General features: G+C 43.1%; 191 protein-coding genes, 10 tRNA genes, 3 rRNA genes, 4 pseudogenes and 1 riboswitch (2 of these 209 running past the window's edge). Of the genes and pseudogenes, 83 read left to right on the plus strand and 125 right to left on the minus strand.

The genetic code is table 11. The features are described 5' to 3' along the window. Together murI and NQU59_RS01410 are read right to left on the minus strand one after the other, a co-directional pair. Positions 1-853 carry the 5' portion of a glutamate racemase gene (gene murI, locus NQU59_RS01405; RefSeq protein ID WP_005239996.1) on the minus strand. The gene continues 35 nt to the left of window position 1, outside the view, so only the first 853 of its 888 coding nucleotides appear in the window; the start codon lies at positions 851-853; its stop codon lies beyond the left edge, outside the window. A 43-nt stretch (positions 854-896) separates the two neighbouring features. Further along, complete coding sequence (locus tag NQU59_RS01410) at positions 897-1,520, minus strand: DUF1285 domain-containing protein (RefSeq protein ID WP_257064662.1); 624 nt, start codon at positions 1,518-1,520, stop codon at positions 897-899. Positions 1,521-1,707: 187 nt separating this feature from the next. Between NQU59_RS01410 and NQU59_RS01415 the strand changes: the two genes are divergently transcribed. Continuing rightward, the gene (locus tag NQU59_RS01415) at positions 1,708-3,420 is read left to right on the plus strand and encodes an electron transfer flavoprotein-ubiquinone oxidoreductase (protein WP_043969987.1); all 1,713 of its coding nucleotides are present in this window, start codon (positions 1,708-1,710) and stop codon (positions 3,418-3,420) included. A 518-nt stretch (positions 3,421-3,938) separates the two neighbouring features. On the opposite strand, the gene NQU59_RS18815 is transcribed toward NQU59_RS01415, so the two are convergent. From NQU59_RS18815 to tusA, 5 genes and pseudogenes are all read right to left on the minus strand, one after another. Further along, complete coding sequence (locus NQU59_RS18815) at positions 3,939-4,547, minus strand: IS256 family transposase (RefSeq protein ID WP_265937507.1); 609 nt, start codon at positions 4,545-4,547, stop codon at positions 3,939-3,941. Further along, a pseudogene (locus NQU59_RS18820) lies at positions 4,454-5,145 on the minus strand (IS256 family transposase). Before NQU59_RS18820 ends, NQU59_RS18815 begins: the two are co-directional and overlap by 94 nt. A gap of 935 nt (positions 5,146-6,080) precedes the next feature. Then, a pseudogene (locus NQU59_RS01425) lies at positions 6,081-6,371 on the minus strand (PAAR domain-containing protein); the annotation flags it as partial. Beyond that, positions 6,364-6,810 (minus strand): annotated as a pseudogene (locus tag NQU59_RS01430) (PAAR domain-containing protein). The pseudogenes NQU59_RS01425 and NQU59_RS01430, both read right to left, overlap by 8 nt. 129 nt (positions 6,811-6,939) lie before the next feature. Beyond that, on the minus strand, positions 6,940-7,197 hold the full coding sequence (tusA, locus tag NQU59_RS01435) for a sulfurtransferase TusA (RefSeq protein ID WP_005239999.1): 258 nt from the start codon (positions 7,195-7,197) through the stop codon (positions 6,940-6,942). Between the two features lie 175 nt (positions 7,198-7,372). Between tusA and NQU59_RS01440 the strand changes: the two genes are divergently transcribed. Both NQU59_RS01440 and lnt read left to right on the plus strand, forming a co-directional pair. Continuing rightward, a complete protein-coding gene (locus tag NQU59_RS01440; RefSeq protein WP_005240002.1) occupies positions 7,373-8,212 on the plus strand; it encodes an HlyC/CorC family transporter in 840 nt (279 codons plus the stop codon). Beyond that, a complete protein-coding gene (lnt, locus tag NQU59_RS01445; protein WP_257064669.1) occupies positions 8,209-9,768 on the plus strand; it encodes an apolipoprotein N-acyltransferase in 1,560 nt (519 codons plus the stop codon). Before NQU59_RS01440 ends, lnt begins: the two co-directional genes overlap by 4 nt. Position 9,769: 1 nt before the next feature. Here lnt and NQU59_RS01450 read toward each other — a convergent pair whose 3' ends face one another. From NQU59_RS01450 to gspF, 4 genes are all read right to left on the minus strand, one after another. Beyond that, positions 9,770-10,108, minus strand: coding sequence for a tRNA-binding protein (locus tag NQU59_RS01450; RefSeq protein WP_005240007.1), 339 nt, complete (start codon positions 10,106-10,108; stop codon positions 9,770-9,772). Between the two features lie 205 nt (positions 10,109-10,313). Further along, a complete protein-coding gene (locus NQU59_RS01455; RefSeq protein WP_096910976.1) occupies positions 10,314-10,658 on the minus strand; it encodes a hypothetical protein in 345 nt (114 codons plus the stop codon). A 261-nt stretch (positions 10,659-10,919) separates the two neighbouring features. Beyond that, the gene (gene gspG, locus NQU59_RS01460) at positions 10,920-11,462 is read right to left on the minus strand and encodes a type II secretion system major pseudopilin GspG (protein WP_096910975.1); all 543 of its coding nucleotides are present in this window, start codon (positions 11,460-11,462) and stop codon (positions 10,920-10,922) included. After that, complete coding sequence (gspF, locus tag NQU59_RS01465; RefSeq protein ID WP_144583135.1) at positions 11,462-12,667, minus strand: type II secretion system inner membrane protein GspF; 1,206 nt, start codon at positions 12,665-12,667, stop codon at positions 11,462-11,464. The genes gspG and gspF overlap by 1 nt, the downstream gene beginning before the upstream one ends. Before the next feature lie 212 nt (positions 12,668-12,879). Between gspF and NQU59_RS01470 the strand changes: the two genes are divergently transcribed. The 6 genes from NQU59_RS01470 (at position 12,880) to NQU59_RS01495 (ending at position 20,196) form a co-directional block, all read left to right on the plus strand. Then, positions 12,880-15,105 carry a primosomal protein N' gene (locus NQU59_RS01470; RefSeq protein WP_373462994.1) on the plus strand — a complete coding sequence of 742 codons (2,226 nt, stop codon included), beginning with the start codon at positions 12,880-12,882 and terminating at the stop codon, positions 15,103-15,105. A gap of 120 nt (positions 15,106-15,225) precedes the next feature. Further along, positions 15,226-17,052: a cation:proton antiporter domain-containing protein gene (locus tag NQU59_RS01475; RefSeq protein ID WP_257064677.1), complete on the plus strand. Its 1,827-nt coding sequence runs from the start codon at positions 15,226-15,228 to the stop codon at positions 17,050-17,052. A gap of 117 nt (positions 17,053-17,169) precedes the next feature. Next, on the plus strand, positions 17,170-18,045 hold the full coding sequence (gene hslO, locus NQU59_RS01480; protein WP_257064678.1) for an Hsp33 family molecular chaperone HslO: 876 nt from the start codon (positions 17,170-17,172) through the stop codon (positions 18,043-18,045). 115 nt (positions 18,046-18,160) lie between these two features. After that, a complete protein-coding gene (locus tag NQU59_RS01485; protein ID WP_257064681.1) occupies positions 18,161-18,772 on the plus strand; it encodes a LysE family translocator in 612 nt (203 codons plus the stop codon). A 141-nt stretch (positions 18,773-18,913) separates the two neighbouring features. Next, positions 18,914-19,858: a DnaJ C-terminal domain-containing protein gene (locus NQU59_RS01490; RefSeq protein ID WP_257064682.1), complete on the plus strand. Its 945-nt coding sequence runs from the start codon at positions 18,914-18,916 to the stop codon at positions 19,856-19,858. Positions 19,859-19,869: 11 nt separating this feature from the next. After that, a complete protein-coding gene (locus NQU59_RS01495) occupies positions 19,870-20,196 on the plus strand; it encodes a chaperone modulator CbpM (protein ID WP_005240023.1) in 327 nt (108 codons plus the stop codon). A gap of 27 nt (positions 20,197-20,223) precedes the next feature. Here the strand turns inward: NQU59_RS01495 and NQU59_RS01500 are convergent, their stop codons facing one another. From NQU59_RS01500 to rpsO, 4 genes are all read right to left on the minus strand, one after another. Next, a complete protein-coding gene (locus NQU59_RS01500) occupies positions 20,224-21,447 on the minus strand; it encodes a magnesium transporter CorA family protein (RefSeq protein WP_005240025.1) in 1,224 nt (407 codons plus the stop codon). A 140-nt stretch (positions 21,448-21,587) separates the two neighbouring features. After that, entirely contained in the window at positions 21,588-22,910 is a 1,323-nt protein-coding gene (locus tag NQU59_RS01505) for a dicarboxylate/amino acid:cation symporter (RefSeq protein WP_005240027.1), read from the minus strand. A 282-nt stretch (positions 22,911-23,192) separates the two neighbouring features. Continuing rightward, positions 23,193-25,280 (minus strand): polyribonucleotide nucleotidyltransferase, encoded by a 2,088-nt coding sequence (gene pnp / locus NQU59_RS01510; RefSeq protein ID WP_171248917.1) that lies wholly within the window; start codon positions 25,278-25,280, stop codon positions 23,193-23,195. A gap of 256 nt (positions 25,281-25,536) precedes the next feature. Further along, a complete protein-coding gene (gene rpsO, locus NQU59_RS01515) occupies positions 25,537-25,806 on the minus strand; it encodes a 30S ribosomal protein S15 (RefSeq protein WP_004656162.1) in 270 nt (89 codons plus the stop codon). A gap of 240 nt (positions 25,807-26,046) precedes the next feature. Here rpsO and NQU59_RS01520 point away from each other — a divergent pair, with 240 nt between their 5' ends. After that, positions 26,047-27,345 carry an EstA family serine hydrolase gene (locus tag NQU59_RS01520; protein ID WP_005240030.1) on the plus strand — a complete coding sequence of 433 codons (1,299 nt, stop codon included), beginning with the start codon at positions 26,047-26,049 and terminating at the stop codon, positions 27,343-27,345. A 698-nt stretch (positions 27,346-28,043) separates the two neighbouring features. Here NQU59_RS01520 and recD read toward each other — a convergent pair. The 3 genes from recD to NQU59_RS01535 form a co-directional block, all read right to left on the minus strand. Beyond that, positions 28,044-29,747, minus strand: a complete 1,704-nt coding sequence (recD, locus tag NQU59_RS01525) for an exodeoxyribonuclease V subunit alpha (RefSeq protein ID WP_373462995.1) — start codon at positions 29,745-29,747, stop codon at positions 28,044-28,046. A 147-nt stretch (positions 29,748-29,894) separates the two neighbouring features. Next, positions 29,895-33,608: a UvrD-helicase domain-containing protein gene (locus NQU59_RS01530; protein ID WP_257064690.1), complete on the minus strand. Its 3,714-nt coding sequence runs from the start codon at positions 33,606-33,608 to the stop codon at positions 29,895-29,897. Positions 33,609-33,611: 3 nt separating this feature from the next. Continuing rightward, positions 33,612-37,235, minus strand: a complete 3,624-nt coding sequence (locus tag NQU59_RS01535; protein ID WP_257064691.1) for an exodeoxyribonuclease V subunit gamma — start codon at positions 37,233-37,235, stop codon at positions 33,612-33,614. 189 nt (positions 37,236-37,424) lie between these two features. Here NQU59_RS01535 and NQU59_RS01540 point away from each other — a divergent pair, with 189 nt between their 5' ends. Then, positions 37,425-37,931, plus strand: coding sequence for a hypothetical protein (locus NQU59_RS01540; protein WP_257064692.1), 507 nt, complete (start codon positions 37,425-37,427; stop codon positions 37,929-37,931). Positions 37,932-38,191: 260 nt separating this feature from the next. Beyond that, a complete protein-coding gene (locus tag NQU59_RS01545) occupies positions 38,192-39,484 on the plus strand; it encodes an MFS transporter (RefSeq protein ID WP_096910964.1) in 1,293 nt (430 codons plus the stop codon). A 27-nt stretch (positions 39,485-39,511) separates the two neighbouring features. On the opposite strand, the gene pap is transcribed toward NQU59_RS01545, so the two are convergent. Then, a complete protein-coding gene (pap, locus tag NQU59_RS01550) occupies positions 39,512-40,930 on the minus strand; it encodes a polyphosphate:AMP phosphotransferase (RefSeq protein ID WP_151742615.1) in 1,419 nt (472 codons plus the stop codon). Between the two features lie 211 nt (positions 40,931-41,141). Between pap and NQU59_RS01555 the strand changes: the two genes are divergently transcribed. The 7 genes from NQU59_RS01555 to NQU59_RS01585 all read left to right on the plus strand — a co-directional run bounded on the left by NQU59_RS01555 (position 41,142) and on the right by NQU59_RS01585 (position 48,021). Beyond that, positions 41,142-41,849, plus strand: coding sequence for an FFLEELY motif protein (locus NQU59_RS01555; protein ID WP_010590084.1), 708 nt, complete (start codon positions 41,142-41,144; stop codon positions 41,847-41,849). A gap of 211 nt (positions 41,850-42,060) precedes the next feature. Continuing rightward, positions 42,061-43,002, plus strand: a complete 942-nt coding sequence (gene ubiE / locus NQU59_RS01560; RefSeq protein WP_096910962.1) for a bifunctional demethylmenaquinone methyltransferase/2-methoxy-6-polyprenyl-1,4-benzoquinol methylase UbiE — start codon at positions 42,061-42,063, stop codon at positions 43,000-43,002. An 11-nt stretch (positions 43,003-43,013) separates the two neighbouring features. Beyond that, a complete protein-coding gene (locus tag NQU59_RS01565) occupies positions 43,014-43,691 on the plus strand; it encodes a ubiquinone biosynthesis accessory factor UbiJ (RefSeq protein WP_005240045.1) in 678 nt (225 codons plus the stop codon). Positions 43,692-43,703: 12 nt separating this feature from the next. Beyond that, entirely contained in the window at positions 43,704-45,323 is a 1,620-nt protein-coding gene (locus NQU59_RS01570) for an ABC1 kinase family protein (protein WP_005240046.1), read from the plus strand. Between the two features lie 247 nt (positions 45,324-45,570). Further along, the gene (locus NQU59_RS01575; RefSeq protein ID WP_096910961.1) at positions 45,571-46,170 is read left to right on the plus strand and encodes a cytochrome b; all 600 of its coding nucleotides are present in this window, start codon (positions 45,571-45,573) and stop codon (positions 46,168-46,170) included. 135 nt (positions 46,171-46,305) lie between these two features. After that, positions 46,306-47,622, plus strand: a complete 1,317-nt coding sequence (locus tag NQU59_RS01580; protein ID WP_257064695.1) for an FAD-dependent oxidoreductase — start codon at positions 46,306-46,308, stop codon at positions 47,620-47,622. Between the two features lie 12 nt (positions 47,623-47,634). Next, positions 47,635-48,021: a VOC family protein gene (locus NQU59_RS01585; RefSeq protein ID WP_005240055.1), complete on the plus strand. Its 387-nt coding sequence runs from the start codon at positions 47,635-47,637 to the stop codon at positions 48,019-48,021. A 1-nt stretch (position 48,022) separates the two neighbouring features. Here the strand turns inward: NQU59_RS01585 and NQU59_RS01590 are convergent, their stop codons facing one another. Further along, positions 48,023-48,289, minus strand: coding sequence for a hypothetical protein (locus NQU59_RS01590; RefSeq protein ID WP_005240056.1), 267 nt, complete (start codon positions 48,287-48,289; stop codon positions 48,023-48,025). A 215-nt stretch (positions 48,290-48,504) separates the two neighbouring features. Between NQU59_RS01590 and hisIE the strand changes: the two genes are divergently transcribed. The 9 genes from hisIE (at position 48,505) to NQU59_RS01635 (ending at position 58,655) form a co-directional block, all read left to right on the plus strand. Continuing rightward, positions 48,505-49,272: a bifunctional phosphoribosyl-AMP cyclohydrolase/phosphoribosyl-ATP diphosphatase HisIE gene (gene hisIE / locus NQU59_RS01595; RefSeq protein WP_005240057.1), complete on the plus strand. Its 768-nt coding sequence runs from the start codon at positions 48,505-48,507 to the stop codon at positions 49,270-49,272. Between the two features lie 9 nt (positions 49,273-49,281). After that, entirely contained in the window at positions 49,282-50,784 is a 1,503-nt protein-coding gene (locus tag NQU59_RS01600) for a UvrD-helicase domain-containing protein (protein ID WP_005240058.1), read from the plus strand. A 24-nt stretch (positions 50,785-50,808) separates the two neighbouring features. Then, positions 50,809-52,191: an AAA family ATPase gene (locus NQU59_RS01605; protein WP_257064700.1), complete on the plus strand. Its 1,383-nt coding sequence runs from the start codon at positions 50,809-50,811 to the stop codon at positions 52,189-52,191. 254 nt (positions 52,192-52,445) lie between these two features. Beyond that, positions 52,446-55,289: a monovalent cation/H+ antiporter subunit A gene (locus NQU59_RS01610; RefSeq protein ID WP_257064702.1), complete on the plus strand. Its 2,844-nt coding sequence runs from the start codon at positions 52,446-52,448 to the stop codon at positions 55,287-55,289. A gap of 1 nt (position 55,290) precedes the next feature. After that, the gene (locus tag NQU59_RS01615; protein WP_005240065.1) at positions 55,291-55,659 is read left to right on the plus strand and encodes a Na+/H+ antiporter subunit C; all 369 of its coding nucleotides are present in this window, start codon (positions 55,291-55,293) and stop codon (positions 55,657-55,659) included. Continuing rightward, a complete protein-coding gene (locus tag NQU59_RS01620; RefSeq protein ID WP_257064704.1) occupies positions 55,659-57,470 on the plus strand; it encodes a monovalent cation/H+ antiporter subunit D in 1,812 nt (603 codons plus the stop codon). The genes NQU59_RS01615 and NQU59_RS01620 overlap by 1 nt, the downstream gene beginning before the upstream one ends. Continuing rightward, positions 57,470-57,997: a Na+/H+ antiporter subunit E gene (locus tag NQU59_RS01625; protein ID WP_257064705.1), complete on the plus strand. Its 528-nt coding sequence runs from the start codon at positions 57,470-57,472 to the stop codon at positions 57,995-57,997. The genes NQU59_RS01620 and NQU59_RS01625 overlap by 1 nt, the downstream gene beginning before the upstream one ends. Continuing rightward, positions 57,994-58,269: a monovalent cation/H+ antiporter subunit F gene (locus NQU59_RS01630; RefSeq protein ID WP_004656203.1), complete on the plus strand. Its 276-nt coding sequence runs from the start codon at positions 57,994-57,996 to the stop codon at positions 58,267-58,269. Before NQU59_RS01625 ends, NQU59_RS01630 begins: the two co-directional genes overlap by 4 nt. Positions 58,270-58,280: 11 nt before the next feature. Continuing rightward, a complete protein-coding gene (locus tag NQU59_RS01635) occupies positions 58,281-58,655 on the plus strand; it encodes a Na+/H+ antiporter subunit G (protein ID WP_004802326.1) in 375 nt (124 codons plus the stop codon). A 51-nt stretch (positions 58,656-58,706) separates the two neighbouring features. On the opposite strand, the gene NQU59_RS01640 is transcribed toward NQU59_RS01635, so the two are convergent. The 9 genes from NQU59_RS01640 to tpiA form a co-directional block, all read right to left on the minus strand. Beyond that, the gene (locus NQU59_RS01640) at positions 58,707-59,108 is read right to left on the minus strand and encodes a ribosome-binding factor A (RefSeq protein WP_005240073.1); all 402 of its coding nucleotides are present in this window, start codon (positions 59,106-59,108) and stop codon (positions 58,707-58,709) included. Beyond that, a complete protein-coding gene (gene infB / locus NQU59_RS01645; RefSeq protein WP_005240075.1) occupies positions 59,108-61,822 on the minus strand; it encodes a translation initiation factor IF-2 in 2,715 nt (904 codons plus the stop codon). The genes NQU59_RS01640 and infB overlap by 1 nt, the downstream gene beginning before the upstream one ends. A gap of 10 nt (positions 61,823-61,832) precedes the next feature. Beyond that, positions 61,833-63,317, minus strand: a complete 1,485-nt coding sequence (nusA, locus tag NQU59_RS01650) for a transcription termination factor NusA (protein ID WP_004656210.1) — start codon at positions 63,315-63,317, stop codon at positions 61,833-61,835. Positions 63,318-63,354: 37 nt separating this feature from the next. Further along, on the minus strand, positions 63,355-63,879 hold the full coding sequence (gene rimP / locus NQU59_RS01655) for a ribosome maturation factor RimP (protein WP_005240078.1): 525 nt from the start codon (positions 63,877-63,879) through the stop codon (positions 63,355-63,357). Positions 63,880-64,077: 198 nt separating this feature from the next. Continuing rightward, positions 64,078-64,154: transfer RNA gene (locus tag NQU59_RS01660), tRNA-Met, on the minus strand. Between the two features lie 88 nt (positions 64,155-64,242). Further along, positions 64,243-64,319, minus strand: a tRNA-Met gene (locus NQU59_RS01665). 45 nt (positions 64,320-64,364) lie between these two features. Then, a tRNA-Leu gene (locus tag NQU59_RS01670) sits at positions 64,365-64,449 on the minus strand. A gap of 56 nt (positions 64,450-64,505) precedes the next feature. Continuing rightward, entirely contained in the window at positions 64,506-64,835 is a 330-nt protein-coding gene (gene secG, locus NQU59_RS01675; protein ID WP_004656213.1) for a preprotein translocase subunit SecG, read from the minus strand. Positions 64,836-64,847: 12 nt separating this feature from the next. Then, positions 64,848-65,639, minus strand: a complete 792-nt coding sequence (gene tpiA, locus NQU59_RS01680) for a triose-phosphate isomerase (RefSeq protein ID WP_096911157.1) — start codon at positions 65,637-65,639, stop codon at positions 64,848-64,850. A 370-nt stretch (positions 65,640-66,009) separates the two neighbouring features. Here tpiA and pilB point away from each other — a divergent pair, with 370 nt between their 5' ends. Genes pilB through coaE form a run of 4 tightly spaced genes read left to right on the plus strand, consistent with a single transcriptional unit; the run spans position 66,010 to position 70,446 of the window. Then, complete coding sequence (pilB, locus tag NQU59_RS01685) at positions 66,010-67,722, plus strand: type IV-A pilus assembly ATPase PilB (protein WP_005240082.1); 1,713 nt, start codon at positions 66,010-66,012, stop codon at positions 67,720-67,722. Between the two features lie 24 nt (positions 67,723-67,746). Further along, positions 67,747-68,973: a type II secretion system F family protein gene (locus NQU59_RS01690; RefSeq protein WP_096911156.1), complete on the plus strand. Its 1,227-nt coding sequence runs from the start codon at positions 67,747-67,749 to the stop codon at positions 68,971-68,973. A gap of 5 nt (positions 68,974-68,978) precedes the next feature. Then, positions 68,979-69,839, plus strand: coding sequence for a prepilin peptidase (locus NQU59_RS01695; protein WP_005240087.1), 861 nt, complete (start codon positions 68,979-68,981; stop codon positions 69,837-69,839). Position 69,840: 1 nt separating this feature from the next. Continuing rightward, positions 69,841-70,446 carry a dephospho-CoA kinase gene (coaE, locus tag NQU59_RS01700; protein WP_257064720.1) on the plus strand — a complete coding sequence of 202 codons (606 nt, stop codon included), beginning with the start codon at positions 69,841-69,843 and terminating at the stop codon, positions 70,444-70,446. On the opposite strand, the gene NQU59_RS01705 is transcribed toward coaE, so the two are convergent. The 3 genes from NQU59_RS01705 to ppnP form a co-directional block, all read right to left on the minus strand. After that, positions 70,443-71,354, minus strand: a complete 912-nt coding sequence (locus NQU59_RS01705) for a DMT family transporter (protein WP_257064722.1) — start codon at positions 71,352-71,354, stop codon at positions 70,443-70,445. The genes coaE and NQU59_RS01705 overlap by 4 nt on opposite strands. 30 nt (positions 71,355-71,384) lie before the next feature. Further along, on the minus strand, positions 71,385-72,134 hold the full coding sequence (gene rlmB / locus NQU59_RS01710) for a 23S rRNA (guanosine(2251)-2'-O)-methyltransferase RlmB (protein ID WP_005278530.1): 750 nt from the start codon (positions 72,132-72,134) through the stop codon (positions 71,385-71,387). 198 nt (positions 72,135-72,332) lie between these two features. Continuing rightward, positions 72,333-72,659: a pyrimidine/purine nucleoside phosphorylase gene (ppnP, locus tag NQU59_RS01715; RefSeq protein WP_004637677.1), complete on the minus strand. Its 327-nt coding sequence runs from the start codon at positions 72,657-72,659 to the stop codon at positions 72,333-72,335. 411 nt (positions 72,660-73,070) lie between these two features. Between ppnP and recN the strand changes: the two genes are divergently transcribed. From recN to ruvX, 3 genes are all read left to right on the plus strand, one after another. Beyond that, positions 73,071-74,729, plus strand: coding sequence for a DNA repair protein RecN (gene recN, locus NQU59_RS01720; protein WP_096911153.1), 1,659 nt, complete (start codon positions 73,071-73,073; stop codon positions 74,727-74,729). 114 nt (positions 74,730-74,843) lie between these two features. Then, complete coding sequence (locus NQU59_RS01725; RefSeq protein ID WP_005240094.1) at positions 74,844-75,398, plus strand: YqgE/AlgH family protein; 555 nt, start codon at positions 74,844-74,846, stop codon at positions 75,396-75,398. Then, positions 75,391-75,834 carry a Holliday junction resolvase RuvX gene (gene ruvX / locus NQU59_RS01730; RefSeq protein ID WP_096911152.1) on the plus strand — a complete coding sequence of 148 codons (444 nt, stop codon included), beginning with the start codon at positions 75,391-75,393 and terminating at the stop codon, positions 75,832-75,834. The genes NQU59_RS01725 and ruvX overlap by 8 nt, the downstream gene beginning before the upstream one ends. A 114-nt stretch (positions 75,835-75,948) precedes the next feature. Here ruvX and NQU59_RS01735 read toward each other — a convergent pair whose 3' ends face one another. Genes NQU59_RS01735 through NQU59_RS01745 form a run of 3 tightly spaced genes read right to left on the minus strand, consistent with a single transcriptional unit; the run spans position 75,949 to position 79,301 of the window. After that, positions 75,949-76,950, minus strand: coding sequence for an HlyD family secretion protein (locus tag NQU59_RS01735; RefSeq protein ID WP_096911151.1), 1,002 nt, complete (start codon positions 76,948-76,950; stop codon positions 75,949-75,951). A 58-nt stretch (positions 76,951-77,008) separates the two neighbouring features. Beyond that, positions 77,009-77,215, minus strand: coding sequence for a DUF1656 domain-containing protein (locus tag NQU59_RS01740; protein WP_004656235.1), 207 nt, complete (start codon positions 77,213-77,215; stop codon positions 77,009-77,011). After that, the gene (locus tag NQU59_RS01745) at positions 77,208-79,301 is read right to left on the minus strand and encodes an FUSC family protein (protein ID WP_257064728.1); all 2,094 of its coding nucleotides are present in this window, start codon (positions 79,299-79,301) and stop codon (positions 77,208-77,210) included. Before NQU59_RS01745 ends, NQU59_RS01740 begins: the two co-directional genes overlap by 8 nt. Before the next feature lie 430 nt (positions 79,302-79,731). On the opposite strand from NQU59_RS01745, the gene NQU59_RS01750 reads away from it, so the two are divergent. Then, positions 79,732-80,511, plus strand: coding sequence for an IclR family transcriptional regulator (locus NQU59_RS01750; protein ID WP_005240104.1), 780 nt, complete (start codon positions 79,732-79,734; stop codon positions 80,509-80,511). Positions 80,512-80,719: 208 nt separating this feature from the next. Here the strand turns inward: NQU59_RS01750 and NQU59_RS01755 are convergent, their stop codons facing one another. From NQU59_RS01755 to lpxO, 7 genes are all read right to left on the minus strand, one after another. After that, a complete protein-coding gene (locus tag NQU59_RS01755) occupies positions 80,720-81,880 on the minus strand; it encodes a hypothetical protein (RefSeq protein ID WP_257064729.1) in 1,161 nt (386 codons plus the stop codon). Between the two features lie 114 nt (positions 81,881-81,994). Then, entirely contained in the window at positions 81,995-82,582 is a 588-nt protein-coding gene (gene pgsA, locus NQU59_RS01760; protein WP_010590272.1) for a CDP-diacylglycerol--glycerol-3-phosphate 3-phosphatidyltransferase, read from the minus strand. Between the two features lie 103 nt (positions 82,583-82,685). Further along, positions 82,686-83,483: a thioesterase family protein gene (locus NQU59_RS01765; RefSeq protein ID WP_257064730.1), complete on the minus strand. Its 798-nt coding sequence runs from the start codon at positions 83,481-83,483 to the stop codon at positions 82,686-82,688. A 103-nt stretch (positions 83,484-83,586) separates the two neighbouring features. Then, positions 83,587-85,386 carry an excinuclease ABC subunit UvrC gene (gene uvrC, locus NQU59_RS01770; RefSeq protein WP_257064731.1) on the minus strand — a complete coding sequence of 600 codons (1,800 nt, stop codon included), beginning with the start codon at positions 85,384-85,386 and terminating at the stop codon, positions 83,587-83,589. A 78-nt stretch (positions 85,387-85,464) separates the two neighbouring features. After that, positions 85,465-86,331: a hypothetical protein gene (locus tag NQU59_RS01775; RefSeq protein ID WP_257064732.1), complete on the minus strand. Its 867-nt coding sequence runs from the start codon at positions 86,329-86,331 to the stop codon at positions 85,465-85,467. 185 nt (positions 86,332-86,516) lie between these two features. Further along, positions 86,517-86,924: a PH domain-containing protein gene (locus NQU59_RS01780; protein WP_257064733.1), complete on the minus strand. Its 408-nt coding sequence runs from the start codon at positions 86,922-86,924 to the stop codon at positions 86,517-86,519. Between the two features lie 91 nt (positions 86,925-87,015). Further along, the gene (gene lpxO, locus NQU59_RS01785; RefSeq protein WP_005240120.1) at positions 87,016-87,930 is read right to left on the minus strand and encodes a lipid A hydroxylase LpxO; all 915 of its coding nucleotides are present in this window, start codon (positions 87,928-87,930) and stop codon (positions 87,016-87,018) included. Positions 87,931-88,324: 394 nt separating this feature from the next. Between lpxO and fadB the strand changes: the two genes are divergently transcribed. Beyond that, positions 88,325-90,478: a fatty acid oxidation complex subunit alpha FadB gene (fadB, locus tag NQU59_RS01790; RefSeq protein ID WP_005240121.1), complete on the plus strand. Its 2,154-nt coding sequence runs from the start codon at positions 88,325-88,327 to the stop codon at positions 90,476-90,478. A 12-nt stretch (positions 90,479-90,490) separates the two neighbouring features. Continuing rightward, positions 90,491-91,663 (plus strand): acetyl-CoA C-acyltransferase FadA, encoded by a 1,173-nt coding sequence (fadA, locus tag NQU59_RS01795; protein WP_005240124.1) that lies wholly within the window; start codon positions 90,491-90,493, stop codon positions 91,661-91,663. 63 nt (positions 91,664-91,726) lie between these two features. Here fadA and NQU59_RS01800 read toward each other — a convergent pair whose 3' ends face one another. The 3 genes from NQU59_RS01800 to NQU59_RS01810 form a co-directional block, all read right to left on the minus strand. Then, a complete protein-coding gene (locus NQU59_RS01800) occupies positions 91,727-92,233 on the minus strand; it encodes a hypothetical protein (RefSeq protein ID WP_257064736.1) in 507 nt (168 codons plus the stop codon). 315 nt (positions 92,234-92,548) lie between these two features. Next, positions 92,549-94,354 carry an ABC transporter ATP-binding protein gene (locus NQU59_RS01805; protein ID WP_257064737.1) on the minus strand — a complete coding sequence of 602 codons (1,806 nt, stop codon included), beginning with the start codon at positions 94,352-94,354 and terminating at the stop codon, positions 92,549-92,551. A 55-nt stretch (positions 94,355-94,409) separates the two neighbouring features. Continuing rightward, positions 94,410-95,159 (minus strand): hypothetical protein, encoded by a 750-nt coding sequence (locus NQU59_RS01810; RefSeq protein ID WP_096911332.1) that lies wholly within the window; start codon positions 95,157-95,159, stop codon positions 94,410-94,412. Between the two features lie 177 nt (positions 95,160-95,336). On the opposite strand from NQU59_RS01810, the gene NQU59_RS01815 reads away from it, so the two are divergent. From NQU59_RS01815 to NQU59_RS01830, 4 genes are all read left to right on the plus strand, one after another. Then, positions 95,337-96,032, plus strand: coding sequence for a DsbA family oxidoreductase (locus NQU59_RS01815; protein WP_257064738.1), 696 nt, complete (start codon positions 95,337-95,339; stop codon positions 96,030-96,032). 586 nt (positions 96,033-96,618) lie between these two features. Further along, entirely contained in the window at positions 96,619-98,037 is a 1,419-nt protein-coding gene (locus tag NQU59_RS01820) for a hypothetical protein (protein WP_257064739.1), read from the plus strand. Between the two features lie 226 nt (positions 98,038-98,263). Next, positions 98,264-99,385 (plus strand): hypothetical protein, encoded by a 1,122-nt coding sequence (locus tag NQU59_RS01825; protein ID WP_005240134.1) that lies wholly within the window; start codon positions 98,264-98,266, stop codon positions 99,383-99,385. 132 nt (positions 99,386-99,517) lie between these two features. Then, positions 99,518-100,414 carry a selenocysteine synthase gene (locus NQU59_RS01830; protein WP_096911331.1) on the plus strand — a complete coding sequence of 299 codons (897 nt, stop codon included), beginning with the start codon at positions 99,518-99,520 and terminating at the stop codon, positions 100,412-100,414. A 90-nt stretch (positions 100,415-100,504) separates the two neighbouring features. Here NQU59_RS01830 and htpG read toward each other — a convergent pair whose 3' ends face one another. From htpG to NQU59_RS01855, 5 genes are all read right to left on the minus strand, one after another. Then, complete coding sequence (htpG, locus tag NQU59_RS01835; protein ID WP_257064740.1) at positions 100,505-102,424, minus strand: molecular chaperone HtpG; 1,920 nt, start codon at positions 102,422-102,424, stop codon at positions 100,505-100,507. A gap of 114 nt (positions 102,425-102,538) precedes the next feature. Further along, the gene (locus NQU59_RS01840) at positions 102,539-102,889 is read right to left on the minus strand and encodes a lysozyme inhibitor LprI family protein (protein ID WP_257064741.1); all 351 of its coding nucleotides are present in this window, start codon (positions 102,887-102,889) and stop codon (positions 102,539-102,541) included. Positions 102,890-103,026: 137 nt separating this feature from the next. Beyond that, entirely contained in the window at positions 103,027-103,611 is a 585-nt protein-coding gene (locus NQU59_RS01845) for an OmpW/AlkL family protein (protein WP_005240149.1), read from the minus strand. A 400-nt stretch (positions 103,612-104,011) separates the two neighbouring features. Continuing rightward, positions 104,012-105,433, minus strand: coding sequence for a Na+/H+ antiporter family protein (locus NQU59_RS01850; RefSeq protein ID WP_005240151.1), 1,422 nt, complete (start codon positions 105,431-105,433; stop codon positions 104,012-104,014). A 121-nt stretch (positions 105,434-105,554) separates the two neighbouring features. Then, positions 105,555-106,430 (minus strand): alpha/beta fold hydrolase, encoded by an 876-nt coding sequence (locus NQU59_RS01855; RefSeq protein ID WP_257064742.1) that lies wholly within the window; start codon positions 106,428-106,430, stop codon positions 105,555-105,557. Positions 106,431-106,543: 113 nt separating this feature from the next. Here NQU59_RS01855 and NQU59_RS01860 point away from each other — a divergent pair, with 113 nt between their 5' ends. Then, complete coding sequence (locus NQU59_RS01860) at positions 106,544-107,029, plus strand: DUF4442 domain-containing protein (protein WP_257066105.1); 486 nt, start codon at positions 106,544-106,546, stop codon at positions 107,027-107,029. A gap of 63 nt (positions 107,030-107,092) precedes the next feature. Here NQU59_RS01860 and NQU59_RS01865 read toward each other — a convergent pair whose 3' ends face one another. The 29 genes from NQU59_RS01865 to NQU59_RS02005 form a co-directional block, all read right to left on the minus strand. Next, a complete protein-coding gene (locus NQU59_RS01865; RefSeq protein WP_010590123.1) occupies positions 107,093-107,452 on the minus strand; it encodes a YMGG-like glycine zipper-containing protein in 360 nt (119 codons plus the stop codon). A gap of 208 nt (positions 107,453-107,660) precedes the next feature. After that, positions 107,661-111,854 carry a DNA-directed RNA polymerase subunit beta' gene (rpoC, locus tag NQU59_RS01870; RefSeq protein ID WP_004656284.1) on the minus strand — a complete coding sequence of 1,398 codons (4,194 nt, stop codon included), beginning with the start codon at positions 111,852-111,854 and terminating at the stop codon, positions 107,661-107,663. Between the two features lie 153 nt (positions 111,855-112,007). Then, entirely contained in the window at positions 112,008-116,096 is a 4,089-nt protein-coding gene (rpoB, locus tag NQU59_RS01875; protein ID WP_005240159.1) for a DNA-directed RNA polymerase subunit beta, read from the minus strand. 309 nt (positions 116,097-116,405) lie between these two features. Continuing rightward, the gene (rplL, locus tag NQU59_RS01880; RefSeq protein WP_005240161.1) at positions 116,406-116,774 is read right to left on the minus strand and encodes a 50S ribosomal protein L7/L12; all 369 of its coding nucleotides are present in this window, start codon (positions 116,772-116,774) and stop codon (positions 116,406-116,408) included. Between the two features lie 48 nt (positions 116,775-116,822). Then, entirely contained in the window at positions 116,823-117,329 is a 507-nt protein-coding gene (rplJ, locus tag NQU59_RS01885; protein WP_005240163.1) for a 50S ribosomal protein L10, read from the minus strand. Between the two features lie 293 nt (positions 117,330-117,622). After that, positions 117,623-118,318: a 50S ribosomal protein L1 gene (rplA, locus tag NQU59_RS01890; RefSeq protein ID WP_004656290.1), complete on the minus strand. Its 696-nt coding sequence runs from the start codon at positions 118,316-118,318 to the stop codon at positions 117,623-117,625. Positions 118,319-118,321: 3 nt separating this feature from the next. After that, complete coding sequence (gene rplK, locus NQU59_RS01895; RefSeq protein WP_004637639.1) at positions 118,322-118,750, minus strand: 50S ribosomal protein L11; 429 nt, start codon at positions 118,748-118,750, stop codon at positions 118,322-118,324. Between the two features lie 111 nt (positions 118,751-118,861). Beyond that, positions 118,862-119,395 carry a transcription termination/antitermination protein NusG gene (nusG, locus tag NQU59_RS01900; RefSeq protein WP_004656291.1) on the minus strand — a complete coding sequence of 178 codons (534 nt, stop codon included), beginning with the start codon at positions 119,393-119,395 and terminating at the stop codon, positions 118,862-118,864. 7 nt (positions 119,396-119,402) lie between these two features. Beyond that, entirely contained in the window at positions 119,403-119,843 is a 441-nt protein-coding gene (gene secE, locus NQU59_RS01905) for a preprotein translocase subunit SecE (RefSeq protein WP_005240165.1), read from the minus strand. A 76-nt stretch (positions 119,844-119,919) separates the two neighbouring features. Next, a tRNA-Trp gene (locus NQU59_RS01910) sits at positions 119,920-119,995 on the minus strand. Between the two features lie 54 nt (positions 119,996-120,049). Beyond that, positions 120,050-121,240, minus strand: a complete 1,191-nt coding sequence (tuf, locus tag NQU59_RS01915) for an elongation factor Tu (protein ID WP_004655200.1) — start codon at positions 121,238-121,240, stop codon at positions 120,050-120,052. 164 nt (positions 121,241-121,404) lie between these two features. Further along, positions 121,405-121,479: transfer RNA gene (locus NQU59_RS01920), tRNA-Thr, on the minus strand. A gap of 11 nt (positions 121,480-121,490) precedes the next feature. Further along, a tRNA-Gly gene (locus NQU59_RS01925) sits at positions 121,491-121,566 on the minus strand. 33 nt (positions 121,567-121,599) lie between these two features. Beyond that, positions 121,600-121,683, minus strand: a tRNA-Tyr gene (locus NQU59_RS01930). A 54-nt stretch (positions 121,684-121,737) separates the two neighbouring features. After that, a tRNA-Thr gene (locus NQU59_RS01935) sits at positions 121,738-121,813 on the minus strand. Between the two features lie 99 nt (positions 121,814-121,912). Continuing rightward, the gene (trpE, locus tag NQU59_RS01940; RefSeq protein ID WP_257064755.1) at positions 121,913-123,406 is read right to left on the minus strand and encodes an anthranilate synthase component I; all 1,494 of its coding nucleotides are present in this window, start codon (positions 123,404-123,406) and stop codon (positions 121,913-121,915) included. Between the two features lie 83 nt (positions 123,407-123,489). Next, a complete protein-coding gene (locus NQU59_RS01945; protein WP_257064758.1) occupies positions 123,490-124,182 on the minus strand; it encodes a phosphoglycolate phosphatase in 693 nt (230 codons plus the stop codon). Positions 124,183-124,251: 69 nt separating this feature from the next. Next, positions 124,252-124,869 (minus strand): FHA domain-containing protein, encoded by a 618-nt coding sequence (locus tag NQU59_RS01950; protein WP_005240174.1) that lies wholly within the window; start codon positions 124,867-124,869, stop codon positions 124,252-124,254. A gap of 63 nt (positions 124,870-124,932) precedes the next feature. After that, positions 124,933-127,194 (minus strand): type II secretion system secretin GspD, encoded by a 2,262-nt coding sequence (gene gspD, locus NQU59_RS01955; protein WP_257064760.1) that lies wholly within the window; start codon positions 127,192-127,194, stop codon positions 124,933-124,935. A 40-nt stretch (positions 127,195-127,234) separates the two neighbouring features. Further along, positions 127,235-128,080: a type II secretion system protein N gene (locus NQU59_RS01960; protein WP_096911199.1), complete on the minus strand. Its 846-nt coding sequence runs from the start codon at positions 128,078-128,080 to the stop codon at positions 127,235-127,237. Beyond that, positions 128,080-128,823 (minus strand): type II secretion system protein N, encoded by a 744-nt coding sequence (gene gspN / locus NQU59_RS01965; protein ID WP_096911200.1) that lies wholly within the window; start codon positions 128,821-128,823, stop codon positions 128,080-128,082. Before gspN ends, NQU59_RS01960 begins: the two co-directional genes overlap by 1 nt. Positions 128,824-129,000: 177 nt before the next feature. Then, a complete protein-coding gene (locus NQU59_RS01970; RefSeq protein ID WP_005240181.1) occupies positions 129,001-129,327 on the minus strand; it encodes an H-NS histone family protein in 327 nt (108 codons plus the stop codon). Between the two features lie 385 nt (positions 129,328-129,712). Beyond that, complete coding sequence (locus NQU59_RS01975) at positions 129,713-130,150, minus strand: acyl-CoA thioesterase (protein ID WP_005240183.1); 438 nt, start codon at positions 130,148-130,150, stop codon at positions 129,713-129,715. A gap of 8 nt (positions 130,151-130,158) precedes the next feature. Next, a complete protein-coding gene (locus tag NQU59_RS01980) occupies positions 130,159-131,352 on the minus strand; it encodes a heme biosynthesis protein HemY (protein WP_257064761.1) in 1,194 nt (397 codons plus the stop codon). Positions 131,353-131,358: 6 nt separating this feature from the next. Then, complete coding sequence (locus NQU59_RS01985) at positions 131,359-132,186, minus strand: hypothetical protein (RefSeq protein WP_257064762.1); 828 nt, start codon at positions 132,184-132,186, stop codon at positions 131,359-131,361. Continuing rightward, positions 132,183-132,959: a uroporphyrinogen-III synthase gene (locus tag NQU59_RS01990; protein ID WP_257064763.1), complete on the minus strand. Its 777-nt coding sequence runs from the start codon at positions 132,957-132,959 to the stop codon at positions 132,183-132,185. The genes NQU59_RS01985 and NQU59_RS01990 overlap by 4 nt, the downstream gene beginning before the upstream one ends. Further along, a complete protein-coding gene (gene hemC, locus NQU59_RS01995; protein WP_257066108.1) occupies positions 132,959-133,876 on the minus strand; it encodes a hydroxymethylbilane synthase in 918 nt (305 codons plus the stop codon). Before hemC ends, NQU59_RS01990 begins: the two co-directional genes overlap by 1 nt. A 110-nt stretch (positions 133,877-133,986) precedes the next feature. Beyond that, positions 133,987-134,727, minus strand: a complete 741-nt coding sequence (locus NQU59_RS02000; RefSeq protein WP_005240193.1) for a LytR/AlgR family response regulator transcription factor — start codon at positions 134,725-134,727, stop codon at positions 133,987-133,989. A gap of 57 nt (positions 134,728-134,784) precedes the next feature. Next, positions 134,785-135,930 (minus strand): sensor histidine kinase, encoded by a 1,146-nt coding sequence (locus NQU59_RS02005; RefSeq protein ID WP_005240194.1) that lies wholly within the window; start codon positions 135,928-135,930, stop codon positions 134,785-134,787. On the opposite strand from NQU59_RS02005, the gene argH reads away from it, so the two are divergent. After that, positions 135,921-137,354: an argininosuccinate lyase gene (argH, locus tag NQU59_RS02010; protein WP_096911201.1), complete on the plus strand. Its 1,434-nt coding sequence runs from the start codon at positions 135,921-135,923 to the stop codon at positions 137,352-137,354. The two genes, NQU59_RS02005 and argH, sit on opposite strands and share 10 nt — an antisense overlap. A gap of 9 nt (positions 137,355-137,363) precedes the next feature. Continuing rightward, positions 137,364-137,636, plus strand: coding sequence for an oxidative damage protection protein (locus tag NQU59_RS02015; RefSeq protein WP_005240196.1), 273 nt, complete (start codon positions 137,364-137,366; stop codon positions 137,634-137,636). Positions 137,637-137,928: 292 nt separating this feature from the next. Here the strand turns inward: NQU59_RS02015 and phoU are convergent, their stop codons facing one another. Next, a complete protein-coding gene (gene phoU / locus NQU59_RS02020; protein WP_005240197.1) occupies positions 137,929-138,651 on the minus strand; it encodes a phosphate signaling complex protein PhoU in 723 nt (240 codons plus the stop codon). A 147-nt stretch (positions 138,652-138,798) separates the two neighbouring features. Beyond that, a riboswitch (TPP riboswitch) is annotated at positions 138,799-138,919 on the plus strand. A gap of 84 nt (positions 138,920-139,003) precedes the next feature. Here phoU and thiC point away from each other — a divergent pair. From thiC to gluQRS, 5 genes are all read left to right on the plus strand, one after another. Beyond that, positions 139,004-140,899: a phosphomethylpyrimidine synthase ThiC gene (thiC, locus tag NQU59_RS02025; RefSeq protein ID WP_005240201.1), complete on the plus strand. Its 1,896-nt coding sequence runs from the start codon at positions 139,004-139,006 to the stop codon at positions 140,897-140,899. A 75-nt stretch (positions 140,900-140,974) separates the two neighbouring features. Further along, complete coding sequence (locus tag NQU59_RS02030) at positions 140,975-141,586, plus strand: NUDIX domain-containing protein (protein ID WP_005240202.1); 612 nt, start codon at positions 140,975-140,977, stop codon at positions 141,584-141,586. Between the two features lie 22 nt (positions 141,587-141,608). Beyond that, complete coding sequence (gene cpdA / locus NQU59_RS02035) at positions 141,609-142,424, plus strand: 3',5'-cyclic-AMP phosphodiesterase (RefSeq protein ID WP_257064765.1); 816 nt, start codon at positions 141,609-141,611, stop codon at positions 142,422-142,424. 189 nt (positions 142,425-142,613) lie between these two features. Further along, the gene (dksA, locus tag NQU59_RS02040; RefSeq protein ID WP_004656335.1) at positions 142,614-143,144 is read left to right on the plus strand and encodes an RNA polymerase-binding protein DksA; all 531 of its coding nucleotides are present in this window, start codon (positions 142,614-142,616) and stop codon (positions 143,142-143,144) included. A gap of 131 nt (positions 143,145-143,275) precedes the next feature. After that, positions 143,276-144,139, plus strand: a complete 864-nt coding sequence (gluQRS, locus tag NQU59_RS02045) for a tRNA glutamyl-Q(34) synthetase GluQRS (RefSeq protein WP_257064766.1) — start codon at positions 143,276-143,278, stop codon at positions 144,137-144,139. 49 nt (positions 144,140-144,188) lie between these two features. On the opposite strand, the gene ftsW is transcribed toward gluQRS, so the two are convergent. From ftsW to NQU59_RS02070, 5 genes are all read right to left on the minus strand, one after another. Continuing rightward, positions 144,189-145,382: a putative lipid II flippase FtsW gene (gene ftsW / locus NQU59_RS02050; RefSeq protein WP_005240208.1), complete on the minus strand. Its 1,194-nt coding sequence runs from the start codon at positions 145,380-145,382 to the stop codon at positions 144,189-144,191. 10 nt (positions 145,383-145,392) lie between these two features. Next, a complete protein-coding gene (murD, locus tag NQU59_RS02055; protein WP_005240210.1) occupies positions 145,393-146,751 on the minus strand; it encodes a UDP-N-acetylmuramoyl-L-alanine--D-glutamate ligase in 1,359 nt (452 codons plus the stop codon). Positions 146,752-147,169: 418 nt separating this feature from the next. After that, complete coding sequence (locus NQU59_RS02060; protein ID WP_005240211.1) at positions 147,170-147,421, minus strand: DUF6587 family protein; 252 nt, start codon at positions 147,419-147,421, stop codon at positions 147,170-147,172. 49 nt (positions 147,422-147,470) lie between these two features. After that, a complete protein-coding gene (feoB, locus tag NQU59_RS02065) occupies positions 147,471-149,327 on the minus strand; it encodes a ferrous iron transporter B (RefSeq protein ID WP_005240213.1) in 1,857 nt (618 codons plus the stop codon). Beyond that, positions 149,324-149,584 carry a FeoA family protein gene (locus NQU59_RS02070; protein ID WP_005240215.1) on the minus strand — a complete coding sequence of 87 codons (261 nt, stop codon included), beginning with the start codon at positions 149,582-149,584 and terminating at the stop codon, positions 149,324-149,326. Before NQU59_RS02070 ends, feoB begins: the two co-directional genes overlap by 4 nt. Positions 149,585-149,790: 206 nt before the next feature. On the opposite strand from NQU59_RS02070, the gene xerD reads away from it, so the two are divergent. The 4 genes from xerD to thrC all read left to right on the plus strand — a co-directional run bounded on the left by xerD (position 149,791) and on the right by thrC (position 154,618). Beyond that, positions 149,791-150,711: a site-specific tyrosine recombinase XerD gene (xerD, locus tag NQU59_RS02075; RefSeq protein WP_005240217.1), complete on the plus strand. Its 921-nt coding sequence runs from the start codon at positions 149,791-149,793 to the stop codon at positions 150,709-150,711. Between the two features lie 134 nt (positions 150,712-150,845). After that, entirely contained in the window at positions 150,846-151,661 is an 816-nt protein-coding gene (locus NQU59_RS02080) for a DsbC family protein (protein WP_005278366.1), read from the plus strand. A 410-nt stretch (positions 151,662-152,071) separates the two neighbouring features. Next, a complete protein-coding gene (locus tag NQU59_RS02085) occupies positions 152,072-153,373 on the plus strand; it encodes a homoserine dehydrogenase (protein WP_257064778.1) in 1,302 nt (433 codons plus the stop codon). 105 nt (positions 153,374-153,478) lie between these two features. Then, a complete protein-coding gene (gene thrC / locus NQU59_RS02090) occupies positions 153,479-154,618 on the plus strand; it encodes a threonine synthase (RefSeq protein WP_004802157.1) in 1,140 nt (379 codons plus the stop codon). 131 nt (positions 154,619-154,749) lie between these two features. On the opposite strand, the gene pbpG is transcribed toward thrC, so the two are convergent. Next, positions 154,750-155,814, minus strand: a complete 1,065-nt coding sequence (gene pbpG, locus NQU59_RS02095) for a D-alanyl-D-alanine endopeptidase PBP7/8 (RefSeq protein ID WP_128568544.1) — start codon at positions 155,812-155,814, stop codon at positions 154,750-154,752. Between the two features lie 211 nt (positions 155,815-156,025). On the opposite strand from pbpG, the gene gacA reads away from it, so the two are divergent. From gacA to NQU59_RS02110, 3 genes are read left to right on the plus strand one after another with little or no spacing between them, the layout of a single operon-like run. Beyond that, positions 156,026-156,661, plus strand: a complete 636-nt coding sequence (gene gacA / locus NQU59_RS02100) for a response regulator transcription factor GacA (RefSeq protein ID WP_257064781.1) — start codon at positions 156,026-156,028, stop codon at positions 156,659-156,661. 26 nt (positions 156,662-156,687) lie between these two features. Then, on the plus strand, positions 156,688-158,253 hold the full coding sequence (locus NQU59_RS02105) for a sensor histidine kinase (RefSeq protein ID WP_257064782.1): 1,566 nt from the start codon (positions 156,688-156,690) through the stop codon (positions 158,251-158,253). Between the two features lie 22 nt (positions 158,254-158,275). After that, positions 158,276-159,712 carry a sigma-54-dependent transcriptional regulator gene (locus NQU59_RS02110; protein ID WP_005240229.1) on the plus strand — a complete coding sequence of 479 codons (1,437 nt, stop codon included), beginning with the start codon at positions 158,276-158,278 and terminating at the stop codon, positions 159,710-159,712. Between the two features lie 50 nt (positions 159,713-159,762). On the opposite strand, the gene NQU59_RS02115 is transcribed toward NQU59_RS02110, so the two are convergent. From NQU59_RS02115 to lptF, 4 genes are all read right to left on the minus strand, one after another. Then, entirely contained in the window at positions 159,763-160,938 is a 1,176-nt protein-coding gene (locus tag NQU59_RS02115; RefSeq protein WP_096911339.1) for a S41 family peptidase, read from the minus strand. Positions 160,939-160,947: 9 nt separating this feature from the next. Beyond that, the gene (gene gpmI, locus NQU59_RS02120; RefSeq protein ID WP_257064783.1) at positions 160,948-162,492 is read right to left on the minus strand and encodes a 2,3-bisphosphoglycerate-independent phosphoglycerate mutase; all 1,545 of its coding nucleotides are present in this window, start codon (positions 162,490-162,492) and stop codon (positions 160,948-160,950) included. Positions 162,493-162,605: 113 nt separating this feature from the next. Further along, complete coding sequence (gene lptG / locus NQU59_RS02125) at positions 162,606-163,676, minus strand: LPS export ABC transporter permease LptG (protein ID WP_005240235.1); 1,071 nt, start codon at positions 163,674-163,676, stop codon at positions 162,606-162,608. Beyond that, positions 163,676-164,776 (minus strand): LPS export ABC transporter permease LptF, encoded by a 1,101-nt coding sequence (lptF, locus tag NQU59_RS02130; protein WP_005240236.1) that lies wholly within the window; start codon positions 164,774-164,776, stop codon positions 163,676-163,678. Before lptF ends, lptG begins: the two co-directional genes overlap by 1 nt. Positions 164,777-164,930: 154 nt before the next feature. Between lptF and NQU59_RS02135 the strand changes: the two genes are divergently transcribed. From NQU59_RS02135 to blhA, 3 genes are read left to right on the plus strand one after another with little or no spacing between them, the layout of a single operon-like run. Beyond that, complete coding sequence (locus NQU59_RS02135; RefSeq protein WP_257064784.1) at positions 164,931-166,379, plus strand: leucyl aminopeptidase; 1,449 nt, start codon at positions 164,931-164,933, stop codon at positions 166,377-166,379. 3 nt (positions 166,380-166,382) lie between these two features. Then, complete coding sequence (locus tag NQU59_RS02140; RefSeq protein ID WP_005240238.1) at positions 166,383-166,790, plus strand: DNA polymerase III subunit chi; 408 nt, start codon at positions 166,383-166,385, stop codon at positions 166,788-166,790. 35 nt (positions 166,791-166,825) lie between these two features. Then, positions 166,826-167,452 carry a cell division protein BlhA gene (gene blhA, locus NQU59_RS02145; RefSeq protein ID WP_005240239.1) on the plus strand — a complete coding sequence of 209 codons (627 nt, stop codon included), beginning with the start codon at positions 166,826-166,828 and terminating at the stop codon, positions 167,450-167,452. Between the two features lie 42 nt (positions 167,453-167,494). Here the strand turns inward: blhA and NQU59_RS02150 are convergent, their stop codons facing one another. The 7 genes from NQU59_RS02150 to glnK form a co-directional block, all read right to left on the minus strand. Beyond that, entirely contained in the window at positions 167,495-168,154 is a 660-nt protein-coding gene (locus tag NQU59_RS02150; RefSeq protein ID WP_005240240.1) for a riboflavin synthase, read from the minus strand. A gap of 152 nt (positions 168,155-168,306) precedes the next feature. Further along, entirely contained in the window at positions 168,307-169,146 is an 840-nt protein-coding gene (locus NQU59_RS02155) for an MIP/aquaporin family protein (protein WP_005240241.1), read from the minus strand. 397 nt (positions 169,147-169,543) lie between these two features. After that, positions 169,544-170,836, minus strand: coding sequence for a DNA adenine methylase (locus NQU59_RS02160; RefSeq protein ID WP_004656375.1), 1,293 nt, complete (start codon positions 170,834-170,836; stop codon positions 169,544-169,546). After that, positions 170,833-171,933, minus strand: coding sequence for a bifunctional diaminohydroxyphosphoribosylaminopyrimidine deaminase/5-amino-6-(5-phosphoribosylamino)uracil reductase RibD (ribD, locus tag NQU59_RS02165; RefSeq protein ID WP_257064788.1), 1,101 nt, complete (start codon positions 171,931-171,933; stop codon positions 170,833-170,835). The genes NQU59_RS02160 and ribD overlap by 4 nt, the downstream gene beginning before the upstream one ends. Before the next feature lie 12 nt (positions 171,934-171,945). Further along, positions 171,946-172,410, minus strand: coding sequence for a transcriptional regulator NrdR (nrdR, locus tag NQU59_RS02170; protein ID WP_004656377.1), 465 nt, complete (start codon positions 172,408-172,410; stop codon positions 171,946-171,948). Positions 172,411-172,535: 125 nt separating this feature from the next. Continuing rightward, positions 172,536-173,945 (minus strand): ammonium transporter, encoded by a 1,410-nt coding sequence (locus NQU59_RS02175; RefSeq protein ID WP_005240248.1) that lies wholly within the window; start codon positions 173,943-173,945, stop codon positions 172,536-172,538. A gap of 67 nt (positions 173,946-174,012) precedes the next feature. Beyond that, on the minus strand, positions 174,013-174,351 hold the full coding sequence (glnK, locus tag NQU59_RS02180) for a P-II family nitrogen regulator (RefSeq protein WP_004656379.1): 339 nt from the start codon (positions 174,349-174,351) through the stop codon (positions 174,013-174,015). 274 nt (positions 174,352-174,625) lie between these two features. Between glnK and NQU59_RS02185 the strand changes: the two genes are divergently transcribed. Beyond that, positions 174,626-174,853 carry an accessory factor UbiK family protein gene (locus NQU59_RS02185; RefSeq protein WP_005240251.1) on the plus strand — a complete coding sequence of 76 codons (228 nt, stop codon included), beginning with the start codon at positions 174,626-174,628 and terminating at the stop codon, positions 174,851-174,853. A gap of 68 nt (positions 174,854-174,921) precedes the next feature. After that, entirely contained in the window at positions 174,922-176,409 is a 1,488-nt protein-coding gene (locus NQU59_RS02190) for a YifB family Mg chelatase-like AAA ATPase (protein ID WP_257064794.1), read from the plus strand. Between the two features lie 42 nt (positions 176,410-176,451). Here the strand turns inward: NQU59_RS02190 and NQU59_RS02195 are convergent, their stop codons facing one another. After that, entirely contained in the window at positions 176,452-177,240 is a 789-nt protein-coding gene (locus NQU59_RS02195; protein ID WP_257064797.1) for a TorF family putative porin, read from the minus strand. Positions 177,241-177,621: 381 nt separating this feature from the next. Here NQU59_RS02195 and NQU59_RS02200 point away from each other — a divergent pair, with 381 nt between their 5' ends. Then, positions 177,622-178,386 (plus strand): sulfite exporter TauE/SafE family protein, encoded by a 765-nt coding sequence (locus tag NQU59_RS02200; protein WP_257064799.1) that lies wholly within the window; start codon positions 177,622-177,624, stop codon positions 178,384-178,386. Positions 178,387-178,494: 108 nt separating this feature from the next. On the opposite strand, the gene NQU59_RS02205 is transcribed toward NQU59_RS02200, so the two are convergent. Continuing rightward, the gene (locus tag NQU59_RS02205) at positions 178,495-179,307 is read right to left on the minus strand and encodes a TorF family putative porin (protein WP_005240296.1); all 813 of its coding nucleotides are present in this window, start codon (positions 179,305-179,307) and stop codon (positions 178,495-178,497) included. A gap of 736 nt (positions 179,308-180,043) precedes the next feature. On the opposite strand from NQU59_RS02205, the gene NQU59_RS02210 reads away from it, so the two are divergent. Further along, positions 180,044-181,318 carry an OprD family outer membrane porin gene (locus NQU59_RS02210; protein WP_005240298.1) on the plus strand — a complete coding sequence of 425 codons (1,275 nt, stop codon included), beginning with the start codon at positions 180,044-180,046 and terminating at the stop codon, positions 181,316-181,318. Positions 181,319-181,416: 98 nt separating this feature from the next. Here the strand turns inward: NQU59_RS02210 and ppa are convergent, their stop codons facing one another. Together ppa and NQU59_RS02220 are read right to left on the minus strand one after the other, a co-directional pair. Further along, positions 181,417-181,944 (minus strand): inorganic diphosphatase, encoded by a 528-nt coding sequence (ppa, locus tag NQU59_RS02215; RefSeq protein ID WP_004656389.1) that lies wholly within the window; start codon positions 181,942-181,944, stop codon positions 181,417-181,419. A gap of 115 nt (positions 181,945-182,059) precedes the next feature. Further along, on the minus strand, positions 182,060-182,458 hold the full coding sequence (locus tag NQU59_RS02220) for an MAPEG family protein (RefSeq protein ID WP_005240301.1): 399 nt from the start codon (positions 182,456-182,458) through the stop codon (positions 182,060-182,062). A gap of 150 nt (positions 182,459-182,608) precedes the next feature. On the opposite strand from NQU59_RS02220, the gene NQU59_RS02225 reads away from it, so the two are divergent. Further along, complete coding sequence (locus NQU59_RS02225) at positions 182,609-183,001, plus strand: hypothetical protein (protein WP_005240303.1); 393 nt, start codon at positions 182,609-182,611, stop codon at positions 182,999-183,001. 48 nt (positions 183,002-183,049) lie between these two features. Here NQU59_RS02225 and NQU59_RS02230 read toward each other — a convergent pair whose 3' ends face one another. After that, positions 183,050-184,729 (minus strand): long-chain-fatty-acid--CoA ligase, encoded by a 1,680-nt coding sequence (locus tag NQU59_RS02230; protein WP_005240304.1) that lies wholly within the window; start codon positions 184,727-184,729, stop codon positions 183,050-183,052. A gap of 156 nt (positions 184,730-184,885) precedes the next feature. Next, positions 184,886-187,105 (minus strand): DNA topoisomerase IV subunit A, encoded by a 2,220-nt coding sequence (gene parC / locus NQU59_RS02235; RefSeq protein WP_005240306.1) that lies wholly within the window; start codon positions 187,103-187,105, stop codon positions 184,886-184,888. Between the two features lie 276 nt (positions 187,106-187,381). Between parC and NQU59_RS02240 the strand changes: the two genes are divergently transcribed. Genes NQU59_RS02240 through NQU59_RS02250 form a run of 3 tightly spaced genes read left to right on the plus strand, consistent with a single transcriptional unit; the run spans position 187,382 to position 188,960 of the window. Beyond that, positions 187,382-187,888 carry a PAAR domain-containing protein gene (locus NQU59_RS02240; RefSeq protein WP_257064812.1) on the plus strand — a complete coding sequence of 169 codons (507 nt, stop codon included), beginning with the start codon at positions 187,382-187,384 and terminating at the stop codon, positions 187,886-187,888. Next, positions 187,878-188,627 (plus strand): hypothetical protein, encoded by a 750-nt coding sequence (locus NQU59_RS02245; RefSeq protein WP_032860604.1) that lies wholly within the window; start codon positions 187,878-187,880, stop codon positions 188,625-188,627. The genes NQU59_RS02240 and NQU59_RS02245 overlap by 11 nt, the downstream gene beginning before the upstream one ends. A gap of 3 nt (positions 188,628-188,630) precedes the next feature. Beyond that, positions 188,631-188,960, plus strand: a complete 330-nt coding sequence (locus NQU59_RS02250; protein WP_257064814.1) for a hypothetical protein — start codon at positions 188,631-188,633, stop codon at positions 188,958-188,960. Positions 188,961-189,520: 560 nt separating this feature from the next. Here the strand turns inward: NQU59_RS02250 and NQU59_RS02255 are convergent. The 4 genes from NQU59_RS02255 to NQU59_RS02270 all read right to left on the minus strand — a co-directional run bounded on the left by NQU59_RS02255 (position 189,521) and on the right by NQU59_RS02270 (position 192,970). Beyond that, on the minus strand, positions 189,521-190,129 hold the full coding sequence (locus NQU59_RS02255) for a hypothetical protein (RefSeq protein ID WP_257064815.1): 609 nt from the start codon (positions 190,127-190,129) through the stop codon (positions 189,521-189,523). 7 nt (positions 190,130-190,136) lie between these two features. Next, positions 190,137-190,781, minus strand: coding sequence for a trimeric intracellular cation channel family protein (locus NQU59_RS02260; RefSeq protein ID WP_004656399.1), 645 nt, complete (start codon positions 190,779-190,781; stop codon positions 190,137-190,139). 52 nt (positions 190,782-190,833) lie between these two features. Continuing rightward, positions 190,834-191,304 (minus strand): YchJ family protein, encoded by a 471-nt coding sequence (locus NQU59_RS02265; RefSeq protein WP_257064816.1) that lies wholly within the window; start codon positions 191,302-191,304, stop codon positions 190,834-190,836. Between the two features lie 82 nt (positions 191,305-191,386). Continuing rightward, positions 191,387-192,970 (minus strand): TerC family protein, encoded by a 1,584-nt coding sequence (locus NQU59_RS02270; protein WP_005240311.1) that lies wholly within the window; start codon positions 192,968-192,970, stop codon positions 191,387-191,389. Between the two features lie 325 nt (positions 192,971-193,295). On the opposite strand from NQU59_RS02270, the gene NQU59_RS02275 reads away from it, so the two are divergent. Further along, entirely contained in the window at positions 193,296-193,919 is a 624-nt protein-coding gene (locus NQU59_RS02275; protein ID WP_257064817.1) for an LOG family protein, read from the plus strand. A 58-nt stretch (positions 193,920-193,977) separates the two neighbouring features. Here the strand turns inward: NQU59_RS02275 and NQU59_RS02280 are convergent, their stop codons facing one another. After that, complete coding sequence (locus tag NQU59_RS02280; protein ID WP_257064818.1) at positions 193,978-195,759, minus strand: choice-of-anchor I family protein; 1,782 nt, start codon at positions 195,757-195,759, stop codon at positions 193,978-193,980. Between the two features lie 164 nt (positions 195,760-195,923). Between NQU59_RS02280 and mdtD the strand changes: the two genes are divergently transcribed. From mdtD to NQU59_RS02325, 9 genes and pseudogenes are all read left to right on the plus strand, one after another. After that, positions 195,924-197,309 (plus strand): multidrug transporter subunit MdtD, encoded by a 1,386-nt coding sequence (mdtD, locus tag NQU59_RS02285; protein WP_257064819.1) that lies wholly within the window; start codon positions 195,924-195,926, stop codon positions 197,307-197,309. A gap of 47 nt (positions 197,310-197,356) precedes the next feature. Beyond that, positions 197,357-198,325: a hypothetical protein gene (locus NQU59_RS02290; protein ID WP_257064821.1), complete on the plus strand. Its 969-nt coding sequence runs from the start codon at positions 197,357-197,359 to the stop codon at positions 198,323-198,325. 11 nt (positions 198,326-198,336) lie between these two features. Further along, entirely contained in the window at positions 198,337-199,098 is a 762-nt protein-coding gene (locus NQU59_RS02295) for a glycoside hydrolase family 25 protein (RefSeq protein WP_005240322.1), read from the plus strand. After that, positions 199,088-200,155, plus strand: coding sequence for a DNA polymerase IV (gene dinB / locus NQU59_RS02300; RefSeq protein WP_257064822.1), 1,068 nt, complete (start codon positions 199,088-199,090; stop codon positions 200,153-200,155). The genes NQU59_RS02295 and dinB overlap by 11 nt, the downstream gene beginning before the upstream one ends. 305 nt (positions 200,156-200,460) lie before the next feature. Further along, positions 200,461-201,180, plus strand: coding sequence for a two-component system response regulator CreB (gene creB, locus NQU59_RS02305; RefSeq protein WP_257064823.1), 720 nt, complete (start codon positions 200,461-200,463; stop codon positions 201,178-201,180). Between the two features lie 3 nt (positions 201,181-201,183). Beyond that, positions 201,184-202,650, plus strand: coding sequence for a two-component system sensor histidine kinase CreC (gene creC / locus NQU59_RS02310; protein ID WP_005240327.1), 1,467 nt, complete (start codon positions 201,184-201,186; stop codon positions 202,648-202,650). Between the two features lie 69 nt (positions 202,651-202,719). Next, a pseudogene (locus NQU59_RS02315) lies at positions 202,720-203,024 on the plus strand (hypothetical protein); the annotation flags it as partial. 213 nt (positions 203,025-203,237) lie between these two features. Continuing rightward, a complete protein-coding gene (locus tag NQU59_RS02320; protein ID WP_005240328.1) occupies positions 203,238-203,441 on the plus strand; it encodes a hypothetical protein in 204 nt (67 codons plus the stop codon). A 76-nt stretch (positions 203,442-203,517) separates the two neighbouring features. Further along, complete coding sequence (locus tag NQU59_RS02325) at positions 203,518-203,874, plus strand: RidA family protein (protein WP_005240329.1); 357 nt, start codon at positions 203,518-203,520, stop codon at positions 203,872-203,874. Here the strand turns inward: NQU59_RS02325 and NQU59_RS02330 are convergent. The 5 genes from NQU59_RS02330 to NQU59_RS02350 form a co-directional block, all read right to left on the minus strand. Continuing rightward, positions 203,871-204,413 (minus strand): DUF2726 domain-containing protein, encoded by a 543-nt coding sequence (locus NQU59_RS02330; protein ID WP_005240330.1) that lies wholly within the window; start codon positions 204,411-204,413, stop codon positions 203,871-203,873. The two genes, NQU59_RS02325 and NQU59_RS02330, sit on opposite strands and share 4 nt — an antisense overlap. A 304-nt stretch (positions 204,414-204,717) precedes the next feature. Continuing rightward, positions 204,718-207,099: a YgiQ family radical SAM protein gene (locus NQU59_RS02335; protein WP_005240331.1), complete on the minus strand. Its 2,382-nt coding sequence runs from the start codon at positions 207,097-207,099 to the stop codon at positions 204,718-204,720. 157 nt (positions 207,100-207,256) lie between these two features. Further along, on the minus strand, positions 207,257-208,465 hold the full coding sequence (locus NQU59_RS02340; protein WP_257064825.1) for an MFS transporter: 1,209 nt from the start codon (positions 208,463-208,465) through the stop codon (positions 207,257-207,259). Between the two features lie 79 nt (positions 208,466-208,544). Further along, the gene (locus NQU59_RS02345; protein WP_257064827.1) at positions 208,545-209,801 is read right to left on the minus strand and encodes an esterase-like activity of phytase family protein; all 1,257 of its coding nucleotides are present in this window, start codon (positions 209,799-209,801) and stop codon (positions 208,545-208,547) included. Positions 209,802-209,949: 148 nt separating this feature from the next. Next, positions 209,950-210,354, minus strand: a complete 405-nt coding sequence (locus NQU59_RS02350; RefSeq protein ID WP_005240343.1) for a helix-turn-helix domain-containing protein — start codon at positions 210,352-210,354, stop codon at positions 209,950-209,952. Positions 210,355-210,435: 81 nt separating this feature from the next. Between NQU59_RS02350 and NQU59_RS02355 the strand changes: the two genes are divergently transcribed. From NQU59_RS02355 to NQU59_RS02365, 3 genes are all read left to right on the plus strand, one after another. Continuing rightward, positions 210,436-210,927 (plus strand): DUF2938 domain-containing protein, encoded by a 492-nt coding sequence (locus tag NQU59_RS02355; RefSeq protein ID WP_005240345.1) that lies wholly within the window; start codon positions 210,436-210,438, stop codon positions 210,925-210,927. Between the two features lie 199 nt (positions 210,928-211,126). Beyond that, the gene (locus NQU59_RS02360; RefSeq protein WP_005240347.1) at positions 211,127-211,690 is read left to right on the plus strand and encodes a lytic transglycosylase domain-containing protein; all 564 of its coding nucleotides are present in this window, start codon (positions 211,127-211,129) and stop codon (positions 211,688-211,690) included. 362 nt (positions 211,691-212,052) lie between these two features. Next, entirely contained in the window at positions 212,053-212,571 is a 519-nt protein-coding gene (locus tag NQU59_RS02365) for a lytic transglycosylase domain-containing protein (RefSeq protein ID WP_026040139.1), read from the plus strand. 63 nt (positions 212,572-212,634) lie between these two features. Here the strand turns inward: NQU59_RS02365 and cysK are convergent, their stop codons facing one another. The 10 genes from cysK to NQU59_RS02415 form a co-directional block, all read right to left on the minus strand. After that, the gene (gene cysK / locus NQU59_RS02370) at positions 212,635-213,636 is read right to left on the minus strand and encodes a cysteine synthase A (protein ID WP_005240351.1); all 1,002 of its coding nucleotides are present in this window, start codon (positions 213,634-213,636) and stop codon (positions 212,635-212,637) included. 245 nt (positions 213,637-213,881) lie between these two features. Continuing rightward, positions 213,882-214,424, minus strand: a complete 543-nt coding sequence (locus NQU59_RS02375; RefSeq protein ID WP_257064828.1) for a GNAT family N-acetyltransferase — start codon at positions 214,422-214,424, stop codon at positions 213,882-213,884. 256 nt (positions 214,425-214,680) lie between these two features. Continuing rightward, a 5S ribosomal RNA gene (gene rrf / locus NQU59_RS02380) occupies positions 214,681-214,795 on the minus strand. A 174-nt stretch (positions 214,796-214,969) separates the two neighbouring features. Continuing rightward, positions 214,970-217,862: ribosomal RNA gene (locus NQU59_RS02385) — 23S ribosomal RNA — on the minus strand. Between the two features lie 408 nt (positions 217,863-218,270). Further along, positions 218,271-218,346, minus strand: a tRNA-Ala gene (locus tag NQU59_RS02390). 55 nt (positions 218,347-218,401) lie between these two features. Next, positions 218,402-218,478, minus strand: a tRNA-Ile gene (locus tag NQU59_RS02395). A 59-nt stretch (positions 218,479-218,537) separates the two neighbouring features. Next, positions 218,538-220,075 (minus strand): 16S ribosomal RNA (locus NQU59_RS02400). Together the 16S, 23S and 5S rRNA genes with 2 tRNA genes alongside form the textbook arrangement of a ribosomal RNA operon. Before the next feature lie 704 nt (positions 220,076-220,779). After that, the gene (locus NQU59_RS02405; protein ID WP_257064830.1) at positions 220,780-222,756 is read right to left on the minus strand and encodes a BCCT family transporter; all 1,977 of its coding nucleotides are present in this window, start codon (positions 222,754-222,756) and stop codon (positions 220,780-220,782) included. A gap of 152 nt (positions 222,757-222,908) precedes the next feature. Next, positions 222,909-223,604 carry an ion channel gene (locus NQU59_RS02410; protein ID WP_005240358.1) on the minus strand — a complete coding sequence of 232 codons (696 nt, stop codon included), beginning with the start codon at positions 223,602-223,604 and terminating at the stop codon, positions 222,909-222,911. A 45-nt stretch (positions 223,605-223,649) separates the two neighbouring features. Next, entirely contained in the window at positions 223,650-224,246 is a 597-nt protein-coding gene (locus tag NQU59_RS02415) for a TetR/AcrR family transcriptional regulator (protein WP_096911368.1), read from the minus strand. An 85-nt stretch (positions 224,247-224,331) separates the two neighbouring features. Between NQU59_RS02415 and NQU59_RS02420 the strand changes: the two genes are divergently transcribed. Further along, the gene (locus NQU59_RS02420) at positions 224,332-225,540 is read left to right on the plus strand and encodes an oxygenase MpaB family protein (RefSeq protein ID WP_257064832.1); all 1,209 of its coding nucleotides are present in this window, start codon (positions 224,332-224,334) and stop codon (positions 225,538-225,540) included. Between the two features lie 53 nt (positions 225,541-225,593). Here NQU59_RS02420 and NQU59_RS02425 read toward each other — a convergent pair whose 3' ends face one another. Further along, positions 225,594-227,309 (minus strand): cation acetate symporter, encoded by a 1,716-nt coding sequence (locus NQU59_RS02425; RefSeq protein ID WP_257064834.1) that lies wholly within the window; start codon positions 227,307-227,309, stop codon positions 225,594-225,596. 1 nt (position 227,310) lies between these two features. Next, positions 227,311-227,643, minus strand: coding sequence for a DUF485 domain-containing protein (locus NQU59_RS02430; RefSeq protein WP_005240366.1), 333 nt, complete (start codon positions 227,641-227,643; stop codon positions 227,311-227,313). 184 nt (positions 227,644-227,827) lie between these two features. Between NQU59_RS02430 and NQU59_RS02435 the strand changes: the two genes are divergently transcribed. After that, a protein-coding gene (locus NQU59_RS02435; protein ID WP_257066112.1) for a hybrid sensor histidine kinase/response regulator crosses the window boundary here: on the plus strand, positions 227,828-230,686 show its 5' portion. Its footprint extends 636 nt past the window's final position; 2,859 of the gene's 3,495 nt are visible here — the first part of the coding sequence; its start codon is at positions 227,828-227,830; its stop codon lies off the right edge, out of view.

The following is a 230,686-nucleotide window of genomic DNA, read 5'->3' on the forward strand; positions in this document are numbered from 1 at the left end:
GAATCTTCCATGTTAATTGTTCTGAGATAAGGTGCTGTAATACTGATTCCAACTCTACAGCATTGTTACCACTGACATAACATTCAATACGTGTAATATTATGACGTATTTTGTCACATAATAACCCATTTTTAATTAAAATATACGCGGTTTGTCGCGCAACTGCTTGTCCAGAATCAATTAATTTTAATTTTTCATCAAAAATCTGACGAATCGCATCTTTTAAGAAGGGATAATGAGTACAACCCAATACTAAAAAGTCGGCACCTTGCGCCACCACAGGCTGTAAAATCTGTTGCAACACGTCCAAACAAGCAGCACTCATCTGTTGTCCAGCTTCAACAAAAGGCACCAATTCCAGATTGGTCACCGTCAATACTTGAACCCCCGCAGGCTGTGCAAAGTTTGCCATCACATCTTTAATCAGTTGCCCACGGAAGGTTGCAGGCGTCGCCAATACCGCGACAACTTTCGATTGGGTTTGAATCACCGCAGGTTTTAAGGCTGGGACTAAACCCACAATCGGAAAACGCTCGCCATAGTGTTCACGTAAATAGTCCAGACTGAATGCAGACGCAGTATTACAAGCAACCACCGCAATTTTACAGCCTTGACGATACAGCCATTCAATTGCTTGGGCCGTCAGTTGGCGAATTTCCTGATCTGAACGTGCCCCATAAGGCACATGCGCTGTATCGGCATAATAAAGAATGCGCTCATTGGGTAAATGGCGGGCAATTTCTTGTGCAACCGACAATCCACCAATTCCTGAATCAAAAACACCAATGGGCGCATCAGCCGATGCATGTGGCATTGGATTAAGTAAAAGAGGCAACGATTGGACAGCGGTCATACACACACAGGTACTAGTTTATTTACTCTTTTAAGCTTAAACCTCAGGTGCTTAAATGCAAGACTAAATCACCACTTTTTAATGTTAAAACCGCTTCACCTTGCGCATTTTCTGACAAACTGCCGTAGTTGACGAGATGATAAAAACTCTGACGTTGAATCAAGGCATTGATGCCAAATCGAACGTGCACATAAGGTCGTAATTCACCCTGATATTCGCGCATAAAAACCGGATGCGCTTCATCGACAATCACCACATCCTGATTGCTGGTAGTCAGTTGCAAATAGGTCTTGCCTTCAATCTCGACCTGATCGGCCTGATTGATCAATAAAGGCTCATCTTCAACCTCAATTTCAATCTGTTCAACCGGGGTTTTGAGGTAGAATTTGCCATCTTCTTTCCAGAGCACCTTGGTGAACAGGTCGAGAAGCGCTTGGCGTTTGACCAATTGACCTTCGTGCCACCATTCGCCATTGGCTTTTACGCGTAAATCCATTTTGCCGCAATGCTTTGTGTGCCATTGCTCTAAAGGGGGAATTGACCTTTTGTGACTTTGCTGTACATCTTTTATGTATTGTGCAATGTCCATTAAGTTTTTATCATCAGAAAACACGATTTTTCCCTTATTTTGAAAAGAGCTTGGTGGAGAATCATTTTCATTTATCATAGTTTATGCCTTGCTGACGAGAAAATATGACCACTCAGCCAATTGGCGAGATCAAGGATTAAAACTATACTATCCCAAACGTTTGCAAGCACAATACTATCATTTGTGTTTGGCAATTCAGAACACTCATGGCAGCACCGAATCGCAATATTACGGTTGCCACCCCTAAAAATATGAGGAGTCCTACATGGAACACATCGAACGTGAAGCGATGGAGTTTGACGTAGTGATCGTAGGCGCAGGCCCTGCGGGTTTATCTGCTGCGATTAAAATTCGTCAATTAGCGATTGAAAACAACCTGCCTGATCTTTCTGTTTGTGTTGTTGAAAAAGGCTCTGAAGTAGGTGCACATATTCTTTCTGGTGCTGTACTTGAACCACGTGCCATGAATGAATTATTTCCGAACTGGAAAGAAGAAGGCGCACCACTAAACGTACCTGTGACAGGTGACGAAACATATTTCTTATTGTCTGATACCAAAGCACAAAAAATGCCGTATTGGATGGTGCCAAAATCTATGCACAACGAAGGAAACTATGTAATTTCCTTAGGTAACGTTGTACGCTGGTTGGGCCAAAAAGCGGAAGAACTTGAAGTTTCAATCTTCCCAGGCTTTGCTGCTGCTGAAGTGCTTTATCATGAAGATGGCACAGTAAAAGGCATTCAAACAGGTGATATGGGCATTGGCAAAAATGGTGAGCCAACGCATAACTTCACGCCTGGTTATGAACTACATGCCAAGTACACTTTATTTGCTGAAGGCTGCCGTGGTCATCTCGGTAAACGTCTGATTGCAAAATATAATCTTGATAAAGATGCTGATCCACAGCACTACGGTATCGGGATTAAAGAACTTTGGGAAATCGATCCTGCAAAACATAAGCCAGGCTTGGTAATGCACGGCGCAGGTTGGCCTTTGTCTGAAACTGGTTCTTCTGGTGGCTGGTGGTTATATCATGCTGAAAACAACCAAGTGACTTTGGGTATGATCGTGGATTTATCCTATGAAAATCCACACATGTATCCATTCATGGAAATGCAACGTTGGAAAACACATCCAACCATCAAGCAATTCCTTGAAGGCGGCAAACGTATTTCTTACGGCGCACGTGCTGTGGTGAAAGGCGGCTTCAATGCATTGCCTAAACTCACCTTCCCGGGCGGTTGCTTGATTGGTGATGATGCTGGTTTCTTGAACTTCTCAAAAATCAAAGGCTCACACACGGCAATGAAATCAGGCATGTTATGTGGTGAGGCAGTATTCGAAGCAATTGCGGCGGGCGTGGCCAAAGGTGGTGATCTTGCGATTGCACGTGTGCTTGAAGGCGAAGACCACTTTGACAAAGAACTGACCGCTTATACTGATAAATATAACAACTCTTGGTTAAAAGAAGAGTTATATAGCTCGCGTAACTTTGGCCCAGCGATGCATAAATTTGGTCAATGGATTGGTGGTGCGTTTAACTTTATCGATCAAAACATCTTTAAAGTGCCATTCACTTTGCACGATCTTAAACAAGACTTTGCCGTGCTTAAAACCGTGGATGCTTCTACGTTTAAGCCAAACTACCCAAAACCAGATGGCAAGTTGACTTTTGATCGTTTATCTTCTGTATTCGTATCTAATACCGTACATGAAGAAAACCAACCTGCTCATTTGAAGTTAACTGATCCTTCAATTCCAGTGAACGTGAACTTACCGAAATGGGATGAGCCAGCTCAACGCTACTGCCCGGCAGGGGTTTACGAAATCATGGAAAATGATGACGGTTCTAAACGCTTCCAGATCAACGCAGCCAACTGTGTTCACTGTAAGACCTGTGATATTAAAGATCCATCACAGAACATTACTTGGGTAACACCTGAAGGTGGTGGTGGTCCGAACTATCCGAATATGTAATTCAAAATGAAAAAATCCGAGTTTAGACTCGGATTTTTTAATCTTACCAATCATTGACTTCCTTATGGGTTTTTCCACTTCCATCTGTAGAATAAGTAATAAACTTAGCTTTTTCTTATACAATATATTCCGTTTTAAGTTAATTTCATATTTTTTTCCAGCCAATTTCCATTGATCGTCGAGCCAACCATCTCCAAAATTATTAGATTATTTTTTTAACAGAAAAATGTAAATTAGATGAAGTTTCAGGATAATATTTAAATAAATAACACTTTAATTTATCTTTTGTTACCAATTCAATAGAAATTGAATCATTATGTTCTACTTGGAAATTATCTAATTCATCTTTATTAGGTTCCAAAACTTGCAATCGGGATATATTTTGACAAGCTTTAAAGTTAAAGTTTGAGCCTTTTTCTAACTTAATCACATCATCAGTTGAAGCATAAACAATACTTGATATTAGAGTAATAAATATAATAGCTGAGCCTGTAAATTATTTTGTGTAAGTTCCATTTTTATAAATGATCTTTTAATCGATCATCGAACTGAATCGTAAACCAATTCATTGCTAAACGCCAATTTTGAATTGGCATCGTCCATTTCTTCGCAGCATTTGATGTTGCTAAGTAAATGACCTTCTTTACTGAGTCATCAGATGAAAAGATTTTCCTCTTCTTCGTTGAATGGCGTATTACGCTATTCAACGACTCAATCGCATTTGTTGTATAAATTGCATGACGTATTTCGGCTGGATAGCTAAAGATCGTTCGGATATTTTCCCAATTGGCCCGCCAGGATTCTCCAATTTTGGGATACTGGTGATTCCATTGATCACAGAAGATGTCTAGGGACTTTAAAGCATTTTCCTCTGTACTTGCCTGATAAATCGCTTTCAGACCCGAGGTAACAGCCTTGTAGTCTTTCCAGCTTACAAATCTCAGGCTATTGCGTACAACATGCACGATACACAGTTGAATATCAGTATGAGGGTAAACGGAGGCTATCGCGTCAGGAAAGCCTTTTAATCCATCTACACAGGCAACAAGAATATCCTGTACTCCTCGATTTTTAGCTCTGTCATGACTGACAGCCAGAATTTGGCACCTTCTGTCTGAGCAATCCACATACCCAGTAATTCTTTTTGTCCATCCATATTGATGCCTAAAGCAAGGTATACGGACTTGTTAATCACATTGGAGTGCTGACGGACTTTGACAACAATACAGTCAAGATAGACAACAGGATAAAGGCTATCTAAGGCTCTATTTTGCCACTCAGTCACTTGCTCAATCACAGCATCGGTAACTTTGCTGATGAGAGATGCTGAGACATCGGCATCGTACATTTCTTTGAAGAAGGCTACAATTTCCCTATTAGTCATTCCTTTTGCATACAGTGAGAGGATTTGGTCATCCATACTGGTGATGCGTGTTTGGTGCTTTTGATAATTTGTGGCTCAAATGAACCTTCTCGATCACGGGGAATATCTAAAGCCAGTTGTCCATCTTGAGTTGTAATGGTTTTAGAACTAAACCCATTACGGCTATTTGAGCCTTTCCTGGACTGATGCTTTTCATAACCGAGATGGTCTGAAAGTTCAGTATTGAGTGCAGTTTCAATCATGAATTTTTTAAAGACTGCTGTCATTTGGTTTAAGTCTTCTGGTGTTTTTAGACCTTTAGCCAATTCGGCAGCCATACTTTTGATTGTTGCTTCATCCATGTGAAGTACCTTTTGTAATTATCCTCTGAAGGATAAATGAAAATTAAGTACTTACACAAAATTTAGAACAGTCCCTAATAGCTAATTTTTTCATGCTCATCTCTTATAACGACTCACAGCTCACATTAGGAGCTTTTATCTTATTTGTATGATAACTTTTCCAAATATTAGTTCCAACCTTACTTGAACTTAACTTACTCGAATTAAAACTATATTCACCAATGACTTGCTTGCTCTCTTTGATCTGAACACAAGTTTCTCTTATTTGCATTAAATTTATTAATTTCAAGAGATTATTCTTTCTACCACAATAATCATTAAACCCTCCATTAACTAGCATAGTGATATAATGAATATCATCTTTATCTGCATATGTATTCGCATTTCCCCAGGCTGAACCTTTTTCCCAATACCATGTTGCAGAATCAATAACATATTCTGGTTCTGAAGCAACAAGGTCCAGTTGATTTGGAACAAATTGTTGACCGGCAATCGATCCATATTTTTTGTAGTTTTTTTAAGTGTGTTAATTGAATTAATCCTCTACCATGATATTGAGGTCCACCCTCATAATTACTCCATATAGCAGGCATTGATCCATCGCGGTTTTTATATTCTTCTGTGGTTCTAAAATGATCTCCTTCACATGAAATTTGAGCAATGAAATGGGCTTTTCTAAGACATGTATTTATTTCATGCTTTGCCATTGAAGAATTTAATAGATCAAGAAATTCATTAATATCTAGACCTTTAATTTTTGGATATTGTGATCGATGAAATAAACCTTTTGTTAAGGCCTCCTTGGGAAGAATTTGTTGCAATAAATCGACCGTTATATCTTTATTACAAAAACAGGTTTCATCTTTATTATTCTTATCCTCAACTAAATTATTATTTGTACTTTGCCATGATGAAACTGATTTTAAGTTTGCCAGCGAAGATTTACCGTAGTTAGAACCTTGGCTCTCTCCAACAACATGGTCTTGCTTAGGTAAAATTTTAGCTCCACAACTGAGTAAATCACCAACATAAGCGACTGGTTTACCATCCATAATGATATGGTTATGACTTGCCTGTATTGTTGACCAGCATTTACATTTAGGACAAAAGTGACCATCACCAGCACGTAAAAATAAATTTCCCATTTGAGAGGTTCTTTGTTGCGTTGCTTGAATGATTCCACCGTGATCAGTCATGGAATTATTAATTGCAAAACCTTTAGCCATGTTGCCAGCCCTCTTCTCGGTTTAAAAAACCTTCTGGAGCTTTTTCACCTTTAAAAATATTAATAGCCACAGATTTATTCGGACTATCAATAATTTCATCACCGTTTTCTACATGGCTTCCAACCAATGCAACAGATTTGCCTTCTACTACACAAGCCCTGCCTGCACCTTAAACAATTTTAGAACTCGTTCCATCTTCATAAATTACATCATCACCAACCAAGGCAATAGCCAATCCACCAATTCGACCCTTTAATGCACTAGCTTTAACTAAACCACCATTTCGAGTCTTCGCACCATTTACTGCAAGGTGATATAAAGTCTTAGGTCTGTGCTGAAAATACAGCTGTTCTGCTTTTATTGTCTGATCGATTTCCTCTTGAGACAATTGTTGTAATTGCTCTACAGGCAACTCATGTAAAAAATTTGGTCTTGCCATTTCCTTATTCCCTCTAATCTTATTCTGAGGTTTAAGCATAACAAATTTTCCAAACATGACAACAATATATGTCTACCAAAACTTTAAATATATTTAAGCTGTGCTAATTAAAAAATTTAATTCTAAATCCTAACCTTTCTGCACAAGATAACGATATTCCGTATTGCTGTTTTCATCCAGACTTTCTTCTTTTAATACCAACTCATGCCCAAGATGCATACAAAACTTTGGAATATCCCATGATGTAGACGGGTCTGTAGCCAATACCTCAACAATATCACCCGACTTGGCTTTGCGAATGGCTTGATGCAACATCATCACAGGTTCGGGGCAACGTAAACCTCGCGTATTGATTTGAACAGCAGGAAGTTTTGGTTGGTCAGACATCATAAAACTCAAATATTCGAATTTTCACATTTTAGCATAATCCGCTCATATAAAAATCATCTACTCTATTTTGGGAAACTGTACGTTTTTTACATAGTATTATTGGTGCATCTGCGCTTTATCTTCGGTATGATGAAAATCATCTAATTGATATAGAGAGTCTTTAGGAAAGATCATGGTCGAGGAATCCAGTCCGTCGTGGGGTATGCGTGGCTTAAGAAAATGGTTAGGTACCGCACCAGAAACCCGTGATGAATTACTCAAGTTAGTTCAAGACTCACGTCGCTTTTTAGAGCCAGATACTGTTGCTATGCTTGAGGGTGTTCTCGATCTGCCAGCAACCAAGATTCGAGAAGTCATGACACCGCGTACAGCAATCATCAGCTTGCAGGAAGACGATCAATTACTCGATATTCTGGATGTACTGATTGATTCTGCACATTCACGCTTCCCTGTATTTTCAGCAGATCAAAGCGATAATGTCGTGGGTATCTTATTAGCGAAAGATCTTTTGCCATTTTTAACCGAGCGTAATGTCAAAGTCGATATTCGTTCATTGATGCGTCAGCCTGTTTTCGTGCCGGAAAGTGCACGTTCAGACCAAGTGCTACGCATGTTAAAAAATACCCAAACCCATATTGCGATTGTGATTGATGAATATGGTTCAACCGCGGGTTTGGTCACGTTGGAAGATATTCTCGAAGAGATTGTGGGTGAAATTGAAGATGAGCACGATATTGCCGATGAAGAAGCACTCTATATCGTACCAGACAATGACCCAACCACAGCCAATACCTGGATTGTGCAGGCACTTACACCAATCGAACACTTCAACACTATTTTAGATGCAGATTTTTCTGACGATGAAGTTGAAACTATGGGCGGCTTACTGCTGCAAGAGATTGGTTTAGTGAGCGATTTACAAGGTCAAACCATTGAGCTTGGAGATTGGCAATTTACCATTATTGAAGCAGATGCACGCACCATTCATCTGATTCGAGCTGTCCGTCAATGAGAACCTATTTTGAGAAGCTGTTAAATTCATCTCAGACACAAACGCAGCTTCCTTTTATTTTTCCACTATTGATTGCACTCATTTCGGGTGCAATCTTTAGTTTAGCTCTGGCCCCTTATTATTTTTGGTGGCTTGCGATTTTATCGCCTGCATTACTGTATGCAGTATTGCGTCAACGTAGTCCACGCCAAGCTTTTGCACTAGGTTGGGCTTACGGTTTTGGTCTATGGTTTGTCGGCGCATTTTGGCTCTATACCTCGATCCATACCTATGGTGACACCAATGCCTTTTTAAGTGTGTTGATGATTGTCATTATGGCCGCCGCTATGGGCTTATTTACTGCCTTTCAAACGTGGTTGTATCGTCGCTTTTTCCCTGAAACACCACTGACCTTTGCCCCACTCTGGGTATTATTCGAATGGGCGAAAACCTGGGTCTTCACTGGTTTCCCGTGGTTGTTTGCAGGTTATGCTTTCACCGAACGTTTACTCGATGGTTATGCACCCCTCTTTGGTGTCTATGCCGTTTCATTCGTCGTGATCGTATTGGCCTGTGCTTTGGTCGAAATCCTCAATCGCCGCTGGTTTTGGGCCATTCCTTCGGCACTGCTGATTATAGGTGCTTGGGGAGCTGGATTTATTCAATTTGTGCAACCTAAAGCAGCCAAGCCGCTGAGTGTGTCTTTGATTCAAGGCAATATTCCGCAAGACCTGAAATGGTTGACCGAATACCAGATTAAAACCTTAGAAATCTACGCGACCCTCACCCGTGCTGAATGGGGCCGTGATCTGATTGTCTGGCCAGAATCATCGATTCCGATGTTCCAGAGTGATATTCCTGAGTTCCTGGATGGCATGGCGGCACAAGCCAAAAAAACCGATACTGCTTGGGTAACAGGTATTCCTTATTGGGATATGGCCAAATCACAGCAAGTCGGTGAACCGCTGTATTACAACAGTATTATGGCCTCAGGGAGTGACTCTTATGGCTTATATAAGAAACAACGTTTAGTTCCTTTTGGTGAGTATATTCCATTGTCTGGTGCGCTGAAATGGGTACTGCCAGCTCTGCAAAATGATGTTAGCATGAGCGGGTTCTCACGTGGTGAATCCGATCAAAAACCTTTAATAGTAAAAGGCCATGCTCTTGCAGCGGCGATTTGTTATGAAGTGGCTTATCCCAACCTGACCCGTCGTAATGCATCTCACAGTGACTTTTTAATTACTGTTTCCAATGATGCTTGGTTTACGGGAACTGCAGGCCCTTGGCAACATCTGCAAATGGTACAAATGCGTGCCAAAGAAAATGGGCGTTGGTTTATTCGCGCCACCAATACAGGTGTAACTGCGTTTATTGACCAGAATGGTCATATCGTAAAACACGCTCCTATCGATCAAGAAGCAGTTCTCCGTGGCGAGTTACCGGCCATGCAAGGGCAAACATTGTATAATCGTTTAAGCGATTACCCAATCTTGCTTTTCTCTCTGCTGTTATTGATTGTTGGCTGGATCTATCGTCCACGTAAAGTCAATATTACTTTTAAATCACGTCGATAAATTACAGCAACTTTGTACCCAGAGGAACATCAAACTCTGGGACACAAAGTGCAACATCCCCTTCCGCATTATGAAAACCTGTGACCAGACATTCTGACTGAATTGGCCCAATTTGTTTTTTTGGAAAATTTACTACGGCGACCACCAGCTTTCCGATTAAATCATCAGGCTGATACAACTTGGTAATTTGCGCACTGGATTTTCGAATCCCCAAGTCCTCACCAAAATCCACTTGTAGAATATAAGCAGGTTTTCGGGCTTGTTTAAAGACCTCCGCTTGAATGATCCGTCCAACCCGTAGTTCAACTTTGCTAAAATCATTCCATTCGATCTGTTGCATCTCTTTTATTCTCTTTTGGTTAAGTTCCGTTTGCAGCATAGGCGATCTAGCATCTTTAATAAACAGGCTAAATTTTTATTTGAAGTTAGGACAATTTCTATACACAAGAGTGTGCCGAGCTCATTCCAATCGATTAAAGCGTGTCAAAAACAAGTCATAAAAAAACGTAGAACTTGGGTCTACGTTTTTATTCAATATCTCTGGCTTAGAAATTCATCGATAATTGCACCGATATATAGGTCACGAGACTCGATAAGAATAGCATCGGAATATATCTGTAGGCTTTAAATAAAAGCTGTTCATCGTTAGCAATCAGCTTATGATTGATCCAGACACTAGTTTTTAAAGCACTTAAAAAACACAACACAAACCATGCACTCAACAAGCTCATGGCAAAAAAGCCGATCATGATTTGACTGCTGCCTTCCGACGCTTGCCACACGCTTAAAGCACCTTCACTAAAAGGCAATAGGCTTAAGATGAGCAATACAGATTTAAGCATTGCCCAATGAAACTGATTCAGTTCATCTAACACAAAAAATGCTTTCATCTGATCTCCACAACTTATTTCAAGGGTCTGAATTTATTATGCAAAGCTTTGACCAGAAGAAAAAGCCTATTTTTCTGCATCACTTCTTTTTCTTGTAACTATTAAATATGGAAATAATTCTTATTATAACTCTCAAATCTTTAATATTTTATTTATTCTTTATTTTACAATAAGTTGATTAAATATTTATAATTAAGAAATATTATCACTTCACTCTCGATTTATTTAACTCAACAGTGAAGTAATATTTTTATTCAAACATTATGGTTGATAGTAAATATCGGCATCGTTACCTTCGCCACCTTCTTTACCATCTGCACCAAACGAATATAAATCATATGGACGACCTTCACGACCAGGAATGACGTACTGTAAATCATTGTCCCAACTGTCCTTTGGATAACCCCCTTTAACATACCCCCCTGGCAACCAATTTTTTGCAGAAGCAGGTTGATGGACCAACGCATCCAACCCGCCATCTTGCATTGATGGATAACGACCATTGTCTAGCTTATACTGATCCAAAGCACCCGCAACACCTTTTAAGGTAATTTGCGTGGTATCGACTTTGGCTTTTTCACCACGGCCCATCACATTCGGAACAATCAGTGCAGCCAAAACACCTAAAATGACAATAACAACCATCACTTCAATAAGGGTAAATCCTGAGGCACGATTCATTCGAGCAACGCTCGAACGTGCCGCAAGAGAAGAAGCTATGCTTTGAGTGCAAGTATTCAAGCTATGTCCAACATTTTGTTTATCCATTGAATTATTCATATTCATCTCTCTCATGTCACGCATCAAATCATATTGTTCATATTAATAATTGGCAACATTACCGCAATCACAATCACCAATACAATTGCTGCCATAAAAATCAGCATCAAGGGTTCAAGTAAAGCCAGCAAAGTTGAAATAAAGGTGGTCACTTCACGGTCCTGCATGGTGGATGCGCGATCGAGCATGCGATCCAGCTCACCTGATGCTTCACCACTTCGAATCATTTGTACCATCATTGGAGGGAAATAACCGCAACGCTCCAATTGTGTTGCCAAATTACCACCTTCTGTTACACGCTCCATTGCCACTTCGATGGCATCACGAATCACCCAGTTATTACTGACTTCCGCCCCAATCCGCAGAGCTTCAACCAAAGGCACGCCAGAACGAGTCAGAATCGATAAGGTACTGGCAAAACGTGCCGCATTTATACCACGCGAAAGTTTACCAAATAGTGGCAATCTGAGCGTTAATCGGTCAAATGCATAATGCCCTGCAGTGGTTCGGAGGAAACGGGTAAATAAAATGACGGCAACAAAGGCAAGAATAAGCATGCCAATCCAGGTATGCCGGATAAAGGCACTGGCTTTCATCAACGCAACCGTAATCCAGGGCAATGCTTCTTTGCTTTGCTCAAAGGTTTTGACGATTTCTGGTACCACATAGGTCATCAAACCCATCACAATTCCGAAAGACATCAGCATCAGGACAATCGGATAGATCATCGCGCCTTGAACTTTCTTCTGCATGGCAAAGCGGTTTTCAGTATAGTCAGATAACTGATCCAGAATCAGATCCAGATGGCCTGAGCGCTCCCCTGCAGCGACTGTTGCAATATACAACTCAGGAAAACGGCCTGATTGCTGCATACTTTTTGCCAATGAATGTCCTTCTAAAACCTTGGAACGCACGGCAATCAACAAGTTTTGAACATGTGATTTTTCACTTTGTTTACTGACCGCACGCAATGCTTCTTCGAGTGGAATCCCTGCCGCCACCAATACGGAAAGTTGACGGGTCATCAAGGCCAGATCATAGGCACTGAAGCTTTTTTTAAACCATGAACGCTGTTGTTGTTTGTCTTTTTGCTCAACAGCATCGACCGCAATCGGTGTCCATGCTTTGTCGCGTAACTGTTGGCGAATTTGGCGTGCGGAATCCCCTTCCAGCACACCTTTATGTTGCTTTCCAGAAGCATCAATAGCTGTAAATTGATAAGCAGGCATGGTTCTGTTCTAATTGTCCCAAAATAGTAGTCGTTAAGTTGCATCCGTGTATGGGATGAGGAACCTTGTTCCACAAGAAATTCATCGACATATTGCACAGCACTTTAGCATAATTCTATGAGATGCAGTCATGCCTTATTTAAGTTGTTTGAAGCGACCATACAACTCAAAGGCTGCAAATATCAACCAATACTTTAATGAATGAAGCCGCTATGCCGATCCAGAATTCTAACGCAATCCTTTACCGTATCCGAGTTGCCATACCTGTCTACCTGTATGACACCTTTGACTATACGGTCAGTGCAGAGCAATATGCTCAAGCACAGGTGGGAGCACGCGTTGCCATTTCTTTTGGACGGCAAAACCTCGTGGGAATTATTACCGAAAAGGTTGATCCAAACCAAGCGTTTACAGGGCAGTTCAAACTTAAAGCCATTACCGAACTTCTCGATGAAGAAGCTATTTTAGACCAGCAAGTTTTAACTTTGTTGACATGGTCAGCCCAATATTATCAATTTCCGATTGGGGAGGTGATGCAAAGTGCCTTACCGACCTTATTGAGACAGGGCCGTGCCTTAGATATCCTGTTTCATTTATGGAAGATCACTCCTCATGATGATCCCAATACCTTATTAAAGCGTTCTCAAAAACAATATGATGCTTATCAGGTTTTAAAACTACATCCGCATGGCACCACTGAAAATGTACTCAATCTCAGTGGCGTCGAAAGCTCAACCCTAAAAGCCTTAGAAAAAAAGGGACTGGTTGAATGTTGTCTGGAACCGCATGATTTCACGCCGACCCCTGTGCAACTGGCACAAGTCCCCTTAACTGCGAACGAAGATCAGAAGAAAGCGATTCAACAGATCCTCAAAGCACAGCATCATTATCAGGCCTTCTTACTGGATGGCTTGACGGGTAGTGGTAAAACCGAAGTTTATTTGCAAGTTATGTATGAGGTACTTAAACAAGGCAAACAGGTTCTGGTTCTGGTGCCTGAAATTGGCCTCACCCCGCAAACGGTCGCGCGTTTTAAATCACGTTTTCATTGTGATGTAGCCTTACTACATTCGGGCTTAAATGATTCAAAACGTTTACAGGCATGGCAACATGCACAAACGGGCAAAGCCTCAATTATCATTGGCACTCGTTCTGCGATTTATACCCCACTGCCACATCTAGGCTTAATCATTCTGGATGAAGAGCATGATCTATCCTATAAGCAGCAAGAAGGTTTCCGTTACCATACCCGTGATGTGGCCTTATATCGTGGGCATTTGCAAAACTGTCCCGTGATCCTTGGTTCTGCCACCCCCAGTATCGATAGTTATCATTTAGTGGAGTCAGGCAAGTTACAGGTACTCGAACTGAATCAGCGTGCTGGTGTCGCGGTACTGCCCAAGATATATGTGGTCGACTTAAAAATTGCCAAAAAGCAGCATGGTCTGAGCCAGACTTTAATTGAACAGATCAAGCACACTCTAGAACGTAAAGAACAGGTACTGATCTTTTTAAATCGACGTGGTTATGCCCCCATCCTGATGTGTGAAAGCTGTGGCTGGCAAGCCAATTGCCCGCATTGTGATGCGCATTTTACCTTACATTCGCAGCCCTACCATTATTTGCATTGTCATCATTGCGGCACCATCAATCGTCTTCCCGACCATTGCCCTGCATGCCAGAAACAAAGTCTAAAAACCATCGGTGCAGGAACAGCAAAACTTGAAGAACACTTACAAGAATTATTTCCTCACAATGACGTGATTCGTGTTGATCGTGACAGTACCAGCCGAGTCGGCAGCTGGCAGAAGATTTATGATCGCATTCAGCAAAATAAGCCGAGCATTTTGTTGGGCACGCAAATGCTGGCCAAAGGTCACCATTTCCCACATGTGACGCTTGTTGCGATTCTGGATATAGATGCAGGCCTGCTCAGTGTCGACCCGCGTGCACCTGAACGGACTGCACAGCTGATTGTGCAGGTGGCAGGGCGCGCTGGACGTGGCGAGCATAAAGGCAGTGTCTATTTACAGAGTCTACGTCCTGATCATCCGATGTTGACCACCTTAATCGAGCATGACTACCGTACTGTGGCCAAACAAATGCTGACGGATCGTAAAATCGCCATGCTCCCCCCTTATCGCTATGCAGTTCTGGTTCGGGTCGAATCTAAAGATCGTGACTATAGCCAGCAGTTCCTTGCTGATATAGCCCAACAGTTAAGGGAAATGACAGGCGATTTGGTTGATATCTGGGGGCCAATCCCTGCCCCGATGGAACGCAAAGCAGGACGTTATCGCGCGCATATGGTGATTTTGTCTGCTGATCGAGCAAAGCTGCACTTTTATTTACGGCAATGGTGGCAACAAGTGGTACATTTACCTCGTCAGCACCAACTGAGACTTTCGATTGATGTTGATCCCCAAGAGTTTAGCTAAAAACCAGCTTTGAGCTAACTCAAATAAGCGCAGGTTTCTGGATATCATCTATTCAGATCATATTTTTAACCGCGACTCATTTGAGTTAGTCTAGACAGAATAGAAAAATTGAGGCATTCAATGTCTTTACTGCTCCCGATTATTTTTTTACTGGCCGCGACTTTAATTTTTGCGCCCTTGGCCAAACGCTATGCCTCGACCACTGTTTTGGGTTATCTCATTGCAGGGCTTTTGCTTGGTTCCAGTGTTTCTGGCCTGATTGATGATGCTCAACTGATCAGCCAACTACTGCATTTCGGCATGATGACTGTCATGTTCTTTATCGGTTTTGCTTTTCGCCCCTTACAACTCTGGGCAGAACGTCGGACTGTACTCAAAAACAGTGGCGTACAATTTGTCATCATTAGCCTACTAATCACCAGTATCTGTTTCCTCCTGTTCAATGAGGTGCTGCTCAGTCTGATTCTGGGAGGAGCTTTAGCCCTCTCTGCGCTGTTCCTCCCGCAACAACTTTTACAGCAAAAACAACAACTCAATAGCAACCTAGGTCAAGCAACTTTAGCCAGCTTACAGTTTCAAGCTTTGCTTACTGTGCTGCTGATTGCCCTGTTTCCGCTCTTGGAGGATACCTCCTCGACACAACATGGTATTGCCTACTTTGCGGCAATCATTGCCACCATTTCAGGATTATTCCTCGCCAGTCGTTATGTCGTTCGTCCCTCATTTCGTTTCTTGGCCCGTAAAAACAGTATCCATCTCATTCCTGTACTCAGCTTATTGATCCTGCTTACAGTGATCTTGATCATGGATATTCTCAACATTCATCTATTGATTGCTGCATTTTTAGCAGGATTATTACTCGCCGAAACTGAATTTAAAACTGAAGTTGAACGCATTCTCGAACCCTTTAAAGATGCTGCCATTGGATTGTTTTTTCTGGCGATTGGCTTAGGCCTATCCTTGAATCCCTTAAGCCAAACCCCACTGCTGATCTTGGCCTCAATTTTTGGTCTGGTTTTGATTAAGGCAGTGATCATTGGCGCAATCCGCTATTACCAACAACGTCTTGCCAAGCCGAGCATCCTGTTAGCCATCACGTTGGCACAAAGTGGTGAATTTAGTTTTATTCTGCTCAAGTTGGCAGAAAGTGAAAAATTACTCAGCACAGCGTTATTAGAATCGACCTTTCTAATTATCTTGGGTTCGATGCTGCTCACCCCGTTGCTATATACCTTGTTTGATCGAAAAATTTTGCCAATGCTGCAACAGAATAAAGTCGCTGTAACTGATACCGCAGCCGATGTTCCACAACATCCAATTCTCATCATTGGATTTGGTCGTTTTGGACAAGTCATCGCGCGCGCCTTACATGCGCAGGGCAAACACTTTAGTGTGATCGATAGCAACCAACCTGATGCTGATTTTATTCAACAATACGGGCATCGTTTTATTGATGCCGATGTGACTCAAGTTGAGAACTTGCGTGCTGCGGGCATCGAATATTGCAAGTTACTGATTGTTGCGATTGATGATGTGGAAGACAGTATGAATCTGGCGCGACACCTGCGCTTGAATTATCCAGATTTGACCATTCTGGTTCGGGCTCGCGATCGGCATCATGCCCATTTACTGCATGGCTTAGGCATCTCACAAATCTGGCGTGAAACCTATTCCTCATCGTTAAATATGGCACAGCAAGCCTTAATTGAAACAGGTCTGGATCATGACGAAGCACAAACCCAGATTGCCCAATTCAAACAGCAAGATGAACAACTGCTCACACAGCAACATTGGACTTACGACCAACAGACGCTGACTGAAAGTTATCCAAGTGCCATTGCTGAACTGGAGTATTTATTTGCCAATACTCAAACTTTGCTGACAGATCGCGTGAGCAATGAACAAAACACACAAAGTGATGCAAATTCCCCCAATGAACAAGCTTGAGTTTTCACGAACTGGCACCATTATTGACTGCATATATGCACCTTTTTTATAAAGCTCAAAGTGCTTTTCAAAGCAATAAATTGCTTTGTTTTCCCCTTGAGGGGGCTGGAGAAAAATATGTCTGATTTACGCCAACGCTTTTTTATCGAAGACTGTCCTGTTCGTGGTGAAGTGGTACATCTGGAAGAAGCACTACAAACCATTTTGGCGCAACGAGAATATATGCCTGCGGTTCAAAGCCTGTTGGGTGAAATGCTCAGTGCAACTGCACTATTGGCAAGTACGCTCAAGATTCATGGCCGTATTAGCTTACAGATTCAAGCCAGTGGCACATTTAAATGGGCAATGGCAGAGTGTAACCATTTAGGTGAAGTGCGCGCCTTGGCAGATTATGAAGAAGATCCTCGTTTTGTTGAGGGTACAGATAGCCGTACCGTATTGGCGGCTTTAACGAATCCCGTATTGTTCATTAATATTGAACCTGAGCACGGTGAACGCTATCAAGGCATCGTACCGCTTGATCAACCAACTTTAGCCGGTTGTTTGACACAATATTATGATTTGTCTGCACAGATCCCAACTCATATTGTTTTGGCAACCAATAACAAACGTTCAGGCGGTTTATTGATTCAGTTACTTCCGCGTAATGATGAAGAAGAGCAAAAGCTGGTTGATGAGGACTTATGGCCGCGTTTGACCATGCTCACTGAAACGCTTAAACCTGAAGAACTGACTGATCTTTCAGCCAATGAAATTCTGTATCGTTTATATAACGAAGAAGAAGTCCGTTTACCGGAAATTGAGCAGTTAAAGTTTGGTTGTACTTGCTCTAAAGAACGCTGTGCCAATGCCTTGATCCAGATTGGTGTTGACGCGGTACATGAAACTTTAGAAGTACAAAATCCAATCCAGATGGATTGCCAGTTCTGTAATACACGCTATGAGTTCACCGCAGAAGAAGCACTGGCGCTGTTCGGTGAGCATTTAAGTTAATGAAATAGCGAAAAATAAAAAAAGACGGGCTTCCGTCTTTTTTTATTTTGTATTAAGGTCTACGGGATAAAATAAGATCCAGATCTCCCAATAACATAGACCGTTATCCTGCCTTATGAACTATTTCGAATACCTGCTGTTTATTATTAGTGTTGTGGTACTGATTGCTACTCCTGGCCCTGTGATGATTCTCGTCGCCAGCGCAGGTCTCAAAGGTGGCTATAAAAAAGCCTTGCAAACCATTTTTGGCACTAATTTCGCCTCCTTAATCCTGATTTTTATTTCAGTGTTAATTCTCAAAGGCTTTCTGACGATTGATGAAAACTATCTCAAAGGTATCCGGGTATTGGGGTGCCTTTATATTGCCTACCTCGGTTATAGCATCATCAAAGAAGTGCTTCAGGCACCACATCCCGCAGCGATTCAAACGGTGTCCGCACAAAATGGCGGCTTTAAAAAAGGCTTTTTGGTGGGGATTTCCAATCCGAAAGACATCATTTTCTTCTCGGCTTTTTTCCCGCAGTTTATTCACATCTCACCGAATATCAATTTCAGTTTAAGCCTACTGACAATGACCTGGATTATTTTGGATTTTCTCACGTTGTCTTTGGTGTATCTGTTCTTCCGCAGTCTGTCTCAAAGCAGTATCTATCCTAAGATTCTTGGTCTATGTGGTGTTTTATTGGTCTTGATTGCGCTCTATGGACTCGTGGATACCTTTATCTAAAATCGACCTCAAGTCCACATTAAAAGCCATAGCGGTGTACATTTTTAGCCAAACAGAACAAGTCTTATACAATCGAATCCATTGAAATCTCTTGGATTCGTTTCATAATGAAACAAACATCTCATTATTATATTTAAGATCATGGCAAAAAATTATTATGAAGAGCTCGGTGTTTCCAGAGATGCCTCAGCAGATGAAATCAAAAAAGCCTACCGAAAATTGGCACGTAAATATCATCCTGACATTAGTAAAGAAGTAGATGCTGAAGCCAAAATGCAGGCGATCAATGTTGCTTATGACACTTTAAGTGATAGCAGCAAAAAAACCGAATACGATCAAATGCTGGATCATCCACAAGGGTTTTCTCATTTTGGACAAGGCAATCAAAGTGGCTTTGATGGTTCTCAGTTCTATCGACAAAGTTCAGGTGAAGGAGCTGATTTTAGTGGCTTTGAGGACCTATTTGGTCGCTTTGGATCAGGCTTTGGTGGCGGACAACAGCGCTCTCAACGCCAGCAACGCAGCTATCGTGGTGAAGATCAGCATGCCAGTATTCAGGTCGACATAGATATTGCCTATCACGGTTCAACTCAACAGATTACACTGCAAATTCCAACCTATAATGTGTATGGTGAGCCTGAAGTCCAACGTAAAACTTTAGAGGTTAAAATTCCAAAAGGCATGAAAGAAGGCCAGCAAATCCGCCTCAATGGCCAAGGTCAAAGTGGTATCAACGGTGGTGAAAATGGCGACTTATACATCGAGATTCAATATAAAGACAGCGACCGCATTCGCGTTGAAGGCGCTGATGTTTATCAAACCATTGACGTTAGCCCTTGGGAAGCAGGCTTGGGTCAAAGCATTGAGCTAAATACCCCTGCTGGACAGCTCAAGGTCAACTTACCCAAAAATGCCAAAAATGGACAACAACTGCGTTTAAAAGATAAAGGGATTCCAAATAAAACGGCAGGACACTTATATCTGATTATTAATATTGTTTTACCGCCAGCGCACAGTGAACAAGAGCAGCAGGCTTATCAACAATTTGCCGATGCCTTTGCTGCATTCAAACCTCGTGCCTCATAAGGAGTAAGATCATGACAACTATTCAATACAAAGAAATTCAATATGACGGTCACAGCCAAGTTGAAATCATTGATGAACAATTGGCACTCGATCTTGAGCACTTCGCCGAAGCATGTGGTCAAAGTACCGATTGGGTGTTAAAACTGATTGATTATGATATTTTGCAGATCTCTGTTGAACCCCAGAACTATCAGTTCATTGGCGAAGATGTCAGTCGCGCCAGACGGGCCTACCGCCTGCAACGCGACTTTGATGCCAGTCTGTCTGCCGTAGCAGTGATGCTGGATTTAATTGATGAAGTGCAACAACTGCGCAAACAGCTTAAACATTTTCATTAAGCTATGATACAAATGACCAAGTTCGAACTATTTCAGCTTGGTCATTTTCTCGACTTCTTTCAGCGTTTGCTTAATCGGTTCATAATCAAGGAACCACAACAAATTAAAATTACGCTGCCGATGTTGCTGAGCCAGCAAATCAATCACACTGCGCTCACCACGTCCAACCAAATGCTGCTGATAAAAATAGTACAGTAATAACACGGTACTCATCAGCATCACGCCCAGCATAATCCAGAAGCCCACAGGGGATTTTAATCCGGGAATAAACTCAAAGTTCATTCCATAGACCCCAGTCAGCAACGTTAAAGGCGCAAATACGGCCGTGATAATAGCCAAGATACGCATGTTTTCATTGGTTTGGTTGGCAATCGCAGAAAAGTGTAAATCGATGGCCGACTGAATCGCGCTCCTTAACCGCAAGGTATGCTTCTGTACCCGCTCAACATGGCTCATCAGGTCATTCAAACGCACCAACAGAATATCTTGTGCCTTGTGCTTATGCTCACCCACCACATGATGATAATTATCGACCAGTTCATCTCTAAACTCCTGCAAGGTCTCAATCTGTTCTTCGCATAAGTTTTCGATTTGTTGAAAGGCCATATCTTCATGGAACAATTGATGCCATTGTTTAAAACGGCGATTACCCTGTAATAACTGCTGCTGCCAATATTCAACACGACGTGTCAAAGGCGTACGCAAATTCAGATAACCATCAATCATGCTATTCAGTAGGCGCAGACATAAATCAGCAGATGTGCCCGCTAATTTACGCGGTTTATTTTGTTCAATGATCGGACGACCCATAATGGTCTGGATACGTTGAATATAACTTTCTACCGCTTTATTGCCCTGCTCACGGACACTCACCAGTATGTTGGGTGTCAAAATAAAACTCATCGGTGTCGTGGCCAATCCAAACACACTTTCATGGCTTTCTGAAGCATTCTCATTTGCCAAAATCTGGTCATCTGGGCTAATCAGTTTGCGGAACACCAACAGGTCATATTCCTCCACTGTATCAAATGCACAAGGGTGTTCAATATTGAGTAAGTCCCGCAAATGAAATTCATTCAGTACCAGTCCTGTATGCTCATAAATATTTTTCTGCCAAGCCTCGGTATGATTCACAAGATCTTGTCTAAGACTATCCACCCATAAAAATTCAAGCGTATGTTCTGTTTGTTGTTCCGCACTGATAAAAATCGTATTTTCACTGTTATGACGATAAAAATAATAAAGTTGCATAGGACAATAGAAATTAGAATGGCAAGAGAAATGCTGCCACGAAGCCAGATAAAAAGCTACGGCTATTACAGGACTGAAACGACATCCAATAAAAAAGCCTCACATGCAAGGCATAGAGGCTTTTTCTCATCTCAGCAAGATTACATTTCTGTTTTCTCAACCACACCATATTTAAGGGCTTGATCAAGTTGCTCTTTATCCAAGGCATTATCCCATTTTGCCACCACGATTGTGGCACAAGCATTCCCCACCAAATTGGTTAATGCACGGCATTCTGACATGAAACGGTCAATACCAAGGATCAATGCCATACCTGCGACTGGAATCGCAGGAACAACCGAAAGAGTTGCTGCCAAGGTAATAAAGCCTGCGCCAGTAATCCCCGCCGCGCCCTTAGAACTCAGCATCGCAACCAATAAAATCGTGATCTGCTGTGTCAGTGTCAATTCAATATTACAGGCCTGAGCAATAAACAAAGCTGCCAAGGTCATATAAATATTCGTCCCATCGAGGTTAAATGAATAACCTGTTGGAATCACCAGACCCACCACTGACTTTTCACAGCCAGCCTTTTCCATTTTCGCCATCAATGACGGTAATGCTGCTTCTGATGAACTTGTCCCAAGCACCAACCAGAGTTCGTCCTTAATATAACGAATCAGGTCAATAATCGAGAAGCCGTTATAACGCGCAACAGCACCCAAAATCACAATAACAAACAGTAAAGCGGTAATATAGAAGGTCGCAATCAATAACATCAAATTACCAATTGAACTGATCCCATAAGCACCAATGGTAAAAGCCATCGCACCGAATGCACCGATCGGCGCAAACTTCATCAGCATTCCAACCAAGGTAAATACTGGCGTGGTGAGCTGCTGTAGAAAATCAGTGACTGGACGACCTAAATCACCTGATTTTGCCAAAGCCAAACCAAATAACACAGCCACAAAAAGCACTTGAAGAATCTGACCTGATACAAATGGACTGACCAACGTATCTGGAATGATATTCATCAAGAAGCCGGTAATGGTTGACTCATGAGCTTTGGCGGCATATTCGTCTACTTTGGTGCTGTGCAAGGTACTTGGATCAATATTTAATCCATGCCCAGGCTCAATCACATTCCCGACAATCAGACCGACAATCAAAGCCAAGGTCGAGAAAGTCAGGAAGTAAATCATTGCCTTCCCGGTGACTCGTCCAACGCTGCCAATATTTTTCATCCCCGCAATCCCGGTCACAACCGTCAGGAAAATCACAGGGGCAATGATCATTTTCACCATTTTAATGAAGGCTTCGCCAAGCGGCTTTAAGCTTTCACCGAATTCAGGAAAAAAATGACCCAACAAGATCCCCGCGACAATGGCGAAGATCACTTGGACATAGAGAATTTGATAAAACTTTGGTTTCTTTGGAGGTTGTTGGTCATCTTGACCTGTGGCGACATGATCGACAAGCATGTGCAATATTCCTTCATATTGGGAGAAAAAATAGACTTCCGACTGTCTATCTAAAACCACATAAACGCAGGCAGGCACGGAAATTTGGGGAATTCTACGTTAATTGCAGCACAGACAATTGGCAGCTTAGACTAATGTCTAATATAAAAGACATTTATGTTCATAATTTCTACAATTTATAACCCAAATACTTAAAAATTATATTTCGAGTAATCATTGGGTTAATAAAAAAAGCGCATTGTTTACACAATGCGCTTTTTTAAAGCTAAAAGCTTACTCGCCTTAAGCTTGCTCGATATCTTTCATTGTCAACTTGATACGACCACGGTTATCAACATCGGCAACTTGTACTTTAACATCCTGACCTTCTTTCAATACGTCAGTCACATTGGCAATACGCTCATTTGAGATTTGCGAAATGTGAAGTAAACCGTCAGTACCCGGCAAGATATTCACGAACGCACCAAATTCAACGATACGAATCACTTTACCGACATAGATGGTACCTGGTTCAACTTCTGCAGTGAGTGCCTGGATTTTTGCAATCGCAGCTTTCGCAGCAGCTTTAGTTTCACCAAACACACGTACTGTACCATTGTCTTCGATATCAATCGCAGCTTTGGTTTCTTCAGTAATCGCACGGATAGTTGCACCACCCTTACCAATCACGTCACGGATCTTATCAGGGTTGATGTTGATCACTTCAAAGGTTGGTGCATGTGCATTGATTTCTGAACGCGCACGTGAAATGACTTTGTTCATTTCATTCAGGATGTGCATACGACCAGCAAATGCTTGGTTTAATGCAACTTCCATAATCTCTTCAGTAATTCCTTCGATCTTGATGTCCATTTGAAGTGCGGTAATACCGTTGGCAGAACCCGCGACTTTAAAGTCCATATCACCAAGATGATCTTCATCACCTAAGATGTCAGAAAGCACTGCGAAACGCTCGCCTTCTTTTACCAAGCCCATTGCGATACCCGCAACTGGTGCTTTCAATGGCACACCAGCATCCATCAGTGATAGTGAAGCACCACATACAGACGCCATAGACGATGAACCGTTAGATTCAGTAATATCAGATACGATACGAATCACGTACGGGAAGCGGTCAGCAGCTGGAAGAACCGCCTGAACACCACGACGTGCCAAACGACCATGACCAATTTCACGACGTTTAGGGCCAGATTCACGGCCTGTTTCACCCACAGAGTATGCAGGGAAGTTATAGTGCAACATGAAGTTGTCAGTTTTGGTACCCGCAAGCGTATCCACCATCAACGCATCACGGGTATTACCCAAAGTCGTTGTTACTAAGGCCTGAGTTTCACCACGGGTGAATAGCGCAGAACCGTGTGCACGGTCTAATACACCCACTTGTACGTCGATACCACGAACAGTTTTGGTATCACGGCCATCAATACGCGGCTTACCTGACAAGATGTTGTCACGTACAGTACGGTATTTCAGGTCTTCAAATAATTCGTTCACCTCATCCGCAATACCGGTTTCGTCATTTTCAGGAACGAACTGCGCTACTGCTTCTGCATACAAAGCATCAAGTGCTGCATAACGGTCTTGTTTCACCGCAATGGTATATGCTTCAGAGATTTTCGCTTCGAAAGCCGTTTTTAATTGCTCAAGCAATGCTTCGTTTTTGCTTGGTGCAACCCAAGTCGATTCAACCGCGCCCGCAGCCGCAGCAAATTCTTTGATCGCTTGAATTGCAATTTGCATTTCGTCATGACCGAAAAGCACAGCACCGAGCATTTGGTCTTCTGAAAGCTCTTTCGCTTCAGATTCAACCATCAATACAGCTGATTCAGTCCCTGCAACCACAAGGTCAAGGTCAGATTGTGCAAGTTGTTCAAAGTTCGGGTTAAGAACGTATTCGCCGTTGATCAAACCAACACGCGCGCCGCCAATTGGACCACGGAATGGCGTACCTGCAATTGACAATGCAGCAGATGTACCCAACATTGCAGCAATATCGGCATCCATGGTTTTGTCAGAAGAAACAACCGTTGCGGTTACCTGGATTTCATTGAAATAACCTTCTGGGAACAATGGACGAATTGGACGGTCAATCAAGCGAGAAATCAACGTTTCAGCTTCAGAAGCACGACCTTCGCGCTTACCATAACCACCTGGGATACGACCAGCAGCATATTGTTTTTCTTGATAGTTTACAGTTAACGGGAAGAAATCTTGACCCGCTTTTGCTTTAGGCTGAGCCACAACAGCAACGAGAACAGTCACGCCACCCATGGTAACTAAAACTGTATTTGCTTGGCGTGCAACACGACCCGTTTCTAAAACAACTTGGTGTTGACCAAATTGGAATTCTTTACGAACGATATTAAACATTGACATGTATTATATTTTCCTAGTTTTATTCTAGTGAGACCCCTAAGGTTTGGCATTCAGACTACCACTACTGTGTAGATAAATGACAAAGCTTAGAAGCCATCACACTAGATCAAAATTTTTAAATAAATTTAAACACAAAGAAGGAGCGAACAAGCGCCCCTTCTAAAGTCATCTAAGATAAATTAGATGAAACTCTCTTTTCAGCAATAAAGCATAACAACATGCGAAATAGCGAAAACAAAGTAAAATCGAATTAACGACGTAAACCTAATGCGCCGATCAAAGCAACATAACGACCGTGATCTTTACCGTTTAAGTAGTCAAGTAATTTACGACGTTGGTTAACCATACGAATCAAACCACGACGGCTGTGATGGTCATGTTTGTGTTCTTTAAAGTGACCTTGCAAATCATTGATTTGTGCAGTCAATAAAGCAACTTGTACTTCAGGTGAACCAGTGTCGTTTTCAGCACGAGCAAATTTAGCGATGATCTCTGCGCGATCAGTGTTAGTTAAAGCCATTCGATTTCTCCGAGATGCTTACAAAAATAAATGATATTGATCAGTTGGGAACCAACCGACTGCCGTGCATCACTACAGCAAGGCGGTTATTTTAAGTGATCTATCGCTATATTGCAAAATTGTTTTCGATGCGCGGGCAATTCGGCAGCTGACAGCGTTACACAAAATAGGCACACTAGCCTGATTCTGTTTTCAATTTATGACAGAGAAGAAAGAAAACGAAAATATTGCGAGGGAATCGTGAAAATTTTATCAACCAATACCTGTTATGTACCGCATGATCTGAGTCAAGTGATTCGCAGCAAAGATGAAGTCTCGGCTGAATTCGGGGGAATGACTGAAAAGCAGATTGAAAAAATATGGAACAGTGTTGAAAGCCTATATAAAACAGGAAACTACCCACTCATTACCTTATGTTTACGTCGTCAGGGACAAATTCTTCTCAATCGTAGCATTGGGTATGCACAAGGCAATTCAGCTGAGGGTCTAGCAACGGATGCCAAGATTGGCACCCCCGATACGCCCGTCTGTCTGTTTTCAGCTTCCAAGATGGTGACAGCGATGTTGATCCATATGCTGGATGAACGAGGTGCTTTGAACCTGCTTGATCCGATTAGCTATTACATTCCTGAATATGGGGTCAATGGTAAACGTCGGGCCACCATTTTTCATTTGCTCTCCCATCGTGGCGGTATTCCGCGTATCGACACTGAAGTCACGCCTGAGCTTTTATTTAATCAAGCAGAGATATTAAAACTACTCTATGCTGCAAAGCCTGTGTCTCCATCAGGCACCCATCTTGCTTATCATGCCGTCACGGCGGGTTATATTCTGGGTGAGATTGTGCAACGGGTGACAGGGCAAAGTGTGCGTGAGTTTTTAGCTGAGCACGTTGAGAAGCCAATGGGATTAGACTATTTCAACTATGGTTTAAAACCTGAATATCGCGCTGATGTTGCGCTGAACTATGCCACAGGAATTCATCCAAGCTTGGGGACAGACCATTATCTCAATCATGTGCTGGGTGGTGGCCTACAACTCGCAGTCGATGTCACCAATGATCGTCGCTTTATGGACACCATTTGCCCTGCTGGAAATATTTATACCAGTGCCGAACAGGTTGGGCGTTTCTTTGAAATGCTGCTTAGTGGCGGTGCCTATAAAGACCAGCAGATTATGAGCGCCCAAACCGTTTTTAGATCCACCCTACCGACCTCGGGTGTCAGTCTGGATCGAACCTTATTGGCACCGATGCGTTATGCATTAGGTCCAATGCTGGGCAGTAATCCAGTGGGTTTATTTGGCCCAATGACTGGGCAAGCCTTTGGCCATATCGGCTTTTCCAATATTCTCTGTTGGGCTGATCCAGAACGCGATATCAGTGTATCTTTATTAACTACTGGAAAATCCGTTGTTGGCACCCACCTCCCTGCTTTAGCCAGAACGCTGTATCAAATTTCAGCCAACTGCCCGAAGATTGCCAAAAATCAGCGCCGCTCGTTGTTTGCCACAGACCGTACCGAGGCAGATTTAGTTTAATTTGCGCCATTCAGCAGACATAAAAAAGCCCAAGTAAACTTGGGCTTTTGCGCTTAGGGTTTATTGTTATCGTTTTGTCATTTTTATTTTTTATTCTCTTTTTTCTTCATCATTCAAACCCTCTGAATGTAAATTACCCATCCTTTTCTTTATTCTTTTTACTCATGTTCGCTTTCTCTATACCGACTATTCTGTCAGAATCAATTGTGGAGAAAAATAGCATTTTTCTTATCTCTGTGTAAGAAAAACGTACAAGTCTGTATAACATTTAACTTAATAATAACAAAAAATTGTCAGACAAGCCGATTTATATTTCTTGCTTTTATTTGACAGCTTGAGATCAGCCAAGTCATGCATATTTTTAAAGGTGTAAATTTTCAGCTATGAGCAAGCAGGGTGGATTAAATATATGGATTACACTGATTTCTATAGTGAATTTTGATGCAAAAATAAAAAAGCCCTGTAGTCTCTCCCAAAACTACAAGGCTTAGCGGCTGTAAGTTTCCTCTCTTATCACTTACTTCACTGTAAGTTCGCTGTCATACGACGTTATTGTTATATTTTTGCGATTTACCTAGCTTTCCATGCTAGGCTCTTTGTGTGTACATAATCTCAAAAACCGTGTGCCTGCTCTAGCGACAATATCTCGAATCTTTGTAAGCTTTTACTTACAAAAGAGTGAATTCTGAAGCTTAAGTTCACAATCTGCTCAAATTGATCTTTTGCACTAAACCACTTCGGCGCACTGTCCGAATGGTCAGTGCCTGTTGTAATGCCCCCCGATCCGCCAAAATACTCACAACTTTCTTGGCTCGGGTTACTGCAGTGTAAATTAACTCCTGACTCAATAATTTTTCTGCATGTGCATCCAATACGATTGCAGTATGGGTAAATTCAGAGCCTTGTGATTTATGGATGGTTAACACAAAAGCAGTTTGCATGCTTCGTGGTAGCCGGTGAGCGGCGATCCACTTGTTCAAGCTCGGGAAAAACACTTCGAATTGCTGTGGCTGAGTGCGATGTTTAAAACAGATCCCGATATCTCCATTAGAAATCCCCAGTTGATAGTCGTTATAGGTCATCATCACGGGGCGGCCAACATACCAATCCCCGACTGCGATTTGCTTCAACTGCTGATTTAGCCACTGCTCAGCAAAACGATTAAGTTGTTCCAGACCCAATTGACCATGTCGGACTGCCGTCAAAATTCGATAATCATCGAAAGCATGTATAACTGGTTGAATCTGATCTTCAGGCTCATCGGCCTGTAGATAATGTTTTAAGGCAGCCACATATCCTTGGAAACCATACATCAGTTTTTGCTGATAGGGTTCCATCTCGATCTGCTGCGACTCGGCTAAATATTCCAGCTGAATCAGATCTGGCATCTCTGGATTTAAGTGAATTGCGCCTAAGGGTGCGGCGTTGACAATCTCATGTTCTAGTTTCGAAAGCACTGAATCAGGTTCAGTTGCATCTTGTTGCGCCTGAATAAAGCGTGCCAATTGACCAATTTTGGCATCGCCAGCAAAACGACGGCTGGTCTGCAACTGTACTCTGTTTTCGGTCAAAGCGGGGACTTGCTGTAAATCAGCTAAAACCGACCCCACATCAACTGAAGCCAATTGATTGGCATCCCCCAACAAAATGATCCGGCACCCTTCAGGAATCGCTTCAAATAATGCCGTCGCCAGACTGAGATCCAGCATTGAGGCTTCATCAACGACGACGACATCATAGGGTAAAGGTTGCTTTTGATTAAAGCGTGGAATCTGCCGATTGCCCATCCCCAACAGTCGATGCAAGGTCTGAGTATTTTGATGACGCAACTCGTCCGTGATCAGGCCCGATTGCAACAACTTTGGATCATTGAATGAGTTTTGTAAGGCTTCTTGCATCCGTTGAGCCGCTTTCCCTGTGGGTGCAGCCATGGCAATACGAATATCTGGAATAATCTGGTTCAACGCCGCAATAATACGGGCCAAGGTATAGGTTTTACCTGTCCCTGGGCCCCCAGTAATCAGGCTGAACCATTGCTGTAATACCATTTTAAGCGCAGCTTGCTGATGTGGATCACTGAGTAAATCCTGAAAATCTGAGGTATTGATCTGTTGAATCGTTTGTCGCTTTAATCGACAAATCTGCTGTGCGAGGCGTTGCTCTAGATGCCAATATCGGTATAATGCCAAGCCCTGCTGATCATAGACACATGGGGCGACTTGCGTCGTTGCGATTTCGCTAGAAACGGCTAAATCACCCAAGGCTTCCAGCTGTGTCGGATCAAGCGCAATACAACTATCCCCTTGCAAACTGGCTTCAATCAGTTGCTGTAATATTTGTGCAGCGCTAACTGTTTGAGCAGACTGAGAAAATGGGGCTTGTGTGAGGTAGTTGCTCCACATATTCAACCAGGTTATTTGTTCTGGTTCTTGACCACTTAGCTTGTCCACAGAGTTATCCTCAAACTTACCCACATGCTTGTCCACAAGGTTATAAACACACTTATCCACACGATAAGCTTTTGTTTAATTTAAAATCACACACTTTATCTACACCATTTTCCCAGCTTTATCTTCAGAGAAATATCCCAGAATTGCATCTAAACGCAGGATAAATTCGTCCGCAGGTTTCCAATACAGGCAGCCTTGCTGTGGCTGTCCATTCATGCCTCTTAAATACAGATAGGAAGCGCCACCCAAATGTTGCTGCATATCATAATCCTGTAGCTTCACCCCAAGATAGCGATGCAAGGCCACCAAATATAAGGCCGCTTGCAGCCAATAACTGGACAGTGACATGCTCTCGGCAATCTGTGCTTGCTGATAATCACTTTGTGCTGTGCCTAAATAATTACTTTTATAATCGGCAATATGGTAACGCTGACCATCAAAGTAGACCAGATCAATTGAGCCATTCAAGTAGCGAGCCGATTTAGCTTCGAGTAATTCAGGCATCTCGATGCCATATTCCTCAAACAACTGCTGCACACGCTGCATTGCCAACACCCGATCAGATAAGGCCAAATAGAAAGGACATTCAGATAGATATTGGCCGCTGGTTAATTGCTTGAGTTGAAAGCCTTGATGCAGTGGTGTGATCAATACCTCAGCCAACCATTCAGCAATCCATTGATAGAGTTGCTGTTCTGCATTTTGTTGTTCAGGAAACTGCTGTTGATATTGCTCAAGCAACTCCAACCATAGACTTTGATAGGTGTTTTTAAAACGGCGACGGATTTCCTCAACCCATGTCTCAGCGCGTTGAAAATCAATCTGTTCAAAGATTTCATGCAGAAAGTTTCCCGCCAAAGTTCCTTTAGGAAAATACTGTTTAATCCAAGCAATCGGTTGCGCTGCGGATGCCGTTTCAACCGCAAGCAAATTTAACTCATCCTCTGCCTGTTCAAAATCAGAATTGATATTGGCCAGCCGATCGACACGATTGGCCTTGTGTTTTAAATGTTGTGCCAGATAACTAAAGCTAGTCTTGGCGCGTGCATAGAAACGCTGTTCAGGTAACTCCAGCGCTCGTAACTGCAGCTGCTGTGGATGCTGTTGCAGATGTTGCGCTTGAGGGCGTTCTAGTACAGGCAACTCATCTGCACTATAGGCATGATGGAAGCTTTCCCCCTGATTCTTCCAGAAGGCAAGACCCGAAAGTTTATTCTTTTCCCCTTTCTCTGGTTCAAAGACCGCATAGACGCGATGACTGGCACGGGTCAGCGCTACGTACCATAAACGGTTTTGCTCTGCTAAAGCACGCTGTTGATGTTGATCAATCTCGATTGGTTGCAAAAAGTTTTTATCTGCCACTGCAACAACACGCTGCATCCTGCTCTGTCCCGTCTCAGGATTTTGTACTTCTGTGGTGGAAAAGTTTAACGTCTTCTGCATTTCAGAAAAGGCTTTATTCGCTCCTAACAAAAATACGATTTTATATTCCAGCCCCTTGGACTGGTGGATGGTCATCAACTGCACCCCCGCTTCACTGGACAGCTTATGTTCAAGCTCCCACTCTCGATCACTCGGTGCATGTAGTTGTTTTAAATACCAGTGATACAAGTTTTGGATGCCCTGTACATGCTCGCTGTGCTGACTCAAAAGATCAGTCAGATGGCGTAAATTTACGACGGCCCGCTCATTGTCTTTACTTTGGGTTGCCACCAATTGCTGCCAGATCCCAAATTGATTCAGACAACGCTGCCATGCGGTCAAGAAACCTTGACTAAGCCACATTTCACGAATGTCATCAAATTGTTGAATGTAATGACTCAGACCTTCAGGACTCTGTTCCAGTGCCAGTAAACGGCTGAGATCATAGCCGAATAAACGACTGAGTAAAGCACGTTTGAGTTTGGCTTCATCATAAGGATGAAGGATCGCCGTGAATAAGGCTGCTACATCCTGCGCAATGGCTGAATCGAAAACACTACGTTTTGATGGACGATTAACCCGAATCCCCAAGCGCTCCAGCATATATTGCACTTCATCCAACTGGCGATGGCTACGGGAAAGTACCGCAATATCATCTTCACAAATGGCTTGGCGACGCTCACCGTCCAAATACAATTGCTGCAAAGCAGCCTGATTCAACAAGGTCTGAATTTTCCAAGCCACCTGAGTGGCTTGCTCATTACCGTCTTGCAGCTGTAACCAACGTAAAGGGGCAGGATTGAGCTGATCATTTTCAATCAAGGCAGGATGTGGACGTGAGCCTGCCTGAATCGGGTCATATCTGACCTGCTCGCCAAAATCGACTTGTCGCTGAAACAGAATATCGATGACTTCAACCAGTTCTTTTACCGAACGATGGTTATGGATCAATTTATACTCACGCCCCTGTTTCGCCATAATATCTTGATGGGCATTCAGGAAGGTCAGCATATCGCCGCCACGGAAACCATAAATCGCCTGTTTCCGATCTCCAACCATAATCATGCAACCTTTTTGATAGCGTTGCGGATGTCGCCAAATACTGGCCAACATATCATCTTGATCTTGGTTGGTATCCTGAAATTCATCGACCAAAATTAAGGGATAGCGCGCTTGTACAAATACTGCAAAACGTTGTCCCTGCTCACCTTTCAGTGCCTCAGACAACGTTTTTATTTGTTGGGCGAATGTGGTTTCGCCTTTTTGCTGCAACACTTGCGGCAGTCTTTTTTTAACCTCAGTACATAGATAAGCTTTGAGATAAACCTGCAGTTGCTCAAATTGCTGCTGGGTGTTTTGAAGCTCCTGAAACAGTGCGCTCAGTTGCAGCAGCATCGGATGTTGATAAAAGCCTTCACTAACTTCAACAGGGCATTTTTTAAAAATCTTTTGCTGCTCGAATTTATCTAAAAATTTAAAAACAGCTTCACGTGCATCGGCAAAATAGGCATCAAATACCTGACTGTTCTCTTGTTCTGCTAAAGCGTTCAAGAGCAAAGGAATCGACTCACAGAACAAGCGATTAAAGGCATTGTTACGAAAAGAAGTCCCATTAATAAAGGTATAATAAGCCCCATCCAACTGAAAATAGTCTGCGAATTGCTCCAGTTCAATCTGTTGCGCTTGCTGCTGCCATTGTTGAGACTGAGCCAGCTCAATTTCAGGCATGGCCGGCAATTTAAACTGAGCCGAACTAAAGTTCAGCGAGCTTTCCACCATCGAGACAAAATGATCGACACTTTTCAGCCCCCCCACCAGATACAATGTATCAATCACGGCTTGCGGCTGTGACTGGATCCATTCACGTAACACATCATGAATCAGTTGGCGGGTATAGCTTTTGGCATCATCCGTGATTTGCGCCGCTTCAATTTTGCCGCTTTCGAAAGCAAATTCCCTTAATAGTTTCTGGCTAAAACTGTCTAGAGTCCCAACAAATAAATCATCTAACTGATCAATCACCAGTTTTAAACGTTCACAGGCATACGCAATACGCGGCGCAAAGCTGTGTAAAATCTGTTGTTTGAGTGGATCGGCTTCTTGCTCCGCCAGCGTATGAATATCTGTTTCCAAGACGCTGCGTAATGGTTCCAGAAACTGCTGAACCTCAACCAGACGTAAACGAATACGGCTTTTTAACTCGGCCGCAGCAGCGCGGGTAAAGGTGGTTGCAATCACCTGATTGGGTAAATACTTTTCTAGAAAAATCCGTACCATCAAACTGGACAAGGTATAGGTTTTGCCTGTCCCTGCTGAGGCTTCAATCAGATGTAAACCTTCAAATTGAATATCACGAATCGGCTGATAAGACACTGGATGTGATGCATTCATGTCTTACTCCACCCGTAAAAATTCAAAAATAGGTTGATACAGTGCATACGCATAATGATCGCAGGCATAGTGTAATAATGCTGCGGCATCTTGCTCTTGCAAAATAAACTGCCAATCCCGATGCAACTTACACGCTTCATTCTGGGTCATATCAAAGCCTGAAAAATCCCCCGTGTCATTCCAGTCCTTCAAGATTTGTGTTTGACTCTCTTCAACCAGTATTTGCTTGGAATCCAGTTCCACCCATTCATGCTGTTTCGCTTTTTCCAGAGGCTTTAATAACAAAGCTGCGGGTAACACTACAGGTTGCTGTTGGGCATCTTGCCAAAGCTGCAACCATGCCCGTAAATAAGTCTGTGCCTGCGCAGAACTTAGCCCTTCACAAATCACGGTATGATCACTAAACACCACAATACGGCGTTTTTCAGTTGCTGTCTCACTGTTCAATACAGCCAGCCACAATAAATATTCCAGCCAGACTTTGGCGAGACGCTTGGCGCGCGCGCTGGATGCATCCAGACTGACCCAGTCCTGAGCCAATTGTTTAGGCGTCACGCAAGCAATCTGTAACTGTTTCGACACGCGCCAAACCCGTTGCGTAGTTGCTGTCGGTGCAGCGGCGTATTGCTGTAAGCGCTCCATTAATCGTTGCTGTTCGAGACGGCTCTGTTGCCATGCACTATGTTGCACCTTGCCCACAGGCAACTGATCTTGCAAGACGCTGGGTGATATCTGTTCATCTTGTTGTTGTAAAAAGTGGCGAATGGCGTATTTACCTAATCCATCGAGTAATAAAGGCTCACTTTGATCCACCAACTCCGTGGCACTCAGATTTTCCACACCCAGTGTTTTTAAATATAACCGTGCGGGGAATGTCACATCCTGAATCCATTGCTGACTTTCCAGAATGGTCATTTCATCCTGCTCAATAGGATAAGCCCGATCCACCCATGCCTGTCGCTCCCCTTTGGGCTGCTGAATCTGCGATGCCACATGGAACCAGTGATTTTGGTAACGAATCGACTTGGATTCCGCCACGAACCCGAGTGGATCAAATGGCTGCAACGGATGCAGGTGATAAAGTGGGTACAGCTGTGCTGGCGCGATCTTCTGCATTTCTGCATGATCCGCATATTGTATTTCTGCTGAAGTCCCCACAATAAGTGCCAAATGATCACGGAAATTTTGCAGCACGCTCGATGGTTCTCTCACCTCACCATCATTGATATCAAAACCATTATAGAACAGCCAGAGTTGTTCTTGCGCCAGCAGCACGGCATCTAGAAATGCACCTTGATCATCTTCCAGACGGGAACGATCCCCTAATTGTTGACGTAATACATCCATCAAATCAAAGGGAATATGACTGTCGCGATTTGGAAATTTACCTGTATCCAGATTCAACAAGACAATTAAACGATAAGGCAACGGCCGAATCTGACCAATCTGGCTAAAGGTAATTTGCCCAGTCGGTTCAACCTGTGCAGACTGGCTTTCCAAGGTGCGTTGAATTTCTTCAATAATATAGGGTAAAGGCAACGAAATCTGACGTAATTGGGTTTCTTCATCTTCGTAATAACTGGCCAAGGTTAGCATCCGTTCTTGTTTCTGGATGATTTCCCGAACCGTTTTTAATGCCACAATCTCGGCTTGTTCAAACTCTTGAACATCCGCCTTAATCCGCTTTAACCATGCTTCTACAGGTAAACCCTGCCCTTGCTCATGGGCCACCAGCCAATGCCGCCGAGCCGATAAATCCTGATAGATTTGAATCAAGATGCCAATCAGCTCAAAATCACTTGGTTGTACCAAGGCATAACTTAAGGTCTGCTGTACCATCACATGTGCAGGTACGGCGACTCCCAAAGCCAAGCGATCCAAGGCGAACTTAAAGCTATAACGATAGTCCTGATCGTCAGCACTCAAACCTTGTTTGAGATGTTGCTCGTCCAGACCACGCTTAAAGCCAGCCTCATTCAGTAAGCTCAGAATCCGCTGTGCCTGACTATAGTCCAGTCCGTAACGCTGTTGCGTTGCGGAAAGATTGAGCCAGTCGGCAAAGTCATCCTGAGTAAAGCGAGCTTGTGTCAATTGCATCCGTCCCAAAACGGAACGCCAAGCATTTAACGCATCTAACTGTGCCACGCCTGCAATTTTCACGGGCAAAAACACCTCATGATCATTGGCAACGGCAGGAAAAACGCTGCGAATCAGCGGTTCCAATTCCGCCAGATTCGGCGTCAGAATCAAAATATCACTGGGGCGGCGTGGTGTGGTGTCTGATTGGGAAAGCCAGTGTAGCAATTGTTCTTTTAACACTTCCAGCTGGCGCAAACTGGAATGACAGACATGAATCTGGATCGAGGCATCGTCTGCAGCCAAGGCATATTCTGCCGCAACTGGTTCCACAAGATAGAAAATATCCGACTGGATTTTGCCCAGTAAAGTCTCAGGAAAGTAGTCCTCAAAAGCATCGACCCATTTTCCTTCTTCGCCTGTTGCAAGCTGTGACAACAATGAGAAGTTATCACGTGCCTGTTTACCCAAACGGGTCAATAAAGGATGTCGAGATTCACGATTTAAAGCATGAAAGCCTAAACTAAAACTGTCAAAGAATGCGGCAATTTCTGCATCTGTTGCCTTGGGATTTTTAGCAATAAAACGCTCTTTTACCCCTAAGTCATATCGTTGCTTCCACAAGGGATCAACACTGTCGGCCCAGTATTCTTGTGAAGGGTTATAGTGCAAAATCACCACATCGAGATACTGCCCCAAGCGCCGTAAAAACTGTAACTGGCTCGGTGGCAAATCCAACAAGGTGAAGACAATCACTTGATTGGGAAGTTTTGCCAATGCCTGTGATCGGGTCTGATCGTTGTCTAACAAATGCCAGAAATCCGCATCAATCCCTTGTATTTCAACAAAATCATCATGGAAATAGTTTAGCCACAACCAGCGCTGCCAAGCTTCCAGCTGTTCAGTTTGTTGCAACGTAAATGCCGAGGTTTGCTGGTCGGTCTGAGAGATTAAATTTTCGATATCGAGTGCTTTGTTTTGTCCCCATGCCGATAACCAGTTGCCTGCACACTGACATTGGCCTTGGCATGCCTTTTGACAGTGCCCCCGATAAACCATGTAATGATTAAACAATTGTGAAACCTGCTCGGCGACCCAGTACAGCATACTTTGCTTTTTAAGCTGTTTTTCTGTGCCTTGCTGTAATTGATCGGCACTGGCATAAATCCGCTGCACAATTGAATACAACGGATGATCGACTGGCAGGTTGATCTGATCTGCTCGAATAAAAGGCTGTAAGGCTTGATGGATACGCCATTTCAAAATCAAGCGCGGAATATTGGCTTTACGGACTTGTTCTTTATTTTCGAGGACTTGCTGATAGGCATACCATTGAAAGCCACGGATACGCTGGTGAAACTGATAATTCGCGGTCATGCCCTGCTGTTCAGCAATTTTCTGAGTCAGCCATTGTTCTTGTGCTGGACTCGGCACAATAAAATGCTGGGTTCTAAACACCTGAAAGGGTGAGTTACTGGGCTGGGTAATTGATGCCATCACACCTTGAACAAGCACATCAAGGCGTTGACTTTGAATAACATGAATACCCATGTATTAATATAACCTCATCAAAAAGCGATCATTTTTTGGTACAAAAACGTTCATAATAGTCACTATACAACATTCAGCTTCATATCACGAAGTCACGTTAAATACACAATCCAATAAAAAATTGTTTTGAAATTCACCATTCAATACGATTGAATGTACTATCAAGGGATAGAGCTTAGGTATAACTTTATGAAAATCGATAAAATTCCTGATTCCATTGATCCAAATTTAAACTTGGATCAGATTCGAGAAGAATGTTTAGAACTGTCTAAAAAACGTGCCTACTGGTCAGCGGGCGCTGCGATTGTACCAATTCCATTTTTTGATGTTGTGGTTGATTTGGGCATGCTGACCCAGATCATTCCCTTTATTAATGCCCGCTTCGGTCTCGCGCCTGAACATATCAGTGTTTATGATCCTGAAACCAAAAAAATCCATTGGGATGAACTGCGTAAACGTGGCTTTGAGTTCTCTGGCTTTGTGGTGGCACGTACTGCAATGAAGGCATCTTTTAATGGCTTTTTCACTAAAATTGCCACCAAACAGGTGACTAAATTTATTCCTTTAGGTGGGCAACTGGTCGCGGCCAGTCTAGGCTATTTCATGATGCGTAAAATTACTGAAGCGCATGTGCAAGATTGCTATAACCTGGCCAAACAGATTCAGCAAAAAAGCCGCAGTACCATTGTCGCTTAAGCACTAATGAAAGGTGTTTGTATGAAACACCTTTTCTTTTTTAATGATTGACTCGGAGCTTCAAGCGCATTCACCCGAGCCGTTTTCATGCCTAGAATCTCTGTCGCTATTTTTGATATAGATCCATGCTTACAGTGCAATAACAGATCAATAAAAAAACCACACAAATACGTTAAGATTCACTTAATTTTTTAAGCTTTCATAAAGATTGTATTTTTATTCTCCACATCTTGATGATCAATAGATGATGGAGCGTCATTGTGCAAAATAGCCAATCCCCTTCTCGGGTTCGTTCAATTTTTAACGTGACCAGCGGGAACTTCCTTGAACAATACGACTTCTTCCTGTTCGGACTCTATGCTCAAGCCATAGGTGAAACCTTTTTTCACTCTGATAGCAGCTATGCTGCATTGATGAAAACCTTTTTGGTGTTCGCGGTCAGCTTTCTGATGCGTCCGATTGGTGCTTTGGTGCTTGGCCCTTATGTAGATCGGATTGGTCGTCGCCGTGGCCTGATGGTGACATTAAGTATCATGGCTTTCGGTTCGTTAATCATTGCCTTTACTCCAAGTTATGCCAGTATTGGCTTTGCCGCAACCGTGCTTATTTTCGTTGGACGCCTTGCACAAGGTTTTTCCGCGGGGGTCGAGCTGGGTGGCGTTTCAGTCTATTTAGCAGAAATAGCCGAACCGCATAACCGTGGCTTTATTACCAGTTGGCAATCTGCCAGTCAGCAAGTCGCCGTCATTTTTGCTGCAATCTTGGGTTATCTCGTCAGTGTGATTTTCACCAAAGCTCAGGTCGATGCATGGGCATGGCGGATTCCATTCTTTGTGGGCTGTGCCATTATCCCCTTCATTTTCTGGTTGCGTAAATCTTTGGCTGAAACCGAAGCCTTCGCTTCCCGTAAAGAGCATCCCAGCACACAGCAAATTCTTGCGACTTTAGCAGCAAACTGGAAAATTGTGTTGGCGGGTGTGTGTATGGTTGCGACCACCACCACCATGTTTTATTTCATTACCGTCTATACCCCAACCTACGGCAAAGAGGTCTTGAATCTAACCCGTGCAGAAAGTTTGATTGCCACAATTATGGTGGGTGTGAGTAACTTTATCCTGTTACCCCTGGGCGGACATCTTTCCGATAAATTCGGCCGAAAACCGCTTTTAATCATCACCACAGTCTTAATTTTTATCAGTGCCTATCCTCTGCTGACTTGGCTGACACATACCATTAGCTTGTCGCATATGCTGATGGTGTTGTTATGGTTCTCGCTACTTTATAGCTTCTATAACGGCGCACTGGTGGTTTCATTGGCAGAAATGATGCCGAGCTCAGTGCGGATTGCCGGCTTCTCTGTTGCCTATAGCTTTGCTACTTCCATTTTTGGTGGACTCACCCCGATGATTGCAACCTATCTGGTGCAGACTTCAGGCAATAAGAGCATGCCTGCTTTCTGGCTGATGTTCGCCGCAATCACCAGTTTAATCGCGACACTGATCGTATTCCGACAGCATCGCAGCTATAAAGCACAATTGGCGAATAACAATTAATTTAATTGAACTTAACGAGAAGGTGGATTAGTCCGCCTTCAACTGTTTTAAGATGGCCTTTAATACTTCAATCCGCGCTGAATACTTATCATCGGTCGCAATCACATACCACGGTGCATAATCGGTATCGGTCCGTTCAAACATATCCGCTGCTGCCTTGAGATAATCATCCCATTTCTCACGATTACGCCAGTCTTCCTCTGTGATTTTAAAACGTTTATGTGGTGTTTGTTCACGTGCCTTAAAGCGAAGTGCCTGCTCGTCTTTACTAATCGCCAGCCAAATTTTGACAAGCACCGTCTGACTATCCACCAGATTTTCTTCAAAACGGTTAATCTCATTATAGGCACGTTGCCATTCTACAGTAGAAGCAAAACCCTCAATCCGTTCAACCAATACGCGTCCATACCACGTGCGGTCAAAAATGGTGATCTTGCCACTGTCAGTCAATTTGCTCCAGAAACGCCATAAATAAGGACGCCGTAATTCATAGCGCTCAGGTGCTGCAATGGTATGAATTTCGTACTCTCTTGGATCAAGCTTTTTCACGATCCGTTTAATCGCGCCGCCTTTTCCTGCCGCATCCATGCCTTCAAACGCGATCACCACTTTGCGCTCATCATAACGCAGCGTGTCTGCAACTTTCTTGGTCAGCTTACGCAACTCATCTTTATAATCCTCTTTTTCTAAACTGGCTTGCGCAGGTGCAAGTAATGCTTTGGGAATCGCAGCCTGCTGCCATTTCTGCGTCACTTTAGTTTGATGTTCAGGCAACTCTCGCAAGGTTTGCAGCAAATATTGAGCAAAAGATTGATCACGCAGCTTGCCATCTTCGCCATCAATCATAAACCAGTCATCGGTAAAGCGTTGGCTTAAGCCTTGCAAGCTATCGTATTGTTTTTTATTACGCCAATCCAGGCCATGGAGTTTATGCCAACGTTGTTCCGAAGCATCGATTTCATCCAAACGCTTTTGCAGAGACTTCCACGACAAATCAAACCAGACTTTGACTATATGAACATGATTATTTTGCAGATCATGCTCAAAAGCCCGCATCTGCTCCACATAGGCATCAAACAAGTTCTCATCCAATGGTTTGGAGACATGCATCGCCGTCGTGAGTAAGTCGCTATACCAATTACCAAACATCACCACGATTTGCCCTTCTGCTGGGATAAAACGGGTATAGGATTGCCAAAAGGTTTGATTGCTGGACAACAACTGCGGTGCGTCCGCTTTCACTCTTAAATAGCGTGGATCGAGCCATTCACGTAATTGCTTGACTGCTTCGCCTTTGCCCGCCAGTTCAATCCCACTGACCAAGACCAAAACACTTTTGGCATTTTTTTTATCGCGACTTTGTTTGAGTGCATATTGGGCTTCAATGAGTTCTAAAGATAGTTCATCCTCATCACGTAATTCAAATGTCGGTTGTTGTATACTCATGTTCTGCTCTAAATGATTCATTCTTAATATTTAAAATCAGTATAGTCAAAACTGCTGCCGATCAAAGGCCACCCCGTGTACAGTTTATGTAGAATGTCATCAGATGACTGCCGTAGTGACCGATGATTAAACATTTAGAGTTTATGCTGTCATGGTTCTCCGTTATGATGCAGCCTATGCTTTTATGGTTTTATTTTCTTTGAGTTCGAACATGTCAAAACTCGCTGCATTTGATCATCTTTTATTACAATATCAAACACTGAATTACCACCAGAATCCAGCGATTGCCCAGAGATTGCATGAAGTCCAAGCATGGATGAAAGTACGGATTGCACAGACACATGCAGCATTTTTTGCTGAACCCAAGAATCAGCTGATGTCGGCGTATTTCTTAAACCGTTTATACGGCGGTCCAGATTTTGATGCTATGGCGCAACAAATCGAACGGCTGCTCAAATACGCACACAAAGCGGAGAGCCTTCTGCCTGAAAATGCCATCAAGACAGGGACTAAATCGGTCAGTTTAGCTGTTCTGGCAACGCAACTGGACGAGCAAGTGGCCATACAACTGTTAGAAGATTATCCACTTGAAACCCCATTAACAGATGAGATCATGCGTCAAACCCTAATCAAGCTGGATCAAGGTGAGGCTCGGTATGAGCAACTTCAACTGCTGGATGAATTAGGTCTGACCCTTGATAAATATATGCGTTCCACCATGATGTATGCCGCATTTAAAATGTGTAAAGGGATTGCACATAAATATCAATTCGAACAGATGTATGAGTTTATTCAGGAAGGCTTTGCTGCCATGAAACCGTTGAAATCGGCAGCAACCTTTATCAGTACTTTCACCGAAAAAGAACGTGAAATTATTGAAAAGGTGCATAGTGGACATCCTCATCCTTTTCAAGACTAAACGGGATCTGGGCACGCTTCAGTCATGAGATCCATGGCTGAAGCAGAAAAATGAGACTTTTCAAATCTTAAGAAAAATTAAAACCCTTTTGAGAAAGTGACTTTCTGTATATTATTCATATCAATTACATGTGAAAGCCTGTAAAAAGATACAAAATCTGTCATCATGCTTGCTGATTCGTGCCGCTAGAGCGAAAGTTTAGGAGAAAACAATGTCTAACGAAAACCAACAGCCTACCCCAGAAGTTGAGCAAAATCCAAGTTCAGACAAAGTCAGTCCATTCTTAAGCTCACCGCTTCCTCAAGGCACTCCACAAGGTCAGCAGCAGTCTTTACAACAAGGCACCGCAGCGACCTCAACCGCATCAATCCCCAAATACAATCTGCCGCGCGGAGCCAATACGGGTAATGTAGGCGAAACAACTCACTTTGGTTTTCAAACCGTAAACAGTGATGATAAAGCACAGAAAGTTGCAGAGGTTTTCCATTCAGTTGCCAGCAAATACGACATCATGAATGACTTGATGTCATTCGGTATTCATCGTCTATGGAAACGCTTTGCGATTAATATGTCTGGCGTACGTCGCGGACAACATGTGCTTGATATCGCGGGCGGTACTGGTGATTTGGCCAAAGTCTTTAGCCGTGAAGTTGGCCCTCAAGGTCATGTCGTATTGTCCGACATTAACGAATCTATGTTAAATGTGGGTCGTGATCGTCTAATCGATGCCGGCTGTACCAATGTGGATTTTGTGCTTGCCAATGCAGAAACGCTTGAGCCATTTGCCGATAATAGTTTTGATTTAGTGACGATCAGCTTTGGTTTGCGTAACGTGACCGATAAAGATGCGGCACTGCAAGCGATGTACCGTGTCTTGAAACCAGGTGGCCGTTTACTGATTCTCGAATTTTCTAAACCTGTATTTGAACCATTTTCAAAACTCTACGATCTTTACTCATTCACGGCATTGCCGATTATGGGTAAATTGGTGGCCAATGATTCGGAAAGCTATAAATACCTTGCCGAATCAATTCGCATGCACCCAGACCAACGTACCCTCAAAGGCATGATGGAAAATGCAGGCTTTCAAAGCTGTGACTACCATAACTTAACGGGTGGTATTGTTGCAGTTCACCGTGGATTCAAACTTTAAGGTTCTCAGATATGTGGTCGATTTTAGCACTCGGTGCAGTCGAACGTATCATTCATCATGTGATTGATCTGGATGCGATTACCCGCATTCAGCTCAACCAACTGCAAGGCCAATTATTACGGGTTGTGATCGATAGTCCACAACTCTCGGTTGATGTATTTTTTGATGAAAATAGAGTTCGCCTCGAACCGACCGTGACTGGACACAGTCACAGCCCGTCTATTTTTGAACAACGTCCCTTTGATCCCCAACATAAAGTAACGGATGCAACCGCAACCCTACATGTTGAAAATAGCGTTGAGCTGATTAAATTATTGCTCAGTGACATGGATCAGATTGGCAATATTCCCTTGCAAGGTGATTACCACCTCTTGCAGGAGATTCAAAAAATTATGCAGCAGGCCGAGCCTGATCTGGCAGCGCATTTATCCCCTTGGATTGGTCCACAGCTGGCCCATGAACTCGGTAAAATTCAGCTTGCACCACAACAACTGAAACGCTCACTACAAAGCCATTTATTTTTTGTTGAAGATGCCTTAAAAGAAGATAGCGGTTTATTTGCTCCACGCTGGCAAATGGATGATCTCAATCGCGAGACACGTCAACTGAACCAAGAAATTGACCGTTTGGCAGCCAAGCTGCAACAGCTCAATGCTCAATTCAATCCCTCAAAGCCCACACAAGACTAGGTAAGACTTTATATGATTCCGCATGTTACACGGTTACTCGAACTCTGGCGTATTGCAGCACACTATCGCCTTGATACCTTGTTCCCTGCGGAAGAATTGCCAGTAAAAGCACGTCATGCATTAAACATCATTAAAATGCATCCTGCGGCGTGGTCAAGCCGTGAGAAGAAAAATCCGCTGAAGCTTAAGCAAGCTTTAGAGGATATGGGGCCATTGGCAATTAAGTTAGGACAATTGCTGTCTACACGCCGTGATTTGATTCCACCTGAAGTGTTATCACAACTGGTGTTATTGCAAGACCGTGTCAAACCCTATGATACCCAACTGGCCAAGCAACGCATTCAAGAATCACTGAAAGCAGATGTCAGTACCCTGTTCTCTCGCTTTGATGAACAGCCACTTGCAGCAGCATCGATTGCTCAGGTCCACACCGCGGCTTTGCATGATGGCCGTGAAGTGGTGGTGAAGGTCACTCGCCCAGATATTCGTCATCAGATTTTACAAGACTTCGAAATTCTGACGTGGCTAGGCGACTGGCTGGAAAACCGTTTAGAAGCAGCGCGTGCCCTGCATCTCTCGGAAATTATCCAAGATTACCGCCACATCATTTTAAATGAACTGGATCTGAGCTTAGAAGCCGATAATACCCGTCGTATGCGCCACTACTTTACAGGTTCAAGCATGATGTATGTGCCTGAAGTGTATATGGACAGTAAAGATGTGATGGTGGCGGAACGCATTACTGGCGTTCCTATTTCAGATACGGCCACTTTTGATCGTTTAGGTATGGATCGTGCGGATCTGGCAGAAAAAGGCTTAACCATTTTCTTCACCCAAGTGTTCCGTGACAACTTTTTCCATGCCGATATGCATCCAGGAAATGTCTTTGTCGAGACCATTAATCCAAGCAATCCACGTTTTATCGCCTTAGACTGCGCCATTATGGGCGAACTGTCGAAGCATGATCAGATGACGGTTGCACGGATGCTACTCGCGGTGATGAACAGCAACTTTATGCAGTTGATTCAAATCGTGCATCAAGCTGGCTGGATTCCACCGGGTACTGATCAAGATGCCTTGTCACGCGAGATGCGCCGTACGGTTGGCCCAATGGTTTCCAAACCAATGGATCAACTGGATTTCGCTGGTATTTTGATTCAGGTGATGGATATTGCCCGCCGTTTCCATTTGGAAATTCCGCCACAACTGATGCTGTTACTGAAAACACTGGTGCATGTTGAAGGCTTAGGTACCGACCTCTACCCACAACTGGATATCTGGAAACTAGCGAAACCGATTCTAACCGAATGGGTCAAGGCCAATATGAACCCAGTCAAAAACATGAAAGAACTGGGACAACAAATTCCGGACCTATTATTGGGTGCTCAAGATATTCCAAGCCTGTTAATTGACAGCTTAAATGGTTTGAAAAACCAATCTGCATGGCACGATAAACAGCTCCGTGAAATTCAGCAAATGCGTTTACAAATGCAACAGCAACAACGTCGTAGCTGGATGTTTGGCAGTACCCTGCTGATCTTGCTCACAATTGCCATCATCAGCCCATGGTTTATCTCGGTTATTCTGATTGTACTGAGTAGTTTGATTGCCCTGTGGCGTATTGCCAAATAAAACCTAGATCCCGAATCAAAGGCTGTATCGATTGATACGGCCTTTTTATTTGGCAGAACAATCCAATTGATCTACACATTCACCGCACCGACCTCATCTAAGAATCCCAGCCCAGTTGTCACACTTTAGGCAATATCTAAATCCAACTCAGGCCATTATTAGCTAAAAACTTTTCATCCTTGAGCAGATCGCTCATCATCGGCTAAGCATTGAAATGTATCTGCACAGCTTTTAAAGGAAGAACAGCATGAGTTTAAAAAATAGTAGGGATAACTATGGCTCGATTGCAAAATGGTTGCATTGGAGCACAGCACTGCTCTTTTTATGTGCCTATTGCAGTGTTTATTACCGACACTGGTTTACCGAAAAAGGTACACCCGAGAACTGGACGGCTTTGCAGCTGCATCTTTCTGTCGGTATCAGCATTGCCGTGATTATTAGTCTCCGAATCCTCTGGCGGCTAAGCAATCCGCAACCCAAATTAGAACCTGCCAGTCCACTCGCAACATTTGCTGCACATGCTGGACATTTTGCCCTGTATGCCATCATGATCATTGCACCGCTTACAGGCTACTTGGGTACAGGCGTCAATACAGAGTTTTTCTTTTTGTTTGAGATTCCCAAATTTGAACAGACTGCATTGTTCCAGAGCTGGGTTACCCAAGGTTTAGGCTTAAGTTTTGAACAGTTCGAGAAGCCGATTGATTTTATTCACAAAGAAATTCTTGGGAAATGGCTGATCTGGATGCTGATTTTAGGGCATGCAGGTGCGGCACTTTATCATCACGCGATCAAGAAAGATCGTACCCTGATCAAGATGACCACAGGCAAAGATCCTTCAAAATAATCCAGATTGAGCTTTTGCTAAAATTACAGACCCGTACCTTAGGCATTGAGCTAGAACAGATTTCATTTAAAAAAATCATCGGGATCAGTTAAGATCAAGGCTGACTGATCTAATAAACCTTTAAAAGAATAAACAATGAAAATACCTCATTTTGCCATTGTGGGTGCTGGAACTGCTGGACTAGCAACAGCGATTTTGCTGGCACGCGCAGGCAATCACGTCACTATTTTTGAACACGTGGATAAGCTTTCTCCTGTCGGCGCTGGTTTGTTGTTACAGCCCGCTGGCCTCGCCGTATTTGAACATCTGGGCGTGCTTGAGCATGCCTTAAAACTAGGCGCAAAAGTCACAGGATTAGAAGGTCAACTTCCCAATAAACGTCTGTTAGTCAATAGTCACTATCATCAAGCAGGCAGCAATCTGTATGGGCTCGGCATTCATCGCGCCAGCTTATGTCATGTGCTCACCCACAAACTGGCTGAATATGCCAGTCAGGTGACATGGCGAATGGGTCATAGTGTTGAACGTATTCAAGAACAGCAAAATGAAGTTCGACTGTTCGGCATTCAGCAGCAACAAACATTTGATGATGGCTTTGATGCCGTGTTGATTGCCAATGGTGCACGCAGCCAGTTACGCCCTTCTGCATGGGTGAAAGTCGATCAGGCTTATCCTTGGGGTGCGGCATGGAGTATCGTGCCTGAATGCCCAACACTTGATCCTGCCATTCTGCATCAGTTTTATGACCGCTCCAAAATCATGATGGGGGTATTGCCTACTGGTGCAATCCCAATCGCCCCTCAGCAACGATTGTCGAGTGTATTTTGGAGTTTGCCCAGCAAGCAACTGCACACATTCTTAGAGGATGAATCCGCAAAGCAACAATGGTTAAAACAAGTGTCTGACCGCTGGCCTGATGTTGCGGAATGGCTCAAACAGCTGTTGTCGAATCCACAAAATCAACCACAATGGTTGTCTGCGCAATATCGCGATGTGGTGATGTCTCAATTTGGACAAGGACGAATTGGAGTGATCGGTGATGCAGCCCATGCCATGAGTCCACAGTTGGGACAAGGCGCGAATATGGCCTTGCTGGATGCTTGGGCCTTTTCGCAATCATTGCAAATAGCACAAAAACATCAGCAAATTGACTGGTCGATGCTCTGGCAACATTATCATCAACAACGGCGTTCTTCGACCCAATTCTATCAGTTCCTGAGCCGCCTACTCACGCCACTGTATCAATCAGATCATTGGTGGGCGGGTGCTATACGTGATCTGACCTTTCCGTGGATGTATCAGATCCCGTATTTCCGTAAAGAAATGGCGATCACCATTTCTGGTTTAAAAACAGGACTGTTTCAGCAACTCGATTATCAACAAGTGGCGCAATATACAGAAAGCGACAATAGCTTTAGTGTCAAACTTGAATCTCTACCTGAATATAAATAAGGGCTGTGATATATGAAAATTAGCCATTTAGATCACTTGGTTCTGACCGTTGCCGATATTGAAATCACTTGTCAGTTTTATCAATCTGCCCTGAATTTTGAAGTGATAAGCTTTGCTGAAAACCGCAAAGCACTGCAATTTGGCAAGCAGAAAATTAATCTTCATCAACTGGGCAAAGAGTTTGAGCCTAAAGCACTTCGCCCGACAGCAGGTTCAGCAGATTTATGTTTTATTGCAGAAACCCCATTAAATGAAGTGATGGCACACCTTCAAGCGCAGCATATTGATATCGTTGAAGGCCCAATCGAAAGAACTGGGGCAATGGGGAAAATTTTATCGCTCTATTTACGAGATCCTGATCAGAATTTGATTGAAATCTCGAACTACCAAAGTGTCTAAATTATTGATAATCCATTGGGATATTTTGTAATTGCGCATTAATATCCCAATGCTTCGGCTTATTCTTTAGTTCCCACCAATTTGCACCTGTATTTAACCATTTTGTACGCTGAACTTTTACGGATTCTTTTGTGCAATCCTCATAACCAAATTCTGTACCACAGCAAGCACAAATAATAAAGTTAGGTGTACTCCCATCCTCACCCCATGGGGCTTCAGATTGGATAAGTCCGCACACTCGACAAGCTAAATTTTCATTATTCTTCAATACTGAATACCTCTAAATTTGATTCACACCCTATTCATACCAGTTGAAAAAGTATTTAATTTAAATAAATGAGTTAACTACTATTTATAACGTTATAAACTTCTGTCTATTAATCTAATGCAAAAATCACATAACTTATTTTTTACCCCACAAGCATAGCCAACCCTAGTCACAAACGCTACACTAGCTGCTTTCCACTCAATGGATTTTCACTCATGTCAAACTGGTTAGATGAAGTTAAATTTGATTCCAATGGTCTTGTTCCTGCCATTGCACAACATCATCAAACTGGTCGAGTGTTAATGGTTGCGTGGATGAATCGTGAGGCTTTACAACTGACAGCTGAAAAAAATCAGGCGGTGTATTACTCACGCTCACGTCAAAAACTCTGGCATAAAGGCGAAGAGTCCGGGCACTTTCAAACCGTGCATGAAATCCGTCTGGATTGCGATGCCGATGTGATTATTTTACAAATTGAACAGCATGGTGGCATTGCTTGCCATACCGGTCGTGAATCTTGCTTCTATCGCAAACTTACGCCACAAGGCTGGGAAATTGTAGATGCCCAACTCAAAGATCCGACGGCGATTTATGGCGCATCTGCCAAAGTTGCAGCACATGATCACGTTCAAAGTGAACAGGTTGATGTGCTTGCTTATCTCGGGCATTTGATGCAAGAACGCAAAAATGCCGAAGCAGATAACTCTTATGTTGCCAGCCTGTATAAAAAAGGCATTAATAAAATTTTAGAAAAAGTCGGTGAGGAAAGTGTCGAAAGCATTATCGCTGCCAAAGATTATGCCGTGCTTGCTTCGCTAGAAAATAAACACGACCTGATTTATGAAGTGGCCGATCTGTGGTTCCACAGTATTGTCATGTTGGGTTATTTCGACCTTGATCCGCAAGTGGTACTGGACGAGCTGGCACGTCGCCAAGGTCTATCGGGCTTAGTTGAAAAAGCCAACCGTAATCAAGAAGCGTAAGCAAAGCCTGTGTCAAATATAGAAAAACCTAAAGCCACTTATGAGCAAGCCATTGCCATCGACAACGCCCGTCTCGGTCAATCATTTAAAGTGATTGCCTATGCTGGCACAGGTAAAACCACCACCTTACAGATGATTAGTGATGCCATGCCCGAACGGCGTGGCATGTATTTGGCCTTTAACAAAGCCATCGCCTCAGAAGCCCAGAATAAGTTTCACAGTAATGTGAATTGTCGTACCTTCCACTCACTGGCCTTTCGTAGTGTTCCACGTGGAGTAACCGACAAATTACGTCTGCCCCGCCTGAGCCCAAGTTTTATTGCCAAAGAATATCGTCTCGAACCGATTACGCTACGTCGCCTCATGGGTGGGCGTTATGAAAAATATGTACTGATGCCGAGTCGTCTGGCGAGTTTAGTTGCCAATGCGGTCAGCTACTTCTGTTCAACCAGTTCACAATATCCTGCACCCCGTCATATTCAGGCGCCAAGCTGGTTACATCTGGATGATATTGAAGCCTTGCAACAGCATCTCTATCCCGCGGTAGAACGACGCTGGCTGGAATCGATTGACCCGAATCATCAGGCTGGCATCGGGCATGATATTTATCTAAAACTGTGGGCCCTATCTGAACCGAATATCCCTGCCGATTATGTGCTTTTTGATGAAGCACAAGATGCCGATCCGCTCATGCTGGGTATTTTACTACGCCAGAAAAGCACGCAAGTGATTTATGTCGGTGATGCACACCAGCAGATCTATGCATGGCGTGGTGCAATCAATGCCATGCAGCAAATGCCATTGCCCGAAAGCCGCCTCACCACTTCTTTCCGTTTTGGTGAAGCGATTGCCGATGTTGCCAACAGTTTATTGGGGGCACTGAATGAAACGGTTCCCCTGCTGGGCAATCCCAACCAAAAATCCAGTGTGGTGAATAAACCGCATACCAAAATGCGTGATGCGATTTTATGTCGTACTAACGCACGAGCGATGGAATTGCTTTTGTCTGGTTTAGTGCATGGCGATAAAGTCAGTCTGCAGGCAGATCATCAAAAACTCAGTCGCTTTGTCGATGCCGCCAGTTTACTTAAACAAGGTAAACGTATCACCGATGTACCTGAACTGGCTTGGTTTAACTCTTGGCACGACGTACATGAATATTGTGAAACCAATGACGGCAGTGATATCAAACCCTTAGTAAAATTAGTGGATGATCATGGCACTGAACCACTAAAAAAAGCACTGGCAAAAATCACGCCGATTGAACAAGCAGATTATGTGATTTCTACTGCGCACAAAGCCAAAGGATTGGAGTGGGATCGTGTGCATATCGAAGACGATTACCAATTTAAAATAAATGGACTAGAACATAAAATTACAGATGAAGAATTAAGATTACTTTACGTGGCCTGTACGCGTGCTAAAGTAAGTTTAAACATTCATCATTTATACGACTTAATACAACAATTAAAACAGCGCGCGCCCTCAAGTCTTCGTCAGTCCGCAGGTTAAAGCGCCCATGATTGAGGTCAGCTTATGCAACTTGAATCGGTTCACTTTAAACATATTGGCATGTTTCGAGAGCTAGATCTCGAGTTTGATCCAGAGCAATACCCTATTACCCTGATTTTGGGCGATCAGGCGACAGGCAAAAGCACTATTCTAAAAAATATCTATCAAAGCCTGACCTGGTTTTCTGCACGCTATAAAGATATTCGTACTGCTGGGGTGGTGATTGCTGATCAAGATATTATGCTGAATCGCCTACAAGCAAAAATTGAAATTCAGGTTCACATGAGTCAGGAACTGGCTGGTAATCTGGTCGAGAGTAGCTCCGCCCAGCAATCAGACACCCACAGTTGCGCTTGGAAACTCTACAAAACCTTTAATAGTCAAAGTGTTGGTATTAGTCAGGTCGAAACTCAGCAACTCGATCAAATGGTTAACCTGTACCAAAGAACAGGACAGCAAGACCCCTTATTTGGCTTGCCATTGATCGCTTATTACCCCGCAGAACGCTTTGTACAAGACATCAATCTACAGAGCAAAAATACATCGGGCATTTTACAGGAAATTTCGGCCTACGATTTAACAGCTGTCCCCTACACCACCTTTACTCGCTTTTTTGAATGGTTACGTGAGATCAGTGATGTTGAAAATGCCCATTCAGCACATATTGTTCGGCGGCTGATGGGGAATGATTTTAATCAGCACAATCAATCTGAGATTTTACAAGAATTACAACGGGAACTGATTAACCACCCCAAACAATTATCCGCTCCCAATCTCTATGCCTTAAAAAATAGCCTGCATACGGTTTTTCCTGAATTGGATGATATTTATATTCAGTATGTACCGAAGCTGCAATTGATGGTGCGCTATCAAGAGCAACTGGTTCCTTTTCAATACCTGTCCGCATCACTTAAAACCTGGATTGCTTTGGTTGGAGATATCAGCCGACGGCTTTGCCTATTGAATCAACATTGTTTTAACCCCTGCCTAGAGGGTGAAGGTATTCTCATGATAGATCAGGTTGATCATCAACTGGATCAAAGTCACTGTGCTGAAATTTTAGAACGTTTACATCAGGCTTTTCCTTGCCTACAAATTATTGTTACAGGCAATCGAGATGCATTGCTTGAACATGCCTTACATTATCAATGTTTAAAACTTGATCAAAAAGGAATCTACCAACTCAATCTGCAAGCATCACAACAACAGCTTTCGAATTTATATCAGACCTTATCACAAGCCGAAAGCACGGATTCTGTTCCAACCCACACCTTGCTACAAGCTGATCCTCCAACCAACAAAGTCGATGATTTATTTCAGCAAATTCAAGACCTAAACGAGCAAGAAAAGACCAACTTACTTCACTTACTTAAAATTGATGATACCCCCCAAGAAAGCCCGTTATAAAGGTGTATCACAAAGTGAAAATTGAAATGTTTTCAATGAAATGATGTTGTTAGTTTCATGTAATAACATTAAGTTTTTACAGTCTGTTTATAGTAAAATAAATCGCATTTTTTATTTTCAAGTTGTGCAATACAACTTGCTGCCTCCGTTAACTTGATTGGGCTTCAAGATTTAAAGTTTTTGGTATTCTCTTTGAGTGCCTGTAAGTCTTGAAAGAAAATTCACCCCTTAGGTCTTCGACCTAAATCATCGACATGGATACCAGTGTGCTACCGATTATTATCTTATTACCGCTCATACTCGGCACCACCCTTGTCTCACAATTACAGCGTATTTCGCGTGGCGTGACGGCACTTGGGGCGATTGGGATCAGCCTTAGTTGTTTTATTTTACTTCTGACTCAGGCAGAAACGGTTCTACAGGGCAATGCCCTGCAACAAAGCTGGGACTGGCTTCCACAGCTTGGAATTAATCTGAGTTTTCGCCTAGATGCATTAGGTTTATTGTTTGGTCTGCTGATTAGCGGTATCGGCACGCTCATTTATATTTATGCCTATTATTATCTGAGTCCTAAAAACTCCCTGAGTAAACTGTACCAGTTATTGATGCTGTTCATGGCAGCCATGCTGGGCATTTCACTCTCGAACAACCTGATTATCTTGTTGGTATTTTGGGAACTGACCAGTATTTCTTCTTTCCTGCTTGTGGGTTACTGGAGTCAATACGAGGCGGCCCAACGTGGCGCACGTATGGCTTTAACCATCACCGGTATGGGGGGGCTGGCCATGCTGGGGGGATTTGTACTGATTGGACAAATCACCGGAACCTACCAAATTGATCAATTGGTGCTGATGAAAGATACCATTCAACAGCATGCGCTTTTTGTGCCCGCCTTACTGCTTATTCTGTTAGGTGCATTTACCAAAAGCGCTCAGTTCCCGTTCCATTTTTGGTTACCGAATGCAATGGCGGCACCTACCCCGGTGTCAGCCTATCTGCATTCTGCAACGATGGTCAAAGCTGGGATTTTCTTGTTGGCACGTTTAGCACCTATTTTTATTGGTGCTGCGCTATATCACAATATCGTGACTTTTGTCGGCCTGTTCACCTTGTGTATGGCCGCAGGTTTTGCCATCTTCAAGGAAGACCTGAAAGGTTTACTGGCTTATTCAACCATCAGTCATTTGGGTTTGATTGTCTGCTTGCTCGGTATTGGCTCTCCACTCGCCGTTGCAGCTGCAATTTTCCATATCATTAACCATGCAACCTTTAAAGCCGCCTTGTTCATGATTGCAGGGATTATTGACCATGAAACTGGCACGCGTGATTTACGCAAGCTGAGTGGTATCTGGCAGCTCCTTCCTTTCACTGGAACCTTAACCATGATCACCGCTGCCTCAATGGCGGGTGTACCATTAACCAATGGTTTTATCTCGAAAGAGATGTTTTTTACCGAACTACTGGCCAACTTATCTGGCCCAGTGATGGTGATTTCAGCCATCGTCGCAACCTTAGCGGGTATTTTCGCAGTCAGTTATTCGATTCGTCTGGTACATGGTGTGTTCTTTGACGGGCCTATCGGCAAGCATGTTCCCAATAAAGATGCACACGAACCTCCTTTGGGTATGCGCTTACCCGCCATTATTCTGGCGAGCTTATGTATTTTAGTGGGTATCCTCCCTGCCCTATTTGCAGGCACTATGGTCAACAGCGTGACCCGTGCCAGTTTGGCACAGCCTGAATTTGAAGGCGTACACCTTGCGATTTGGCATGGGGTTAATGCACCACTCATCATGAGTCTGATTGCCTTAATTGGCGGATCAATTTTCTACTTTGCACTGGCAAAAGAGGGACGTATCCGCAAAATCGACCTCGATCCTTATCTTGGAAAATTCCAAGGCAAGATTCTGTTTGATTTGTTCCTTAAGCATTTATTGTTAACCAGTCGTAAAATCAAACAAAGCACTGAAAATGGCTCTCTACAAAGCTATCTGCTCTGGATTGTGCTGTTCAGCATCGTCATGGTCGGCTTACCACTCTTTAACCAAGGTCTAACTACAGGTACCCGTGAACTGACGCATGCGCCATGGATCGCCATTGTACTCTGGCTCACCTTGTTCTCTGCCTGCTGGATGATGCTGTGGTTCCACCATGAACGCATCAAAGCGGTACTGATCAGTGGTGCTGTCGGTCTGGTCGTGACCATGGTCTTTGTAACGCTGTCTGCACCAGACTTGGCATTGACCCAAATCACGGTTGATGTGGTGACAACCGTTTTACTGTTAATGAGTTTATCGCTTTTACCACAACTTACGCCTTATGAATCGAGTCGTTCACGTCGTTGGCGTGATGCCAGCCTTGCCATCGCAGGTGGCTTAGGAATTGGCTGGATTACCTGGTTGCTGTTAACCCGTGACCACAATTCAATCTCATGGTTCTTTTTACAGCAAGCGATTCCACTTGGCGGCGGTTCGAATGTCGTCAATGTGATCTTGGTTGACTTCCGTGGTTTCGATACCTTCGGTGAAATTAGCGTTCTCGGGATTGCAGCAATCGGTGCACTCTGTCTGATGGATGGCATGCGTGCGCATGGGACTACCATGACACAAGGCCTCACCTATCGCTTTAACCCGTCTCCACTGATGTTACGTATCACAGCTTCCTGGATATTGCCGCTCGCCTTAGTGGTGAGTGTTTATATCTTCATGCGTGGGCATAATCTTCCAGGAGGGGGCTTTATCGCAGGTCTAATCACCTCTATGGCGCTAGTCATTCAATATATCGTATTAGGGCAAGACCAAACCGAACAGATGCTCAAAGCAAAATCGGGGCGTCTCTATGAACTTTGGATTGGTTCAGGCTTAACCATTGCGGGCCTTACAGGCATTGCAGCCTGGTTCTGGGCACGTCCGTTCTTGACCAGTGCACATATTTATGTCGAGGCACCTTTGCTCGGAAAAATGCACCTCGCTTCCGCAGTTGCATTTGATACCGGGGTCTACATTACCGTTGTTGGTGCTGCGATGTTGTTAATTTCGGTCTTAGGTGATTCACGTCATTCCAGTATGTCAGGTCCAATCCCAAGTGGAGATAAATGAAATGATTAGTATTGAATTTTTACTCGCTTCCGGGATCGGCTTGTTGACCGCAACAGGTATTTATTTAATTTTACGTGCCAGAACATTTCCTGTGGTCCTCGGCTTAGCCATGATTGGTTATGCCGTGAATCTATTTTTGTTTGCCATGGGACGTTTGCAGATCAATGCACCTGCCGTATTGACGCAAACCACCAAGGTGACCGACCCACTCCCTCAAGCACTGGTATTAACGGCGATTGTGATTGGTTTCGCAACCACAGCCTTTATCGTGCAACTTGCATTACGCAGTCGTTATGAATCTGGGACAGACCATGTCGACTCTAAAGAAGAGCCTACTTTGACTTATGACCCACGTGAGGATGAGCCATAATGTTTGATTTTTATAGTTTCTGGCATGCTCATGCTCCAATTATCAGCATTTTAATTCCAGCATTCACCAGTTTTATTCTGGTGTTATTGGGCAATCCAGGTGCAGGTTCTTTAAAACAGGATTGGCGCCAACCTTGGCGTCGTGGCATCAGTCTCACCTCTGTGGTGCTCGGCTTAATTACAGCAATTAGCTATTTAAGTATTGCCAGTACAGGACAAATTACGGTTTATCAACTCAGTGAATGGTCTGCACCATTTGGTATCGTGTTAGTCCTTGATCGCTTATCAGCCTTTATGCTGGTGCTTACCTATGTTCTTGCCGTCCCTGTGGTCTGGTATGCAAGTGAGAACTGGGACACCCGCGGTCGTTATTTCCATGCCATGGTGCATTTTCTACTCATGGGAATCACAGGGGCATTTCTCACAGGCGACTTGTTTAACTTATTCGTGTTTTTTGAAATCCTGCTGATGGCATCTTATGTGCTGTTATTGCACGGTCAAGGTCGTCCACGTTTTCAGCTTGGGATTCATTACGTCACCATTAACCTGTTGGCCTCTGCCCTGTTCCTGATTGGTTTAGGCATGATTTATGGCAGTGTGGGCAGTTTAAACATGAGCGATGTGGGTCGTCTTGTTCCAACACTGGATGGTGACCAATACAAACTTGCTGTTGCGGGTGGATTACTGCTTTTTGTGGTATTCGGAATTAAAGCCGCAATGTTACCTGTCGGTTTCTGGTTACCAAAAACCTATGCGGTTGCCAGTACACCAGTAGCAGCACTGTTCACCATCATGACCAAAGTCGGAATTTATGCCATCTTACGTGTCAATGGCACCGTTTTCGATGAAGCCATGGCGCAAAGTATTTTCAAAAACTGCCTGTTAATTATTGGTTTAGTTACTTCGCTATACGGTGTAATTGGTGCCATTGGTGCAGAACGTTTACGTCGTTTTGTCGGTTTTATGGTGCTGTCCTCAATTGGCACACTGCTGATTGCCATTGCCATGTTTAATACCCACGCATGGGCAGCAGCACTATATTATTTGGTTCACAGCACACTGATTGCTGCAGCATTCTATTTATTCTGTGGCTGGATGACGTCACAACGTGGTGCTTTTAAAGATCATTTAAAAGTTGCACCACGAATCAAACAGGAAAAAGCCGCTGCATTTACTTACTTTACCATCGCCCTGATGATGGCAGGCCTGCCTCCATTTAGTGGCTTCTTAGGTAAAGTCTTTATCTTGCAGGCCACCGCCGAAACCCCTTATCAAGGCTGGATTATCGCGGTGATTCTGATTGTGAGCCTGCTCAGCATTATTGCCATGACACGGGTCGGTTTTATTCTGTTCTGGCGAGCGACACCGCCCGAAGAGGATCAAAAAGAAGCGGCTTATACAGAATATCAAGCCTTGCCTGAAGTTGCGCCGAAACGTAACGATACAGCAATCTATGTCCTGCTCGGCGCCTTAATGCTGTATGTGGTTTGTGCTGCACCGATTCAGAACTACACGCTTGCAACTGCACAGCAAATTCAGAATCATGCACTTTATAACCAAACCATTCTGAAACATGATGCACAAGGTCGTCCAATCAGCGTTCAACCGTATGATCCAAGCTACTTACCAGAAACCAAATATGGTGGTGAAGTTGAAGATGCCAATGCACTGTTGATCCCAGATATTATTTCTAAGCCAACATTGCAAGGTGGGCATATTTCTGAGTACAAGCAACGTCAAATTGCGGAACAAGTTCTACAAGCACCGACCATTCCGAATAGCACACAGCTTAAACCAATGGAGGATCACTAATGCAAAAACCATCTTTGCTTGAGCGTTGGTTCCCCCATCCATTTGTGTCTGTTCTGATTTTTTTAAGCTGGTTGATGCTGGCGCATAGTCTGGATCTGACGGACATTTTAATGGCAGTGATTCTGGCGGTGCTGATTGCCCGTTTAGTCAGTCCATTTATTGCCAGAACGCCACATATTCACTGGCTTCCTGCCATTAAACTGATCTTTGTCGTGCTGTGGGATATTGTGATATCTAATTTCCGTGTGGCCAAAATGGTGCTTGGCCCCATGGATCAACTACACCCCAAATGGTATCGCGTCCCCTTAGAAACTGAACATGAACAAGTCAATACCTTACTTGCAATGATTATCACCACCACACCCGGAACGGTTTCAGCCGGAATCGATCAGGAACGTGGTGATATTCTGGTACATGCACTCAGTTCCGATGATACTGAACTCGACATTCAAGAGATTAAAAAGCGCTACGAAGCACCTTTAATTGAAATCTTTGATGTCAAGACTGCAGAAGGAGCAACCAAATGACTATTTTACCTTATGCACTGGGTATCGGCTTAATTGCCATTACCATCTCTATGTTTCTGTGCTTGATTCGCTTGATTGCAGGCCCTTCAGTGATTGACCGTTTGCTGGCTTTAGACACGCTCTTTCTCAATGCGACCTGCCTGATTGTAGTCTTAGGTATCTATTGGGTCAGCACTAATTTATTTGAAGGTGCACTTTTGGTTGCCATGCTTGGCTTTGTGTCTACTGCTGCACTTGCCCGTTATTTCACAACGGGCCATGTGATCGATTAAGGAGCTTCACCATGCAACTCATCCTTGAAATTGTCGTTTCATTTTTTGTGGTATTTGGCGCATTCTTTATGCTGATCGGTTCGATCGGCATGATTCGCCTCCCCGACTTATTTATGCGCCTGCATGCCCCCACCAAATCGAGTACCTTGGGCCTTGGTAGCTTCCTCATTGCAGCAATGATATTTGCAGCAATGCATGGCCGTTTTGGTTTTGCTGAGTTGTTGATTACCTTGTTTGCCTTTATCACTGCACCCGTATCGGCAAATTTGATGGCGCAAGCTGCGATTCACCTCCGCTTACGTTCAACCAGTGGTGATGTACCAGAAGCACTCAATCGTCCTCTGCCTTGGCAACGCTATCGTCGCCACCCGCTGAAAAAAGACTAATTAAAGCCTCGCAATAAAAAAGCCACCCGGAGGTGGCTTTTTTATATCTATTTACTTTTGTTCGTCTTGCTCTTGTTCAGGTAAATCCTTCACAGCTTCAGCAATCAGACCAAACATATAGTTGCCGTAGGCATTGGTTTTGTCATAGTGAAAACGCAAACGAGGCGTCACACGTGTTTTGATACGACGACTCAATTCATGGCGTAAGAAACCAGACGCTTTATTCAAGACATCTAGGGTTTCTTTATTCGCAGCTTCACTCTGATCATCACCGAGTTCACGCCCCATTACCGTAACATAAACTTCGGCATAACCCATATCTGCACTAACTTTCACGGCTGAGATGGTCACCAGACCACCCAGACGTGGATCTTTAAGCTCCTGACGGATCAGTTCAGACAACTCACGTTGTACTGAATCCGCCATGCGCTTTAAGCGTTGGCTACCCGCCATTAAAGACTCCGTTTAATCAATTGAACATCATACACTTCGATCTTATCTTGTGCTTTGATGTCTTTATAGCCTTTGACTGCAAGACCACATTCCATACCGGCACGAACTTCTTCAACCACTTCTTTATAGCGGCGAAGAGACTCAAGCTCACCTTGGAATACAACCACGTCATCACGTAATACGCGAATTGGCTTGTTACGGTGCAATACACCTTCAAGTACCATACAGCCCGCTGCAGCACCAAACTTACTTGAGTGGAATACTTCACGCACTTCCGCAACACCCAGAATAGTTTCACGGTGTTCAGGTGCAAGCTTACCGCTCATTGCAGCTTTTACATCATCAATCAATTGATAGATGATGCTGTAGTAACGAATATCGATACCATCTTGGTCAGCTTTCTGACGCGCAGTATTGTCTGCACGTACGTTGAAGCCTAACAATACTGCTTCTGAAGATTCAGCCAAAGTCACATCTGACTCAGTGATTGCACCTACGCCAGAACCGATGACACGAACTTTAACTTCATCCGTCGCAAGTTCATCAAGCGCAACATGCAATGCTTCTAAAGTACCGCGTACATCAGTTTTGAGTACCACGTTAACGGTAGGAACATCTTTCTTGCCCATTGATGCCATGATGTTTTCAAGGCGCATTGAGCTCGCACGTTCAAGACGTTTTTGACGTTCGCGATCTGCACGAGCATCAGCAACTTCACGTGCTTTCTTCTCGTCATTGACCACAAGAACTTCATCACCCGCCATTGGCGCTTCTGGCAGACCTAAGATTTCAACAGGAATCGAAGGACCTGCAGAGGTAATACGTTGACCATTTTCATCTGACATTGCACGAACACGGCCATAAGATGAACCTGCAAGAACCAAGTCACCAATGTTCAAGGTACCGTTTTGTACCAGAATCGAAGTTACCGCACCACGACCTTTGTCGACACGTGCTTCAATCACCACACCTTGCGCCGCACCTTCTGCTGAAGCTTTAAGCTCCATCAATTCAGCTTGGATCAGGATGAGATCAAGTAAACCATCGATACCCGCACCTGAGTGTGCTGATACTTTGGCAATTGGCACATCACCGCCCCACTCTTCAGGTACGATACCCTTAGTGGTCAATTCGTTTAAGACACGGTCTACATCAGCTGACTCTTTGTCCATTTTGTTGATAGCAACAATAATTGGAGTTCCAGCTGCACGCGCATGGTCAATTGCTTCTGCTGTTTGTGGCATTACACCATCATCAGCCGCAACAACAAGTACCACGATATCAGTCGCTTTTGCACCACGCGCACGCATAGAGGTAAATGCTGCGTGTCCTGGTGTATCCAAGAAAGTGATAATTCCTTTCTCAGTTTCAACGTGATAAGCACCGATATGCTGGGTAATGCCACCCGCTTCACCCGCTGCCACTTTAGAGCGACGGATACGATCCAGTAATGACGTTTTACCATGGTCAACGTGACCCATGATCGTTACCACTGGTGGACGAGTGGTTTGCTCACCACGTGCTTCTTCAGCAGCAACCAATAAGTTGTCTTCTGCTTGCGTATCCGATACCAATACCGGATTGTGGCCTAACTCTTCAACCACAAGTACTGCTGTATCTTGATCAATCGCTTGGTTCTGAGTCACAAGCTCACCCATTTTCATGAGGGTCTTGATTACTTCACGAACTTTAACAGCCATTTTTTGTGCAAGATCAGCAACAATGATTTTTTCGCCAATCTCAACATCATAAACTTGCTTTTTAACAGGTTTTTCAAAACCATGTTTATTCGCCTGGCTGGTTTTCAAGCCGCGCTTATGATGGCTCTTGCTGAAACTTTGTTCAGACTGCGCATCGCCACCGCGACCACCTTTCTTACCAGCACGCGGATTTGCAGTTGCACCACCACGCTTGATTTCACGGTCTTCTTTGTTAAAAGAATCTTCATACGCTTGACCAACAAGACCAGCGGCTAAAGGTGAATCATCGATTACGCGAATCGTTGCAGTTGCATCATCATTTGAATATTTTGATGCCATCTGACGCATTTGTTCAAGCGTACGTTGTTGTGCTTCTTCAGCCGCTTTACGACGTACCGCTTCCTCAGTTGCTTTCAACTGAGCAGTTTGCTCTTCACGCGCTTTCTTTTGTTCTGGTGTTTCAGTCGGTCGAACAACAGGGGCTTTAATAACCTTGTCGCTATTACGCTTTTTCACCACAACTGCGGTTTTTGCTGGCGCTTGACCTGAACTGTCAGAAGTATGCGCAGCACGCATCGCTTCTAAAGTTGCATTGGCTTTTTGTTCAGCGCTATGACGTGCTTTTTGATCTGCTTCGTCACGTACTTTTTGTTCAGCACGGACTTTTGCATCAGCTTCTACACGCGCTTTTGCTTCTGCAGCAAGTAACTCTGGATTTGGCTTCGCAAAAACTTGTTTTTTGCGAACTTCAACATTAATGCTTTTTGCCTTACCTGAAGTACTTGTTACTTTAGCAGTACTCGTTGTTTTACGTTTCAACGCAATCTTTCCTGTGTTACCACTTTCCTGACCATGTACTTTTTTCAAGTGATTGACCAAAGTATCTTGCTGTTCAGTGGTAATAATGTCATCTGCTTTACGCTGTGGTAGACCTGCTTCGCGAACCTGCTCTAGGAGTTTCTCTACAGGACGTTCTACGCTGAGCGCTAACTCTTGAATCGACTTGTCCGTCATCTATTATCTCCTAGTTAAACCATGATTCACGTGCTTTCATGATTAACTGACCCGCTTTGTCATGACCTAAACCTTCGATATCAGAAATATCATCAGTTGCCTGGTCTGCCAAATCATCAACAGTAACCACACCACGCGCCGCCAATGCATATGCAATCTCAGTCGTCATACCTTCCATACCGAGAAGTTCTGCACTTGGCTCTTGAATATTTTCTTGCTGTTTCAGTGCATCCGTCAAAGCAGCTTCTTTCGCACGGCTTTGCAGCAATTCAACTAAATCAGCCTCAAGCTCGATTTCGTCAAATGTTTCCGCTGGAACATACGCAATCTCTTCTAATGAAGTGAAGCCCATTTCAACTAAAGCCATTGCCAAATCTTCTTCAATATCAAGACGTGTAATAAACATATCTAAATATTGCTGTGCTTCATTTTGCTGACGAGCACGATACTCTTCTTCTAGCATCATGTCGAGTTTATAACCCGTCAATTCCGATGCTAAACGAACATTTTGCCCTTGCGAACCAATCGCGCGCGCCAATTGATCATTGGTTGCGAAGATGATATCGGCACTGCGTGCATCTTCATCTAAAACAATACCAGACACATCTGCAGGCTCTAATGCGCTTGCAATATATTGCGCCGGATCATCAGACCACACCACCACATCAATACGCTCACCATTCAACTCTTGTTGTACAGCCTGGATACGTGTACCACGCATACCAATACATGCACCCACTGGGTCAATACGATGGTCATTGGTTTTCACTGCAATTTTAGCACGAACACCCGGCTGACGCGCTGCTGCTTTAATTTCAATGATTTCTTCAGAAATTTCTGGAATTTCTTTTTTCATTAAAGCAATCAACATCTCTGGACGTGCGCGAGACAATAATAATTGTGCACCACGACCTTCACGGTTAACGTTATATAAAATTGCATTGATACGCTGTTTAGGACGTAAAATTTCTTTGTGAATGGTTTCTTCACGCGCCAAATACGCTTCAGCGTTGTCACCCAGATCAATGATAAAGCCATCTTTGGTTTGCTTTTTCACTTCACCGTAAATCAACTCACCCACTTTAGACTCATAAGCATCGGCAACAAGTGCACGCTCTGCTTCACGAATCTTTTGCACGATCACTTGTTTTGCGATTTGCGCAGCGATACGACCAAACTCAATTGATTCGACTTCCAACTCGCGCACATCACCAATTGACCATTGTGATGGATCTACATCAGAAATTGCATCTTGGCATGCTGGCATTTCATGATCTTCATCCGCAACAACAGTCCATTGACGGAATGTACGGTAATCACCTGTTTTACGATCAATCTCAACACGAAGCTGAGCTTCTTCTGAACGCGTGCCTTCGTAAAACTTTTTCTTCGTTGCCGCAACCAGTGCTTGCTCTAACGCTTGGAAGATCGCTTCACGACTAACACCTTTTTCATTACTAACCGTTTCTGCAACGGTAAGAATTTCGCGGCCCATAAGTCACCTACCGATTTCTTATAAAATTAAGTTAATATTAGTCTTGATAGATTAAATTTGCTTTATCAATATTATTACTATCAATTTCAAGCACATGATTACCTTCAACTTCAACTTGAATCAACTCATTTTCTAAGTCAACAGAAAGTAATTTTGCCTGGAATTTACGACGGTTCTCGACAGCAGCAATTAATCGTAAAGCCACTTGTTGCCCGATATAGGCAGGTAGCTGATTAAGTTGGAAAAATGGACGATCCCAACCTGGTGATGATACTTCCAAAGCATACTCACCCGAAATTGGATCATGGACATCAAGCATTGCACCCACTTGTTGTGTGACTAACACACAATCTTGAACGCCAATACCACGCCCGAGTTCAACTTCACCATCTTCATTGAGGACAGGTTCTGCGTTTTCATCAACCGCTTTATCTATATAAATGCGTAATAAAGAACGTTTACCTTGTGGCAGGAATTCAATCCCCCACAGATCTACACCACATGCAGCCACAGCTGGTGCGATAAGATCATGCAATGCTTGAGACTTGTTTGATAATTTCATTTACTCTCGTCGCTCTTATACGAGCCAATCAATCTTAACCGTATAGTGAAGCACGACTATTTGACCAATTGATGTCGAACAACTACACGATAGCTAAACAACCAATAAAAAAGGGCGTAATCGCCCCTATGATACACAGAAAAGCATAGCCCACTGTGCAAAAAGGCCCACCTTATTGTGAGCCTCTTTTTAGAAACTTGGTAGCGGGAGCTGGATTTGAACCAACGACCTTCGGGTTATGAGCCCGACGAGCTACCAGACTGCTCCATCCCGCATCAACGTGCAAAAATTATATACAAATATAAAAAAAAGTCAATTTGAGTTTTCTCTACATTTGCTTGATTAAGTTGCACCTTAATCAAATGGTAGCGGGAGCTGGATTTGAACCAACGACCTTCGGGTTATGAGCCCGACGAGCTACCAGACTGCTCCATCCCGCATCAACACAAACACTGCATACACCGAACTTAACTGGTTATTAAGTTTGGTGCGGAAGGGGGGACTTGAACCCCCACGCCCGAAAGCACTACCACCTCAAGGTAGCGTGTCTACCAATTCCACCACCACCGCAGTTTGTGGGACGCATTCTAGCCCTTCAAGTACAAAAAGGAAAGAACTAATTCAACTTATTCAGTTGTTTTTGGTGCGTTTGATGAAGTTTCAGGCGATGTCGCTGGCGCAGATGTGGTTGTTTGAACAGTTTTCAAACTATAAGCATCCGTCGTTTGCTTTTTGGCAAATACAGCCAGAGTCAAACTGGTCACAAAAAACAATGCCGTAAAAATCGCGGTTAAACGAGTTAAAAAGTTGCCTGCACCTGAAGCACCAAATACGGTTGCAGCACCGCCACCACCAAATGATGCACCTGCTTCTGCACCTTTACCTTGTTGCACCAATACCAAAGCAATAATTAGAATTGCTAAAATGATATGTACAACGAGTATAAAACTATACATCTCTCTTCCTCGTTATTTGCTTTGCGCAAATGCTTTTGCGATTTGGTAGAACGATTGTGCATTTAAAGATGCACCACCAACCAAAGCACCATTAATATCTGGACATGCAGCCAACTCAACCGCATTCTCGGCTTTTACACTCCCCCCATAGAGGATTGCCATCTCTGCACCGAATGTTGTGATTTGCTTCAAGCCTTCACGAATTTTTGCGTGCATCGCCTGAGCATCGGCAGGAGATGCTGTTTTTCCTGTTCCAATTGCCCAGATCGGTTCATACGCTATCACAATATTTTGCCATTGGTCAGCTTTTACCACTGCCGCAATATCACAAATTTGTTGCAATACCACTTGCTCTGCTGCGCCCTGCTCACGTTGTTCTAGACTTTCACCTACGCAATATATAATGGTCAGGCCAGCCGTTAAGGCATTTTGTAATTTAGCTTTTAAAATTTCAACATCGTCACCGAAGAGTTCACGGCGCTCAGAATGCCCAATTAAAACAAATTCAATTCCACTGTCCTTTAACAGTTCAGCACTCACTTCACCTGTATAGGCGCCTGTACCTGCGACACGTGATACATCTTGAGCCACGGTATAAACTGTTCTCGCAGCATCTTTAAATTGTATCTGAATGCCACTTAACGCGATTGCTGTTGGCGCAACACCAATATGACATTGCTCAGGTGCAATATTTTCCTGTTGTAATAACTGTTTAAATTCTTCTACTAATTGGAAAGCATTCGCATGCATTGGATTCATTTTCCAATTGCCAACAACCCAAGGAGTAATGCCCGAGTTCGACATACTTCGCCCGCCTACTGTTAATTTCTCAAAAATGCTGCATATTTTACACGGATTTTTATAAAATTCAGTTTTTCTTTTATGTGTACATAAATTATGCAAAAACTTCAGAACCAATAAAAATTACCATCCCACCACCATGCTATGATGGCGATGAATTTAAAAATTAAAAGCCTACAAAGGTTTGAACTCATTTGATTCTAGATAAAACTGGCCAACATTAATGAAAATTAATTGGCAAAAACTCGATCAGTTCAAAGTTTTAACGAGGAATCAAGGCAAAAACAACACTTTCTGTAGTGGTATTTTTGCATAACAAAAGTATAATTTTTAAAATACATATTATAAACATTTATTGTCATAAGGCGGACAGATGTCAGGATTACATACGTCTCCAAAGTTTTCGGGGTTTATTCGGCGCTTAGTTGAAGATGGGCAACTGTCTGCAGCGACCATGCAAAGCGCAATTGATGCTGCTAAAAAAGCACAACAAGACATCGTCGCACATTTGATTGAGCAACATCGCTTATCACCACTCACAATTGCTGAAACCATTGCAGCCGAGTTTGGTGAGCCTCTTTTCGATTTGGCAGTCTACGATACAGCGCTATTACCTCGCGAGCTGGCAGATAATAAGCTCATTCAAAAGCATAAAGTTGCACCGCTATTGCAACGCGGACAAATTCTGTATGTTGCAACCAGTAATCCCACCAATATTGAAGCCTTGGATGCCATTCGTTTCAATACCAAGCTCAATATTGAACCGATTATTGTTGAACACACCAAACTCGAAAAACTGATCGAACAGCAGTTTGGTGATTCTGGCAGCTTTGATTTTGGCGAAAGCGAAGACTTTGACCTTGATATCGATGTTAGCCAAGCTCCCACCCAAGAGGAGGAGGATGCTCCTCAAGGTGACGAATCCCCTATTGTAAAATACATCAACAAACTGCTAATTGATGCGATTCGTATGGGTGCTTCTGATTTACATTTTGAACCCTATGAAAAAATGTATCGTGTCCGTTATCGCGTTGATGGGGTATTACGTCAGATTGCCAATCCACCACTACAAATGGCAACCCGATTGGCATCACGTTTAAAAGTGATGTCGCAAATGGACATTTCAGAAAAACGAATGCCTCAAGATGGCCGTATCAAACTCAAACTCTCCAAGACCAAAGCCATCGATTTCCGTGTTAACTCACTCCCGACACTATTTGGTGAGAAACTGGTGCTGCGTATTCTCGATCCGTCGAGCGCGATGCTCGGTATTGAAGCTTTGGGCTATGAAGATGAACAAAAAGCCTTGTTCATGGATGCTCTGGATAAACCTCAAGGCATGCTCCTCATCACAGGTCCAACCGGTTCAGGTAAAACCGTTTCCTTATATACAGGTTTAAATATCCTCAATACTGAGGATACCAACATTTCGACCGCCGAAGATCCGGTCGAAATCAACTTGGAAGGGATCAATCAGGTCAATGTGAATCCCAAAACTGGACTCACCTTCTCGGCTGCACTTAAAGCCTTTTTACGCCAAGATCCAGATGTGATTATGGTCGGGGAGATTCGTGATCTGGAAACAGCAGAAATTGCAATTAAGGCTGCTCAAACAGGCCATATGGTCATGTCGACGCTGCATACCAACAGCGCACCAGAAACCTTGACGCGTTTACGCAATATGGGGGTTCCTTCTTTTAATATTGCAACGTCAGTCAATTTGGTAATTGCACAACGTTTGGCACGTCGCCTCTGTGGGCAATGCAAAGAAGTAATTGAAATTCCTAAACAAAGCTTACTAGAACTCGGCTTTACTGAACAAGATTTAAATGATCCTGAGTTTAAAATTTTTCAACCTGTGGGATGTTCTGAATGCCGTGAAGGCTACAAAGGCCGAGTCGGTATTTATGAAGTCATGAAAGTCACGCCAGAGATTTCTAAAATTATTATGGAAGATGGCAATGCCTTACAAATTGCGGCAGCATCAGAACAAGCAGGCTTTAATAATCTACGTCGTTCAGGTTTGAAAAAAGTCATGCAGGGAATTACCTCTTTGCAGGAAGTCAACCGAGTAACAAGTGAATAAAATCAATAAAAAGGATTAATAATCATGGCAGCTAAAAAAGCGCAAATGATGCCAACTTTTGCTTACGAAGGGGTCGATCGTAAAGGGGCAAAAATTAAAGGGGAATTACCTGCACGTAATATGGCCTTGGCTAAAGTTACGTTGCGTAAACAAGGGGTGACCATCAAGAACATTCGAGAAAAGCGTAAAAATATTCTTGAAGGCTTGATGAAGAAAAAAGTGACCACTTTGGATATCACCATTTTTACCCGTCAATTGGCGACAATGATGAAAGCGGGCGTTCCCTTGGTACAAGGCTTTGAAATCGTGGCTGAAGGCTTAGAAAACCCAGCCATGCGTGAAGTGGTCCTTGGGATTAAAAGTGAAGTCGAAGGGGGAAATACCTTCGCGGGTGCCCTGAAAAAATATCCGCAGTATTTTGATAATCTGTTTTGCTCGCTGGTTGAATCTGGTGAACAATCTGGTGCACTTGAAACCATGCTGGACCGAGTTGCAATTTATAAAGAAAAGAGTGAATTACTCAAACAAAAAATCAAGAAAGCCATGAAATATCCAATTTCGGTGGTTGTGGTTGCAGTGATTGTGACCATTATTTTGATGGTGAAGGTTGTCCCTGTATTTCAGGATCTATTTAGCTCTTTTGGTGCAGATCTACCCGCTTTTACCAAAATGGTGGTCGAAATGTCCAAATGGATGCAAGAGTACTGGTTTATTCTGATTATCGTGATTGGCATAATTATTACCGCCTTTTTGGAAGCTAAAAAACGTAGTAAAAAGTTTCGCGACACCTTGGATAAAATGGCACTCAAAGCGCCGATTTTTGGGGATTTGGTCTATAAAGCCATTATTGCCCGTTATAGCCGTACTTTGGCAACAACTTTTGCAGCAGGTGTTCCACTAATTGATGCACTTGAGTCAACTGCTGGTGCAACCAATAATGTCGTGTATGAAGAAGCGGTGATGAAAATTCGTGAAGATGTCGCCACAGGCCAACAGCTACAGTTTGCCATGCGTGTTTCTAACCGTTTTCCATCAATGGCCATTCAAATGGTGGCAATTGGTGAAGAATCGGGGGCTTTAGACAGTATGCTCGACAAAGTTGCGACGCACTATGAAAATGAGGTGGATAATGCTGTCGATGGCTTGACCTCAATGATGGAACCATTAATCATGGCCATTCTAGGCGTGCTGGTCGGTGGCCTGGTTATCGCGATGTATCTTCCAATCTTCCAAATGGGCTCCGTGGTCTAAGTTTTATGCAAGATTTTTTTTCATATTTTATCGAAAATCCCACTGCACTTTATCTGGCGGTTGGGCTTTTTAGTTTATGCATTGGTAGCTTTCTAAATGTTGTCATTTTTCGCACGCCTCGAATGATGGAGCAAGAGTGGCAGCAAGAATGCCACATGCTCCTCCACCCTGAACAACCGATAATTGATCAAAGCAAGCTCAGTTTAAGCCAACCCGCCTCGACTTGCCCCAAATGCGACTCACCTATCCATTGGTACCATAATATCCCTGTGATCAGCTGGTTAGTACTTCGTGGTAAATGTGGGACTTGCCAAAACCCGATTAGTATCCGCTACCCTTTTATTGAGCTGCTCACCATGGTCTGCTCATTGGTTGTGGTTGCCGTATTTGGTGCAACAGTGCAAATGTTGTTTGGTCTAGTTCTGACTTGGGTATTAATTACATTAACCTTTATTGATTTTGATACACAATTATTACCTGATCGCTTTACCCTTCCCTTAGCAGCCTTAGGTTTAGGCATTAATAGTTATGCGATTTATACCACTGCTAGCCTAGCCATTTGGGGCTATTTAATCGGCTTCCTCTGCCTCTGGATTGTTTACTACATCTTTAAACTAATCACTGGTAAGGAAGGGATGGGCTATGGCGATTTCAAGCTACTCGCAGCGTTAGGTGCATGGATGGGACCAATGCTACTCCCACTCATTGTGTTACTCTCTTCTATGATTGGTGCAGTGATTGGTATTATTCTGATGAAAATGCGGGGCGAAAATCAACCTTTTGCATTTGGTCCATATATCGCAATTGCGGGCTGGATCGCCTTCTTATGGGGTGATCAGATCATGAAAGTTTATTTAGGTGGCTAATATGCGTTTTATCTTGGGAATCACAGGTGGTATTGGCAGCGGCAAATCAGCGGCGACACAATGGTTTGAGTCTCAGGGTATTACGGTTATTGATGCTGATGTGGTGGCACGAGAAGTGGTCGAGCCAGGCCAACCCGCACTCAGAGCAATCCGGGACAACTTTGGCGATTGGGTATTATTGGCAGACGGCAATCTGGATCGACGGGCGCTGCGTGAGCATATTTTTCAATTTCCAGAGGCGCGTCAAACTTTAGAAAAAATCACCCATCCTGCCATTCGCCAGTCCATTATTCAGCAATTACAACAGGCTGAGAGTCCATATGTGATTTTGGTTTCGCCCCTGCTATTTGAAACCAATCAACATGAACTCACTCATCACACGCTACTGGTTGATGCTGATGAACAAACGCAATTACAGCGCGCGAGCCAACGCGACGGACAAAGTGAAGAACAGATTCGAAAGATCATTGCAGCACAAATGCCACGCTCTCAAAAACAGCAATTAGCCAATGATATTGTACTCAATGACGGTCTGTTAGAGCATCTTCACCAACAGCTGAAACCCTTGCATTTCAGCTATTTACAACGTGCAGAACGTTGTATCTAGCCTTGTTTCTGTTGCTCCAGCTGCGTGGTCAAACTGTCTTTGCGAAACCAACGCCAAGGTTGTAAAGCACCAATCCCCATTCCAACCAGACCACAGAGAATCGCGGCATTGAGCGGTTCATTTAATAATGGAACAGCCACAATCGCTGCAATAAATGGTGCCAGCGTTACAATACTACCCGTTTTAAATGCCCCTAAACGCTCAATTGCAGCCACATAACTTAAGGTCGCCACGATCACCACCAAAATGCCATGAAAAAGCCCCTGAATCACCAGATGAATCAGCTCTGCATCTTGAAAATGTTTTGGAATAAATAATAGATAAATCGGCAAATAGAGAATGGCAGACCAAATCACCACACCTACGGTCGAATGCCACGCTGATAATTTCCACTGTTTTAGCAGGACGGTGAAAAGCCCCCACCATGCCGCACTGATAAAAAGAAGCAGATCGCCCCATCCCAATGCGGCTGCCTGATCATGCAGTATTAAATAACTCATGAGCGCCAATGCACCCATCATAATCACCAGACTCAACCACGTGTTTTTATCAAAGGGCTGCTGAAACAACAAATAGGCTGCAACAGCCGTACACAGTGGAATACAGCCATTGAGAAAAATCGCCGCATGCGCTGCTGGAGCATGTAAGAAAGCGGTATACACCGTTAAGCAATAAGCCAAACCACCGATCAATGCCAAAATGACAGGACGAGGGTGCCATAAAAAGGCAAAATCTTTTTTATAGATTAATATAGGGATTAAAATCAGAGAGGCAATTGCAAAGCGCATTGCCATCAAATCCCACACACTGACGTGCCAATGTGCATTGAGACGGGAAAAAATGGTAAATCCCCCCCAAATACACATGGTGATAAAGACAAAGAAATAGCCTTGTGTGCGAGCAGTCATTTGAGCTTACATGAACAAGATTGGGTTAAATTATACACCAGCACGTTGGCGGCATGCCTCATAAAGTGCCATCCCAGTTGCCACACTCACATTCAAGCTTTGTAAATCGCCCAACATTGGAATATAAACCGTATGATCGCACTGTGACTGGGTAATCGGTCTTAAACCTGTATCCTCCGCACCCATCACAATCACCACAGGCCCGTTGAAATCACACTGATGAATCGGCAATGCCTTTTCATCCAGCATGGTCCCAATCACTCGGGTATGGGTGGTGTCTTTTAAGTGCGCAAGCGTTCGCGCAAGGTTGGTCACCTGAATAAACTTCACTTTTTCAGCTCCACCTGCAGCAACCTTACGTGCTGTCGGCGTTAAGCTCGCTGAACGATCACGCGGAACAATTACCGCCTGTACACCCATTGCCGCAGCCGTACGAATACACGCCCCCAGATTATGGGGGTCAGTCACTTGGTCAAGTGCCAGCAACAGGGCATCTGGTGATTGCTGTAGTAATTCGTCCAGATCTTTTTCATTCAAGGTCGGATGCGGGCGAACTGCTGCGACTACGCCTTGATGGAAAGGTAAGCCTGCCAGTTTTTCCAGACTATCTCGACTGGCTTTTTGAACACTAATCCCAAAAGGTTCTGCAAGCTGCAAAATTTTTTGCAGACGCTGATCATCACGACCTTTTAGCGTAAATAAAGTTAAAACGCGTTCAGGCTCCAACTCCAACAATGACTCCACTGAATGAACGCCATAATAATATTCAGGTTTCGCCATGAACGACCTCTTGCAGTATTCCCTCTGATATAAAGAAGGATAATTAGGGGAGTTTTGAAAAAAATAAAAATCCTGCAAAGCAACTTTACAGGTGAGGAGCTGTTATAGCTCCGCAAGGGAACTTAATAAAAAATCCTGCAAAATGACTTTTACAGGATTTCCATTAAATCTAGTGTACTCGATTTAGACAGGAATAGGTTAACCTTCTAAATGACAGACATAATCGAGCACTTCATCTGCTTCGATATGGAACATACTGTTCCCAGGCACATAAAAGGACTGGCCTGCACGAAATAATTCACTCTCAGCACTATCTGCAATTTTTACACGGCATTCACCAGAAATAATTTCCATACGCTCTGGAACGTGTGTTTCAAAAGTCAAAGGCTGTTCAGTGGGTAAAATTACACCTAAAGTCTTTTTTGTACCATCTTCAAATTGTACTGTATGGCTAATACATGCCCCACCAAAATACACATTCGATTTCTTAATGACCGTTACATGATCAAATTGCACTGAACTCATGCGTACTCTCCAAATAATGCCGCATTTATATTAGGTTATGCTGGACGTAGTTTAATTGTGCCGTGACAACTAATCAATCCATTTTCTGGGCTAAACGTTGCAATTTTCATACCTGAGCTCAGATAAGCAAAGTGAAACTTTGCCTGAGCGCAAGACGAACAGCTTTGCTGTGAGTAGCGAAGATAAATAAAGTATGAGAAGCACCGCTTCGCAAGGTTCGAACACAAAACCTTGTACCATAGATGGTGCATAAGCGGTGACTGGCGCACAAATACAAAGCGAAATCGTATCTTAAACCCATAAACAATCAGTAATTCCTCAGTAAATCAGGAAAATCCAGTATTCCGCACTTGTCGTCACTTTAAAACTTCTCTATCTTTAAGCAAAAGATTCCGTGCATTGGATGCGTTTATGCTCACCCATTTAACTTTAATTAATTTTGCACTCGCTGACCATTTGGCTTTAGATATTGAACGAGGCTTCAATGTGCTGACTGGTGAAACTGGTGCAGGAAAATCATTATTGTTAGATGCACTTTCTGCGTGCTTAGGCGAACGTACCGATACCAATTATGTACGTTATGGTGCAGACAAAGCTGATGTCACTGCGATATTTAGTTATCAGCCTGAAAGTGCAGAAGCGCATTGGCTGACCGAACATGAACTGGATGATGATTCAGGTGAAATCCATTTAAGACGTGTGATTTTTGCCACAGGCCGCAGCAAGGCTTGGATCAATGGCCGCCCGAGCAGCTTGGCCGAACTCAAAGAGATTGGACGCTTGCTGGTTCAACTGTATAGCCAGCACAGCCAGCAACAATTACTCGAACCACCTTATCCTAAACATTGGCTTGATCGTTATCATAATTTTGCCGAACCTTCGCAAGCAGTACGTGATGCCTATAGCACATGGCAACGAAATATTCGTCAACATCAAGCTGCCTTAGATGCGCAAGCGACACGTATTCAAAAAATACAAAGCTTAGAATTACAAATTGAAGAACTGGAAGACGTTGTTCAAACCGATTATCGTGAAATCGAACAAGAGTTTGATCGTCTCAGCCATCATGAACATATCATGCAAGACTGTAGTTATAGTCTCAATGTACTGGATGAGGCCGAGCAGAATATTACCCAAGAAGTTGCATCGATCATTCGTCGTCTGGAATCTCATGCAGGTCGTAGCGAACAGCTCGCCAATATTTATAATTCCTTGTTAAATGCGCAAAGCGAAATAGACGATGCAACCGCAAGCTTACGTCAGTTTATTGACCGTCAAAGCTTTGATCCTGAACGCATGGAACAGTTGAATGCAACCCTCGAAGTGTTCCATCGTCTGGCACGTAAACACCGCACTCAACCCGAATTACTCAAACAAGACTATGAAACTTGGCAACAAGAATTAGCGCAACTGCATCAGCTGGAAGATCCAGAAACCTTGGCAGAACAAGTTGAGCTTTCCTATCAAGCCTTTATACAAGCGGCTCAACATCTAGATAACATTCGTCGCGCGGCCGCTGTTCCATTAGCAAAACAACTGACTGAACAGGTAAAGCCACTCGCACTTCCAGAAGCACATTTTGAGTTTAAATTTGAGCCACAGGAACCGAATGCCGAAGGACTCAGCTTTATTCAACTGTTATTCACCGCCAATAAAGGTATCCCGCCACAACCATTGGCACGCGTTGCCTCAGGCGGTGAGTTATCCCGTATTGCGCTGGTGATGCAAGTCATGAATGCAGAGAAAACCGAGTCCGAGGTACTGGTCTTTGACGAAATTGATGTTGGGATCAGTGGGGGTACTGCTGAAGTCGTGGGACGCCTATTGGCTGATCTGGCTCAGCATGTGCAACTGCTCTGTATTACGCATCAAGCGCAAGTGGCAGCACAATCCGACCAGCATTTATTGGTGAAAAAACAACAAAGCGATCCAGCCAGCAGTACCATTCTCGAACTGGATGAAGATCAACGGATTTTAGAGTTAGCACGCATGTCGGGTGGGGTCGAGATTAGCGAAACCACTTTGCAACATGCACGCCAGCTGCGCCAGCTCAAATTCCAATCTGCTTAATTGTGTATACAAAATATGAGAAAAAGATTGGCGAAATCCGATCAACTCTTGTATGTTGATAAAAAGAACCTATATAGATAGATCAGCATAATATATTGATGGAGAATCGCCTAGGTGACGAAACAATACTTAACTCACCGTTGTCTCATCGCTCCACCAGACATGGCAGATGACTTTTTTGCCAATACTGTCATCTATGTTGCGCGCCATGACGAAGACGGTGCTCAAGGCATCATTATCAATCGCCCTTCCGATCTACAAATCAAAGAATTACTTAATGATTTAGAGATTGATGCCGACAATGTCCATCCACATGCCGTGTTACAAGGTGGTCCATTACGTCCAGAAGCAGGCTTTGTATTGCATACCGGTCAGCCAACTTGGCATTCATCGATTGCGGTCGGTGAAAATGTCTGTATCACCACCAGTAAAGATATTTTAGATGCGATTGCACATAACGAAGGTGTGGGCCGCTATCAAATCGCCTTAGGCTATGCCAGCTGGAGCAAGAACCAACTTGAAGAAGAGATTGCACGTGGGGACTGGCTCATCTGTGAATCAGACATGGATCTGATTTTTAATCTGCCCTATCACGATCGCTGGGATGCCGCCTATAAAAAAATTGGAGTAGACCGTACCTGGTTTGCCTCTGAGATTGGTCATGCCTGAGATGCAGAGTTTCCAATCCATCATGGCATTTGATTTTGGCACCCAAAAAATGGGGATGGCGATAGGTCAATCCTCGATTGAAAGCAGCAATCCTCTGCCCTTATTCCCGATGAAAGATGGTATTCCAGACTGGGATAAATTATTAAAGATTGTCAAAGAATGGCAACCGAATCTATTTATCGTGGGTTTACCGCTGAATATGGATGACAGTGAATCTGAGCTCTCTGCTCGGGCACGTAAATTCGCGCGTCGTTTACGTCATCAAACCAATATTGAAACCTGGATGGTGGATGAACGTTTGACGACACGTGAAGCCAGAGAAGAGCTGGAGTCTTATCAAAGCAAAGGACAGGCAAAACGCTTATCTGCAGATAGCTTTGCAGCGGCATTATTGATTCAGAGTTGGTATCGCGATCCCGTAGGGATTACACCTTAAGGCTGAATTTCCCAAATATTTAATGGTCTCGTGCTATTAATACCGCGAGACCATTGTATAAAACATAAAACAACACTCTTAATCCCAAATAAAATCTTTAAGCCAAGCTCTGAGTTATTTCTCGATAATTCGAACCGTTGCCGTACGCCCTGAAACAAATGCCAGCGGATTTTGTGGTTGTTCATCCAAGACAATTTTCACAGGTACACGTTGTGCCAAACGCACCCAACTAAAGGTTGGATTTACATTGGCCAATAAATTCGAACTACCCGAACGTTCACGATCTTCAATCCCGGTTGCGATGCCTTGTACATGGCCTCGAATGCGTTGCTTATCTCCCATCAACTGGACAGTCGCAGCATCACCAACATGAATACGGTTTAATTTGGTCTCTTCAAAATACCCCACAACATAGAGCTGATGGCGGTCTAATAAAGCCGCAACGGCTTGCCCCACCTTCACATAATTGCCAACCCGCAAATCGAAATTCGATAAAGTCCCATCTGCAGGTGCGACCACTTCAGAGCGATTCAAATTCAGTTGCGCCAAATGTAAATTGCTATTGGCCACTTCAATCAAAGCTTGCTGCTGTTGAATCGCGGCATTGGCTTGTTCGATGCTCGCAGTTAATTGCTCACGCTCGGCTACGGCTTGATCGCGGGTTGCAAAAACTTGATCTTGTTCCTGTTTCGAAATTGCACCATCCATCAAGCTGGCATAACGTGCTGCATTTTTCTCTGCCAGTTTCATATTGGCTTCAGTTTTCACCAAACTCGCCTTTGAACCTGCCAGATTTGCATGCGCTTGCGCCAAACCAGCTTTGGCTTTGGCAAGGTCGGATTTCGCTTGCTCAACATCCAAGGCCTGACGTGCGACATCAATCTTGAACAGCACTTGCCCTTTCTTCACGGTTTGGTTGTCTTGCACCAACACTTCAGTGACCAAACCATTCACATCGGAAGCGACCTGAATCACATCTCCCCGTACACGTCCATCCCGTGTCCACGGTGCGGCATTGTAGTAATTCCATAAATGCACGATGGCGTAAACAGCAATCACAACTGCAACGAGCAACACCATAGGACGTATAACTTTGCGCACATCAAATGCATTCATGTTGATGACCTCTACTACATTTCTTGACATCATTAAATTTTAAAATCAGCATCTTGTCTCAGGCCCATAGCCAAACAAAGAGACAATGCACCAACAGCATCAGCCCCAAGTAAAAGCACAAGTTAAAAATGCTGGGCAACGCGATCCAGCCTTTGATGACCAAACGATCAATCAAGGGGCTGAGCAACTTAAACAGTACATAGGCAATAATGGCTTGTACCAGAAGGATTGGGATATAAATCCCGTAAAGATTCATTTCACCCATGAACTACCCCTAAACCAGATCTGTCCGAATCCATCTCTTGTATCGAGATATGACCAATACTTTGGCAAATATTATTCAGTGAAATGAGCAGTCGTTGCCGCAATTGCAGGTCTTCAATCTGCTGGGCAATCCCCTGTAAGCTTTCAATTTGCTGCACAATCTGCGTTGGAAAATGATGAATCGACAGTTGCTTTTCTTGTGCCTGAAAATAGTCTGCAAGCTGTTGCTGTAACTGCTTCAATTCATATTGTAGTTGCTGCAATTGCGGTAATTTTTGACTAATTTCCTGCAAACGAACTAAATCAACAATCGAACTGCTTTCAACCAATGCATTTTGAATCGCTGTTTTCACTTCAGGGTTCTGCACCATTTTGCTATTCAATACCCCGACACGGTCTAACATACTGCGTAAGTGAATTTTAAAATCACTACCATAAGACAAATGCAAGGCTTGACGCATGGCTTGGTAATGCAAAGCTAAAATGCGTGTCGCACTGGTATCTGGTGAAACAGCACGTACCAAATCAATCACAATCAGAGACACCAAAACGCCTAACACCATGGCAAAGGAACTGTCCAGATAAGACACTGCATCCATCGTGTATTTGTTATGCAGATTTAAACCCATCATGGTATTAATTCCGAGTACCATCCCCACAGGCATCAGCATTTGATTAGCCATCATGGTCACGGCAACCAGAAATACCGGAAATAGCACCAATGCCAATTGCCAGAAATGTGTCACATGCGGAAAGATTCCAAAGGCATAGACAAATACCAAAACTGCCGAGACGATACTGCCCCAGATAAAGATACGTAACACTGGCACTGGATTATCCAAAGCCGTTAAGATACAAGCGGTAATCGCCCCCATCTGTGCCATCATAAAACCGGCTTTCCAACCTGACAGAATCCAGGCGGCAGTCACAATAAAGGTAATCAATACCGCGCTAATCCCCCCACGAATCGCAATGCCATGATCACGATGCAAACTTGGATATTTGGTGGTAATGGCGGTAATTTCAGAAGGAATCTCTTTGTTGCCCTGCTGAATCTGCTGCCAGATCAATTTCACCGCCAACATATTGGCAATAAAATGGCGAACATCCATCTTCAAGGCACCCAGTACAATTTGCTGTTCAGCCGTAGCTTGCGCAATCAGTTCGGCAAAATCCTGTTCAAATTTCATGGGTAAACTTTGCAAATCACTGGCTTTCACAATGCGCTCTTGCTTTAAAAAAGCCAATGTATCCTGACGTATGCGGTCTAAATGCGGTGCCAGATTACTCAGTTGCATCTGTTCCAGCTGTTTGACCCGTTGTGACAGAGCCACAAGATTGGCGACCACCAAAGACACCTGATGCAACATTTCCTGCAAAGTCTTGGTCATGCCTTTTAGCTCACCTTTTTCATAAGCCAAATGCACGGCCAAAGCATGAATATCTGCGGTATCACGGGTAATTACCGACAAGATTTGGGTATAGTTTTCCGGGCTGTCTTGAACGGTAATTAATTTTTCAAAGGTACTTTCCAGATCATTCAGGGTTTTATTGACCCGCTGTTTAATCATGGCTCCAACATGTACAGGAAAAAAAGTCGCTGACACCACGGCAGTGGCAATCACTCCGACAGAAATTTCTAGCACGCGTGCCAAAGCAATATCAAAAATATTATAGGTATCGATATAGGTAATGGCATTGTAAACGATCATTGCAGTGGAATAACCCGCCAACATAAAGACATAGCTTCTTGCCGTGCGGTCTAGCAATGAGACATATAGGGCAAAACCCACCCACAATGACAAAATAAGGGTAAATAACCACGGTGTATTAATAAAATGAGGCGTCAGCAGCAAAGCAATGATTGCTCCTGCTACCGTTCCCACCAAGCGATAGACACACTTTGAAGACACCATACCCGAATAGGGACTGGCAATAATCAACACTGTACCAATCGACCACATCGGATTAATCAAATCCAGTTCAAACGAAATAAACAGTGCCAGCATGCCTGCGACGAATGTTTTGCACGCAAAGATCAGGTCAAGTCGACTCGGTCTAAAAGCCAACAACTGTTTAAATAGCATGAATATGTCTCTGTTCAGCGTCAGTTTGATCACTCATGGCATCACTAAAAAAGTGACAAGCTATCCTGACTGATTTGAAATCATTCAGACCAGGGCAATCAATATGAGTAAAACTGGATATAGGGAGTGATACGCAATGTTGGCTATTTTCAGGAATTTCTGCCTAAAAATAATTATCCACATAAGACATTGCGTAGCTTATTTTTTCAAAATAGAGTAAATTAGTCAACATAAATTATCACCATTTGATAATTTTTAATTTTAATCTAAAATAATCGCGACAAAATTTGATGTTTTTCTCAACATCAGCGTTAATTTATTGATCTCGGATGATCAGGTTTAAAAGTACATACACGATCTTTCGCTTTTCTGTTATAAAGCAATAAAAGTTCGGTTTTCACGTTATTTTGTAAGGAGTAGGCATCCCATCATGGCCATTTCGAGTTTTGGTAAAATTCTTACTGTACTGGATTTATTTTCAGTTTCACGTCCGATTATCAATGTCGATATCATTTGTGATGAGCTTGCGCTATCCAAACCTACCGCCTATCGTTATCTCAAAGAACTAGTCTCGACGGACATTTTAAAACGTATCAGCGGCACCTCGGGTGACTATACGCTCGGCTCCAAAATTGCTGTTTTAGATTATATTTCTCACAGCACTGACCCGTTGATTCAAATTAGTATTCCCTTTATGCGTGATATCGTGGAACGTACGGAATTGTGCTGTTTATTGACTTATTTAAATCATGATTATTGTATTGATCTACATCATGAAACCTTTAAAGATGCAGAATTACTTTCATTTGGCCGAGGTTGCCCACGCCCCGTCTATGTCGGTGCTTCACCTAAAATCGTGATTGCACACTTAACCAAACAACGCATTCAAGCCTACTATCAGCAGTTTTCGAAAGAATTAGCACAAGTCGGATTTGCACAGACGCAGGATGAGTTTACTCAACAGATGCGCAAAATCAAAAAACAAGGGTTCTACTTATCACAAGGTGAGATTGACCCTCAACTTTGCAGCTTGTCAGTTCCGATCCGTTTTTCAAACAAAGAAGCGCCGATCGCGCTCACCTTAGTGGCATCCAAGAATCGCTTTGACTTTATTAACATTCAAAAGCTAATTGAAATTTTGCAAAATAATGCGACTCAAATTGAACATAAATTTGCAACACTCTCAGAGAGCCAAGCCAACCCGATTTGAGAATTTTAAAAAACATTTACATTTTATACCGTTGTAAATATCAATAAATTCTCATATGATGATTATGTTCTTCAGCATACTCTCCCAAAAGAGCATGACTTTCCTCAGAGAACTAAGCTCATCGTTGTATGGGCTTTTTTCTTGTCTAACCGTTCATCAGTCAATAAAAAAGCCCTCTAGAGAGAAGGCTTTTAAGGTTAAAAATGTATTAACACATGATTTTTTGAATCAGTTTGGCTTCTACCAACATCTGCTCAGTCTGATCAGCCGCGATAGATACCAGATGCTTTCCATTCGAATAGAGAATTAAACCCTGAGTATTCAAGCGATAGCCCAACACACCGCGCTTGAGTACTTTTTGCTCGCCTGTGCTTGAACATTGGATCAACTCCCAACTGCGTGGAATAACGCCTACAAATTTTTCTCCTGCACTCTGATTTTGCTGTAATGCCTTTTGCGCCTTAATCAAATTTCCTTCCACAAACAGTTCTTCTTCTGACTTTTGTTTCGACTTCGCGGGGTTACTGCCAGAGGTTGACTTCAAGGATTCACCAGTATAGCGCTGGGTAAAGAAATCCAACCAACCAAACACGGCCCGAATAATTTTAAATGGCGCCAATACGATATCTTTCAAGGAGTTGCCACTATAGTTTTGATTCTTATAAGGTCTTTTCAAAAAATACAACTGCCCAGCCGCATCAATCTGCGGTTTATAGTAATCGTAACGCGGGTCAGCAATAATCGTTTCCAAATCACCTGTTTTCAGATTTAAACGACAAATTTCTTTCGGACCAATGCTCATTCCTCCTTGTTGGTCATACGCAAAGCCACAGCTATCATAATAAATAATGTCCGGGTTTTGTGGATCAAAACATGGATGCTGATCCTGACAATCACCTTCTGTAATATATTGAATCCGATTGGAATCCAAGCCTAATACACATAGATGTTGCTCAAAAGCATAACCTTGACTGGCTGATAAAATCAGCCGTTTATGCTGTGCATCATAATCCATGTGATGAATAATGAACTCGTTATTTCTTAATACCAACGCCTCAGGTTGTTGTGGTTCTAAGAGTGATTTGATGTAAATCGCACAACCATCCTGCAATTGCGCGGCATAAATTACATGCTGATCATCCATTAAAACTGCATCGACAGGATAAACATGCCCCAACTCATCTTGCTCGTTATAATTCGCAACACCCATGAATTGTGCCCCCGTGCCTGAGGTTTTCCATTGCTTGCGCTGCTTGATTTCTTGTAAATTTTTCTTGTACTGACTCACCGCATGACAATCTATCGTTTGTGCTTTTTGGCCATGCAAATGATGTAAGACTTGGTCTGATAAATATAATACTGATGACATTGATGTGTGTTCCCAACTTATCATTTTCAGCACTCAGCTTAGTCCAATCAGACATCGTGAGTGCTGTTTTCTCTAATTTTTATTTAAATTTACGTCAACTGGTGGACTTGCCCTCTAAGGCTGTTTCAAATACGGCCAAGCGGCTTTCATATAAATAAACATCGACCATAGCGTTAGAATGACAGCGGCGTACAGTAAGGCATAGGCCCAAATTTCCAATGGTTTCCAGTTCAATAAGAACACACTAATCGCAATCATTTGAAAAGCGGTTTTATATTTACCAACGGTCGACACCGCCACACTGGTACGTGCGCCTAATTCTGCCATCCATTCACGTAGAGCAGAAACCGTAATCTCACGGGAAATAATCACAATTGCAGCAAAGGCCATTGAAATCGTCGGTTGCCATTGCACCAACACAATCAGTGCAGCTGCAACCATCAATTTGTCTGCAACTGGATCCAAAAAGCGCCCAAAGGCTGAGGTTTGATTCAATGTTCTTGCCAAATAGCCATCAAACCAATCGGTCACCGCTGCAAGCACAAAAATTGCAGTCAGTACCATATGGCGCATCATTCCCCCATGATGCTCGGCAATTCCAATTGCAGGTGGCCAATAAGCGATGGCCAAAAACACAGGAATAAGGGCGATACGTGCCAAAGTTAAAATATTGGGAATGTTCAGGATTTGCCCTGTACTCATAAACACCGCCATGTTGTTTGCACTAAATATGCATGTTGCACAAAGGATGTGCTGAGATTATCCATGTGTAAGCAACTTTATACGAAATGCACCGCAGTGTCGACTAGGCAAAAACGGCAACTGTCTGTCTAAGCACCGCAATTAAACGGTTTTCAACATCCCAAATATAGGCATATTCAGTGGAATACCCATGTTCTGCATATTCAGTAATGACTTTATATTTTAGCCAGTCTTGAATTTGACCGTTAACTGGTTGCAAGTAGGTAATTTGCCAAGTTAAGGAACTGGCAGGTGCGGGCGTCTTGAACATCGGTAATACCCCAGGCGGCCAGACATCCATTAAAGCAAACAGATCGGCCAATTGCATCTCACGATTGGGATGCAAACTTGCTGCAAACCGTCCCCAGCCCCCAAAGTCAGGAACTTTACTGCCTGCCATTGGATAACTGCCTTCTGCCCAACACAACTCAAACTGTTGTAAACACTCAGGCATTAAGCCTTCGATATAAAAAGTTTTATCCAGTTGTTCAGCCGTTGGATAATCAGGCACTTGCGGTAAATTCTGGACATGAATACGCGATTCACGTTGTAGACCAAAACTGGCCACCAAAATGCTTTGTACCGCATCATCCTGCCAAAGTCGGACTTCCAGAGTCGTGACGGACTTTCCTTCTCTCAATACTTCGGCACTCAGTCTGGCTTTTCCTTGCTGTACAGGACCGACAAAGGTGACATTACAGCTTAACAATTGCTTTGCTGCATCTTGTACCGTACTCATCGCCTTTTGGATCATTAGTCCAGCAATCAAACCGCCAAATACGGTACGCCCCTGTAACCAACCTGATGGAATATCAATCCATTCATGTTGTTCAACCTGTTGATAGAGCGGAAGCAAGGCCATCATTTTTCCTTCGTCATCGAAATACCCTATCTTTGAACGTTTTGACGCATTTGTGAATGATCGTTTACGCAGCAATATGGGAAGATTATGTCAATTGGTCAAATTATTCATGCAAAATTTTATAAATGGTTCTGGCCAGCACCTCACCCAGTCCCGGAACCAAGGTCAGTTCATTTTCCGATGCCTTTAACACCCCTTGTATACCACCAAAATGCGTTAATAAATCGCGACGACGTTTCGGCCCAAGGCCTGGAATAGCTTCCAGAACCGAACTACTACGGCGCTTGTCACGCTTGGCACGATGCTTGGTAATGGCAAAACGATGCGCTTCATCACGGACCTGTTGAATCAAATGCAAAGCTTTATGGTCCTCTGGCAACTGAATCTTGGTACCATCGGTAAAATGCAGCGTCTCTAATCCGGGTTTACGCCCTTCACCTTTAGATACCCCAATCATAAACGCATCCAGACCAAGTTCCTGCATCACCTCCATTGCCATGTGTAATTGTCCTTTACCACCATCAATCAATAATAAATCTGGCAACATATTCTTTTTATAGCGACGAATTAAGGCTTGGCGCATGGCGGCGTAGTCATCACCACCCGTAATGTCCTGAATCGCAAATTGGCGATAATCACGTTTTCTTGCGCCGCCCTGATCAAACACAACACAGGAGGCGATCGGGGCTTCACCCATGGTATGGCTGATATCAAAACATTCAATTCGGTCGATCGGACGCCCCACCACCTGTTCAAGTTGATGGAAGCGTTCATTCAGTTCTAGATGATTACTGAGTTTACCTTTAATCGCATGTTGCACATTCATTTGTGCCAGCTCTAACCATTCGGCACGGGTCTCTCGTACTTTATGTTTAATCTGTACTTTTTTATTAAAGGTCTGCTGTAAGCCTTCTTCCAACTGCTGCTGATCTGGCACCGCAACATTGACAATGAGTTCTGTCGGTACCTCATCTGCCACTTGGAAATAAAAATTGGCCATGAAATCACTGAGCATTTGCCCCAAATCATCGCCCAACATATCTGGGAAATAGCTTTTCCCTCCCAGCATTCGGCCATTACGCACATACATAATTTGCACACAGGTCACCCCTGCTTGATAAGCAATCGCCAGAATATCGGCCTCACCTTTGATTTTAAACACCGCTTGCTGTGCCTGTACTTCACGTAACAAGGCGAGACGGTCACGATAGAACACAGCTTTTTCGAATTCCAGCGCTTCTGCTGCCTGCTCCATTTTCCCAATCAATTCTTGATTCAGCTCTTTGGTATCGCCTTGCAAAAAGCGGATGGAGTTATCGACATCTTCCTTATAGTCTTTTGGGCTAATCAAACCGACACAAGGTGCGGTACAACGTTTAATCTGATATTGTAGACACGGACGTTTGCGTTGTGAAAAATAGCTGTTTTCGCATTGACGCACATTAAACAGTTTCTGTAACACCAGTAAGGTATCCCGCGCACTATAAGCACTTGGGTACGGTCCAAAGAACTTGCCGATTTGATGCTTGCCTTTACCCCGTCCACTGGCAATACGCGGATAGGGTTTATCTGATGAGACAAAGATATAAACGTAAGATTTATCGTCTCGCAACATGATGTTATAAGGCGGGCGATGCAGCTTAATCAGATTTTGTTCGAGTAATAAGGCTTCGGTTTCAGAACGCACCACCAAGCTTTCAATATCATAAATACGGGCGACCAAGGCCTGTGTTTTTGGATGCTCGATGGTTTTTACAAAATAGCTCGAGACACGGTTTTTCAGATTTTTGGCTTTACCGACATACAATAACTCCCCATCCTTCCCCAGCATTTTATAAACGCCAGGTAACTGAGTCATATGTGCCAGTATTTTTTCAATGTGTTCTCGAGCGTTTGGGTTCACAGACTACTTTTAACTTTGAATAATAAATAAATGATGTAGCCTGAGTAAATGAATTTCAAGTCTAATTTCTTCACCACATCATTTCTGAGTATCATCTGGCTCAAAAAGCATTTTATCCATCGACTTCTGAACTGCTTGATATGCAGTTTGATTGAGGAACTCACAAATAACTTCATTCTGGGCATAAAGAAAATCTTCATTTTTCTCATGATAGAAGCCCCACATCGTTTTATCGTCGTACTCTACTTTTACATTTGCTTCAGATGGAGTCGCCTCTACGACATACTGAGTCCATTTTACATTTCCCCAATATCCAATTGACTTTATTTGGGTATCACTAGAAACATTAACATGCGGAATCTTATTTTCAGGATAAAATTCAATATATTTTTGAGTACTTTGAGCAGATTTCTTTTGCCAACATTCCGAGCCTTTAGGAAACACGCCCATCGAAGACCCCTCAATCCCTAATAATGCCCAGATAATTTTAGTTGTACCAGACTCTACTCCAAATGACTTTCTAAATTGATTAATAAAATAATTTCCAATGCCCTGCCCACTAATATCTTTATTTATAAACTCGTACTTCAACGTTATTTGTTTTTCAAGTAAATAGTTACTTGGCTTATATTCTAAAAAACGCCCATCCCAACGTACACCTTCTCCAATGAAATACGTTTGGTCAGCATTTGATGGTGGAAAAATAGAAGAAATTCTATCCTCAGTCAGATAGCCCCGAAACGCTTCCAACTTCGCAGGCTCTTCAGGTATCTGAATTTCTCCATATTTAAGCAAAAACTCTTGGCGGTTATTCACTGTATATATTTTAGGTTGTAAATAGATTGGGTAGTATGGATCTATATCAAAACTATACAGCGTACTTAAGTCTTTTTCCTCATCCTTAATCGCTTGACTTCCCCATCGGCGCTCTTCCCACCACCACACGCAGTTAATCCAAGAATAGACAGGCCTATCAACAATCTTTTTTCATTCTTTTTCTCAAAAATTTATATTCATCATCATTTATCCAATTGATATAATAGCAAAAAAAAACAAAGCGTAATAAACAAGCATAAATTTAAAATATAGTTTTTATCCAAGTTTCAAAAAATAGAATTAGGGATGCACGTCTAAATTACTTGTAATGCCTGACAAAAAGCTTGTTTATCTTTAGGTGAAACCAAAATATGGCTTGTAACTCCATTTTTTTGATAATCGATACGTAAACGATCTAAAGATAAAGCAGGAGATGAAATTAAATTATGACTCGCAGAGATTTTGAGGATGTCTGACTTATTGATCTGCCATTTAAACAACATTGAACGGATAATTAAATGTTGTTCGGTCACGATATAACGGGTATTCAATATCGGCCACCACAGGCAGGCAATCGTCAGAAAATGTACAACCGTATGCTCAGGATATTCCTGTAGCGTACCTTTCAGATACATCGTCCATAACAATTGCAATAACAAACCTGTTGTTGCAATCACGATTCCCCACAACCACCAATCAATTTTAGAACGAAATGTTTGCATAGATTTTTTCAAAATAAATTGTGATGAATTAAAACTATTCTATGCCATATTTCATAAAAAACGCCCTTACGGGCGTTGATTTTATCCAGACTTAAAAGACATAAGGACGAATAAAAATAAGGAAGAAGAGACCTAGCATAATGAACCACTTCAAGAAGTAGTATAGTGAGCGGTTCGATGCTTTTAATGCTTTTGCCTTGATCCGAATCTGATAGACATAACCAAAAGCTTTATTTAAACCACCTGTCTGGTCGCCTGCTTCATTGGGTGAACTTGCCGCAGTCATGACTTTTTTACCAAACCAGTGATTAAACTTTTCCATAAAACGGGTTTTTAATGGACGTTCAACATCGGCAAAGAAGATGATACGGTTTTGGTCAGTGGTATTTTCCGCATAGTGAATATAGGTTTCATCAAACACCACACTCTCACCATCACGCCAAGAATAACGCTCGCCATCCACATCAATAAAACAGCGATCATCATTCGGAGTGATTAAACCTAAGTGATAACGCAATGAACCTGCGTAAGGGTCACGGTGACGCACCAAACGGCTGTCTGGTGCCAGTTCCGTAAACATCGCAGCTTTGATCGTTGGTAAAGTCTTCAATAAAGCAGTCGTTTTTGGGCAAAGCTCAGCTGCAGATGGATGCGCAGAGTCATACCACTTCAAATAGAAACGTTTCCAGCCTGTTTTAAAGAAAGAGTTAAAGCCCAAGTCATCATAAGTACTTGAGGCCTTAATCCCCCCTTTATCATACAGCGCTTTGGCTTCATCACGAATCATTTCCCAGTTTTCATCCAGAACTTTTAAGTCCTGAAAATGCTGGGTGTCGATATACGGTTGATTCGGCACTTTGGAAAACATGTACATTAAAAAATTAATCGGTGCGAGAATCGTCGAATGGTCAAAAAACTGACGATAAAACGAATGCTTTACTTTACCACGGCGCTGAATATACAACGCAGATATGATAAAAATCGCTAATATGATCCACTTAATCATAGATTACTCTATCTTCTTAGCTGAAAACCAAATGCCAATTTGATAACCAAATGTCAAAATCGCACACAAAAATAAGCCTGCTATTCTAACAAACTTGTCGACTTAAATACCAATTTAGGTTACCTAAATCGGACAAAGCACCTTGCAAATTCCTGATCACAATCAAGGAGTAAACACTCTATTTCGCACAAAAAATTTATTTTTATTCATGATTTAGCAATTCAAATCCCAGCTTACAATAAATTGATGACCCTAGCGTCACGGCTTGATACAACTTGTTATGTCCTTTTTGGATATAGTTATCGTAAGATTAGCGAAGCATTTTTTGTGTGCATCACTGTACATACGCTTTATGACATCAACTCAGAATCCTCCACAACAAGGGAGATCAGGCATGATCCACGCTGGCAATGCCATTACCGTCCAAATGCTTGCGGACGGAATTGCAGAATTCCGCTTTGACTTACAAGGTGAGTCGGTCAATAAATTTAACCGCGCAACCATCGAAGACTTCCAAGCAGCAATTGCTGCAGTAAAAGCCAATAAAGAGATTAAAGGCTTAGTTGTTACCTCTGGCAAATCAACTTTTATCGTTGGTGCTGATATCACTGAGTTTGGCGATAACTTCGCTGCGGGTGAGCAAGCGATCGTTGATTGGCTTATGCCTGTACATGAAATCTTCAACAGTTTTGAAGACTTAGATCTACCTAAAGTTGCTGCAATCAATGGTACAGCGCTCGGTGGCGGTTTTGAAATGTGCTTGGTTTGTGACTACCGCGTGATGTCAGAACAAGCACAAGTCGGTTTACCAGAAATCAAATTGGGGATCTATCCTGGTTTTGGTGGTAGTGTCCGTTTAAGCCGTTTAATCGGTATCGACAATGCCGTTGAATGGATGGCAATGGCGAACCCGAAAAAACCAGCTGCTGCGCTAAAAGACGGTGCTGTAGATGCGGTTGTTGCTGCTGACAAATTACTAGAAGCTGCTGTTGATCTGGTTAAACAAGCACTTGCTGGCCGTTTGAACTGGAAAGCCAAGCGTCAAGAAAAATTAGATGCAATCAAATTGAACCCGCTTGAACAAATGATGGCGTTCAATACGGCAAAAGGTGCGGTACTTGCAAAAGCAAATCCTGCGCAATACCCTGCCCCAAAACTATTGCTTGATTCATTACAAGCAGGTGCGAACTCAACTCGTGATGACGCATTAAAAGCTGAAGCTCAAGGTTTTGCCAAAGCAGCGATTACCCCACAAGCAGGCGCATTGATTGGTTTATTCATCAATGACCAAGTGGTGAAGAAAACTGCGAAAAAATATGAGAAAGGTGCTCACCCAGTCAACCAAGCGGCTGTATTAGGTGCGGGTATCATGGGTGGTGGTATTGCTTACCAAGCGGCAAGCAAAGGCACACCAATCATCATGAAAGACATTGGTAACCCGCAACTTGCACTCGGTATGCAAGAAGCAAATAACTTGCTGACCAAGCAAGTTGAGCGCAAGAAAATGAAACCTGCGCAAATGGGTGAAACACTGGCTCGCATTCGTCCAACTTTAAGCTATGACGAGTTTAAAGAAGTGGATATCGTGATCGAAGCCGTGACTGAAAATCCAAAAGTAAAAGAAATCGTACTTGCTGACACTGAAAAGCATGTTCGTGAAAATACGATCATTGCATCTAATACCTCTACGATTTCAATTACCCGTTTAGCGAAAGCATTACAACGTCCTGAAAACTTTGTAGGTATGCACTTCTTTAACCCAGTACACATGATGCCACTGGTTGAAGTGATTCGTGGTGAAAAGACGTCAGAAGAAGCAATCGCAACAACTGTAGTGCTCGCTCAAAAAATGGGTAAAACACCAATCGTTGTTAACGACTGCCCAGGCTTCTTGGTGAACCGTGTATTGTTCCCTTACTTTGGTGCATTCGACCTTCTTGTGAAAGATGGTGCGGATTTCCAACAAGTAGACAATGTGATGGCGAAATTCGGCTGGCCAATGGGCCCTGCATACTTGATCGACGTTGTGGGTATCGATACAGGTGTTCATGGCGCAGAAGTGATGGCAGAAGGTTTCCCTGACCGTATGAAGCCAGACTACAAAGGTTCGATCGAAGCAATGTATGAAGCCAAACGTCTGGGTCAAAAGAATGACGTTGGTTTCTACAAATACGTGTTAGACAAGAAAGGTAAGAAAACGAAAACTGTTGATCCAACAGCATACGAAATCATTGCACCTTTCGTGACTGGTGAAAAACGTGAGTTTGATAGCCAGGAAATCATTGACCGTATGATGCTGGCTTTCTGTAACGAAACCGTTCGTTGCTTGGAAGACAAGATCGTAGCAACTGCTGCAGAAGCAGATATGGCGATGATTATGGGTGTTGGTTTCCCTCCATTCCGCGGTGGTCCATGCCGTTACATCGACCAAACAGGTGTTGCTGAATACGTTGCGCTTTGCGACAAATATGCACACTTAGGTAAGGCTTATGAAGCGCCACAAATGTTGCGTGACATGGCTGCTAACAACACAAAATTCTACGGTTAAGGAGCGACGTGAATGGCTACTTTAAATCCACGTGACGTTGTGATTGTTGATGGCGTTCGTTCTGCCATGGGCAAATCACGTAACGGTATGTTCCGCAATGTACGTGCCGACAGTTTATCTGCTGAATTAGTACGTGCACTTGTTGCTCGTAACCCGTTTGATACCAATGAAGTTGAAGACGTAATCTGGGGCTGTGTCAACCAAACTTTAGAGCAAGGTATGAACATTGCTCGTAACATTGGTTTATTGGCTGATATTCCTAAAACTGCTGGTGGCCAAACGGTAAACCGTTTATGTGGTTCTTCTATGCAAGCCATCCACACGGCTGCTGCACAGATTGCGACCAATCAAGGTGATGTGTTCATCATCGGTGGTGTAGAGCACATGGGCCACGTAGGTATGATGCATGGCATCGACCTGAACCCAGAAGCATCTAAGCACTATGCTAAAGCATCGAACATGATGGGCTTAACCGCTGAAATGTTAGGTCGTATGAATGGCATTTCTCGTGAAGAGCAGGATGCATTCGGTGTTGAATCTCACCGTCGTGCGTGGGCTGCAACTCAAGAAGGTCGTTTCAAAAACGAAATCGTCGGTGTTGAAGGCCACGATGCCAATGGCTTCAAAATCCTTTGCGACATCGACGAAGTGATTCGTCCTGATGCTAACCTTGAAGCATTCAAAGCATTGAAACCAGTGTTTGATCCTAAAGGTGGTTCAGTCACAGCAGCAACGTCTTCTGCGCTTTCTGACGGCGCATCTGCAATGTTGCTTATGTCTGCTGAACGTGCTCAAGCATTGGGTTTAAAACCACGTGCCGTGATTCGTTCAATGGCCATTGCAGGTTGTGATGCGGCGATCATGGGTTATGGTCCAGTACCAGCAACTCAAAAAGCGCTGAAACGTGCTGGTTTAACGATGGCGGATATCCAGACTATCGAATTAAACGAAGCATTTGCTGCTCAAGGCTTATCAGTCATGAAAGGCTTAGGCGTTTATGACAAGCAAGACATCATCAACTTGAATGGTGGTGCGATTGCATTGGGTCACCCATTGGGCTGTTCAGGTGCACGTATCACAACAACCTTGTTGAACGTGATGGAACAACAAGATACACAAATTGGTCTTGCGACCATGTGTATCGGCCTTGGTCAAGGTATCGCGACTATTATCGAACGTGTTTAATCAACACTGAGATAGAAAAATCCCCGCTAAATGCGGGGATTTTTATTTATTCAATCGGATGATTTAATATGGCTGTTTAAAGCCTCTTAGCCCATCTTGAATTTGCTGTTGCAAGCGCAAAATATCATCGGTATTCAACTTAATCGTACCATTACGAATCCCATCAATATTATTTCGATTGATATTCAAAGGTTCCAGCATTTTAAAAACGCCATTAGTTGGGTCAGATGACTGTAAACCCGAAGCAACCGCTAAAATATATTGCTGCAAAATCGGAGAATATTGGGTCAGATCTGGCTGTGCTGCCACTGGCTGATAGTTGACAATCAGTGGACTTTCACTCACGCCTGCATTCTGCATATCATTATTGAGCTTATAAACATAATGCTGCAGTGCCTGACGAACCTGCTTGTCTTCTTGAAAGGGAACAAATCCCACTTCTTCACGTAATTCAGATTCAGCCATGACCCGAATGGTCGGCAATGAGGTCACCTCATCATTGGCATGAACTGCCGGCAAGCCCATAAAAACCAGTGCAGTTGTCAGCACAGATCGTTTTAGAAAATTCATCTCTTGCTCCAAACATCCCTCATCCATAAGAACATCATGAGTTAAATAAAAGCATCTATAGAATAGGCTACAGCAAACTTAAATTTGATTCAGTAGAGGTCGGATAAACGGTAAATATCACTCAACTTTATGTCCTATCTCAAGCAATCTTGTCTATAAAATTTTTTAAATCGTGAAAACACGGGTACTTAGAGAAAATCAAAAGCCTCTGAAATTCATAGGGATTCATATTGTTTTATTTCCAGTTTCCAAGCTGCTGACAAGATTTTTGCTCGGTCTTCAGTTCAACGTTAGGCCAAATAAGATGAAGCATTGCTAACTATGGGTTTCCTCTTCATCATCGCCTTCAAAGGTTTTAGAAATCTTTTCGATATTTAAGCTCTTGGCCATCGCGTCAAAGATACCCTTATAGACGCCTTGTTGCTGATACAGCTGATGATGCTCGCCATGTTCCACGATCCTGCCATCCTGCATCACATAGGTATAATCGGCATCAATAATCTGTGACAGGCTATGTGAAATAATAATCACCGTCCGCCCCTGCTTAATTTCATCCAGACTATGCTTGATCTGTTCAGTGGCAATCGCATCCAGACTGGCCGTAGGTTCATCCAGAAAAATAATCGGCGGATTTTTCAGGAACATGCGGGCAATCGCAATACGCTGTTGTTGCCCACCTGAGAGCAATAAGGCATCAGATTGATAGGCCTGCGGTAGTTTAAGAATCTGCTCGTGAATCGAAGCTTTTTTCGCAGCAAGGATAATCTCATCCTGTGTGGCATTCATCTTGCCATAACGGATATTTTCCTCAATCGTACCCTGAAAAATATGATTTTTTTGTAGGACGAGGCCAATATGATCACGCAAATATTGAGTATCAATCTCTGTTAATGACGTTCCATTTAGTAGAATTTCTCCGGACTGCGGTAAATAGAATTTATCCAGTAGGCTAATCAACGTCGATTTACCTGCGCCAGATAAACCCACCAATGCTGTGATCTTATTCGGCTGAATGGTCAGGTTAATATCTTTCAATGCATGAAAACCATTGGGATAGAAAAAATTAAGCTGCTTTAATTCAAACTTGCCTGTCAGTGGCTGAGGTTTTAGTTGCCCAGAGGTTTCTATTTCATCATCCGCTTCAAGAATCTTGAAAAAGCTTTCCGCATAAATCATTGCATCATTGACTTCATCATAGATTCGATGCAGAGAGCGAATCGGGGCGGAAACATTATTAAAGAGCAAGATATGAAACATGATCATGCCAATGCTCATATCACCGACCAGACCAAAATAGGCCGTTAGAATGATAATAAACACCACGCCAATCTGTTCAATAAAGGTTTTGAGTCCATCAAACAGAAAACTCAGCTGACGAGTCCGCATCTGATCATCAGTCAGCTGTTTTTGTAAGGTCAGTTGCTTTTCAGCTTCAATTTGCTCTCGGTTAAATGACTTAATCACCGTAATCGACTGAATGATACTTAAAGTCCCCTGACTTTTACGCTCCCGGCCATCACGTAAATTACGGCGTGTACCACTGAGTTTCTGTGCCTGTTTAAAGGTAATCCAGAAATAAATCGGCACAATACTCAAAGCCACCAATCCTATCCAGAAGTTGGCATAGAACATCAGACACAGGGCAATAATGGCACTACTAAACAAAGGAAAAATATCAATAAAGAAGATTTGTACCAGTCGGGTAATCGAACCTATGCCGCGATCAATCCGGGTTTGTAATTTCCCTGCCTGATTGTCATCTTGGGTAAAGAAGGCCAGACGATATTGTAGAAACTTCACAATGATCGACTGTGCCACATCTTGTGAAATCAAAATGCGTAATTTCTCGCCAAAAAACTTTTGTCCGAACTGAATAAAAATATTCAGCACTTCTTTACTCAATAAAATCACGCTGATGGTGATCAAAATATGCAATCCAGCAGTCAAACCCTGTCCAGACTCAACCACAGCATTGATCTGATCTACCGCATATTGCAAGGTCAGCGCATTGACCTGTGCCGTTAAGGCGCCAATCAAGGTCAGCACTAATGTGACTGCAACCAGCCACTTATAAGGCAATACAAAAGGTCTAACTTTAAGAAACAATTGCCATAAATTCATATTTGAATCTTCTACCTGTGTTCTGAGTACACTCTGTGGACTTGGTCAATTGGTATTACAATTCTTCGTCTAATACCTCAGCATTATTTTGTTTAATTTTCTCCATCTTGGCATTCAGCTTTAACACATCTTGATAGAGCCCATTGAATTTTTTCACTTGAGCGGTCTCTCGGAACAAAATGGTTTTATCTTTTCTCTGCCACGGATATTGCTTCAACATATCAAACATGGCCTGTGCTTTTTCCATAATCTGCTGTTCAATCGGGAAGATATCATGAGCTTTGTCTGCCTTCAGGTTATGCTCCAGTTTGGCTTGCAGTGAGGCTCTCATTTCATTGTGAATCGCCAAACTTTTTGCTTGCTGCATTGAATGCATCTGAATCTGTTGTCGTGCTTGTTCATATTCAGCAGATGCTTTACGCACCGCCACAAACATTTGCTCAGTGTCTTTATAGCCCTGTTTGCGGTCTTGGTCTAAGCGTTCAACATCTAAAAAAGTATCCCAATGGGCGGCTTTCAGTTCACGTAAATAACGATTACGCGCTTCTACATTCTGCATCCAATAGTTCAGCAGAAACTCAGACATCAATTTATAATCGCCAGATAAACGCTGATCATGGATATCCAGTTGTACAGGCGTTGACCAGTCTTGCGCCTGATCATAAAGTTCGCGCATTTTCTCGGACATTACCACCTCAAACATCTGCTGATTATTGATGGCACGTTGTTTTAGGATATGTTGATAAAAGAAGAATGAACCGATACCAAGCACGACAATTGTAAGAAAAATTAAAAAACGGCGCATACAGCCTCCAAGTTTCATTATATTTTTTTATGTTGTTTAGCCAGTTTAATCCATAAAACACATGCAGTTATAGCCCTTTTTATTTCATTTCTCGTAACGGAGCATTACATATTCATCGCTTTAAATTCATGAGCTTCGCCCCTATTATCTGATTAAGTAAAATTGAAGAGAGCTGCTATGCGTGTAGATATTTGGTCAGATGTGGTCTGTCCATTTTGTTATATCGGTAAAAAACGTCTTGAACATGTTGCTGAAGAAGCTGGTATTGAGCTGGATATTCACTGGCATAGTTTTGAGTTAGATCCCAATGCGCCAGCAAAACATGAAACCTCAAACACTGAACGTTTAGCGCAGAAATACGGTCGTAGTTATGCCGAGATGGAAGAAATGGAGCGTAATGTTGCAGCCATGGCAGCCGCAGAAGGCATCGATTTCCAGTGGCAGAAAGCCAATTCAGGTAATAGTTTTAATGCACACCGTATTATTCATCTTGCCCAAAGCAAAGGCTTAGGCAATGAAGCAGAAGAAGCCTTCTTCCATGCGTATATGACTGAAGGACTCGCGATTGGTGAACGTGAAGTGGTTGAAGAAATTGCCTCACGTATTGGCTTAGACAATGCTGAAGTTGAGTATGTACTGGATTCGGATGAACTGGCAGATTTTGTACGCCATGATGAACAAATCGCCCATGAACAGCTAAAAGTCACTGGGGTTCCTTTCTTTGTCTTTGATCAAAAACTAGCACTCTCTGGTGCACAACCCCGCGAGATTTTCTTGCAAGCATTACAGCAGGCACAATCCGCTTCTCCAGAAGAGATTGAACAAACAGATGCAGCCCAATGCAACGATGATCAATGCGAAATTAAATCTTAATTTCAACTGATCTCAAAAACCGCTTCGTTGTGTAGCTCGAAGCGGTTTTTTATATATGTAGTTTAATATTTCTTTTTATTTCAGTCGTTTATCTCAAAAAACACCGTTTATCGCTTGTTATCAACATTTTTCCAAAGCTCGTTTTTTATTTGCTGAACTTTTCACCAATAGATATGTGAAAGTGATCACAACTCACCCAAAAATTTATAGATAAATTTCGACCTTATGATCTACTAATCCGATTCATTCTTTTAAAATGTTTTTATTTTCAAAGACAAACCATGATGAATATCTCGATTTAGCATATGCAAAGGAAAATTTTGACTAACTTGACCGCTATAGATTTTGTCTCTTTTTCTTCTATAATCGTCATAAAGTGACAATCTTTTGTGATGAAAATACAAGCTTTAAATCCTGGATCTACTCTGATTATCAAACACCGAGAGTCATAGATTAGAGCAGTTGTCACACCCGTAAAACAGCACACTTTGCCCACTATAATTGATTACAAACGATTCAGATTACTGTCACTTTTCCGTATTTATGATTTAAAACAGGCTCAAGCCTATCTCTAAGGAAACAATCGATGGACGTATTAGAGAAAGCACTCTTGGTTGATGAGCTCAAGACCCTCGTCGACGGGCTGAATGATGATAAAACATCACTTTTTGAAATTGCCAAATCAAAACAACGTATCAAAGATATCTGCGCATCTTGCGACGATCCAACCTTCCAGGATCAACTCAGCCCATTCAAAGAGTTTATTCTCAATGAAGAGTTTTCGGCTGACGACTTAGCTGAATATGGCTATGCCATGACCTATCGTGGTACCTATAATTTTATGGGTCGTGTAGAAAATGCCTTGTTTGCTTCAGCGGATATGGGCTGGGCGGCATTACGTCAAGGACAGCACTGGCAAGTCTGGGTCATTCGCCCTGCCTTGTCCTTCCTGAAAAGTCCTTGGTTGAGCAAGTCACAAGATGCGCTGCAATGGCTACAAAAACATGCCAGTGAATATGTGAAAACTGACCATGAATTGCAAAACCTGATTCCTGTTTTAGAGGCCACTCCAGCTGAAGAGATTGAAAACTTAAATCAAGACAGCCTCTCCCTGATTAAACAGCAAAGCAAAAACTTTCAGTCACAGCTGGATGCGATTATTCAAGAAAAAATTCAGCCCGCAGCAGTGACACCATCGACGCAGCCGACACCCCGTGTAAAACCTGGATTTAGGCAAGGCACCCTTCCTTCAGCCAACTTGAATAAAGCCCAACCATTGGCTTTAAATGATTTTAGTCTGGATGGTTTACTATGCCGATTGGAACGCGTAGATGCGCGCACTTTCCCGTCACTGTATCGGGTCGATCTGCATAACGAGATTGATCAAAATATTAAAATCGACTGGCTCTATCTCAAAGCCGAAAATGAAGCACAGCCACTCTGGGGCTCAGCACAAATTTTTATTGCTGAGCAACTCTATGCACAGGGGCAATTTTCCCATTATGTTGTTTTGGTGGGCACGCACAGTGTTGAATATGCAACCACTGTTTTACAGGCTTATACCGATCAACGTCACACCAGAACCAGTTCAATTCACCAGACCGGTTGGACTAACTTTAAACGACACTATCACCAGCATGAAAGCTTATTTAATGAATGCATCATGAATGGCACTTTAGTTTGGCAACGTGATCAACGCGTGTATCCCTATATTCCTGCCTCGTTTATCAATACACAAAAATTTATTCCTTTTGAAGAAACCGCTGCAACCTTTTTCACGCCTGTGATTTTACTCAGAGAACGTCAAAAAATTCGCGTGATTCATGGCTTAGAACGGGTCAAGCTCTCTAACGAAGATCAAGCTTATCCCTATTTATTGTTAGATCGTGCCGATGGTTATACCTGGCAACTGATTCGGCAAGTCATCAGCCATTTGCCGCAACCGATTTCTGTCCATGATCTATATCAGGCCTTGGAAAATAGTACGGTCGCAAAATCACCTTAAATTAGGCATAGTCACTTCAGCGCTTTAATATTCAAGATTAAAGTCTGGCTCAAGGATGAGCAGATGCCTTCGATAAGCCGAGTGATGTTCAATCTTATCTATTGGACTAAATGCTTATGATGTCTCGCATTTTGTAGGACTAAATTGCTGTTTTTTGTGTCTAATACTTGATTTTATTAACCTAATCATCAAAAGTTAATATAAGAACAATAGATAAGCCTTAATTATGAATAATTTACAGCAAATAGTACCATCGCGTATCTTTTTTGCTTTGCTGACACTATCGATCGGATCTTTAAGTGTTGCAAATGCAGAAACCCATTCTGAATCTCAAAACTTGCAACCAAGTAATGCAAAAAACTCAGAAAATGCATTGGACTATATCCCGCGCTGGGTAGACGCTACGCCAACCATATTTCCAGAGCAGTCAGACCAGCCTACAGTTCCTCCAACGGCTGAAACTGAAGACAAGACTTGGTTTGACAAAAAACAACGTCATATCCGTGAATGGGCAGACCATACCTCAATCAAGATTGATGATTGGTTCGGCGATGTAGATCCCGAAAATCCAGCCTCCGCCACCATTCGCGTCATGCTAGACAATTATTGGAACCAATACGATAACTATGAAATTAAACCCCGTATTCGCGGTAAAATTAAGTTACCGACTTTAGAAAAAAGATTCAGTGTCGTGTTTGGTGATGATTCTCTAGACGATGAGTTTAAAAACAATGTTGCCAATACCAATAATCAGCCGAATCAAGATCCAGGTAAAAAATTTGACTCTAAACAAACTCGGGACAGCAATGGCTCATTGGCTTTACGTTGGTCGAATTTCTCGAAAAAGCTTCCCTTTGAGACCGATGCTGATATTGGTATCCGTTCAGGCAGCGATATTTATTTACGTTTAAGAGCAGAAAAACACTGGGATTTACGTAATGATTTTCGCTTTAATGCCGAACAGATTTATCGTTATGGCAGTCGTAGTGAAAACTATTTAAGAACTAATTTAGAGTTGATTCACGCACGTCCAAATCAGCCTTTTTTATCTAATCAGTTCAGCTTAACCTATGCAGATAAACAGGATGATGATCTGTTGTGGGATAACCGTCTTTTTCGTCAACACCAATTCTTTGCCCATAATAATTTTAATTATGGACTCTATACTGGCGGCTACTACAATAAAAACGAGTTACGCCTGAATAGCTGGGGGCCGTTTGTGTCTTGGCGGCAACCATTGTGGCGTGAATGGTTCTATGTACAGGGTGACCTTAATTATTTTAATGATCATCGTGAGGATCGTAGCCATTTTGTCAGTACCTTTGTGCGGCTTGAAACCTTATTTTAGTACTTGATCAACAAGTTTAACCAAGACCCAATCGTATCTGCGATTGGGTCTTTTCAAAAATATTGACTGTGTCAATAAATGGTTAAGCTTAAACTGCTATGCTTATTTTCTTTTATTTTTCTTCACCATAACATGTATCAACGATACGCTTTAGTAGTGTTTGTTTTGATTGTAGGCAATCTCTGTCTCGGTTATTTAATGACACCCCTATTTCCAATGTTATTCCCATGGAGCAGGCATATCACGCGCTTGCCCGTTTCGTTGTTACATCAACAAGCTTGGCACACTTCCAAGCAGCTTGTTCGCACCCATCCATTGATTTGTGAGACGCAAACTGAAACAAGCTCTGATCAAGACTATAATACCCAACTGAGTCATGAATTGATGGTAGTCTTTGGCGATGATTCCTTGGCACAGCGTGCGCAACAGCCGCAAGTCGTGAAAAAGCTTGGTAAAACGACTAAACATAAGGTACATCACAATATCATTCGCCCCAATCCACTCAGTGCCAGCTGGAGTACCATCTCAAGTTGGTTGCCCTTTAACAATGACCTTGATTTGGGTTCGAATTCCGATACCGATATTTATGTGCAATTCCTTGCCAAGAAGCAATGGGTTCTGCATTCAGGGCTCAATCTGGATACAGCACAAATCTTTCGTTATGGTTCCACCAGTAAGAATTATGCAGAAACCAATTTCAATCTAACTCAGAAATTGCAACAACAAAGTCTACTCTCAACGCAATTCAACCTGTCTAAAACACAGGATGAGGACTATATCTGGCGCAACCGTACCTTTCAGAACTTACACTTTTTATCCAAAGACAATCTCAGCTATGGCATTGTGAGTGAAGGTGATTATGAAAAGAAAGAACTTCGGGTTAACCAATGGGGACCTTATTTTTCCTGGAAAAGACCGATTTGGCGTAATTGGCTCTATATGCAAAATGATCTGAATTATTTCAATGTGCCTGCGGATAAACAGGACAATCATTTCAGCTATCAAATGCGCTTTGAAGCGAACTTTTGAGGATAATATCAACAACTCTGTGGATAACTTCCTAGTTATCCATACCCATAAAAAAACCTCTGCCGAAGCAGAGGTCCTTGAGCAAACCGCTTATTTCAATAACAAACTATTAATCCGTTTTACATATGCTGCAGGATCCTCGGGTAATCCCCCTTCAGCAATCACTGCCTGATCAAAGATCACATTAGCCAGATCATCAAACTGTGCTGAGTTTTCCAGTTTTTTCACCAACGGATGTTCAGGATTAATTTCTAATGTCGGTTTAATTTCTGGCACTGCTTGGCCTGCCTGTTTGAGCATGCGAATCAGCTGTGGAGAAAGCTCACCTTCACTGGTGACGAGACATGCTGGTGAATCTACCAGACGCGTAGTCACCCGTACCTCTTTGGTTTTGTCTTTCAATGAGCTACTTAAACGATCAACTACAGGTTTGAACTGTTCTGCGGCCTGTTCTAAAGCCTTTTTCTCTTCAGCATCTTGCAGATCGCCCAGATCAACTGCGCCTTTAGACACGTTCTGTAATGGCGTACCATCGAACTCAAACACAAAGTTCATAGCCCACTCATCCACACGGTCTGCCATGAGTAAGACTTCAATGCCTTTTTTCTTGAACACTTCCAGTTGTGGCGAGTTTTTCGCAGCGCTTAAACTATCTGCAGTTACATAATAGATGGCTTTCTGCCCTTCTTTCATACGTGCTTTATAGTCCGCAAAAGAAGTACTGATCTCATCATTATTCGAAGTCGCATAACGCAATAATTTGAGGATACGCTCACGGTTACCTGTGTCTTCACCCAAACCTTCTTTCAAGACTGAACCAAATTCGCTATAGAAGGTTTTGAATTTCGCTTGGTCTTTCTCATCTTCCGATTTAGCCAAACCATCAATTAAAGTCAATACACGGCGTGCATTGCCTTCACGAATGGTTTTCACATCACGGCTTTCCTGCAACAATTCTCGGCTCACATTCAGTGGTAAATCAGCACTATCCACTACACCTTGAACAAAACGTAAATAGTTTGGAATCAGATTATCCGCTTCATCCAAAATAAATACACGTTTCACGTACAGCTTAATGCCCGCCTTCGCTTCACGGGTAAACAAATCCTGTTTGGCCTGACTTGGAATATACAATAATTGCGTATATTCGGTGCTGCCCTCAACGCGGTTATGTGCCCAAGCCAACGGTTCTGCAAAATCATGACTCAAATTTTTATAGAACTCGATGTATTGTTCATCGGTGATTTCGCTCTTGCTGCGTGTCCAGAGTGCACTGGCAGAGTTAATGGCTTCCCAGTCATCGGTCTTGACCATTTGGCCGCCTTTAGGCTCTTCACCTTCAGCAACCTCTTCCTCTTGCCAGACTTCTTTTTGCATTTCGATAGGCAAGCTGATGTGGTCTGAATACTTATTGATGATTTGTTTAACTTTCCAAGATTCTAAATAATCCAGTGCATCATCACGTAAATGCAGGATGATATCGGTACCACGCGTAGCTTTATCAATTTGCTGAACTTCGAATTCGCCAGTGCCACCACTGATCCAGCGTACACCATCGGCTACATCCAAACCTGCACGACGTGATTCAACTGTAATTTTATCGGCAACAATAAAACCTGAATAGAAACCGACCCCAAACTGACCGATTAACTGCGCATCTGATTTTTGGTCACCTGTCAGCTTAGACATGAAGTCTTTGGTCCCTGATTTGGCAATGGTACCCAAGTTATCAATCGCTTCTTGCTGGCTTAGACCAATCCCACTATCAGAAATGGTTAAGGTTTTATGCTCTTTATCTAGCATTACACGGACGCGTAAGTCCGGATCATTTTCATAATATTCAGGATGATTAATCCCCTCGAAACGCAGCTTATCGCAGGCATCTGAAGCATTGGAAATCAATTCACGTAAGAAAATTTCAGGGTTGGAATACAGTGAATGCGTCACTAAATGTAATAACTGAGCAACTTCAGCTTGGAAACTATAATTTTGAGCCACTTGTTCACTCATAAATCACTCCTTATACGGGCTTATATCTTTGGAATGATTTATGAATGGTGTATATCTTGGATTTTTCAATCCTTGATTGTTATTTTTCAGGTAAAAATCGCACAAAAAGCACAATTAGAAAGGTCCTTGGCTCAAGACCCGTGTTTGTAAAAGCTGATCAAGCTGCTGTTGTCTCTGTGCATAAGCACGACGAAGGCACGGTGCATTGGCACCACAGGAATTACGTTGTTTCAACCATTGCAACTGCTGATCTTTTTCTGCATCACGCCCACCCATTGGGAGGGCACGCAATACAATTTGATAGGTAGTTGCCAATTTAACATCAGCATCATTTAAACCACGATCATTACAGATCTGTTGTTCAGCTTTTAATTTTGCTGCCTTACAGGAATAACTTGCTGCCTGCGCATGGGACACAAGTAGCAGCGGCAAGCACAGCAATATCGGTGTTACTAATCTTTTCATTATAAATGGCTCATTTCTATTTGTGATCATTTTTCAGCATACAAAACTCTCTGTGTAGCGCCTGTATCTGTTTTATATGGGAATTGCAAAAATCAAAAAGCCTCACTAGGTGAGGCTTTTAAAAACGCTACTTCAGCTTAGAACTTGTAGCTATAACCTAAGGTATACACAACTGGGTTAAGGTCCAGGTCAAATTTAGTTCCATCCACCAGTTTAACTTCCGGGCTTAAATCTGCATAACGCACATCCACATACACGCCCCAGTTTTTCGCATCGGCTGGCTGGAAATTAAAACCAAGCTGACCTGCAAAACCAAATGTTTCTTTTACGTCTTTTGCTACACCCTTTTCATTCCACGGAATGAAAGCCGTACCACCAATACCGATATAAGGGGTGAAACGTGTTGAGTTTTTAAAATTATACTTGGCCGTAATGGTAGGTGGTAATTGGCTAACACTTGCAACTTTCTCACCATTTAAGAGCACATCATGATGAATTGGATTTGCTAATAATAATTCAGCAGAAAATGGTGTATCAGCAAAGAAATATTCGATCGATGGTGTAAATGCAAACTCATGATCGCCTTTTACCGTTGCGCCAGGTGCAATTGTTGTATCCCCTGTCGGATCAATTAAACTTGCACCCACTTTAACTTGAAAGCCCCCTGCAAATGCAGTTGAAGATAACCCCAATAATGCAACAACCAATGCTTTCTTTAACATTAAAACAACCTCTTTAACAATTTATGTTCTTGTTCAACATAATAAACACGTGTTTTTACATTATGCAATAGTTATTAATTCCAACCATTTAAATCTATTTTGTAATGCATTGAATATTAATAAAATATAATTGTTAAAATATGTAATAATTATTAATACCGACTATTTAAGTCTACTTAAACCACTATAAAACCTAGTATTTTCATCAGATTGAAATAAAATAACATCACAATTAAAAATAAATTTAGTAGGATTTAAAAATATATTCACATAAAACTTAATATTAAATCCACATTATAAAAATAGATTAAAAAGAGACAAAAATGTCATTTACTGATCTTTTAGATTTTAAAATTTAATTAAATTCATCAAAAAAATGGCTCTTAATGAGCCATTTTTATTATAAAACCATCGCAGCAATCCAACCAAAAATAAGCAATGGGATATTAAAGTGTATAAAAGTCGGCACAACAGTATCCCAAATGTGATCATGTTGACCATCTACACCTAAACCAGCCGTTGGCCCCAAAGTCGAATCTGATGCAGGTGAGCCTGCATCACCTAAAGCCGCAGCCGTTCCAATTAAAGCAATGGTCGCCAACGGTGAAAAACCAAACTGTACGCACAAAGGTACATAAATCACGGCCAGCACAGGTACACTTGAGAACGATGAACCAATGCCAATGGTGACAAATAAGCCAATAAACAGCATGAGAAATGCCGCCAAAGCATGGTTATCACCAATGATATGCACCACCCCATTGACCAGATGGGTAACATCGCCTGTATGCGTCATCACTGAAGCAAAACCTGCTGCAGAAATCATGATGAAGCCGACCAGAGCCATCATACGCATCCCTTGTACAAACACATCATCCGCATCTTGCCATTTAAAAATACCGGATGCTGACAACACCGCAAAACCGACTAGGCCACCCAGAATCATTGAACCTGAGTACAACTGTGCGACCAAGGTTAAGCCAATTGCAAGCACAGCCATAAACATGGTTTTTTTGGAAATATACGGGACATTTTCAGCTTCTTGTTTAAGCTCTTCTGCATCCGCTTTTAGGTCATATTCTTGTTGTTCTGTTGCTCTGAGTGGTTTGTCCAGATCAATGCTTTTGACTGTGTTAATGGTACGATCTACATAAATACGAGGCTTACGATAACTCACAAACACAGCGACCAGCGTCCCAAGCACCATACCTAAAACAGGAATTGCCATGCCGATTGGCATCATGCCTCGCTCAACATGCAGACCATAGGCAGCCCCTATTTTATTGATATTGCCCATCAGAATCTGTTCAAGGAAAATTGCACCAAACCCCACAGGTAGGAAAATATAAGTTCCGACTAAACCCAGAGTCATGACACAGGCTGCCGCACGTCGATCCAGCTTTAAATGGTTCATCACTTTCAGTAAAGGGGGAACCAAGACTGGAATAAAGGCAATATGCACAGGAATCAAGTTCTGAGAGAAAATCGCAGCGATCAGCAAAATCGTTAATAATAGATATTTCACCTTTCTTTGCTGATTTTTACCTGCTTCCATCCCCAATAAACCAATCAGTTTATGCGCCAGTAAATCAGGTAAACCAGACTTGGACAGTGCCAAGGCAAATGCGCCTAACACGGCATAAGCCAAGGCAACTTCAGCGCCATCACCTAAGCCCGCATTAAATGCTTCTACGGTTTGGGAAAGACTTAGACCTGCGACCAAGCCGCCAATAATGGCTGAAATCACTAATGTGAGAACAACAGAAACGCGTGCCAGTGACAAAATAAACATCACGGCAATCGCAATTACGACAGCATTCATGAACAATTTTAGGAGCAAAGAAAAGGCGACATTCTAGCAGATTCATAATCATGAAGCTGAAAATATCGCCGAATTGTAACGCATCTCAAGTGATTTTTAGCTTAATTATTCTACGAAAGCCTTAAGCTGCTTGGCGTTGCACGAATTGATGGATCAGTTCAGCAATTTTTTCTGGTTGGCTCAGTACTGCCCAGTGATTGGCATCAAGCTCAACATATTCAAATTGTTCCACCCATTTTGGCATCGATTCGGTAATGTACTCTGGACTAACAAAGGCATCACGCTGTAATACAATCGCTTGTACAGGACATTGTGCATAACGTTGACGAGGCTGAGTTAAAGAAGGAATAAAGTTGGCACGGTACAGATTAATGCCATATTTCCCATCTGCAACAATATTGGCATTCAATGGCAAATCTTTCTTCTTTTCCAATCCGCTTAAAATCTTGCCCCATTTCTCTGGACTGAAGAAGGTCCATACTGTTGGTGCAACCAAAGGCAGATGGAAAGCTCCGATATACCAAGATTTAGTCAGCATTTTCAATACATTGCTCGGTGCTGATTTAAATTTCTCACGTAGATATAAAGACGCATGATCCAAACAGGGGCCTGAAATCGTCGTATAAGACAACAAACGGCCTTTTAATTTTGGCTCAGTTGCCGATTCCCACGACTGTAGAGACCCCCAGTCATGCGCAGCCATATGGAAATTTCGGTTGGGTAGGACTTGATCCACCACTTCTTGTAAATCCAAAGACAGGCGTGGTAAACGATAATCCTTAATCCGTTTTGGAATTGAGGAAAGCCCTGCCCCTCGGACATCGTAAGTCACCACATAATAATCATTTAGCAATTTCTCAATTATGGGTTCCCAAACTTCCTGATTGTCTGGATAGCCATGGACTAAAACCAAAGCTGTTTTTTTCTCATCACCCCATGTTTTCACACAAAGCGTTTGCTGATCTGAGGTCGTCACTGTTTTTACTTGTGCTTGCATAATTGTTTCCCATTTTGTTTTCTATCGGCTTGCTCATCAACAGCCATTGCCAGCGATGCAATAAAAATGATACTTATGGAGTATGAATAGAGTTGCAAGAAAAAAAATTGACCATGAAAGACTTTTTCAAAAAAATTCGAACCATTCCTGCGATTTCCAAATTTCTACTCAATCATTACTCCCCTTATCGTGGGGCAGGAATCCACATTGAAAATATTGATCTCGATGATTATCACATTCGCGTTAAGATGCCGCTCACCCGACGCAATCGAAATATCGTAGGAACACATTTTGGTGGCAGTCTTTACTCGATGGTTGATCCTTTTTATATGTTAATTCTGATCCATCATTTAGGGCATAAGTATATTGTTTGGGACAAGAGCGCTACTATTAATTTTATTGCTCCAGGCCGTAATACGGTTTATGCAGATATCCAGCTCAACGCTCAAGAAATTGCCGAAATTAAGCAACTGGCAGAAAATTACGAACCCGTTCTACGCCATTACACGTTAAATATTGTAGATGAGGCAGGTACCCGAATCGCGGAAGTCGAAAAAGTACTGTATATCCGCCGAAAAAAACCGAAAGCCAGCCCCTAATCCAAACCAAATAAAAAATGCCTGCAATTAATTGCAGGCATTTTTGAATCTGATTGGCAGAAATTATCTTTTCTTCTCTTGAATGGCTGCACCAGCTCCGCCACCAATGGCACCACCGATCGCAGCGCCAGAATCTCCACCAAAAATGGCTTTACCGACGACAGAACCAATACCAGCCCCGATTGCACTGCTTGTGGTCGAATTACTGCTTCCACCTTTCGTGTTTGCACCGACACCCGCACCCGCAGCTGCGCCTACACCCGCACCGAGACCACCACCAACATGATTACCTACACCGCCACCCACAGCACCACCAAGCGCTGCTGCACCAATACGTTGGTCAGATGCACTCATGTTTTGACAGCCTGTGAACATCACTGCCGATAATGCCAAAGTAGAAACCAAACCTATTGTTTTTTTCATGACCATACTCACTTCTATGCGTTCTATACAAAAGCATAATCCTCTTTTATGAGGAATTTGATCACATTGTGTTATCACAATGTCCCAATCGATTGATGTTTTGTAAACAAGTTCCTCTTTAAAAATAACCAATACAATCTCCTAAAAGGTTGTATTCTCATTCCCATAAAAAAGGCACCCGAAGGTGCCTTTTTCAATTCACTAGAACTTAGAACTGGTCTGAGTTCAACGCTTGACTGAATGCTTGATCAACTTCACTAAAGTCATTGTGAAGTTCAAATTCAGCAGCTTCTGCTTCTTGACGACGACGCTCTAAATGATACGCAAGACCTGTACCTGCCGGGATCAAACGACCCACAACAACGTTTTCTTTCAAGCCACGTAAGTCATCTTCTTTACCTGTTACAGCCGCTTCAGTTAACACACGTGTGGTTTCCTGGAACGATGCAGCAGAGATGAACGAGTCAGTAGAAAGCGACGCTTTGGTAATACCCATCAATTGACGTTCAAACTTCGCAGGGAACTTGTTCTGAGCCAAGACTGCTTGGTTCTCTTGAACAACGCGGATGTAATCCACTTGCTCGCCCTTGATGAAGCTTGTATCGCCGCCATCAGTGATATCAACTTTACGCAACATTTGACGTACAACAACTTCAATGTGCTTATCATTGATTTTTACACCTTGGAGACGGTAAACGTCTTGAACTTCGTTCACGATGTAGTTGGTCAATGCCACTTCGCCTTTCAAGCGTAAGATGTCATGTGGGTTTTGTGGACCATCAGAAATGGTTTCACCACGGTTGACATGCTCACCTTCGAACACGTTGATTTGACGCCATTTTGGAATCAATTCTTCGTAGATTTCTGAACCGTCATCTGGAGTGATGACTAAACGGTTCTTACCTTTGGTCTCTTTACCGAAGCTTACAACACCTGATACTTCTGCAAGGATCGCATGTTCTTTCGGCTTACGTGCTTCGAACAAGTCAGCTACACGCGGAAGACCACCGGTAATATCACGAGTACGTGAAGTTTCTTGTGGTACACGACCAATGACGTCACCCACACCAATCGTTTCGCCATCACGGACAGTCACAATTGTGTTTTGTGGCAAGAAGTAGAACTGTTCGCCGCCATCGGTTGTATCCAACACGATTGCAGGACGTAAATCTTTACCAGAAGCAGGACGTGCTGTTACAGGCAAGATTTCAACAGTAGTCATACCTGTTGCATCATCAGTTTTCGATGTTGCAGTTACGCCATCAGCGATCTGGCTGAAACGCGCTTTACCAGCAACTTCTGTTACCAATGGATGTGTATGCGGATCCCAAGTCGCTACGATACCGCCAGCTTCTACAGCTTCACCATCTTTCAACAAGATGCTTGCACCGTAAGGAAGTTTATAACGCTCACGCTCACGACCTAAGTCATCTGCAATACCGATTTCACCTGAACGTGAAACAGAAACCAAGTGACCTTTGGCATGTTGTACAGTTTTCACGTTGTGGAAACGTACAGTACCTTTGTTACGCACTTGAACACTGTTTGCAGCAGACGTTCGGCTCGCAGCACCACCGACGTGGAAGGTACGCATTGTTAACTGGGTACCTGGTTCACCAATTGATTGTGCAGCCATTACACCGACAGATTCACCTGGGTTCACCAAATGACCACGTGCAAGGTCACGACCGTAACAACGCGCACACACACCGAATGTAGATTCACATGCAATCACTGAACGTACTTTAACTTCATCGACACCCGCTTCTTCAAGCTGAGCAGCGATTTTCTCGTCAATTAAGGTACCACGTGGAAGAACGACTTCATCATCAGATGCACGACGTACATCTTCAGCAGTTACACGACCCAATACGCGATCGCGTAATGGTTCGATTACGTCACCACCTTGAATGAATGGAGTCATGACCAAGCCGCCAGCTGTACCACAGTCAGACTCAGTAATGACTAAATCTTGTGCTACGTCTACAAGACGACGTGTCAAGTAACCAGAGTTCGCAGTTTTCAATGCGGTATCGGCCAAACCTTTACGCGCACCGTGTGTCGAGATGAAGTACTGAAGTACCGTCAAACCTTCACGGAAGTTTGCTTTAATTGGGGTCTCAATGATCGAGCCATCCGGCTTCGCCATCAAACCACGCATACCAGCAAGCTGACGGATCTGCGCCGCACTACCACGGGCACCCGAGTCAGACATCATGTAAATCGAGTTGAATGATTTCTGCTTCTCGTCTTCACCTTGTTTATTTTTCACAAGGGTATAAGACAAGTTATCCATCATCGCTTTTGCAACTTGGTCGTTGGTACGCGCCCAAATATCGACAACTTTGTTATAACGCTCACCCGCAGTTACGAAACCTTGCTCAAACTGTTGTTCGATTTCACGAACTTCTGTTTCAGCTTTATCGATAATCGTATGCTTAGTTGGTGGAATCAACATGTCTTCCATACCAACAGATACACCTGAACGCGTCGCTTGACGGAAGCCCAAATACATCAATTGGTCAGCGAAGATAACGGTATCTTTCAAACCAAGTTTACGGTAGCAAGAGTTGATTAACTTCGAGATGTTTTTCTTGGTCATCTCAAGGTTGATCGATTCGAAGCTTAAACCTTGTGGAACAACTTCCCATAACAAGCAACGACCAGGTGTTGTATCAACAATGATGGTTTGCTTTTCACGGTTACCGTTTTCATCAATCACAGTCTGGTGTACACGTACTTTTACGCGTGCATGGATTGCAACTTTACCTGTCGCTAACGCACGGTTAACTTCGTGAGTGTCCGCAAACACCATGCCTTCACCTTTGGCATTTACCGCATCACGGGTGATGTAGTAAAGACCCAAGACCACGTCCTGAGAAGGAACAATGATCGGCTCACCGTTTGCAGGTGACAAGATGTTGTTGGTCGACATCATCAACGCACGTGCTTCAAGCTGTGCTTCCAATGTCAATGGAACGTGTACCGCCATTTGGTCACCATCGAAGTCGGCGTTAAACGCAGCACAGACGAGTGGGTGAAGACGGATTGCCTTACCTTCGATCAGAATAGGTTCAAATGCTTGAAGACCTAAACGGTGAAGTGTTGGCGCACGGTTCAACATGACTGGATGTTGACGAATCACAGAAGCAAGAACGTCCCAAACTTCCGGGGTCTCGCGCTCAACCATTTTCTTCGCAGCTTTAATGGTTGTTGCTTGGCCAGAGGCTTGTAGTTTCGCGAAAATGAATGGCTTGAACAATTCAAGTGCCATTTTCTTCGGAAGACCACATTGGTGAAGACGTAAAGTAGGACCAACGGTAATTACCGAACGACCTGAATAGTCAACACGTTTACCGAGCAAGTTTTGACGGAAACGACCTTGTTTACCTTTGATCATATCTGCCAAAGATTTCAATGGACGTTTGTTCGAACCTGTAATCGCACGACCACGACGACCGTTATCAAGCAATGCATCCACAGACTCTTGCAACATACGTTTTTCGTTACGTACGATGATGTCTGGCGCAGCAAGGTCAAGAAGACGCTTCAAACGGTTGTTACGGTTGATCACACGACGATATAAATCGTTCAAGTCTGAAGTCGCGAAACGACCACCTTCAAGTGGTACTAGCGGACGTAAGTCTGGTGGAAGTACTGGCAGTACATTCATCACCATCCATTCAGGCTTGTTGTTCGAATCTTTGAAAGCTTCCATCAACTTCAAACGCTTAGACGCTTTTTTAAGTTTCGTCTCAGAGGTTGTTTGTGGAATTTCTTCACGTAAACGTGCAATCTCAGCTTCAAGATCGATATCTTTTAATAAATCCTGAACTGCTTCTGCACCCATTTTCGCAGTGAATTCATCACCGTGTTCTTCAAGTGCATTGTAGTATTCTTCGTCTGTTAAAAGCTGATACTTTTCAAACGGAGTCATACCAGGATCAGTAACTACATAAGATTCGAAATACAATACGCGCTCGATATCACGTAATGTCATATCAAGAAGTAAACCGATACGGCTCGGTAATGATTTCAAGAACCAGATGTGTGCAACTGGAGAAGCAAGCTCGATGTGACCCATACGTTCACGACGAACTTTCGCAGTCGTTACTTCAACGCCACATTTTTCACAAATGACGCCTTTGTATTTCATACGCTTGTATTTACCACACAAGCATTCGTAATCTTTTACTGGACCAAAGATTTTGGCACAGAACAAACCGTCACGTTCAGGTTTAAAAGTACGGTAGTTAATGGTTTCAGGCTTTTTAACTTCACCGTGAGACCATGACTTAATCATCTCTGGTGACGCAAGACCAATACGGATACGGTCAAATTCAACGGGTGCATGACCTTCTGAATCCGTTTTCTTACGCATGATATCGAGCAAGTCTTTCAATTTTTTTCTCCGTGTGTCGAGGAGCTAAGCTCACCCGACTGGGTCACAAATATTGTTTTTACTGAAATTTGGGAATATCTAATCCCCCTAAATCCCCCTTTATAAAGGGGGACTTTCTCCCCTCTTTCTCAAAGAGGGGTTGGGGGAGATTTTTTAGTCACCATTTTTCAGTTCAATGTTGATACCTAAAGAACGGATCTCTTTGGTCAATACGTTGAACGATTCAGGCATACCCGGATCCATATAATGGTTACCATCTACAATGTTCTTGTAGATGCGTGTACGGCCTTCGACGTCATCCGACTTCACAGTAAGCATTTCTTGGAGCGTATATGCAGCACCGTATGCTTCAAGTGCCCATACTTCCATCTCACCGAAACGCTGACCACCGAATTGTGCTTTACCACCAAGCGGCTGTTGAGTCACAAGTGAGTAAGAACCCGTTGAACGCGCATGCATCTTGTCATCAACCAAGTGGTTCAATTTGAGCATGTACATGTAACCTACAGTTACAGGACGGTCAAACTGTTCACCTGTACGTCCGTCAAACAATACCGTTTGACCAGTACGTGAGATATCAGCAAGTTCAAGTAGGTCTTTGATCTGGCTTTCTTCAGCACCATCAAATACAGGTGTTGCTAATGGAACACCAGCACGTAAGTTACCTGAAAGCGCCAAGATTTCTGCATCAGTCAAGCTATCAAGCTCTTCCTGCTCACCGCCAACCTTGTTATAAATCTTGTCTAAGAATTCACGCAGTTCAATCACTGTACGTTGTTCTTTCAACATTTTTTCGATTTTATCGCCAAGACCTTTCGCCGCCATACCCAAGTGAGTCTCAAGAATCTGACCCACGTTCATACGTGACGGTACACCCAGTGGGTTCAATACGATGTCGACTGGTACGCCATTCGCATCATGTGGCATGTCTTCAACCGGTAAGATGTTTGATACAACACCCTTGTTACCGTGACGACCCGCCATCTTATCACCAGGCTGGATACGACGTTTCACCGCAAGGTAAACCTTAACAACTTTCAATACGCCCGTTGTTAATTCATCACCTGTAGAAAGTTTACGCTTCTTCTCAGCAAACTTCTCGTCAATCTCGTAGCTCTTCTCTTTCAAGAACACTTGAATCTGAGTTAAACGTTCAGCAATTGCTTCATCATTTGGCTGGATTTCAAGTAAATCAACAAGCTCTAAGCCAGACAATACATCTTCTGAAAGTTTATCGCCGCGTTTGGTTGAACCGCCACCGTTAGATTCTTGACCTTTCAACAAACGAACAATACGTTCACGTGCTGCTTCTTCGAAGATTTTGTATTCTTCTTTCAAGTCTTTACGGTATGCATCAAGCTGAGCTTTTTCAATTGCTTGTGCACGTTCATCTTTCTCCAAGCCATCACGTGTGAAGACTTGAACGTCGATAACCGTACCTTTAGTACCAGACGGAACACGTAAAGATGAATCTTTTACGTCAGCCGCTTTTTCACCAAAGATTGCGCGCAGTAATTTTTCTTCAGGTGTCAACTGAGTTTCACCTTTAGGCGTTACCTTACCAACAAGGATGTCACCCGCAGTTACTTCAGCACCGATGTAAACAATCCCAGACTCATCCAGTTTAGACAGTGCAGCTTCACCGACGTTGGGAATATCGGCAGTAATTTCTTCTGCGCCTAACTTGGTATCACGTGCTACACATGACAATTCCTGAATGTGAATCGAGGTTAAACGGTCTTCTTGAAGTACACGCTCAGAAAGTAAGATCGAGTCTTCATAGTTATAACCATTCCAGGTCATGAACGCGACGCGCATGTTTTGACCCAGCGCAAGTTCACCCATATCTGTCGATGGACCGTCAGCCAAGATATCACCACGAGCAACTTTGTCGCCCAAGTTCACGATGACATTCTGGTTAATACATGTATTCTGGTTTGAACGTGTATATTTGATCAGGTTATAGATATCTACACCTGCTTCACCCGCAATCATTTCATCTTCGTTGACACGAATAACGATACGAGATGCATCAACATATTCAATCGCACCACCACGGTTTGCGATCACACACACACCAGAGTCGCGTGCTACGTTTGCTTCCATACCTGTACCAACAAGCGGCTTGTCAGCACGTAAGGTAGGAACAGCCTGACGTTGCATGTTTGAACCCATCAATGCACGGTTCGCATCATCGTGTTCAAGGAATGGAATCAATGACGCTGCGACAGATACGACCTGTTGCGCAGAAACGTCCATATGGGTTACGCGCTCAGGCGACATACGAACGAAGTCACCTTGATGACGTACAGAAACCATCTCTTCAGTCAACATACCATCTTTATCAACTGCAGAATCGGCCTGTGCAATGACAGTACCTACTTCTTCAATTGCAGATAAGTATTCAACTTCATCAGTCACACGGCCATCAACAACTTTACGGTAAGGTGTTTCCAAGAAACCGAAGTCATTCGCTTTAGCATAGACAGAAAGCGAGTTGATCAAACCAATGTTTGGACCTTCAGGTGTTTCAATTGGACAAACACGACCATAGTGAGTTTGATGTACGTCACGTACTTCGAAGCCCGCGCGTTCACGTGTCAAACCACCAGGACCAAGCGCAGATACACGACGTTTGTGTGTAATCTCAGACAATGGATTGTTTTGGTCCATGAACTGAGACAACTGGCTTGAACCAAAGAACTCTTTGATTGCAGCAGCAACTGGTTTCGCATTGATCAAATCTTGTGGAGACAAGTTATCTGTTTCTGCTTGGCTTAAACGTTCTTTAACAGCACGTTCAACACGGACTAAACCAACACGGAATTGGTTTTCTGTCATTTCGCCTACAGAACGTACACGACGGTTACCCAAGTGATCGATATCATCGACTTCACCTTTACCGTTACGAATCTCAACCAATGTACGCAATACATCGATGATATCGTCATGCGATAAAATACCTTCAACTTCACGTGACTTCTGATCAGTACCCACTTCGTAAGGACGACCCAAACGACGGTTGAACTTCATACGACCGACTGGAGACAGGTCATAACGCTCAGAAGAGAAGAACAAGTTGTTGAATAAGTTTTCAGCAGCTTCTTTCGTTGGTGGCTCACCTGGACGCATCACTTTATAGATTTCGACAAGCGCTTCTTCACGGCCTGTCGTTGTATCTGCGCGCAAGGTATCTGCAACGAAAGAACCACGATCGATGTCATTGGTGAACAGGATGTTAAACTGCTTCACACCACCTTCAGCCAACTTCACCATAATTTCATGGCTAAGTACGGTATTGGCAGGAATCACATCACCACTTTTCAGTGTAATGTCTTCAGCTGTAATACGCTCATACAAATACTCATCAGGTACAGAAAGCTTGGCTAAGTTAGCCGCTTCCATTTGACGTACGTGACGTGCATTAATACGTTTACCTTGTTCTACGATTGTTTTGCCATCGTTATCCAAGATATCAAATTGCGCCATCTCGCCACGTAAGCGATCTGGAACCAAGTCAATTTGATAACTACCCATATCAAGATATACAGGTACTTTTTCATAGAACAAATTCAAGATTTGTTCATTGCTATAATTCAAGGCACGTAAAATTACCGTTGCAAGCAACTTACGACGACGGTCAATACGTACGAAAACTAAATCTTTGGCATCAAATTCAAAGTCTAACCATGAACCACGGTAAGGAATAATACGTGCTGAATACAACACTTTACCGCTTGAGTGGGTTTTACCCTTGTCATGGTCAAAGAATACGCCTGGCGAACGGTGTAATTGAGATACGATTACACGCTCAGTACCGTTAATAACGAATGTACCGTTATCGGTCATGAGTGGCATTTCACCCATGTAAACTTCTTGTTCACGAACGTCTTTAATTGATTTCGTTTCACGATCTTTGATGATCAAACGAATTTTTACGCGCATTGGTGCCGCATAAGTTGAACCACGTAAAATACATTCACGTACGTCAAACTCAGGCTTACCAAGGCTATACTCAACAAATTCTAAAGCAGCATTGCCAGAATAACTTTCAATAGGAAAAACTGAACGAAATGCGGCTTGGAGACCGATATCTTCGCGATTTTTTGGTGTTTTACCGCCTTGTAAGAATGTACGGTACGAATCGACCTGAATCGAAAGTAAGTACGGTGCTTCCATTACGTGGGGCAATTTACCAAAATTCTTACGGATCCGTTTCTTTTCGGTATATGAGTATGCCATCTGGAGTCCTCGGAAAGTAAACTAAGCCCGCCTGCAGAACGGGCTTAGAAGGAATTACGCAGGCCGATATGGCCACCACTGTTTACAAATGCTGCAATTTTTAGTGGTATTAAAACGCTTAACAATATTTTTATAAGCAAAAAAATATTGGTAAGCGTTTGATTTTGCTAAATTTGCTCAAATAACACGCGTATTATATGCAAAACTAACAAAAAACGAGCCGATTATTGTAACGCAAAAAGGCTGATGACCCAAGAGCCATCAGCCATTTTTTGGAGCCGATTTTGAAAAAATCGACTCCCTACAGAATTACTTAAGTGTAACTGTAGCACCAGCTTCTTCAAGCTTCTTCTTAAGTTCTTCGCCTTCTTCTTTAGAAACGCCTTCTTTAAGAACTGCAGGAGCGCCTTCAACAAGATCTTTAGCTTCTTTAAGACCAAGACCAGTAGCTTCACGAACTGCTTTAATTACAGCAACTTTGTTAGCACCGAAAGAAGTCAACTCAACGTTGAATTCAGTTTGTTCTTCAGCAGCAGCGCCAGCGCCTGGAGCAGCAGCAACAGCTACAGCAGCAGCAGATACGTTAAATTTTTCTTCGAAAGCAGAAATTAATTCAACAAGTTCAAGAACTGTTTTTTCAGCAACTGCGTTTAAGATTTCTTCGTTAGTTAAAGCCATGAGAGTAACTCCAAATGGGTATTGAATGGTGTGAAAGTAGATTTAAGCTTAAGCAGCTTCTGATCCGTTTTTCTCTTGAAGCGCTGTAAGTAAGCGACCCAATTTCGAAATCGGAGCTTGAAGAACAGAGGCAAGCATAGTAAGCGCTTTTTCTTGGTTCGGAAGGTTTGCAATAACGCTAACGTCAGCACCTTGATAAAGTTTGCCTTCAAATGCAGCAGCCTTTAATTCAAATGCTTTGTTAGTTTTCGCAAATTCTTCGAACAAGCGTGCAGCTGCACCCATGTCATCTTCAGAAGTTGAGAATGCTAAGATTGTTGGACCAACAAGGTCATCATTCAAGATCGCGAATGGCGTATCTTGAAGCGCACGTTTAGCCAAAGTATTACGTACAACACGTGTAGCAACACCTAACTTACGAGCTTCAACGCGAAGAGCAGTTAATTGCTCAACTGTTAAACCTTGGTAGTCAGCAACAACGGCAGCGAACGCAGTAGAAGCAACTTCAGTTACTTCTGCAACGATCTGTTTTTTGTCTTCGATAAGAAGAGCCATCGTAAAACCTCCTAACGGTGATTTATGCACTCTTACGAGTGCACTCCCAATTCGTAAGTCGTATTCGGACTTACACGCGGAGGAGGAACAAATCACACCACCGCGTCTACTCAGGCTGGTCAATTAAGAAAAACATTCGAAAATGTTTCTCGCCTGAGGTCTTTGACGCTGATAAATATTCATTTATCAATTCAAAGTTTGCCTAAGTTTGCAAGTCGTCCGAAACCGGTTTTCTTGCGTAATATTTGAAGCAATGCTTCAAATATTACTCAGGGCTTTAAAATTCTGTCTAATTACTTAGATACGTTGCTTACGTCAACGATCAAACCAGGACCCATAGTTGAGCTCAAAGTGATCTTTTTAACGTATACACCTTTAGAAGTTGCAGGTTTCAACTTTTTCAAGTCTGCAATTAAAGTTTCAACGTTTTGACGTACAGCTTCTTCGCTAAAGCCAAGTTGGCCAATCGCAGCGTGGATAATACCCGCTTTGTCTACACGGTAACGTGCTTGACCAGATTTAGCATTCTTAACCGCGTTAGCAACGTCAGGCGTTACTGTACCCACTTTCGGGTTTGGCATTAAGCCACGTGGACCAAGAATTGTACCAAGCTTACCAACAACGCGCATTGCATCAGGAGCAGCAATCACCACGTCGAAATCAAGGTTTCCACCTTGAATGCTTTCAGCAAGGTCGTCAAAACCAACGATATCAGCACCAGCAGCTTTCGCAGCTTCTGCAGCAGCGCCTTGAGCAAATACAGCTACACGTACAGTTTTACCAGTACCTGCAGGTAAAGTCGTCGCGCCACGAACAACCTGATCAGATTTACGTGGATCTACGCCAAGGTTTACAGCGATATCTAAAGATTCTTTGAACTTCGCAGCTGGAAGGCTGTTAAGAACTTGAACTGCTTCTTCCAAAGTGTAAACTTTGTTTGCTTCAACAGCAGCAGCAATGGCTTTTTGACGTTTAGTTAACTTTGCCATGTCTTATAGCTCCACTTCCAAGCCCATAGAACGTGCAGAACCAGCGATGGTACGTACACGAGCGTCTAAATCAGCACCAGTTAAGTCTGGTTCTTTAGTAGTCGCAATTTCTTCTAATTGAGCACGAGTCAACTTACCAACTTTAGTTTTGTTAGGTACAGAAGAACCCTTTTGAATACCAGCAGCTTTCTTAAGAAGAATAGATGCAGGTGGAGTTTTCATGATGAAAGTGAACGACTTATCGTTGTACACAGTGATCACGACAGGAATTGGCAAACCAACTTCAAGTTTTTGTGTAGCAGCATTGAATTCTTTACAGAATGCCATGATGTTTACACCACGTTGACCTAAAGCAGGACCAATTGGTGGAGATGGATTTGCTTTACCAGCTGGAACTTGCAGCTTGATATAGCCGTCAATCTTCTTAGCCATTGAAAATTACCTCTGGGTACAGACGCCGTTAGGCTCCCCAAAAATTAAACAACACCGAAGTGTTAGAACAACAATGCCCGATCAGATCGGGCGCTTATCAACCTAGACAGGTTAAATCGTTTTTTCGACTTGGCGAAACTCGAGTTCAACCTGAGTTGGTCGATTAAATACATTAATCGTCAACGTTAAACGTGACTTATCGTACTGAACTTCCTCCACGACTCCTTTAAAGTCAGTGAACGGACCATCAATCACGAGCAATTCTTCACCAGGCTCAAACATCGTCTTAGGACGAGGTGCTTCACCTGTATTACGTACACGTGCAAGAATCGCATCAGCTTCACGTTGTGAAATCGGTGCTGGTTTTTCTGGTGTACCACCGATAAAACCAAGAACCTTTGGACACTCTTTCACGATATGCCAAGTATCATCATTCATTTCCATCTCGACTAATACATAGCCAGGAAAGAATTTACGTTCAGACTTACGCTTCTTACCATCCTTCATTTCCACCACTTCTTCAGTAGGGACGAGGACTTCACCAAAACTATCAGCAACAGTGCTGCGCTGGATTCGGTCATTAAGTGAACGCATCACTTGTTTTTCAAAACCTGAATAGGCATGAATAATATACCAACGTTTCATCGCACTCTTACCCGATAATTAACTTAATAAACCAACCTAACCCGTAATCAAAACACCATAAAACCAATGATGCAATGAGTACAACCAAAAGCACTTGCCACGATGTCGTGATCGTCTCTTGTTTTGTTGGCCAGGTCACTCGACGCAGTTCAATTCGCGCATCTTGCAACAAACGCACAAAGCCTTTGCCTTGATGGGTGGCGTATAATAAACCTAAAGCGACAACGACACAAGCCAAAATTACCCCAACGCGCACCCAAACATCATTTGCAGGTGCCCAATAGGCCGGTAAATGCTGATTTACCAATGCGGCGCCGACCAACAAAACGATAGCAATCAACCACATGACCAGATCAAGTGGGGAGCCAGAGTTTACAACTTCAGCGGCATTATTTCTTTGAGGGATTGGCGCGTCGCTTAATGCGTCACGCGATTTATCATTCGACATTTTTTTACTCGTCGTAGAATTCGCGACTTATTATATGACAACTCAGCCAGAATTAAGCTTTTTTATAAAAAAAAAGTGGCAGGCCAGGAGGGACTCGAACCCCCAACATTCGGTTTTGGAGACCGACGCTCTACCAATTGAACTACTAGCCTATTATGCAAATCGAAAGCCGAAGCTTCCGATTTGAGTGTAACACAGTCTTGGACTTATGCAGTTACTTTAGCAACAACACCAGCACCTACAGTACGACCACCTTCACGGATCGCAAAACGTAGACCTGGGTCCATTGCAATCGGGTGAATTAATTCTACTGACATTTCTACGTTGTCACCAGGCATAACCATTTCAACGCCATCTTGTAATTTGATCGCGCCAGTTACGTCAGTTGTACGGAAGTAGAACTGTGGACGGTAACCGTTAAGGAATGGAGTGTGACGACCACCTTCTTCTTTAGAAAGTACGTATACTTCTGCATCGAATTTAGTGTGCGGCTTGATTGTACCTGGTTTAGCAAGTACTTGACCACGTTGTACGTCTTCACGCTTAGTACCACGAAGTAAGATACCACAGTTCTCACCAGCACGGCCTTCGTCAAGAAGTTTACGGAACATCTCAACGCCAGTTACAGTTGTCTTAACCGTATCTTTGATACCTACGATTTCAACTTCTTCACCAACTTTTACGATACCCGCTTCTACACGACCAGTTACTACTGTACCACGGCCTGAGATTGAGAATACATCTTCGATTGGCATCAAGAATGCTTTATCGATAGCACGCTCTGGTTCTGGGATGTAAGAGTCAAGCGCTTCAACAAGAGCAAGAACTGATGATTCGCCATATTGACCAGCATCACCATTAAGCGCTGCAAGTGCTGAACCACGGATAACTGGAGTGTCATCACCTGGGAAGTCATAAGTAGATAGAAGTTCACGAACTTCCATTTCTACCAATTCAAGCAATTCTTCATCATCAACAAGGTCACACTTGTTCAAGAATACGATGATGTAAGGTACACCAACCTGACGTGAAAGAAGGATGTGTTCACGAGTTTGTGGCATTGGACCATCAGTCGCAGCACATACAAGGATCGCGCCGTCCATCTGAGCAGCACCAGTAATCATGTTTTTAACATAATCGGCGTGACCCGGGCAGTCTACGTGAGCGTAGTGACGGATTGGAGAATCGTATTCTACGTGTGATGTATTAATTGTAATACCACGTGCTTTTTCTTCAGGAGCTGAGTCGATTTGTGAGTAATCTTTCGCTTCACCGCCGTAAGTTTTTGCACAGATAGTTGCAATCGCAGCAGTTAAAGTTGTTTTACCATGGTCAACGTGACCAATTGTACCCACGTTTACGTGTGGTTTATTACGTTCAAACTTAGCCTTAGCCATTTTGATTTTCCTCGTTTACGTCGACGCCAGTTTAGAGAAAAACAACCCTGAAAAACCTTCTTTATCGACATTCGCCTAAAAAACTAGACACCTAATACTTGAAAAGCAGACTATAATAGCCTGCTTCTTTAAAATGTTGTGGAAATTCCACTAAGCTGTATATCTGGAGCTCTTATCGAGATTTGAACTCGAGACCTCTCCCTTACCAAGGGAGTGCTCTACCACTGAGCTATAAGAGCGACATCTTCGATGGAGCGGGAGACGAGGATCGAACTCGCGACATGCAGCTTGGAAGGCTGCCACTCTACCAACTGAGTTACTCCCGCATGTTGGTACTGACCACTTCTATCGAAGTTAAATGGTGGTGAGAGAAGGATTCGAACCTTCGAAACTTTCGTAGCAGAGTTACAGTCTGCCCCCTTTGGCCGCTCGGGAATCTCACCACATCACACTTACACAGTGCTGTTCTTTTACTCTATACTACCACACTTTTAAGATGGTGCCGGCACACGGATTCGAACTGTGGACCTACTGATTACAAGTCAGTTGCTCTACCAACTGAGCTATGCCGGCGCTTTCTAAGTGTTTCGTACGTTTCGTATCGGAACGGTGTGCAGTTTAGCAAAACTCTGAATCGATGCAAGTGCTTTTTTTAAAAAAACTGCTAAAAACTCATAAAATCAATCCGTTTGACGATAATTCAACCGCTTTGATCACTGCGCGAGCTTTTATTTGGGTTTCATTCCACTCAGATTCAGGATTTGAGTCTGCAACCAACCCTGCTCCAGCCTGCACGTAGACCTTTTGATCACGAATAACACAGGTACGAATCGCGATCGACATATCCATTTCGCCATGCCAGCCTAAATATCCAACGGCCCCACCAAATACACCACGTTTTACTGGCTCAACCTCATCAATAATTTCCATGGCCCGAATTTTTGGTGCACCCGAAAGTGTTCCCGCCGGGAAAGTAGCTTTAAATACATCTAAAGCATCTACATCATCCCGAACTTCACCTTGTACGTTGGAGACAATATGCATGACGTGTGAATAACGCTCGATTACCATGCGGTCAGTGACTTGGACTTTACCAATTTTAGAGACACGTCCAACATCATTGCGCCCCAGATCAATCAGCATCAGATGTTCTGCAATCTCTTTTTCATCTGCCAGTAAATCTTGTTCTAAGGCAAGATCCTCTTCCTTGGTCTTGCCACGTGGTCGTGTTCCCGCCAACGGGCGAACCGTTGCAATGCCATTTTCCAAGCGAGACAGAATCTCTGGCGAAGAGCCGACAATATGGAATGGCTTTTGATCTGTCAGGGTTTGCCCCTGTACAAGAAATAAATATGGCGATGGATTTAAATGCCGCAACGCACGATACACCTGTAGCGCCTCACCATCAAAGTCAGACACCATACGCTGGCCAGGCACCACCTGCATCACATCCCCTGCACGGATATATTCTTTGACCTTTTCAACGGTTTCAAGAAATTTTGTTTTGCCTGTAATGGACTCAAAATGCGGTGCTGTGTGCGGTTTTGCCTGCAAACTCACAGGTGTTGCCAATAATTGCTCCAGTTGATCCAGCTTTTGCTGGGCTTGAGCATAGGCATCAGGCTGATTGGCATCGGCATGATGAATGAGAAATAAAGTATCTTTTAAATTATCAAACACAATCACAGTTTGAGAGAGCATTAACCAAAGATCTGGCAGCGTTACAGGATCAGCAGCAGGCACGTTTTTCAGTTTTGGCTCAATATAACGTACAGCGTCATAGCCTAAATAACCCACCAATCCTCCAGTAAAGCTTGGTAAATCAGGCAACTCAACTTGATTAGGGACTTTAAACTGGCTTTGAAACTCACGGATATAGTCAAAGGGATCAGCACAATCCTGCTGAATCACGGTGCCATCCGCCTGTTGTATGGTGAGTACCCCTGCATTACAGGAAAAAACGGTAGACTCACCCAAACCGATCATGGAATAGCGCGCCCAGTTTTCTCCCCCTTCAACCGACTCAAATAGATAGGCTTGCTTGTGGTGTTTAAAACGTGCAAAAACAGAAAGTGGCGTTTCAGTATCGGCCAAACGTTGGCGATAAACAGGAATGGTGTTATAGCCTGTAGCTTTTAATTGTTCAAACTGTATTAAGGTGGTCATGAATCTTCTCTATGGTTTTTAATTTCTGTGCGTTTTTTCTTTAGTGCTGTCTCAAGCCCGCCATCGAAAAACCATAATCATCTTCATGCTTGTCTCCTTACTAAATCTTCTTCTATCAATTCTGCCAAACTATCGACCACTTGCTGCGGCTGACAGTCATAGATGCTTTCTCCATGATTATAGCCATAGCTGACCACAATACAATCAATACCTGCACGTCTGGCGGCTTCAACATCATTACTTGAATCCCCAATCATCAGTGTTGCTGTTGTGGTGGTCTTCTGTGCCTGCACACAGTGTAGCAATGGCAATGGATGTGGTTTACGTTCAGCCAGACTATCTCCCCCTATCACCATTTTAAAATACGGACTCAAAGCCAAGAGATCAAGAATCCCTTTTGCCAGCTGTTCAGGCTTATTGGTTACACAGGCCATCGCAATATCATGCTTTTGACAATAATCTAAAAATGGTAAAACCCCCTCATATATTTGCGTATTGACACAGAGCTCCTGCGCATAAACAGCAACAAATGTACTGAGGAGTTGCTCTTGCTGTTGAGCCTCGACTTGTCCAAACTGATGTTCTAGCACAGCCTCACACAGTTTGGCTGCACCTTTTCCCACCCAATCCCGAACTTGAACCTCTGTCACCTTCGCCAAACCCAGTTTTTCTAAACTCAGGTTCATAGAGCGATATAAATCAGCAGCGGAATCGACAAGTGTTCCGTCTAAATCAAATAAAATAAGACTACGGTGTTGTAACTGTGCAACAGACATCCTTTAAACCCCAGAAATGAAAAAGGCACACCCAGGAGGGCATGCCTTGATTGTAAAAGCTTCGCCCAATTATTTAAAGAATAGCCAGGCAATCACCGCTAAAATGATCAATACAATAATAGAAATGAGGCCAACCGAAGCATTCTTCTGCTGCTCTTTTTCCTCAGTCACACGCGAAACAGGTGCTTCAATCGGCACAGGTTGTGGTGTTGGTACGGCCTGTACATTGATTCCTTCAGGGATTGGTGCTGGCTTTGGAATCGCCACTTGCTGCGGCATTCCATCACGCGTGATCGGCGTCTCGACTGCACGTTCAGCAATACTTGGCATACCCTGATCCGTAGAATTTGACGCTACAGGTTCAATCTCGATTTCCGGCAATTCAGCTTCAGATACTGCTGGCGCAAGTACTGAAAAGACAAAACTGGCAAACTGCAGAATATCGCCATCGTGTAGCTCAGTTTCCTGTTCAACACGCGTATCATTAATAAATGTACCATTCGACGAGTTCAGGTCTTGTACCCATAACTGCTGATCTTTCAGCAATAACGCCGCATGGCGACGCGAAATATCTGCTGACTGTAGCAAAATATCCGCATCTTGATGTCTGCCCACCAACATGTCACGTTCGACACTCAGTTCTTGCCCCGTAAATTCACCTGTAATGGCTTGCAATTTCCAAGTCATAGATGCATATCCTTATATAATTTCTTGCAATCATAACATTGTGACATAAGCGCTTCTGTGCATCTACTGTGAAGAGGCGGGTCGGATCGTCGTTGTGGTCACGGTATTTTTACTGCGCTCGGTTTCCTTGACTGGTAATTGCACTGTTCGCTGTTGCACTTGGGGTGCTTCAACAGCAACTGGTGTGGTCACCACCACCGCTTTACCCTGCGTCGCAGTTGGAACCTTTTGATAAGGAGAATTGACCACAGGTGCTTGTCGATTATAAATATCTTCAACATTCTCTGGTAACTTGGCAAAATTACCATTCTTATCCATTGAAAGCTGCAAACTATAGAGTTGATTATAACGTTGTTGCGAAATACGACGCACATCATCAGCATCCCCCACAATTGAAGGGTGGATGAAAACCAAAAGATTACGTTTTACATTACTTCTTGTATTTGAACTAAATAGGCGACCCAAATAAGGAATATCCCCTAACAGTGGCAGGCTCTGGCGAGATTGTTCCGTATCATCCGAAATTAAACCACCCAAAACCACTGTTTGACCATGATCAGCCAACACTGAGGTTTTAATCGCACGTTTACTGGTCACCAAATCTGCAGCTTGACCTTTATTGCTTTGAACATTGGAAACTTCTTGCTCAACCTCTAAACGTACAGATCCACCCTCACCAATATGTGGAATAACCTTTAAGGTCACCCCGACATCTTTACGTTCAACCGTCGTATAAGGGTTAACCGTACTGTTTCCTGTCGTTGCCACGGAACCCGTCACAAAGGGAACATTTTGACCAACAACAATATAGGCTTCTTCATTATCCATGGTCACAATCGATGGAGAAGACAATAGGTTGGACTTAGTATTGGTCTTTAAGGCTTGAATCAAGGCGCCGTATGCACGTCGCGGATTACTAAAGTCACCGACCGCAAAACTTGCGCCACTCCCAGTGCCCCCATTCGTGCTTCCAAGCACGCCTGCTGCACCTGCTGCCCCACCGGTTAAATAACCAGCGGCAATTTTAGACAGGCTTGCACCTACATTGCTAAAACTGAGTAAACCAATGCCGCTACTCAGGTCACCCAAAGCCCACTGCACACCGAGTTGATCCGCATCATCACCCGTCACTTCCATAATTGCAGCTTCGATTAATACCTGCTGACGACGCGTATCTAATTGCTGAATTGCCGCATCGATTTCCCGCATCAACTGCGGATCAGCTTTGACCACCAAAGCATTTTGTGCAGGATCTGCAATAATACTCACGCCACCTTGATTAAAACTGGTAATACTTGAGTTTTGGCTATTGTTGGAATTGCTGTTTAAGTTAATTGACGGGGTAGAAACCGATGAACCTGTTGATGAACTGGAATTCTGATTATTCGACATCAGATTACTCACCGAATTCGGTCGATTGGTACTATTTGATGTAGATGACGAAGATGCAGATTGTCCTGTTACTAAACCTTGTAAAATCTCGGCTAAGTTTTTTGCACTCGCATATTTCAAACGATAAACTTTAAGACCACCCAACCGATCTGCGGAGGGTACATCCAGCATTTCAATCATTTGACGCAAACGTTTCCGTGAGTCTGGGTCACCTTTGATCAGAATCCGATTGGTTCGATTATCAGCAATAATCCGCACCCGCGAGCCAATAAAGTCTTTCGATGCGCCCGTTGCACTCATGGTCTCCAACAAGCCAATAATTTCTTCTGCTTGACTCGACTGCAAACTAATCGCTTCAATATCATATTGACCCGTACCATCCAGATTACGCACGATATTTTCAAGCTGATAGATATTGGTTGCGCGATCAGAAACAATTAAAGCATTGGTTCCCGCAACCGCCGCCAAATGTGCAAATTGTGGCATTAATGGGCGTAAAGCGGGAATCAGGTCATTCGGATTGGTATTTTGCAACCAGATCACCCGAGTCACAATTTGATCACCACCGGCACGACTGCGTGCATCGTAAGGAATCCCCGAGTTCTTCGCATTACTGTCTGGTACCAGCTTAACCGTGTTCCCTGAAGGGAGTGCCACCACACCATTAACATTGAGCACGCCTAAAAATAGGTCATACACTTCATCTTTATTCAGCGGCTTGTTGGAAATAACCGTTACATTGCCACGTACACGTGGGTCAACCGCAAAGTTCTTGCCTGTAATATCCGCAACTTCATTAATGAATGCGGTTAAGTCTGCATCACGTAGATTGATCTTCCATGTTTGTGCTTGCACATGGGTACTCACTGTCGCAATCAAAGGTGCTGCGGCAAGTAATGCCCAAAGTGGACGTTGATGATTTAAAACAGCCATAACCTGCACTTATTCCTAACTGATGTGTGACGTATGATCACTAAAAACTTTGTTGTATGGTCATCACTTGATCACCACGTTTTATTTCTATTTTGGCATGCCCTTCACGACGTACTTGCTCTAATAATTGCACTTCGTTGAGTCCCTGCCCGACAGTTTGACCATTGATCGATAGAATACGATCACCAGCACGCAAACCCAAGGTATTTTTTAAATTCGAAGGCGTCTTGTCTGATATTTCATAGCCATCGGCACCACCACCACTGACCCCCATATTTTTCAGATATTGCTCTCGATTATCTTGTATTTGTTGAATCGCCTGCCCAAGCGCAGATTGAGGAGAACTCTGGCTCTGTGGTGCTGGCGTAGGCGGAGGTGTTACACCATTACGATTATTCAGTACGGGTTCGACTGGTTGATATAAGCCTTTATCCAAGCCCTTAAATTTAACTTCTCGGGTTGCACCATTGCCTTGCTTCAAAACCACATGATCCCAGTACACTTCTGCCAGTTGATATGAAGTTGAACCCACTGTTTCTCCAACACGGTAGCGTTCAGCTGTATCATTCAACTTAATCACGGCAGAAGATAGGTAATTGGGTTGACCCAGCAATACACCTTGCAGTTCCAGATTGAGATTATCATCGGCTGAAGTTGCTGCAGGTTCATTAAATAAAGCAAAAGAACTGATATTAGGCACTTGGGCCTGCTGCGAGCCTAATTCAACCCGGTCAAATTGCATCGGTTGTGGTGGTGCAACCACCCACCAGAATAATGAAGCCAGCTTCCAGCACAGCCATAAAATCAATAATGCCAGAACCACGCCACCGAGCTTATCCAGTTTTTGCCAACGCAACTGTTGTATTTTTTCAGTGATTGCTTTCATCAGAAACCACCTTGCAACAAAGGTTGCCGCGAACTGATCACATAAGTGTCTAAGCCCGCCTTACCTTCATAAGATGGAATATTTAACAACATCCGCTGGGTCAGTTGTACATCCAGCATCAGGTTGGCGTCCAGGCTAAGATTCGCCATTTTCTGACTGCGTTGATCACGAACATCGATTTGTAATTGCCCATTATCACCTTTAAGGCTAGCCGCCAAGGAAGGCATATTCATCCGATCTTGACGCTGACCAAAAGTATAGGCCAACGCACCGCCTCCCCAATTCAATTGACCTTCTGCCGCGCTAAAGCCTTTTTCTTTTTGGTAATTCAATTGTACGTCTTTCAGCTGGATTGAGTTTTCAGGCCACTGCCAGTTGGCAAAATATTTTAGGGTTTCAGGCGAAATTTTTCCTTGCAGATCTTTAATCATGATTTTTTTGCCAAGACCATAAGCAAAAACGCCATTGAATTGGGTATTACCACTATGAATATCGAGATTTGCACCAACACGTAGTAAAAGTAAATCAAGCGGACGGGTTTTCCAGTGTACTGAACCACGCAATTGGCCACGTTGCCAGTCAGCTTGCCCCTGCCAGATGTTACCGCTGACATTATGTAATATTTGATTATCTTTTGAAAATTTCGCAATTAACCATGTTGCTGGAATTTGTAAAATAATAAAAATTAAAAATGCAAAAATGGCGAAAATCCACCATCTCCATTGCTTGGTTTTTTTCTTCATTCCACCCTTACCAACATACAAATATCATCCTTTTTGAGACAATTGCCCCCTGAATGACATTATGCATACTTTTTCAACATCGCCAATTCTCTCATATAAAAAAACCAAGCTTTTTAAGCCTGGCTTTTGATAAAGGATAAAGTCATCGTATGACAAAACGATGACTTTAAAACTTACTTAGATTAGGAAATCTTCAAGTTTTGCACCTTTTTCTAATTCTGCAACTAACCAGCGTGGTTGTTTACCACGACCAGTCCAAGTCTCTTCAGTATTGCTCTTATTACGGTAACGTGGCTCTACTGCTTTACGCGTTGTTTTCTTACGCTTTTGCTCACCCACTTCCAATAATTCTTCAACGCTATAACCAATCGCATCTGCAATCGCGATAATTTGATTATATGCATCTTCAATGGCTTGATCTTTTTTGCTTGCAATCAAAGCTTCTGCTTCTGCTTGTAAACGTTTTAAATCTTCTACAGATAAATCGCTAATATCTGGTTTCATTAGAACCACTCCAACTTAATAGGGGAAATATATCACTCAAAAAATAAAATGAATTTGAAATTCGATTCAATATTAATTTATAAATGATTAAATAATCAATATAAGAATAACCCACTTAATCGTATATACCGTACAAAATGGCATTTTATTTACAATAAAACAAAAAAGTGGTCTGCTATATAAAAACATATTTTATAAAATTGAAACAAAGCAGAGCAATCAACACGTTTTATATTAATTTAATCTTAATTTTATCTAAAAATTCTAATTTCATTAGCAAAAATCTAGTTCCATTCCACCCCTTTTACAAATGAGCAATTTGAACCTTATTATATAAATTTTCTATATAATCGAACAAAAGTAGACATAATCGTCTTTATAATAATTAATGAGATATTAGAGAATGCCCGACTCCTTGCTCTAATTCAATTATTCTCCGTCTGATTAGATCAGGAATATTCAGTTTTGTTGCTGTCACTTTATCTACACAAACCATAACAGCTTCACCCGTGGCTACTATTTGGTTTTGTGTTTCACTCCAGAGAACATAATGCATACGAAAAGCACTATTTCTGAGTTCTTCAATTCGCGCACCAATATGTAGCACATCTGGATAAAATACGGGTTTCAAATATTTACATTGACTGGATGCGACCACCGTCAATATCTCTAGATCAAAGATATTCAATGCCATTAAATAACTAATTCTCGCACTCTCCATATAACGATAATATTGCACGTTATTTACATGGCCAAAAGCATCCATATCCCCCCAAGCCACCGTTTGCTTATGGATAACCGGATAGACAGACAGTTCCTTCATTTTTACACTCATATCTTGAAATTAAGAAAATTCACATCATTTTCAAATATTAAATTTAACTGCTTGATCAAGTCCTGATTATCACCCAGCGTCGACTTGATTCTTAAATAGCTCATTAATATATTATCAGGATATAAGTTTAATAGTTGTTCCGCCTCTGCCTGACGCTGTGTCGCCATATAAATATGCCACTGTGCAAAGGTCAGCATTGGCACGCTGGTATAGCGCTGCTCCAGCTGAATAATACGTTGTTCAACATAACTATAATCGGGAATCTGCTTTAACAATTGTTGCTGGAACCAAAGATAAAACACCTCAGGATCAAATTGATCCTGCAAGAGATGTAAAGCCAGATCTTCATGCTGCACACTCATTTCAGGCATACGGGCCAGTAATTTAAGCCAAAGTACCTTACTGCTATATGGGCGAGACTGGATCTCATCTTGTAAAACCAGATAACGTTGCTGTAATGCCGCAAGATCATCTACTGTAGCCTGATCAAATCGAATCAATAACTGCTGCAACCATAAATCACGATGTTCAGCATCGAGCAGGCCATATTGCGTGGTTTGTAGAAATAGCCATGGTTCTTGCAAAGCAAGTTTGCCCCATAATGCAGTAATACGCTGTTGATACGCTGTTTCAATTTCGATTAACCACGGCGAAAGTTGGTGCTGTGCAAGAAACTCCAAATGGGTCAGTGCTTTTTCAGTTTCTTTCTGCTCAAGAAAAATATCAATACGTTGCAGTTCAGCTAATTCAAATGCCATCGGCGCTGATTTTTCCAAGTTCTGCAAGGCAGCTTCATAATCACCATTTTTATAATCAAATTGCGCGTCAATAATATTGCTGAGTAATCCAGATTGAGTAAACACACGCTCAATAAAAACCTGCTGATCTTTTGCAGCCTCCAATAACCAGACGATGCCTAACTGCTCATATGGATGCAGGTCTTTAAAATGGAGAATGGTTTCTTTTTTCCGCTGTTCACGTGTCCAATATCGCTTGCTCATCAGCGCGATGAGTTGTGCCAATAAACTTATAAAAATCAATAAAGCGAGTAGCCCCAAGACATTACTTTGGAACTGCCATTCTCGCCAATAGATATAAACGTACCCACTGCCAAAGCCATAACTCAAGACTGAAAACAGCGCAAATAATACCAATCCAACAAGCAAATAAATCAACATTAACTGTTTCATAAGCAATTATCCCAACAAACCTAAGCTAGTTAATTTCGGTGTTGGTACAGCTTGCTGATTTAAGATTTTCTCTAAACGTAATTTTATTTGCTGGCTATTCTGATCAGGTAATTCAGCAAGTAACTGGATGACTTCTTGAACTGATTTCTGGTAGTCCGCAAATTGCCCCTGCTGCAATGCTTGTGATGCGAGTAACAACCGCAATTGAGCCTCTTTTAAGATAATTTTACGACTCATTAAATCTGGGGTAGAACGTTGTACTTTTTCCAACTTAAACCACTGCCACCATTCAGCACCTGCACTCTTTTCAATACGCACTTTCGGGTTTTGAATGTCTTGCTGAATCTTCTGATCCAGCTGTTGCAATAAATGATCCAGCTGTTGCTGCTGTTGAGTCCTGCTTAATACAAATTGCTGAATCGCCTGTTTATCCTGCTGAATCGCTTTAATCAAACTGTCTTGCAAGGCAGGAGAAACTGCATATTGCAGCACATGCTGCTGAACCTGATTTAACTGCTCCAAGGCATAAATAACTTGTTGCTGATCCAAGGCAAATCGAACCAGCTGCATCTGCTGTTTAATTAAAAGAATCGGAGAAATTCCCTCAACAGTCATCGGAGTAGAAGTTTTATCCGCAGGTTCAATTACATGATTATTTTGCAGTTGGCGTTGTAGCGCTACCAACTGATCATTTAATAAGGCATAGCGCTGTTCGGTTTGAGTCAATTGCTGTTGAAGCTGAGGAAGCGTTTGAGAATATTGTGCAACATCGTAACTGAGCTTAGCCAACCACAGTAAACTCAATCCTAATATTAGATAACCAATTTTTCTCATACATGTCCTTGCCAGTCACTCATGCGTTGAATGATCTCTGATGCGGATAAATTTTCAAGCTGAATAATGTTAAAGCTTTCCGTTGTGGCGGGTTGTGAACAACGTACCAACTGATCCAGACGTGCACCTAAAACCAAATAGATCCACTGGGCAGTCAGTTGATGCTGAGTACATAATTGCTGCCAATAGTTCCAGCTGGCTTCACTACTGATCAGCACAGCAACAGGTTGATTTAAACTTATTTTTTTTACAATTTCAGGAAATACTGCAACACTTTGCTTGGGACATTGCCGATGATAGAGCACAAAGTTCAGGATTTCGACACCTCGCTGCTGCAATTGTTGCATCATAAACTGTCGTCCACCCAAGCCACGCCAAAATGCGATTTTCTTTAAATCTGTTTGCTGTTTTAAAATTGGCAGATGCAACATCCCCTCTGAGGTTTCCGCCTCAGGTACCAAGCTCTGTAGCTCAAATCGAGCCAATGCCTGCGCGGTCGCTTGCCCAACCGCAATCCATTGAATATGTTTAAGCTGATCCAGTGCTATACCTGCTTGCTGTAAATAGCGCATCCCGATATCAACGGCTGTCGGACTCACCACAACAACCGCCTGAACATGGCTCAGCTCCAGATAAAGCTGTTGTAAAACATTGGAAAAAGGCTCAGCCACTAATTCCAGCAAAGGTAGGGCTTCGACCTGATACCCCGCTTGATCCAGCGCCTGGGTTAAAGCAGATGCACGCTGATCAGGTCGTGTATTGATAAACAGCATTAATACAGTGCTTTGAGCAATTCCCCTGCACCCTGCGCCAATAAGCGTTGTGCAAGTTGCTCACCCAATTGTTCAGCATCTGCTGCTGTACCGACCAATTGCTCTTTCAGCAAAGTCTTACCATCAACACTACCAACACGCCCTTCAATCTGTAATTGATCATGGACCAAAGTCGCATAACCTGCTATCGGGACTTGGCAGCCACCTTCTAGATAGGCATTAAAGGCACGTTCTGCACGGACACAGATCGACGTTTCTTCATGTTGTAAGGGCTGGATCAATTCTAATAGTGCTCCATCATCTGCACGGCATTCTAGGCCAAGTGCGCCTTGCCCCACCGCAGGCAAGCTCAATACGGGTGCTAAACAATGACGAATACGGTCAGCCAAACCTAAACGTTTTAGACCTGCGCTGGCTAAAATAATGGCATCGTATAAACCATCATCCAGCTTAGATAAACGCGTCCCCACATTACCGCGTAAATCGATAATTTCTAAATCTGGACGCTGCTGTAAAATCTGACATTTACGACGCAGGCTTGAAGTGCCAACCTTAGCTCCTTGCGGCAGCTCATCAAAATGCTGATAGCGATTGGAAACAAATGCATCCAACGGATCTTCTCGTTCACAGATCACAGCCAAAGTTAGTCCTTCTGGCAAGTGCATGGGTACATCTTTCATCGAATGCACCGCCAAATCCGCACGACCATCCAGCAAGGCAGCTTCTAGTTCTTTGACAAACAATCCCTTACCACCAATTTTTGCCAATGGTGTATCCAGAATCTTGTCACCCTGTGTCACAAACTTAACCAGCTCTACCGTTAAATCCGGATAAAGCGCATTTAAACGAGCGCGAATATGCTCAGCCTGCCACAATGCAAGCGGACTTTGGCGGGTGGCAATTTTTAAGGTTTTCATAAATTCAAGTGAGGTCTGGATCAAAGCAATTGCTCCCAACTTAACTTGCTCGCCTAAAATTGCAAGTAAAAAATCATAATGTGCTGATTCATTCACCGGAATAGCACGATTTACAATTGGTGCATACACTCTCTTAAACTTGGCAAATGGCGACGACTAACCGACAAGCGTTCTTCCAGTTCACGTAAACGTACCTGATACTGTCCTGCTGCAACCAGTTCCAAGCCTTCCAGATAATCAAGCGAGACCAACGCATTACGATGAATCCGAATAAAGCGATCTGCAAATTCATGCTCTAAATCTTTCAATGTTTCATCAATCAATACACTGCCATTTTTATGGCGCACAGTGACATATTTTTGGTCTGCTAAAAAGTAATAAACATTTTCCAATGGAATCAGTTCTACCCCGCGATAAGTTTTCGCAGCAATTTGATGGCGTTGAGCCTTGGTCTCGTACATATCGTCTTGTTGTTGTAAACCAGTCATTTGTGCTTGTGTAAGTTGGGTTAAATGATTAAACACCTGTTGTAAGTCTTGTAGTGCAACAGGTTTGAGCAAATATCCTTGTGCTTGAAATTTAAATGCTTCCAATGCATGTTGATCATATGCCGTACAAAAAATAATGGCAGGGCGAGGGTTGAGCTGACTGAGTTGTTCAGCGCATTCCAAACCATTCATGCCAGGCATTTGAATATCTAATAAAACGACATCAGGTGAGTCATTTTCAATATGATTTAGCACATCCTGACCATGATGCGCCGTCGCAATGACTTCATGTCCCATTTGGGTCACCAAACGTGACAACCGCTCTACTGCGAGAGGCTCATCATCAGCAATCAGAACTCTCATCCTCTTCTCCTTGTCACCGTTAACTTCATCCATCATTTTTATGGTTAACCGGACTTATTATTTTACTTGATAGTGGTAATTCACCACCGTCGTATATAACGACACTCCCCCGTAAATCTGAAACTTGACCGTTTGCCCATAATAGGCCTTCAAGCGCTGCTCCACATTCTCGATCGCAATACCATTTCCTTTTCTCGATTTTATTGTATCGTGAGAATAAGGGTTAGTAATGACTATACTGACTTGATTTTGCAATATTTCAACCAATACGCTAATGGTTGAAGGCTGCAAAACTTTTTCCACTCCATGAAAAATACTATTCTCAAGCAAAGGTTGCAATGTTAATAGTGGGATCGTGACCCGTTTTAATTCGATGGGAGTTGCCTGTATGTTCCATTCTACATTTAAACGCGCGCCTAAACGCATTTTTTCTATACTTAAATAGTGCTGACACAAGTCAATTTCCTCGGCCAGACTCACCAGCTTCAGTTCCTGAAAACTGGCTCTAAACAGCCGGGATAAGTTGATCAGCATATTTTCGGCTTTATCAGGGTCAATCGTGATTAAACTCACCACACTATTTAAACTATTAAACAAAAAATGTGGATGAATACGTGCCTGCATTGCCTGAATTCGGGCATTCAACTCGCTATATTGCTGATTCATCCACTGCTCACGCATGTATAAATAGCGCATGCAGAAAGCACCCAGCAACACCCCATAACCTAAGTGCAAGCTGGTGCCCTGAAATAAAATCTCTTCAGAAAATGCTCCAGAACGTGTGACCCAATATTGCAGAATATTCACAACACAGGTGGTGAACAGGACAATCAGTTGCAGCAGAATAAAACCCAGAACCAGAGCGACCTTTTGACTAAACTTGGCAAAGAAGTCCTGAAAATAATCGACCAATGCCGAAAATGATAAAATCACCCAGTTAATAAAAAACATATATTGCAAGACACGAACACCCTCCAAAGCCTGCCACGACCTTGCTTCCGCCAATGCCAGTACCATCGCCAGAACATTACTGGCAACAATTAATTCTAATAAGTGTTGCCATTGCCCAATTTTCGTAAAAAAATAGGAGCCTGATGGATTCCCCCCCTGACGAGTTTGCGATAACTTCTTACGTCGAGTTTCGGCAACTGCGTTTGGATTTGCTATACTCTTTTTTATTTTGCTGAGCCGCCATGACCACATCTTCTCAATCCTCTTCTTCAGCCAGCCCGAATCAAACCTCTGGAATGTGGGGCGGTCGCTTCTCTGAAGCAACTGATGCTTTTGTTGCAGAATTTACCGCATCTGTGCAATTTGACCAACGTTTTTATAAACAAGATATTGCAGGTTCAATTGCACATGCCACCATGCTTGCTAAAGTCGGAGTGCTGACTGAAGCTGAACGTGACGACATTATCCAAGGTTTAAGCACGATTAAAGCAGAAATCGAAGCAGGCAATTTCGAATGGCGCATTGATTTAGAAGACGTACATATGAACATTGAGTCTCGTTTGACTCAACGAATTGGCATTACAGGGAAAAAATTACATACGGGCCGTAGCCGTAACGACCAGGTTGCCACTGATATCCGTTTATATTTACGCGATGAGATCGATGACATCCTAGGCTTATTACTTCGCTTACAAAAAGGCTTACTCAGCTTAGCCAGCAACAATACCAACACCATCATGCCCGGCTTTACCCATTTACAAACTGCCCAACCCGTCACTTTCGGCCATCATTTATTGGCATGGTTTGAAATGTTAGTGCGCGACACTGAGCGTTTGCAAGACTGTCGTAAACGTGTCAATCGTATGCCGCTCGGCTCAGCGGCATTGGCAGGCACCACCTATCCGATTGATCGCGCCTATACTGCAGAATTACTAGGTTTTGAAGCCGTTTCAGAAAACTCGCTGGATGCGGTCTCAGATCGTGATTTTGCCATTGAATTTAACGCAGCCGCGTCTTTAATCATGATGCATTTATCACGCATGTCAGAAGAACTGATTCTATGGACTTCAGCTCAATTCAAATTCGTCAACATTCCAGATCGCTTCTGCACCGGCTCATCCATCATGCCACAGAAGAAAAATCCAGATGTTCCAGAACTGGTTCGTGGTAAGTCAGGCCGTGTATTTGGTGACTTAATCAGCCTATTGACCCTCATGAAAGGTCAACCTTTGGCATACAATAAAGACAATCAGGAAGACAAAGAACCTTTGTTTGATGCAATTGATACCGTTCGTGGTTCATTGATGGCCTTTGCCGATATGGTGCCTGCTTTGGTTCCAAATATCGAAATCATGCGTGAAGCCGCGTTACGTGGCTTCTCCACCGCAACTGATCTGGCCGACTACCTTGTGAAAAAAGGTGTTGCATTCCGTGATGCGCATGAAATTGTCGGTAAAGCTGTGGCTCTAGGTGTTGCAGAAGAAAAAGATCTATCTGAACTTAGCCTTGAACAACTCCAACAATTCTCTGATTTAATCACGGCAGATGTCTTTGATAAAGCACTCACGCTAGAAGCTTCTGTCAACGCCCGCGATCACATTGGTGGTACCTCACCAAAACAAGTCGAAGCTGCGATTGCTCGTGCGCATACTCGCCTAGAACAGCTATACGTTTAAGGATCTACAATGACTAGACAAGTCTTTTGCCGTAAATACAAACAAGAACTTGAAGGTTTAGACTTTGCTCCCTTCCCTGGAGCCAAGGGCCAAGAGTTATTTGAAACGGTTTCCAAACAGGCATGGCAGGAATGGTTAAAACACCAAACCACGCTCATTAATGAAAAACGCTTAAACGTGTTTGAACCGGATGCGAAAAAGTTTCTTGAAGAACAGCGCGAGAAGTTTTTCAATAACGATGAAAGCGTCGAAAAAGCTGAAGGCTGGACCGAAGAGAAATAAGTAACTCGGTTTAACTTACGATAGAAAGAGAGCTGAAAACGGCTCTCTTTTTACGTGATATTTACATAAGTAATAAAGCCTTACAGAGTATACACAGTTGTCTACATGACACATCCATCAGCTCAGCCTATAGTTGTATGCAGAAGGACAAAGAGATACGTTGATATCTCACGTAACGCATGATATTTCTCTCCCAGACTTTCCCCCGAAGTCTGGGATTTTTTTATTTGTATACCCTATAAATAAAAAACCACCCGGTATCGGGCGGTCTAAAGTTATTTTATTTTTACGCTTATTTTTGATGTACTTTCTGTTCAATTTCTTCGATGCTGGTATGACGTACATCCATCCCTTTCGCCATATAAATCACTTGCTCTGAAATGTTACGGGCATGATCGCCAATACGTTCCAAGGAGCGCAGTACCCACATGACATTAATCACGCGTGCAATATGACGAGGGTCCTCTATCATATAAGTCATTAAGGTCCGTGTCGCCGATTGATATTCACGGTCAATATCGACATCCGCCATTACTACTTTCAACGCTTGTTCAACATCTAAACGGGCAAATGCATCTAATGCATCATGAATCATGACACGAACCTGATTACCAATATGACGTGTTTCCATATAACCACGTGGCGACTCACCTTCTTCACAAAGGTTTTGTGCAATACGGGCAATTTTTGCAGCTTCATCACCGATACGTTCCAAATCTGTATTGGCCTTACTCATTGCAATGACCATACGTAAATCAATCGCGGCAGGATGACGGCGTGCAAGAATTAAGGTTAAACCTTCATCAATATCACGCTCAAACTGATTTACCGCATTGTCTTTGAACTGAACATCTATCGCTAAATTAGCATCTGTGTCTAATAAAGCATGAATTGAGTTAGCAACTTGCTGCTCTACCAATCCCCCCATGGTCATAAACTTGGTATGCACATCTTGCAAGTCTTCATTAAATTGTGAAGAAATATGATGACTTAACACAGGATTGCTTGGGCTCACAGTATGCCTCCACTAGACACATGGAAAAAATGATTGGTGATTAGAACATAGAAATGATGAAAGTTTTATGACAATAGCATGGATTTGCTGCTGAGAGATGAGCATGAATTGATACAACAAAAACTAAAAAATCTGTTAGTCTAAATGCCTAGCTTGACGGAGCGCAGTTAATCAACTGCTGAGATTATCTTAATCACCTGATTTAAAGATGAGTACCGTTGAACCTGATCAGGTTAACACCTGCGTAGGAATCAAGCCCAGCAAAAACTTAGCCTTTATTTATCATAGAGATAAATCCGCCATTGTTTTTGGTCGTGCTTGATTCGTTAATGCCATACATAAGGATCATGCCATGAACCAATTAACGAATCTTTCCCCTGCTGACATCTCCGCTCAACATGAGCAAGACGCTAAAGATTTAACCCGTATTTTACCTGCATCTCGCAAGGTTTATGTTGAAGGTTCTCGCCCTGATATCCAGGTGCCTTTCCGTGAAATCAGCTTAACCGAAACACCGACGGGCTTAGGGGGTGAACACAACCCAGCCGTCATGGTCTATGATACCTCTGGGGTATATACCGATCCAAATGTACAGATCGACTTAAATAAAGGCTTACCCTTGGTCCGTCAAGCATGGATTGAAGAACGTCAAGATACCGATGTACTTTCTGGTCTGAGTTCTGCGTTTGGCCAAGCCCGTTTAAAAGATATCCGTACTGCTGACATTCGTTTTGCTCATATTCAAAACCCACGCCGCGCACAAGCAAACAAAAACGTGACACAAATGCATTATGCCAAGCAGGGTATTATTACCCCTGAAATGGAATATATTGCGATTCGAGAAAACCAGCGCCAAGGTGAGGGTGTGGATATGCGTCAACATGCAGGTCAAAATTTCGGGGCGCAGAATTTAACAGAAATTACCCCTGAGTTTGTACGTCAGGAAGTCGCTGCTGGTCGTGCCATTATCCCAGCCAATATCAATCATCCAGAATGCGAACCCATGATTATTGGTCGTAACTTTCTGGTGAAGATCAATGCCAATATCGGCAACTCTGCGCTTGGCTCCTCCATTGATGAAGAGGTCGCGAAGATGACCTGGGCAACCCGTTGGGGCGCTGACACCATCATGGACTTATCAACAGGTAAGAATATCCATGAAACCCGAGAATGGATCATCCGCAACTCCCCTGTTCCAATCGGGACCGTTCCGATCTACCAAGCTTTGGAAAAAGTCGATGGTGTGGCTGAAGACCTCACTTGGGAGATCTTTAAAGACACCCTGATTGAACAAGCGGAACAAGGCGTGGATTATTTTACGATCCATGCAGGTGTATTACTGCGTTATGTACCCATGACAGCGAATCGTCTGACAGGGATTGTCTCTCGGGGCGGTTCGATTATGGCGCAATGGTGTCTGGCACATCACCAAGAAAACTTCCTGTACACCCATTTTGATGAAATCTGCGAGATCATGAAAGCCTATGACGTATCCTTCAGTTTAGGTGATGGTCTACGTCCAGGCTGTGTACAAGATGCCAATGATGAAGCGCAGTTTAGTGAACTAAAAACCCTAGGCGAACTCACCCATCGCGCTTGGGAACACGATGTGCAGGTGATGATTGAAGGTCCGGGGCATGTGCCAATGCATATGATTAAGGAAAATATGGATCTGCAACTTGAAGTCTGTAAAGAAGCACCGTTCTATACGCTTGGACCACTGACCACCGATATCGCCCCCGGCTATGACCATATTACGTCTGCGATTGGGGCGGCAATGATCGGTTGGTATGGCACAGCCATGTTATGTTACGTCACACCCAAAGAGCATTTGGGCTTACCCAATAAAAAAGACGTCAAAGATGGCATCATCACCTATAAGATTGCCGCACATGCCGCTGACTTGGCCAAAGGCCATCCGGGGGCACAAGTACGTGATAATGCCTTATCCAAAGCACGCTTTGAATTCCGTTGGGATGATCAGTTCAATTTAAGTCTGGATCCTGATACAGCACGTAGCATGCATGATGAAACGCTGCCAAAAGAAGCCCATAAGTCGGCACATTTCTGTTCCATGTGCGGACCCAAATTCTGTTCCATGAAAATCACACAGAATGTGCGAGATTATGCGCAAAATCAACACAATGCCAAGCAGTCAAACGATGCTGAAACAGAAGTTGAAGCAGGTCTCAATGCCATGAAAACCGCTTATCAGGAACATGGTCAAAAATTGTACCACAAAGTGTAAATCGACTAAAAAAAGATTTTCCTGCGAATCATTCTCGGTTAGGATGAGATATGTACAATCTCATCCTGATTGAAGATGACTATTCTTGACCACGCCAGCTACTCAGCAACCGACGTTACGATAGAATCTCGAGAGCCTCTATTTCGAGGGTTTATTCAAGTTGAGAAAGTGAGTTTAAAACATCGGTTATTTTACCGAGAAGATTATTCAACTTTAATTCAACGTGAATTGGTTCATCGTCCAGAAGCTGCGGGCGTTTTACTTTATAATGACCAACAACAACGTTTTGCATTGATTGAGCAATTCCGTGTCGGTGCGTTGAATGATCCTGTTTCTCCATGGCAACTCGAGATTATTGCAGGGGTACTCGATGGAGATGAATCTCCTGAAAACTGTATCCGCCGTGAAAGTCTTGAAGAATCAGGCTGTGAGATCACGACATTAAAACATTTATTTAGCTTCTACCCTTCTGCTGGTGCATGCTCTGAATTTTTTCATTTATATGTTGCAGAAGTTGATTTACCAAAAGACGGGGGCATTTTTGGAATGCCGGATGAGGGTGAAAATATTCAACTCCATCTATTTGATTATTCCGCATTAGAAGCATTATTAAATAACGGGCGGTTGAGAAACGCACCTGTAATCATGGCATTGCAGTGGCTGTCTCAACATATACAACAAAGATAAAAATCTGAAGGGGCTAAAGACGGTGACTTTCCAAGTCTCATCATTATCGCAACAAGATTTTGTGATGATACAGATTACTGATACACATTTACTCGAGTATCCCCATTTAGAATTTGTCGGCATGCAGCCCGAACAAAGTTTTCATGCTGTAATCGACTTGATGCGCCAACAACACCCTCATATTGACCTGATTGTACATACTGGGGACTTGGCACAATCACCAACCCCATTAACCTATAAGCGCTATGTCCAGCATATGCAAAGCCTGGGAATCCCCTTTTTCCAGACACCAGGCAATCATGACGATGTCTCGCATTTCCCATTTCATGAAGCAGATCAGGCACAGCCAACCGTGATTGAATTAGGGCAATGGTGCATTATTTTATTGAATAGTGCACAGCCCAAGCGTATTGACGGTAAAATTGCTGAGCAACAATTACAGCAACTCACCCAGTTGTTGATTCAACACCCTGATCGTCATGTGATTATTGCTTGTCATCACCATCCTTTTGCAATGCAGTCAGCATGGATAGATCAGCACAAACTCAAAAACTCATCTGACCTACTGGAAACGATCCAGCCCTTTTCCAACGTCAAAGCAATTGTCTGTGGTCATGTGCATCAGGATTCGATTAATACATGGCAAGGGATTGAGTTTTTATCCACGCCGTCAACCTGTATTCAATTCAAGCCAAAGAGTGATAAATTTGCTCTGGATGAAGAACATCCGGGCTATCGCTTTATTCGTCTCAAAGCCAATGGTGAATTGGAAACTCAGGTCTATCGCTTACCCACTTCGCAACGAATGAACAGTTCCGAAGTTCTGGGATACGATTAAACTTTTGATTACAAATTACATTGTCGAATTCTCACAAAATCTGGACGGCAATGACTACCATCTTGCTCAAAAACTCTATATGATGTCGACCCTTGATGGGAAAAACCATCTCAGGTTTCTATAAAAACACTTGCATATCACCATATTTTTTGCGTATAGATAGTACGTGTAAGATGAGGAATGCCCTATATGGCGAATGACAACCAAAATCAAGTCTTGGACGAACCGACAGAAGTGATTGATGATCTGAAATCGGCGAAACGTGTCCGTAAAACCAAACCGAAGGCTTCAGAAGGTGGTACAACTGCTAGTCTGTTTGGAATTGCCCCTTATCAGCCGAAGAAAAATGAAGAATATATGTCTGAAGGACAACTTGAGCATTTCCGCCAAATTTTAAATGCCTGGAAAGCAGAGTTAATGTCTGAGGTTGATCGTACTTTAAATACGATGCAGGACGAATCGAGCGCATTGCCAGACGTCAATGACCGCGCGACGCAAGAAGAAGAATTTGCAATTGAGCTACGCACACGTGATCGTGAACGTAAACTCATTCGTAAAATCGAACAATCGATTGAAGCGATTCAAAACGAAGACTATGGTTTCTGTGAAACGTGTGGTATCGAGATTGGCTTACGTCGTTTAGAAGCTCGTCCAACTGCAACATTATGTATCGATTGCAAAACTTTGGCTGAAATCAAAGAAAAGCAAAACAACGGTTAATAATCCCTCCCAACCTCCCTTTAAAAAGGGAGGAGTACTGAGAATTTAGGAACTTATAATGTTCAAGTACTCCCCTCCTTTATAAAGGAGGGGTCTGGGGAGGATTAAAAACACACGACCATTTAATCTTTATGTCTTATATAGGACGATTTGCGCCATCGCCAACCGGCCCCTTGCATTTTGGCTCCCTGCTCACCGCAGTTGCCAGTTATTGCGATGCCAAAGCCCATCACGGCCACTGGCTGGTTCGAATTGAAGATACCGATATCCCCCGCATTTATCCCGATAGCGAAACACATATTCTCGCATGTCTCGATGCCTTTCAATTTGAACCCGATGCAGAGATTATTTTTCAAAAAGATCGTTTCGAGATCTATGAGCAGGTGCTTGAGCAACTCAAGCAATTCGATGCGATTTATGCCTGCCAATGTACCCGTAAAATGCTGGGTTCCAATCATATCTATGCCGGGACTTGCCGCGATTTAAATTTAGCGTTTACTGATCAAGCGATTCGCTTAAAGGTTACTGATCAACAGATTTGTTTTGAGGACCGTTTACAAGGTCGACAATGTTCTAACTTACAGCATGAGCTTGGTGATTTTGTATTAAAGCGTCGTGATGGCATTATCAGCTATCAATTGGCAGTGGTGGTCGATGATTATCTGCAAGGCATTACCCATGTGGTGCGTGGTGCAGATCTACTCGACAATACAGCTCGACAAATCTGGCTAGGGTCTTTACTCAATTATCCTGCCCTAAGTTATATGCATCTCCCGCTGGCTATGAATGATCAGGGCCAAAAACTGTCTAAACAAAATCTGGCGCAGGCACTGGATATCAAACAAGCACCACAGCTGCTACAGCAAGCCATTTTAGCTTTGGGGCAACCAGCTGTTGAATTTGATCAACCTCGAATCATGCTGCAACAGGCGGTACAACAATGGGATATTCGCTTGATCCCGACTGGGGTGCATCTCTCTGGAACCTATTTATAAGCAATAAAAAAGCCCTGTAAATCATCAGGGCTTTTCCATCTTAATTTGCTTAGAAATTCGATTCTTCTTTCACTGGGTTCAGCTCTTGTGTCGATGCATCAATTTTCAGGATTAAACTGATCATCGCAGCACACATCATCAATGATGTACCACCATAACTAATGAAAGGCAGAGTCAAACCTTTGGTTGGCATTAGCCCCATGTTCATGCCCGCATTTACCAGAATCTGCATCAGGAAAATGATGCTAATCCCGTAGGCCAAATAACCAGCACGTAAATAATTATGCTGTAAAGCACGATGACCAATACGAATACAACAAGCCAACATGGTAAAAGACAGCAGCATCACCACCGTCACACCAAAGAAACCGAACTCTTCCCCTAAAACCGCCAGCATAAAGTCGGTATGGGCTTCAGGCAAATAAGAAAGCTTCTGTACACTATGCCCCAAGCCAGTTCCAAACCATTCACCACGACCAAAGGCCATCAAGGCATTGGAAAGCTGATAACCCACACCCAATGGATCAGCCCATGGGTTGGTAAATGAAATCAAACGCTGGAAACGGAACGGTTCAAAGATAATCAGTGCACTGACACCTGCAAAGATCGCACCCAGCATGATCAAGAACTGCGTGGCAGGTGCCCCCGCCAAGAAGAACACCCCCACCATCATTAACACGATAACGACGGTTGCCCCCAAGTCAGGCTCGGCTACGATAAACCCCACGGTTAAAGCCATCACACCACTCAGACGCAATAAACCTTTCCAGTGCGTTCGCACCTCTTTAGCACGGCGTACCACGTAATCTGCAGTGAAAATCGCCATCACAATCTTGGCAATTTCAGTCGGCTGCAAGGTAAAACCACCGACCTTGATCCAACGATGCGCCCCGTTCACTTCGGAACCCACCACCAACACCGCCAATAGCAACACAATAGTAATGAGCCATAATGGAAAGGCATTTTTAAACCACAGATTCAATGACACCCGATACGTCAGGAATGCGACCACCGCTGCCACGACAATTGAAATGCCGTGACGAATCAGGAAATAAAATGGGCTTTCATGAATATATTCCGCATAGGGCATTGAAGCCGACGCGACCATGACCGAACCGAAACACAGTAATGCAATCACACAAAAGATCAGAATATTTCGTGCCGTCATTTCTGCGGGCAGCTTGGGCAAACGATTGAGCAATTGCGAAATCTTTTGCACCGTATTTGGGGCTAAATCCGCCATAATTCTGTTCCTAGTTGTTCTTGTCATTCAACGCATGGACGCATGCCACGAATTGCTGTCCACGATCATTGTAACTTTTAAACATATCAAAGCTGGCACACGCGGGTGAGAGCAATACGACATCTTCAGCTTGCGTATTTTTCTGTGCCAATGCCACCGCTTCTTTTAAACTCTGTGCATGCTGAATGGCTGTCGCACCCTGAATCGCTTGCTCAATCACTGCTGCATCTTCACCAATCAAAATAACAGATTTCACATATTTCTGAATGGCTTCACGCAAAGGTTTAAAGTCTTGACCTTTGCCTTGACCACCTAAAATCAAAGCCAGCTTACCTTTTTTCACTTCAATTGCTACCCCCAAGCCATCAATCGCGGCCAGGGTTGCACCAACATTGGTACCTTTAGAATCATTGTAATAGCGCACACCATCAATTGTGTCGACATACTCGCAACGATGTTCCAAGCCTTTAAAATGCTTTAAGGTTTCTAGCATAGATGCCGTTGGCAATCCAATCGCCTCACCCAATGCCAAACACGCCAAAGCATTGGCAACATTGTGCATGCCTTGAATATACATCTCAGAGGTCTTAAGTAAACGCTCACGGCCACGCGCTAACCACATACTGCCATCCGCATCGCGCAACACGCCGTACTGATTTAGGTCTGGGGCATTCAAACCAAAGCTTTGCATCGCTGTTGCATCAGGAACTAAAGGGCGACTCAGGTTGTCATCACGGTTATACACCACTTTTTTCACGCCTTGGAAAATACGGTGTTTGGCCTTGTGATAGCCCAGCATATCACCATGACGATCCAGATGGTCTTCACTCATATTCAACACCACAGCAACCTCTGCATTCAAATGTGATGTGGTTTCAAGTTGAAAGCTTGATAGCTCTAAAATTAGTAGTTCTGGCTTGTCTTTGAGTAAATCCAATGCAGGACGTCCGAGATTCCCCCCCACAGCAACCTTTTTACCTGCCTCTTGCGCCATCAACCCCATTAAGGTGGTAACGGTGCTTTTTGCATTTGAGCCTGTAATCGCAACAATGGGAACTTCTGTGGCACGGCGTAGTAATTGAATATCGCCAACCACTGGAATGCCTTTTTCAATCGCTTGCTGAATTTCCGGAAGTTGCGGTGCAAGCCCTGGACTGAGAATGATTTCTTCTGCTTGTAATAACAGTTCCGTATCTAATTTGCCAAAACTGGTCCGTACAGTTGAAGGAATTTGATCATGGCCCGGCGGAGTCGCACGCGAGTCTGTTACTGCAACTTGGTAGCCTTGCTCATGCAGAAAGTTAACCGCCGACACCCCCGAAATTCCCAAGCCAGCCACAACTTTCAACCCGCCACGCTGTATTAACATTTTTGCCCCATTTTTTGCAGATCACAGAATGGCAAAAATGTTAGCACTTTACTGTTTTAAATGCTTTTTCAGTTTTAGTTTTATTCAATCTTTTTTGTGTCCGTGCGTAAAAACTTAAATCTATATAAAAAAGCGAATCCCTAATAAAACCAAGCCCCCCTAATCCACAGGCTTAAAGCCCTGTTACCAGCATTTAAATTCAGCACTCTCACGATAAGCATAAATCCAGCAAGATAAGACATGAACACCGTGATAATCCGTTTTTATAAATATTGATGTACAAAACTAGAGGAAATGATGTCAGCAATCGTCCTAAGCGAATACAATCATTTGTGTTTAAGCTAAATGATTTGTATGAAGTTAGCTTTTTTTTATTCCAAAAAGATTGCCCATCAAATGATGGGCAATCTTTTTAATATTAACGCCATTTGACCGTTTGAATAGTTTCTGGCTTTTTGGTTTCAGCCTCATCGGTTGAGCAACCGCAACCACCACCACAGCCCACTGCCATTTTAGGTTTTAACCACGTTGCCAAACGTTGCCAACCTAACCGCTGGCAAAGGTTTGACAAAGCGAGAAATACTGAACTTGCTGTTTGAGGAAACACCTTCTTAAAGACTACAACAGCACTCCACAGCACCAACACAGCAACAATCAAGTACTCAAACATAAGCCTCTCTCCAATGGTTTCCTCCCTTTTTAAAGAGAGGTGAGTTTTCTTAGCCCCAAATGCGTGATGCAATTTGGTAGGTGAAGAACGACATTAAATAAGCCAAACCAAACAGATATACCGTCATGACTGCCACATGCTTCCATGAACCTGTTTCACGGCGTACCGTTGCTAAAGTAGCTAAACAATGTGGCGCATAGATAAACCAAACCAATAATGACAAGCCTGTTGCTAAGGACCAACCCGAGCCATCCGCACTGATCAGATGCGTCAAACCTTGCGCAACAGCATCATCATCTGCTCCTGATAAGGCATAGACTGTGCCCAAAGCAGCAACTACAACTTCACGTGCCGCCATGGCTGGAATCAATGCCACTACAATTTGCCAGTTAAAACCTAAGGGGGCAAAAACTGGATGCAATAAATGCCCAAGCATCCCCGCCAGACTATAATCAATCGCAGGCTGTGTCGCCCCTTCCGGTGCTTGCGGGAAGGTACACAGGAACCACAAAATGATCGTCAAGGCCACAATAATGCCACCAACGCGGCGTAAGAAAATTTTTGCGCGCTCTAATAGACCGATTGCAACACTTCTCATATCAGGGAAACGGTAACTTGGTAACTCCATCAGCAACGCATGCTGTGTTTTGTCTTTTTGCAAAAACTTCATCACAAACGCAACACACAGCGCACTCACAATACCAGCCATGTATAAACCAAACAGTACAAGACCTTGTAAATTGAAAATACCCAGTACGGTTTCACTTGGAATAAATGCACCAATCAACAGGGCATAAACAGGTAAGCGCGCAGAACAGGTCATCAAAGGTGCAACCATGATCGTGGTAAAACGATCACGTGGATCACTAATACTACGGGTTGCCATAATCCCTGGAATTGCACAGGCAAAACTCGATAACAACGGGATAAAAGAACGACCACTTAACCCTGCTTTAAACATTAACTTATCCAGTAAAAATGCCGCACGAGGCAGATAACCAGATTCTTCCAGAACCAGAATAAAGAAGAATAAAATTAAAATTTGCGGTAAGAACGCAATCACGGTTCCTGCACCAGCCAGCACACCGTCAACCAATAAACTTTGTAGTACAGGATGGCTAATCGTTTCTGTCAACCATTCGCCCAACCAAGGCACCACACCATCTTCGATTGCACCCTTAAATGGTTCAGCCCATGAAAACACCGCTTGGAAAACGATAAACATCATGATCGCCAGACTCAACAAGCCCAACACTGGATGTAAAAAAATCTTGTCCAGAAAATCGGTACGCTTGTCTTCCTGATCAACAAAGTTCACGACATCTTTAAAAATCGCTTCAATTTTTTGATGTGAACTGCCTGCCAGACCACTGAGTTCAGTCTGAGGAATCGCATACTTGCCTTGATCAAGAGCATGCAATAAATTTTCGATACCTGAACTGCGTACTGCAACCGTTTCAACCACTGGTACGCCAAGACGCTCAGAAAGCTTTTGCGTATTGATCTGGATACCACGACGACGTGCCTCATCCATCATGTTCAAAACCACAAGGATAGGGCGACCCAACTCAATAATTTCCAGCACCAAACCAAGATGTAGTTTTAAGTTAGTTGCATCCACCACACACAAAAAAGCATCTTGTTGCCCTTCTTCCGCAATTTTACCTCGACAAACATCACGGGTAATTTCTTCATCAGGACTGGTGGCCTGAAGGCTATAGGTGCCTGGCAAATCCAGGACACGCACTGCTTTTCCAGAAGGGAGCTGAAAATGCCCGACTTTGCGTTCAACGGTGACACCCGCATAGTTGGCAACTTTTTGGCGTGTACCAGTTAAATGGTTAAATAAAGATGTCTTACCACAGTTTGGATTTCCCACAAGGGCAACACGTAACGCATCACTCATGCAGGTGCTCCTTCAAGTTGAATTTCAATTTTATCCGCTTCCGCTTTTCGTAACGCAAAACGCGTAAAACCGAGCTGGATTAGAATTGGATCTCCACCAAAGACCCCCTTGGTAACCACCTGTACTTGCGTACCCGGCACAAAGCCTAAACTTTCTAAACGAACTGCAACTAAATCTGGCTGTTCTGTCTCATCGACCACGCGATTGACTTTGGTAATCATCGCTGTTTGCTTGACTTTTAATGCTGACAATCGCACCGCTTCTAACCCTTAACCCTTTTTTGCTAGTATACAAGCAAATGAGAATAATTACCAAAACCAATCTCAGTGGCATTTACCGCTGTGACAGATCGACAACAAATCATTTTTCTTTTACAGTGCAAGACAATCAAAAATAAATCAGGGTCATACTCGGCCCAAAATATTGACCTCCAATTTTCACCTAGCCAAGCTTTCAACATCCTATGTTAAATAAAAAGCCACGTATTCCTGCTGCAATCCATATCCCGGAACATTTGAGTTTTTTACAGGGTTTTCGGGATTATCTGGTGGCTCAAACAGTGAGCCCACATACCCGTAATGCCTATTTGTCCGATCTGATCCAATGTAGTGAATTACATCCAACAGCAGCATTACCGCAATGGTCCAGTGACGACATCGCCGATGTGCTGATTGCACTCACCAAAGCGGGTAAAAGCCCACGCTCAATTGCACGTTGCCTATCTGCGTTAAGACAGTTTTATAAGTTTTTAAGAGAACAAAAGCTACGCGACGATAATCCGGTTGCCAACCACCATTCTCCTAAAATTGGACGTGCTTTGCCCAAGGATTTATCTGAACAAGATGTAGAAGCATTGATCAATGCACCTGACATCAACACAGCTTTAGGCTTACGTGACCGGGCCATGTTTGAAGTTCTGTATGCCTGTGGTTTACGCGTTTCCGAATTACTCAATTTACGTTTGGAACTGATCAATTTAAAACAGGGCTTTGTACGAATCACGGGAAAAGGTAATAAAGAGCGCCTCGTACCATTGGGACAATTTGCCTGTGACTGGATTGAAAAATATTTAGTTGAATCACGTCCACATCTGTATAAAAGTAACACTGATTACCTGTTTTTAACCCAGCATGGCGGCATCATGAGTCGACAAAATTTCTGGTATGCAATTAAACGTTACGCCTTACAGGCCAATATCCAAGCAGAGCTCTCCCCGCATACCCTACGTCATGCCTTTGCCACCCACTTGCTTAATCACGGTGCGGATCTGCGCATAGTACAAATGTTACTTGGACACAGTGATCTTTCCACCACACAAATCTATACCCATGTCGCACAACATCGCATGCAGGCGTTACATGGCAAATACCACCCACGGGGATAAAACCACCTTTTATCGAGGAGCCCGCTAAAATTTGATTCCGTTCACAGAGCCTATGCAAGATTTAACGAAGTAATTCATTTTTTTTGTTATGCTAGGCCCCTTATACAAATGAATTCGTACAAAAAAGGTTCTATATGTTGTTTACTCGGTCTCAGCTTGTAATTGCTTGTACATTAGCATCAACATTATTAGTCAGTGCTTGCTCAAAAGAAAACTCAGCACAAAAACAAGATGCACTCACAGCAAGTGCACCTGCGACAGGTGAAGCTTCAACCTTAAATGAGCGCAATGCACAGCAGCGTTTAGTCTCTACCTTAGAAAAACATTTCAAAACCGCCAATATCAATGCCAAGATTCTTGCGGTGAAGAAAACTGAAGTTCCAAACTTATACTGGATCAGCCTCGAAGGCATGGGTTCCGTTTATGCAACTGCTGACGGCCAATACATTATCCAAGGGGATGTGGTTCGTTTAGGCGACAAACAACTGCATAATGTCAGTGATGCCTTACAAGCAACCGAAAATAAAAAACATTTAGCGGCGCTGAAAACCGAAGATCTGATTGTTTACCCTGCACAGGGCGGTAAAGCCAAGCATGTGATCTATGTATTTACTGATTCGAGCTGCCCTTATTGCCATAAACTGCATGAACATTTAGCAGAAATTAATGCCAAAGGCATTGAAGTCCGTTACATCGCATGGCCACGTGGTGAACAATTCATGCCAACCATGCAAGCCATCTGGTGTAGCCAAGACCGTAAGGCTGCCTTTGACCAAGCAGCCAAAGGCTTACCCGTTTCGGCGGCAGAATGTAAAAACCCAGTACGTGACCAATATCAATTGGGCTTAAACATGGGGGTCAATGGCACACCTGCAATCTATAACGTCGAAGGCGAGTATTTAGGTGGCTATATGACCCCTGAAGAAATCGTACAACGCTTAAACAAATAAGCGAAAATATCACCGCAAAATAACAAAGACTCGGGCGACAGATTCAAGATGATCGGGATAGGGTCTATTACCACTTTATCCATGATTGCGACAGAGGAGATTTTTAGGCGATACAAGGCATGGATTGTGAAATTTAGTCTCTCTAAATAATGAGCAACGGCTAAAGTTGCGCAAGATAACGCAGAAGTGCCAAAAATCTCCCTGTCCCACAGGGTTGTGGCTAAAACTCCCTCATACATCGTTATGAAACTTGGCAAGGGAATGCCACTCCCTACGTTTCATGCCTAGTCTGAAGGATTTTCAGCCATCAACGCAATTCATTTATAAAGTGACAACAGACCCTAGTGTCTGCGCACTTTTTTAGCTATGATCAAGCTTCATTAAAATGATTGAATATAATGGAGTGTGACGTGAAACCAGTTCGTCTGGCGATACTCGGTCTTGGTACTGTAGGTGGTGGAGCCCTTAAATTACTACAAGAAAATGCTGCGGAAATTAAACGCCGTACCGGTCGAGAAATTCAAATTACACACGTAGGCACACGCCGTCCACGTCCAGATTTACAACTCGAAGGAATCAAACAAAGTGATGACTTGATGGACATCGTACGTCAAGCTGATGTTGATGTTGTGGTTGAAGTCATGGGAGGGATTCATCCTGCCTATGAAGTCATCATGGAAGCCATTAAACATGGCAAACAAGTTGTCACCGCAAACAAAGCCTTACTTGCTGAACATGGCAATGAATTATTTAAAGCGGCTGAAGACAATGCCGTGCAAATCGCTTATGAAGCAGCGGTTGCAGGCGGGATTCCAATTATTAAAGTGATTCGTGAAGGTCTTGCAGCAAACCATATTGAATGGCTTGCAGGCATCATTAATGGCACAGGCAACTTCATTCTGACTGAAATGCGCGAAAAGGGTCGTGCTTTTGAAGATGTATTAAAAGAAGCGCAAGAACTGGGCTATGCCGAAGCAGATCCAACCTTTGATGTAGAAGGGATTGATGCTGCGCACAAACTTACCATTCTGGCGTCATGTGCTTTTGGTATTCCATTACAGTTTAATAAGGTCTATACCGAAGGCATCAGCAAAATCACCGCTCAAGATGTTAAATATGCAGAAGAGCTTGGTTTCCGCATTAAGCATTTAGGTATTGCACGTCGTGCCGAACACGGTATTGAATTACGTGTTCACCCAACGCTGATCCCTGCGGAAGAGCTCATCGCCAACGTCAATGGCGTGAAAAATGCGGTATTGGTTCAAGCCAATGCGGTCGGCCCAACCTTATATTATGGTGCAGGCGCAGGTGCAGGCCCAACTGCCTCAGCTGTAGTTGCCGATGTCATTGATATCGTGCGTGATATTTCTTATACCGAAGATGGTGCAGGTACTATTCCTCAGCTTGCCTTTGAAGCACTGACCAATGTGCCAATCTTAAGCCGCGAAGAAATGACCACAGGTTATTATATTCGTCTCAATGCTGAAGATCAGACCGGTGTCTTGGCAGATGTCACAACCATTCTCAGCCGTGCTGGTATTAGTATTGATGCCATCATGCAGCAATCACGCTTGAAAGACTTGATTCCAATCGTAATTTTGACAGATCCGATTGTTGAATCAAAAATGGATGAAGCTCTTGCGCAAATTCAAGCATTACCTGCAATTCGTGGCGAAATCGTAAGAATTCGTTTAGAATCGCTCGATAGTTAATCAGTTTAAATCTCCCCTCACCCCTCAATAAAGAGGGGGAACTCCTCCCTTTGGAAAAGGGAGGTTGGGAGGGATTTTCTCTCTACCTTATATTGGAACACCATCATGTCGAATGCCAATCGTTATACTGGTCTTGTAGATCGTTACCGTGACCGTTTACCCGTGTCTGCAACTACACGTGCAATTTCTTTAGGTGAAGGTAATACTCCACTAATTAAACTCGAGAACATTCCACGTATTATTGGCAAAAACGTCGAAATCTATGTGAAATACGAAGGTCTGAACCCGACTGGTTCATTTAAAGACCGTGGTATGACCATGGCGGTGACCAAAGCAGTTGAAGAAGGCTCTAAAGCAATTATCTGTGCCTCTACAGGTAATACTTCGGCAGCGGCAGCGGCTTATGCAGCACGTGCAGGCATTAAAGCATTCGTCCTGATCCCAGAAGGCAAAATTGCCATGGGTAAAATGGCGCAAGCAATGATGTATGGTGCGATTACCATGCAAATCCGCGGTAACTTTGATGATGGTATGCGTTTGGTCAAAGAAGTTGCAGATCAGGCACCAGTAACGATTGTAAACTCAATCAACCCTTACCGTTTGCAAGGTCAAAAAACCATTGCTTATGAAATCGTAGAAGCGCTTGGCCGTGCGCCTGATTATCACTGCTTACCAGTGGGTAATGCGGGGAACATCACTGCACACTGGATGGGTTATACCGAAGCGGTTGCCAACCAGCCAGCAGATCAGTTTGAACAAGTGATTTATGATGCTGCGACAGATCAATTCACAGGTCCTAAACCAGAAGGTTTACCGACTATGGTGGGTTATCAAGCCTCTGGTGCTGCGCCATTCTTACGTGGTGCACCAGTGGAGAACCCTGAAACAGTTGCAACAGCGATTCGTATTGGTAATCCACAAAGCTGGAACCATGCCAAAGCTGTGGTACGTGATTCTAAAGGTTGGTTTGATGAACTGACTGATGCTGAAATTTTAGAAGCACAACGCCTCCTCTCAATGTACGAGGGTGTGTTTGTTGAACCTGCTTCTGCTGCGTCAATTGGTGGCGCAATCCGTGATCTTAAAGCAGGCAAAATTGCTGAAGGTTCGGTGATCGTATGTACCGTAACAGGTAATGGCTTAAAAGACCCAGATACTGCAATCAAGCAATGTGCTGATGCGGTGATGCTGTCAATTGATGCCACCATGGATCAAGTGAAAGATTCAATTCTTTCAAATATGTAAGCATAACTTTGCAAGTAAAAAAACCAGTTGCTCGCAACTGGTTTTTTTATCTGAATACAAGCTGTATTCTTTGTAGCACGCATAAAAAAAGCTCTTCATAACAGAAGAGCTTTTTTTAACATTCATCTAGATTAAACGCGTTTTGGCAAACTGCTTAACCATGTCAATAGGTTGGTTGCATCACTATTACGAGCTTGTGAGCTTGGTGCACCCAATAAGACAACAACAGCTGGACGTGAATTCACCGTGGTGTGCATGACAACACAACGTCCCGCTTCATTGATATAGCCTGTTTTTGACAGGTTAATGTTCCAGCCACCATTACGAACCAATGCATTGGTATTATTTGATTTCAGTACACGATAACCTAAATTGAAATCATAGGTTGGCGTGGTTGAAAATTGGCGAATCAAACCATATTGCGAAGCAGTACTGACCAGAATCCCTAAATCACGTGCAGATGAAACATTGTGCGGATCTAAACCTGTAGATTCAGCATAACGTGTAGACGTCATGCCCAATTGCCGCGCTTTGGCATTCATTGCTGCAACAAAGGCCGGACGTCCACCTGGGTAAGTCCGCGCTAAAGCGGCCGCCGCAGGATTTTCAGACTTCATCAAAGCAAATAAAAGTGCTTCTGCACGATTCATGGTATCGCCCGCGCGTAAGGTCGAACTTGAATTCTTGCCACCTGCACCAGCGAAATCAATCGATTCCAGCGTGATTTCTTCTGACATGTTTAAGCGCGCATCAGCAGTCACCACAGCAGTCATCAATTTAGTAATCGACGCAATTGGAACCGACATGTTGCTGTTTTTACTGTACAGCACCTCGCCGGTCTGTGCATCCATCACCAAGGCAGCACGTGCATTGACTGAAGGTTGGCTGCTATACCCGAAAGTATCGCGAATTTGTGTCGACGACTGTGGCGCCGTTGAAGAGGTGATGGTTGACGAACTACCATTACGCAAAGTTGTGGTAACAGACGTTGAACCTTGCGGACTAATTTCTAGCGGATCATCATCTTCCATCAACTGACTAGCATCACTTGCAGACCAATTCATCGAAGCTGAACCGCTCACACGCGAAGAAGCTGGATTGTTATTCACAACCAGTTCAGCAAAACTTGTTGAGCTCCAGGCCAACAAGATAGACATGCTTAAAACATGCATGATAGATTTTTTAGAATTTTTCACGACACAATACTCAACTCAGGACGCTGCACATTTGCGCTTAACACCATTATGCCTTACATTTGAACAAATCGGGTAAAGCTTTTATAGACACAATTGTGTACAACTATTCGCTAAAAACGAAGAATAGGATTGCTAATTTTGTCGTTTCATTGCAAGCTAATTTTGCTTTATGTAACAAAAAACCAGTTTTTTTGAAAAAAAGGAGGTCTTCTTGATCACTGTTCTCGTTGTTGATGATCATGAACTCGTGCGCACAGGGATTTGTCGTATGTTGGAAGACCACCCCGATGTAGAGGTGATTGGACAAGCAGAATCGGGGGAAGAAGCGATTGCTTTGGTGCGTCAGAAACACCCTCAAGTGGTACTCTTGGATGTTAATATGCCAGGTATTGGCGGTGTTGAAACGACCCGTCGCTTGTTGCAAAGTGTACCTGAAACTAAAGTGATTGCAGTCAGTGGTCTTGCGGAAGAACCCTACCCGTCTTTGCTCTTGAAAGCCGGTGCAAAAAGCTATATCACCAAAGGGGCACCTATTACAGAAATGGTGCGCGCCATTAATAAAGTGATGCAGGGCGGAAAATACTTCAGTGCAGATATTGCTGAACAGCTCGCCAGCTCTTATCTTTCAGATACCCAGCAATCTCCATTTGATGCCTTGTCAGAACGTGAAATGCAAGTGGCGATGATGGTCGTCAATTGTATCAGTGCACAAGAAATTGCAGACAAACTATTTGTCAGCGTGAAAACCGTAAATACTTATCGCTATCGTATTTTTGAAAAATTGGCAATTGACAGTGACGTCAAGCTAACTCATCTTGCGATTCGTTATGGCCTCATTAAACCTTAATACATCTAGAATAATAGTCATCGCCTATGTTAGGGAAAATAGCAACATCGGTCTCTCAGACCATCTATCGGTTAGGCGTTTGGTATAGTGGCTATCGGCTTATTATTGCCGTTAGCCTGCTTTTAATTTATTTACTGACTGCCGAGCAACTTTCGGGTAATTATGTTTACCCCTTTTTATATTTCTATACTTTAATTTGCTATATCGCATTCAATATCTTTCAGCTCGCTTTACTACAGCTTGTTCCGATACAGACCTCGAAGCAACTGATTTTTATTTTTCTAATCGACGTAATTGGTCTCAGTTTAATTACGTTTGCTTCGGGTGGCCCTAATCTGCAACTGAGCCTACTTTATGTCATTATTATTTTTTCTTCTGCGATTTTACTCAATGCACATCTTTCACTGATCATTACTTTATTTGCAGTCATCATGGTAGTTTACCAACGCTTTTTAGGTGACTTCTTTGATGCCAATAATTTAACGCATCTCAGCAATAGTATTTTTCTAGCCTTTTTGTTTTTCGTTGTGCATGCCATTGGCCGCATTGCCGTACAACGCTTTAAAATCTTAGAAACCCTGACATTCAATCAGTCAATCGAGATTCATCAACTACAGAATATTAACCGCTATATTCTTGAACAGATTGAAGACGGCTATTTGGTTCTTGATGAAAGCAATCATATCGTTTTAACCAATCCTGCAGCCAATACCCTGTTAGGGATTCATCTGCCGACCTCTTTGGAAAAGACACCACTGATCAAATTACAGCCTGACTTGTTTGAATTGATCCAATTCAGCAATCTGGAAGATGGTGAAGAGTTCAGTTTTGAGTCACAACAGAGCCCCTATATCATCAATGTTCGGGTCAAACACCTGCTTGTACCAGAACAAGCCCTGGTATTATTAGTTTTAAAAGATGCACAAAAACTGACACAACAAGTTCAACAGCTCAAACTGGCCGCCTTGGGTCAACTTTCTGCCAGTATTGCCCATGAAATTCGCAATCCATTGGCGGCTATTGTACAGGCCAATAGTTTATTAAAAGACAGCGACACCCACCAACTGAACATGCTGTCTCACATGATCAGCAAGCAAGCCAAACGCATTGATAATATTGTGCAAGATACACTCGCCATGGCACGCAATAAGCCAACAGAGCCTCAAGTCATTGAGCTCAGCCCTTTCTTGGAAAGTTTGCTGAATGAAGATCTTGCCGATGCCAAACATCGTATTCAACTAAAACAGACGGAACAACTCAGCATTCTCTTTGATGAAAAACAATTACGCCAAGTGCTGATTAATTTAATTCGAAATGCATTACGACATAATTCGACCGATGCTCCTTATATTGAAGTTGAAGTCCAGCTAAAAGATGGGCGAAGCTGTATCGATGTCATCGATTTTGGGACGGGTGTCTCAAAACGAGATATTTCTCAGCTATTCAAACCATTTTTTAGTACCGAAATTAAAGGAACTGGTTTAGGATTGTACCTGTCTCATACTTTTTGTGAGGCAAATCATGCAAAGCTCACCTATATAGAGCGACAACAAGGAGCATGCTTCAGGATTGAATGCTCAAAAATTCATTGATTAGATTAGGTTTCTCGGGGAAATGGCAACAAAACAACCACTCGTCTTATTGGTAGACGACGAAGAAGATTTATGTCTTTTAATGCAGATGACGCTGGCGCGGATGGGCATTAAAACACATCTCGCCTATCGGGTCGAACAGGCTAAAAAATTCTTTACTGAATTCCAGTATGATGCCTGTTTAACAGATTTAAATCTTCCTGATGGAAATGGTTTGGATCTGGTCAAACATGTAACTCAAAACTATCCCAACACGCCAATTGCCGTATTAACAGCTTATGGCAATATGGATATCGCGATTGCTGCACTCAAAGCAGGTGCATTCGATTTTGTCAGCAAACCTGTCAACCAAATGCATTTGGATCAACTGATCCAGAAAGCACTGAACCGTCCGCAGCCTGAGCAAGAAGCAGCAGAAACAGCCTTAGAAAACAAGCTATTAATCGGACGTTCCGCACCCATTCAACAACTACGCATTGCTTTAAAGAAAATTGCACGCTCCCAAGCCCCAGTGTTCATTACTGGTGAATCAGGCACAGGTAAAGAAGTGGTAGCGAATCTTGTGCACCGCTTAAGTAATCGCAGTGAAGGGCCTTTTATTGCCATCAATTGTGGTGCAATTCCAACCGAGTTGATGGAAAGTGAGCTGTTTGGACACAAAAAAGGTAGCTTCACAGGTGCAACTCAGGATAAGCAAGGCTTAATTCTGTCTGCTCACGGTGGTAGTTTATTTTTAGATGAAATTGCTGAATTACCGTTAAATATGCAGGTCAAACTGCTGCGTGCTGTTCAGGAAAAGAAAATTCGTCCAGTGGGTTCGGATCAAGAAATTGATGTAGATTTTCGTGTGATTAGTGCCAGTCATCAAGATTTAGAGCTGTTGGTTCAGCAAGGCCGCTTCCGTCAAGATTTGTTCTTCCGTATTCATGTGATGGATATCGTACTGCCACCTTTACGTGAGCGTGGGCAAGATATTTTGCTGTTGGCCAACCACTTTATTCAAAAGATTAGCCAAGAATGGGATCTACCCGCAAAATCGCTCTCTACACGTGCTGAACAATTTTTGTTGCAACAGTATTTCCCTGGGAATGTGCGGGAATTACGCAATATTATTGAGCGTGCCATTACCCTTAGTGATGATGACAACATTGATTTGGCACATTTACAGACCGCGCCTTTGCGGAGCACACTGGCCAATCCAGCCGCTTCGTTTTCGGCTACGCCTGCAGAAGAAGCTGAACCAGTTCAACATTCTGCCAGCACGACACTGAGCTCGAAAAAACTTCCACCTGAAGGCTTGGAGCGTTATTTAGAAAATATTGAAAAAGAAATTCTCCTCAATGCACTCAACCTGACCCATTGGAATCGGACGTTAGCAGCGAAAAAGTTAGGTATGACTTTCCGTTCGTTACGTTATCGGCTGAAAAAATTCGGCTTGGATACCGAAGACGAAGAATAACCAAAAACAAGGCCCCGATTTTCAGGGGCCTTATTTTTAAAAATGTTTTTTTAATAACGACTTTTCAATACCAAGTCAGTTACATGTTCGAGGTAAGCATCCTCTTTCATTTCTGCTGTTAAGGGAACAATTTGATTGGGTTGAATCCCTTGCCCTTCAATCATATTGCCATTTGGCGTGTAGTAATGCGAAACCGTCATTTGTAACGCCGCACCGCTCGGTAAAGGAAAGAGCTTTTGTACCACGCCTTTACCATAACTGGTCTCACCCACCACCCAAGCACGTTTATGTTCCTTCATTGCTGCGGTAAAAACCTCAGCCGCAGAAGCAGAACGTCGGTTGATCAAAATGCCTAATTTCATGTTCTGAAATTCATTAGAGGGTAACGCCTGGAATTGCTGATCGCCTTCCGAACGGCTTTTAGTGGTGACAATAATTCCTTGGTTTAAAAATAAATCTGCCGCTTCTACTGAAGCAGAAAGTAAACCACCTGGATTATTACGCAAATCAAATACCACCGCTTTTAGCTTGGTAGAACTATACTCTTCAATCAAACGTTTAATTTCATTGGCAGTATCTTGTTGAAAAACACGTATTTTCAACACCAATACCTGATTGTGTAACAGAACAGGTTCAATATCGGTTTCAACTTTTTTATTACGAACCAAAATCACCGTACTGCTATTATTGTCTGGCTGTATCTGTAAAGTGCTACCGATTGAACCGTAAAGTAAACCTTGAACCTGATCTTGGTTTAAACTCTTCAGTTCCTGATTGTCTACCTTGAGAATCACTTGCCCATTGTGCAGACCCAATTTGCTCGAGTCCGAACCTGCTTTTAAATCTTGAATCTGCCAAGACTTGGCATGGGCATCATAATTTAAATTAAAATCCACAGAGGCAAGATCACCTTCTGTATATTGAATCAGTTGGCGATATTCTTCTGCAGATAAATAACGGGAATAACGATCCAGACCACTGACCAGACCTTTAATTGCTTGTTGAAATAAAGCATCATCCGATTTTTTATCAACATAGTTATCTTTGACAATGCCATAGATCTGCACAAACTGTTGAATCGACTCAATCGGCACTTCTGCATTTTGAGCAGGTGCCTCATCACCCCATCCCGAAGCGTGTGTCATAGGCGCCGCAAAAAGGCTATGCCCCCAACACATCAACAAACTCGCACAGATCGCTCGGTAAATGTTGTTGTGCTGGGTCATTGCTTCACCTTATTTTAAAGTAATTAAATTCTTGCCTTGCATATCAGAAGGTACTGGAATGTGCATCAAATGAAGTAATGTTGGCGCAACATCAGCCAGTACACCACCTTCAGCAATCGTTGCTTGTGTTGGTCCCACATAAATAAATGGCACCAATTCAGTGGTATGCTGGGTATGAACTTGTCCGCTGTCATAGTCTTGCATCTGCTCTACATTACCATGATCTGCAGTAATTAACATATGCCCTTTGTTTGCCATCACGGCATCATAAACACGACCAAGACAGGTATCGACCGTTTCAACTGCTTTCACTGCAGCATCAAATACGCCGGTGTGTCCAACCATATCGCCATTGGCATAGTTCACGACCAATAGGTCAAACTCACCTGAATTGATTGCATTCACCAACTCGTCCGTGACTTCATAAGCACTCATTTCTGGTTTTAAATCATAAGTTGCAACATTCGGAGACGGGATCAGAATCCGTTTTTCACCAGGATATTCATCTTCACGACCACCACTAAAGAAGAAGGTGACATGTGCATATTTCTCAGTTTCAGCAATCCGCAATTGGGTTTTGCCTAAATCTGATAAATATTCACCAATCGAGTTTTTCAGCTCTTCTGGCATATAAGCGACAGGTGCATCAATGCTGGCTTGATAACGAGTCAGCATCACAAACTTCGATAAATTAGGTACGACTTTACGCTCAAAACCTGCAAAATCTTTTTCCACAAAGGCCCGGGTAATTTCACGCGCGCGATCGGCACGGAAATTCATAAAGACAACGCTATCGCCGTCTTGGACTTTGGCAATTTCACCAATGCGGGTTGCTTTGACAAATTCGTCATTTTCGTTCGCGGCATAGGCAAGTTCCAAGCCCTCAACTGCGGAATTAGCAACACGGACTGCTTCACCTTCCGTCATTAAACGATAGGCTTGTTCAACACGGTCCCAGCGATTATCGCGGTCCATCGCAAAGTAGCGACCAATCATCGACACGATACGCCCTTGATTTGGATACTGTGCAAATAAAGCATCTAATTTTTCTAATGAGGGTTTTGCACTGCGGGGTGGGGTATCACGACCATCTAAAAAGGCATGCAAATAAACAGTTGCACCACGTTTTAAGGCCAATTCACACATCGCCACAATATGGTCTTCATGCGAATGTACGCCACCTTCTGACAACAAGCCCATCACATGCACGGCACCCTTCGCGGCTTTGGCTTTCTCAACTGCATCCACTAACACTTCATGCTCAAAAAAAGCACCTGTGCGGATATCTTTGGTAATTCGGGTGAAATCCTGATATAGCACACGACCAGCACCGAGATTCATATGACCGACTTCAGAATTACCCATTTGACCATCAGGCAAGCCAACATCTTCACCTGAGCCCGAGATTAGACTATTTGGATGCTTGGCTTTCATCGCTGTAAGATTTGGCGTTTTTGCCGCTAAAAAAGCATTATCATCAACAGCTTCACGATGTCCTACACCATCCATGATTACCAGAACGTGAGGAATTTTGCCAGCATTTGCATCCGTCATAATGGACTCTCTGTTTGTCATTTGATCGGTCTATTTTACCGAAATTTAATCGAATTCTCTATGATCTCTCGATGGCTTTCATCAATACCGATCATAGAGGCTGTCCATCAAGATTAGCGTGCCCGATAGAGCAGATAGCTACCAATCATAAAGATCAGCACTACAGGCAAGAGCACAAACCATGCTGGAGATGGTGCATAAACCAGACTGGCATAACCCAAGAAATCTTGTAAATAGAAGAAACCTAACCCAGTAAATAATGCAATTACTAAACGGAAACCCATCGACTGTTGGCGCAACGGGCCAAAAATAAAGGAGCAGGCAATCAAGACCAGTGTAATTAAAGAAAACGGTGCCGTTATTTTCTGCCAGAAAGCCAGTTCATAGGTCTTGGGTACCTGACTATATTCTTCCATATAACGCATGAAACTAATCAATTGGCTAGGTGATAAATCTTCCGGATCTAATGTCACCATATGCACATATTTTGGCTGTAAAGCCAAACCAAGTGACTGCTGTTCATGATCAGTTTTAATGGCATCACCTTGCGCCAATAAATCGACTTGATGGGACTGCGATAACACCCACTCTCCATCTTTAAGGAACTGTCCCTTTTCTGCGCTCACAAAAGATTGCAAGCGATAATTCTGGTCAAAATCGATGGTTTGAATATTACGCAACTGACCCTGTGAATTGGCATAATCAATATAAATAAAGCGTTGCCCTTCACGTGACCAATAGCCTTTTACTTCTCCCAGCGCAGCGACACTGCGTTGTTTCTTAATACTTTGTGCCTGTTCATTGGTATAGGGAATCACCCACTCGCTCAAGACAAAAGATAGGACGATTAACAGTAATGCTGAGCGCATCACCCAGCCGACAATCCGCCAGAGGCTAATGCCGACCGAACGCATCACAATCAATTCACTATTCGATGCAAGCGCCCCCAGCCCCAGAACAGAACCGATTAATGCCGCAACAGGCAGAATTTCATACAGATAATGTGGTGCACCCCACATCACATACAGGAACGCTTGCCAAGCATTATAATTCGGTTTTAGCGAGCCCAGCTCACCCAGATAGGTAAATAAAACTTGCAAGAAAGACAGTACCAACGTAGTTCCCAACATTGCGAGAACAGTGGTTTTTGTCACATGTTTGGCGACTATTCGACGTGCTAACATTACAACCCCACTCGCTGAATACTTTTCTTAAGTTTTGGTGCCAATTTCTGTTTACGCGCGAAAATTGCTGCAGCAATTGCATAAACCAAAAGCACTACAGGATAAGCCCAAATATCTAATTCTTCTTTACTGATTCGGGTTTTAATCGCAATCATCACCACAATCAAACTGGCAAAAATAAAAATAGCAGGGATCAGGCGATAATAACGCCCTTGCCGCGGACTCACCTCTGACAATGCAACGGCAAGCATCAAGGCAACAATGATGATAAATGGCCCGAAGACACGCCAACCCAGTTCACTACGTACCACCGAATCATCACGTTGCTGCCATAATTTAGACATGGGCAGGGCTTCCACATCATCACTTTCAAATTTTACATCTTTATCACTTTCCAGACGTAAACGGTACGACTGGAACTCAGCCTGAGTATAGCGTGGCTGGTTTGGATAGATCTCATAACGGCGCCCTTGCACCAAATCCACAACATTTGCCGTGTCATTGGCAACTTCGACACGGGTCGCCTCTTTGGCCAGAATCATGACATCAGGTTTATCTTCTTGCTTGGCTTTTTGGTAGAAAAAAATGTCTTTAAGATTCTTACGGTCTTCGGACAATGAACCTGCATAAATGGTATATGGCCCAGAAGAAATAAACTCTTTAGGTCTCACCAAATCAAAACCCGTTCGGACGGCCTGGGTGCTGGTCAGTTTTTCAAACTCTCTTAAGCCCCATGGTCCCATCCAAAGCATCAGGCTGGTTTGTACCACCAGATACACCAGTGTCATAGGTAACAATAACCGAGCCAATTGATTCCGACTGACACCGCTGCCATTTAAAACTGCCATCTCATGATCAACATAAAGCCGACCAAATACCAGCATCAATGCAATGAAGAAGCCCAAAGGAAGAATTAACGTCAAAAACTCAGGCAGGCGGTAGCCAATAATGCTAAATAAAATCCCTGCATCTAGGCGGCCTTGAGCCGCAACGCCAAAATACTTGATTAAACGACCACCCATCATAATCAAGGTTAATAAACCAATGACCACGAGAGATGTCGAAACCACTTGTTTGACGAGATAACGCCGAATAATCAAAGTAATACTTCCAAAAAGACCAATTGAAGGTAACGCTAGTTTACCCGAATGTTAAAAATATAAAACCTATCGCTTGTTGCGGATTGCAACCTCATATCCGAAAGTGTTTAATGGACTTCTCTTTCTTTTTGGCTCACCAGGTTCTATACAAACAATGAAATTTACACTTCAAAACGCATTCCCAGCTCAGGCGTCTAGCGAATCTTTGTGGATTTTGGTTGATTCAGAACAATTACAACAGAACTTAAATACTTATCAAATCAATCATCTAGAAGAGACCCTTAATACAGCGCAGTTCAAGGCTGGGTTCAACGAAAACTTGACCCTGATTGCAAATATTGCCGTTCAAGCCAATGCACAACTCCTCGGACTTGGAAAAAGTACCGAGTTGAAAGCGACAAAATTAGCAAAACTTGCACAAAGCATTATCAAATCATCACAAAATAAATTTAAACAAATTAGCGTTGATCTGTCTGCCCTTCCGACAGATTTACATTCTCTCTTTGTACTCAGCCTCACCCAAGCGGCTTATGGCTATGACGAATTCAAATCGAAAAAGAATGAATTTATCCTAGACACCATTCATCTGATCGCCAATCAAACAACTTTGGATGAATCACAATTAAATCTGCTTCAAGCGGTACAGACGGGTCAAAGCTATGCCCGTGATTTGGGTAACCGTCCGGGGAATATCTGTTTCCCTGAATATTTGGCCGATCAAGCAGTTGCTCTTGCTGCACAATATCCAGACTTGTTAAAAGTGACTGTGTTGGATGAACAGCAAATGGCTGATTTGGGCATGTATGCTTTCCTTGCGGTGAGCAAAGGTTCAGATCGTCCAGGTCGTATTGTCACACTGGAATACAATGCCCAAATTGAGCAGGCTCCTGTCGTACTTGTGGGTAAAGGTGTGACCTTCGATACTGGTGGTATTTCATTAAAACCTGGCTTAGGCATGGATGAAATGAAATTTGATATGTGTGGTGCTGCCTCTGTATTGGGCACCATGCAAGCGCTTTGTGAAGCTCGACTGCCGATTCATGTGGTGGGAGCGATTGCAGCGGCTGAAAATATGCCATCAGGCCATGCCACTCGTCCGGGTGATATTGTCACCAGTATGAGCGGTCAAACCATTGAAATCCTCAACACTGATGCCGAAGGCCGTTTGGTGCTGTGTGACACCTTAACCTACATTAAACGCTTTAATCCTGCGTTGGTGATTGATATCGCGACACTGACAGGCGCTTGCGTGGTTGCGCTAGGGAAAGTCGTTAGCGGCTTATTCACACCCGATGATGAACTGGCACAAGCGTTGCAACACGCAGGTGAACAGTCACTGGATCGTGTATGGCGTATGCCTGTGATGGAAGAGTATCAAGAATTACTCGACTCACCTTTTGCTGATATTGCCAATATTGGCGGACCTTATGGCGGTGCAATTACAGCAGCGTGTTTCTTGGAGCGTTTCACTCGTGATTATCGTTGGGCACATCTTGATGTTGCTGGAACAGCGTGGTTATCTGGAACAGCCAAAGGTGCAACGGGTCGCCCAGTACCGCTATTGATGCAGTTTTTAGCTAATCGTGTTGCAACGAAAAACTAAAACATGGCGCAAATCAGCTTTTATCTCTTTGAAAACAGTACAGAACGGCAAGTCGAAAGTGCTTGCCGTTTATGTCGGAAGATTCTAAATCAACACCCCCAGATTTGGTGGTATTGCACAGATGCAGATTTACAAACTGAACTGGATGAACTGCTTTGGCGTTTTGATCCAGTCAGTTTTATTCCACATGGAATCGATCAAGTGACAAGTCCTGTCTGTATTTCGGCAGAACTCCCCCCGTCCAGTGATTGGATCGTGTTTAATTTTAACAATCATGCACTTGAACAAACTCAAGATTTTCGCCACATTATCGAGATTATTGAAAATAATGAAGCTGCGAAACAAATCGGGCGGGAAAAATTTAAAATGTATCGTCGTTTAGGCATTGAAGCTCGAACATTTAAATTATAACCCAGCAACCAAGAACATCATTTGAGGAGTGTCTTGTGGCATTAAATGTAGGTCAGGACTTTAAAAAACGTTGGTTAAATGCACCTGAGGCTGTTCGTCAGACCTATCAGGACGATTTAGCACGTATCTGTGATCTATTATTACCACAAACGTCGATTCAAAATTGGACTCAACACGAAGAAACCGCTCAACAAGGTTCTCAACAACGAATTGATCAAGCCTATGCAGAGCTCAAAGCGGAACTGATTGAACAAGCACGGATTCGCAAGCAACAGGCTTTGGAACAAGCTTTAGCTGAAAAACGTGCAGCTGAAGCGGCTTATGCAGCGCAACTACAAGCCGATGAAGCACGCCAGTTTGAACAACAGACGGAGAACCTCGTTGCACTACGTGGCCATATCGATCAGGAAATTGCTCAACAGACTGAACGCTATCAGACCAATCCAGAGCAGCCAAGTGTTGACTATGCACGTGGCCAAACGGTCATGGTTGACGATCAGCAAATTCTGTCTGAGCTAGAAAGTGTCCGTGTGCGACTGGAGCTCGAAGCTGAGGGTTTGATTGAGCAAGCCGTGACCGTATTCCGTGCCAAACTGCATGCTCTGGCACAAGATGAAATTGAGTATGTCCTGAAGAATAGTGACTTTTCCGACGAAAAATAATAAAAAGGCCCTGTTTAAACAGGGCCTTTTTATAGATAAATTTTATTTTAAGAAACCATTTTCAGCCAAGAATGCCATGCTGATATTTGACTCAGTTTTTTGCTCTGCGGCCTTATCACCCAACAATAAACGCTCAATATAACGCGCCAATACATCCACTTCCAGATTGACTTTGCTGCCGACTTGCCAGGTACCAATATTGGTACGCTCAGCCGTGTGTGGAATTAAATTCAAACTTAGAATGTTGCCACGCAAATGGTTAATGGTCAGACTAATCCCATCAACCGTGACTGAGCCTTTTTCTGCCAAGTATTTAGCTAGCTCAACCGGAGCCGTCACTTCAAAATACAATGAGCGTGCATCATGGCGAACCAAGCTAATTTCACCTAAACCATCGACATGACCACTGACAATATGTCCACCAAAACGTGTGGTGGGCAGCATTGCTTTTTCGACATTGACTGCTTGGCCGACTTTCCACTGACCCAGTGTGGTACGGTTCAAACTTTCACGCGAAACATCAGCCGCATACCAGTTTTCCCCCCATTCAATCACGGTCAGGCAGATTCCATTGGTCGCAATCGAATCCCCCAAATGTACATCAGACATATCCAAATCAGTTTGAATACGCAAACGGACATCACCACCTACACTTTGTAGGCTCTCAACCTTACCTAAACTTTCAATAATGCCTGTAAACATGGGAGTTTCAACCTATCTTTATTGCAGTATATAGCACTGTAAAGAAGATACCTTAAAGCAAAGAACCCGAGATAACAAGGCATGTGCAGTGCAAACACAGGCAAATAAAAAGGGCCATCACCTGATCGCCCTTCTCATGATTCATCTGGTCTTTATTGCATTTCAGACACTTGCTTTTCAGCAGATGATTGTGGTTCTGCTTTCTGATGGACAAGGAAATGACTAAAGAATAGTTTATAACCTAACACACCTAAACAAGCCCCCACGATTGGTGCAATGATTGGCACGATAAAATAAGGAATATCACGTCCCCCTGTAAACGCAACAGGTCCCCAACCAGTGAAATAAGCCACAACTTTCGGACCAAAATCACGCGCAGGATTCATGGCAAAGCCCGTAAGTGGACCAAAAGAAGCCCCAATCACCGCCACCAGCAAACCCACCAAGATCGGTGCTAAAGCACCACGCGGCAAGCCATTACTGTCATCTCCAATCGCCATAATCAACCAGAGCAATAACATGGTGATAAACATTTCCACCATAAAAGCCTGCCCGATCGAGAGCAAATGATGTGGATAGGTCGAGAAAATTCCTGCCAGTTCCAGACTTTCGACACTGCCACGCACCATATGGTGAGTCTGCTCATAATCCACAAAGAGATTGCTATACAAGCTATAAACCAACAGCGCACCCACAGCAGCACCAGCCACCTGTGAAATAATATAAAACGGCACCTTGCGCTTATCAAAGCCAGCAAACAATGCCAATGCAATGGTCACTGCAGGGTTAAGATGTGCTCCCGAAATACCAGCAGATAAATAGACCGCCAATGCTACAGCCAAGCCCCACACAATGCTGATTTCCCACAGACCTAAACTTGCACCGGCAAGTTTAAGTGCAGCCACCACACCAATACCAAATGATAAAAAAATTGCGGTAGCAAAAAATTCAGCTACACATTGCCCCAATAAGGTGGGTTCCGAGCGACTCATAACAACCTCTCTTGGTCATCGCTGCAAATAGGCAAGACCCTAAATTAAGCTCGGCAAACTATATTTATTTTCAAAACGGGTCAATATGATTTGGTAATTTTTTAAACGATTGATCAAAAGATTATGATTCGGAAACTAGATGATTAAGACTATAAAAAGACAGACAAATAAAATCTAAAGCTTTGTTTAAATTACCTATTTAATATTTTTTAAATATAGATATTGAGATAAAAACAAATGATTAAGAACATATAACTCTGCTGAAATTTGATGTATTTTTATTATAAAAACAAGCAGTTATCTTATAAACCGATTTATTTTATCTAATTATCCGATGCTGACTTAAAGTTGGATACAAAAACACCACCTTGTCTTCCAAAGTGGTGTTCCATTTGACCTACCAAAGTGCCAGCTGAGTACTATTGCCAGTGGTATCAACCCCACCTAGTTCAGCAAAGTGATATAACTGACCCAATAGCTGTCGCAACGGCGGACCTGATTTGGCATGAGTATCGGTAATCACAATAAACTCAAGCACGCGTGCGCGGTCTGATTGGCGCTGCTTACTTACACGATAGCGCGGAACATCTTGCGTCAGCAGCGTCACTTTGCCGCGTTTTAAATTGGCGGTGAGCAAGTCTTTCGGTTCGATATTTCCATCAGTCGAATAGCTGGTCAAAATATAGCGGGCATTAATGGTTTCCAATAACTTTTCATACGCCTCTTTGGCATATTTTGACGAGTTATAAGGACTTGGACGCTCTTTACGCCATGCGCGGTCAATTCCGCTCTTAAAGCCTTTGGTATCGGGTGAAGGTAAATCCACCTGATCCCATAAGGTCAGCGCATTGAGGACATGGTAATTACTGCTATAGGCGTGCTGGTTATATGGCGGATCGAGATAGGCCACATCGACCTCAAAACCACTCATCTGATTGGCGAGATGCTGCGCATCTACACACCACATTTCTGCGGCAGGCCGTTTAGGATCACCAATCTCACAAAAACGACTCGGTGTCAGCCACAATAATGATTCAATCCGCTCTAAAGCTGTTTGGGTACGTCCACCCCAGCCCTGATGGAAACTTTTAAAGACACCACTGGTATTACTGACAAAACTTGCCGAATATAACAGCGGTGCCAATAAAGCACTCATTTCCACATCATTGATGGCACCCTGAGCTTGCCATGTTGCAATCTGCTGGCGAATCGCATCAATACGCATGCCGTTACGGCGTTTGAAGAATAAACGGTCACGGGCAGGGTCATAGACATCATCATTACGCGGACACAAGTTGTGTGTGACCCAACCTTTGACCTCAGGCAAACGGTTCAGGTAATCAATGGCTTTTTGATAGCCACCCAGTTCTTTAAAAGCAGGTGCATCTACACAAGCTAAAATGGCATGATTCAATGCGTGGCTATAAGGTTCCCAGTCATTGGCAATCACACGATAACCATTCTGACGTGCCAAACGCGAGACAACGCCACTCCCCGCAAAGAAATCCGCAAAAATCGGTGGATTCTTTTTCTTGCTGTTCAGTGTGCCTGTAATCTCGAGTGCCTCTAAAATGAGATGAAGCAGTCGACGCTTATTGCCCAGATAAGGCACTAACTGATGAAAAAGATATTCGTCTGTCGTACGTGCGGCATGACGACGTTTGTGATAAACCGATGGTTCTGGATTCATATCATCTCTTGGATAGGGAGCAATCTTAGGCGAATGTCTTGCCCAAGTTGGGTTACATCAACCAATTCAAAACGCAGCTGCTCTGCCATTTTGCTAAATTCAGCATTGAACATTGCCCGAGCAGATTGACCAAGCAAAGTGGGTGCAACATAACTGATCATTTCATCAACCAGCCCTTGCTGCAGAAAGGCAGTCGATAAGGTTGCACCAGCCTCAACCAATACATCATAAATTTGATAGTGTTGGGCCAAGGTCTGCAATAATTGATTTAAAGGCTGTACTGACAATTGTATCACGCCTAAATCTGCAAGTTCTTGACGAAATGGTGTCATCACCATGACAGTTTCAGGATTTTGTAAAATCTTGGCTGAAAGCGGAAGCCGTCCTTGACGATCAAGCACAATCCGTTTGGGCTGAACCGCCGTGCTCAGATCTACCCCGTCTAATGCACGTACATTTAATTCGCAATCATCGGCTAGAACCGTCTGAATCCCGGTCATCACCGCGCCTGAAATGGCACGCCAGTGCTGCACATCTTGACGTGCTGCCGTGCCTGTAATCCACTTCGACTCACCCGAAGCCATCGCAGTACGACCATCAAGACTGGAAGCGATTTTTAAACGTACATAGGGCAAACCTGTAGACATGGCTTTTAAAAAGCCTGAATTGAGCGTTTTCGCAGTATCTGCACACACACCCGTTTCAACCTCTATGCCTGCCGCTTGTAATATTTGAACACCCTTGCCTGCAACCAACGGATTGGGATCTGAACATGCCACTACCACTTTTTTCACTTGGGCTTTGACTAAGGCCTCGGCACAGGGTGGCGTTCGGCCATAATGCGCACATGGCTCCAGAGTGACATACGCCGTTGCACCTTTGGCATTCTCACCCGCTTGGCGCAAAGCAAAAACTTCAGCGTGAGGTTGGCCTGCTTTAGGATGATAGCCCTCGCCAATCAACTGACCCTCTTTCACAATAACGCAGCCGACATTCGGGTTTGGCTTGGTCGAGTATTGACCCCGTCGCGCCAAAGCAATGGCCTGTTGCATCCAGTGCTGATGTTCAGATAAGTGTTCTTGGGTTAACTCAGACATAGTCTCTCTAATTTAAGCTTCATTTTCACGTTGTTGCATTTGCTCAATCTGATGGCGAAATGCTTCTACATCTTGGAAATCTTGATAGACAGAGGCAAAGCGAACATAAGCAACATGGTCTAGGGCAAACAGAGCCTGCATGACAATTTCACCAATGGTTCTTGATTTTACATCACGCTCGCCCAGACGACGAATCTGTGATTGAATATCGCTGAGTACCGTTTCAATTTGCTCTTGCGTGACTGGACGTTTTTGTAAGGCATGCATAAGGGAGCGACGTAGCTTGGCCTCATCAAAAGGCTCATTTTTACCGTCGGATTTGATCACACGCGGCATCACCACATCATAACTTTCAAAGGTGGTAAAACGCTCTCCACAAATGACACACTCACGACGACGACGAATCTGGCAGCCTTCGGCAGCCAAACGCGAGTCTATGACTTTACTATCAGCGGCGTTACAAAATGGACAATGCATAGTTGCGTGATTATTTACTCTCTTTGCTTAAGTGTAGCAAAGTTTCTGCAATTGCAGAACCAGTACCCTAAAAGCATAAAAAAACAGCCCGATGGGGCTGTTTTTTAAATCGCATGTTGTGCCGATTATTCGATACGTTCGCCATGTTGGCTCAGGTCAAGACCCATACGCTCATCATCTGCGCTGACACGGATACCAATCACCAAATCGATCACTTTCAGGATGATAAAGGTCACAATTGCGCTATACGCGATGGTTGCCAATACACCTTCAATTTGCACCCATAATTGCCCCATAAAGGTTGGTGCAAGTGCAACATTCGCTGCTTTGATAATTTCATCGCTATAAAAGATACCAGTCAGAATCGCACCCACAATTCCCCCCACTGCATGTAACCCAAATGCATCCAAGGCATCATCGGCTTTAAGTAGGCGTTTCAATGCAGTAATACCCCAGAAGCACACCACGCCACCGATGAGACCCATGATTAACGCACCGCCAACACCGACGAAACCCGCAGCAGGCGTAATCACAACCAATCCGGCCACCGCACCAGACGCACCACCCAGTACCGATGCTTTGCCACGAATCAGACGTTCTACAATGAGCCAAGAGAATGCGGCAGCTGCGGCAGCAACTTGAGTCACTAAGATCGCCATACTTGCACGTGCACCTGCACCTAAAGCACTACCGCCGTTAAAGCCAAACCAACCGACCCAAATCAAGCTTGCACCAATCACGGTTAAAGTCAAATTATGTGGTGCCATTGATTCACGGCCAAGCCCCGTACGTTTACCTAACATATAAGCAGCAACCAGACCAGCTACACCTGCGTTGATATGGACAACCGTACCACCCGCAAAGTCTAATGCGCCTGCTTTGAATAACCAACCATCAGCCGCCCAAACCCAGTGCGTGATTGGTGCATACACCAAGATCACCCAAACTGCGACAAATGCCATGAATGCTGAATATTTCATACGATCAGCAATCGAACCACTAATAATTGCAACAGTAATAATGGCGAAGGTCATTTGGAAAATAACAAATAAACTTTCAGGAATGGTGCCATTCAGCGCATTAAAGGCCACGCCATTCAGCATCGCCTTGCCCAAGTCACCAATATATGCACCTGAGCCAGAGAATGCCAATGAGTAACCGGCAATCACCCAGATTAAACTGACTAGAATGGCAGCAGAAAGGCTGAACATCATGGTACTGAGTACGTTTTTCTTACGAACCATACCGCCATAGAACAGCGCCAAACCAGGAATCGTCATCAACAGAACCAATGCTGTTGAAACAAGAATCCACGCTGTATCACCTGTATCCAGTTTTGCTGTCGCAGCAGGCGCTGGTGTGGCCTCGACAGGGGTTGCTGCGGCTGTTGCAGCAATTTCCGGTGATGCAGCCGTTGTATCAACGGCTACAGTGTGTTCAACCGCCGGGCTCGTTACCGCGTCTTCTGCCCAAACTACCGCCGAACCACCTAAGAGTGCGCCAGATAGACTGAGCGCCATAAGCATTTTTTTCATTCGTGTCCCCCAACCTGATTTTGCGAGCTATTTCTATTCTTTCTAACTCAGCAAAGTTTGTGCCAATTTAGACAGCATCTGGCCCAGTCTCACCCGTACGAATACGGATCACTTGTTCTAAATTGGTGACAAAGATTTTTCCATCACCAATTTTGCCAGTGCTTGCGACACGAGTAATCGACTCAATGACCGCATCCACCATCTCATCACTAATTGCAATTTCGATCTTTACTTTCGGTAAGAAATCAACCACATACTCTGCACCACGATACAGTTCTGTGTGACCCTTTTGACGTCCGAAACCTTTGACTTCAGTTACGGTAATCCCTTGAACACCAATTTCAGAGAGTGCCTCACGCACATCATCCAATTTGAATGGTTTTACAATTGCAGTTACAAGCTTCATGTTTGTTTTCCTTCGGCTTATTTCACCAGTAAGGTTTTATGTTCAATTTTCATGCCAATATTTAAAGGTTGGGGGGATTCAAATATTGGGCACAAGCTTTCTTTATAACCTATTTAGCCTTGAAGATGTAGATAGTGCATCGAAAATAAGTTTCATTTACCCCTGTTTCACTGGATTGATAAGTCACTCCAGCATCTGGCCCCAACTGTGCTAGAGGATTGGAGAAAGCAGTGATACACTGGGCAGCAAATATACATAACCGATTGAGCAGTTTATGATTGAGACTCTTTTACAGGCAATTTTGCAGCAAGTTGATCAACCTAAAAAAGATTTAGAAAAGAACTTACGTGCGCTATTGAATGAAAGTATCGAAAAATTGGATCTTGTCTCGAAGCAAGAACTGGATCGCCAAAGGAATGCCTTGAATACTGCTAATCAACGTCTTGCTGAACTTCAACAACAGATGAAAATACTGGAAGAGTTTCTTCAGCATAAAAAATAGCACCAACTCGGTGCATATTGCACTGAGCAATGATTAAAAATAAAGCACTATAATGGAACAATAATAAGATGTCTTTTGCCAAGATTTATACCAGAGGCCTATTGGGGCTACATGCCCCACAAATCGAAGTTGAAGTGCATATCAGTGCAGGCTTGCCTTCTTTAACGATTGTCGGCCTGCCTGAAGCCGCAGTCCGTGAAAGTAAAGATCGTGTCCGCTCCGCCATCATTAATAGCGGTTTTCAGTTTCCAACCAAGCGTTTAACCATCAATTTAGCGCCTGCAGATTTACCCAAAGATGGTTCCCGGCTCGATTTACCCATTGCACTCGGCATCTTGATTGCCTCTGGTCAACTCCCAGAAAACAGTACTCAAAACTTTGAATTTATTGGTGAACTGGCTCTTGATGGACATTTACGTCCTATTTCAGGTGCTTTAACTATTGCCATGGCCTGTCAACAGGCCCAGCATCGTCTCTTGCTACCAGCTGAAAATTTAGATGAAGCCAATCAACTTCCTGAATTTGAGGTCTACGCGGCCAAGCATCTCCAAGAGGTTTGTGCACATTTTTTGGGCAACCCCCAGATTCAAGCTGCACCACAAAGAATAAATACCACGTCTTCTACTTACCAATTTGATCTGGCCGATGTTAAAGGTCAACTCCGTCCACGTCGTGCCTTGGAAATTGCAGCGGCTGGTGGACATTCATTACTGTTTAAAGGACCTCCAGGCACTGGAAAAACACTGTTAGCTTCACGGCTGCCATCAATTTTACCGCCGCTGAATACACGTGAAAATTTAGAAGTTGCGAGCATTTATTCAGTTGCCAATGCTCCGCATCATTTTGGACAGCGTCCATTCCGAGCACCACACCATACCGCATCCGCTATTGCCTTGGTCGGTGGAGGCTCACAACCCAAACCAGGTGAAATCACCTTGGCGCATTTGGGTGTTCTATTCTTGGATGAATTACCCGAGTTTGACCGTAAAGTTCTGGAAGTGCTACGCCAGCCGCTCGAATCCAAAGAGATCGTGATTTCACGGGCAGCACGACAAACGACTTTTCCTGCAAACTTTCAATTTATTGCTGCAATGAATCCTTGCCCTTGTGGCTATGCCTTTAATCAGGATAGTCGCTGCCAATGTTCGCCAGACAGTATTCAACGTTATCAAAACCGAATTTCAGGTCCTTTATTGGATCGTATTGATTTACATATTGATGTACCGCCTTTACAGGCACAAGAATTACAGAATCGCGCGCCAACTGAAAACTCAGCCACAGTACGGCAGCGTGTGATTAACGCCTATGAAAAACAGCTGCAACGCCAGCAATGTTTAAATCAGGCACTTTCACCGAAGCGATTAGAACAACATGCTCTATTGGATGACAGTTCGAGTAAGATTCTTGAAATGGCTCAGCAACGTTTGAATCTGTCTGCACGTGCTTACCACCGCATATTAAGAGTTGCGCGAACCATTGCGGATCTAGCTGAAAATGAAGTGATCAATAGCAACCACATTAGCGAAGCACTGTCTTATCGTGGACATCAAAGCTAAAAAAGTGGCCTTAAGGCCGCTTTTTTTTTAGGTCAGCTAAAGTCAGAAGGCATAACCGAGTGCTAAAACCACTTTGTTCTTTTGTTTGGTTTCATCACGAGTGTAGCCTCCAAAAATATAATCCAGCCCCCATGTGGCGCCTGTATTGCCCAATGGGTGAGACAAACCTAGGGTTGCGTGGCGGAAGGAAAAATCCGTTTTGGTCACATCCCCTGCTTTGGCTTGATAAGCCAGATATTCATCATCATCGCCATAATAATAAGCAGCAACTTGTACTTTACCGGTAAAGCCACCGGCGAGTTTTGGTGTATAAGTCGCGAGGAAATAGGTATCACCTTTATTTCCGAAACTCACATTATTCAATAAAGTCTGTGCCGTTACGCTAAAGTCCTTATAACTCAACCCCAAAATAGTTTCATAACCTGTCGACTCCCAACCGGGGTAATAGTAATAAATCGTTCCGCCAATTTGATAACCCAGATCTTCGGTAATTTTGCCTTTATAACCTGCATAGAAATCGTTTTCGAAAGATTTTTTCTCTTCCTTCACATCGGTTGGTGAGGTATTAAAATCAGCATAGGCAGCGGTTAAAGTCGAAAACCAATAGCCCAAATAAAACCCACTGTCATGCGTATAGTCCAGTCCCCCTTGGACCGCTGGCGTATCACTTTCTGGCGAGTTGGTCATGCCGCGTAAATTGTAACTTGAGACCACATTCACATTACCCGTAACGGTCCCTGGAAATGGGAGTTTATTCTCCTCCGCCCAACTCCATGCTGAGGTTGCAGTCATCACACCCAATAACGTAGCCTTGCTTGCAAATTTCATCATATTGATCTCCCCCTATATTTAGATACTCAATTGATTTTTAAGCTTTAAATTGCAGCAGAGTCTACTTAGCAATTGCTATGCCAAACTCAAAAATAAAAATAATTCAATATAAAACAAATGGTTAATATAAACTCAAACAATCAAAATCGCCTTCAGCTCAACCCAGTTTCAATCTTGCAATAGAACTGGGCGCGCCATACGCCCCATAGCGCATAAAAGCACCGTTTTAGTCAGATGAAAAATCTTATCAATACAAATAATCACTTTAGGTTTGCATAAAAAATCAACAGAATAAGAAAAAATAATGTTTCATTATCGAGTTAGATTCATAGGTGAAGCCCTTTACAAACCACTTAGCACCTCACAGATGGGTTAATGATAATGATCGATGAAACCGTCCTGCTGACTTTAGGATTCTTTGCCTTCTGTGGTGGTCTGATTGACGCCGTAGTAGGAGGTGGCGGTTTAGTCCAAATTCCTGCGCTATTGCATGCCTTACCTCAACACAGCATTGCAACCGTATTGGGCACAAATAAGCTGGCGGTTTGGGCCGGAACCGCATCTTCCATTTTTAGATATGTGAATAAAATTAAATTTGTCTGGAAGCTTCTGATTCCAACGATGCTTGCTGCATTTATATTTGCCTTTGTCGGTGCAATGACGACTGCCTATATTCCAAAACAATTGATGAGCTATGTTGTTTTCTGCTTACTGATCATGATGGCCATTTATACTTTTTTAAAAAAAGATTTAGGCGCACAAAGTACTTATGTGAAATGTGGTTACAAAGACATCGCTCTTGGCGTTGTTTTTGGAGGGTTGATTGGATTCTATGATGGTATTTTTGGCCCAGGTAGTGGCAGCTTCCTACTTTTCCTCTTTGTCAAAGTTTTTGGTTTTAATTTTCTCAACGCATCTGCATCAGCAAAGGTTGTTAACCTTGGTACCTTTAGCTCAGCACTTTTATTTTTTATTCCAACAGGTCATGTGCTATGGGAAATCGGCTTAATCATCGCCTTATGTAATGTGATTGGTTCTTTAGTTGGTGTATTCCTAGCACTCCGATATGGCAGTCAATTTATTCGCTTGTTTTTTCTGATTCTGCTCATTTTTCTGATTGCTCGCATGGGATGTTCAATATTTTAACCCTACCTCAAACGTTTATACTGCCATATCATAGTCTTTCTGCTTCTGAAAAAACCTGATCTCAAATCATAAAAGCCAGCAGGTTTGCTGGCTTTTATCTGAATGTAATCAGAAGCTTTTGCTTAAGCTAAATAAAACACCTGTGTCATAAGGTTTTTTCTGCCCGTCGGTCATGCCTGACTTACTGATATTAGTTCCAACCACATCGACCTCAGCCAAAATCCCAAGGAAATTATAATTTACGCCCAATTTATAATCGACATAATTATCATCCTTGCCAGGCCCACCAGCAACAACACTTAAAGCATCGGTATTCTTCAATTTATTGTAACCCACCGATGCAAGACCCGTTAAGCCTGTATCAGCAATCGGAGCTGAATATCCTAAATTAAAATACCAGAAATCATCACTTCGGCCCCAGTAATCCGGTGAATAGTTCACTCCTACACTCAGTGCATCACCAGCAAAAATAGTTTCTGGGAAGGTTAATTTTCCGAACACTTCAGTAAAGGCCAAACCCTTTTTACCATTATAACTATTTGTATAATTTGACTTAGATCCAATATAACCATAATGAGTCACACCAACGTCATACACTGGCTTAATTTTATCTGTCAAAGCAAAGCTATTGGTGAATCCCAAGGTCGCATCAGTTTCAGTGGAAACACCAGAGATACCGAAGTCAACACTGGAGCCCCAAAGAGCTAAATAAGCGCCTGAAGTATGTGAAAATGTAAAACCACCTTGAATGGCCGGGTTATTTGAAGATTGCGTCACACCACGGAAACGATAGTCCGTTGTAGCAGCAACATTCCCTGAGGCTGTTACCCCATAAAATGAAGGTTTGTCTTCCGCCATAGCAAAAGTCGAAGTCACAGCACAAACACTCAACGCGATCGCTTTACATGCAAATTTCATCATATTGATCTCCCCCATGATGGATATTCGACTGAATTCATGTTTTAAATTGCATCGAAGAGTAATTAGCAATTGCTGTGCCAACTTAGGAAAATCTGCGTTAAATCTTATTTCAGTTTGGCAAAAGTACTGATTTTTTGCTTTATTTGCCTCAAAACTGGTCTTTCATAAAAAAATCATATTTTTTTGAACTATTTAAAAGCATATAAAAAAACAAGGCGATTTTATGCACAAAAACAATGCATCAAGTGAATGTTCAGAAACGCTAATCATGCTTAAAACAACAGCACCTCACTGGGAAATTTAACGGTGTTCCACAACAGTGCGTCTACAAAAAGCTTAAACAGGTATGAACAAAGTAAACTTTAGATTGGTCAGTCACTGTCATTCGTCGGGATGTCATTTTTGCAAATTCATCTGAATATTTTTTAAACAAAGAAAAATAACTCTTTCAATAAAAAGAAAAATATAACAATAAATCACATATTTCAACCAGAATAAATTTAAAAATAATTTGTATATTTCACATCCAAAATAAATCAATTTATTATTTAAAATCAAAATATTAAATTAATTATGATTGTTTTTTAAACACAGAACAAATCATAAAATTGTATAAGTATTTTATTTAATAATAATTAAATTATTTTAATAAAAATCTATCTTTTTATGCATAACTTATACAATTGGTCAAAATTTCGGTCTTACCCCAAATTTATTTTATTTAATGAGGCGAGCTATGCCAAAGGCAAAGAAACTTACTTTAGCGGTTTTGATTAATGCCGCGTTAATTACCTCAACATATGCAAGCGAACAAAGCGAAGCAAAAGGACTTGTTGAAGATGCCAAAGGGGATATTTTATTCCGTACTGGTTATTTAAGCCGCGACAAAAAGAATGGTGTCAAAGACACGAGTTCATATGCTCAAACAGCAATGGTAAAACTAGAAACAGGCTTTACCCAAGGTCTAGTTGGCTTTGGCGCGGGTGTGATCGGCGATGGCTCATTTAAACTGGGCTCAAACAACAATTCTGGTAACGGTATGATCCCGAAACGTCCAGATGGTTCAGCCTATGATCACTGGGCACGTGGTGGCGGTTTTGTTAAAGCGCGTATCTCAAATACAACCGTAACCTACGGTACCCAAGTGTTAGACCTTCCAGTTCTAGCAAGTAATACTACACGCTTGGTTCCTGAATACTTTGAAGGTGTTTTGGCAACCAGCCGTGAAATTGATGGCTTAGAATTAACTGCTGGTAAATTCACCAAAGACCAGTACTCTGATCAAATCAATCGCGATGGCCGACATCTTGATAGCGCTGTAGTTTGGGGCGCAAAATATAAATTCGATGACAATTTAAGTACGTCTTATTTTGGTATGGATAGCAAAGACAAACTCAAACGTCATTATGTCAATGCCAACTACAAACAACCTTTAGATAAAGATAGCGCGCTTACTTATGACTTAAGTGCTTACCATACCAAGTGGGATAAAGAAGCAAGCACGTATTCAAGTACGACTGATGACTTATCTAATCGTAAAAATACCATTTGGGCTCTGTCTACCACGTATAACACTGGGCCTCACAGCGTAATGTTGGCTTACCAACAAAACAATGGCAATACCGGTTATGACTATGGTGAGAATGCCGATGGCGCTCAAAGTATCTACTTGCCAAACTCTTATCTGTCTGACTTCATTGGTAACAGTGAAAAATCGGCGCAATTGCAATACAACATCGACTTTGGTGGCTATGGTGTTCCAGGTTTAAGCTGGACCACAGCTTATGTCTATGGTTGGGATATCAAAGTTAAGAATTTGACTGATAATGCACATGAACGCGAATTCTTTAACCAAGTGAAATATACTGTGCAATCTGGTTTTGCCAAAGATGCAAGTTTGCGTTTACGTCATTCATATTATCGTGCAAGCGATGACTACCAAACAAATGCCTACATTGGAGATACCAATGAATGGCGTATCTGGCTTGATATTCCTGTGAAATTATTCTAATTCACAGTTCATCAAGTTAAAAAAACCTCCATTCAAATGAATGGAGGTTTTTTATGACCAGCAACTAAACAAAAAGCAGCTGATCACGCCGACCAAAATTACTTTTTAGCCGCTTCAATCGCTTTAAGCACTTCAGCTTTCGCCACATCAGCACCTTCCCAGCCACTGATTTTTACCCACTTACCAGGCTCTAAATCTTTATAGTGAGCAAAGAAATGCTCCACTTGGCTGATCAATAACGGTGGAAGATCCGTATATTCTTGAACGTCTTTATAAAGTGGAGATAATTTTTCGTGTGGAACCGCGATCAATTTCGCATCAATACCACCATCATCTTCCATTTTCAATTTACCCACTGGGCGGCAACGAATCACAGAACCCGCAGCAACAGGATGTGGGGTTACAACAAGTACGTCTAATGGGTCACCATCTTCTGACAATGTATTTGGCACATAACCGTAGTTTGCTGGGTAGAACATTGCTGTACCCATGAAACGGTCTACAAATAATGCATCTGAATCTTTATCAATTTCATATTTGATTGGCGCTGCATTTGCAGGAATTTCAATGATGACATAGATGTCGTTTGGTGCGTCTTTACCCGCAGGAATATTGCTATAGCTCATATCAACACTCGTTTATATTGTGAAGTCAGATTTAAATCGGACAGATTATAACGTGAATACAATGAAAATGATGCTAGATATACGCCGAGCTGGCGAATTTTATCGCCAGCCACGACTAAGTCATTTTGATTGTGATCACAAACAGTAAAATTGGACAAAGTAGAGAGAAAAACCAGATGATGGAGCGTAAAGTTGCAAGATTAGCTAAATAACAAATCCCATAAATCACGCGAAATACGATATAGGCCCAGCCTAAGGTAAAAATAAATCGCTCTGGTACCACCATGTACTCAGCCATCAAAATGGCAGCAATAAATAACGGTAGACTTTCAAAGCTATTTTGCTGCACCGCATTTGCCCGTGCAGATAATCCCGTTGTTTTGGCTAAAAATTCACGCGGATTTTGATTATCTTTTGCCTGAAAACCACCTTTTGATTTCGCAATCAAGGTAAATACATACGGCAACAAACATGCGACTATAATCATCAATATAATGCCGCTAATACCTTGCATGCTGAGATCCATCATTTGAAGTTCTTCTGATCATGCTATCATAATCTATAATTTATTGAACTTTCATTTGTGCTTGTTCAACAAGCGTTTCTTTTACACAGGATGTTTGTGTAAAAGTTGTGTTTTTTCATACAGTTTTAAGGTCAAGCTATGCGACAACCCGATCAAAAAGAAATGTTTGATGTGCTCGCACAACAACGACAACATCAGCTTTTAGTTGATCGTGTCTTGAAAGTCGTGCTTCCAATCATGGCATTTCTGCTCAGTGTGATTTGTGCCAATCTCAATTGGCAGTCAACTTTGGGGACCTTTGTGATCCTAAGCATTGCCTTTTATGCAGTTGGTATTTATCGCTTAACACTGTGGCATTGGCTCGCAGTCATTGCGCTGTATGCGGTTGCTGATAATTATTTTAGTTTTAATGGTATTGATGCCACCCGATTACGTTTTCAATTGGCCACAATGATGGTATTTGTCGGCATTGTCGGGATCGGACGTCCTTATATCGATCGCTGGCTCATGAAGTCAAATGGAACTAAATAAATCCAAATAAAAAAACGCCGCGATTGCGGCGTTTTTTCAGCGATGTACTTAAGCTGGTTTACGTAAATCTTTACGTAAGATTTTACCGACGTTTGATTTCGGTAACTCTTCCATAAACTCAACATAACGTGGGCACTTATAACCCGTTAAGTTTTGTTTTGCATAAGCAATGATTTCTTCAGTCGTTAATGATGGATCTTTCTTCACAATGAAGAGTTTCGGCACTTCACCTGATTTTTCATCAGGCACGCCAATCGCAGCCACTTCCAATACTTTTGGATGTTTGGCAATGACTTCTTCAATTTCACTTGGATAAACGTTAAAACCAGACACCAAGATCATGTCTTTCTTACGGTCAACAATCTTCACATAACCACGCGAATCCATCACACCGATATCACCCGTACGGAAGAAGTTATCAGCGGTCATCACTTTCGCGGTTTCGTCTGGACGGTTCCAATAGCCTTTCATGACTTGTGGACCACGAATCGAAATTTCACCTTGTTCGCCGAGTGCAACTTCGTTACCGTCGTCATCTAAAATCGCCACTTCAGTCAATGGCAATGGAATACCGATCGTGCCACTAAATTCAGTGCTTGCAGGTGGGTTTGCCGTTGCAACAGGAGACGTTTCAGACAAGCCATAACCTTCGATAATGGTTGTGCCTGTGATCTTTTTCCAAGCTGCTGCAGTTGATGGCAATACCGCCATACCACCGCCCATCGCCATCTTCAGATTGCTATGATCAAGCTGTTTGAATTCTTCGTTATTCACCAAAGCATTGAATAAAGTATTTACTGCTGGGAAGAATGAAGGTTGATATTTACGTAATTCACCAACCACTGCTGGTAGATCACGTGGATTTGGAATCAAGATATTGGCTTGACCTTTGTACATACCGTAAAGCGCGCACACCATAAATGCAAAGATATGATAGAGCGGCAATGCACAAACGATACGGTCACCCTTCGCGCTATCAGAACTACCAAACTTACTTGAGAAGATCGCTTCGCACTGAAGCAAGTTCGCCACAAGGTTTCGATGGGTCAATTCAGCCCCTTTCGACACACCAGTGGTACCACCTGTGTATTGCAATACTGCTGTATCGCTTAAAGTGAGGCTTGGACGTTTGTAGTTACTTGGATTGGCTTTATTTAATGCGGCATTGAATTTGGTATGGCCTGGGATATTCCATGCTGGAATCTGTTTACGTACTTTACGCAACACAAAGTTGACCAATGTGCCTTTCAATGCGCCCAGCATATCACCCACTGAAGCCACCACGACATGCTTCACAGGGGTCTTACCAAGAATGCTTTGATAAACACTGGCAAAGTTTTCAATAATGACCAAGGCTTCTGCACCAGAGTCATTCAATTGATGCTCAAGCTCACGCGCTGTATACAATGGGTTCACGTTAACAAGGACTAAACCTGCACGGAATACCCCTAAAGCAACCACTGGATATTGAAAAACGTTCGGCATCATCACCGCAACACGAGCGCCTTTGGCTAAACCCAGCGTTTGTAAATAGGTTGCAAATTGACGACTAGCGACTTCTAATTCATTAAACGTTAAAACTTTATCCATGAAGATAAAGGCATCACGTGAACCAAATTTTTGGAAATTGCGTTCAAAAATATCAACAAGTGAGGTGTTTTCAGCAGGCAGTTCAACTGTTTCTGGAATTCCTGTCTTTTGGTATTCAGCAAACCAAATCTTTTCCATAATGCCATTATCTCCGAGTGGTAATCCTTAAAAATGTAACAACGTTACGTCCATGACAAAACATTTTTTTTAACTTTTTGAATTGCCCTGTCAACCTATCCAAACAATATGAATACATTGTCATATATAACGTATTTGTATCACAGAATACTAGCCTTATCTCTGAATGAAGAGTCTATTTGCTTTTTGATATCCGCGTGGTAAAAGTTGCCCCTTTGTTGCTCTTTTTCCTAGATATTTTTGGAGATCATCCCCTTTCAGTTTGAGGTGCTGTTGTCCTGCAGCGACTTGGATTATTTCATCTAACGTTAGGGTTGTCATGGATAAAATTTGCTCTTTTTCATCAAGTTGTATCAACTTGTTACCTTTACCTTTATTCAGTACAGGAAGTTCTGCTAAATCAATAATCAGCAATCGTCCTGATGAACTCAGTATGGCAACGTGGGTTGCTTGCTGGATTGGCAGTAATGGCAGAGCTGTTGCCTTATCTGCAACTGTCAAGAAAGTCTTGCCTGCTTTGGCATTGGTATCCAGTTGCGCAACTTGGGTTTTAAAACCATAACCTTTGGAACTGGCAACCAGTAATTCATTCTGGTCATCGTCCACCAAGACTTGAATAAATGAAACACCGCTTGCTGGTGACAGTTTGGAACTCAAAGGTTCACCAAAGCCACGCGCTGAAGGGAGGCTGCTAATTGGCAAGGCATAACTGCGCCCCGTTTCATCTAAAAAGTACACCCGTTGATTGGTTTTACCAACCGCATGACTTAAATACTGGTCACCCGCTCGGAAGTTGAGATTAGCCGCATCTACTTCTGCGCCTTTGGCTGCACGGACCCAACCTGCTTCGGACAAGACCACGGTCACGGCTTCTGCTGGCATCAAATCCTGTTCTTTAATCTGGACGGCGTCTGCACGGACGACCATTGGTGAACGGCGATCATCACCGAACTTTTTCGCATCTTCTTTCAATTCATTGATAATCAGATTTTTTAATGATTCTGGATTGGCCAATTGCTCACGAATAATTGCCGCTTTTGCTTCTAACTCTTCTTGCTCACGGCGAATTTCCATCTCTTCAAGCTTGGCCAAATGGCGCAGTTTCAGCTCTAGAATCGCTTCGGCTTGAATATCATCAATCCCAAAATGCTGCATCAATACAGGTTTCGGTTGATCTTCTTCGCGGATAATCCGAATCACGGTATCAATATCGAGATAAGCAATTAAAAGACCTGCCAAGATATGCAGGCGTTTTTCGATTTTATTTAAATGATACTGCAAACGACGCGTTACCGTTTGCTTACGGATCTCAATCCACTCTAACAAGATACGGCGAATCGATTTCACTTGCGGGCGGCCATCGGCCCCAATCATGTTCAAGTTAACACGATAGCTGGACTCTAAATCCGTGGTTGCAAACAAATGACTCATCACCGTTTCTGCATCAACACGATTAGAACGTAGCACAATCACCAAACGGGTGGGATTGGCATGGTCGGATTCATCACGAACATCACTGACCAAAGGCAATTTCTTGGCAATCATCTGATCGGCGATTTGAGTAATTACCTTTGAACCAGAAACCTGATAAGGTAATTCAGTAATCACGATTTCATTCTTATCGACCGTGTACACGGCACGCATACGATAGCTACCACGACCTGTGGTTTGAATTTTAAGCAGTTCTTCAGGCGGAGTAATAATCTCTGCTTTGGTCGGTAAATCTGGTGCAGGAATATATTCTGCTAATTTTTCATCAGTGGTTTCAGGATTACGAATCAGTGCGATCGTCCCTTTTACCACTTCACGTAAGTTATGTGGCGGGATATCCGTCGCCATTCCCACCGCAATCCCCGTGGTACCATTCAGCAAGATATTCGGCACACGTGCAGGTAACGTAATCGGCTCTTTCATTGAACCATCAAAGTTATCCTGCCATTCACTGGTACCTTGCCCGAGCTCGCTCAGTAATAACTCACTATAAGCCGATAGTTTGGCTTCGGTATAACGCATGGCCGCAAACGATTTTGGATCATCGGGTGAACCCCAGTTACCCTGACCTTCAACCAATGGATAGCGATAGCTAAATGGCTGTGCCATCAACACCATCGCTTCATAACAAGCGGAGTCACCATGTGGATGGTATTTACCGAGTACGTCACCGACGGTACGTGCCGATTTTTTCGGTTTGCCGGTCGACTTTAAACCCAACTCGCTCATCGCATAAACGATACGGCGCTGTACAGGTTTTAAACCATCACTGATATGGGGCAATGCACGATCCATAATCACGTACATGGCATAGTTCAAGTAAGCCTGCTCAGTGAATTCGGCTACGGAACGGTTTTCTGTTGCATGATGTGCAAGGCTGGTCATTTCAGCGAGTCATCCAAAATCATTTATTATCGTCAATGCTTTGTATGCTATGTGGATGAAGGCGTTGTGACAAGCCCTTGTTGTTGTTTAAACGTCAAATGGTGTCTTGTTGGTTAAGGCATAACTTCTTTTCTAGACATTCTGTAATTCCATCAATGCGCCACCTTTGTATATAAAAAGTAAAAAATATTAACAAAGCCATGAACTCCAACTATTATTAAGAATAATTTAATTAATTTTTATATTAAATTTAAAAATAAGAACAGGAATCAAAAAATGAGAGCATTTGGAGTTAATGGATCAACGACAAATCATGGTGGTTTTGTACAAGCAACACAACAAAGGAGTTCCTTCAATGGACAATTATTTTTAAGGGCTGGGGATGGCTTTTTTTGTCCACGTTGCAAATGCTGGTCAACCTTATTAAAAAGTAATGACCATGTCATCTTTGATGGTATCGCGGTTGCCTTCGTAGGTGATTTATTTTCCTGTGGCGCTTCTTTACAACCCAAACAAAGTCATGTCATTGGCGATGCAGGCGGCGCACCATGCCCATCAGCATTTCGAGCAGAATCCTCACAACGCTACTCTGGCCAATTTCAACTCATCAATGAAGATGATCAACAACCACTTGCCCATGTGAAATATGTCATTGAACTTTCAAGTGGTGAAAAAATCCAAGGGACAACCGATGCCTCAGGCCATACGCATAAATTAAATGACAAAGAACAAGCTGAAGGGATCAGCATAAGAATAGAAGAATCTGATGATCATGGTTACTAAAAACGAATATCGCACAACGACCAAACAAAATGCTCAAGTTGAACAGGTCAAAATGAATTTGCCTGTTCGTTTAATGATGATTGGTGGCGCAGTTAAAGCTAGTGATAATTCAGCTTTTAATTTCGCTTCCAAGAATGTAGCTTCCGATTATAAAAATGATCTACCAGTCAAAAAATTTCAAATAAGTAATGGAGCAAAGACAATAGTTTCAGCAATAGCCAGCCAGTTGACCAATACAATCCAATCTTTGGATATTTTCTGTCACGGAGACCCCGATGGTATCTACTTTATCATTGGCTCATCTTTGGAGAAGAATGTTGAAAATACCGTCAAAAATCAACTTGCTTCAAACCTATATATTTCAAAGTTTCAAGCCATCTACAAAGGCTTTGATAGGAAAGAAAATAAAATAAAAAATCAATATGCAATTTCGGATTTAAACCTAAAAGCTTTTACTAATGAGTCCAAAGTTGAGATACATGGATGCAATACAGGTTCTGGCGAAAATTGCTTTGCCTCAGAGTTTTCTAAGCAGCTCTATAATGCAGGTAAATTAAAAAGTGTTGTAATTGGTCATGCATCCAAAGCAAATCCAAACATTGATGGTACAACCTCTATTAAAGAACAAGATTATCGGCATGGTATTCGAATAATTTTCCATAATGGAAAAGCCATTAAAAAAGTGACAAGTTCAGGTAGAATATCTGCTGATATTATAAGATTAGCGTTAGGAAACTAATTTATGGAAAATATAGACCATTGGATTAATATTTATAGTATATTTTTTTCTATCTCCATTCTTTCAGTTGCATTTAATCTCTCACTTTGGGTTAAAGATATTGTTAATCGAATTTTATTAACAATTACATTGACAGGAGTCATACGTTTTGCTTTGAATTGGTTTATCTTTCCTGAAGCTTCTGTAGGATATACTCAACAACAAGAAATGGCATCTTTTATCTACCTTGGTTTCGATAAAAATTTATTTTCTGGTGCTCTCCCATTCTTTCTTTCTATCTTTGCTTTAGTTGCTTTAATTTATAGAATCCTACCTAGACACAAAAATCTTTAGGTGATTAAATGGAAGATTATAACTACTGGATAACTGTTTACGCTGTCGTCTTTACGATACTCATTGCTTCTTTAAGTGTTAACTCTATTTTCTTCATAAAAGATAAAGTGAATAAAATTCTATCCTTTTTATTTTCTCTGGTTTATACGCCTTAATTATAAGTTATTTTTTTGAAAAAGCTTCTATTGGCTATACTCAGCAAGAACTATTACCAATGTTTATCTATAAGGGCTATAAATCACATCTTTTTATGGAGGAATATACTTTTTATTTTCTGTAGTTATATTTACTATCCTTATTCTTAGAATAATATCAACTCGAAATAAAAATAAAATTCATTAATAATTTAAATTTATTTTTATAAAATTTATAAATTCAGATAAATTTAAAAGCATGGTAATTGGGCATTACCACCTCTCCAATACAAATCTGGAGATTTTTCATTGAAATGAATATCAATAGGTACGTAACCATCAATTTCGATCGAATGAGACTGGTAAATACCTATAGTAATTCTTTTTGACATCTAAGGCTTCATAAACCAGAGTGAATGAGATGTATCATAAATTGCCATAAACTACGATATATTTAGCACGCTTTAACTGGTCACGCCACCAACTGATTAAAGCTTTTAAAAATTTTTCTATCGCTAAATTATTTGCAGGAATTTTTAGCATCTCATTGAAGATAAGGGTACATGTATGATGATCTAGATAGTTGTATCCACATACATCAAAATTGTTTCCCGACAAAGTATTGCTCAATTGGTCTACAGAACAAGCAACTCTAAAAGCATCTAAAATATAATCAAAATCATGCACTGGGATAAAAATGTCATTTGAACTAGTTTTATGACTTTCAGATTCAGCCCAAAGAATAAAACCTATTTCATTCTTGATTTTTTGTTGATTTTCACGTGTTGTAAGGAGCATCACTTGTGACTGGATTTTTTTAATCGCCTTTTCAACATCGAAATTACAACATTGATAGATATCTTGGGCGACCGAGATTTGACATTCAGTGGCTTGAATCACTTTTTCAATATTATCTTGATGAAAATTAATTATTGCGGCAGATACATCATTTTGGTTTTCTTTTAAAAGTTTTATCGCGTATGTAAGTGGGATAGAGAGTTCTTTTCTTATCTGCTCAATTTTCTCTCTATCCATTTTAATCTCAATGCTCATCGGTGGAGGAAGCAGATTCCGCATCATCTTCCTTATAGATAAATTTCGGCATTTCCAGCCCAAAATAAATCGCAATCAAACGTAGCGTAAAACCAAAGACCAAAGTCAAAATTACAGTCAGATCATGTGGTAAACCAACTTCCAAACACACCCAATAACAAATCACGGCGACAAAGGAAATACTGGCATACAACTCACGGCGGAACACCAACGGTACATCATTACACAAGATATCACGCAGAATACCGCCCGACACCCCAGTGAGTACCCCTGCAACCGCAGACACCACAAAACCATGTCCCATTGACAATGCAATCTGACAGCCAATAATAGTAAAGCCAATTAAGCCCAAGGCATCTAGAACCAAGAAGATATTGCGCAGATGGCGCATCCATTTGGCAATAATAATGGTGACAAAAGCGGCAATACAGGTCAGCACCAAATATTCAGGATGTTTCACCCAAGTCAACGGATAATGCCCTAATAGCACATCACGTACCGAGCCACCGCCCAATGCCGTGACACAGGCAATCAGTACCACACCAAACCAGTCCATACTGCGTCGCCCCGCTGACAGTGCGCCCGTCATTGCTTCCGCAGTAATGGCAATAATATAAATTACGGTGAGTAACATCTGCCTACATCCCTAAATCAGGCGTAAAAGTGTGCGCTATTCTAAGACAAACTTAGATGAATTGTGCACAACATTGTTTAAATTTTTTCCCCGAGCCACAAATACAGGGTTGTTTCATGGTGATCTGCAGATCCAGCGTCGGATCAAGGAAATACCACTGCTGTTGGTGTAATACAAAATGTGAAATCTCATGATGAATATGCGCTTGCTTGCCATCATGATAATGTGCCTTGAACTCAACCAGCGCATGGGTTTTATCCAGCTTGGGCTGATGTTGCACGACATCCAATTTGAGCCATTGATTCGATTGACTCCAGTCTGCAATCGCAGCACGATCCAAAGCCGCTTGTTGGCCCAAAGCGGTGGTTTGCAAAAGATAGTCGATCTGCTGCAAGGCAAAGGCACTATAACGCGAGCGCATCAATTGCTCTGCAGTTTGCGCGACCTGCTGTTTTAAATGTAAGGGCTGGCAGCACTCAGCATATTGCCCCTGCCCGCAAGGACAGTGTTGTGACAACGTCATTTTCAACTCTCAAATAAAATAGCCCTGAACCAGACCATTGCGAAACAAAGGTCAAACTCAGGGCTATTCGGGAACGACTACATTATTTCTCTACAGGTTTTTCTTTGGCAATAATGCGCACTTTTTCGATTTTGTGCCCATCCATTGTGACCACTTCAAAACGATAGCCATCGACTTCGATCATGTCGCCATTTTCAGGTAAACGACCCAAGTGGAACAGGATATAGCCAGACAACGTAGAATATTCTTCACTTTCATCGACCAAGTCTTTGCCCAATAGCAAAGACACATGGCGAATATCGGTTGAACCTTCCAGTAACATCGAACCGTCATCCAGACTTTCCGCTGTTGCTTCTAATTCATCTTCGTCAGGAAATTCACCTGCGATCGCTTCCAGCATATCAATTGGTGTGGCAATACCTTCAATTGAACCATATTCATTCAAGACAATCGCCATTTGCAACGGTGCTTGACGTAACTGTTCCATCACCATCAACACTTGCGCATTCTCATGCACAATCACAGGTTCACGTAAGTGCTTGGTAAAATCAATCGCCCCGGTTTCAATGTATTCATTCAACACTTTATGCGTTAAAACAACACCTTCAATATTGTCCAACTCACCACGTGCAATGATCAAACGTGAATGGGTCATCGCCATTAAACGTTCTTTTAGCTCGGCAGGATCATCATCTAAATCCAGCCATTCCAACTCTGGGCGTGGCGTCATCACTGACTTGACTGGACGCTCGGATAAACCCAGCACGCCTTGTACCAAGACACTATGATAGACCCCATTGTCTTCATCAAAGACTTCTTTGGCATATGCCTGTGTTGCTAAAACATCTTCAGTCTCTTTATGCTGGCCTTCGTTACCACTGCCTTTACTGCCGAGCATACGCAGTACCGCAGAAGCAGTGCGATAACGTAAATCTGTCGTGGTGACCAATTTCTCTTGGTTACGGCGCATGGTTTGGTTCACCATTTCCACCAGCACAGAGAAACCGATCGCAGCATACAAATAACCTTTCGGGATATGGAAACCAAAGCCTTCGACCACCAATGAGAAACCAATCATCATCAGGAAGCCAAGACACAGAATCACCACGGTCGGATGCTTATTAACAAAGTCCATTAACGGGCGTGAAGCCAACAACATGATGCCGATTGCAATCGTGACCGCGATCATCATCACTGAAAGCTCTTTCACCATCCCCACGGCAGTGATCACACTGTCGAGCGAGAAGACCGCATCCAGCACCACGATCTGTACCACCACCATCCAGAACACGGCATGCACTGGATTTTCTTCTTTATGTGCTTGCTTTCCTTCGATTCGTTCATGCAGTTCCATGGTGCCTTTAAATAATAAGAACACACCACCAAACAGTAGAATCAAGTCACGTCCAGAAAAGGGATGATCAAAAATATGGAACAGCGGTGTGGTTAATGTCACGACCCATGCGATCGAGGCCAGCAAGATCAAACGCATTATCAGGGCCAGCAGCAAACCAATCTTACGCGCAGCATTCCGTTGTTCGGGTGGTAATTTTTCGGCTAAAATTGCAATAAAAACAAGGTTATCAATACCCAATACAATTTCAAGCACCACCAATGTAGCTAAGCCAACCCAAGCAGCAGGATCTGACATCCATTCCAGAATCATTGAGGTGACTCCTCTGCAAAATCAGCAATATTGTTATGAAGTTGAGATTTTAAAAGGCTGGCACTAGGAGCCAAAACATTTTTTTTAGGAAATAAGAACAATGCGGAGCGACAACAACCACTACTCATAGAGGTACATAAATTAATAAAAGGATTTTCAGTATAGGCAAGATTGCAGTGAAATTCATCTTTTTTATGTGGATGATTTTGTCAAATTCTTTCGAGGCACACCAAAAGTCCATTGTATGTAAAATGTGCATAAAACTGTCACAAACCTGATTTAGCCTAGACAAGCACAGTGAAAATGATAAGGTGAAAATAAACGAATGAATAGTGTATTAAGAATGACAGAGAAAAAAAGCATTAACCCGACTCCCACAACCACTCAATCTCTGATTGCCCTCTATTGCGGTTCGCGTACAGGCAATAAACCGATTTATCGAGACAAAGCCATTGAACTTGCCCAGCATATTGCCAATCAGGGCTTTGGGATTGTCTATGGCGGTGCCAGCATTGGCTTGATGGGCCAAGTGGCTGATACCGTACTGGAACATGCGGGTGAAGTGGTCGGCGTGATTCCAGAGTTTATGCTGGACTATGAAATCGCTCACCATAAACTGACCGAACTACATATCGTTAACAGTATGCATGAACGTAAGGCACTGATGGCTGAACGTGCCAGTGCCTTTATTGCCTTACCGGGTGGTTTAGGCACTTTTGAAGAAATTCTGGAAATTGCGACTTGGGGACAACTCAATCAGCATCAGAAACCGATGATTATCTATAACGTCAATCGTTTTTATGATGCGCTGATTGCCCAGCTGGATCATGCGGTTGAAGAAGGCTTCTTACCGCCGCAGCATCGTGCCAAAGTGATTATTTGCGAAACACTGGAACAGATTTCAAGTGTGATTAAAAACTTAAACACGCCAAGCCATATCGAAGTCTGAAACCGACCAATAAAAAGCGGATCACATCGATCCGCTTTTTTTTATCTCTCACATTAATTTATTGCACATTTACTTGGTACACCGCGGTTGAACCACTCACTTCATTGCCGACGACCAATAAAGGCTTGCCGTTTGGTGAGTCTTTAGCTGCAATAAAGATCAGGCCTTCAGGCCCTAAATCTCCCTGTTTGGCAATATCCGTCTCAGCAAAATGACGCGAGGTAAAATATTCAATAAATTTTGGTTTATTCGGTGTGCTGATGTCATACACCATAATACCACTCATCCGTTCCAAGCCGATAAAAGCAAAGGTTTTTTGACCAATTGTGCCAATTGTAACCCCTTCTGGTTCAGGGCCTTTATTATCACTACGGTCATCAAAGGCAACCGCTTCATGATCACTGTTAAAATATTCAGGGAACAGTTCAGCCGTTTTCTTTTCAAACTCACTGCCTGAATCCCAGACCAACTGACCTTGGGTATTCCAGATACTGAATGAACGCGCGCCATAAGCATAGAGCTTGTCATATGTGAGCAAACCATTGGCATCCAGTTTCGGAGAACCATCCGCATTGGTCTGATAGCCCATATTCCAGGCGATGTTAAGACGGCCTAATTGCGCATCTTCACGGCAAGCACCTGCGGCTGTCGCCGTTGCGCCACAATATGCAAAAGTCACTGGATTGAGTTTGGCACCCTTCACCCCGACCGCAAGTTGTTGTAAATGTGCTGGGTAATCGCCATCCGTATTAAAGCCTTTGCTGTTAAACAGATGCTTCATTCGGATATTTTCAACAAAGCCTTTACTGGCATCGCCTGCATAATAGGCTTTGGAATCTTTTAACCACTCACGGCTATCCCCTTCATTGGCCGTGACCAAATAGGTTTGACCATTGGCTTGATAACTGGCAATCGAGTCAGGTTGGTACATCCCGACTAGCCCCGCCCAGGTCTTGATATCAATCTTCTTGTCTTTATCACTGACATCGAGCTCATTACCGACTTGACCGTGATCTTTATAACCCAAAGGATAAATATCCGTGACTTTCTTTTGCGCAATATCAATCCGCGCAATGGCATTATTTTCTTGTAAGGTCACCCAAGCCGTTTTACTGTCTGCGGCAACAGTAATATATTCCGGCTCCAAGTCTTGAGCCACGCTTGCATTGGGCCCAAAAATACGTACACCTTTGGCAAGCAAATCTGCTTTCTGCGTATTCCACGCCTTAAAATCTGCCGTATTTACTTTTGGTTGCTGAATATTACTGACATCAATAATGCTGACTGATCCCTCAGGATCAACTGAATAATCATCATTCGGCTCGCCTTCATTGGCCACCAAGACGGTTTTGCCATCAGGGCTAAAGGTCAACATATCAGGCAAAGAACCCACGGTAACCTGACTGATAAAACTTAAATCTTTGGCATTGAAAAAGACCACCATCCCTGCATCGGTTTTGTTTTCAGCTTGAACGGCGAGTGCAACAATGCCATTTTTCACCGCAACACTATTGACGTCTGAATTGGCTAAATAGGTTCGTGCAGAAAGTTCTGCAATATGGATGGGCTTTTCAGGTTTAGATGCATCTAAAACATCCACTAAACCTTTCTGTGCGTTGACCACAAACAGACGTTTTGTCGCAGCATCATAGGCTGGAATTTCTGCTGCGCTTTTGGCAAAAACGTTAGTCTCGTAACGTCCTAGCAAACTCAGTTTGATGGTATTTGGCGTCGGCTCAACCACCTCAGCCGGGTTGCTCTTGTTGTCATTGTCATCATTACACGCCACCAACCCCACAGACAGTATTGCGGTCAGTAAAACTGAAATCCTAAATTTCATGATCAAATTCCATACAATTCATTTTGTAAGGCTAATCTAGTCCGTTGAGTTTCAAGTTCGATGACACTCTAATGTCATTTCCATGACCACTCCTTGACAATTTTTGTCTTTATTTCACACACAGTTGCATTAAACTAAAACTGGCTTTTTATTCATCATGGCTCATGACAACAACACATCAAGCAGTACAGCCTGAATTTCGTCTATTGGTGCTCTTAGTCTCGATTGGCTTTTTTATGCAAGCCTTGGATACCACCATCGTCAATACGGCAATTCCAGCGATGGCCGTACAGCTCAATGAAAACCCATTGCAAATGCATAGTGTCATTGTGGCCTATGTGCTGTCGGTTGCAGCCTGTATTCCACTGAGTGGCTGGCTGGCGGATCGCTTCGGTATCCGGAATACCTATCTCAGTTCCATGGTGATTTTCAGTCTGGCCTCTCTCGGCTGTGGTCTCTCCCAAAATCTGGAACAACTGTTATTCTTTCGCGTGATACAAGGCCTTGGCGGCGCCTTACTCATGCCTGTCGGGCGTTTAGCCCTGTTAAAGCTGATCCCACGCACACAATTCCTGTCTGCCATGAGCTTAATGAGCCTTGCAGGTCTGGTCGGTCCCTTGCTGGGGCCAACCTTAGGCGGATGGCTGGTTGAAGTCACAACATGGCACTGGATTTTCCTCATCAATATTCCAATGGGCGTGCTGGGCATGATCATGACCCTAAAAGTCATGCCAAATCAAAAAGAACCTACGGTAAAAGCGTTTGACTTCAGTGGCTTTATTTTATTAATGGTGGCAATGGTGGGCCTATCTTTAGGCATTGAAAATATTGCGGCTTCACAATATTCACGTCTGGTCAGTCTGGTATTACTGGCAGGCGGGCTAATTGCGACCGTGGGCTATGCTTATCATGCCCACAGCCATCAAAATGCGCTCTTTCATGGCCGCTTATTCCGCTACAAGATTTTCTCTATCGGGGTGCTGGGCAATTTCTTTGCCCGTTTGGGCAGTAATGCCATTCCCTTTATTTTGCCTTTGATGCTGCAGGTTGCCTTTGGCTTTGAACCTTTCATCACGGGTTTGATGATGATTCCAATGGTTTTAGGCTCATTATTTTCCAAACCGATCGTAAGGCCACTCATTCAGCATGTGGGTTATCGCCGTTTTCTGCTGACCAATACGGTTCTGGTCGGCTTATGTATTGCCAGCTTTTCACTCATGACCGCAGCAACCCCCCTTTGGTTGAAGGTACTGCACCTGTTTATTTTTGGCACACTCAATTCCTTGCAATTTGTCGGCATGAATACACTCACCCTAAAAGATTTGCCGCAACAGGATGCCAGCAGTGGTAATAGCTTCTTGTCTATGATTATGATGCTCTCGATGAGTATTGGCGTGGCGCTGGCAGGAACACTGATCAATGTATTTGGTCAATACTTTACAACAGCATCGATTAGTACTGCGTTTCATGCCACACTGATTACACTGGGCTGTATCAATATTATTACAGCGATGGTGTTTTGGCAGATTCCCAAAGAAACGACCGAATAAGTCAAGAGATCACGCCTCAAACAAATGAAAAGAATAAGGAAAATGACATGATTATTCCTCAGCATTGGGCTGAAGCCAAAATCAAAACCAAGATTGCAGGTCGCCAATACTCACTCAAACGTTTTGGCTGGTCAAATCAAGACCTTGATGCAGCGCAAGCACATGCTGAGCAACGCCTTGCCGAAGCAATTGCAAAGATCAAAGCCGGAGAAAATATTCATCGTATTGATCATAAAGTTGCTTATAACGGTGCAGAAGGCTTACCCATTCGAGAAGAAATCATTGCTCAGCATGATGATGTGATTATCACACGCAATGCCTATGGTGCATTATGTTTAAACACTCCAGATGTATTATTTGCAGATATTGATTTTATTGATACACCGTCTTTTAAACTTCGTTTGATTGCATTTTTAATCCTGTTGCTGAGCTCAATCGCAGCTGCAACCTACTTGATGTCATGGTTGATCTTCGGCATAGGTGCTGTCATCACCCTTCTATTTACAGGGCTTCTCACCAAAGGACTGGCCCGTATCCAAACTCAATTTGCAGGTCGTCCAGAACAGCGGACTTTAAAACGTATTCAACAGTTCTCGACACAACACCCAAGCTGGCATTTACGCGTCTATCGCACTCCCAAAGGTTATCGAATCTTAGTGATGCACCAGATCTTCCAACCGAATGGCGAGATGGCCCAGCTCCTTTTTGATGCGATCCAAGCCGATCCCAATTATGTCAGTATGTGCAAAAATCAGAACTGTTTCCGTGCCAGAATCAGCCCAAAGCCATGGCGGATCGGTATCAACCGTTTACGCTTAGGAGTATGGCCAGTCAGTGCGGAAAGACAAGCCATTCGGGCGAAGTGGGTTCAAGATTATCAACGGCAGGCTGAACATTATGCTTCTTGCCGATTTGTGGCACAATTGGGCAGTCAGGCCATCAATCTCAAGGCAAAACGAGTACAATCCCTACATGATCAATACTGTAAATCTAACTCCTCTTTAGATATCGCATAATCCTGAACGATATGGTAAAAAAATCCGCGAAATCTCAGTTTGCACAACATTATCCGACCTATGCCAGTATCGGGTTAGCCGTGATGCTTGGAGCGGTCAGCTACTTTGGATTGTTCTATCAGCAAAAGGCTGTTGCCCAAGATTATTCCATCCGTGGTTTTGATGTTTCCCACCATCAAGGTGAGATTAACTGGAAAAAAATCTCTCCAAGGCAATATCACTTTGTCTATCTTAAAGCCACCGAAGGCGGTGATTTTAAAGATCAGAACTTCCAGCAAAACTGGCTTAAAGCACGCGAACAGGGCTTACATGTCGGTGCTTATCATTTCTACCGCCTATGCCGTGACGGCGCCATTCAGGCCGAAAACTTTATTGCCACCGTTCCAAACAAAGCAGATGCTTTGCCACCGGTGATCGATTTGGAATATGACAGTAACTGCATCAATACCTATACCAAAGAGCAGCTGTTAAAAGAAATTCAGGTCATGCATGATCAGCTCCATCGGCATTATGGCAAACAACCGATTTTTTATATTTCCAAAAGTTTTTATCATATTGTCTTAATGGGAAATTTTAACAACACCCCGTTATGGGTTAGAGACTATGAGGGTAAACCTGAGCTTAAGGATGGCCGGCAATGGCTGTTTTGGCAACATAGTAGCCAAGGCAAAATCTCAGGCGTGCCCAAAGCCGTTGATTTAAATGTTTATGCAGAATCACCGAAACAATGGCGCATGTTTCTAAAAGCACAGGGCATCGAAGATGCCAAATGAGCTACGTAAAATTATCCATATCGATATGGATGCCTTCTATGCCTCGGTTGAGCTCAAAAATCGCCCTGAGCTAAAAGATTTGCCTGTGGTGGTGTCGTCCCATCATCCTCGTGCGGTCATTGCTGCAGCGTCTTATCCAGCCCGTGTTTTTGGGTTACGTTCTGCCATGTCGATGGGTCAAGCCAGAAAACTGTGTCCACAGGTGGTGGTGATTGAGCCCAATTTTGAAAAATATCGTGAAGTTTCAGCACAAATCCATCAGATTTTTCAGCAATATACGACGTTAATCGAGCCCCTGTCTTTAGACGAAGCCTATCTGGATGTCACTGAAAACCTGAAGAATATCCCCAGTGCCACCGAAGTAGCGGCACAAATTCGTGCAGATATTTTTGCAGTCACTGGACTTACCGCTTCGGCAGGCGTCGCACCGAATAAGTTCTTGGCCAAGATTGCCTCGGACTGGAACAAACCTAATGGCTTATTTGTGATTAAGCCCCATCAAGTGCTCAGTTTTATTCAGGATTTGGCACTGAATAAAATTCCGGGAGTGGGTAAAGTCACTCAGGAACGACTGCAACAACTGAATTTACATACCTTGGGTGATCTGCAAAAAATTGAAGAAAATGTGCTGATTCATCATTTTGGTAAATATGGCAAACAACTGTATTTATATGCGCAGGGTATTGATCATCGTCCCGTCAAAGCAGAACGGGAGCGTCAGCAGATTTCCAAAGAAATTACCTTTGATGAAGATTATACCCTTGCTCAATGCAGCCATACGTGGCAGCCTTTGACCGAACAAATCTGGCGCAGCTTGAATAAGAAACAGCTGACTGCCCGTGGTGTAACCATCAAACTGAAACTTAAAAATTTCCAGGTGCTGCAACACAGTAAAAGTTTTAAACAGGCACTACAATCGCAACAGGACTTGGGACAAGTAATACTGCAACTATTGGATGAAATGCATATTGACCCAGAATCCCAATTTCGTCTGGTTGGCGTCGGCGTATATCAGTTGCAAGCGGTACAAGAAGAATCACAACTTTCTTTATGGTAGTGCTGTTTTTTACACAAAAATATCATCTATGCTGAAAATTATGTTTGCTTTTTATCCAGTTTTCAGTACTCTAAGTAACGCAATAACATTATCCTTGTTATTCGCTTTGCTAAAGAAAACCTCACTTTTAGCATCTGCTCCTGTGGTTGGCGTGACGATCAAATCCGAAGATTACAGGGCGCTTCAGGTCTTCTTTCTCTGCCCTCTTTTTTCCTAGAAAAAAATCAATATTTCCCATTACGCACTTCGTGACTTCAGTTAAACTCAGCAGAGAAAACTAGAAAATTCTGTATGACAACTGCCTTATGAAGCAAAAACAAATTCTCTGTGTTGAAGATGAAGCTGCAATCGTCCTGCCCCTGCGTTATGCACTTGAGCGCGAAGGCTGGTCCGTCAGTTGGGTTCATACTGGTACACAAGCACTACAACTTCTGGCACAGCAATCCTTTGATTTTATTATTCTAGATATAGGCCTACCAGATCTAAATGGCTTTGAAGTCTGTAAACAACTGCGCCAGAAAGACCACACCCCTTTACTGTTCTTAACAGCGCGTGATGATGAAATTGATCGGGTCGTCGGCCTCGAAATCGGTGCTGACGATTATTGCACGAAACCCTTTAGCGCACGTGAGATTGTTGCGCGGATTAAGGCCGTTTGGCGCAGAATGGAAATTCAAACTCAGCCTGTTATAGCGTCTGTAGCAACGACGGAAACTGAAATTATTGTACAATCTTCAACATGGTCATGTAATCCACACACTTTACAAATTCATTATCATGGGCAAGTGCTACAGCTTACGCGTTATGAATATCGCTTGTTATTGCTACTGATTCAACATCCAGAGCAAGTATTTAGTCGCCAACAATTGATGGATCATATTTGGGAATATCCAGAGCATAGTCTGGAGCGCACGGTTGATACTCATATTAAAAGTTTAAGGCAGAAACTCAAACAGATTACCCCACAGGATGACCCGATTCGTACCCATCGTGGTTTTGGCTATAGTTTGGCAAAGTTGAGCTAAAGCATGTCGATCTTTGTCCGTATCTGGTTTTTCTTTAGCTTGGTGGTGGTACTAAGTCTAGGCTTTATCGCCTATACCCTGACTCAACAAGTCAAACCGAATGTACGGCAAGTGGTTGAAGACACTCTCGCTGAAAATGCCAATATCATTGCCCAGTTAATTGCAGAAGATGTCTATCAGCACCAAGTCGACACCCCAGCATTTGATCAAAAAATTCAGGCTGCGTTATCCCGTCAACTAAACGCCACTATTTGGCAGTATCGCAAAGAACAAATTAACCAACAGCTGTATATCACTGATCCCAAAGGTATTGTAACCTATGATTCAGAGGGGCAAGCCGTCGGACAAGACTATTCTAAATGGAATGATGTTTACCTCACCCTACGTGGCAAATACGGCGCACGTTCGACTGCAACCAATCCTTATGACAACAATAGCAGCGTCATGCATATTGCAGCACCTATTATTTATGATCAGCAATTATTGGGGGTTGTCAGTATTGGCAAACCCAATCAATCGGTACAGCCTTATATTGAGCGTGCCGAACAGCAACTGATCTATCAGGCCCTCTGGATTGCAGCACTCAGTTTGCTCTTGGCCAGTATGGTGGCCTATTGGCTCAGACATAGTATTGATCGGGTACGTCGTTATGCGCAGGCACTCGCACCTGTGAATCAGGCGCCATTCTTCTATTCCGCCAAAGAGCTCAACCAAGTGACTCAGGCACTGAGTGAAATGCGAGAGAAGCTGGAAGATCGAGGCTATGTGGAAAACTACGTCAATACACTCACCCACGAACTCAAAAGCCCGCTTACTGCCATTCAAGCCAGCGCTGAACTGCTTCAAGATGATTTACCCTTGGCAGATCAACAGCAATTTGCATTGCATATTGTTGAGCAAAGCCAACGTTTGCAGTCTTTGGTTGAACGGATGCTACTACTCACACGACTCGAAAAAAACCAGCATGTCTTAGAGTTTCAATCGGTCGATCTGAATCAACTGATTCAGCAGTGTGTTCAGCAACAACTGAGTGCGCTACAACGGAAACAGCTCCAAATCCAGCTTGACCTGCCTAAATACTGTTCAATCTATGCTGATCCATTTTGGTTGAAACAGGCATTGAATAATCTGTTAGACAACGCCAGAGATTTTTGTCCGGCACAAGGAAAAATCGCTGTTCAGCTTCAACAAGATCCTGTACATGACCGTATTACCCTATTGTTTTTTAATGAAGCTGAGTCCATTCCTGAATACGCCTTGACCCGTGTGTTTGAAACTTATTTTTCCCTGCCGCGCCCACATAATCAGCAGCGTAGTACTGGGATTGGCCTCAGTATCGTCAAGCAGATAATTCAACAGCATCAAGGTCAGATTAATATTCGGAATATTCAGGCCAATACACTCGACTTCTTGCACACGCATCATGCAGGCGTACTTCTGACGATCACACTTCACACAAACTTCACTTAAGCTTCAGACTAAGCTCATCCGAAGTGCATCTCCGATCGAGATACTGGTCATATGACCATGAACCGTGACATGCGCCAAAATTTCATTAGTTTTAAAATCGGAGCGATTTTATTGCTGATTTTTATATCGGTTTATTTTTTATTTCAAGTTTGGTCTCTAAACATCAAAGCCATCAACAACAGCTGATTCATGACCTTGCCCATGAACCCCAACGTGATGATCTCTGGAAACAAGCTGAAATTATTTTTTCGCTCCAAGCTGCGCGAGGGCTCAATGCCAAGCCAATCTTCAATATTGATGGAAAAACCTATACGTTTGATTTTTTTAGAACAAAGCCAAGAACAACGGGGGTTGATCTGGTGCAGCTTCAAGCTGACTGGACAAATATTGCACTGGTTACAATAGGCACAAGCTGTGTTGTTTGTGCTGTTACGTTCAATCCAGTCCTTGCTTGATTGCCTCTGTCATGTTTCTTACTCGTCCATGTCAATTGGTATCAATCTGAACAAGCAAGGTATTAATACTATTCGGGTCGGGCGAAACCATGCTTTCGCCCATTTTTGATAAAATTTCATAGGAATAAAAAGATGTATCAAGCCACTTATTCAGCATTAAGCCAACTCAAACAACTTTGTCCTGCACACAGTTCTATTGCAAGTTGCTTGAATCAGCTACGACAAGCTCAAATTCAGTTTTTAAATCTGGGGAATATTGTTATCTGCCCACAACAAAGCTGCATTTTATTTTTTAAAAAACGCCATTTAATGGAAATAGAAACTTTTTCAGCCTGATTTATACAAAATTACACTGTGCCTGAATCGCATCAAGTACAATCCAGTCTCTATATTTTTTGATTCAGGAATAACAATGTCTGTGCAACGACTTCATGTCACTTCACGTTATTGCGAAGTCGCAATTTCAGGAAATCTAGTTCATTTAGCAGGTCAATTGGCAGATGACACCAGCGTCGATGTAACTGCACAGACCCAGCAAACCTTAGACAATATTGACCGCTTACTTGCTGAAGCAGGAACGGATAAGACCCATATTTTATCAGTGATTATCTTTTTAAAAGACATCGAAAAAGATTATGCCGCCATGAATAGCGTCTGGGATGCATGGATTGCAGCAGGTCATCCGCCAGCACGTACCTGCGTCGAGTCTAAACTCTACGCACCAGATGTACTGGTTGAGATGACCGTCACTGCAGTACGTCCAGATTAATAAGATTTCATCGCAAATTCATTATATTTCATCATTCGATCCGCTTTAGCCATCGACATTGAAGTAGAAGTGGAGATAGTTACAACTGAAGCAGGTTCAAACAGATCTGGCACTAAATCTTGTCTGAGTTCTTGTTCCGTTGGAATACTGCTATAGCGCAACACACGATAGCCTGCTAACTCCAACAGGCTGTCCTGATAATGTTTTTGATGTAGACGATTGACATAAGATTCGTCGGCAATTTCAATAATTGCAAGCACTTGGTGTTGTTGGTCTAAGACCACAAAGTCGGCCACCAAACCTTGATATTTACGCCGTGTGTGGGCAAATTTAGTGGTAAGTAAGGCATCAAAAGAAACATGTGCCAAGACTGTATGACGTGGCAAAACCGCTTGTAAACGCATCAGTGTAATTTGTTCAGCGATATTGAGAATACCACGACGTTTGAGTGGACTATCCTGACGCCTGTTTTGTTGTAGGCGGCGCAACGCAAGCGCTGCGATTAACAGCAGCCCAACTATTGTTATAAAATAATACATTTCTAACCAATCCCTTTAGATTTTTTATAATCATTTTGGCTTTAAGCCAATTTTTTTAATCAAGAACAGCGATAGCAAAATCATTTTGCAGTGCAAACTTAAGTTTTTTAATCGTGTTTTGCTAGACGACCTAAGTCGTAAAAGCCCTCTGCCCTTTATTTATAATCATTCGCTATTCAATATTCAAGTCGTTATTGTCAGTTTATGTTTCCTTAGGCGACAGTTTTATGATCAAATTGTGAGCGCTTATGCCGAGCCGAAAAAAAGCAGGCATGATCTGGATCATGCCTGCTGTAATATCGAATTAACGAGCTGCTTTGGTTTTCGGCTTGGTTTTACCAGAGAATGGTCTTTTCTCACCTGTTTCACGTGGTGGTAAGCCATTATGCTGAGTTAACACCTGTCCTTTCTGTGGGCGCTTTTGTCCTGATTGTGGGCGAGATTGGCTCTGACCACGTTTGGCCGAATCTCCCGCCACAGAGGAGTTCTTCTTGCGCGCTGATTTATATTCACCCTCAGCTGTACCTTGCGGCTGATAGGTTGGAATCAAATGCTGTTTTGAGTTACCGATCAGATCGGCACGCCCCATGTCTTTCAAGGCTTCGCGCAATAAAGGCCAGTTATTTGGATCATGATAACGTAAAAATGCCTTGTGCAGACGGCGACGCTTTTCACCTTTGACGATATCGACATTTTCAGTATAGCGCGCCACTTTAGACAGCGGGTTCTTACCTGAATAATACATGGTGGTGGCAGTGGCCATTGGCGATGGATAGAAGGTTTGAACCTGATCGGCACGGAAACCATTCTTCTTCAACCAAATTGCCAGATTCATCATGTCATAATCCGTGGTACCCGGATGCGCAGCAATGAAGTATGGAATTAAATATTGTTCCTTACCAGCTTCCTTACTGAAACGCTCAAACATTTGTTTAAAACGATCATACGTTCCAATCCCCGGTTTCATCATCTTCGATAACGGGCCAGTTTCAGTATGCTCAGGCGCAATTTTCAGATAACCACCGACATGATGCTGCACCAATTCTTTAACATATTCAGGATTCAATACTGCAAGGTCATAACGCAGCCCTGAACCAATCAGAATCTTCTTCACGCCTTTGATTTCACGAGCTTTACGATACAGCTGAACCAAAGGTGCATGGTCGGTATGTAGGTTTTGACACACTCCTGGATAGACACAAGACGGTTTACGACAATTCTTTTCGATCTCAGGATCGTTACAGTGTAAACGGTACATGTTGGCGGTTGGACCACCTAAGTCCGAGATAATGCCCGTGAAGTTGGGTGCCGTATCACGGATCTTTTCAATTTCACGTAAAATTGAATCTTCCGAACGGTTTTGAATAATCCGGCCTTCATGTTCAGTGATCGAACAGAAAGTACAACCACCAAAACAACCACGCATGATATTGACCGAGAATTTGATCATATCAAAAGCAGGGAAACGCGCATTCTCATAGGTCGGATGAGGGAGACGTGCGTAAGGCAAGTCAAACACATAATCCATTTCCTCCGTCGTCAGAGGAATTGGTGGTGGATTGATCCAGACATCACGTTCGCCATGACGCTGTACCAAGGCACGCGCATTACCAGGATTGGTTTCCAAATGCAAAATACGGTTGGCATGTGCATATAGCACATGATCATCAGCTACCTCTTCAAAAGAAGGTAAACGAATCACCGCCAACTCACGTGGAGGCAATTTATGTTTAATCGCTTTGGATGGTGCAGGCTTTAACTGCACAATCTGGGTATCTGGATCAAGCTGATCGCCTTCACGAACAATCGGATTGGCAACAATTTCTTTTTGGAAGTTTTGATATTGTGCCAGTGAGTTGCCTTTTTCTTTTTCAACTTCACAGCCATCAATATCTTCAGTCATGACATAAGGATTGATAATTGGATCGACACGTCCAATGGTATCCACATCATTGCTGGCGATTTCAACGAATTTGGCTTTCGAGGCTTTATTGTGTTTATTAATAATAAATGCGGTACCACGAACATCGGTAATCTCGTGGATTTTCTCGCCCTTGGCTAAGCGATGCATGACATCAATAATCGCACGTTCACCATTGCCATACATCAATAGATCAGCTTTAGAATCCATCAAAATAGAGCGGCGAACTTTATCTGACCAATAGTCATAATGTGCAATACGACGCAAGCTGCCTTCAATCCCACCCAGCAAGACTGGCACATCTGGGAAAGCCTCACGACAACGCTGACAGTAAACTGTTGCTGCACGGTCTGGACGTTTATTCGGCTCATTGTTTGGTGAATAGGCATCATCCGAACGGATTTTACGATCTGCCGTATAACGGTTGATCATCGAATCCATGTTGCCCGCAGTCACCCCCCATGCAATGGTTGGCTTACCGAGCACACGAAAACTCTCCACATTGGTCCAGTCTGGCTGTGCAATAATCCCGACACGGAAGCCTTGAGCTTCAAGCACACGCCCAATCACACCCGATACAAAAGAGGGATGGTCAATATAGGCATCGCCACACACCAGAATAAAGTCACATGCATCCCAGCCGAGTAGATCCATTTCTTCTCGAGACATCGGCAAAAATGGTGCAGGTTCAAAACACGACGCCCAATATTTGTCGTAATCAAACAGCGCTTTTGGCGCAGTCTGCATGGTGTAGGCAGTAGACATGGCTTGCGAATCTCGGCTAGCAGATGGAGGAGAGACATCTAAAGATGAAAGCCGATCATTTTAACATGAATTTCATTCATTTTCCCTGTTTATAAAACATTCAGGAACAAGGAGATAACAAATTATTTGTACAAAGATTAAGCAAAACCAAGATCGCTTAGTCATTTTGGGGAAATTGAGCTAACTTCACCGCCAAGTAAAGCCCAAACATTAAAACCACAGCAACCATGAAATTAATTCCACCCCAGCCAAAGTTTTCCCAAACTAAACCACCACTACTGCCCAGTAAACTCGAGCCGATGTAATAGCAGAATAAATACAGCGAAGACGCCACGGCACGATATTGCACTGCCTGCACCGACACCCAGCTACTGGCAGTGGAATGCGCTGCAAAAAATGAAAAGGTAAAAATGGTAAGGCCCAATAAAATCGTCCAAAGCGATGGAATCAAGGTAATTAATAAACCAATGATCATCATGACTAACAAAACCGGCAGAACTTTATCACGCCCATATTTAAAGCCCCATTGTGCAGCTTTAGGTGAACTATAAATTCCAGCCAAGTAGGCAATTGAAATCAGACCAATCCATGTTTGCGATAAATGAAATGGCGCTTCTAATAAGTGGTAACTGATATAGTTAAATACTGTGACCAGGCAGCCCATCAGAATAAAGCCTTGCGCAAATAAAATCCGTAGTTTGGGATCTTTTAAATTTTGCTCAAACGCTGCTTTAAAACGTGAAAATCGAAACGGGAACGGCTTGAAATGCTGTGATTTAGGTAATAATAAATAGAATAAACAGGCAATCAGCAGATTCAGAAAGCCAATAATATAAGTCGCTGATTGCCAAGAAATAAAATCGACCAACACACCAGCGATCAGACGTCCCCCCATTCCCCCAATCGCTGTACCAGAAATATATAAGCCCATGGCAAAACCGATATCCTGCTGTGCAATCTCCTCTCCGATATAGGTCATTGCCACTGCGGCAACACCACTCACGGCCAAACCAATCAAAACACGAGTGGTCAGGAAAATTTCCCAAACAGGAAAAGAAGCACTGATCAGCAATAAAATCGAGACCAGAACCAAAGCAAATACCATGATCGGTTTACGCCCAAAGCGATCAGAAATAAAACCGGTAAACAGCAAACCAATCGCCAGTGCAATGGTCGAAAAGGATAAGGGAAAACTACTGTGGGTCGGGGTGACATGAAAGAATTTTGCGAAAATCGGCATCATCGGCTGTACACAGTACAAAGAGGAAAATGATGCAAAACCGGCAAAGAACAATGACCATAAAATCGCAGTAAACGATTTTGAACCATACTCAATATGGGTTGGGCGCAACACTGATTCAGACATGAGAACTCCTTATGCCCGATCAGTATACGCCCTCAGCCAAAATGCGGAATGATCATTTCGGCTATTTTTTACCTAATGTTTAAAATAATGCTTTGGGCAAGCGGATCTGAATGATTTCATTATCATCCGCGAGTTTAGCATTCCGTCCAGAAGAACCAGGGAAGTTATTGTCATTCAGTACCGTCAAAGTCGTAGCATTTTCAATGATCACATCCTCAATGGTTTCAAATGGGAAAGCAAACACCTTACCTGTTCCGATATCACCAGTCCGTGCAGTGCCAAACAAGCTATTTGGATTGGCAATTTTCATTAAATCCACCAGATCTTCACGTGCGACGGCTTGCTTCGGCTCATTGAATTTAATTCGGATCAGCTTTTTATAGCCGCCCAGATTATTCTGGCTGACATCGCGTTCAATAATGATGCCCTCTTTGTCATTGAATAATTGGAAATCTCCAATATTGGTGGCTTTACTATCCAGTACAAACCAATAATACAGTCCTGTATAGGCTTTTTTCTGAATGTCAAACTGAGAAATTAACAGTCTTCCCGTTGCGTCATTGAGGAGAGGCTTTTCTAGCAATGGATACAGATACTTGCCATCTGGTGAAATCGCCATGCCTTCAAAACCACTACTGCGTCCAACCAAGGGTTCAACATAATTGATCTTGGCTTTATTCAATTGATTTTGCGGCGAACGTAATTCTTGCGTTGGATTCATTGGATTTGGCAATCCAATCGGTGCATCAAGTAACACTCCATCTGCCGAGAAGTGTAGTAAATAAGGACCAAATTCCTCACCGATCCAATAACTACCATCAGGCGCGCGTTGCATGGATTCAGGGTCGAAATCCGCCCCAGTCAATAAGCGTTCGGCAGTATTGCCATTTACAATCTCAAAAGGAACCAATTTATTTGGGTCTCGTAATTGAATGAAACTTTGTACTTGTACCTGTCCTGTCCCTTTGCTCTTGGTTTTAAAGTCAGCTTTGAGTTTATAAATTCTTAATAAGAAATCGGCTGAATTCTCCTGTGTACCAAAACCGTTATCGGCCATGGCCATATAACTACCATCAGCATTTTTCAACGCGGCTGAAAAGCCTTGGACAGGCTGTCCTTTGAAAGGTGGATAAATGCCATTGGCGCCACTGACGGCTAGACCTGAATCGGGTCCAGCGGCATAAGTAGCCACAGGAAGTTTAGCAAAAGCGACCAATGTCGGTTCAGTGACTGGGTCTGTCGAGGTATTCTGGTCTTGATTATTATTGTCATCATTACAGCCGGTTAAACCCAAAGCTGTGCAGCAAAATAAGGCCAATAAAGTTTTCTTGTTCATTGTTTTATACATTTGGTAAAAATTAGGCAAATTTAAACAAGTTTTTATGACGCTTTTACTGCAATAAAATGAAGTCTTTATGGCGAAAAGATGACAATCTCTCTTGCTTTTTCTCTCAAGCACAACCGATTGTCACCACACCCTCTTGCTAAAGTTTGGTCGGTTGATATTCCCCAGCAATTGCAGCTTTAAGCAACTTTTGAAAGGTTGGACATTGCAGATGATGTGCTGCGGGACAAATGGCTGCATGTCGAAGTCCTTCACTGATAAAATGCAACCGCCGCATCATCTGTTCAAGTTGTTCCGCTTTTTTATTCAACATGTTTCGATCTAATTGAGGCTGACCATCTTGATCAAACATCTGTGCAATTTCAGTTAAGGAAAAACCTGCTGTCCGCCCCAAAGCAATCAATGCCAATTGATCCAAAACTTGTTTGCCATATTGTCGGCGTAAGCCATGACGACCAATCGATTTAATCAAACCTTTTTCTTCATAAAAACGTAGTGTCGATGTTGCAACATTCGCTTTTTTTGCAACTTCACCAATATCCATACATCCACCTTGACTTCAAGTTGACTTGAACTTGCACACTGTCTTTATCTCTTTTTGTATAGAAAAAATCAAGGTGGAAAAATGCAAACTGTCGAACTGTTTTTTCAAATATTTTGTCTCGGGATTGGTACGACCATCCTCATGGATTTATGGCTTCTAGTCTTAAAAAAACTCAATCAGCCCATCTTAAATTTTACCCTGCTGGGTCGTTGGGTCGGCTGGATGCTTCGCGGCAAATTTCGGCATCAATCGATTGCCCAAAGCCCCGCCATTCGACATGAATATGCATTGGGTTGGCTGGCGCATTACAGTGTCGGCATCCTGTTTGCATTTGGCTTTATTTTAATGATAGGCAAACAATGGCTGTTACAGCCCCAATTTTATTCCGCTTTTTGTTTTGGTCTGATCACGGTGCTCATGCCTTTTCTAATCATGCAACCCGCCATGGGTGCGGGGATTGCTTCATCCAAAACCCCACACCCCTTGCAAAACAGCCTTCGAAGTCTGCTCAATCACGCTATTTTCGGTTGCGGTTTATACCTCATGGCTCAGCTATTGCAACGGTTCAACTAAGACACACAAAACCTGCTCGTTGACAGGAATGAACGGCAACCAACCCTATCGGAGAAAGCCTCAACAGGAGATCGGGGCTTTTTTCTTCAGCTGAATAGCTAAAATTAAACGATTTACCCAAACAGATTACATTGACTCACATCAACTTGCTCCCTACCATCCGCATGTTTTTTATATTTGATGGTCAAATTGTTTCACGATGATAATTTACAACAAATTTTCTTTTTCTTGTTTTCAAATCTCTTTTGCCAAATTAACTCTCATTGTTTTTAGTACTTATCTCACCGTGGCTTGTACCAGCACCAAAGTTGCTACAGTTAATCACTCTCAAAAGCTTGCTTCAGGCATTCAAAGTGCTTTTTCAGTTTCACCAACAACGGCAAATCGCGTTGCACCGATCATTCTGCAAACGGCCGAGCGCCATAATATTTCACCCCATTTGCTTGCAGCCGTGATTCGTCAAGAATCCAGCTATAGAACTCGTGCACGTTCTTCAGCTGATGCGGTCGGATTAACCCAAGTCCGACCAAAATTCTGGCAACAGTTCTGTCCTGGTGATTTATATGATGAACACGTCAACATCAATTGTGGTGCCTACATTTTAGCGAACTATTATCAATCCACAGGCGATTGGTCAAAAGCACTTGGCTACTACAATGTTGGACCTACAGGTTATCGAAGAAGTCCCTATATGCGCCAGCAAGCTGAACGCTATGCCAACTCGGTTAAACGGCATGAACAAAGCTTAAAAGCAGCGCTATAATGTATTGTTGTCAGTCAAAACCTACATAAACTGTGGTGATTCGCGAATATCTAAGATGGCACAATTGCCCTAATCTGTTCATCATACAGAGATAGGATGTCTCATTCAGAACAACAAGAAACACTGGATGTGGTCGTTGACAGGAGTTGGCGGCAAGAAACCAAATATGAGAAAGCCTCGACAGGATGTCGGGGCTTTTTTATGTTCAGGTCGAGTCCAATCATTACGGTAAAATAACTGCTATTGACTCCCCTAAACCGAGTGCATACCATCCTTATAATTTTGTTTGGTATCGGGTCTTGGTTTTGCACATCACATCAACTTCATCTGATCAACACACGGCCTTTAAACCGTTCGCCTTCATCATTTTAAAGATCAGCCTTGTTGTGCTTGCAATCAGTCTATCTGCCTGTAGTAGTTTAAGTGGCTCCTTTGCCAATCGCTCAAATCAGCTTTCATCAGGCTTACAAAATGCCTATTCGGTTTCCCCGACGACCGCCAATCGCTTATCACCGATAATCATTCAAAGTGCTGAACGTTATGAGGTCTCACCCACACTGCTCGCAGCTCTGATCCGCCAAGAATCCAACTACAATAGCGCGGCCCGTTCACCCACAGGTGCAATAGGCTTAACCCAAATCATTTCCAGTCATTGGCGTCAGTCCTGCCCAGGCAATCTCTATGATGAGAATGTCAATATTAACTGTGGTGCGCATGTACTCTCGACTTACTACAGATCAGCAGGTAGCTGGTCTAAAGCTGTGGCCTATTACAATGTCGGACCAACTGGCTATGAACGCAGTTTCTGGACCCGCCATAAAGCCAAAAAATATGCACGCTCCGTCAAACGCCACGAAAAAACCCTAAAGAAAGCACTTTAAAATCAATTAAAAGTAAAAAACCATGCACTTAGACATGGTTTTTTTATGAGCTGAAGAATGAAATTAAGCGTCGTCAAATAAACCTTCAAATAACACTGAAGATAAATAACGCTCGCCACTATCAGGCAAGATCACCACAATGGTTTTGCCTGCATTTTCAGGACGTTCAGCAATTTGCGCTGCCGCCGCTAATGCTGCGCCACTCGAGATACCGACCAAGATGCCTTCTTGTGTTGCACACTTTCTTGCCCACTCAATCGCATCTGCGCTATTCACAGGTAACACTTCATCAACCAAATCAAGGTCTAAGTTTTTAGGAATAAAGTTCGCGCCAATGCCTTGGATTTTATGGGGTGCAGGTGTGATGCTTTCACCACGTTTGGTTTGAGTGATAATCGGTGATTCGGCGGGTTCAACAGCAACTGAATAGAGCGGCTTATTCTGAACTTGCTCAAAATAACGTGAAATCCCAGTAATGGTACCACCCGTTCCTACACCCGCAACCAAGATATCAACTTGACCATTGGTAGCCTGCCAGATTTCAGGACCGGTGGTATCGACATGAATCTGTGGATTGGCTGGATTTTCAAATTGCTGTGGCAAGAAATATTGTTCTGGATTTTCCGTTGCTAGACGAACTGCCTCATCCACCGCACCTTTCATGCCTTTAGCAGGATCAGTCAACACCAGATGTGCACCTAATGCCTTTAACACCTTTCTACGCTCTAAGCTCATACTGGCTGGCATGGTTAAGGTAATCGGATAACCTTTGGCTGCCGCAACAAACGCCAATGCAATCCCTGTATTACCACTGGTTGGCTCCACAATATGCATACCTGCTTTAAGTACACCACGTTTCTCCGCATCTGCGATCAACGCTGCGCCAATACGGCATTTCACTGAAAATGCGGGGTTACGGCTTTCAACTTTTGCCAGTACAGTTGCGCCTGTTTTGATCAGACGATTAATACGAACTAAAGGTGTATTACCAATCGCTTCGGCATTATTGGAATAAACTGCGATACCTAGGTTGGCAGGTACTGGAAATTGTTGATCGGTCGACATGTTATTTCCTTATTAGATTTGGAATGATTCTCAATCATTATAGGCTTGTCAGCCAAGGAGAAAAGCAGAAAACGTTAAGATTTATGAAAAGTTATAATCTTCAATGATATAAAAGATTAAATGAGCAATTAATCTCATTCTGCTAACAAATTTTTTTATTTTTAAATCAAACTATATCTAATTCTATCTTTATATATGCCTCTTATTAGCATAATTTCAGTCAGGGTTGTGGATTAAGCTAGGGATTACCAGAGCTCACCTTCTCGCCAATCAGCGCAAATCGTATCATCAGCTGTACTACGTGACAGCAACTCTTTCAGTTGGATGCTCAATGGATACAGCATAATTTCATTCTCATCAGTCAGATAAGTGGACGTATCTTGCTGAATATATAAATCCCCCAACCAAGAAGTCCAGCCTAATTTTTTATAGAATGCATCATTTTCAGGTTGTAATGCGGCAAGTTCATAACCCAAGCGAGTTAAAGCATCGACCAAATATCTTAATAATTGTGATGCCAACCCTTTCCCCCGCATCATTTCATCAGTCGTCACATATTCAACATAAGCAGTTTTTACCTGATGATTACCATGAATAGTGAAAACTCTATCTGTCCATAGGGCATGCGATACAATTTTTTCATTTAAGATACCGACGAGATGAGTAGCTGTTTGCATGAAAGCATATTGGCTCCAAGGATCCTCATCAAAAGCAGCAAAACACAACTTGGCAATCTGTTGTCGCTGTTGTGGCTCTAGGTCTCGGGCTGCGATAATTTTAAACTGCATAGCAAAGGCTCAATTCAAATTGAATGTATTTTAGGCAAGGATTAGGATGAAATGAAGTATTTTTAGTCAAATCTAATTAAAACAAATGGATATATCATTAAAAACCCTAAATAGGCGCTTCCGATAGCAAATAAAAGTGTATGGAAAATCATATCAGGCCTAATAGCATTTCTTATTTACGTCTTTTTAGATATTAAATTATATTTTCCCAATAAAAACACCCCCATTCTTTCGAATGGGGGTGTTTAGATTTAAAAGCTGGCGATGACTTACTCTCACATGGCAAGTGCCACACTACCATCAGCGCTAAGAGGTTTCACTTCTGAGTTCGGGAAGGGATCAGGTGGTTCACTCTTGCTATTGTCGCCAGCAAACTGTTGTGGTGCTTTCGGGTCTTAATCACGATGTATTCATCGTATGCCTTACTTACGATCCAAAGAGTTATTAACGGATTAGTTAATTGAGTCGGTATTGTAACTAGTTTTCACACTAAATCAAGTTATGTATTGAATTTATCTTGAATACAACAACTGTTTGGGTGTTGTATAGTCAAGCCTCACGAGCAATTAGTATTGGTCAGCTTCACACGTCACCGTGCTTCCACACCCAACCTATCAACGTCCTAGTCTCGAACGGCTCTTTAGAGGAATAAATTCCTAGGGAAATCTTATCTTGAGGTAGGCTTCCCGCTTAGATGCTTTCAGCGGTTATCCCTTCCGAACATAGCTACCCGGCGATGCGACTGGCGTCACAACCGGTACACCAGAGGTTCGTCCACTCTGGTCCTCTCGTACTAGGAGCAGATCCTCTCAAATTTCCAGCGCCCACGGTAGATAGGGACCGAACTGTCTCACGACGTTCTAAACCCAGCTCGCGTACCTCTTTAAATGGCGAACAGCCATACCCTTGGGACCTGCTTCAGCCCCAGGATGAGGATGAGCCGACATCGAGGTGCCAAACACCGCCGTCGATATGAACTCTTGGGCGGTATCAGCCTGTTATCCCCAGAGTACCTTTTATCCGTTGAGCGATGGCCCTTCCATACAGAACCACCGGATCACTAAGACCTACTTTCGTACCTGCTCGACTTGTGGGTCTCGCAGTTAAGCGCGCTTTTGCCTTTATACTCTACGCGTGATTTCCGACCACGCTGAGCGCACCTTCGTACTCCTCCGTTACTCTTTAGGAGGAGACCGCCCCAGTCAAACTACCCACCAGACATGGTCCTCGCCCCGGATTACGGGGCAGAGTTAGAACCTCAACATTACCAGGGTGGTATTTCAAGGACGGCTCCATTAGAACTAGCGTTCTAACTTCAAAGCCTCCCACCTATCCTACACAAGTAAGGTCAAAGTTCAATGTCAAGCTGCAGTAAAGGTTCACGGGGTCTTTCCGTCTAGCCGCGGGTACACTGCATCTTCACAGCGATTTCGATTTCACTGAGCCTCTGCTGGAGACAGCGCCGCCATCATTATGCCATTCGTGCAGGTCGGAACTTACCCGACAAGGAATTTCGCTACCTTAGGACCGTTATAGTTACGGCCGCCGTTTACTGGGGCTTCGATCAAGAGCTTCGCTTACGCTAACCCCATCAATTAACCTTCCAGCACCGGGCAGGCATCACACCCTATACGTCCACTTTCGTGTTTGCAGAGTGCTATGTTTTTAATAAACAGTTGCAGCGGCCTGGTTTCTGTGGCTGCCAATAGCTCAGGGAGCAAGTCCCATCACCGTCAGCAGCGTACCTTCTCCCGAAGTTACGGTACCATTTTGCCTAGTTCCTTCAGCAGAGTTCTCTCAAGCGCTTTGGTCTACTCGACCTGACCACCTGTGTCGGTTTCGGGTACGATTCCTGTGTAACTGAAGCTTAGAGACTTTTCCTGGAAGCATGGTATCAGCCACTTCACTGTACAAGTACAGCTTGCTATCAGCTCTCAGCATAGAGCACCCCGGATTTGCCTAAGATGCATGCCTACTGCCTTCCACCTGGACAACCAACGCCAGGCTGACTTAACCTTCTCCGTCCTCTCATCGCATTACACAGAAGTATTGGAATATTAACCAATTTCCCATTGACTACGCCTCTCGGCCTCGCCTTAGGGGTCGACTCACCCAGCCCCGATTAACGTTGGACTGGAACCCTTGGTCTTTCAGCGAACGGGTTTTTCACCCGTTTTGTCGTTACTCACGTCAGCATTCGCACTTCTGATACCTCCAGCATACTTCTCAATACACCTTCATCGGCTTACAGAACGCTCCCCTACCACTTGACTTAAAGTCAAATCCGCAGCTTCGGCACATAGTTTTAGCCCCGTTACATCTTCCGCGCAGGCCGACTCGACTAGTGAGCTATTACGCTTTCTTTAAAGGGTGGCTGCTTCTAAGCCAACCTCCTAGCTGTCTATGCCTTCCCACATCGTTTCCCACTTAACTATGATTTTGGGGCCTTAGCTGGCGGTCTGGATTGTTTTCCTCTTGACTACGGACGTTAGCACCCGCAGTCTGTCTCCCGGATAGTACTCATTGGTATTCGGAGTTTGCATCGGTTTGGTAAGTCGGGATGACCCCCTAGCCGAAACAGTGCTCTACCCCCAATGGTATTCGTCCGAGGCGCTACCTAAATAGCTTTCGGGGAGAACCAGCTATCACCAGGCTTGATTAGCCTTTCACCCCTATCCACAAGTCATCCCCTGGCTTTTCAACGACAGTGGGTTCGGTCCTCCAGTTAGTGTTACCCAACCTTCAACCTGCTCATGGATAGATCGCCTGGTTTCGGGTCTATACCCAGCAACTAAACGCCCTATTAAGACTCGATTTCTCTACGGCTCCCCTATGCGGTTAACCTTGCTACTGAATATAAGTCGCTGACCCATTATACAAAAGGTACGCAGTCACCGAACTAGTCGGCTCCCACTGCTTGTATGCATGCGGTTTCAGGATCTATTTCACTCCCCTCACAGGGGTTCTTTTCGCCTTTCCCTCACGGTACTGGTTCACTATCGGTCAGTCAGGAGTATTTAGCCTTGGAGGATGGTCCCCCCATATTCAGACAAGGTTTCACGTGCCTCGCCCTACTCGTCATCATTGTGTGTGCCCTTTCGTGTACGGGAATATCACCCTCTACGTTCGCACTTCCCAGAGCGTTCCACTAGAACACACACAACTTAATGGGCTGCTCCCCGTTCGCTCGCCGCTACTAAGGGAATCTCAATTGATTTCTTTTCCTAAGGGTACTGAGATGTTTCACTTCCCCTCGTTCGCTTCATAAGCCTATGTATTCAGCTTATGATACCCGCCTTGTAGCGGGTGGGTTCCCCCATTCAGAAATCTCCGGATCAAAGGATATTTGCCGCCTCCCCGGAGCTTTTCGCAGGCTATCACGTCTTTCATCGCCTCTGACTGCCAAGGCATCCACCACATGCACTTAATTACTTGACTATACAACCCCAAACAGTCGTTACACCTACAAGTGGGTGTAGCAACAGAATCAATGTAAACATTAATTCATACAGCTTGTTGTTTCGTGAACTTAATCACCGTACAGCTTCAATCTAAATTCATATACCAAAACGCTTGATTCAGTGTTTTTGCTAGTTCTCAGATTAACTCTTCATCTAACTGAAATACTTACGTATTACCGTTAGTGTCAAATTAATCGAGTTTGAACAATTTATTTCAGACTCAATTCTACTAATCTGTTAATGATTAACTACCACCTCGTCGGTGCGTAGTAAACTGTGATAAATCACAGAGATTAATAAACCAGTCAACTTGGACTGTATTCACTAAACTCTATAATCTTCTTAGCTTTGAATTAATTTCGTTCTTACAAACTCTTTTAATTCATGGTGGAGACTAGGAGAGTCGAACTCCTGACCTCCTGCGTGCAAAGCAGGCGCTCTACCAACTAAGCTAAGTCCCCAGCTTATCACTTAATGAACGACATATCTTTTAATCTAAGCTTCAGCAATCAGATTTGGTGGGTCTGACAAGACTTGAACTTGTGACCCCACGCTTATCAAGCGTGTGCTCTAACCAACTGAGCTACAGACCCTCAGATACATCTTCGAAGAACAACTTGTTGTGGATTCTTACCAGTCACCAATCTTTCGTTAAGGAGGTGATCCAGCCGCAGGTTCCCCTACGGCTACCTTGTTACGACTTCACCCCAGTCATCGGCCACACCGTGGTAAGCGTCCTCCTTGCGGTTAGACTACCTACTTCTGGTGCAACAAACTCCCATGGTGTGACGGGCGGTGTGTACAAGGCCCGGGAACGTATTCACCGCGGCATTCTGATCCGCGATTACTAGCGATTCCGACTTCATGGAGTCGAGTTGCAGACTCCAATCCGGACTACGATCGGCTTTTTGAGATTAGCATCCTATCGCTAGGTAGCAACCCTTTGTACCGACCATTGTAGCACGTGTGTAGCCCTGGCCGTAAGGGCCATGATGACTTGACGTCGTCCCCGCCTTCCTCCAGTTTGTCACTGGCAGTATCCTTAAAGTTCCCGACATTACTCGCTGGCAAATAAGGAAAAGGGTTGCGCTCGTTGCGGGACTTAACCCAACATCTCACGACACGAGCTGACGACAGCCATGCAGCACCTGTATCTAGATTCCCGAAGGCACCAATCCATCTCTGGAAAGTTTCTAGTATGTCAAGGCCAGGTAAGGTTCTTCGCGTTGCATCGAATTAAACCACATGCTCCACCGCTTGTGCGGGCCCCCGTCAATTCATTTGAGTTTTAGTCTTGCGACCGTACTCCCCAGGCGGTCTACTTATCGCGTTAGCTGCGCCACTAAAGCCTCAAAGGCCCCAACGGCTAGTAGACATCGTTTACGGCATGGACTACCAGGGTATCTAATCCTGTTTGCTCCCCATGCTTTCGTACCTCAGCGTCAGTATTAGGCCAGATGGCTGCCTTCGCCATCGGTATTCCTCCAGATCTCTACGCATTTCACCGCTACACCTGGAATTCTACCATCCTCTCCCATACTCTAGCTTCCCAGTATCGAATGCAATTCCCAAGTTAAGCTCGGGGATTTCACATCCGACTTAAAAAGCCGCCTACGCACGCTTTACGCCCAGTAAATCCGATTAACGCTCGCACCCTCTGTATTACCGCGGCTGCTGGCACAGAGTTAGCCGGTGCTTATTCTGCGAGTAACGTCCACTATCCTAGAGTATTAATCTAAGTAGCCTCCTCCTCGCTTAAAGTGCTTTACAACCATAAGGCCTTCTTCACACACGCGGCATGGCTGGATCAGGCTTCCGCCCATTGTCCAATATTCCCCACTGCTGCCTCCCGTAGGAGTCTGGGCCGTGTCTCAGTCCCAGTGTGGCGGATCATCCTCTCAGACCCGCTACAGATCGTCGCCTTGGTAGGCCTTTACCCCACCAACTAGCTAATCCGACTTAGGCTCATCATTTAGCGCAAGGTCCGAAGATCCCCTGCTTTCTCCCGTAGGACGTATGCGGTATTAGCATTCCTTTCGGAATGTTGTCCCCCACTAAATGGCAGATTCCTAAGCATTACTCACCCGTCCGCCGCTAGGTTAGGTAGCAAGCTACCCTTCCCCGCTCGACTTGCATGTGTTAAGCCTGCCGCCAGCGTTCAATCTGAGCCATGATCAAACTCTTCAGTTTAAAATCATTAGTAGCTTATGGCTACAAATCTTGGCTCATCAATTTTCTGACTAAAAATTCGCTCAAATAAACTTCGAGAAATTTCTACTCTTCAATCAATGAAATATTTTCGATTGATCAACTAGTAAAAATCCACACAAGTTGTTCTTCTATTCTCTTAATGATCTTCTCGATGATTCGTCATCATCAAGCTAGGTCGGCTATATTACTCTCAATTTCTTAAAAGTCAACAGGTAATTTAGATATTTAGCAAACTTATTAATCAACTCAAGAATCTAACCTTTTCAGCCAAATCCTTGTTTCTCAACAAGTTTTTATCTGCATCACCGCCGATGGATGTGCATTCTACAGTATTTCAGACCCGTTGCAAGCACTTTCAAAAATTAAATTATTCGGTTGTTTTATTTTTAAACTTTAACGCATCTAATTCACTGATTTATATAATTTAAAATTTATTAATTATCTTAAAAGTGAATTTAAACACACTAACCATTTGAAATTTAACTACTTTATTAAAAATATGTTTTTATTATCAGCAATAAAACCGCTTTATTTTTATATTTTGCTTTTATTTTAAACACCTCACTCGATTCAAAAATCTGTCTCCTATTCAATGAATGTTTAAAATTCCATCACCCAGAATAAAAACAACGGCTTTGATCGCTCAAAACCGTTGTTTTCAGTATTGCAATAAGTACTTTCTCTTAAGGAGTACTCCCTCTCACAATATTCAAGAAGTATAGATGACGTTCATATTGATCAATAATGTCCTGGATTAAATCTTCCTGCGTCCAATCCATCACATCATAGTTTTGCCCACCCTCTCTTAAGAAGACTTCTGCTTGGAAGTAATTGGCCTCATCTTCCTCCGCTCGTCCCAACATAAAACTTGGTGGAACAGTGGCATGGGAGATCACTTTATAAGTGAAGTTAATTTCATGATGATGATCGACATGCAATTGCAGACCATTTTCGATTTCACGTATCTCCACTTCCAAGTGACGGCGTTTAAATTCACGTTGAATACTTTCAAAGGCTTTACGCACCTGTGTCTCGATATAGTGCTGAACTTCAGTTTCTGTATCCGGGTAATGCATGATCAGACCCAGACGTTGCTGCCAACTACGTGGATTATTGATGGCACGTGGGGTAATGCGCGCTTCCTGAATGGCTTTCATCTTGGTGACATCCAGCTTTAAGGCCTTTAACAGCCCCCAGCTCATCAACAACATAATAAAAGTAAAAGGTAATGCACTCATAATGATGGAAGATTGCAATGCAGACAGACCACCCACCAACAATAGAATAATGGCCAATGCTGCCATCAACACCGTCCAAAACAAACGTTGCCATGTTGGAGAGTTTTCAGTTTTAGCGGTGAGATAATCGGTAACCAACGCACCCGAATCCGCAGAGGTGACGAAAAAGAGCATCACCAATACCGTCGCCAATAAGCTCATCACTCCTGAAAACGGCAAGTGATTCAAAAACTCAAATAAAGCCACTGATGAATCCGTTTGCACAGCATGAAGCAAACTTACATTATGTTCTTGCATAATACTGAATAAAGCAGCATTACCTAAAAAGCCCATCCAGATGATGGTAAAGCCTGTCGGAATCAGTAACACCCCGACAATAAATTCACGAATGGTTCGGCCACGCGACACACGGGCAATAAACATCCCCACAAATGGCGACCATGAAATCCACCATGCCCAGTACATAATGGTCCAACCGCCAATCCAGCCATTCGGTTGATAGGCATAGAGGTTAAAGGTCATACCAAATAGATTCGACATATACGAACCCATGTTTTGAATGGTGGTTTGCAGTAAATAGATACTTGGCCCCGCAATAAACACAAAGGCCAGCAGCACCAAAGCCAGAATCAGGTTCAGCTCAGAAAGGCGTTTTACCCCCTTATCTAAGCCCAAAAATACGGACATGGATGCCAAAATACTCACAAATACAATTAAACCGACTTGGACTTGGCTACTTTGCTCGATTCCAAATAGATAATGTAGGCCTGAGTTGATTTGCGTCACACCAAAACCGAGAGAGGTTGCTACACCAAAAACGGTACCAATGGTAGCGAAGGTATCAATACCATCGCCCCAAGGCCCATAAATTTTCTTACCAATAATGGGATATAAAGCCGAACGGGTTTTTAACGGCAGATTATGGCGATAAGCAAAATAGGCCAAAGCCAGTCCAACCACGGCGTAAATCGCCCATGCATGTAAACCCCAATGGAAAAAGGTAATCCTCAGGGCTTGTTGTGCCGCAGCTACACTTTCAGGGTCACCACTCGGTGGGCTGACATAGTGCATCACAGGTTCAGCCACACCAAAGAACATCAAACCGATACCCATGCCTGCGGTAAACAGCATGGCAAACCACGAGCCATTGCTATATTCAGGTTGGCTGTGATCAGGTCCTAATTTGATTTTACCGCTGGCTGAACAGGCAATATAAATCAGCAGAATCAGAAATACCGCAACAGATAAAACATAGAACCAGCTAAAAGAGTCCGTAATCCATTGCTTCAGTTGTTGGGTCAAAAATTCAAATGAACTGGGTGCGATGACAACGATTGCGATAAAAATCGCAATGATTATTACCGTGCTTAAAAACACGTTTGGATTCACATTCGCAAACTGCGAAGATGGCTTGGAAGGCATAATTCCCTCACGTTATTCTAATGATAATGGACAGGCCATAATGGCCAAAGAAGACATTCACACAGTGAACAAAAGCGAGCTTAAATTTCGCAAAACTCGGTATAAATTATAAAAAATGTGAAAAATAAAGCAGTTGTAATGCTGTAACAAAGCTAATCTTTATCATTCAACTGTTTAGGCACATGCGCAATATACTGTAAAGCAATCAAACGAGAGACCACGACAGCCAGATACATCACCCCACCAAACATTTGTAACATGGCCAGCACACGAGCTGCTGGACTCAGTGGCATCAAATCAGACAGACCCGTTGCCGATTGCAGGCTAAAGCTGAGGAAGAGTAGATCAAGCCAACTTTGTAGTGCTTGTGGCTGATTGGGATTTTGGAAACTATCAGGCAGAATTAGCTGACAGATACTATATAGAAAGGCAAAAGCCCAAGCGATTAAGGTAAATACCGCTCCCGCTGCAAACAATTCATCTTTGGTCAGATAACGATCCGCAAACATATAGCGCAACAGACCATAGGCCGCATAGAAATAGGCCAAAGCTTCGAAACTATGGGCAATGATTTGAATGGTCGGGTTGCCATAACCCATAAAAATCATAATCGAAAATAGAAAGGCACCACTGACAAAGATCAGTCCCCAAAAGGTAAACACAGGGCTTTGCCGAATCACTTTGGCAATAATCAATAATGCCAAAACACCCAAGGACCAGGTTAAAGCCCGATATTCACTGTGCCCTGTAGTCAACATATATAAAACCAATAACGCCAGCTGAACCAGTAATAACCATGCCGATGGCAATAACCGAAAGCTATCCCAAAATTGTTTTAAGCTCTGCATGTTGTTTTCCTTGCTATTGTTATGATTTTCATTGTGTTAATCGCATCAGACTGTAACTAAAAAGGCAACAATCATTTTAGAGAGTTCTTGTTGCAGTCGTTGTTCTTCAATCAACAAGGTATTCTTACTGGCATAACGCATCATGGTAAATAAAGTACTGTTAATTATCACAAAAGATTTATGTTTTAAAGTTTCAAAATCCCAGTGTGGATAATAGCGACCAAATAAATACATGCCGATTTCCAGAAAATGTTGTTCCAGTAGCTGTGCCGCTTCGGAATCGCTATAGGCATGCCAGTTTTTGAGAATCTCGATGAAAAAACCCTGATCGGATTTCAACGTTTCAAAGCCAAAAGCGATACTTAATCTGATGATGTCCTGAATAGCAGTTTGTTGTTGCAGCATCACCAGTTGCTTGAGTGCTTGCCCCAAGTGTTCACTTTTACGCAACAGCAATTCCGCGATGATCTGTTCTTTATTTTCAAAATACTGATAAATTGAACCGACACTAACCCCTGATTTTTCAGAAATTTTTGGGGTTGTGATCTGTAGCACACCATACTCAGAAATACATTTCTGTGTCCCTTCCAGAATGCTGTTAACAATCATTTTGGCGCGCTGTTGCTGTGGTCTTTTTCTCATCCTCAGCCTCAATTGAAATGCGAATTGAATGCGAATAAATATTCATATTAAGCTTTGATTAAATAACAATCACAGGTTGTATGCAATGCAAAGTATCGTTAGACCTAAACGCTTGGCAGGGTTTGAAGAGATGATTCAAACCAATATCAAAACTAAAATTCTCAGTTATATAACCCAGCAGCAGGTGCAGCCGAGTTATGAAGATTATCTCGCGCTCAATACCGCCCTGCAAAGTGGAGATGCACCGATGGATCAACTGCTGTTGTGGGTGTTACAAAATCCCAAACAGCATCGTAAATACTTTGAAACGGCGTTATATCAAGGTCTCGATAAATTGCCGCATGAAATTGCTGAACTGACCGCCTTCTTCCAGTTAGTGGAACAAAAACCTGATTGGTATGAACAAGTCAAAATCGATGAAGCCATTAAATTTACTTATCGCCTCGGCATCAATAACGGACTTGTTCTGCGAGATTTATCGCTAATGACAGGTTATTTGTACCCTGGTTTTAATCAACCTTTAATTCTGACAGGCGCTTTAAAAAAACAGGCAGGAACCCGTTTAGCCGAAACCACCAAATGGTGGGTGGATATCACCGAACCAAACGGGTTTGAACGTTTTAGCAAAGGCTTTACCTCTACGATTTTTGTACGTTTTATTCATTCACTTGTTCGTCATCAGCTACAAAAATCAGAGAAATGGGATGCCGACACTTGGGGTCTACCAATCAACCAGTATGATCAGGCGATGACCAATATTGCTTTTAGTGGTGTGGTACTGATTGGTATTCGGGCTTTGGGGGTTTTTCCTAACAAGCAGGAAATTGATAGCTTTTTACATTTCTGGAAATATGTAGGCTGGTTAATGGGTGTGGATGAAAAATGGTTAGTCAATAAAGAATCAGAGGGTTGGAAAATGATGTACTGGATGCAATTTGCACACCCCCAATCAGATGCCAGCAGTATTTCATTAGGTTCCAGTCTGTCCAAAGAACCCTTCGAGCGGAAATATCGCTATCTACGCTCTTTCCAGCAGAAGCTGGCGTATAAGCAACATCTAGAAATTACCCAGTTTTTTATTGGTCGCAAAAAAATGCAGAAGTTGGGTTTAGCCCCACAATCGGCCTCATGGTTTGCCTATTATCTGATTGGTCGCAATTTAGCGCTGTATAGCAGTGCCAAATTTATTCCAAAGTTAAACCGAGTGCTTGAGCAAAATGGACGACATCTACAACGCATCGGCTTGTCTCTTTATCGAAATCAGACGCAGCAACTGGCCAGTATGCATCAATAGTCCATAAAAAAGCCCTCAATCAATGAGGGCTTTTATTTTACAATTGATTGTGATTAATGATCTGAAGCACCAGATGCACCGATCCCCGTCATTGAGCGAACAAACTGAGCATCAAAGGCTTTACGCTCTTTCTCTGCACGTGCTGATTTGTCCGTAACCGAGAAGAACCAGCAGCAAAGGAATGAAAGCGGCATAGCAAATAATGCTGGACCATTGAATGGGTTTGGCGCAGTTTCAGAAATCGCCAGTGTATCTACCCAAACCGCTTTCGACAGAATGATCAGGGTCACTGCACCCACGAGACCAACAACACCACCAATCACTGCACCACGTGTGGTTAAACCTTTCCAGAACATGGATAACACCAACACTGGGAAGTTTGCACAACATGCCACCGAGAAGGCCAAACCCACCATAAAGGCAACGTTTTGTTTCTCGAACAAAACCCCCAAGATCATGGCAAAAATTGCTAAACCTAGCGTTGCGATTTTTGACATACGCAACTCTGATTGTGGCGTGGTTTTGCCTTTTTTAAACACGTTGGCATACAGGTCATGTGAAATTGCAGATGCACCTGAAAGGGTTAAGCCCGCTACCACAGCAAGGATGGTTGCGAATGCCACCGCAGAGATAAAGCCCATGAACAGGTCACCGCCGACGGCATCACTTAAGTGAACCGCAGCCATGTTGTTCCCCCCCACCAACTCCAATTTACCCGTCAATGCTGATTTCGCAACATCAAGAAACTGTGGATTGTTGGCAACAAACAAGATCGCACCAAAACCGATAATGAAGGTCAAAAGATAGAAGTAACCAATAAAGCCTGTTGCCACCACAACCGATTTACGTGCTTCTTTCGCATCTTTCACAGTGAAGAAACGCATCAAGATATGCGGTAAGCCAGCCGTACCAAACATCAAGGCCAGACCAAGAGAAAGCGCATCAATCGGGTTGGCAGCCAGTTTACCCGGTCCCATGATTTTTGCGGCTTCATCCCAACTCATATGATGTACTTGGCTATAAACACCAATGGCTTGGTTAAACATATTGGTGAAGCTAAAACCAACCGCTTTCATGACCATGAAAGCCATAAAGGTTGCACCACTGAGTAACATGACCGCTTTAATAATTTGTACCCAAGTCGTCGCCAACATCCCACCGAACATGACATAGGCCATCATCAGCAAACCGACGATCACTACAGCAATGTTGTAGTTCAAACCAAAGAGTAGTTTGATCAACTGACCTGCACCCACCATCTGTGCAATCAGATAGAACGCAACCACCACCAATGAGCTGAATGCAGCCAAGGTACGGACGGGTTTTTCTTCCAGACGGAATGACACCACATCGGACAGGTTATATTTACCCAAGTTACGCAAACGTTCCGCCACCAGGAATAAAACGATTGGCCAACCCACCATAAAACCCAGTGAATAGAGTAGACCATCAAAACCAGAACTGAATACGAGTGCCGAAATACCGAGGAACGATGCCGCTGACATAAAGTCACCTGCAATCGCCAAACCATTTTGAAAACCGCTGATTCCGCCACCTGCGGTATAGAAGTCTTGTGCGGATTGCGTCTGTTTTGCTGCCCACTTGGTGATGAACAAGGTAAAACCAACAAAGATCATAAACATAATGATCGCATGCCAGTTGGTTGCCTGCTGTTCAGCCGCACCCAAATCTGGGCCCGCAAATGCGACACTGCTACAACAAAAGCTGAGCAGCGTAAACAATATCGCTTTAAATGATGTCCCTTTCATCTCAGTGCATCCCTTTTTCATGTGCAATGGCCTCAACTTCCTTGAGCGCCTCTTCATTCAGTTGGTCGAGCGTATTATTGGCAATGTAGGAATACACACCACATAAGACAAATGACAATACGATAATGCCTAACCCAAGAGGAATTCCCCAAGTAGTTACGCCACCGCTAAATGAACTCGCTAAAAATTCTTTGTTGTAACCAACCAAAAGCATAAATCCAACGTAGATAAACAGCATGATTGCTGTTAATGTCCAACTTAATGTGCGCTTTTTGCTGACCATCTCTTGAAACTTTGGATTATGTAGAATGCGATCTACCTGTGAATCATCCATAATCAACTCCTTATTTTTGTGCCCAACCGTGGACCCTTTTCCGCATGGGATTTTTCATTATTCAAATTAACAAGATTATGCTTGACTCGTAACTTAGACTTTGGTCTCTAAATGCAAATCTCTACTCCTTGCTCTGCCTGTGCTTCGGGTATGATAAAAAATGGAATTTGATCACGTGAGCAATATGAACAGTTGGCTTATTCTTGGGGTATTGGCCCTGTATATTGTGCTGTTATTCGGCTGTGCTTTTTTTGGCGAAAAACATGCCAGCCGTTTAGGTATGCGCGGTCGGATGCTGCTGTTCAGTTTAACCTTGGGTGTCTATTGCTCTTCATGGACTTTTTACGGTGCGACAGGCGCAGCCGTTCGCCAAGGTGTGATTTTCCTCCCCATTTATCTGGGTCCATTACTGTTTATCTGGTTTGGTTATGATATCTGGAAGCGCTTAGGCCGGATTCGTCAGCACCATGCCATTTCGTCGATTGCCGATTTTGTTGCCGCTCGTTACGGCAAGAGCGGTAGTTTAGCTGCGTTAGTGACCATTCTAGCCGTGATTGCAATTGTGCCCTATCTGGCGTTGCAACTACGTGCCATTGCCTTGAGTGCATCGGTGATTCTGGAGCAAAATGCCCATATTCACACCACCACCAATAGTGTGTTGGTATTGACAGCCGTACTGGCAATTTTGGCAATGATTTTTGGTACCCGTCATATTGCCCATACCGAACAACACGGCGGCTTGATGTTAGCCGTTGCATTTGAGTCCTTTGTCAAACTGTTTGCTCTACTCTGTGTAGCGGCATTCTTCTTATTGCAATCGCCTGACAATATCAAACAGGTCAGCAGCGATGTTCACCAGCATTTCCATGACCTGCAACAATTGGGCGTTCCTGAAACCTTTTGGGTGCAGACCTTGTTGGCGGGCTTAGCCATGATTTGCCTGCCGCGCCAGTTTCACGTGGCCGTGGTCGAACTACGTGATGAAAAACATATTCGCGGCGCACGACGCTGGTTCGCGGCTTATCTCATTCTGACTGTGATTGCAATTATCCCGATTGCCAGTTGGGCATTACACTCCTTACCAGAATCACTGGGTACGCCAGATATAGCGGTATTGGCCCTGCCTTTAAGCTATCAACAAGAATGGTTGGCCTTATTGGCATTCTTAGGCGGCTTTTCAGCTTCAACAGGGATGCTGTTGGTGGCCTCAGTAGCACTGTCGATCATGCTGAGTAATGACCTGATCATGCCTGCATTATGGCGCTTTAAAATCATTTCCCGCCATGATCAACATTTGCCGCGTGTGCTGAAACTAACCCGTCGGATTAGCATCATCAGTGTGATGTTGCTGGGTTTTTTATTCTTCCACTTCTTTAATGACATTAACCAGCTTTCTGTTTTTGGTTTATTGGCCTTTAGTGCAGTGGCACAATTTTCTCCTGCACTGATTGGTGGACTCTACTGGCGCGGTGCCAGTCGTCAAGGGGTCTATGTCGGCTTACTCATGGGCTTTGCCATGTGGAGCTATACACTGCTCTTCCCAACGGTATTGCGTAGTTTGCCTGATCATTATCAAGACTTTGCACAACATCTGTTATTGTTTGGCCCTTTTGACATTAATGGCTTACGTCCTGAAGCACTCCTCGGATTTGAATCTTTTGCGCCCCTCACCCACGGCGTATTGTGGTCATTGGGTCTCAACGTGGTGCTGTATATCTGGGTATCTCGCCTCTATCGTCCAAGTGTGGCAGAACAAATTCAGGCAGAAAGCTTTTTCTATTATGAAAGCAAACCTTTGCCATCCGCACAATCGAATACTGACCTGACCGACCTGCATTTGAATGCTGCACGCCTCAAAGTCGGTGATCTACTGGCTCTGGCCAAACGGGTTACAGGGGATAAGCCTACCCTGCAAGCCTTCCAGCAGTTCTGTGAACAAAACCATGTAGTTTTAAATGAGAATCACGTAGCCAATGGCATGTGGTGGCGTTTTACCGAGCAATATCTGGCTGGGATTATTGGTGCCGCTTCTGCCCGTACCTTGCTGACCACCGCCATGATTAACAATGGCCTAGCCCTTGGGCAAGTCGCCAATATTCTGGATCAGGCCTCGCAGTGGCAACGTTTCAACCAAAACTTACTCATGACCATGATTGATCATATGACCCAGGGTGTCAGCGTGGTAGATAAAAACATGTGTCTGGTGGCATGGAATAATCAATATCTTAAACTGTTTGATTATCCTAAGGATCTGGTCTATGTCGGCTGTCCAATCGCTGATTTGATTCGTTATAACGCGGAGCGTGGTGAATGTGGTCCCGGCCCTGTGGAAGAACACGTCCGTAAACGGCTGCACTGGATGAAAGTCGGCAGTGCACATGAATTTGAACGCATCCGTAAAGATGGTTTGGTCATTCAAATGCGCGGCAATCCAATTGAAGGCGGTGGTTTTGTCACAACATTCGCGGATATTACCGCCTTCCGCGAAAATGAAGCCATCTTGGAAGAGCGTGTCAGTGATCGAACTCAACAGCTAGCCAATGCCCTGACTGAACAGCAATTGGCGCTGGAACAAGCCGATAAAGCCAATCAATCCAAAAGCCGCTTTTTGGCAGCCGCCAGCCATGACTTATTACAGCCGATGCATGCAGCACGTTTGTTTAGTACCGCGCTAGAACAAAGCGTACATTCAACGGAAGATCAACAAACCTTGCAACAGCTGGATCGTGCCCTGTATGGCGCGGAAAGTATGCTCTCTGCACTACTGGATATTGCCCGTTTGGAAGGCGGTACCATTCAAGCTAAACGTCAAGCCTATTCTCTGCATGACCTGTTAAATGACCTTGAGCTGCAATTTAAATCGATTGCGGCGCAACGCAATATTCAACTGTCTGTTCACGACACTAAATTTTGGGTCGATACCGACCCACAATGGATGCGACGCATTATCCAGAACTTTGTCAGCAATGCATTGCGCTATACCGCACAAGGTCGTGTGGTGGTCGGTGTGTTACGTTCAGCTCAACGTCCGAAGCATATTAGA

The sequence above is a fragment of the Acinetobacter colistiniresistens genome, assembly GCF_024582815.1.
GTDB lineage: Bacteria > Pseudomonadota > Gammaproteobacteria > Pseudomonadales > Moraxellaceae > Acinetobacter.

Excerpts from the sequence above, each read along its gene's own strand:
- NQU59_RS01410 (WP_257064662.1), bottom strand. The coding sequence starts at position 1,520 with ATGATAAATGAAAATGATTCTCCACCAAGCTCTTTTCAAAATAAGGGA.
- NQU59_RS01415 (WP_043969987.1), top strand. The coding sequence starts at position 1,708 with ATGGAACACATCGAACGTGAAGCGATGGAGTTTGACGTAGTGATCGTA.
- tusA (WP_005239999.1), bottom strand. The coding sequence starts at position 7,197 with ATGTCTGACCAACCAAAACTTCCTGCTGTTCAAATCAATACGCGAGGT.
- NQU59_RS01440 (WP_005240002.1), top strand. The coding sequence starts at position 7,373 with ATGGTCGAGGAATCCAGTCCGTCGTGGGGTATGCGTGGCTTAAGAAAA.
- lnt (WP_257064669.1), top strand. The coding sequence starts at position 8,209 with ATGAGAACCTATTTTGAGAAGCTGTTAAATTCATCTCAGACACAAACG.
- NQU59_RS01450 (WP_005240007.1), bottom strand. The coding sequence starts at position 10,108 with ATGCAACAGATCGAATGGAATGATTTTAGCAAAGTTGAACTACGGGTT.
- NQU59_RS01455 (WP_096910976.1), bottom strand. The coding sequence starts at position 10,658 with ATGAAAGCATTTTTTGTGTTAGATGAACTGAATCAGTTTCATTGGGCA.
- gspG (WP_096910975.1), bottom strand. The coding sequence starts at position 11,462 with ATGCGTGACATGAGAGAGATGAATATGAATAATTCAATGGATAAACAA.
- gspF (WP_144583135.1), bottom strand. The coding sequence starts at position 12,667 with ATGCCTGCTTATCAATTTACAGCTATTGATGCTTCTGGAAAGCAACAT.
- NQU59_RS01470 (WP_373462994.1), top strand. The coding sequence starts at position 12,880 with ATGCCGATCCAGAATTCTAACGCAATCCTTTACCGTATCCGAGTTGCC.
- NQU59_RS01475 (WP_257064677.1), top strand. The coding sequence starts at position 15,226 with ATGTCTTTACTGCTCCCGATTATTTTTTTACTGGCCGCGACTTTAATT.
- hslO (WP_257064678.1), top strand. The coding sequence starts at position 17,170 with ATGTCTGATTTACGCCAACGCTTTTTTATCGAAGACTGTCCTGTTCGT.
- NQU59_RS01485 (WP_257064681.1), top strand. The coding sequence starts at position 18,161 with ATGAACTATTTCGAATACCTGCTGTTTATTATTAGTGTTGTGGTACTG.
- NQU59_RS01490 (WP_257064682.1), top strand. The coding sequence starts at position 18,914 with ATGGCAAAAAATTATTATGAAGAGCTCGGTGTTTCCAGAGATGCCTCA.
- NQU59_RS01495 (WP_005240023.1), top strand. The coding sequence starts at position 19,870 with ATGACAACTATTCAATACAAAGAAATTCAATATGACGGTCACAGCCAA.
- NQU59_RS01500 (WP_005240025.1), bottom strand. The coding sequence starts at position 21,447 with ATGCAACTTTATTATTTTTATCGTCATAACAGTGAAAATACGATTTTT.
- NQU59_RS01505 (WP_005240027.1), bottom strand. The coding sequence starts at position 22,910 with ATGCTTGTCGATCATGTCGCCACAGGTCAAGATGACCAACAACCTCCA.
- pnp (WP_171248917.1), bottom strand. The coding sequence starts at position 25,280 with ATGTTTAATATCGTTCGTAAAGAATTCCAATTTGGTCAACACCAAGTT.
- rpsO (WP_004656162.1), bottom strand. The coding sequence starts at position 25,806 with ATGGCTTTAACTAACACTGATCGCGCAGAGATCATCGCTAAATTTGCT.
- recD (WP_373462995.1), bottom strand. The coding sequence starts at position 29,747 with ATGTGGAGCAACTACCTCACACAAGCCCCATTTTCTCAGTCTGCTCAA.
- NQU59_RS01530 (WP_257064690.1), bottom strand. The coding sequence starts at position 33,608 with ATGAATGCATCACATCCAGTGTCTTATCAGCCGATTCGTGATATTCAA.
- NQU59_RS01535 (WP_257064691.1), bottom strand. The coding sequence starts at position 37,235 with ATGGGTATTCATGTTATTCAAAGTCAACGCCTTGATGTGCTTGTTCAA.
- NQU59_RS01540 (WP_257064692.1), top strand. The coding sequence starts at position 37,425 with ATGAAAATCGATAAAATTCCTGATTCCATTGATCCAAATTTAAACTTG.
- pap (WP_151742615.1), bottom strand. The coding sequence starts at position 40,930 with ATGAGTATACAACAACCGACATTTGAATTACGTGATGAGGATGAACTA.
- NQU59_RS01555 (WP_010590084.1), top strand. The coding sequence starts at position 41,142 with ATGTCAAAACTCGCTGCATTTGATCATCTTTTATTACAATATCAAACA.
- ubiE (WP_096910962.1), top strand. The coding sequence starts at position 42,061 with ATGTCTAACGAAAACCAACAGCCTACCCCAGAAGTTGAGCAAAATCCA.
- NQU59_RS01565 (WP_005240045.1), top strand. The coding sequence starts at position 43,014 with ATGTGGTCGATTTTAGCACTCGGTGCAGTCGAACGTATCATTCATCAT.
- NQU59_RS01570 (WP_005240046.1), top strand. The coding sequence starts at position 43,704 with ATGATTCCGCATGTTACACGGTTACTCGAACTCTGGCGTATTGCAGCA.
- NQU59_RS01575 (WP_096910961.1), top strand. The coding sequence starts at position 45,571 with ATGAGTTTAAAAAATAGTAGGGATAACTATGGCTCGATTGCAAAATGG.
- NQU59_RS01580 (WP_257064695.1), top strand. The coding sequence starts at position 46,306 with ATGAAAATACCTCATTTTGCCATTGTGGGTGCTGGAACTGCTGGACTA.
- NQU59_RS01585 (WP_005240055.1), top strand. The coding sequence starts at position 47,635 with ATGAAAATTAGCCATTTAGATCACTTGGTTCTGACCGTTGCCGATATT.
- hisIE (WP_005240057.1), top strand. The coding sequence starts at position 48,505 with ATGTCAAACTGGTTAGATGAAGTTAAATTTGATTCCAATGGTCTTGTT.
- NQU59_RS01605 (WP_257064700.1), top strand. The coding sequence starts at position 50,809 with ATGCAACTTGAATCGGTTCACTTTAAACATATTGGCATGTTTCGAGAG.
- NQU59_RS01610 (WP_257064702.1), top strand. The coding sequence starts at position 52,446 with ATGGATACCAGTGTGCTACCGATTATTATCTTATTACCGCTCATACTC.
- NQU59_RS01615 (WP_005240065.1), top strand. The coding sequence starts at position 55,291 with ATGATTAGTATTGAATTTTTACTCGCTTCCGGGATCGGCTTGTTGACC.
- NQU59_RS01620 (WP_257064704.1), top strand. The coding sequence starts at position 55,659 with ATGTTTGATTTTTATAGTTTCTGGCATGCTCATGCTCCAATTATCAGC.
- NQU59_RS01625 (WP_257064705.1), top strand. The coding sequence starts at position 57,470 with ATGCAAAAACCATCTTTGCTTGAGCGTTGGTTCCCCCATCCATTTGTG.
- NQU59_RS01630 (WP_004656203.1), top strand. The coding sequence starts at position 57,994 with ATGACTATTTTACCTTATGCACTGGGTATCGGCTTAATTGCCATTACC.
- NQU59_RS01635 (WP_004802326.1), top strand. The coding sequence starts at position 58,281 with ATGCAACTCATCCTTGAAATTGTCGTTTCATTTTTTGTGGTATTTGGC.
- NQU59_RS01640 (WP_005240073.1), bottom strand. The coding sequence starts at position 59,108 with ATGGCGGGTAGCCAACGCTTAAAGCGCATGGCGGATTCAGTACAACGT.
- infB (WP_005240075.1), bottom strand. The coding sequence starts at position 61,822 with ATGACGGACAAGTCGATTCAAGAGTTAGCGCTCAGCGTAGAACGTCCT.
- nusA (WP_004656210.1), bottom strand. The coding sequence starts at position 63,317 with ATGGGCCGCGAAATTCTTACCGTTGCAGAAACGGTTAGTAATGAAAAA.
- rimP (WP_005240078.1), bottom strand. The coding sequence starts at position 63,879 with ATGAAATTATCAAACAAGTCTCAAGCATTGCATGATCTTATCGCACCA.
- secG (WP_004656213.1), bottom strand. The coding sequence starts at position 64,835 with ATGTATAGTTTTATACTCGTTGTACATATCATTTTAGCAATTCTAATT.
- tpiA (WP_096911157.1), bottom strand. The coding sequence starts at position 65,639 with ATGTCGAACTCGGGCATTACTCCTTGGGTTGTTGGCAATTGGAAAATG.
- pilB (WP_005240082.1), top strand. The coding sequence starts at position 66,010 with ATGTCAGGATTACATACGTCTCCAAAGTTTTCGGGGTTTATTCGGCGC.
- NQU59_RS01690 (WP_096911156.1), top strand. The coding sequence starts at position 67,747 with ATGGCAGCTAAAAAAGCGCAAATGATGCCAACTTTTGCTTACGAAGGG.
- NQU59_RS01695 (WP_005240087.1), top strand. The coding sequence starts at position 68,979 with ATGCAAGATTTTTTTTCATATTTTATCGAAAATCCCACTGCACTTTAT.
- coaE (WP_257064720.1), top strand. The coding sequence starts at position 69,841 with ATGCGTTTTATCTTGGGAATCACAGGTGGTATTGGCAGCGGCAAATCA.
- NQU59_RS01705 (WP_257064722.1), bottom strand. The coding sequence starts at position 71,354 with ATGACTGCTCGCACACAAGGCTATTTCTTTGTCTTTATCACCATGTGT.
- rlmB (WP_005278530.1), bottom strand. The coding sequence starts at position 72,134 with ATGGCGAAACCTGAATATTATTATGGCGTTCATTCAGTGGAGTCATTG.
- ppnP (WP_004637677.1), bottom strand. The coding sequence starts at position 72,659 with ATGAGTTCAGTGCAATTTGATCATGTAACGGTCATTAAGAAATCGAAT.
- recN (WP_096911153.1), top strand. The coding sequence starts at position 73,071 with ATGCTCACCCATTTAACTTTAATTAATTTTGCACTCGCTGACCATTTG.
- ruvX (WP_096911152.1), top strand. The coding sequence starts at position 75,391 with ATGCCTGAGATGCAGAGTTTCCAATCCATCATGGCATTTGATTTTGGC.
- NQU59_RS01735 (WP_096911151.1), bottom strand. The coding sequence starts at position 76,950 with ATGAATGCATTTGATGTGCGCAAAGTTATACGTCCTATGGTGTTGCTC.
- NQU59_RS01740 (WP_004656235.1), bottom strand. The coding sequence starts at position 77,215 with ATGGGTGAAATGAATCTTTACGGGATTTATATCCCAATCCTTCTGGTA.
- NQU59_RS01745 (WP_257064728.1), bottom strand. The coding sequence starts at position 79,301 with ATGCTATTTAAACAGTTGTTGGCTTTTAGACCGAGTCGACTTGACCTG.
- NQU59_RS01750 (WP_005240104.1), top strand. The coding sequence starts at position 79,732 with ATGGCCATTTCGAGTTTTGGTAAAATTCTTACTGTACTGGATTTATTT.
- NQU59_RS01755 (WP_257064729.1), bottom strand. The coding sequence starts at position 81,880 with ATGTCATCAGTATTATATTTATCAGACCAAGTCTTACATCATTTGCAT.
- pgsA (WP_010590272.1), bottom strand. The coding sequence starts at position 82,582 with ATGAGTACAGGGCAAATCCTGAACATTCCCAATATTTTAACTTTGGCA.
- NQU59_RS01765 (WP_257064730.1), bottom strand. The coding sequence starts at position 83,483 with ATGGCCTTGCTTCCGCTCTATCAACAGGTTGAACAACATGAATGGATT.
- NQU59_RS01780 (WP_257064733.1), bottom strand. The coding sequence starts at position 86,924 with ATGCAAACATTTCGTTCTAAAATTGATTGGTGGTTGTGGGGAATCGTG.
- lpxO (WP_005240120.1), bottom strand. The coding sequence starts at position 87,930 with ATGATTAAGTGGATCATATTAGCGATTTTTATCATATCTGCGTTGTAT.
- fadB (WP_005240121.1), top strand. The coding sequence starts at position 88,325 with ATGATCCACGCTGGCAATGCCATTACCGTCCAAATGCTTGCGGACGGA.
- fadA (WP_005240124.1), top strand. The coding sequence starts at position 90,491 with ATGGCTACTTTAAATCCACGTGACGTTGTGATTGTTGATGGCGTTCGT.
- NQU59_RS01800 (WP_257064736.1), bottom strand. The coding sequence starts at position 92,233 with ATGAATTTTCTAAAACGATCTGTGCTGACAACTGCACTGGTTTTTATG.
- NQU59_RS01805 (WP_257064737.1), bottom strand. The coding sequence starts at position 94,354 with ATGAATTTATGGCAATTGTTTCTTAAAGTTAGACCTTTTGTATTGCCT.
- NQU59_RS01810 (WP_096911332.1), bottom strand. The coding sequence starts at position 95,159 with ATGCGCCGTTTTTTAATTTTTCTTACAATTGTCGTGCTTGGTATCGGT.
- NQU59_RS01815 (WP_257064738.1), top strand. The coding sequence starts at position 95,337 with ATGCGTGTAGATATTTGGTCAGATGTGGTCTGTCCATTTTGTTATATC.
- NQU59_RS01820 (WP_257064739.1), top strand. The coding sequence starts at position 96,619 with ATGGACGTATTAGAGAAAGCACTCTTGGTTGATGAGCTCAAGACCCTC.
- NQU59_RS01825 (WP_005240134.1), top strand. The coding sequence starts at position 98,264 with ATGAATAATTTACAGCAAATAGTACCATCGCGTATCTTTTTTGCTTTG.
- NQU59_RS01830 (WP_096911331.1), top strand. The coding sequence starts at position 99,518 with ATGTATCAACGATACGCTTTAGTAGTGTTTGTTTTGATTGTAGGCAAT.
- htpG (WP_257064740.1), bottom strand. The coding sequence starts at position 102,424 with ATGAGTGAACAAGTGGCTCAAAATTATAGTTTCCAAGCTGAAGTTGCT.
- NQU59_RS01840 (WP_257064741.1), bottom strand. The coding sequence starts at position 102,889 with ATGAAAAGATTAGTAACACCGATATTGCTGTGCTTGCCGCTGCTACTT.
- NQU59_RS01845 (WP_005240149.1), bottom strand. The coding sequence starts at position 103,611 with ATGTTAAAGAAAGCATTGGTTGTTGCATTATTGGGGTTATCTTCAACT.
- NQU59_RS01850 (WP_005240151.1), bottom strand. The coding sequence starts at position 105,433 with ATGAATGCTGTCGTAATTGCGATTGCCGTGATGTTTATTTTGTCACTG.
- NQU59_RS01855 (WP_257064742.1), bottom strand. The coding sequence starts at position 106,430 with ATGCAAGCACAAGTAAAAACAGTGACGACCTCAGATCAGCAAACGCTT.
- NQU59_RS01860 (WP_257066105.1), top strand. The coding sequence starts at position 106,544 with ATGAAAGACTTTTTCAAAAAAATTCGAACCATTCCTGCGATTTCCAAA.
- NQU59_RS01865 (WP_010590123.1), bottom strand. The coding sequence starts at position 107,452 with ATGAAAAAAACAATAGGTTTGGTTTCTACTTTGGCATTATCGGCAGTG.
- rpoB (WP_005240159.1), bottom strand. The coding sequence starts at position 116,096 with ATGGCATACTCATATACCGAAAAGAAACGGATCCGTAAGAATTTTGGT.
- rplL (WP_005240161.1), bottom strand. The coding sequence starts at position 116,774 with ATGGCTTTAACTAACGAAGAAATCTTAAACGCAGTTGCTGAAAAAACA.
- rplJ (WP_005240163.1), bottom strand. The coding sequence starts at position 117,329 with ATGGCTCTTCTTATCGAAGACAAAAAACAGATCGTTGCAGAAGTAACT.
- rplA (WP_004656290.1), bottom strand. The coding sequence starts at position 118,318 with ATGGCAAAGTTAACTAAACGTCAAAAAGCCATTGCTGCTGCTGTTGAA.
- rplK (WP_004637639.1), bottom strand. The coding sequence starts at position 118,750 with ATGGCTAAGAAGATTGACGGCTATATCAAGCTGCAAGTTCCAGCTGGT.
- nusG (WP_004656291.1), bottom strand. The coding sequence starts at position 119,395 with ATGAAACGTTGGTATATTATTCATGCCTATTCAGGTTTTGAAAAACAA.
- secE (WP_005240165.1), bottom strand. The coding sequence starts at position 119,843 with ATGTCGAATGATAAATCGCGTGACGCATTAAGCGACGCGCCAATCCCT.
- tuf (WP_004655200.1), bottom strand. The coding sequence starts at position 121,240 with ATGGCTAAGGCTAAGTTTGAACGTAATAAACCACACGTAAACGTGGGT.
- trpE (WP_257064755.1), bottom strand. The coding sequence starts at position 123,406 with ATGACCACCTTAATACAGTTTGAACAATTAAAAGCTACAGGCTATAAC.
- NQU59_RS01945 (WP_257064758.1), bottom strand. The coding sequence starts at position 124,182 with ATGTCTGTTGCACAGTTACAACACCGTAGTCTTATTTTATTTGATTTA.
- NQU59_RS01950 (WP_005240174.1), bottom strand. The coding sequence starts at position 124,869 with ATGACTTGGAAATTGCAAGCCATTACAGGTGAATTTACGGGGCAAGAA.
- gspD (WP_257064760.1), bottom strand. The coding sequence starts at position 127,194 with ATGGCTGTTTTAAATCATCAACGTCCACTTTGGGCATTACTTGCCGCA.
- NQU59_RS01960 (WP_096911199.1), bottom strand. The coding sequence starts at position 128,080 with ATGAAAGCAATCACTGAAAAAATACAACAGTTGCGTTGGCAAAAACTG.
- gspN (WP_096911200.1), bottom strand. The coding sequence starts at position 128,823 with ATGAAGAAAAAAACCAAGCAATGGAGATGGTGGATTTTCGCCATTTTT.
- NQU59_RS01970 (WP_005240181.1), bottom strand. The coding sequence starts at position 129,327 with ATGAAACCAGATATTAGCGATTTATCTGTAGAAGATTTAAAACGTTTA.
- NQU59_RS01975 (WP_005240183.1), bottom strand. The coding sequence starts at position 130,150 with ATGAAGGAACTGTCTGTCTATCCGGTTATCCATAAGCAAACGGTGGCT.
- NQU59_RS01980 (WP_257064761.1), bottom strand. The coding sequence starts at position 131,352 with ATGAAACAGTTAATGTTGATTTATTTGCTTGTTGGATTGGTATTATTT.
- NQU59_RS01985 (WP_257064762.1), bottom strand. The coding sequence starts at position 132,186 with ATGAGAAAAATTGGTTATCTAATATTAGGATTGAGTTTACTGTGGTTG.
- NQU59_RS01990 (WP_257064763.1), bottom strand. The coding sequence starts at position 132,959 with ATGCTGTTTATCAATACACGACCTGATCAGCGTGCATCTGCTTTAACC.
- hemC (WP_257066108.1), bottom strand. The coding sequence starts at position 133,876 with ATGAAAACCTTAAAAATTGCCACCCGCCAAAGTCCGCTTGCATTGTGG.
- NQU59_RS02000 (WP_005240193.1), bottom strand. The coding sequence starts at position 134,727 with ATGAGAGTTCTGATTGCTGATGATGAGCCTCTCGCAGTAGAGCGGTTG.
- argH (WP_096911201.1), top strand. The coding sequence starts at position 135,921 with ATGACCACATCTTCTCAATCCTCTTCTTCAGCCAGCCCGAATCAAACC.
- NQU59_RS02005 (WP_005240194.1), bottom strand. The coding sequence starts at position 135,930 with ATGTGGTCATGGCGGCTCAGCAAAATAAAAAAGAGTATAGCAAATCCA.
- NQU59_RS02015 (WP_005240196.1), top strand. The coding sequence starts at position 137,364 with ATGACTAGACAAGTCTTTTGCCGTAAATACAAACAAGAACTTGAAGGT.
- thiC (WP_005240201.1), top strand. The coding sequence starts at position 139,004 with ATGAACCAATTAACGAATCTTTCCCCTGCTGACATCTCCGCTCAACAT.
- NQU59_RS02030 (WP_005240202.1), top strand. The coding sequence starts at position 140,975 with ATGACTATTCTTGACCACGCCAGCTACTCAGCAACCGACGTTACGATA.
- dksA (WP_004656335.1), top strand. The coding sequence starts at position 142,614 with ATGGCGAATGACAACCAAAATCAAGTCTTGGACGAACCGACAGAAGTG.
- gluQRS (WP_257064766.1), top strand. The coding sequence starts at position 143,276 with ATGTCTTATATAGGACGATTTGCGCCATCGCCAACCGGCCCCTTGCAT.
- ftsW (WP_005240208.1), bottom strand. The coding sequence starts at position 145,382 with ATGGCGGATTTAGCCCCAAATACGGTGCAAAAGATTTCGCAATTGCTC.
- murD (WP_005240210.1), bottom strand. The coding sequence starts at position 146,751 with ATGTTAATACAGCGTGGCGGGTTGAAAGTTGTGGCTGGCTTGGGAATT.
- NQU59_RS02060 (WP_005240211.1), bottom strand. The coding sequence starts at position 147,421 with ATGTTTGAGTACTTGATTGTTGCTGTGTTGGTGCTGTGGAGTGCTGTT.
- feoB (WP_005240213.1), bottom strand. The coding sequence starts at position 149,327 with ATGAGTGATGCGTTACGTGTTGCCCTTGTGGGAAATCCAAACTGTGGT.
- xerD (WP_005240217.1), top strand. The coding sequence starts at position 149,791 with ATGTTAAATAAAAAGCCACGTATTCCTGCTGCAATCCATATCCCGGAA.
- NQU59_RS02080 (WP_005278366.1), top strand. The coding sequence starts at position 150,846 with ATGTTGTTTACTCGGTCTCAGCTTGTAATTGCTTGTACATTAGCATCA.
- thrC (WP_004802157.1), top strand. The coding sequence starts at position 153,479 with ATGTCGAATGCCAATCGTTATACTGGTCTTGTAGATCGTTACCGTGAC.
- NQU59_RS02105 (WP_257064782.1), top strand. The coding sequence starts at position 156,688 with ATGTTAGGGAAAATAGCAACATCGGTCTCTCAGACCATCTATCGGTTA.
- NQU59_RS02110 (WP_005240229.1), top strand. The coding sequence starts at position 158,276 with ATGGCAACAAAACAACCACTCGTCTTATTGGTAGACGACGAAGAAGAT.
- NQU59_RS02115 (WP_096911339.1), bottom strand. The coding sequence starts at position 160,938 with ATGACCCAGCACAACAACATTTACCGAGCGATCTGTGCGAGTTTGTTG.
- gpmI (WP_257064783.1), bottom strand. The coding sequence starts at position 162,492 with ATGACGGATGCAAATGCTGGCAAAATTCCTCACGTTCTGGTAATCATG.
- lptG (WP_005240235.1), bottom strand. The coding sequence starts at position 163,676 with ATGTTAGCACGTCGAATAGTCGCCAAACATGTGACAAAAACCACTGTT.
- NQU59_RS02135 (WP_257064784.1), top strand. The coding sequence starts at position 164,931 with ATGAAATTTACACTTCAAAACGCATTCCCAGCTCAGGCGTCTAGCGAA.
- NQU59_RS02140 (WP_005240238.1), top strand. The coding sequence starts at position 166,383 with ATGGCGCAAATCAGCTTTTATCTCTTTGAAAACAGTACAGAACGGCAA.
- NQU59_RS02150 (WP_005240240.1), bottom strand. The coding sequence starts at position 168,154 with ATGTTTACAGGCATTATTGAAAGTTTAGGTAAGGTTGAGAGCCTACAA.
- NQU59_RS02155 (WP_005240241.1), bottom strand. The coding sequence starts at position 169,146 with ATGAGTCGCTCGGAACCCACCTTATTGGGGCAATGTGTAGCTGAATTT.
- NQU59_RS02160 (WP_004656375.1), bottom strand. The coding sequence starts at position 170,836 with ATGAATCCAGAACCATCGGTTTATCACAAACGTCGTCATGCCGCACGT.
- ribD (WP_257064788.1), bottom strand. The coding sequence starts at position 171,933 with ATGTCTGAGTTAACCCAAGAACACTTATCTGAACATCAGCACTGGATG.
- nrdR (WP_004656377.1), bottom strand. The coding sequence starts at position 172,410 with ATGCATTGTCCATTTTGTAACGCCGCTGATAGTAAAGTCATAGACTCG.
- NQU59_RS02175 (WP_005240248.1), bottom strand. The coding sequence starts at position 173,945 with ATGAAAAAAATGCTTATGGCGCTCAGTCTATCTGGCGCACTCTTAGGT.
- glnK (WP_004656379.1), bottom strand. The coding sequence starts at position 174,351 with ATGAAGCTTGTAACTGCAATTGTAAAACCATTCAAATTGGATGATGTG.
- NQU59_RS02185 (WP_005240251.1), top strand. The coding sequence starts at position 174,626 with ATGATTGAGACTCTTTTACAGGCAATTTTGCAGCAAGTTGATCAACCT.
- NQU59_RS02190 (WP_257064794.1), top strand. The coding sequence starts at position 174,922 with ATGTCTTTTGCCAAGATTTATACCAGAGGCCTATTGGGGCTACATGCC.
- NQU59_RS02195 (WP_257064797.1), bottom strand. The coding sequence starts at position 177,240 with ATGATGAAATTTGCAAGCAAGGCTACGTTATTGGGTGTGATGACTGCA.
- NQU59_RS02200 (WP_257064799.1), top strand. The coding sequence starts at position 177,622 with ATGATCGATGAAACCGTCCTGCTGACTTTAGGATTCTTTGCCTTCTGT.
- NQU59_RS02205 (WP_005240296.1), bottom strand. The coding sequence starts at position 179,307 with ATGATGAAATTTGCATGTAAAGCGATCGCGTTGAGTGTTTGTGCTGTG.
- NQU59_RS02210 (WP_005240298.1), top strand. The coding sequence starts at position 180,044 with ATGCCAAAGGCAAAGAAACTTACTTTAGCGGTTTTGATTAATGCCGCG.
- ppa (WP_004656389.1), bottom strand. The coding sequence starts at position 181,944 with ATGAGCTATAGCAATATTCCTGCGGGTAAAGACGCACCAAACGACATC.
- NQU59_RS02220 (WP_005240301.1), bottom strand. The coding sequence starts at position 182,458 with ATGCAAGGTATTAGCGGCATTATATTGATGATTATAGTCGCATGTTTG.
- NQU59_RS02225 (WP_005240303.1), top strand. The coding sequence starts at position 182,609 with ATGCGACAACCCGATCAAAAAGAAATGTTTGATGTGCTCGCACAACAA.
- NQU59_RS02230 (WP_005240304.1), bottom strand. The coding sequence starts at position 184,729 with ATGGAAAAGATTTGGTTTGCTGAATACCAAAAGACAGGAATTCCAGAA.
- parC (WP_005240306.1), bottom strand. The coding sequence starts at position 187,105 with ATGACCAGCCTTGCACATCATGCAACAGAAAACCGTTCCGTAGCCGAA.
- NQU59_RS02240 (WP_257064812.1), top strand. The coding sequence starts at position 187,382 with ATGAGAGCATTTGGAGTTAATGGATCAACGACAAATCATGGTGGTTTT.
- NQU59_RS02245 (WP_032860604.1), top strand. The coding sequence starts at position 187,878 with ATGGTTACTAAAAACGAATATCGCACAACGACCAAACAAAATGCTCAA.
- NQU59_RS02250 (WP_257064814.1), top strand. The coding sequence starts at position 188,631 with ATGGAAAATATAGACCATTGGATTAATATTTATAGTATATTTTTTTCT.
- NQU59_RS02255 (WP_257064815.1), bottom strand. The coding sequence starts at position 190,129 with ATGGATAGAGAGAAAATTGAGCAGATAAGAAAAGAACTCTCTATCCCA.
- NQU59_RS02260 (WP_004656399.1), bottom strand. The coding sequence starts at position 190,781 with ATGTTACTCACCGTAATTTATATTATTGCCATTACTGCGGAAGCAATG.
- NQU59_RS02265 (WP_257064816.1), bottom strand. The coding sequence starts at position 191,304 with ATGACGTTGTCACAACACTGTCCTTGCGGGCAGGGGCAATATGCTGAG.
- NQU59_RS02270 (WP_005240311.1), bottom strand. The coding sequence starts at position 192,970 with ATGATTCTGGAATGGATGTCAGATCCTGCTGCTTGGGTTGGCTTAGCT.
- NQU59_RS02275 (WP_257064817.1), top strand. The coding sequence starts at position 193,296 with ATGAATAGTGTATTAAGAATGACAGAGAAAAAAAGCATTAACCCGACT.
- NQU59_RS02280 (WP_257064818.1), bottom strand. The coding sequence starts at position 195,759 with ATGAAATTTAGGATTTCAGTTTTACTGACCGCAATACTGTCTGTGGGG.
- mdtD (WP_257064819.1), top strand. The coding sequence starts at position 195,924 with ATGACAACAACACATCAAGCAGTACAGCCTGAATTTCGTCTATTGGTG.
- NQU59_RS02290 (WP_257064821.1), top strand. The coding sequence starts at position 197,357 with ATGATTATTCCTCAGCATTGGGCTGAAGCCAAAATCAAAACCAAGATT.
- NQU59_RS02295 (WP_005240322.1), top strand. The coding sequence starts at position 198,337 with ATGGTAAAAAAATCCGCGAAATCTCAGTTTGCACAACATTATCCGACC.
- dinB (WP_257064822.1), top strand. The coding sequence starts at position 199,088 with ATGCCAAATGAGCTACGTAAAATTATCCATATCGATATGGATGCCTTC.
- creB (WP_257064823.1), top strand. The coding sequence starts at position 200,461 with ATGAAGCAAAAACAAATTCTCTGTGTTGAAGATGAAGCTGCAATCGTC.
- creC (WP_005240327.1), top strand. The coding sequence starts at position 201,184 with ATGTCGATCTTTGTCCGTATCTGGTTTTTCTTTAGCTTGGTGGTGGTA.
- NQU59_RS02320 (WP_005240328.1), top strand. The coding sequence starts at position 203,238 with ATGTATCAAGCCACTTATTCAGCATTAAGCCAACTCAAACAACTTTGT.
- NQU59_RS02325 (WP_005240329.1), top strand. The coding sequence starts at position 203,518 with ATGTCTGTGCAACGACTTCATGTCACTTCACGTTATTGCGAAGTCGCA.
- NQU59_RS02330 (WP_005240330.1), bottom strand. The coding sequence starts at position 204,413 with ATGTATTATTTTATAACAATAGTTGGGCTGCTGTTAATCGCAGCGCTT.
- NQU59_RS02335 (WP_005240331.1), bottom strand. The coding sequence starts at position 207,099 with ATGTCTACTGCCTACACCATGCAGACTGCGCCAAAAGCGCTGTTTGAT.
- NQU59_RS02340 (WP_257064825.1), bottom strand. The coding sequence starts at position 208,465 with ATGTCTGAATCAGTGTTGCGCCCAACCCATATTGAGTATGGTTCAAAA.
- NQU59_RS02345 (WP_257064827.1), bottom strand. The coding sequence starts at position 209,801 with ATGAACAAGAAAACTTTATTGGCCTTATTTTGCTGCACAGCTTTGGGT.
- NQU59_RS02350 (WP_005240343.1), bottom strand. The coding sequence starts at position 210,354 with ATGGATATTGGTGAAGTTGCAAAAAAAGCGAATGTTGCAACATCGACA.
- NQU59_RS02355 (WP_005240345.1), top strand. The coding sequence starts at position 210,436 with ATGCAAACTGTCGAACTGTTTTTTCAAATATTTTGTCTCGGGATTGGT.
- NQU59_RS02360 (WP_005240347.1), top strand. The coding sequence starts at position 211,127 with ATGATAATTTACAACAAATTTTCTTTTTCTTGTTTTCAAATCTCTTTT.
- cysK (WP_005240351.1), bottom strand. The coding sequence starts at position 213,636 with ATGTCGACCGATCAACAATTTCCAGTACCTGCCAACCTAGGTATCGCA.
- NQU59_RS02375 (WP_257064828.1), bottom strand. The coding sequence starts at position 214,424 with ATGCAGTTTAAAATTATCGCAGCCCGAGACCTAGAGCCACAACAGCGA.
- NQU59_RS02405 (WP_257064830.1), bottom strand. The coding sequence starts at position 222,756 with ATGCCTTCCAAGCCATCTTCGCAGTTTGCGAATGTGAATCCAAACGTG.
- NQU59_RS02410 (WP_005240358.1), bottom strand. The coding sequence starts at position 223,604 with ATGCAGAGCTTAAAACAATTTTGGGATAGCTTTCGGTTATTGCCATCG.
- NQU59_RS02415 (WP_096911368.1), bottom strand. The coding sequence starts at position 224,246 with ATGAGAAAAAGACCACAGCAACAGCGCGCCAAAATGATTGTTAACAGC.
- NQU59_RS02420 (WP_257064832.1), top strand. The coding sequence starts at position 224,332 with ATGCAAAGTATCGTTAGACCTAAACGCTTGGCAGGGTTTGAAGAGATG.
- NQU59_RS02425 (WP_257064834.1), bottom strand. The coding sequence starts at position 227,309 with ATGAAAGGGACATCATTTAAAGCGATATTGTTTACGCTGCTCAGCTTT.
- NQU59_RS02430 (WP_005240366.1), bottom strand. The coding sequence starts at position 227,643 with ATGGATGATTCACAGGTAGATCGCATTCTACATAATCCAAAGTTTCAA.